The sequence below is a fragment of the Amycolatopsis dendrobii genome (assembly GCF_014145675.1).
GTDB lineage: Bacteria > Actinomycetota > Actinomycetes > Mycobacteriales > Pseudonocardiaceae > Amycolatopsis > Amycolatopsis dendrobii.
The window spans coordinates 112,804-343,489 of sequence record NZ_JACGZW010000001.1 but is presented as its reverse complement, the minus strand read 5'-3'; the positions used below and the strand labels follow the sequence as shown (position 1 = coordinate 343,489).

180 protein-coding genes, 1 tRNA gene and 2 pseudogenes (2 of these 183 running past the window's edge) are annotated in these 230,686 nt (G+C 70.5%); 94 read left to right on the top strand and 89 right to left on the bottom strand.

Annotated features, from left to right (window positions below):
• The 4 genes from H4281_RS01435 to H4281_RS01420 form a co-directional block, all read left to right on the top strand.
• On the top strand, window positions 1–681 hold the 3' portion of the coding sequence (locus H4281_RS01435; protein WP_182889026.1) for a DMT family protein. 210 nt of this gene lie to the left of the window's left edge; 681 of the gene's 891 nt are visible here — the last part of the coding sequence; its start codon lies off the left edge, out of view; it ends in the stop codon at window positions 679–681.
• A gap of 123 nt (window positions 682–804) precedes the next feature.
• On the top strand, window positions 805–2,481 hold the full coding sequence (locus tag H4281_RS01430; RefSeq protein WP_182889025.1) for an ABC transporter ATP-binding protein: 1,677 nt from the start codon (window positions 805–807) through the stop codon (window positions 2,479–2,481).
• Complete coding sequence (locus tag H4281_RS01425; protein WP_182889024.1) at window positions 2,478–2,762, top strand: hypothetical protein; 285 nt, start codon at window positions 2,478–2,480, stop codon at window positions 2,760–2,762. Before H4281_RS01430 ends, H4281_RS01425 begins: the two co-directional genes overlap by 4 nt.
• On the top strand, window positions 2,759–4,522 hold the full coding sequence (locus H4281_RS01420) for an ABC transporter ATP-binding protein (protein WP_182889023.1): 1,764 nt from the start codon (window positions 2,759–2,761) through the stop codon (window positions 4,520–4,522). Before H4281_RS01425 ends, H4281_RS01420 begins: the two co-directional genes overlap by 4 nt.
• Window positions 4,523–4,554: 32 nt before the next feature.
• On the opposite strand, the gene H4281_RS01415 is transcribed toward H4281_RS01420, so the two are convergent.
• Together H4281_RS01415 and H4281_RS01410 are read right to left on the bottom strand one after the other, a co-directional pair.
• Window positions 4,555–4,758 (bottom strand): MbtH family protein, encoded by a 204-nt coding sequence (locus H4281_RS01415; RefSeq protein ID WP_182889022.1) that lies wholly within the window; start codon window positions 4,756–4,758, stop codon window positions 4,555–4,557.
• Between the two features lie 20 nt (window positions 4,759–4,778).
• The gene (locus H4281_RS01410; RefSeq protein ID WP_182889021.1) at window positions 4,779–6,116 is read right to left on the bottom strand and encodes a lysine N(6)-hydroxylase/L-ornithine N(5)-oxygenase family protein; all 1,338 of its coding nucleotides are present in this window, start codon (window positions 6,114–6,116) and stop codon (window positions 4,779–4,781) included.
• A gap of 137 nt (window positions 6,117–6,253) precedes the next feature.
• Between H4281_RS01410 and H4281_RS01405 the strand changes: the two genes are divergently transcribed.
• The gene (locus H4281_RS01405; protein WP_182889020.1) at window positions 6,254–7,201 is read left to right on the top strand and encodes a methionyl-tRNA formyltransferase; all 948 of its coding nucleotides are present in this window, start codon (window positions 6,254–6,256) and stop codon (window positions 7,199–7,201) included.
• Between the two features lie 59 nt (window positions 7,202–7,260).
• Here the strand turns inward: H4281_RS01405 and H4281_RS01400 are convergent, their stop codons facing one another.
• Complete coding sequence (locus H4281_RS01400) at window positions 7,261–8,898, bottom strand: ABC-F family ATP-binding cassette domain-containing protein (protein WP_182889019.1); 1,638 nt, start codon at window positions 8,896–8,898, stop codon at window positions 7,261–7,263.
• 121 nt (window positions 8,899–9,019) lie between these two features.
• On the opposite strand from H4281_RS01400, the gene H4281_RS01395 reads away from it, so the two are divergent.
• From H4281_RS01395 to H4281_RS01385, 3 genes are all read left to right on the top strand, one after another.
• Window positions 9,020–9,910 carry a PaaX family transcriptional regulator gene (locus tag H4281_RS01395; protein WP_182889018.1) on the top strand — a complete coding sequence of 297 codons (891 nt, stop codon included), beginning with the start codon at window positions 9,020–9,022 and terminating at the stop codon, window positions 9,908–9,910.
• Window positions 9,907–10,677 carry an enoyl-CoA hydratase/isomerase family protein gene (locus H4281_RS01390; RefSeq protein WP_182889017.1) on the top strand — a complete coding sequence of 257 codons (771 nt, stop codon included), beginning with the start codon at window positions 9,907–9,909 and terminating at the stop codon, window positions 10,675–10,677. The genes H4281_RS01395 and H4281_RS01390 overlap by 4 nt, the downstream gene beginning before the upstream one ends.
• Window positions 10,678–10,903: 226 nt before the next feature.
• A tRNA-Pro gene (locus tag H4281_RS01385) sits at window positions 10,904–10,977 on the top strand.
• Between the two features lie 468 nt (window positions 10,978–11,445).
• Here H4281_RS01385 and H4281_RS01380 read toward each other — a convergent pair.
• The 3 genes from H4281_RS01380 to H4281_RS01370 all read right to left on the bottom strand — a co-directional run bounded on the left by H4281_RS01380 (window position 11,446) and on the right by H4281_RS01370 (window position 13,088).
• Window positions 11,446–11,973, bottom strand: coding sequence for a hypothetical protein (locus H4281_RS01380; RefSeq protein WP_182889016.1), 528 nt, complete (start codon window positions 11,971–11,973; stop codon window positions 11,446–11,448).
• A 222-nt stretch (window positions 11,974–12,195) separates the two neighbouring features.
• A complete protein-coding gene (locus tag H4281_RS01375; protein WP_182889015.1) occupies window positions 12,196–12,663 on the bottom strand; it encodes a hypothetical protein in 468 nt (155 codons plus the stop codon).
• Window positions 12,664–12,740: 77 nt separating this feature from the next.
• Window positions 12,741–13,088: a hypothetical protein gene (locus H4281_RS01370; protein ID WP_182889014.1), complete on the bottom strand. Its 348-nt coding sequence runs from the start codon at window positions 13,086–13,088 to the stop codon at window positions 12,741–12,743.
• A 237-nt stretch (window positions 13,089–13,325) separates the two neighbouring features.
• On the opposite strand from H4281_RS01370, the gene H4281_RS01365 reads away from it, so the two are divergent.
• Window positions 13,326–13,748, top strand: a complete 423-nt coding sequence (locus tag H4281_RS01365) for a hypothetical protein (protein WP_182889013.1) — start codon at window positions 13,326–13,328, stop codon at window positions 13,746–13,748.
• Window positions 13,749–14,412: 664 nt separating this feature from the next.
• On the opposite strand, the gene H4281_RS01360 is transcribed toward H4281_RS01365, so the two are convergent.
• The 4 genes from H4281_RS01360 to H4281_RS01345 all read right to left on the bottom strand — a co-directional run bounded on the left by H4281_RS01360 (window position 14,413) and on the right by H4281_RS01345 (window position 19,957).
• Complete coding sequence (locus H4281_RS01360; RefSeq protein WP_182889012.1) at window positions 14,413–16,083, bottom strand: DUF6461 domain-containing protein; 1,671 nt, start codon at window positions 16,081–16,083, stop codon at window positions 14,413–14,415.
• Window positions 16,084–16,262: 179 nt separating this feature from the next.
• Complete coding sequence (locus H4281_RS01355; protein WP_182889011.1) at window positions 16,263–16,829, bottom strand: vitamin K epoxide reductase family protein; 567 nt, start codon at window positions 16,827–16,829, stop codon at window positions 16,263–16,265.
• Complete coding sequence (locus H4281_RS01350; RefSeq protein WP_182889010.1) at window positions 16,826–17,572, bottom strand: DsbA family protein; 747 nt, start codon at window positions 17,570–17,572, stop codon at window positions 16,826–16,828. Before H4281_RS01350 ends, H4281_RS01355 begins: the two co-directional genes overlap by 4 nt.
• Before the next feature lie 111 nt (window positions 17,573–17,683).
• A complete protein-coding gene (locus H4281_RS01345; protein WP_182889009.1) occupies window positions 17,684–19,957 on the bottom strand; it encodes a heavy metal translocating P-type ATPase in 2,274 nt (757 codons plus the stop codon).
• Between the two features lie 135 nt (window positions 19,958–20,092).
• On the opposite strand from H4281_RS01345, the gene H4281_RS01340 reads away from it, so the two are divergent.
• Window positions 20,093–21,064: a cytochrome c oxidase assembly protein gene (locus tag H4281_RS01340; RefSeq protein ID WP_182889008.1), complete on the top strand. Its 972-nt coding sequence runs from the start codon at window positions 20,093–20,095 to the stop codon at window positions 21,062–21,064.
• Here the strand turns inward: H4281_RS01340 and H4281_RS01335 are convergent.
• The 13 genes from H4281_RS01335 to H4281_RS01275 all read right to left on the bottom strand — a co-directional run bounded on the left by H4281_RS01335 (window position 21,061) and on the right by H4281_RS01275 (window position 54,781).
• Entirely contained in the window at window positions 21,061–21,441 is a 381-nt protein-coding gene (locus H4281_RS01335) for a cytochrome c oxidase assembly protein (RefSeq protein ID WP_182889007.1), read from the bottom strand. The two genes, H4281_RS01340 and H4281_RS01335, sit on opposite strands and share 4 nt — an antisense overlap.
• Before the next feature lie 123 nt (window positions 21,442–21,564).
• A complete protein-coding gene (locus tag H4281_RS01330) occupies window positions 21,565–22,224 on the bottom strand; it encodes a nitroreductase family protein (protein WP_182889006.1) in 660 nt (219 codons plus the stop codon).
• Between the two features lie 26 nt (window positions 22,225–22,250).
• Entirely contained in the window at window positions 22,251–24,593 is a 2,343-nt protein-coding gene (locus H4281_RS01325; protein ID WP_182889005.1) for a M20/M25/M40 family metallo-hydrolase, read from the bottom strand.
• Entirely contained in the window at window positions 24,590–29,245 is a 4,656-nt protein-coding gene (locus H4281_RS01320; RefSeq protein WP_182889004.1) for a non-ribosomal peptide synthetase, read from the bottom strand. The genes H4281_RS01325 and H4281_RS01320 overlap by 4 nt, the downstream gene beginning before the upstream one ends.
• A complete protein-coding gene (locus H4281_RS01315) occupies window positions 29,238–33,140 on the bottom strand; it encodes a type I polyketide synthase (RefSeq protein WP_246411305.1) in 3,903 nt (1,300 codons plus the stop codon). The genes H4281_RS01320 and H4281_RS01315 overlap by 8 nt, the downstream gene beginning before the upstream one ends.
• Window positions 33,140–36,244: a non-ribosomal peptide synthetase gene (locus H4281_RS01310; RefSeq protein ID WP_182889002.1), complete on the bottom strand. Its 3,105-nt coding sequence runs from the start codon at window positions 36,242–36,244 to the stop codon at window positions 33,140–33,142. Before H4281_RS01310 ends, H4281_RS01315 begins: the two co-directional genes overlap by 1 nt.
• On the bottom strand, window positions 36,241–47,847 hold the full coding sequence (locus H4281_RS01305) for a non-ribosomal peptide synthetase (RefSeq protein ID WP_182889001.1): 11,607 nt from the start codon (window positions 47,845–47,847) through the stop codon (window positions 36,241–36,243). Before H4281_RS01305 ends, H4281_RS01310 begins: the two co-directional genes overlap by 4 nt.
• Before the next feature lie 19 nt (window positions 47,848–47,866).
• The gene (locus tag H4281_RS01300) at window positions 47,867–48,673 is read right to left on the bottom strand and encodes a PhzF family protein (protein WP_182889000.1); all 807 of its coding nucleotides are present in this window, start codon (window positions 48,671–48,673) and stop codon (window positions 47,867–47,869) included.
• Window positions 48,654–49,778, bottom strand: a complete 1,125-nt coding sequence (locus tag H4281_RS01295) for a fatty acid desaturase (RefSeq protein WP_182888999.1) — start codon at window positions 49,776–49,778, stop codon at window positions 48,654–48,656. The genes H4281_RS01300 and H4281_RS01295 overlap by 20 nt, the downstream gene beginning before the upstream one ends.
• Window positions 49,779–49,796: 18 nt before the next feature.
• Window positions 49,797–50,471: an iron-containing redox enzyme family protein gene (locus tag H4281_RS01290; RefSeq protein ID WP_182888998.1), complete on the bottom strand. Its 675-nt coding sequence runs from the start codon at window positions 50,469–50,471 to the stop codon at window positions 49,797–49,799.
• 12 nt (window positions 50,472–50,483) lie between these two features.
• Complete coding sequence (locus H4281_RS01285; protein WP_182888997.1) at window positions 50,484–51,338, bottom strand: aspartyl/asparaginyl beta-hydroxylase domain-containing protein; 855 nt, start codon at window positions 51,336–51,338, stop codon at window positions 50,484–50,486.
• Window positions 51,339–51,351: 13 nt separating this feature from the next.
• Window positions 51,352–52,239, bottom strand: coding sequence for a chlorinating enzyme (locus H4281_RS01280; protein WP_182888996.1), 888 nt, complete (start codon window positions 52,237–52,239; stop codon window positions 51,352–51,354).
• The gene (locus H4281_RS01275; protein ID WP_182889499.1) at window positions 52,226–54,781 is read right to left on the bottom strand and encodes an amino acid adenylation domain-containing protein; all 2,556 of its coding nucleotides are present in this window, start codon (window positions 54,779–54,781) and stop codon (window positions 52,226–52,228) included. Before H4281_RS01275 ends, H4281_RS01280 begins: the two co-directional genes overlap by 14 nt.
• 472 nt (window positions 54,782–55,253) lie before the next feature.
• Here H4281_RS01275 and H4281_RS01270 point away from each other — a divergent pair, with 472 nt between their 5' ends.
• Genes H4281_RS01270 through H4281_RS01215 form a run of 12 tightly spaced genes read left to right on the top strand, consistent with a single transcriptional unit; the run spans window position 55,254 to window position 74,851 of the window.
• The gene (locus H4281_RS01270; RefSeq protein ID WP_182888995.1) at window positions 55,254–58,274 is read left to right on the top strand and encodes a non-ribosomal peptide synthetase; all 3,021 of its coding nucleotides are present in this window, start codon (window positions 55,254–55,256) and stop codon (window positions 58,272–58,274) included.
• Between the two features lie 48 nt (window positions 58,275–58,322).
• Entirely contained in the window at window positions 58,323–59,681 is a 1,359-nt protein-coding gene (locus H4281_RS01265; RefSeq protein WP_182888994.1) for an MFS transporter, read from the top strand.
• Complete coding sequence (locus H4281_RS01260) at window positions 59,678–60,454, top strand: thioesterase II family protein (RefSeq protein WP_182888993.1); 777 nt, start codon at window positions 59,678–59,680, stop codon at window positions 60,452–60,454. Before H4281_RS01265 ends, H4281_RS01260 begins: the two co-directional genes overlap by 4 nt.
• A complete protein-coding gene (locus H4281_RS01255) occupies window positions 60,451–60,654 on the top strand; it encodes an MbtH family protein (protein WP_182888992.1) in 204 nt (67 codons plus the stop codon). Before H4281_RS01260 ends, H4281_RS01255 begins: the two co-directional genes overlap by 4 nt.
• Before the next feature lie 29 nt (window positions 60,655–60,683).
• A complete protein-coding gene (locus H4281_RS01250) occupies window positions 60,684–68,267 on the top strand; it encodes a non-ribosomal peptide synthetase (RefSeq protein WP_182888991.1) in 7,584 nt (2,527 codons plus the stop codon).
• Window positions 68,267–69,622, top strand: coding sequence for a serine hydroxymethyltransferase (glyA, locus tag H4281_RS01245; protein ID WP_182888990.1), 1,356 nt, complete (start codon window positions 68,267–68,269; stop codon window positions 69,620–69,622). The genes H4281_RS01250 and glyA overlap by 1 nt, the downstream gene beginning before the upstream one ends.
• 3 nt (window positions 69,623–69,625) lie before the next feature.
• Window positions 69,626–70,678: a homoserine dehydrogenase gene (locus H4281_RS01240; RefSeq protein WP_182888989.1), complete on the top strand. Its 1,053-nt coding sequence runs from the start codon at window positions 69,626–69,628 to the stop codon at window positions 70,676–70,678.
• The gene (gene gntD, locus H4281_RS01235) at window positions 70,669–71,724 is read left to right on the top strand and encodes a guanitoxin biosynthesis L-enduracididine beta-hydroxylase GntD (RefSeq protein WP_182888988.1); all 1,056 of its coding nucleotides are present in this window, start codon (window positions 70,669–70,671) and stop codon (window positions 71,722–71,724) included. Before H4281_RS01240 ends, gntD begins: the two co-directional genes overlap by 10 nt.
• A 10-nt stretch (window positions 71,725–71,734) precedes the next feature.
• Complete coding sequence (locus tag H4281_RS01230; protein ID WP_182888987.1) at window positions 71,735–72,130, top strand: ACT domain-containing protein; 396 nt, start codon at window positions 71,735–71,737, stop codon at window positions 72,128–72,130.
• Window positions 72,123–72,863, top strand: a complete 741-nt coding sequence (locus tag H4281_RS01225) for a thioesterase II family protein (RefSeq protein WP_182888986.1) — start codon at window positions 72,123–72,125, stop codon at window positions 72,861–72,863. The genes H4281_RS01230 and H4281_RS01225 overlap by 8 nt, the downstream gene beginning before the upstream one ends.
• A 24-nt stretch (window positions 72,864–72,887) precedes the next feature.
• Window positions 72,888–73,598, top strand: coding sequence for a Fe2+-dependent dioxygenase (locus H4281_RS01220; RefSeq protein ID WP_182888985.1), 711 nt, complete (start codon window positions 72,888–72,890; stop codon window positions 73,596–73,598).
• A gap of 26 nt (window positions 73,599–73,624) precedes the next feature.
• Window positions 73,625–74,851 (top strand): cytochrome P450, encoded by a 1,227-nt coding sequence (locus H4281_RS01215; protein ID WP_182888984.1) that lies wholly within the window; start codon window positions 73,625–73,627, stop codon window positions 74,849–74,851.
• Between the two features lie 8 nt (window positions 74,852–74,859).
• Here H4281_RS01215 and H4281_RS01210 read toward each other — a convergent pair whose 3' ends face one another.
• Complete coding sequence (locus H4281_RS01210) at window positions 74,860–75,300, bottom strand: HEAT repeat domain-containing protein (protein WP_182888983.1); 441 nt, start codon at window positions 75,298–75,300, stop codon at window positions 74,860–74,862.
• A gap of 83 nt (window positions 75,301–75,383) precedes the next feature.
• Here H4281_RS01210 and H4281_RS01205 point away from each other — a divergent pair, with 83 nt between their 5' ends.
• Window positions 75,384–76,613, top strand: a complete 1,230-nt coding sequence (locus H4281_RS01205; protein WP_220506574.1) for a cation:proton antiporter domain-containing protein — start codon at window positions 75,384–75,386, stop codon at window positions 76,611–76,613.
• A gap of 829 nt (window positions 76,614–77,442) precedes the next feature.
• Here the strand turns inward: H4281_RS01205 and H4281_RS01200 are convergent.
• From H4281_RS01200 to H4281_RS01190, 3 genes are all read right to left on the bottom strand, one after another.
• Window positions 77,443–78,075, bottom strand: coding sequence for a VanZ family protein (locus H4281_RS01200; RefSeq protein ID WP_182888981.1), 633 nt, complete (start codon window positions 78,073–78,075; stop codon window positions 77,443–77,445).
• 603 nt (window positions 78,076–78,678) lie between these two features.
• Window positions 78,679–78,963, bottom strand: coding sequence for a DUF4235 domain-containing protein (locus H4281_RS01195; protein ID WP_182888980.1), 285 nt, complete (start codon window positions 78,961–78,963; stop codon window positions 78,679–78,681).
• Between the two features lie 572 nt (window positions 78,964–79,535).
• Window positions 79,536–81,683 (bottom strand): HEAT repeat domain-containing protein, encoded by a 2,148-nt coding sequence (locus tag H4281_RS01190; protein ID WP_182888979.1) that lies wholly within the window; start codon window positions 81,681–81,683, stop codon window positions 79,536–79,538.
• A 543-nt stretch (window positions 81,684–82,226) separates the two neighbouring features.
• Here H4281_RS01190 and H4281_RS01185 point away from each other — a divergent pair.
• Complete coding sequence (locus H4281_RS01185) at window positions 82,227–82,730, top strand: acyl-CoA thioesterase (RefSeq protein WP_182888978.1); 504 nt, start codon at window positions 82,227–82,229, stop codon at window positions 82,728–82,730.
• 723 nt (window positions 82,731–83,453) lie between these two features.
• Here H4281_RS01185 and H4281_RS01180 read toward each other — a convergent pair.
• From H4281_RS01180 to H4281_RS01160, 5 genes are all read right to left on the bottom strand, one after another.
• Window positions 83,454–86,309 carry a PQQ-binding-like beta-propeller repeat protein gene (locus H4281_RS01180; protein ID WP_182888977.1) on the bottom strand — a complete coding sequence of 952 codons (2,856 nt, stop codon included), beginning with the start codon at window positions 86,307–86,309 and terminating at the stop codon, window positions 83,454–83,456.
• A complete protein-coding gene (locus tag H4281_RS01175) occupies window positions 86,306–87,115 on the bottom strand; it encodes a serine peptidase (RefSeq protein WP_182888976.1) in 810 nt (269 codons plus the stop codon). Before H4281_RS01175 ends, H4281_RS01180 begins: the two co-directional genes overlap by 4 nt.
• A complete protein-coding gene (locus tag H4281_RS01170; RefSeq protein ID WP_182888975.1) occupies window positions 87,072–89,129 on the bottom strand; it encodes an AAA family ATPase in 2,058 nt (685 codons plus the stop codon). The genes H4281_RS01175 and H4281_RS01170 overlap by 44 nt, the downstream gene beginning before the upstream one ends.
• A 167-nt stretch (window positions 89,130–89,296) precedes the next feature.
• Window positions 89,297–89,551: a hypothetical protein gene (locus tag H4281_RS01165; RefSeq protein WP_182888974.1), complete on the bottom strand. Its 255-nt coding sequence runs from the start codon at window positions 89,549–89,551 to the stop codon at window positions 89,297–89,299.
• 222 nt (window positions 89,552–89,773) lie between these two features.
• Complete coding sequence (locus H4281_RS01160) at window positions 89,774–90,586, bottom strand: helix-turn-helix transcriptional regulator (protein ID WP_182888973.1); 813 nt, start codon at window positions 90,584–90,586, stop codon at window positions 89,774–89,776.
• 100 nt (window positions 90,587–90,686) lie between these two features.
• Here H4281_RS01160 and H4281_RS01155 point away from each other — a divergent pair, with 100 nt between their 5' ends.
• Window positions 90,687–91,562, top strand: coding sequence for an alpha/beta hydrolase (locus H4281_RS01155; protein ID WP_182888972.1), 876 nt, complete (start codon window positions 90,687–90,689; stop codon window positions 91,560–91,562).
• Window positions 91,563–91,617: 55 nt separating this feature from the next.
• Entirely contained in the window at window positions 91,618–91,971 is a 354-nt protein-coding gene (locus H4281_RS01150) for a hypothetical protein (RefSeq protein ID WP_182888971.1), read from the top strand.
• A 166-nt stretch (window positions 91,972–92,137) separates the two neighbouring features.
• Here the strand turns inward: H4281_RS01150 and H4281_RS01145 are convergent, their stop codons facing one another.
• Window positions 92,138–92,461, bottom strand: coding sequence for a hypothetical protein (locus H4281_RS01145; protein ID WP_182888970.1), 324 nt, complete (start codon window positions 92,459–92,461; stop codon window positions 92,138–92,140).
• Window positions 92,462–92,749: 288 nt separating this feature from the next.
• Window positions 92,750–93,481 (bottom strand): SDR family NAD(P)-dependent oxidoreductase, encoded by a 732-nt coding sequence (locus tag H4281_RS01140; RefSeq protein WP_182888969.1) that lies wholly within the window; start codon window positions 93,479–93,481, stop codon window positions 92,750–92,752.
• A gap of 101 nt (window positions 93,482–93,582) precedes the next feature.
• On the opposite strand from H4281_RS01140, the gene H4281_RS01135 reads away from it, so the two are divergent.
• On the top strand, window positions 93,583–94,137 hold the full coding sequence (locus H4281_RS01135) for a TetR/AcrR family transcriptional regulator (protein WP_182888968.1): 555 nt from the start codon (window positions 93,583–93,585) through the stop codon (window positions 94,135–94,137).
• 12 nt (window positions 94,138–94,149) lie between these two features.
• Here the strand turns inward: H4281_RS01135 and H4281_RS01130 are convergent, their stop codons facing one another.
• The 3 genes from H4281_RS01130 to H4281_RS46735 form a co-directional block, all read right to left on the bottom strand.
• Complete coding sequence (locus tag H4281_RS01130; protein WP_182888967.1) at window positions 94,150–95,181, bottom strand: glycosyltransferase; 1,032 nt, start codon at window positions 95,179–95,181, stop codon at window positions 94,150–94,152.
• Between the two features lie 43 nt (window positions 95,182–95,224).
• Window positions 95,225–96,430 (bottom strand): cytochrome P450, encoded by a 1,206-nt coding sequence (locus H4281_RS01125; RefSeq protein WP_182888966.1) that lies wholly within the window; start codon window positions 96,428–96,430, stop codon window positions 95,225–95,227.
• 65 nt (window positions 96,431–96,495) lie between these two features.
• Complete coding sequence (locus H4281_RS46735; protein WP_220506654.1) at window positions 96,496–96,579, bottom strand: cittilin family RiPP precursor; 84 nt, start codon at window positions 96,577–96,579, stop codon at window positions 96,496–96,498.
• A gap of 218 nt (window positions 96,580–96,797) precedes the next feature.
• On the opposite strand from H4281_RS46735, the gene H4281_RS01120 reads away from it, so the two are divergent.
• The gene (locus H4281_RS01120; RefSeq protein WP_182888965.1) at window positions 96,798–97,643 is read left to right on the top strand and encodes a helix-turn-helix domain-containing protein; all 846 of its coding nucleotides are present in this window, start codon (window positions 96,798–96,800) and stop codon (window positions 97,641–97,643) included.
• Between the two features lie 17 nt (window positions 97,644–97,660).
• Here H4281_RS01120 and H4281_RS01115 read toward each other — a convergent pair whose 3' ends face one another.
• Window positions 97,661–99,262 (bottom strand): flavin monoamine oxidase family protein, encoded by a 1,602-nt coding sequence (locus tag H4281_RS01115; protein ID WP_182888964.1) that lies wholly within the window; start codon window positions 99,260–99,262, stop codon window positions 97,661–97,663.
• Between the two features lie 277 nt (window positions 99,263–99,539).
• Between H4281_RS01115 and H4281_RS01110 the strand changes: the two genes are divergently transcribed.
• Genes H4281_RS01110 through H4281_RS01085 form a run of 6 tightly spaced genes read left to right on the top strand, consistent with a single transcriptional unit; the run spans window position 99,540 to window position 107,308 of the window.
• Window positions 99,540–100,850, top strand: a complete 1,311-nt coding sequence (locus tag H4281_RS01110) for a hypothetical protein (protein WP_182888963.1) — start codon at window positions 99,540–99,542, stop codon at window positions 100,848–100,850.
• Window positions 100,847–101,887, top strand: a complete 1,041-nt coding sequence (locus H4281_RS01105) for a hypothetical protein (RefSeq protein WP_182888962.1) — start codon at window positions 100,847–100,849, stop codon at window positions 101,885–101,887. Before H4281_RS01110 ends, H4281_RS01105 begins: the two co-directional genes overlap by 4 nt.
• A 1-nt stretch (window position 101,888) precedes the next feature.
• Complete coding sequence (locus H4281_RS01100; protein WP_182888961.1) at window positions 101,889–104,882, top strand: hypothetical protein; 2,994 nt, start codon at window positions 101,889–101,891, stop codon at window positions 104,880–104,882.
• 54 nt (window positions 104,883–104,936) lie between these two features.
• Window positions 104,937–105,464 carry a hypothetical protein gene (locus H4281_RS01095; protein WP_182888960.1) on the top strand — a complete coding sequence of 176 codons (528 nt, stop codon included), beginning with the start codon at window positions 104,937–104,939 and terminating at the stop codon, window positions 105,462–105,464.
• Window positions 105,465–105,473: 9 nt separating this feature from the next.
• Window positions 105,474–106,286 carry a DUF3592 domain-containing protein gene (locus H4281_RS01090; RefSeq protein ID WP_182888959.1) on the top strand — a complete coding sequence of 271 codons (813 nt, stop codon included), beginning with the start codon at window positions 105,474–105,476 and terminating at the stop codon, window positions 106,284–106,286.
• 23 nt (window positions 106,287–106,309) lie between these two features.
• Window positions 106,310–107,308, top strand: coding sequence for a hypothetical protein (locus tag H4281_RS01085; protein ID WP_182888958.1), 999 nt, complete (start codon window positions 106,310–106,312; stop codon window positions 107,306–107,308).
• Here the strand turns inward: H4281_RS01085 and H4281_RS01080 are convergent, their stop codons facing one another.
• Complete coding sequence (locus H4281_RS01080; protein WP_182888957.1) at window positions 107,309–108,478, bottom strand: PucR family transcriptional regulator; 1,170 nt, start codon at window positions 108,476–108,478, stop codon at window positions 107,309–107,311.
• 80 nt (window positions 108,479–108,558) lie between these two features.
• Between H4281_RS01080 and H4281_RS01075 the strand changes: the two genes are divergently transcribed.
• The 4 genes from H4281_RS01075 to H4281_RS01060 are packed head-to-tail and all read left to right on the top strand — an operon-like array spanning window position 108,559 to window position 114,467.
• Complete coding sequence (locus H4281_RS01075; RefSeq protein ID WP_246411240.1) at window positions 108,559–110,607, top strand: acetate--CoA ligase family protein; 2,049 nt, start codon at window positions 108,559–108,561, stop codon at window positions 110,605–110,607.
• The gene (locus tag H4281_RS01070) at window positions 110,600–111,919 is read left to right on the top strand and encodes an alkyl sulfatase dimerization domain-containing protein (protein WP_182888955.1); all 1,320 of its coding nucleotides are present in this window, start codon (window positions 110,600–110,602) and stop codon (window positions 111,917–111,919) included. The genes H4281_RS01075 and H4281_RS01070 overlap by 8 nt, the downstream gene beginning before the upstream one ends.
• A 44-nt stretch (window positions 111,920–111,963) precedes the next feature.
• Window positions 111,964–113,286 (top strand): MFS transporter, encoded by a 1,323-nt coding sequence (locus tag H4281_RS01065; protein ID WP_182888954.1) that lies wholly within the window; start codon window positions 111,964–111,966, stop codon window positions 113,284–113,286.
• Window positions 113,286–114,467, top strand: coding sequence for an alkyl sulfatase dimerization domain-containing protein (locus H4281_RS01060; protein WP_182888953.1), 1,182 nt, complete (start codon window positions 113,286–113,288; stop codon window positions 114,465–114,467). The genes H4281_RS01065 and H4281_RS01060 overlap by 1 nt, the downstream gene beginning before the upstream one ends.
• 326 nt (window positions 114,468–114,793) lie before the next feature.
• Here the strand turns inward: H4281_RS01060 and H4281_RS01055 are convergent, their stop codons facing one another.
• The 3 genes and pseudogenes from H4281_RS01055 to H4281_RS01045 form a co-directional block, all read right to left on the bottom strand.
• Window positions 114,794–116,002 (bottom strand): cytochrome P450, encoded by a 1,209-nt coding sequence (locus H4281_RS01055; RefSeq protein WP_182888952.1) that lies wholly within the window; start codon window positions 116,000–116,002, stop codon window positions 114,794–114,796.
• Window positions 115,999–121,707 (bottom strand): annotated as a pseudogene (locus tag H4281_RS01050) (SDR family NAD(P)-dependent oxidoreductase); the annotation flags it as partial. The pseudogene H4281_RS01050 and the gene H4281_RS01055, both read right to left, overlap by 4 nt.
• Before the next feature lie 437 nt (window positions 121,708–122,144).
• Window positions 122,145–123,422 (bottom strand): threonine/serine exporter family protein, encoded by a 1,278-nt coding sequence (locus H4281_RS01045; RefSeq protein ID WP_182888950.1) that lies wholly within the window; start codon window positions 123,420–123,422, stop codon window positions 122,145–122,147.
• Window positions 123,423–123,631: 209 nt separating this feature from the next.
• Between H4281_RS01045 and H4281_RS01040 the strand changes: the two genes are divergently transcribed.
• Window positions 123,632–125,743, top strand: coding sequence for a P-loop NTPase family protein (locus H4281_RS01040; RefSeq protein WP_182888949.1), 2,112 nt, complete (start codon window positions 123,632–123,634; stop codon window positions 125,741–125,743).
• 28 nt (window positions 125,744–125,771) lie between these two features.
• Window positions 125,772–127,403, top strand: coding sequence for a type 1 periplasmic-binding domain-containing protein (locus H4281_RS01035; protein WP_182888948.1), 1,632 nt, complete (start codon window positions 125,772–125,774; stop codon window positions 127,401–127,403).
• Window positions 127,404–127,449: 46 nt separating this feature from the next.
• Here the strand turns inward: H4281_RS01035 and H4281_RS01030 are convergent, their stop codons facing one another.
• Window positions 127,450–128,337, bottom strand: a complete 888-nt coding sequence (locus H4281_RS01030) for an oxidoreductase (RefSeq protein ID WP_246411238.1) — start codon at window positions 128,335–128,337, stop codon at window positions 127,450–127,452.
• 263 nt (window positions 128,338–128,600) lie between these two features.
• On the opposite strand from H4281_RS01030, the gene H4281_RS01025 reads away from it, so the two are divergent.
• The 3 genes from H4281_RS01025 (at window position 128,601) to H4281_RS01015 (ending at window position 130,896) form a co-directional block, all read left to right on the top strand.
• Window positions 128,601–129,182 (top strand): TetR/AcrR family transcriptional regulator, encoded by a 582-nt coding sequence (locus H4281_RS01025; protein ID WP_182888947.1) that lies wholly within the window; start codon window positions 128,601–128,603, stop codon window positions 129,180–129,182.
• 83 nt (window positions 129,183–129,265) lie between these two features.
• Entirely contained in the window at window positions 129,266–130,186 is a 921-nt protein-coding gene (locus H4281_RS01020) for an acetoacetate decarboxylase family protein (protein ID WP_182888946.1), read from the top strand.
• On the top strand, window positions 130,183–130,896 hold the full coding sequence (locus H4281_RS01015; protein ID WP_182888945.1) for a type 1 glutamine amidotransferase domain-containing protein: 714 nt from the start codon (window positions 130,183–130,185) through the stop codon (window positions 130,894–130,896). Before H4281_RS01020 ends, H4281_RS01015 begins: the two co-directional genes overlap by 4 nt.
• A gap of 26 nt (window positions 130,897–130,922) precedes the next feature.
• Here the strand turns inward: H4281_RS01015 and H4281_RS01010 are convergent, their stop codons facing one another.
• Genes H4281_RS01010 through cysD form a run of 3 tightly spaced genes read right to left on the bottom strand, consistent with a single transcriptional unit; the run spans window position 130,923 to window position 134,363 of the window.
• A complete protein-coding gene (locus H4281_RS01010) occupies window positions 130,923–131,522 on the bottom strand; it encodes a DUF8817 family protein (RefSeq protein ID WP_182888944.1) in 600 nt (199 codons plus the stop codon).
• 40 nt (window positions 131,523–131,562) lie between these two features.
• Window positions 131,563–133,446 (bottom strand): adenylyl-sulfate kinase, encoded by a 1,884-nt coding sequence (gene cysC, locus H4281_RS01005; protein WP_182888943.1) that lies wholly within the window; start codon window positions 133,444–133,446, stop codon window positions 131,563–131,565.
• Window positions 133,446–134,363 carry a sulfate adenylyltransferase subunit CysD gene (cysD, locus tag H4281_RS01000; protein ID WP_182888942.1) on the bottom strand — a complete coding sequence of 306 codons (918 nt, stop codon included), beginning with the start codon at window positions 134,361–134,363 and terminating at the stop codon, window positions 133,446–133,448. Before cysD ends, cysC begins: the two co-directional genes overlap by 1 nt.
• Window positions 134,364–134,445: 82 nt before the next feature.
• Between cysD and H4281_RS00995 the strand changes: the two genes are divergently transcribed.
• Window positions 134,446–134,919 (top strand): nuclear transport factor 2 family protein, encoded by a 474-nt coding sequence (locus H4281_RS00995; protein WP_182888941.1) that lies wholly within the window; start codon window positions 134,446–134,448, stop codon window positions 134,917–134,919.
• Here H4281_RS00995 and H4281_RS00990 read toward each other — a convergent pair.
• The gene (locus H4281_RS00990; RefSeq protein WP_182888940.1) at window positions 134,907–135,797 is read right to left on the bottom strand and encodes a helix-turn-helix domain-containing protein; all 891 of its coding nucleotides are present in this window, start codon (window positions 135,795–135,797) and stop codon (window positions 134,907–134,909) included. The genes H4281_RS00995 and H4281_RS00990 overlap by 13 nt on opposite strands.
• An 87-nt stretch (window positions 135,798–135,884) precedes the next feature.
• On the opposite strand from H4281_RS00990, the gene H4281_RS00985 reads away from it, so the two are divergent.
• Genes H4281_RS00985 through H4281_RS46090 form a run of 4 tightly spaced genes read left to right on the top strand, consistent with a single transcriptional unit; the run spans window position 135,885 to window position 139,664 of the window.
• A complete protein-coding gene (locus H4281_RS00985) occupies window positions 135,885–137,054 on the top strand; it encodes a DUF1214 domain-containing protein (protein WP_182888939.1) in 1,170 nt (389 codons plus the stop codon).
• A gap of 4 nt (window positions 137,055–137,058) precedes the next feature.
• Complete coding sequence (locus tag H4281_RS00980) at window positions 137,059–137,838, top strand: SDR family oxidoreductase (RefSeq protein WP_182888938.1); 780 nt, start codon at window positions 137,059–137,061, stop codon at window positions 137,836–137,838.
• 10 nt (window positions 137,839–137,848) lie between these two features.
• Window positions 137,849–139,069: a sulfotransferase family protein gene (locus tag H4281_RS00975; protein WP_246411236.1), complete on the top strand. Its 1,221-nt coding sequence runs from the start codon at window positions 137,849–137,851 to the stop codon at window positions 139,067–139,069.
• A 34-nt stretch (window positions 139,070–139,103) separates the two neighbouring features.
• Window positions 139,104–139,664 carry a hypothetical protein gene (locus H4281_RS46090; RefSeq protein ID WP_182888937.1) on the top strand — a complete coding sequence of 187 codons (561 nt, stop codon included), beginning with the start codon at window positions 139,104–139,106 and terminating at the stop codon, window positions 139,662–139,664.
• Window positions 139,665–139,670: 6 nt separating this feature from the next.
• Here the strand turns inward: H4281_RS46090 and H4281_RS00965 are convergent, their stop codons facing one another.
• Together H4281_RS00965 and H4281_RS00960 are read right to left on the bottom strand one after the other, a co-directional pair.
• Entirely contained in the window at window positions 139,671–140,204 is a 534-nt protein-coding gene (locus H4281_RS00965; protein WP_312872030.1) for an AAA family ATPase, read from the bottom strand.
• Window positions 140,205–140,251: 47 nt separating this feature from the next.
• Complete coding sequence (locus H4281_RS00960; protein ID WP_182888936.1) at window positions 140,252–141,043, bottom strand: BPL-N domain-containing protein; 792 nt, start codon at window positions 141,041–141,043, stop codon at window positions 140,252–140,254.
• Window positions 141,044–141,225: 182 nt separating this feature from the next.
• Between H4281_RS00960 and H4281_RS00955 the strand changes: the two genes are divergently transcribed.
• The gene (locus H4281_RS00955; protein WP_182888935.1) at window positions 141,226–141,906 is read left to right on the top strand and encodes an endonuclease V; all 681 of its coding nucleotides are present in this window, start codon (window positions 141,226–141,228) and stop codon (window positions 141,904–141,906) included.
• Window positions 141,907–141,957: 51 nt separating this feature from the next.
• Here H4281_RS00955 and H4281_RS00950 read toward each other — a convergent pair whose 3' ends face one another.
• Entirely contained in the window at window positions 141,958–142,443 is a 486-nt protein-coding gene (locus H4281_RS00950; RefSeq protein WP_182888934.1) for an HAD domain-containing protein, read from the bottom strand.
• A gap of 92 nt (window positions 142,444–142,535) precedes the next feature.
• On the opposite strand from H4281_RS00950, the gene H4281_RS00945 reads away from it, so the two are divergent.
• The gene (locus H4281_RS00945) at window positions 142,536–142,946 is read left to right on the top strand and encodes an NUDIX hydrolase (protein WP_182888933.1); all 411 of its coding nucleotides are present in this window, start codon (window positions 142,536–142,538) and stop codon (window positions 142,944–142,946) included.
• 152 nt (window positions 142,947–143,098) lie between these two features.
• Here the strand turns inward: H4281_RS00945 and H4281_RS00940 are convergent, their stop codons facing one another.
• Genes H4281_RS00940 through H4281_RS00930 form a run of 3 tightly spaced genes read right to left on the bottom strand, consistent with a single transcriptional unit; the run spans window position 143,099 to window position 148,106 of the window.
• Window positions 143,099–144,688: a hydantoinase B/oxoprolinase family protein gene (locus H4281_RS00940; protein WP_182888932.1), complete on the bottom strand. Its 1,590-nt coding sequence runs from the start codon at window positions 144,686–144,688 to the stop codon at window positions 143,099–143,101.
• On the bottom strand, window positions 144,685–146,742 hold the full coding sequence (locus H4281_RS00935) for a hydantoinase/oxoprolinase family protein (RefSeq protein WP_182888931.1): 2,058 nt from the start codon (window positions 146,740–146,742) through the stop codon (window positions 144,685–144,687). Before H4281_RS00935 ends, H4281_RS00940 begins: the two co-directional genes overlap by 4 nt.
• Window positions 146,743–146,768: 26 nt before the next feature.
• The gene (locus tag H4281_RS00930; protein WP_220506572.1) at window positions 146,769–148,106 is read right to left on the bottom strand and encodes an MFS transporter; all 1,338 of its coding nucleotides are present in this window, start codon (window positions 148,104–148,106) and stop codon (window positions 146,769–146,771) included.
• 137 nt (window positions 148,107–148,243) lie between these two features.
• Here H4281_RS00930 and H4281_RS00925 point away from each other — a divergent pair, with 137 nt between their 5' ends.
• The 3 genes from H4281_RS00925 to H4281_RS00915 all read left to right on the top strand — a co-directional run bounded on the left by H4281_RS00925 (window position 148,244) and on the right by H4281_RS00915 (window position 150,197).
• Window positions 148,244–149,269, top strand: a complete 1,026-nt coding sequence (locus tag H4281_RS00925; protein ID WP_182888929.1) for a LacI family DNA-binding transcriptional regulator — start codon at window positions 148,244–148,246, stop codon at window positions 149,267–149,269.
• 105 nt (window positions 149,270–149,374) lie between these two features.
• Window positions 149,375–149,878, top strand: a complete 504-nt coding sequence (locus H4281_RS00920; RefSeq protein WP_182888928.1) for a hypothetical protein — start codon at window positions 149,375–149,377, stop codon at window positions 149,876–149,878.
• Window positions 149,865–150,197: a winged helix-turn-helix domain-containing protein gene (locus H4281_RS00915; protein WP_182888927.1), complete on the top strand. Its 333-nt coding sequence runs from the start codon at window positions 149,865–149,867 to the stop codon at window positions 150,195–150,197. The genes H4281_RS00920 and H4281_RS00915 overlap by 14 nt, the downstream gene beginning before the upstream one ends.
• Before the next feature lie 76 nt (window positions 150,198–150,273).
• Here H4281_RS00915 and H4281_RS00910 read toward each other — a convergent pair whose 3' ends face one another.
• From H4281_RS00910 to H4281_RS00900, 3 genes are read right to left on the bottom strand one after another with little or no spacing between them, the layout of a single operon-like run.
• On the bottom strand, window positions 150,274–150,600 hold the full coding sequence (locus H4281_RS00910) for a putative quinol monooxygenase (protein ID WP_182888926.1): 327 nt from the start codon (window positions 150,598–150,600) through the stop codon (window positions 150,274–150,276).
• Between the two features lie 24 nt (window positions 150,601–150,624).
• The gene (locus H4281_RS00905) at window positions 150,625–151,953 is read right to left on the bottom strand and encodes an FtsX-like permease family protein (protein ID WP_182888925.1); all 1,329 of its coding nucleotides are present in this window, start codon (window positions 151,951–151,953) and stop codon (window positions 150,625–150,627) included.
• Between the two features lie 37 nt (window positions 151,954–151,990).
• Window positions 151,991–152,752 carry an ABC transporter ATP-binding protein gene (locus H4281_RS00900; protein ID WP_182888924.1) on the bottom strand — a complete coding sequence of 254 codons (762 nt, stop codon included), beginning with the start codon at window positions 152,750–152,752 and terminating at the stop codon, window positions 151,991–151,993.
• Between the two features lie 65 nt (window positions 152,753–152,817).
• Between H4281_RS00900 and H4281_RS00895 the strand changes: the two genes are divergently transcribed.
• The 11 genes from H4281_RS00895 (at window position 152,818) to H4281_RS00845 (ending at window position 165,141) form a co-directional block, all read left to right on the top strand.
• Complete coding sequence (locus tag H4281_RS00895) at window positions 152,818–153,369, top strand: TetR/AcrR family transcriptional regulator (protein ID WP_182888923.1); 552 nt, start codon at window positions 152,818–152,820, stop codon at window positions 153,367–153,369.
• Window positions 153,370–153,579: 210 nt separating this feature from the next.
• Window positions 153,580–154,605, top strand: coding sequence for a LacI family DNA-binding transcriptional regulator (locus H4281_RS00890; RefSeq protein WP_182888922.1), 1,026 nt, complete (start codon window positions 153,580–153,582; stop codon window positions 154,603–154,605).
• Complete coding sequence (locus tag H4281_RS00885) at window positions 154,602–155,555, top strand: carbohydrate ABC transporter permease (RefSeq protein WP_116199985.1); 954 nt, start codon at window positions 154,602–154,604, stop codon at window positions 155,553–155,555. The genes H4281_RS00890 and H4281_RS00885 overlap by 4 nt, the downstream gene beginning before the upstream one ends.
• 3 nt (window positions 155,556–155,558) lie before the next feature.
• Window positions 155,559–156,386, top strand: coding sequence for a carbohydrate ABC transporter permease (locus H4281_RS00880; RefSeq protein WP_182888921.1), 828 nt, complete (start codon window positions 155,559–155,561; stop codon window positions 156,384–156,386).
• Window positions 156,387–156,424: 38 nt separating this feature from the next.
• Window positions 156,425–157,708, top strand: coding sequence for an ABC transporter substrate-binding protein (locus tag H4281_RS00875; protein ID WP_182888920.1), 1,284 nt, complete (start codon window positions 156,425–156,427; stop codon window positions 157,706–157,708).
• Window positions 157,709–157,802: 94 nt separating this feature from the next.
• A complete protein-coding gene (locus H4281_RS00870; RefSeq protein WP_182888919.1) occupies window positions 157,803–158,963 on the top strand; it encodes an ADP-ribosylglycohydrolase family protein in 1,161 nt (386 codons plus the stop codon).
• Entirely contained in the window at window positions 158,960–160,279 is a 1,320-nt protein-coding gene (locus H4281_RS00865; protein ID WP_182888918.1) for an ADP-ribosylglycohydrolase family protein, read from the top strand. The genes H4281_RS00870 and H4281_RS00865 overlap by 4 nt, the downstream gene beginning before the upstream one ends.
• Window positions 160,276–161,169 (top strand): ribokinase, encoded by an 894-nt coding sequence (locus H4281_RS00860; protein WP_182888917.1) that lies wholly within the window; start codon window positions 160,276–160,278, stop codon window positions 161,167–161,169. The genes H4281_RS00865 and H4281_RS00860 overlap by 4 nt, the downstream gene beginning before the upstream one ends.
• Window positions 161,166–163,115 carry an SUMF1/EgtB/PvdO family nonheme iron enzyme gene (locus H4281_RS00855; RefSeq protein WP_182888916.1) on the top strand — a complete coding sequence of 650 codons (1,950 nt, stop codon included), beginning with the start codon at window positions 161,166–161,168 and terminating at the stop codon, window positions 163,113–163,115. Before H4281_RS00860 ends, H4281_RS00855 begins: the two co-directional genes overlap by 4 nt.
• The gene (locus H4281_RS00850; RefSeq protein ID WP_182888915.1) at window positions 163,112–164,320 is read left to right on the top strand and encodes a CaiB/BaiF CoA transferase family protein; all 1,209 of its coding nucleotides are present in this window, start codon (window positions 163,112–163,114) and stop codon (window positions 164,318–164,320) included. Before H4281_RS00855 ends, H4281_RS00850 begins: the two co-directional genes overlap by 4 nt.
• Window positions 164,317–165,141, top strand: a complete 825-nt coding sequence (locus H4281_RS00845; RefSeq protein WP_182888914.1) for an HpcH/HpaI aldolase/citrate lyase family protein — start codon at window positions 164,317–164,319, stop codon at window positions 165,139–165,141. Before H4281_RS00850 ends, H4281_RS00845 begins: the two co-directional genes overlap by 4 nt.
• Here H4281_RS00845 and H4281_RS00840 read toward each other — a convergent pair.
• Window positions 165,138–167,087 (bottom strand): MFS transporter, encoded by a 1,950-nt coding sequence (locus tag H4281_RS00840; protein WP_182888913.1) that lies wholly within the window; start codon window positions 167,085–167,087, stop codon window positions 165,138–165,140. The two genes, H4281_RS00845 and H4281_RS00840, sit on opposite strands and share 4 nt — an antisense overlap.
• A 55-nt stretch (window positions 167,088–167,142) precedes the next feature.
• On the opposite strand from H4281_RS00840, the gene H4281_RS00835 reads away from it, so the two are divergent.
• Window positions 167,143–167,652: a MarR family winged helix-turn-helix transcriptional regulator gene (locus H4281_RS00835; protein WP_182888912.1), complete on the top strand. Its 510-nt coding sequence runs from the start codon at window positions 167,143–167,145 to the stop codon at window positions 167,650–167,652.
• A gap of 657 nt (window positions 167,653–168,309) precedes the next feature.
• Here H4281_RS00835 and H4281_RS00830 read toward each other — a convergent pair.
• From H4281_RS00830 to H4281_RS00815, 4 genes are all read right to left on the bottom strand, one after another.
• A complete protein-coding gene (locus H4281_RS00830) occupies window positions 168,310–168,837 on the bottom strand; it encodes a pyridoxamine 5'-phosphate oxidase family protein (RefSeq protein ID WP_182888911.1) in 528 nt (175 codons plus the stop codon).
• A 55-nt stretch (window positions 168,838–168,892) separates the two neighbouring features.
• On the bottom strand, window positions 168,893–169,747 hold the full coding sequence (locus H4281_RS00825; protein WP_182888910.1) for an MBL fold metallo-hydrolase: 855 nt from the start codon (window positions 169,745–169,747) through the stop codon (window positions 168,893–168,895).
• A gap of 28 nt (window positions 169,748–169,775) precedes the next feature.
• The gene (locus H4281_RS00820) at window positions 169,776–170,183 is read right to left on the bottom strand and encodes a RidA family protein (protein ID WP_182888909.1); all 408 of its coding nucleotides are present in this window, start codon (window positions 170,181–170,183) and stop codon (window positions 169,776–169,778) included.
• Between the two features lie 71 nt (window positions 170,184–170,254).
• Entirely contained in the window at window positions 170,255–171,253 is a 999-nt protein-coding gene (locus H4281_RS00815) for a zinc-binding dehydrogenase (RefSeq protein ID WP_312872029.1), read from the bottom strand.
• Window positions 171,254–171,388: 135 nt separating this feature from the next.
• Between H4281_RS00815 and H4281_RS00810 the strand changes: the two genes are divergently transcribed.
• Together H4281_RS00810 and H4281_RS00805 are read left to right on the top strand one after the other, a co-directional pair.
• A complete protein-coding gene (locus tag H4281_RS00810; protein ID WP_182888908.1) occupies window positions 171,389–171,856 on the top strand; it encodes a hypothetical protein in 468 nt (155 codons plus the stop codon).
• Window positions 171,857–171,928: 72 nt separating this feature from the next.
• Window positions 171,929–172,672: a DUF2249 domain-containing protein gene (locus tag H4281_RS00805; protein ID WP_182888907.1), complete on the top strand. Its 744-nt coding sequence runs from the start codon at window positions 171,929–171,931 to the stop codon at window positions 172,670–172,672.
• Between the two features lie 380 nt (window positions 172,673–173,052).
• Here H4281_RS00805 and H4281_RS00800 read toward each other — a convergent pair whose 3' ends face one another.
• From H4281_RS00800 to H4281_RS00785, 4 genes are all read right to left on the bottom strand, one after another.
• Window positions 173,053–173,733, bottom strand: coding sequence for a helix-turn-helix transcriptional regulator (locus tag H4281_RS00800; RefSeq protein WP_182888906.1), 681 nt, complete (start codon window positions 173,731–173,733; stop codon window positions 173,053–173,055).
• Between the two features lie 236 nt (window positions 173,734–173,969).
• The gene (gene fdxA / locus H4281_RS00795) at window positions 173,970–174,326 is read right to left on the bottom strand and encodes a ferredoxin (protein ID WP_182888905.1); all 357 of its coding nucleotides are present in this window, start codon (window positions 174,324–174,326) and stop codon (window positions 173,970–173,972) included.
• 48 nt (window positions 174,327–174,374) lie between these two features.
• Window positions 174,375–175,688: an FAD-binding oxidoreductase gene (locus H4281_RS00790; RefSeq protein WP_182888904.1), complete on the bottom strand. Its 1,314-nt coding sequence runs from the start codon at window positions 175,686–175,688 to the stop codon at window positions 174,375–174,377.
• Window positions 175,689–175,759: 71 nt separating this feature from the next.
• Complete coding sequence (locus H4281_RS00785; RefSeq protein ID WP_220506639.1) at window positions 175,760–176,650, bottom strand: LysR family transcriptional regulator; 891 nt, start codon at window positions 176,648–176,650, stop codon at window positions 175,760–175,762.
• A gap of 92 nt (window positions 176,651–176,742) precedes the next feature.
• Here H4281_RS00785 and H4281_RS00780 point away from each other — a divergent pair, with 92 nt between their 5' ends.
• Window positions 176,743–177,741, top strand: a complete 999-nt coding sequence (locus H4281_RS00780; RefSeq protein WP_182888902.1) for a DMT family transporter — start codon at window positions 176,743–176,745, stop codon at window positions 177,739–177,741.
• Here H4281_RS00780 and H4281_RS00775 read toward each other — a convergent pair.
• Together H4281_RS00775 and H4281_RS00770 are read right to left on the bottom strand one after the other, a co-directional pair.
• Window positions 177,666–178,790, bottom strand: coding sequence for a hypothetical protein (locus tag H4281_RS00775; RefSeq protein WP_182888901.1), 1,125 nt, complete (start codon window positions 178,788–178,790; stop codon window positions 177,666–177,668). The two genes, H4281_RS00780 and H4281_RS00775, sit on opposite strands and share 76 nt — an antisense overlap.
• Window positions 178,781–179,608, bottom strand: a complete 828-nt coding sequence (locus H4281_RS00770) for an alpha/beta fold hydrolase (protein ID WP_182888900.1) — start codon at window positions 179,606–179,608, stop codon at window positions 178,781–178,783. The genes H4281_RS00775 and H4281_RS00770 overlap by 10 nt, the downstream gene beginning before the upstream one ends.
• 96 nt (window positions 179,609–179,704) lie before the next feature.
• On the opposite strand from H4281_RS00770, the gene H4281_RS00765 reads away from it, so the two are divergent.
• From H4281_RS00765 to H4281_RS00750, 4 genes are all read left to right on the top strand, one after another.
• Complete coding sequence (locus H4281_RS00765) at window positions 179,705–180,076, top strand: winged helix-turn-helix transcriptional regulator (protein WP_182888899.1); 372 nt, start codon at window positions 179,705–179,707, stop codon at window positions 180,074–180,076.
• Between the two features lie 63 nt (window positions 180,077–180,139).
• Window positions 180,140–181,348 carry a putative lipid II flippase FtsW gene (gene ftsW, locus H4281_RS00760; RefSeq protein WP_182888898.1) on the top strand — a complete coding sequence of 403 codons (1,209 nt, stop codon included), beginning with the start codon at window positions 180,140–180,142 and terminating at the stop codon, window positions 181,346–181,348.
• Entirely contained in the window at window positions 181,345–181,731 is a 387-nt protein-coding gene (locus H4281_RS00755) for a hypothetical protein (protein WP_182888897.1), read from the top strand. The genes ftsW and H4281_RS00755 overlap by 4 nt, the downstream gene beginning before the upstream one ends.
• Before the next feature lie 128 nt (window positions 181,732–181,859).
• Window positions 181,860–183,050 carry a phosphatase PAP2 family protein gene (locus H4281_RS00750; protein ID WP_182888896.1) on the top strand — a complete coding sequence of 397 codons (1,191 nt, stop codon included), beginning with the start codon at window positions 181,860–181,862 and terminating at the stop codon, window positions 183,048–183,050.
• Here H4281_RS00750 and H4281_RS00745 read toward each other — a convergent pair.
• The 3 genes from H4281_RS00745 to H4281_RS00735 form a co-directional block, all read right to left on the bottom strand.
• The gene (locus tag H4281_RS00745) at window positions 182,962–183,606 is read right to left on the bottom strand and encodes a phosphate signaling complex PhoU family protein (RefSeq protein WP_182888895.1); all 645 of its coding nucleotides are present in this window, start codon (window positions 183,604–183,606) and stop codon (window positions 182,962–182,964) included. The genes H4281_RS00750 and H4281_RS00745 overlap by 89 nt on opposite strands.
• An 11-nt stretch (window positions 183,607–183,617) precedes the next feature.
• Window positions 183,618–183,974 carry a hypothetical protein gene (locus H4281_RS00740; RefSeq protein WP_182888894.1) on the bottom strand — a complete coding sequence of 119 codons (357 nt, stop codon included), beginning with the start codon at window positions 183,972–183,974 and terminating at the stop codon, window positions 183,618–183,620.
• 88 nt (window positions 183,975–184,062) lie between these two features.
• Window positions 184,063–184,806: a dienelactone hydrolase family protein gene (locus tag H4281_RS00735; protein WP_182888893.1), complete on the bottom strand. Its 744-nt coding sequence runs from the start codon at window positions 184,804–184,806 to the stop codon at window positions 184,063–184,065.
• A gap of 201 nt (window positions 184,807–185,007) precedes the next feature.
• Between H4281_RS00735 and H4281_RS00730 the strand changes: the two genes are divergently transcribed.
• On the top strand, window positions 185,008–187,644 hold the full coding sequence (locus H4281_RS00730; RefSeq protein ID WP_182888892.1) for a glycoside hydrolase family 3 protein: 2,637 nt from the start codon (window positions 185,008–185,010) through the stop codon (window positions 187,642–187,644).
• Here the strand turns inward: H4281_RS00730 and H4281_RS00725 are convergent.
• Window positions 187,634–188,317 (bottom strand): FMN-dependent NADH-azoreductase, encoded by a 684-nt coding sequence (locus tag H4281_RS00725; RefSeq protein ID WP_246411230.1) that lies wholly within the window; start codon window positions 188,315–188,317, stop codon window positions 187,634–187,636. The two genes, H4281_RS00730 and H4281_RS00725, sit on opposite strands and share 11 nt — an antisense overlap.
• 72 nt (window positions 188,318–188,389) lie before the next feature.
• Between H4281_RS00725 and H4281_RS00720 the strand changes: the two genes are divergently transcribed.
• Window positions 188,390–189,247, top strand: a complete 858-nt coding sequence (locus H4281_RS00720; RefSeq protein WP_182888891.1) for a sigma-70 family RNA polymerase sigma factor — start codon at window positions 188,390–188,392, stop codon at window positions 189,245–189,247.
• A 13-nt stretch (window positions 189,248–189,260) separates the two neighbouring features.
• On the opposite strand, the gene H4281_RS00715 is transcribed toward H4281_RS00720, so the two are convergent.
• On the bottom strand, window positions 189,261–189,665 hold the full coding sequence (locus tag H4281_RS00715; RefSeq protein WP_182888890.1) for a nuclear transport factor 2 family protein: 405 nt from the start codon (window positions 189,663–189,665) through the stop codon (window positions 189,261–189,263).
• 51 nt (window positions 189,666–189,716) lie between these two features.
• Here H4281_RS00715 and H4281_RS00710 point away from each other — a divergent pair, with 51 nt between their 5' ends.
• Window positions 189,717–190,199 (top strand): MarR family winged helix-turn-helix transcriptional regulator, encoded by a 483-nt coding sequence (locus H4281_RS00710; protein WP_182888889.1) that lies wholly within the window; start codon window positions 189,717–189,719, stop codon window positions 190,197–190,199.
• A gap of 14 nt (window positions 190,200–190,213) precedes the next feature.
• Here the strand turns inward: H4281_RS00710 and H4281_RS00705 are convergent, their stop codons facing one another.
• A complete protein-coding gene (locus H4281_RS00705; protein ID WP_182888888.1) occupies window positions 190,214–191,203 on the bottom strand; it encodes an AraC family transcriptional regulator in 990 nt (329 codons plus the stop codon).
• 124 nt (window positions 191,204–191,327) lie between these two features.
• On the opposite strand from H4281_RS00705, the gene H4281_RS00700 reads away from it, so the two are divergent.
• A complete protein-coding gene (locus H4281_RS00700) occupies window positions 191,328–192,176 on the top strand; it encodes an NmrA family NAD(P)-binding protein (RefSeq protein WP_182888887.1) in 849 nt (282 codons plus the stop codon).
• Between the two features lie 93 nt (window positions 192,177–192,269).
• Here the strand turns inward: H4281_RS00700 and H4281_RS00695 are convergent, their stop codons facing one another.
• Complete coding sequence (locus H4281_RS00695; RefSeq protein WP_182888886.1) at window positions 192,270–192,659, bottom strand: hypothetical protein; 390 nt, start codon at window positions 192,657–192,659, stop codon at window positions 192,270–192,272.
• Between the two features lie 184 nt (window positions 192,660–192,843).
• Between H4281_RS00695 and H4281_RS00690 the strand changes: the two genes are divergently transcribed.
• The gene (locus H4281_RS00690; protein ID WP_182888885.1) at window positions 192,844–194,229 is read left to right on the top strand and encodes a helix-turn-helix domain-containing protein; all 1,386 of its coding nucleotides are present in this window, start codon (window positions 192,844–192,846) and stop codon (window positions 194,227–194,229) included.
• 4 nt (window positions 194,230–194,233) lie between these two features.
• Here H4281_RS00690 and H4281_RS00685 read toward each other — a convergent pair whose 3' ends face one another.
• The 3 genes from H4281_RS00685 to H4281_RS00675 all read right to left on the bottom strand — a co-directional run bounded on the left by H4281_RS00685 (window position 194,234) and on the right by H4281_RS00675 (window position 196,633).
• On the bottom strand, window positions 194,234–195,049 hold the full coding sequence (locus tag H4281_RS00685) for an alpha/beta hydrolase (RefSeq protein WP_182888884.1): 816 nt from the start codon (window positions 195,047–195,049) through the stop codon (window positions 194,234–194,236).
• 400 nt (window positions 195,050–195,449) lie between these two features.
• Window positions 195,450–196,172 carry a DsbA family protein gene (locus H4281_RS00680; RefSeq protein ID WP_182888883.1) on the bottom strand — a complete coding sequence of 241 codons (723 nt, stop codon included), beginning with the start codon at window positions 196,170–196,172 and terminating at the stop codon, window positions 195,450–195,452.
• Between the two features lie 101 nt (window positions 196,173–196,273).
• On the bottom strand, window positions 196,274–196,633 hold the full coding sequence (locus H4281_RS00675; RefSeq protein ID WP_182888882.1) for an ArsR/SmtB family transcription factor: 360 nt from the start codon (window positions 196,631–196,633) through the stop codon (window positions 196,274–196,276).
• Window positions 196,634–196,883: 250 nt separating this feature from the next.
• Here H4281_RS00675 and mgtA point away from each other — a divergent pair, with 250 nt between their 5' ends.
• The 4 genes from mgtA (at window position 196,884) to H4281_RS00655 (ending at window position 203,260) form a co-directional block, all read left to right on the top strand.
• On the top strand, window positions 196,884–199,451 hold the full coding sequence (mgtA, locus tag H4281_RS00670) for a magnesium-translocating P-type ATPase (protein WP_182888881.1): 2,568 nt from the start codon (window positions 196,884–196,886) through the stop codon (window positions 199,449–199,451).
• A gap of 63 nt (window positions 199,452–199,514) precedes the next feature.
• A complete protein-coding gene (locus H4281_RS00665) occupies window positions 199,515–200,234 on the top strand; it encodes an MgtC/SapB family protein (protein ID WP_182888880.1) in 720 nt (239 codons plus the stop codon).
• Between the two features lie 3 nt (window positions 200,235–200,237).
• Window positions 200,238–201,971, top strand: coding sequence for an ABC transporter permease (locus H4281_RS00660; RefSeq protein WP_182888879.1), 1,734 nt, complete (start codon window positions 200,238–200,240; stop codon window positions 201,969–201,971).
• An 11-nt stretch (window positions 201,972–201,982) separates the two neighbouring features.
• A complete protein-coding gene (locus tag H4281_RS00655) occupies window positions 201,983–203,260 on the top strand; it encodes an ABC transporter ATP-binding protein (RefSeq protein ID WP_182888878.1) in 1,278 nt (425 codons plus the stop codon).
• 32 nt (window positions 203,261–203,292) lie between these two features.
• Here the strand turns inward: H4281_RS00655 and H4281_RS00650 are convergent, their stop codons facing one another.
• The 5 genes from H4281_RS00650 to H4281_RS00630 all read right to left on the bottom strand — a co-directional run bounded on the left by H4281_RS00650 (window position 203,293) and on the right by H4281_RS00630 (window position 209,770).
• Window positions 203,293–204,540, bottom strand: coding sequence for an MFS transporter (locus H4281_RS00650; protein ID WP_182888877.1), 1,248 nt, complete (start codon window positions 204,538–204,540; stop codon window positions 203,293–203,295).
• A gap of 44 nt (window positions 204,541–204,584) precedes the next feature.
• A complete protein-coding gene (locus H4281_RS00645; protein ID WP_182888876.1) occupies window positions 204,585–206,045 on the bottom strand; it encodes an aldehyde dehydrogenase family protein in 1,461 nt (486 codons plus the stop codon).
• Window positions 206,042–207,658, bottom strand: a complete 1,617-nt coding sequence (locus H4281_RS00640; protein ID WP_182888875.1) for a thiamine pyrophosphate-dependent enzyme — start codon at window positions 207,656–207,658, stop codon at window positions 206,042–206,044. Before H4281_RS00640 ends, H4281_RS00645 begins: the two co-directional genes overlap by 4 nt.
• A gap of 95 nt (window positions 207,659–207,753) precedes the next feature.
• Window positions 207,754–208,455: an IclR family transcriptional regulator gene (locus H4281_RS00635; RefSeq protein WP_312872028.1), complete on the bottom strand. Its 702-nt coding sequence runs from the start codon at window positions 208,453–208,455 to the stop codon at window positions 207,754–207,756.
• 163 nt (window positions 208,456–208,618) lie between these two features.
• Window positions 208,619–209,770, bottom strand: coding sequence for an MFS transporter (locus H4281_RS00630; RefSeq protein ID WP_182888874.1), 1,152 nt, complete (start codon window positions 209,768–209,770; stop codon window positions 208,619–208,621).
• 92 nt (window positions 209,771–209,862) lie between these two features.
• Here H4281_RS00630 and H4281_RS00625 point away from each other — a divergent pair, with 92 nt between their 5' ends.
• Entirely contained in the window at window positions 209,863–210,204 is a 342-nt protein-coding gene (locus tag H4281_RS00625) for an ArsR/SmtB family transcription factor (RefSeq protein ID WP_182888873.1), read from the top strand.
• Window positions 210,205–210,603: 399 nt separating this feature from the next.
• Here H4281_RS00625 and H4281_RS00620 read toward each other — a convergent pair whose 3' ends face one another.
• Window positions 210,604–213,384, bottom strand: a complete 2,781-nt coding sequence (locus H4281_RS00620) for a glycoside hydrolase family 2 protein (RefSeq protein WP_182888872.1) — start codon at window positions 213,382–213,384, stop codon at window positions 210,604–210,606.
• A gap of 310 nt (window positions 213,385–213,694) precedes the next feature.
• Here H4281_RS00620 and pqqA point away from each other — a divergent pair, with 310 nt between their 5' ends.
• From pqqA to pqqB, 5 genes are all read left to right on the top strand, one after another.
• Window positions 213,695–213,790, top strand: a complete 96-nt coding sequence (gene pqqA, locus H4281_RS00615; protein WP_037358081.1) for a pyrroloquinoline quinone precursor peptide PqqA — start codon at window positions 213,695–213,697, stop codon at window positions 213,788–213,790.
• 81 nt (window positions 213,791–213,871) lie between these two features.
• The gene (gene pqqC / locus H4281_RS00610) at window positions 213,872–214,570 is read left to right on the top strand and encodes a pyrroloquinoline-quinone synthase PqqC (protein WP_182888871.1); all 699 of its coding nucleotides are present in this window, start codon (window positions 213,872–213,874) and stop codon (window positions 214,568–214,570) included.
• 4 nt (window positions 214,571–214,574) lie between these two features.
• Entirely contained in the window at window positions 214,575–214,847 is a 273-nt protein-coding gene (gene pqqD / locus H4281_RS00605) for a pyrroloquinoline quinone biosynthesis peptide chaperone PqqD (RefSeq protein WP_182888870.1), read from the top strand.
• On the top strand, window positions 214,838–215,911 hold the full coding sequence (pqqE, locus tag H4281_RS00600; protein WP_182888869.1) for a pyrroloquinoline quinone biosynthesis protein PqqE: 1,074 nt from the start codon (window positions 214,838–214,840) through the stop codon (window positions 215,909–215,911). The genes pqqD and pqqE overlap by 10 nt, the downstream gene beginning before the upstream one ends.
• Window positions 215,908–216,768: a pyrroloquinoline quinone biosynthesis protein PqqB gene (pqqB, locus tag H4281_RS00595; RefSeq protein ID WP_182888868.1), complete on the top strand. Its 861-nt coding sequence runs from the start codon at window positions 215,908–215,910 to the stop codon at window positions 216,766–216,768. The genes pqqE and pqqB overlap by 4 nt, the downstream gene beginning before the upstream one ends.
• A gap of 387 nt (window positions 216,769–217,155) precedes the next feature.
• Here pqqB and H4281_RS00590 read toward each other — a convergent pair whose 3' ends face one another.
• The gene (locus H4281_RS00590; RefSeq protein WP_182888867.1) at window positions 217,156–217,752 is read right to left on the bottom strand and encodes a DUF6461 domain-containing protein; all 597 of its coding nucleotides are present in this window, start codon (window positions 217,750–217,752) and stop codon (window positions 217,156–217,158) included.
• A gap of 345 nt (window positions 217,753–218,097) precedes the next feature.
• Here H4281_RS00590 and H4281_RS00585 point away from each other — a divergent pair, with 345 nt between their 5' ends.
• A complete protein-coding gene (locus H4281_RS00585; protein WP_182888866.1) occupies window positions 218,098–219,246 on the top strand; it encodes an AI-2E family transporter in 1,149 nt (382 codons plus the stop codon).
• Window positions 219,247–219,253: 7 nt separating this feature from the next.
• Here the strand turns inward: H4281_RS00585 and H4281_RS00580 are convergent, their stop codons facing one another.
• Both H4281_RS00580 and H4281_RS00575 read right to left on the bottom strand, forming a co-directional pair.
• Window positions 219,254–221,791 carry a winged helix-turn-helix domain-containing protein gene (locus H4281_RS00580; protein WP_182888865.1) on the bottom strand — a complete coding sequence of 846 codons (2,538 nt, stop codon included), beginning with the start codon at window positions 221,789–221,791 and terminating at the stop codon, window positions 219,254–219,256.
• A 75-nt stretch (window positions 221,792–221,866) separates the two neighbouring features.
• The gene (locus H4281_RS00575; protein WP_182888864.1) at window positions 221,867–222,328 is read right to left on the bottom strand and encodes a DUF7144 family membrane protein; all 462 of its coding nucleotides are present in this window, start codon (window positions 222,326–222,328) and stop codon (window positions 221,867–221,869) included.
• A 194-nt stretch (window positions 222,329–222,522) separates the two neighbouring features.
• Here H4281_RS00575 and H4281_RS00570 point away from each other — a divergent pair, with 194 nt between their 5' ends.
• Both H4281_RS00570 and H4281_RS00565 read left to right on the top strand, forming a co-directional pair.
• Window positions 222,523–223,029 (top strand): DUF1269 domain-containing protein, encoded by a 507-nt coding sequence (locus tag H4281_RS00570; RefSeq protein ID WP_182888863.1) that lies wholly within the window; start codon window positions 222,523–222,525, stop codon window positions 223,027–223,029.
• Window positions 223,030–223,316: 287 nt separating this feature from the next.
• On the top strand, window positions 223,317–224,663 hold the full coding sequence (locus H4281_RS00565; protein ID WP_182888862.1) for a DUF2252 domain-containing protein: 1,347 nt from the start codon (window positions 223,317–223,319) through the stop codon (window positions 224,661–224,663).
• A gap of 11 nt (window positions 224,664–224,674) precedes the next feature.
• Here H4281_RS00565 and H4281_RS00560 read toward each other — a convergent pair whose 3' ends face one another.
• Both H4281_RS00560 and H4281_RS00555 read right to left on the bottom strand, forming a co-directional pair.
• On the bottom strand, window positions 224,675–224,947 hold the full coding sequence (locus tag H4281_RS00560; RefSeq protein ID WP_182888861.1) for a hypothetical protein: 273 nt from the start codon (window positions 224,945–224,947) through the stop codon (window positions 224,675–224,677).
• On the bottom strand, window positions 224,944–225,264 hold the full coding sequence (locus H4281_RS00555; protein ID WP_246411229.1) for a hypothetical protein: 321 nt from the start codon (window positions 225,262–225,264) through the stop codon (window positions 224,944–224,946). Before H4281_RS00555 ends, H4281_RS00560 begins: the two co-directional genes overlap by 4 nt.
• A gap of 124 nt (window positions 225,265–225,388) precedes the next feature.
• Here H4281_RS00555 and H4281_RS00550 point away from each other — a divergent pair, with 124 nt between their 5' ends.
• From H4281_RS00550 to H4281_RS45360, 3 genes and pseudogenes are all read left to right on the top strand, one after another.
• Window positions 225,389–228,040 carry a winged helix-turn-helix domain-containing protein gene (locus H4281_RS00550; protein ID WP_182888860.1) on the top strand — a complete coding sequence of 884 codons (2,652 nt, stop codon included), beginning with the start codon at window positions 225,389–225,391 and terminating at the stop codon, window positions 228,038–228,040.
• A gap of 106 nt (window positions 228,041–228,146) precedes the next feature.
• Entirely contained in the window at window positions 228,147–228,551 is a 405-nt protein-coding gene (locus tag H4281_RS00545) for an SHOCT domain-containing protein (protein ID WP_182888859.1), read from the top strand.
• A 179-nt stretch (window positions 228,552–228,730) separates the two neighbouring features.
• Window positions 228,731–228,973: pseudogene (locus H4281_RS45360) on the top strand (potassium channel family protein); the annotation flags it as partial.
• An 87-nt stretch (window positions 228,974–229,060) separates the two neighbouring features.
• Here the strand turns inward: H4281_RS45360 and H4281_RS00535 are convergent.
• Window positions 229,061–230,455, bottom strand: a complete 1,395-nt coding sequence (locus H4281_RS00535) for an MFS transporter (RefSeq protein WP_182888858.1) — start codon at window positions 230,453–230,455, stop codon at window positions 229,061–229,063.
• Between the two features lie 138 nt (window positions 230,456–230,593).
• Between H4281_RS00535 and H4281_RS00530 the strand changes: the two genes are divergently transcribed.
• Window positions 230,594–230,686, top strand: partial view of a glycoside hydrolase family 15 protein gene (locus H4281_RS00530; protein ID WP_182888857.1) — the 5' end (the start) only. Its footprint extends 1,722 nt past the window's final position; only the first 93 of its 1,815 coding nucleotides appear in the window; the start codon lies at window positions 230,594–230,596; its stop codon lies off the right edge, out of view.

The following is a 230,686-nucleotide window of genomic DNA, read 5'->3' as shown; positions in this document are numbered from 1 at the left end:
GTCCTGCCGCTGTTTCTCGTGCAGGCCACGCAAGCCGCGAGCCTCGCGGTGACGGCCGTCGCGGTGCGGGTGTTCGGCGTCCGGCTCGGGGCACGGGAATGGACCGCGGTGGGAGTCGTGGTCGCCGGGCTCGCACTGCTCGGTTCGTCCGCGGAAAGCGAGGGTTCCAGCGAAGTCGGCCTCGGTTTCCGCCTGACGCTCGCCGGTGCCGCCGTGGTCCTCGGAATCGCGGGCCTCCTCGTCGGGCGCGCGGGCGACCGGGTCCGCACCGCCGGGCTCGGGCTGGTCGCCGGACTGTGCTTCGGACTGGTCGCCGTGGCGGGCCGGGTGATCCCGAGCCTCGCGCCGCTGGACCTGCTGCGCGACCCCGCGCTGTACGTCGTCGCCGTCGCGGGCGCGCTGGCCATGCTGTTCTTCGCCACCGCACTGCAACGCGGCAGCGTCACCACCGCCACCGCGATGATGGTGCTCGGCGAAACGGTCATGCCGTCGCTGATCGGCGTCCTGCTGCTGGGCGACCGGACCCGGCCCGGGTTCGCTGTCGTCGCCCTGATCGGGTTCGTCCTCGCCGTAGCCGCCGCCCTCGCACTCGCCCGCTTCGGCGAACCCGAACCGGCAGTCGCCGCAGCCGGAGAGCAACCGCCGGAAACAGAACCCGCGGGACGCGACGCCCACCGGTGACTCGTCCCCGCACCTGACTCGTCCCGGCACCGCTCCGACCAAAGGTTAGGCTAGCCTTCTCCAGTGGACGAAAGGGAGGAACCGGCGACCGGACCGGCCTCGTCCGCACGAACGGAGGCGCCGATGACCACCGGCCGGGACGTCCTGCGCGGAGCCATCGCCGGACAACGGAAATCGGTCGTCGCCGCGGCTGTCCTCGCCGCTGGGCACCAAGGCGGCGAGGCGCTCGTCCCGGCAGTGATCGGCGTCGTGCTGGACCGGGCCGTCGCCGACAGCTCAGCACTGACGCTCCTCGGCTGGCTGGCCGTACTGGCGGTCGTCTTCCTCGTGCTCTCCACCAGCTACCGCTTCGGCGCGCGGGCGGCCGAAAGCGCGTCCGAGCGCGCCGCGCACGAGATCCGGCTCGCGGTCAGCCGTCGCGTCCTGCATCCTCGCGGCGGCGCGGAGAACGGTGCGCTCGCCGGGGAACTGGTGAGCGTCGGGACCTCGGACGCCCGCCGGGTCGGGATGATCAACGCGGTGCTTCCGTTCGGCATCGCCGCGCTCGCCGGGCTGGTCGTGAGCGCGGTCGTGCTCCTGCGGATGTCCGTGCCGCTCGGGCTGCTCGTCCTCCTCGGCACCCCGCCGCTGCTGTTCCTCGCCCACCTCATCGGGAAACCGCTGGAGAAGCGCAGCGGACTGGAGCAGGAACGCGCCGCGCACGCCTCCGGCGTCGCAGCTGACCTCGTCAGCGGACTGCGGGTGCTGAAGGGCATCGGCGCGGAACCGGCCGCGACCGCGCGCTATCGACGCACCAGCCGGGATTCCCTGCAAGCGACCGTCCGCGCGGCTCGCGCGCAGGCATGGCACAACGGCGCGCTGCTCGCGCTCACCGGGATCTTCATCGCGATCGTCGCGCTCGTCGGCGGCTCGCTGGCCGCGAACGGCGAGATCTCCGTCGGCAACCTCGTCGCCGCGGTCGGGCTCGCGCAGTTCCTGCAGACGCCGTTCACCATCTTCGCCTGGGTCAACGCACAGTTCGCCCAGGGCCGCGCCTCCGCCGGTCGAGTCGCCGCAGTTCTCAGCGCACCGCCAGCGGTCCCTCACGGCACCGGCGAGCTGCCCTCCCCAGCCGCCGGCAGCGTGGAGCTTTCCGCCGTATCGCACGGAAACCTCCGCGAACTCGACCTCACCGTCCCGCCCGGCGAACTGCTCGGCATCGTCACCACCGACCCCGCCACGGCCACCGATCTCCTCGACTGCCTGGGCCGGTTCGCCGATCCCCGCGCCGGCACCGTCCACGTCGACGCCGTAGATCTGTCCACTGTGGATCCCGACCGGGTCCGCGACGTCGTCCTCGTCGCCGCGCACGACACAGATCTGTTCGAGGGCACAGTCGAAGAAAACGTCCGCGGCGGAATGCCCGCCGTCCCCGACGGCGTGCTCACCGCCTCAGCCGCCGACGAGGTAGCCGCGACGCTCCCGTCCGGCACCGCAACCACCGTCACCGAACGCGGCCGATCACTGTCCGGCGGACAACGACAACGGGTCGCCCTCGCACGCGCCCTCGCCACCGAAGCGCCGGTCCTCGTGCTGCACGACCCGACCACCGCCGTCGACACCGTCACCGAAGCCCGCATCGCCGCCGGAGTCGCGAAACTCCGCCGCGCCCGCACGACGATCGTGATCACCACCAGCCCCGCACTGCTCACCGTGACCGACCGCGTCGTGCTGCTCGAAGACGGCCAGGTCGCCGCCGAAGGCACCCACGCCGAACTCGTCCGCACCGAAGCCACCTACCGCACGGCGGTCCTCTCGTGACCGAACGCCAACTCCCCACTGCCGCCACCGGAGTCACGAAACTCCACCGCAACCACATGACGACCGTGATCACCACCAGCCCCGCACTGCTCACCGTGACCGACCGCGTCGTGCTGCTCGAACACGGCCGAGTCACCGCCGAACTCGCCCGCGCTCAAGGGGCCGGGCTCCCCGTGACCGAACGCGTCGTGCCGATCGAACACGGCCAGGTCGCCGCCGAAGGCACCCACGCCGAACTCGTCCGCACCGAAGCCACCTACCGCACGGCGGTCCTCTCATGACCAACCGCCAGCTCCTCCCCGTCGCCACCGGCCCACGCATCCGGGCCGTCCTGCTCGACCTGCTGCGGAGAGCCAAAGGCCGCGCGATCGGGTCCTTCGCCTTCGTCGTCGGAGCCACCGCGATCGGCCTGCTGACCGCTCCCCTGCTCGGCCGCGTCGTCGACCTCGTCGCCACCCGGCAGCCCGCGTCCGCGCTCGGCTACCCCGTCGCGGGGCTGGTCCTCGTCGCCGCGACGTCCGCGACCGCCACCGCGATCGGCGTCTCGATGCTCGCCCGGCTCGGCGAAACCATGCTCGCCGACCTGCGCGAACGGTTCATCGACCGCGCTCTCGGCCTGCCGCTGGAGCAGGTCGAACAGGCCGGTTCCGGCGACCTGACCGCCCGGGTCACCAACGACGTCTCGGTCGTCGCCGACGCGGTCCGGCAAGCGCTGCCCGCGCTCGCCCGTTCAGTGCTGACGATCGTGCTGACCCTGGTCGCGATGGCGGTCCTCGACTGGCGTTTCCTCGCCGCGGCCCTGCTAGCGGTTCCGATCCAGCTGCACACCGTCCGCTGGTATGTCCGCCGCGCGACCCCGTTGTACGCCGCCCAGCGAGCCGCCGTCGGCGCGCAGCAGCAACAGCTTCTCGACACCATCGGCGGCGCCAAGACCGTCCGCGCGTTCCGTCTCGCGGAGGCACACGTCGACCGGGTCCGCGAACGGTCGAGCGGCGCGGTAGAGCTGGCATTGCGCGGGGTTCGCCTCGCCACCCGCTTCTACGGCCGGCTGAATCTCGCCGAGTTCGTCGGCCTTTCCGCAGTACTGGCGGCCGGTTTCCTCTTGGTAGGCGCGAATCTCGCGACGGTCGGGGTCGCGACGGCGGCCGCCTTGTACTTCCACAGCCTCTTCGGGCCGATCAACACCGCACTCGCGCTGGTCGACGACGCGCAGGCAGCGAGCGCGAGCCTGTCCCGGCTCATCGGCGTCGCGGATCTGCCGTCGCCGGCCGAACCGACCCGCGCGGGCCGTCCGGTCGACGCCTCGGTAAAAGCCGTCGGCCTCGGCCACTCCTATGTGGACGGCCACCCAGTGCTGCGCGACGTAGACCTCGAGGTCGCGCCGGGCGAGCGCGTCGCGCTGGTCGGGGCGAGCGGGGCCGGGAAGACGACGCTGGCCAAGCTGATCGCCGGGATCCACCAGGCCACCAGCGGCACGGTTTCCCTCGGCGGCGTTCCGCTCGACCAGCTCGGCCCGGCCGCCACCCGGCGCGCGGTCGCGTTGATCAGCCAGGAAGTGCACGTCTTCAGCGGACCGCTGGCCGACGACCTCCGCCTCGCCGCTCCCGGGGCCAGCGACGAGGATCTCCGCACCGCGCTGGCCAAAGCCGGTGCGGCCGAGTGGGTCGAGGCATTGCCGGACGGGCTCGCGACGGTCGTCGGCGAAGCCGGGCATCGGCTGACCGTCACGCAGGCTCAGCAACTCGCGCTCGTGCGGTTGGTGCTCGCCGAGCCACCGGTCGCGATCCTCGACGAGGCCACCGCTGAGGCCGGCAGCGCGGGAGCGAAAACTCTGGAAGCCGCCGCGGCCGCGGCGCTCGAAGGCCGCACCGGCCTGATCGTGGCCCACCGGTTGACCCAGGCAGCGGCCTCGGACCGCATTGTCGTGCTGGACGCCGGGGCGGTCGTGGAATCCGGGACGCACGACGAACTGGTCGCTGCCGGCGGCCGGTACGCCACGCTCTGGACCGCTTGGTCCGGCCTGCGCAGCCACCGCCGGTGAGGGGAACCCTGCTTGAGTTCCCCTCCCGGCCTTCAGGAAGTCCGGCGCAGCGAAAGCGGGCGCAGATCGGTCCAGGTCCGCTCGATGTGGTCCAGGCAGGCTTGCCGCGCGTCCGGCCCGAAGGTGGTCCGCCATCCGTCCGGCACGGCCACGAAGTCCGGCCACAGGCTGTGCTGGCCCTCGTCGTTCACGAGGACCCGGTAAACGCCGTCCGGGTTTTCGAACGGATTCGTCATGGCTCAGTCCCTTCCCCGCCTCAGCGGATCCCGCTGACCGCGTACTCGACCGGATCGGATCCGACCGCCCGCCGGTCCACAATGGACTTCAGGATCTCGCCCACCCGCACCGCGGTGTTCGACAGCAGCGACGACGTGATCCCGTGCGTGTGCTCGGTGCCGCCCTGCAGGTAGAGCCCGCCGCGCACGGCCGGACCGGTGGTGATCCGGTAGTCGCGTTCGATCTTCAACCGGCCCTGGCCGTCCCGGCGGCATTCGCCGGCCAGGCCGCCGAGCAGCGGCACCGGGTCGGCGGGGTGGTAGCCGGTCGCGTAGACGACGGCGTCGGCGTCCAGCACCGAACGTTCGCCGGTCGCCAGCGATTCGACCGTCGCGCGCACGTGCGTGCCCTGGTCGGCGACCTCGATCGGCCGCGAAACGTTGAACAGCCGCAACCGTTCCACGCCGAGCACCTTTTCCTGGTAGCGCCGCCGGTACAGCTCGTCGATGAGGTCGAGATCGACCGCGGAATAGTTCGTCGCGCCGTGGTAGCGCATGAGGCGTTCCTTGACCGGTTCGCTTGCCGCGTAGAAGGAATCGACCGCCTCCGGGTCGAAAATCCGGTTGGCGAACGCACTGTCGTCCGCGGGGCTGTAGCCATAGCGCGCGAACACCGCGCACACCTCGGCACGCGGGAATTCGTCGTGCAGCAAAGCGGCGACCTCGGCCGCGCTCTGGCCGGCGCCGATCACCACGAACCGCCGCGCGTCCGTGCCGCGCAACGACTCGACGCGGCGCAGCAGTTCGCTGTTGTGCCAGATCCGCTCTCCGGCGACGACCCCGTCCGGCAGCTTCGCGCGCAATCCCGTGCCCAGCACGAGATTCCGCGCCCGCAGTTCGGTGATTTCGCCGTCCGCCTCGGCGCGCACGTCGAAGAACGCGATCTCGTCGCCGTCGCGGACCGGTTCGACCGAGACGACTTCGCTGCCATAGGACACCAGGTCGTCGACCTTCGCCGCGGCCCATTCGAAGTAGTCGTGGAACTCGACGCGCAGCGGGAACAGGGTCTTGTGGTTGATGAAATCGACCAGCCGCCCCTTCTCGTGCAGATAGTTCAGGAAGGTGTACGCGCTCGCCGGGTTCCGCATCGTCACCAGGTCCTTGAGGAACGACACCTGCATGGTCGCGGTGTCGATCAGCATCCCGCGATGCCAGCCGAAGCGGGGCTGGCGCTCCAGGAAGTGCGCCGTGACCGTCTCCCCCGAGCCCGCGTTGTGCTCGGCGAGGGCGATCGCGAGCGCGAGGTTGGACGGCCCGAACCCGACTCCGACCACGTCGTACACCGGCACCTGGCTGTCCTCGGCCCCTGCTCGTGACATGAAAGTCCCCTAGCGCGGCACTGCCGCATCACCGTTCCCGACTGACCAATGCTCAAGAAACCCTAACCTAACTTAGGTAAGCCTCAACTAGTACTGTCTGGGTGATGTTCGTCCCGACCACGAAAGGTGCACCGCCGATGCGCGTGGCCATGTTCGGCTACCAGACCTGGGGACACCGCACCCTGAAGGCCCTCCTCGACGCAGGCCAGGACGTGCGACTGGTGGTCACCCACCCGCCGAGCGACCACGCCTACGAACGGATCTGGAGCGATTCGGTCGCCGCACTGGCCGGAGAGCACGAAATCCGCACCCTGCTGCGCACCCGCCCGGACGACGCGGAACTGCTCGACGAGCTGAAGGCCGCGGACCTCGACCTGATCGTCGCGAACAACTGGCGCACCTGGCTGCCGCCGGAGATCTTCACCCTGCCGCGCCACGGCACGCTCAACGTGCACGACTCGCTGCTGCCCGCCTACGCCGGCTTCTCCCCCATCATCTGGGCGCTGATCAACGGCGAGCCGGAAGTCGGCGTCACCGCGCACATGATGAACGACGAACTCGACGCGGGCGACATCGTGGCCCAGCGCGCGGTCGCGGTCGGCCCGCGCGACACCGCCACGGATCTGTTCCACCGCACCGTGGATCTCATCGAACCGCTCGTGACCGAAGCACTGGGCCTCATCGAATCCGGCACGGTGGTCCCGATCGCGCAGGACCGGACGAAGGCGAGCTTCTTCCACAAACGCGCCCCGCGCGACAGTCTCATCGACTGGACGTGGTCCGCCGAGGAACTGGACCGCCTGGTGCGCGCCCAATCCGACCCGTACCCCAACGCCTTCGCCTACCACCGCGGCGAGCAGCTGCGCATCGTGCGCGCCTCGGTTTCGGACGGCCGCTACGGCGGAACTCCGGGCCGCATCTTCATCCGCGAAGGCGAGGGCGTGGTGATCGTCGCGGGCCGGGACGCGCGGCGCGGCCAGTCGCCGGGGCTGCGGATCGAACGCGTCCGGACGGCCGACGACCGGGAGCTGTCGGCGGCGGAATACTTCACGACCATGGGCGGGTATCTCACCGACCGTCCCTAGGCAGTTCGTGAGTTCCGGTGCCGGTTCTCTCACCGGCGCCGGAACTCACGAGGCTTTGGTCAACGCTCGGAAACCTTGCCCCCGCCGACTTCCAGCCGGCGCGTCACCGAAACCGCGTCCAGCATCCGGCGGTCGTGCGTCACCAGCAGCAGCGTGCCCGGGTAATTGTCCAATGCGGATTCGAGCTGCTCGATCGCGGGCAGGTCCAGGTGGTTGGTCGGCTCGTCCAGCACCAGCAGGTTGACGCCGCGCGCCTGCAGCAGCGCCAGCGCCGCGCGGGTGCGCTCGCCGGGCGAGAGCGTCGCGGCCGGGCGCAGCACGTGCGCGGCCTTGAGCCCGAATTTCGCCAGCAGGGTACGGACTTCCGCGTCGGCGAGCGACGGGACCTCCTGCGCGAACGCGTCCGCCAGCGGGAGGTCGCCGAGGAACAGCCTGCGGGCCTGGTCGACCTCGCCGACCACCACGCCCGGGCCGAGCGCGGCGTCGCCCTCGTCCAGCGGCAGCCGGCCGAGCAGCGCCGCCAGCAAGGTGGACTTTCCCGCGCCGTTCGCGCCGGTGATGGCGACCTTGTCCGCCCAGTCGATCTGCAGGTCCACCGGTCCGAGCGTGAACTCGCCGCGCCGCACGACCGCGCCCCGCAGCGTCGCGACCACCGCGCCCGCGCGCGGCGCGGCCGCGATCTCCATCCGCAGCTCCCACTCCTTGCGGGGCTCCTCGACGACCTCGAGCCGCTCGATCATCCGGTCCGTCTGGCGCGCCTTCGAGGCCTGTTTCTCGGTGGCCTCGCTGCGGAATTTGCGCCCGGCCTTGTCGTTGTCGGTCGCCTTGCGGCGCGCGTTTTTGACGCCCTTCTCCATCCACGCGCGCTGCATGCCCGCCCGGGCCTCCAGCGCCGCACGGGTATTGGCATATTCCTCGTAGTCCTCGCGCGCGTGCCGCCGCGCGAGCGCCCGTTCCTCCAAATAGGACTCGTACCCGCCGCCGTACGCCTTCACCTGGCGCTGCGCGAGGTCCAGTTCCACCACGCGGTCGACGGTGCGGGCGAGGAACTCGCGGTCGTGGCTCACCAGCACGGTGCCCGCGCGCAGCCCGGCGACGAACCGCTCCAGCCGGGCGAGCCCGTCGAGGTCGAGGTCGTTCGTCGGCTCGTCGAGCAGGAAGACGTCGTAGCGGCTGAGCAGCAGCGACGCCAGCCCGGCGCGCGCGGCCTGCCCGCCCGACAGCGAGACCATCGGCTGATCGAGGTCGACGGCCAGCCCGAGGTCCGCCGCGACCTCGCCGGCCCGGTCGTCCAGGTCGGCGCCGCCGAGCGCGAGCCAGCGGTCCAGCGCGGCGCCGTATGCGTCGTCGGCGCCGTCCGCACCCGCGGCAAGCGCATCCGTCGCCGCGTCGAGTGCGGTTTGCGCGGCCGCGACTCCGGTGCGCCGCGCGAGGAATGCGCGCACCGACTCCCCCTCGCGCCGCTCCGGTTCCTGGGGCAGATGCCCGACAGTGGCGGTCGGCGGGTTCAGCCGGACCTCCCCAGATTCGGGGCGGGCCAGCCCGGCGAGCGTGCGGAGCAGGGTGGACTTCCCGGCGCCGTTGACGCCGACCAGCCCGATCACCTCGCCAGGGGCGACGACGAGATCGAGACCGGAGAAGAGAACGCGGTCACCGTGGCCCGCGGCCAGGTCCTTCGCGACGAGTGTGGCGCTCATATCGGAGCCGAGTTTACGGGGCGCCCTCGCGCCGCGTGCCGCGTGTCGGCTCAGTCACTCCGAGTGGGTACTCTGGGCGGGTTGCCGGGTCCAACAAGAGCAGTGAGGTCGGTGAAAAGCGATGGCGGAACCCGCCCCGGTCCCGTTCGGACGGGGGAAGCAGCGGGCTCCCCGGCCGACCGTCAGCAGACGGCGCGAGGTGAGCCACGCGAGCGCGCGGTCGCTGCTGATGACCGTGCTGGGCGAGTACGTGCTGCCCCGCGACCGTCCGGTGTGGACGTCGATGCTGGTCGAATCCCTCGGCATGCTCGACATCGAGGAGAAGTCCGCGCGGCAGGCGCTCGCCCGGTCCGCGGGCGAGGGCTGGCTGGTGTCGGAGCGCATCGGCCGCCGCGTCCGGTGGTCGCTGACCCCGCCGGGGCGCCGGCTGCTCACCGAAGGCGCCGAACGCATATACGCCTTCGGCCGCGACGCGCGCGCCTGGGAGAACCGCTGGCTGATGCTGATCGTCTCGGTGCCGGAGGCGAAACGCGACCTGCGGCACCGCCTCCGCACGCGGCTCACCTGGGCCGGCTTCGGTTCGCCGGTAGCGGGCGTCTGGGTGAGCCCCGATCCCAGCCGCGAGCCCGAGGCGCAGAAGATCGTCGCCGAACTGGGCCTCGAAGCGCAGGCGATGTCCTTCACCGCGGAGTACGGCGCGATCGGCGACCAGGAAAGCATGGTCGCGCGGTCGTGGGACCTGTCCGAGCTGACCGACCGGTACGAGGACTTCATCGACCGCTTCACCGGCGTCTCGCCGTCCGGCGCGCAAGCGGTGCTGCGCGCGCAGACCGAACTCGTGCACGAGTGGCGGCGTTTCCCGTTCCTCGACCCGCAACTGCCCGCGGAACTGCTGCCCGCGAGCTGGAGCGGAGCCAAGGCAGCCGAACTGTTCCACCGCAAACACGTGGAATGGCGGCCGGCCGCACAGGCGTACTGGGACCAACTCACCGCGAACGAGGACCAAGCATGACAAAACTGGAACGCGACGGCGGGCTCGCCGTGCTCACCATCGACGAGCCGCCGCTCAACCTGTACACGAAGCCGCTCCAGGACGCGCTTCTCGACGCGATCGGCTCACTGGAGGAAACCCCCGCCCGAGCCCTCCTGATCCGCGCCGAAGGCCGCGTCGTGAGCGGCGGTGTCGATGTGGCTCTCTTCGACGCGCAGTCCTCCGCCGAAGAAGCCAAGGTTCTCTTCGACGAGTTGCTGACCGTGCCCGACCGCCTCGCCGCACTGCCGTTCCCGACGGTGTTCGCCGCCCACGGCCTGTGCCTGACGTGGGCTTTCGAGGTAGCGATGGCCTGCGATCTGCTGCTGGCTTCCTCCCGCGCGAAGTTCGGCTTGGTCGAAAAGGTCGTCGGACTGACCCCCACAATGGGCGGCACCCAACGCCTCGCCGCCCGGGCCGGGGTCGCCCGCGCGAAGGAGTTCGTCTTCACCGGCTCTCCCTTTGACGCGGCCACACTGGAGCGGTGGAACGTCGTCAACCGGGTGCTGCCGGACGAGGGTTTCGACGCCGCTGCCCGGGAATTCACCCGCCAGCTCGCCGAGGGACCTACCCAGGCGCATGCCGCTACGAAGCGGATCCTGGAGCACTTCGAACACGGCGGGGTCCCGGAGGCGAACGCGCACGTGACGGCCATCGCGGCAGACCTGTACGACACCGAGGACTTGCGGAGTGCGGTGAAGTCGTTCCTGGCCGAGGGTCCCGGGAAGGCCCGGTTCACCGGCCGCTGACGGGGTTTGCTGTCCAGCCCCGGTCCCTCGCGTGGGACCGGGGCTGTTTTGCATGCGGGCGTCGGTTGATCACGGCGGTGCTGTCCCCGCCGCGGCACTGTTGACCTTGATCTGTTGGTTTGCGCAGGTCAGAAGGTAAAGGAGACCTCGTTGCAGGGGCCGTTTGAGGACCCGCTAGAGTAGTCGCATCGCACTTCACGAGGGGTTCCTCGGGGAGTGAGGAGTCCGGGCTGTGGCGCAGTTTGGTAGCGCACTTGACTGGGGGTCAAGGGGTCGCAGGTTCAAATCCTGTCAGCCCGACCGGACGAGAGAGCGGCTTGACTTGGGTGAAAGCCCAGGTCGGGCGGCTTTTTTGTCTTAAGCATGGACAAGCCTTCAGTCGGATCGTCTAGCACGCTTGGGGACCACATGGGGGCCACGTCCGGACGTGGGATGAGCGGACGCAGGAGGCTCTGTCGGCGGCGGTCATCCAACTGCTTGACCTAGGTGGGATCGACGCCTTCAAGCGCGCAGCTGGTCGCCGAGATCGAGTCGTCCGCCATGGACGCCTGCACCGACCTACACGGCATCGCCGGATTCGACCCGACGCCCTGGTGCGCGAAGGACTCAGGCCGACTGCGACCATGATCGCAACCGTCGAACAGGCCGACGGTCTAATGGCGCGGGACACCCCGGACTGCAGCTCGCCCACCGCTGGCCTGTATCGGTTCACACGAAACTGTTCACGCTCACCGCCACGCGCATGCGACCGCCAGGCGACCCGCCAACCTACAGTGCAGGACAGGCGATTTCTCCACACGGGAATACTGGACGGCTGGAAATTTTTTGCCATGCGCCCTCGGGGGTATTCTCAAGCAACTCAAACAAGCCCACGAACCCGCCTATCGAAACGACGCGTCCACATCCAAGCGAACCCACGGTGTCCGGGTTCGGTCCCTCGACGTTGGAGCACTGGTCCGCGATCGCCACCACGCCGGAGCACTGAGTTCCGGAGAAGGATCCGCCGAGGCATACTTGCCGGCCTTGGATTGCATTCGCGACCCCGCCGACGGGCTCTCCGTGAAGAGTGCCGGAGGTGGTGGACCACACGTCTTTCTGATAGTTTCCGGCGTCAAGCAGTTGCGAGTCGGAACCGCCCTCGGTGAAGGCATTCACGAAGACGGTTCCCATTCCGCCGGTGTAGTACAACTTGTTCGCGTCTACGTCGTAGTAACCCTGCTGCCACGAGTGGTTGAGGCTTTGGCAATGGCCAGCCGACGCCATGGCCTGGGCACCCGTGTCCCAGACGCCGGCCACAGTGCATTCCTCGATGAACTGCTGCCCGCCCGGGTCCACCTCCCGCCAAATCCGGTCGCCTCCGATATAGGGCTCGGAATCCAAAAGCGGCGGCCCGGCCGTTGCCGCGACGGCGGCGCTGTCCCCGGAAACGGTCTTCCCGGGTTTCGGTTTCCCTGCCGCGAGAATCGTCTGCGGCTTGCTCGGAACGCGAGTGAGCTTGATGGCCGAGGAGTCGCGTGCCTACTGGACCAGTTCGACCTTGTCGCCGAATGCTTTAGCCGCAGCGTCCCTGGTCTCGGCCGTGATCTTCGTGACGCCGATCTGGACCTTGTCTGCAGCCGAGTCGATGCCCCATGTTGCAAGGGTGTCGCGGGTGACCGTAGCCCACGGCTCGGCCGAGCGGACAAAGGCCATGACCCGGGCAAGGTCGGACCGGCTGTAGCGCACCGGTTCGATCTTGACCGCGGCAGCAGGCTGCGCAGGCGATGCGGCGTCCTGAAATTTCACGGATCGAACACGGCTGTAGAGCGCGGAGATTTTTGACAACGCCTCACGTGTCACTGTCACGTGAAGAGTGTTGGTGTCGCGCGTGCAGTAAACGCCTGCGTAATCGTCCGGATTGTGGACGATTGAGTCCTGGATCCCTTGGGCAGTATAGGAGACGGTTGCATTATCACTGGCGTTTGCGGTCGAATACGATGCCGTCAACCCGGCGATCGTTAGGACAGCACTGAGGACAGGGATGAATCTTCGCCGTTTCATTATTCCCCTCGTGCAGCAGTTCCCTACTTTTCAGGAGAGCCAGATACGCCGCGTCCGCCGATCGGCGATTCGAGATCAACCATGAACTGTCCGATCAGCGAATGGGCAGCGTGATCCATGGTCGATCCATACAATTTCCCGTAGATGATCACGGATACCGATGCGGCGGTCTCGGCCACGCGGGCGCCGACGACCTTTTCGACTTTCTGTTCTCCCAGGTTCACCAGGAAGACCAGTGTCCGGCCGTCGCTGGAACGTGCTGCCAATCGCCACGTCAGCGGTACGAGGTCCGTAGTTTCCTGAAGGCAATCCAGGCGCGGCGCATCGCGAAGCGCTGCCGCAGGGAGCGAACGAACAGCGCTCGGATCCACAGTCCCCCCCTCGGGCTGTCGACACACGCGACGACTTTGGCCTCCGTTCCTCGAACGCTAACCGAGCACATCAGGGAAAGCATGATCCGTTCGAGTGAAGCCGCTGATGGACAAGATTACTGGGAAGAGCGGCTTTATTTCGCCGCAAGTTCCGGAATCGGTCAAATTCGCCGCTAAGATCTCATGACATCAATACGGGCATACAAGGCAAAAGGGTATTGTGGAATAAGGAGGCTCATGGCCAAGGTGATTGTCGCGTTCCACCGCGACGACACGCAGGTCGGCAAGACCGTCGACGTCGGCGACGCCGAAGCAGCGATCATGGTCAATGAGGGCCGCGCCCGCTACGCGGACCAGCCGGGCGACGAACCGGCCAAGACATCAGTCGCGTCGCGTAAGATCACGGCCAAGACCGCCGACCGGGTGATCGATGCCGAGGCGCTGGTCGTGTCGTGGCTGGCCGGGCGTCTCGGCGGAATCCGCGTGGTGGCCGAGTTGCCCGCGAAGTTCGAGCAGGCGCTCCCGCTCGTGCAGGTGACGTGCCTGCTCAGTCCGAAGACCGGATGGATCACGTGCACCGGTTGCCGCACGGACCAGAGTTTCTCCACCAGCAGGCTGACGGTGGTCTCGATCGCGACCGGGACCGCGCGGCGGCTGTGACGGTGGCTGGTACTCAGCCCGTGCAGAAGCTGCAGCAGCTCTTCCACTCCCTCGGGCGTCTCCGGTATCCGCGCGCGCCGCACTAACGTGCCGCTCGCATCGACCACCGCGACGTCATTGAGATTCTCGGACCCGTCGATGCCAGCCAATAGCGAGTCACGCGTCCCGTGCTCGGAAAGTGTCGACGGGACCAGGCCGCAGTGCCGCGCCGTAACTACACGGTCCCCTGCCGGACAGCGAGAACCGTCCGCCGTCGGCTTGATCAACCGGCTCGCCCGACGCCCTCGGCCGCGCAACACCCTCCTCGGTCCTGAGTAGACTGTCAGAAATCGTTGTACGTACAACGTTTCCAAGTCCCCGATGTGAAGCGCGCGGCGGCGCATCCAACCGCGACAACAACGCTGAACACCCGAAGCGGAACTGCCGCCCGACTGCTCGGTACGCGGTCAGGACGTGGTGCCGGCCCGAGATCGCAGGCTTTCGGCGAAGACGCGTGCTGCCTCCAGATCGGCGGCGTCGAGTCGGCCTTTCCTGATGCCGCCGATCGGCTTGAAGGAAAGGTAGGTGTCCCATGCGCGACACGAGAAGGAATCGACCACCCCGAACCCTTTCCGCTCGAGAAGCCGCGGGCAGACTCGGTGGCGTCGGTGACGGGGTTCGGCGGTTATCCCCGCAGGACGTAGGCCTCGTCGGCCGCGTAGATCGCGGCCAGGTTGTCCGCGGTGATGCCGCGACCGGCGAAGCGGGCGATCACTGTCAGGCCCTTCGCGTTGCGGTGCCGGAAGTCGTCGAAGTCCAGGTCTTCACAGTGCGGCGCGCCGGGGTCATGACCCGGATGGCCCGCGTACGACAACTGTCCGCGCTCGGCCAGGGCGAGTTGGAAGTTGGCGTTGACGTTCCAGTACAGGCTCGCGGCCTTTCCGTTGCGCGACAGCGCGGTCAGTCTGTCACGGTCGGCGCCTTGGAAGCCGTTGTCCTCGACGGCCAGCACCACGTCGTCCACCTCAAGCACGGCCAGCAGCGGCACGTACCCGTGCCCTGGGAGACTGAACCGTTGCCACGCGGGCCGCTCGGCGATCGACGTGATCGACACCGGGGCCGCTGGGTCGCCGCCGAGGGTACTGATCACTTCCTCCGGAGTGAGGCCGCGCACAACGGTGATCGTGGCGGCTTCGCCGAGTGAGCTTTTCTCGATCCAGCGGTGCTCGGCGTCGGGTGCGATCACCAGAGGTGGTTCAGGTTCCCCACGCAGCCGATGACCGAGCCGGTCCGTCTTCTTGTGCACTACCTCGGGTGTGGCCGGCGCCTGCCACATGACCAGATGACAGGAGTCTTCGGCATCGTCGCGGCCGGTCACCTGCACGCGGATCCGGTAGTCGCCCGGCCACGGCGGCGTTTCCCAGCAGCGGCGGCCGTATCCGGATTCGATCCCGGACAAGACGGCACCGCCCTCCGACGCGGTCCAACTGATCTCGACGACCTCGTCCCAGCCGACGAGATCGAGTTCCTCGGGCGGACCGGTCAGCACGTGCATCGATATCGGCACGTGGCCTTCGGCCACGCCCGTCCGGATCACCACTCCGTCTTCCACTGCGGCGACCAGGCCGTTGCCGGAGAAATCGGCATTCGCGGGAACCGAACCTTCGGTGATCCAGAACCGGTGGTCCGTTACCGCCGCCGACGTCGAGGAAGACTGCGGCAGCAGGTATTCAGCGCGCCGCTTCGCCAGCACCGCCGCCGCGTAGCCAAGCGGCTTGGGCACCGTCGGCAACACGATCGCCGTAGCACCCAGCGCCACACCGACGATCGCGGGCGCCTCACCGGCCACAGCAGTGCCCAACGAGCGCAGCACCGCGGTCGACACGATCACGGCCAGAGCGAAATGCGCGGCACCGTGCTGCGCAGCGATCTCCGCTTCATCACCGGTCGCATCCGGCACAGCCGCCTTGTCCCGCAACGCTTCGAACAGCTCTACCACGCGATCAGCCGCGCCGGGGTGCACCTGTTCGACGATGGCCACTGCCTGCTTCGTGGCGCACTGCTCATCGCCCATCCACCCGGTGACGTACCGCGTGACGGTCGATTGAGCCAGTCCGGACACAAGATCGGGCGGGATGTCCACGGCCAACTGATCGACAGTCAGTTCCAGCGCACCCAGCAGCCGTTCAGCAAGAACGTCGCCGATCTCGTCCAGTGCCGCTTGGACCCTCGTGCCGTGCCGCGAATACCCCTTCGGCTCCCACCGGCCAAGGCGACCAGCGGGCTCTTTGGGCACGAGCGCGACAATGTCCGGCAGCGCAGCCGACACGACCGGCTCGAAATTCTCGATCCCCATCGCACTATGATGCCAGCGCGTCGAGCCCCGTTACCTCTTTCGCGGTTGCGGTGCGTGCCCTCCGGCCAGCCGCTGTGGGCAGTCGGCACCGCTGCCTGCGGTTGTCCGTCCGGGTGCGCATGCGGCTGCCAGCACAGCGGATCAAGCGAATGCCGTTGCCATGCCGCATGAACTGTCGGTCAGAGCAGCGTCGACCAGTACGACCAGAACTCGACCAGGATCAGCACCGCGATCACGACGTACCAGAGCGCGAGCACTCCACTGTGGACCCGGCGCAATGCGCTGCCAAGCCGGGTTCCAGTCAGGGTGTGCAGCGTGGTGTACCAGAAGATCGCGATCGTCACGACCCACACGACCATGCAGTACGGGCACAACGCGTGGATGCGGTAGAGGCTCTGCCCGATCAGCCAGTGCACGAAGACAACGCCGAGCAGCGCGCCCGCCTGTATGCCCGTCCACACCCATCGCGGCGGTTCGTAGCCGGTCAGCAACGCGACCCCGAACGTGACCACCACCGGGAACGCGGCGACGCCGAGCAGCGGATTGGGGAACCCGAACACCGCCGCCTGCGCGCTGTCCATCACCGAACCGCACGACAGCACCGGGTTGATTGAACAGCTCGGCACGTAAGACGGGTCGGCCAGCCGGGCGAGCTTCTCCAATGTGAGCGTGATCGAGGCAGCCAGACCCAGCGCACCGCCAGCGAGGTAAAGCCACGCCAGCGCACGCGAGGCGGTGCGGTTCACTGCGCGAGCGCCTTGTCGAGCTGACCGCGCAATTGCTGGGCGACCGCGGCGAAGGTGTTGCCGGAGGGCTCGAGTTTCGTCCCGTTCACGAAAATCGTCGGGGTGCCGGTCACGCCGGCTTTGCCGCCGTCCGCTTTTCCTTGGTCGATGCGTTTCTGCACCTCCGGTGACGCGGCGTCGGCGTGGAACTTGGCCAGGTCGAGGCCCAGTTCCTTGGCGTAGGCGTCGAACCTGGCCTGCGCCCGCGCGGTGTCCTCGCTGACGTTCTTCCCGTCCGCGGCGAGTGCCCAGGTCGGGTAGTCGCCGTAGAGCTTGTCGTACATCTCGCGGTACTTGCCTTGCATCGCCGCGGCCTCGGCAGCTTTGGCCGCGGGCACCGCAAGCGGGTGCATCGGCAACGGGAAGTTCCGGGTGACGAACGTGATTTTCCCGGCGTAGTCGTGTTCGATGCTCTTGGTGACGTTCTGGTAGTACTCCTCGCACACTGGGCACTGGTAGTCGATGAACTCGACGACGGTGACCGCGCCGCCGGACGCGGTCGTCAGAGTGTTGCTGCCGGGCGGATTCAGGATTTCGGCGGCGACCGTGCCCTGAGGGGGAGCCGGGTTGTCCTTGCGATTGAACAGCAGGACCCCGCCGATGACCAGCACCGCTACGACCACGACCGCGATCGTCGTCCAGGCATTGGCCGACAAACCCTTCCGCTTGGTCACCGGATTGCGGTTCGCCTTTTTCGCCGCCATAGCCGCGTCGTCCTCTCCCGGAGCAGGGCACCAGCGGCGTCGATGATGACATCCCGGTTTTCGCTCACCCAGCCGGGTAATGCCCGGGAACCAGCGGGACTTCCTGTCCGACTAATACTGTGCGGAGTGTGCGCTGTGCTCCACAGTGGACACTTCCGCCTGCTCGAATCGGCGCAGGCGCAGGCTGTTGGACACCACGAACAACGACGACAGCGCCATCGCCGCCCCGGCGATCAGCGGGTTGAGCAACCCCGCCGCGGCGAGCGGGAGCGCAGCGACGTTGTAGCCGAACGCCCAGCGCAAATTGCCCCGGATCGTCCGCAGCGTCGCGCGGGCGAGCCGGACCGCCGCCGGGACGACCGAGAGATCCGTGCGCATGAGGATCAGATCGCACGCGCCGACCGCGACGTCCGTTCCCGACACCAGCGCCATTCCGAGATCCGCTCCGGCCAGCGCGGGGCCGTCGTTGATTCCGTCGCCGACCATCGCGACGACGCGGCCTTCCGCGCGCAACCGCGCGATCGCCGAGGCTTTGTCGGCGGGCAGCACTTCCGCGACGACCTCGTCGATTCCGACCTCGGCGGCCACGGCACGCGCGGTGGATTCGTTGTCCCCGGTGAGCATCACCGTGCGCAGGCCGAGCGCACGCAGTTCCGCCACCGCCCCGGCGGCGCTCGGCCGCACGGTGTCGGCGAGCGCGAACACCGCGCACACCCGGCCGTCGATCGCCACCGCTACTGCGGTGTGCCCGTCGGTCTCCCACTGCTGACGGCGGCTGTCCAAACCCGGCGGGACAGTGCCGATCTCAGTACGGACCAGCCGCACGCTGCCTACCAGCACCTCGTGCCGGTCGACCCGGCCGGACACCCCGAGGCCGGACAGCGCACGGAAATCCTCGGCCTCACCCACTGTGCCGAGTTCTTCCCGGGCGAGCTCGACGATCGCCCGGCCAACGCCGTGCTCGCTGGCGTTCTCGACCGCTGCCGCGGCGGCCAGCACCTCCGCGCGGGAGACGCCGTCCGCGGCCTCCAGCGCGGTCACCGACATCGTCCCCGTAGTGAGGGTGCCGGTTTTGTCCAGCACGACCGTGTCGATCGCTTTCGCGGACTCGAGTGCCTGATGTCCCTTGATGAACACCCCCAGCTGCGCGCCGCGGCCCGAGGCGACCAGCAACGCCGTCGGCGTGGCCAGTCCCAGCGCGCACGGGCAGGCGATGATCAGCACGGCCAGCGCGCAGCTCACCGCTTTCTCCAGCGGAGCCCCGCCGAGCAGCCATCCGCCCAACGTCAATGCGGCCAGCGCGAGCACGACCGGCACGAACACCGCCGCGATCCGGTCGGCCAGCCGCTGCACGTCGGCTTTTGCGCTCTGCGCCCGCTCGACCAGCCGCACCAGCTGAGCCAGCTGGGTGTCCGCGCCCACTCGCTCAGTCCGCACGACCAGACGACCGCCCAGCGCGACGGTGCCGCCGACGACAGCGTCCCCGGCGGTGACTTCGACCGGCTGGGACTCCCCCGTCATCGCGCTGGCATCGATCGCGCAGGCACCTGTTTCCACAACGCCGTCGGTGGCCACCGTGTCCCCCGGCCGCACCACGAACCGGTCCCCGACGCGGAGTTCAGCGACCGGAATCCGGCGTTCCGCCCCGTTTTCTTCCAGCGTCACGACATCGCGCGCACCGATCTGCGCCAGCGCCCGCAGCGCGCTGCCCGCGGCGTGTTTCGCGCGCGCCTCGAACATCCGCCCGGCGAGCACGAAAATAGTCACGCCCGCCGCGACGTCGAGGTACATCGAGCCCGCCGGTTGCAGGATCAGCCCCCAGACGCCGTCGGCGTGCGCGTCCGCGCTCTGCCCGAACATCGTGTAGACCGACCAGCCGGAAGCCGCGACCACGCCCAGCGACACCAGGATGTCCATCGATCCCGTGCCGTGCCGCGCGGCCCGCAGTGCCTTCGCGTGGAACGGCCAGGCGCACCAGGTGACGACCGGAACGGTCAGCGCGAGCAGAACCCATTGCCAGCCAGGAAACCGCAGCGACGGCACCAGAGCGAGGGTGACCGAGAGATCCGCGAGCGGGACCCCGGCCAGCAGCGCCACCACCAGCCGCCGCCACAGCGCGCGGACCCGGTCCGGCCCCTCCTCCCGGTCGTCGCGGGCGATTTCCCTTGCCTGGTAGCCCGCGCCTTCGACCTGGGCGATCAGCCGCTGCACCGGGACCGGCGCGGAAAGCGCGACAGTGGCGTGTTCGGTGGCGTAATTCACCGTCGCGGTCACGCCGTCGAGCTTGTTGAGCTTGCGTTCGACCCGGGCCGCGCACGCGGCGCAAGTCATCCCGCCGATCGCGAGTTCCACCGGTTCGGCGGGGGCCGCCAGCACATCGGTCATCTGCGGATCAACTTCTTCTTCCGTGCGTGTGCGGAGAATCCGGGCCGCGCGGGGCAGCGCCGTCGAAGCCAGTATCACCCGGTGCCACAATGAAGTTCCGGCAGCCCCGGCCGACCGGAAGAAAGGCAGGGAAAAGTGCGCTCGCCATTCCTGTGGCACACCCCCTTCACCGCGTGGGAAATGCCGGTCGCCGCTGCCGTCGTGCTCGCGCTGCTCGCGATCGCCTACGCTGCGGGCCTGACGCGGGCCCGAGGCTGGCGAATCCGCGACGCCGCCTCGTTTTACGCCGGTCTGCTCGTCTGCGCGCTCGCCGTCGGCGGCGGGATCGGCGCGTACAGCACCACCCTCTTCACTGTCCACATGGCACAGCACTTGCTGCTGATCATGGTGGTGCCGACGCTGATCCTGCTCGGCCGCCCGCTGGAGCTGCTGCGCAGAACCGGGCCGCGGCGCCTCCGCCGCGCTCTGGGCCGGGCCAACCGGTCGCGTGCCGGGCGCGTCCTCACCCATCCGCTGCTCGGGTTCCTGTACTACGCCGTCGTGGTGGCCGGCACCCACCTGACGCCTTTCCAGCAGAGCGCCGCGACGAATCCGGGCCTGCACGGCGTGGAAATCCTGCTCTACCTCAGCAGCGGCTACCTGTTCCTGCTGCCGATCATCGGCTCCGAACCCGCTGGGCGACGGCTGGCGCCGTTGCTGCGGATGGTGACGCTGCTGGTCGGCATGGTGGTCGACACCGTCGTCGGAGTCACCCTGCTGATGACCGTCCATCCGCCGTTCGCCGCCTACGTCGTCCCGGACCGGGGCTGGGGTCCGGACGCGCTCACCGACCTGCACTGGGGCGGCGCGATGATGTGGGTCGGCGGCGACCTGCTGATGGCCCTGCTCGCCATCGTCGTGATCGCCGCGTGGGTGTCGGGCTCGAACGGCAAGACCGACCTCGGCACCTGGCTGGAATCAGCACGGCGCTCGGCACTGACCGAGCACACCGGCTCGCTCGACGCCACCGTCGATCTCGACGACGACGAAGAAGCACTGCGCGCCTACAACGCCATGCTGACCCGGATGGCGAACACCGAACAGCAGCCGCCGAACCACCCGCGCTAACGCCGGGCAGTCTCCCGGCGCTCTCCCAGGCTGCGCGCGAGCCGGTCATACCCGGCGAAACCCGTTCCCCCGTCACGGTTCCAGCGCACGAGCAACGCCGCCAGCACGACCGCGAGCGCGACCTCGCCGAGCACCAGCGCGATCAGTCCGCCTGCCCGCTGGTCCGCGGCGAGGTCCGGCACCCAGGGCAAGGCCAGCGCCTGGTACATGTTCGCGGACAAGGGCCCGTTGCCCACGACCCGGCCGGTGCTGATCAAAAACGCACCGAACACCACGTCCGCAGGCATCGCGGCCAGCAGCAGCCCGAGCCGGGCGATCCCCGGCAACGCCCGCGGGCCCGGGTCCTCGCCCGCGACCACCCAGAAAGCAGCTGACACTCGCGGTACGAAATCGAGCCGGCCGCACGGCCCGCAACTCACTCCTCTGGTGCCAAGCCCCCGTAAGATTTCGTCTTGTCTCGCAGCAGCCCATCACCTCTGCCGGCCCGGCCATCGACCAGATCAGATGCCAGACATCCTCCGATCACTCCGCGCTTTCGAAGCCGTAGCCGGCGCCGGATCGGGACGCCCTTTCGCCGCGGGTGCCCAGGTTCGGACGACAGCGGAGACATCCGTATCCCGGCGTGGGCCGCGCCGTTCCCGGCTCGTCGGGAGGCTGCCGAGGTAGACGAAGCCGACGATGGTGTCTTTCGGGCCGAGTTGCAGCGCTTCCCTCACTGTAGGGTCAGTGGCCGCGGCACCGGTGGCCCACATCGATCCGTAGCCCATCGACGTGGCTGCCAGGAGCAAGTTCTGGGTCGCCGCGGCAACCGCCGCTTGTTGTTCGTGCAGCGGGATCTTCAGGTCGGTCCGAGGCTGGCAGACGACCACAACGAACGTCGGCGCGCGGCGCAGGCGGGTGCGTTCACGTGCGCAACGTTCCGCATCGACATCGTCGCCGGCGAGCGCGCAGCGTCGAACATAAGCCTGTTCGAGCACTTCGCCGAAGTCGTCGGCATATGCGGGCGGGACCACGACGAAACGCCATGGCTTGCACTTGCCGTGATCGGGTGCGGCGGCCGCCGCACGGAACAGGGACCGCAGTTCGGCACCGGTCGGGCCGGGTTCCGCGAGCCGCGGTGTCGAGCAGCGGGCGTTGATCGCTTCGACCGTGGTCAGCATGGGCGCCTCGTTTCGTGATCGGGCCGTCAATACGTCACGGTGCGGGCCGCGAGGGTCTGGATCGACGGAAAACTGGCACCAGCAACGGTGTCCGGCATCGGCAGATCCATCGCGGCTGACGGCAAGCCCGGCGTCTGCGCAAGAACCCGCAGGCGCACCGGCCGGTTTCCGGCGACCGTCAGGCGGAGGTCCGCCTCGCCGCCCACGAAGGTGGCACCCCAGCCCCACCCATACGAGGCATCGTGGTTTATTCCGCCCCTGACCGGACGTCCCTCGACCTCCGCGCGGACCACCGGCGTCGCGGCCGTATCGACGTACACGGCCAGCGCGGTGGCGTCCGGGCGGGTCGAGTGCAACCGCAGCTGGAGTACCCGGCCCTCGGCGAGCGGCGTGCTGGCGAGCCGGTCTACAGCAGGAGCGGCGACGGAGACGAATGCCGCCTTCCCGGACCGGTAGGCGGGGGCCAGCAGCAACGGGTACCGGTCCGTCCAGCCCCGGCTGTCCTGGCCCACGTAGTGGTCGACGAACGGTTCGGCTGCCGGGTACGGGCTCAGCCAGTTCGCTTGACCGGTGTCGGCGTCCAGACCGTAAATCATCGAGAGTTCCTTGGGGTGCGCCGCGTCTACGGTGTCCCGGGCGAGCCCCGTGCCGGTCAGCGCGAGGCCTGCCAGTACCAGTACGGCAGCCGTCGCGGCAACGGTGCGGCGACGCATCCGAGGTGCCGCGAGCCCGGCAACGACCGCCGCCGCCAGCAGCGCGAGCAGGACCATTGGCGCCGCCACCATGGCGAGCCCCGTGACGGGAAACAGCAGAAGTGCCACGGGGAGCACCAGCACGACGGCGACCGCCGCCGGCAGTGCCCAGAACAGTGCATGCCAACGGGTGTCGGGCGCCAGGACCGCGGCCAGGCTTGCGGCCGCGCCCCCTAGCCCAGGCCACACCAGGAGGTAGCTCGCGCCGGGGATGAGGACCGCCGCGGCGACGCCCGCCACCGCCAGCACCGCAGTCACTGCAAGCGACGTCTCGAGCGGCTCGACGCGGCGGCGCGCCACCAGCCACCACACGACGGCGACCGCCACGGCGATCACTGCCGCGCCGACGTCCGGCAAATCCGCGCGGAACGGATTGCCGGAAAGGAAACCAACGTAGTCAGGACGGACCAGCAGGATCAGTTCCCAAAGAGCGAGTCCCAACCCGCCCGCGACGACGACCGTGGCCGCCAGTCCCCCGCCCCCCGCCAGTACGGCGGACAGCCGCACCGTCCGCCGCCGGCGTCCGAGCGCCAGCGCTGTGACCAGAACCGCCAATGCCAGGATCGCGGCCACGAGATCGACGAACTCGGGGTAGACCACCAGGCGGCCGAAGACCGGGAAGTACGTCGCGGGCCCGTCGTCGACTGTCGCCGACAGGTTCGCCGCCGCGAGGTTCCGGGTGGCGGCGAGGATTGCGTTCCCCAGGTCTTGCAGGCCGCTCGGGTCCGCGTTCGCGATGCTGTCCAAAGCGGTGTCGTAGCGGGCCGAGCCGCCGACGACGGCGAAACCCATACCGGACCGTCCCGCCGCGCGGAACTCGCTGAAGTCCGTGTCGCTGCCCAGAAGTCCGTACACCAATGAGGACAACGAGGCCGCGTCCGCGGTGTCGTCCCGCAGGGCGCTGACCACAGCCGAGTTGCTCGCCGAGCTTTCGAACATCACCGCCGGGCCGGACACGCCGCGCGCTTCGAGGTTGAGCACAACGCTGTGCGCCGGGTCGGGCAGCAGGCCCGCGTCGAGCGCGGCGCGTGAGCCGAGCAGGCCAGCCTCTTCGCCGTCGGTGAACAGCAGCATGACGTCGTTCTCCTGCGGTGGCCCCGCTCGGAGCGCCCGCGCGGTTTCGAGCAGGGTGGCGACGCCGAACCCGTCGTCCGCGGCACCCGGGCCGCCGGGATTGGAGTCGTAGTGGCACACAAGGACGACAGTGCCACCGTGCTGGGCGCCCGGGATGAGTGCGTGCAAATCGGTGACGCGGCCGCAGGTCGCCTCGGCGTCCGGCTGGTCCCGGCACGCCGTCCTGGTGACCGTCTGCGGGTTCAGACCGAGCCCGCGCAGCGCGGCGACCAGGTACTGCCGTGCTTTCTCCAGACGGGCCGACCCGGTCGGCCGCGGCGCGCCGGCCACGGCATCGACGTGCGCCATTGCCCGGCCAGCTGAGAAGGCCGTAGCCGGGGCGTCGGCTGGAGCGGGGTCCGGGCTCTGGCGCGCCGCCACGACCCCGGTGACCGCGGCAAGGACCAGCAGCACGGCCGAGAGCGCTGCCCACGGCGTGCTCCGGCGGCCGGGCGGGTCCGGCTCCGCAGTCAGCGCGGCGGCGAGGCTCGTGTCGGCATTCACAGCAAACTCCCGAGCGGCTGTCGCGGGTCGCGGACCATCAGGTCGATCGCGGCCGCCCAGTCGGCAAGCATCTCGGAGATCGCCGCATGGGCGAACGAGTCGGTGTAGTAATGCATGATCAGCAGCGGGATGCCGGGTGCGACCTCGACCCTCAGCGGGTATTCGAACTGCGCGAGCTGATAGTCCGGCCGGCACAACGGATGGTCGAACGACACCCGGTCGGCCAGCGCGACCAGCGAACCGTCCCACGGATAGTTCTCGTAGACCATGATCGTCTCGAACGGCGCGCCGGCGAACCCGAGCACGCCGCTGATCTCCGCCAGCGGAGTGTGGTCGAGTTCGCGCAGCTCGACCTGTTCCTGCTGCTGGCGGATGAGGAACGGCAGCAGGGGCTCTTCCGGATCGGCCACGGTCCGCACCGGCAGCGCGTTGACGCACAGGCCGACGACCGTGTCGATCTCGTCGAGTTCGGTGGTGCGTCCGGACGACACCACGCCGAGCACGACGTCGCGACGGCCGGTGTAGCGGCACATCAGCAGCGACCACGCCGCCTGCATCACGGTGTTCTGCGTGATCTGGTGCGTACGCGTGAACCGGTCGAGACGCGCGGCGGCATCCGCGTCGAGCGCGATGCTCTGTTTGGCGAACGGTCCGGTCCGGGCAGGGTCGGGGACGCCGCGTGCCGCGACCAACGGCGTCGGCTCGGTGAAACCAGCCAGGTAGCGCGCCCAGGTTTCGCGGGCGCCAGCGGTGTCTTGTGCGCGCACCCAGGAGATGTAGTCGCGGAAAGGCCGGAACGGCGGCAAGGCGGCCCGCTCGCCACGGCGAAGCGCTTCGTAGACGGCGAAGACTTCCTGCTGCACGATCGCCCGCGACCAGCCGTCGAGCACGATGTGGTGGTTCGAGCTGATGTACTTGCAAGCATCGTCGTCTAGCCGCAGCAGAAGCAGCCGCACGAGGGGCGCGCGGGTCAAGTCATACCCGCGGCGGCGGTCGTCGGAGACGATTTCGTCCTGCCGCCGCAACTGCTCTTCGGTCGTCATGCCGCGCAGGTCGTGCCGTTCGACCACGACGCTCGCCGTGCGGTGCACCACCTGGACCGGCTCGTCGAGACCGTCTGCGTGGAAAGTGCTGCGCAGCACGGGATAACGGTCAATCACCGCTTGCCACGCCTGGACAAGCAGTCCGGTGTCAAGTCCGCCAGGGGTGAAGAAATAGTCGGCGTGGATGATGTAGAGCCCTTCCGGCGGCTCGTGCACCGCCTGCTCGTACATCACGCGCTGCATCGGCGGAAGCGGGTACGCGTCCTCGAAATCCTCGTGCTCGGCACGGAGTCTCGCGAGCGTTTCAGCGGGCAGAAGCGCTGCTGCCGCCGCCGGCTGCGGTTCGACGGTCTCCGCGACGGCGGCCAGATCCCGGATCGTCTGGTGCTGGAACAGTTGGCGCGGGGTCAGCCGCAACCCGCGTTTCTTCGCCCGGGCGATGGTCTGGATGGTCTTGATCGAGTCGCCGCCCAACGCGAAAAAGTTGTCGTCGATCCCGATCTGGACGCCGCCGAGCAACTCCTGCCAGATTTCCGCGAGCGTCCGCTCCGCGCCGCTCCGCGGCTCGACCGGCGGCGCGTCCTGGGCCGCGGCGGGGCTCGGCAGGTTCCGCAGGTCCACTTTGCCGTTGGCGGTCAGCGGAAGCCGGTCGAGGACGACGAACGCCGAGGGCACCAGGTAATCCGGCAGTCGCGCCTCCGTCCAGTCCCGCACGTCTGCGAGGTCGAGCGGGCCCCTCGGCAGCAGGTAGCCGACGAGCCGTTTCGTCCCGTTGCCGACGGTCTGCGCGACGACCAGGCAGTCCTTGACCGCGGCGTGCTCCCGCACGACGGCCTCTATCTCTCCGGGTTCGATGCGCCAGCCGCGGATCTTGATCTGGAAGTCGGAGCGGCCGAGAAGTTCGAGGTTGCCGTCCGCGCGGTAGCGGGCCAGATCGCCGGTCCGATAGATCCGGCCGGGTTCCTCCGGCAGCGGGCTTTCGAGGAACTTCTGGGCAGTGAGTTCGGGATTCGCGAGGTACCCGCGGCCGACGCCGACCCCGGCGAGGTAGAGATCGCCGGCGACGCCGACCGGGACGGGTTGGAGACGCGAATCGAGAACGTAGGCGCGCTGATTGGCCATCGGCCTGCCGTACGGGATGGTTTCGTCGTCCGGGCGCAACTCGTGGATAGTCGAGTCCATCGACACCTCGGTGGCACCGCCCATGACGACGACCCGCGCTCCGGGCGCGGCCGCGCGAATCCGCGCTGGGAGCGTGCGCGGGACCCAATCGCCGCCGAGCAGCACCAGCCGGAGATCGGGCAGGGTGGCGCCTTCGGCCTCCAGATACTCGACGAGCATCTCCAGCAGCGCGGGCACGGAATGCCATACCGTCACCCGCTCGGCCCGCATCCGCTCCAGCCAGTCCGCCGGGTCCCGGTCAGCCCCCGGGGCCGGAAAAACAATCCGGGCACCCGCCATGAGCGTGCCGAGGACGTCGTAGGCGGACATGTCGAACGTCAAGGAGGCGAGCGCAAGCACGGCGTCGCCGGCTCCGACGGCGAACCGCGTATTGAAGTCGTGGAAGTTGTTGACACGCCCGCGGTGGTCGACCATCACGCCCTTCGGCGTCCCAGTCGACCCCGAGGTATAGATGACGTATGCGAGATCCCCGGCGGTCACCGCCACATCGGGCTTGGCAGCGGACCGCTGCTCGATCACCGGCCAGTCCTCGTCGATCAACACCGTCGTCAACGTCTCAGGGACGCCACGGCCGGGCAGTCCGGCGCGCGTGAGCAGCACCGGCACTTCCGCTTCGGCGAGCATGTGCTCGGTCCGGGCCGCCGGGCCTGCCGGATCCAGCGGCAGGTAAGGGCTGCCGGACTTCAGGATGCCGAGCAGCGCTACCGCCACGTCCACCGACTTGTCCAGGCGCACGGCGACCGGGACGTCCGGTCGGGCGCCCAACGTGCGCAGGTGGCGGGCGAGCCGGTTCGCCCGCTCGTCCAGTTCGCGATAGGTCAGGGTGCGGGACCCGTCGGCGGCGGCGACAGCGCCGGGGCTCGCCGCGGCGTTCTCCTCGATCAGCTCATGCAGACAGGACTGCTCGGGAAACGGCGCAGCCGTCGCGTTCCAGCTCTCGATGATGGTGCGTCGTTCAGCCTCGGCGAGCAGCGGCAGCCGTCCGATCGGAGTGTCCGGATCGGCGGCTGCCGCGCCCAGCAGCGTTTCCCAGTGCCCGACGAGCCGGTCGATCGTCGCCGGATCGAACAACTCGGTGGAGTATTCGAGCGCCAGGAGGGTCGCGCCGTCTCGATGGCGCACGCTGAACGTGAGGTCGAACTTGGCCGTGCCGTTGTCGATCACCAACGGCGCACCGATGCTCAGTTCCCGTCCTGCCGCCTCGTCCGCGCGGTTCTCGTCGGTGTGGTACACGAACATGACCTGTACCAGCGGAGTGCGGTTCAAGTCGCGCTCAGGCTGAGCGAGCTCGACAACCTTGTCGAACGGCAGATCCTGATTCGCGAGGGCGTCGAAGACGACCTTGTGGTTGCGGCGCAGGGCGTCCCGGAACGTCGGCTCGCCGCTGAGGTCGGCGCGCAGCCCAAGGGTGTTCCCGAGATACCCGACAGTGCCTTCGAGCTCGGTGCGCGAGCGATTCGAGATGGGCGCGCCGACGACCAGGTCGTCCTGCCCGGTGTAGCGATGCAGCAGCGCAGCGATCGCGGTGAAGAACAGCGCGAACGGCGTGGTGCGCTCTTCGGCTGTCAGGGCATGCAGCCGTGCGCTGACCTCAGCGGGCAGCTCGTGCAGCCGCTGCTTGCCGGTGAACAGCGGTTCGGCGGGCCGGGCACGGTCGGCCGGCAGCTGCAGCGGCGGCAGTTCCCCGGCCAGTTGCAGCCGCCAGTACCCGGTCTGGCGTTCGAGAACCTCCCCCTGCAGCTTTTCCCGTTGCCAGAGGGCGAAATCCGCGTACTGCAGGTCGGGTTCGGGCAACGCCCCGACGATTCCGCGGCGCAACGCCTCGTAGGCCGCACCGAGCTCGCGCAGCACGATCTCGATCGACCGCGCGTCGGAGACGATGTGGTGCATCGCGATGCCCAGCACGTGCTCCCGCTCGCCGAGCCGCAGCACGAGGAACCGGACCAGCGGCCCGGCGGCGAGGTCGTAGGGCTGCCGGGAGAACTCGCCCACCGCTTCCTGGACGTCGTCCTCGCGGTGGAGGTCCCGGACGGCCAACGGCACGGCGACGTGCTCGTGGACCACCTGAACCGGTGTCTCGTCGTCGAGTTCGAACGTGGTACGCAGCGCTTCGTGGCGGCGGACCAGGTCGTCGACGGCCTGCTGCAGCACATCGGTGTCGACAGCGCCGCGGACCGGCACGGCGATTGCGACGTTGTAATGCGGCGTGCCCGGGTCAAGCTGGTCGACGAACCAAAGCCGGTGCTGCGCGTACGACAGCGGCGCGCGGGTCACCGGACGCCGCACAATCGGCGGTTCGTCCGGCGCAGTCGCGCGGTGCTCGCGCAACCGTCGCATCAGCAGTTCCTGCTGACGAGGGGAAAGCGCGGCGATCCGCCGGTCGAGCTCGGGGTCGCGGGGCGTTGTCGTCATGTCGGGTTCACCCATCAGCAGCAGGGTCGTCGGAGGACAGTTCGATCTCAGCCAGCAGCGCTTCCAGGCCGGTGTCGTCCGCTTCGGCCGCGAGCCGCACGACGACCTGGGCCATCTCGGCGATCGTCGGCGAGTCGAACAGCCGGGCCAGCGGGAAGTCGACGCCGAACGCGGCACGCAGACGGGCGACGACCTGAGTTCCCATCAGCGAATGGCCGCCCAGGGCGAAGAAGTCGTCGTGCACGCCGAGAGGGGCGATCCCGGTGACCTCCTCCCAGATGCCGACCAGCTCGGCCTCGATGTCGTTGCGAGCGGCCAGGTACGGGGTCGGCAACGACGGGCGGCCGTGCCGCGAGCTGTGCTCTTCCGGGGACCCGGCGGCGTTTTCTCGTTGCCGGCCGCCGGGGCGGGACACGAAGAGCACCCCGTGCTCCGGGACTGCCGCGACCCGCTCCAGGACGTCGCCGACGTCGTCCGGCCCCACGCTGCCGTCCCAGCTCACCACGAGCCAGCGGCCGCCCTCCCGGTTGAGCGCGCGGACGGCGGTCTCGATCGGCGCGGGGATCTCGGGGCCGGAATGCAGTATGCACAACGGATCGCCGCCGCCGAGCGCTTCGGCGAGCGCGTACGGATCGAGCAATCGCGCAGGTAGGATCACGCCGTCGATCGCGCCGTGCCGCGCCCTGACGTCCCGGATGCTCCGCAGCATCGCCGTCTCGGTGCCGGCGTCGAGGATCACCACCTTCGCTCCGCAGCGGTCGGCGAGGTGTTCGCCGAACACTGCGCTGTCGCGGGACAGCACGTACAGCCCGCCGGAACGCAGTGCACTCTCGCCAGGCACGGTGAGGGCGACCGGCTCGACAGAACGAGTCCAGCGATACACGCCGCGGTACGCCACGACCGGGTCGTTGCCGCCGCCGATTTCCCGGACTGCCGCCGCGGGGTCGGCGGGGTCGACATCGACGGTGTGGTCGACGGCTCCGTCGGGGCCGGGCAGCAAGGCCTCGGTGCCGGTGACGTCGTGGACGCGGTCGACGAGCCGCCAGGTCCGGTCGGGCCCGGGCAACCGCAAAGCGTCGTACGCCTGGCCGAGCAAGCCGCCGTCGTCGTGCCAGGCGTGCACAATGTCGGTCGGCGGGACGTCGAGCGACTTCAGCACCTTGACGTAGTCCTCGACGTCGCCACGCGCGAAGTCCACGCCCGCGGTGACCAATTCGACCCGGCCGGGCAGCATACGAGCGACCTCGGTGCCCGCGGCTCCGTCGGCGAGCACGAGGTAGGTCGTGTCTTCGCGAGCCGTCGGCTGCAACGGCGCCCGGCGCCAAAGCGGCGACGCGTAGCGGATCCCCTCTTCGGCGGCCGCTGCACGGCCGGCGCCGAGCCAGTAGGACTGCCGTTCGAACGGGTATGTCGGCAGCTCGGCGTAAGCGCGGGTCTCGTCTGCGGCGATCTCCGCGGCGGAGAGGTCGGCACCGGACTGCCAGAGCTGGCCGACCGCGCCGAGAAACTCGGTCATTTCCGAGCGGGCGCGGCGAGTCGGCAGCAGCGGCCAGCACGGAAACCGGCCGTGTGCCCGGGCGAGCGAAGCGAGCGCACGGCCGGGCCCGACCTCGACGGCGACGGCGTCGGGAGGCAAGGTGTCGAGTGCGTCGGCGAATCGCACGGTTTCGCGGAACTGCCGCACCCAGTACTCGTCGCGGCACACCTCGGCCGCGTCGGCCCAGGTGCCGGTCAACGACGAAACGTAAGGCAGGCGTGGTTCGGCGAAGGGTGTCGAGGCGACCGCGGCCGCGAACTCGCCGAGAACCGGTTCGAGCAGAGCGGAATGCGTCGCGACCGGCACGCGCAGCCGGACCGGGTCCGCACCGCGTTCCTTCGCTTCGAATTCCAGTCGCTCGATCGCGGCCACCGGCCCGGACACCACGGTGGATCCGGCAGTGTTCACCGCAGCGACGTCGAGATCCTCGCGCAGCAGCGGACGAATGTCCTTTTCGGACAACGGCACGCTGAGCATCGCACCGGACGGAATCCGCTCGAGCAGCTCGTACCGCAGCAAGACCAGCCGGAGCGCGTCGGCCGTCGGAAGCACGCCGGCCAGGACCGCGGCAACGTACTCCCCCATGCTGTGGCCGACCATCGCACGCGGCGCCAGCCCCCACGACAGCAGCAACCGGGCAAGTGCGTAGCTCGACGCGAACGTGGCGACCGCCGCGTCCCTCGGCCGGGACGGCCCGGTGAACAGCACGTCCGCCTGCGGCCGGCACTCGTCGATCGCCTCACGGAACACCCCGTACCGGCGATACAGCTCGCTCCCGGCTCCCCTGGGCACTTCCGTCACGCCGGGGAACAGAAAGATCAGGTCCGCAGTGCCCGCCTCGACTCCCGCAGCGGGGTCCCGCAGCAGATCGATTGCTTCCGCCGCGTCCGCGGCGACGGTCGCGAGCCGGTGTGGATGCGGCTGCCGCCCGCGGAGCAGGGTATGCGCGACGTCCGCCAACGCGACGCCGGGACGCGCGGCCAGATGATCGGCGAGTTCGGTGCGCGCCGCGCTCAGCGCGGCGGGCGAGCGGGCCGAGCTGAGCAGCAGCTGGGGCCAGGGCGACGGCTCGGGTTCCGGACGCGGGGGCGCTTCCTCCAGAACCACATGGACATTCGTACCGCCGAGCCCGAACGCGCTGACCCCCGCCCGGCGCGGTCCGTCCGCCTCCCAGGGACGAGCGGCGACGTTGACGAAGAACGGGCTGCCGGCGAAGTCGATGTGCGGATTGGGCTGCTCGAAGTTGAGGCTCGGCGGGAGTTCCCGGTGGCGCAGCGCCATCGCGGTCTTGATCAGCCCGGCCACGCCGGCGGCGGCGTCGAGGTGTCCGATGTTCGTCTTCACCGAGCCGAGCGCACAGAATCCGGTCGCCGTGCTGGTGCGGCGGAACGCGCGGGTGAGCGCGGCGACCTCGATCGGGTCGCCGAGCCGCGTCGCGGTGCCGTGTGCCTCGACGTAGCCGATCGACGCCGCGTCAACCCCGGCCGAGGCGAGGGCTTCGGCGACCGCTTCGGCCTGCAGAGCCACGCTCGGCGCAGTGAACCCGACCTTGGCCGATCCGTCGTTGTTGAGCGCCGAGCCGCGGATCACGGCGTGGATCACATCCCGGTTCTCGAGCGCCTCCTCCAAGCGTTTCAGCACGACGACGCCGACGCCTGAGCCGGGGGCGAGCCCATCGGCGCGAGCGTCGAAGGCCCGGCAGTGCCCGTCCGGCGACGCTACGCCGCCTCGCTGGTAGACGTACCCGCGCCGCTGCGGCGACGAGACGGTGGCACCACCCGCTAGAACGACGTCGCAGTCGTAGGTCAGCAGCATCCGACAACCCAGGTGAACCGCCGCCAGCGAGGACGAACAGCTGGTCTGGACCGTCAGCGCAGGACCTTGCAGGCCGAGCTTGTACGCCACGCGCAGGGCCAGGTAGTCCTTGTCGTTGCTGATGATGACCTGCGGCGCGAGTGCCGGGTCGATCAGCTCGGGATGCGCCAGTACGTTTTGCACCAGGTAGGTGTTCATCCCTGCGCCGCCGAGCACGCCGACGCGCAGCCGCGGATTCGGCACCACGTTGGCCCGCTCCAGCGCGGCGCTCGCGCATTCGAGGAACACGCGCTGCTGCGGGTCGATCAGCTCGGCCTCGCGCGGCGAGTAGCCGAAATAGGCCGCGTCGAAGAGCGAACTGCCGGCGAGTTCGCCACCGGCCGCCACGAAATCCGGATTCGCGAGGGTCTCCTCGTCGAACCCCTCCGCACGCAGTTCGTCTTTGGTGTAGAAGGAGATCGACTCGGTCGAGGTCCGGATGTTGCGCCAGTACTGGTCGACGTCCCCAGCACCGGGGAAGCGCCCGGCCATGCCGGTTATCGCGATGGCGTCCTGCATCACGCGCCGTCCTGTCCGACGCGCCGCTGCCGCATCCTCGCCATCGCCGCCCGCTGTTTCGCGACGCGGTCCTCGGCCGGCGCGGAGTCGTCCTCGCCGGAGGCGGTGAGCTGCTGGGCGGCCGCGGCGACCGTGGGATGCTCCAGCAAGGTCAGCACCGGGACCTCGACGCCGAGCTCTGCCTCCAGCCGCACGGCGACGTCCAGCAGCAGGAACGACGTCCCGCCGGCATCGAAGAAATTGCTCCCGACGTCGACCCAGGGGTCGGCGAGGACTTCCTGCCACACCCGCAGCACGGTCTGCTCGACCTCGGTCCGCGGCGGCAACGGTGCGGACCGCCGGGGACGAAGACTCTCCGCCAGCCTCGGTACGGCCTTGCGGTCCAGCTTGCCGCTCGCGGTCAGAGGCAGTTCGTCCACCGCCGCCAGGACCGCAGGAATCAGGTGCTGCGGCAGGGTTCCGCGCAGGTGTCGCCGGAGCTCGTCGGGATGCGGCGCCCGGCCCTCGGGGACTACGCAGGCGACGAGCTGGGCGAGGTCGTCTCCGTCGCGCCGGACGCCGACAGCGGCGGAACGAACCGCGTGGTGCGTCGCGAGGGCGGCCTCGATCTCGGCGGGCTCGACTCGGAATCCGTTGACCTGTTCCTGATCGTCGATCCGTCCGCAGCAGACCAGGTCGCCGGTCGTGAGCTGGCGGACGATGTCTCCGGTCCGGTAGAGCCGGGTGCCGGGCTCGTCGCCGAACGAGTCGGGCACGAACCGCTCGGCGGTCAGCGCCGGTTCGCCGTGATAGCCGCGGGCCACGCCCGCCCCTCCGACGTACAACTCGCCCGGCACACCCATCGGCACCCGCTGCATCCTCTCGTCGAGGACATAGAGGCGGGTTCCGGCAATGGGCTTGCCGATCGGCACCGACTCGGCGCCGGAAGGGGCCGAGCAGTCGTAGAACGCGCAGCCGACTACGGTTTCGCTGGGACCATACTCGTTGACCAGCAACGGGGCGGGCCGCCACTGAGCGACGACGTCCTCGGACAAGGCCTCGCCGCCGAGGACGACGGCGTCGGCGAGCCGCGAAGCGCGGTCCCCCACCAGACGCGGCAGCAGCCGCAGGTGCGTGGGAGTCAGCTTGAGCAGACCGAGTTCGCCGTCGTCGAGCGCACGAACGATCCCGTCCAGTCCTTCGGCCTCGGTGAACCGGATGCTCCCGCCTCGCAGCAGCGGGGCGAACAGTGTCGTCACCGCCATGTCGTAGACCGGGACGGAATGAGCGAGCGCGGGCCGGTCGCCCGACACCGGATAAGCGTCCGCAGCCCAGGCGAGGTAGTTCGCGAGCCCGCGATGGGTCACGCACACGCCCTTCGGTGCGCCGGTGGACCCCGAGGTGTACACAAGGTAGGCGAGATCGTCCGGGCCAACCCCGGGACCGGAAACCACCGTGCCGAGCTCGGTGTCGACGTCGATGTCGAGCCGCACCACGGGAATCGGGGCCGCGCCAGGGTCGGGAACCAGCGCCTTCTCGGTGAGCAGCACGGCGGGCGCACAGTCGCGCAAAACCTCCGCGATCCGGTCGTAGGGCCACTGCGGGTCGAGGACCACATAGGCGGCGCCGGCCTTCAGCACGCCCAGGAGTCCTTCGAGCACGCCAATGCCGTGCCGGTGCCAGAACGCGCAGACCGCGCCGCGGCCGATCCCCCGGGCACGCAGAGCCGCCGCGATGCGGTCCGACGACCGGCCGAGTTCCGCGTAGGTCAGCGCGCGGTCGCCGTGCACGGCCGCGTTGCGCTCGGGTGTCGCCCGGACCTGTTTCGCGAACATCTCCGGGAACGACTGGCCGGACGCCGCTGCGGCGGCGTTCGCTTCGGCCATGCGTTCGCGCTCGGCCGCAGTCAGCAGCGACAAGCCGGCGAGATCGCGCGACGGCTCGGCGCAGCCATCCGCGAGTACCGCGACCACCTGGTCCAGCAGGACGTCGGCGTCCTCGGGACGCAGGTCCGGACCGTGACGCAGTTCGAGATGCGGCGGTCCGGCGCGGAAGAACCGGAGCGCGACCGGGAACGACGGGCCCAGCACGGTCACCTGGGTGAGGGCGAACCCGCCGGCGGGCGCGGGCGGGTCGATCACGTCGAACCCGAACCCGAGCGCGCCGTTCGCTTCGGGACCGAGCCGATCAAGCCAGCGCTCGTTCTCCGCGGTGGTGTGCTGCGCCTGGGCGAGCACGTCGGAGAATCGGGTCCGCGCCCGCACCGAGAACGTCGAGGGCACGGTGGCCGCGAACGGTCCTACCGCGGTCCGGAGTTCCTCGTCGGCACGCCCGTCGAGCGTTCGCCAGACGGTGAGTTCCGATGTGCCGTTCAGCCGCAGCAGGGCAGTGGCCCACCCCGCGAAAACGACCGTCTCCGGGGTGGTCCGTTCGACGTCAGCGAGGGCTCGGACCGCCTTGTCGAGGTCTGCGTCGAGGGCACGCCGCCGGACTCCCGCCTGTCCGTTCGCGCGCTCCCGCGCCAGCGGCAGACCGGGCGGATTCGCAACCTCGCCGAAAACACGCCGCCAGTACGCGGCGCCGTCGTCCGCAGTCCCGTCGGCATTCTCGTGCTGCCACTCGGAGAACTGCGCGTACTGGACCACTTCGTCGTCGAACGCCTCGCCGTGGAAGGCGCGCCGGAGGTCGGCGACAAGCACGGCCGCGCTGGCGGCGTCCACGGCCAGCGCGGACATCGCGAGCACGAGCAGCCCGGACCCGCCCGTGCCGGTCAGCAGGGTCGCGCCGACGGTCGGTTGACCCGTCTCGCCGTAAGGGTGTTCGAGAACACCCGCTATCAGGTCGTCCACGCTCCCGTCCGGCTCGTCGATCGGGCCGAGCACCTGCCACTGCACGTCCGGCTCGGCAGTGACCGTCTGGATCGGCGCGCCGGTGTCCGGCCGCACCTGAAACCTCGTTCGCAGCACCTCATGCCGTGCCGCCACCGAGTGCACGGCCGCGCGCAGCCGGGCTGGACCGGCGGGCGCGGCGACGGAGATCGTGATGGTCGCCGGGCGCAGGGGTGCGCCGGCGGCCGACCGCAGCAGGCTCTGCTGGCGGTGCGAGAGCCGGTAGCCCGTGGTCATCGCCGCCTCCCGTTGCCGGTGGAGAACGGAGTGGGTTCGCCCAGCGCGACCAGTTGCAGCCGGGTGCCGGTGTAGGGCCGCCGCCCGTGTGCGGTGAGCACGTTGTCGACGAGCATGAGATCCCCCTTCTGCCAGGTGTAAGTCACCTCGAGAGCCCGGTACGCGCCGAGGATCTCGGCCATCACCGAGTCTTCGATCGGACTGCCGTCCCCGTAGAAACAGTGCCGCGGCAGGTCTTCCTCGCGGAACTTCGCCTGCAGCGCCGCACGGGTACGGTCGTCGAGGCACGCGATGTGCCAGTGCTGTGCCTGGGCGAACCACGCCCAGGCACTCGTCTTCGGGTGCCTGATCGCCGCCGGACGGACAGCGCGGGTGCGCAGCCGCCCGTCCGAAGTCCACTCCGCCCGGACGCCCGCGGCTCGGCAGCGGCGCTCGACTTCGGCGCGGTCTCCGGTCCCGTAGACCTGCGCCCAGCCGAGCCCGATGCCGCCCCCGAAAGTGCGCTGATACATGACGTTCTTCTCCGCGAACCGCCGGCGAAGCGCCGGATCGAGCCGCTGGTACACCTCTCGGCTGTCGACGAGAGTCGTCTCCCCGCCGCTCTCGGCTGCCTGCTCGCAGCCGAAGACGATCTTGCCCGGCCACTCCGCGTTGAACGAATTCTCGTTGTGCCACAGCAGTTCCCGGTCGGCGGCATAAGGCACCGGGCGTTGCGCATGCGCGGTGGCGCCGATCCGCATGTGCTCGCCGTTCTCCGCGTACAGCGTGGTGCACAGCGCAGCAGCGACCCGATCGAACGACTCCGGCGCCGAGATCCCCGTGCGAGGGAAAACGATCGCGCCTGCCGCCGCCAATCGGTCGTCGATCTCCGTCCGCACGGACGAGATCCACTCAGCGACGTCACCGGCGGGCGGAGTCAGCACCGCGGGCAGCGGGCCCGCGGCCACCGGCGTCGGGCGGATGCCCTTGAACCGTCCCCGCTTCCGCCGCGGCACGACATCGACCGACTCGTGCACGCGCCGGTCCGGCTCGGCGGCGCAGGCCTCGGCCAGCCGCAGGAATCGATCGCGGAACTCCTCCGGCGCGCCGGCGCCCGCCGCGACGTCGAAGCCGCCGGCAAGGCGTTCCCCGTCGTTCCACAGGAAGAACGTCAGCGGGGCTTTGAGCTGACCGACCGGGACATCGACCTCTTCGACGCGCAGGTCGTCGAACCGGACGGGCGCGGTCTCCTGGTCGTAGACGACGAGGACATCGACCAGCGGGTCGCCCCGGCGCGCCCGGTCCGGGTTGACCGCCGCCACCACGGATTCGAACGGCACGTCCTGGTTCGCGCGGGCGTCCTCGGTCGTCTGCCGCACCCGGTCGATCAGTTCGCGGAAGGTCGGCAGGTCCGCGAGGTCGGTCCGCAGGACGACCCGGTTGACGAACGGGCCGACGACACCGTCGAGTTCGGCGTGCGGCCGGTTGACCATGTCGACGCCGACCGGAAGATCGGTCTGCCCGGTGTGCTGGTGCAGCAGGACGCCGAGAAGGGCCACTGTCGCCGCGAACATCGTGGTGCGCCCGGCCTCGGCGAGCGCGGCCAGCCGCCGTCTGGTCTGCTCCGGCAGTTCGAAGCGGGCTCGAGCCCCTTCGGAACCGTTCCGGAACGGCAGCCGCGGAAGACCGGCGAGCTGATTCCGCCAGTAGTCGAGCTGGCGGTCGTGTTCGGCGCTCTGCTGCCATCTCCGCTGCCAGTCCGCGTAATCCGCGTAACCGGCGGTCAGAGCGGGCAGTGCCGGGGCGATCCGGAGACGGCGAGCGCGGTACAGCACGGCGAGGTCGCGCATCAAGATCGCGCTCGACAGCGCGTCGGTGACGATGTGGTGGACGACGACGGCAAGCACGTGCACGTCGTCGCCATCCGGGATCACGCACGCGCGCCACACCGGTCCGGCGGCGAGGTCGAACGGCTCGCGGATCAGCGCGTCCGGACTCCCGCCCAGCTCCAGCGAAGCCTCCCGGGACTCTGAAATCACGCCGTGGACGTCGGACCCGGCAGCGACGAATCGCGTGCGCAGGATCTCGTGCCGGACAACAAGATCCGTCATCGCCGCGCGCAGCGCGCCGACGTCGAGAACACCGTGCAGCCGCACCACGACGGGGATGTGGTGGTCGGTGCGGGCCGGGTCGATCCGATGCAACAGCCACATCCGCCGCTGGGCCGACGAGAGCGGCACCCGGTCGCGGTGCCGCGAGATCTCGAACGGGACCTGGTCGCCGCGGGACTCCTGCAACCGCGCGGCCAGCAGCGCGGGCGATTGCGACTGGAACAGCATGCTCAGCGGAATGTCCCGGCCCGACGCCGCCCGCAGCCGCGCGATGAGCCGCATGGCCTGCAAGGAATTCCCGCCGAGGTCGAAGAACGACGCGTCAGGATCGACCTCGTGCCCGAACTCGGCGGCGAAATGCGTGCATACCAGGCGTTCCAGAGCTGTCGTCGGCTGCCGGACGACCTCCGGGGCGGGAGGTGGCGGCACCGGCAGTCCCGGCCGGTCGAGCTTGCCGTGCGGCCCGCGCGGCAGCGCGTCCAGTACGACCAATGCCTCGGGATGCATGGCAGCGGGGAGCACATCGGCCGCGTAGGCCCGAAGCTGGGGCAAGGTCAGCGATGTCCCCGGCCGCAAGGACACATAAGCGACCAGGCGTCCGCGTGCCGCGACGGCGATCTCCCGGACCGCGGGGTGGCAGCTGAGCGCCGCCTCGATTTCGGCCGGCTCGACGCGGTGTCCGCGGATCTTGAGCTGGCTGTCCCGGCGGCCGATGTGCTCGAACGTGCCGTCGGACCGCATCCTCGCGAGGTCCCCGGTCCGATAGAGCCGTTCGCCAGGCCCCCCGAACGGGTCCGGCACGAACGCCTCGGCGGTCAGGTCCGGCCGGCCGAGATAACCGCGCGCGAGACCGGCCCCGGCGAGGCACAGCTCGCCCACGACGCCGGCCGCGCAGAGCCGGTGCCGGTCGTCGAGGACGTAACCGCGGACATTGCTGACCGGCCGGCCGATCGGCACCGCGCTGTCCGGGCCGACGTCGTGCACGACCGCGTCGATGCAGGACTCCGCCGGGCCGTAGAGGTTGACCAGTTGTGCGGGCAGGGCGGCGCGGAACCGGCGGGCGACCGCAGCGGGCAACGACTCGCCTCCGCAGAACACTCGCCGCAACGCCGTGCACCCGGCGATGCCCGGCGTGTCGAGCAGCACCTCCAGCAGCGCGGGCACGACCTGCAGCGTCGTGATCCGGTGCTCGCGCAGCAGGTGCACCAGGCGGCCGGGATCGCGTTCGTCGCCGGACCGGGCGAGGACGAGCGTCGCGCCGGCGAGCAGCGGGGCCCAGAACTCCCAGATCGACGCGTCGAAGCCGATCGCCGTCTTCTGCAGCACGCGGTCGCCAGTGCCCAGAGGGTAAGCCTGGTTCATCCAGAGCATGTGGTTGACCAGCGAGGCGTGACGGACGAGGACGCCTTTCGGCCGGCCGGTCGAACCGGACGTGTAGATGACGTACCCGAGATTCTCCGGCGCTGCGCCGGATTCGACCGGGACGCCGGCGGCGTGCAGGTCCGCTTCGAGCCTCGGCAGGTCCCCGGCGAGCCGGTCCGACCCGGCCACGACTGCGACCGCGCCGGAGTCCGAGACAATCGCCCGCAGCCGCTCGATCGGCTGGTCCAGGTCGAGCGGAACGCAGCACCCGCCGGCCTTCAGCGTCCCGAGCAACGCGACGGGCAACGCCGCACACCTATGGAGCGCGATCGCGACCCGTGTGTCCGGACCGACGCCGCACGCACGCAGCCGCGCCGCCAACGCATCGGCACAAGCGTCGAGTTCGGCGTAGGTGAGCACCCGTTCCGCATGCACTGCGACCGCGTCCGGGGTGCGCCGAGCCTGCGCGGCGACCAGCTCGTGCAGGCAGACGGCGGGAATCTGGGTGCGCGGGCCGGAGGCGAGCTCGGTCAATCGCGCCCGCTCGCCGGCATCGAGCAGTTCGACCGCGCGGCCGGGTGCCTCGGCTGCCTTCTCCAGCGCCCGCCGCAGATCCTCGATCAGCCGCGCTATGGTGTTCCGTTCGTACAGATCCGTCCGGTACGTGACGGTACCGGCGAGCTGTTCGTCGAACGTGACGGTCAGGTCGAACATCGACGCGCGGGTGTCGACCGGCCGCGGCGTCACGGTCAACCCCGGCAATTCGATTTCGGGCAGCGGGGCGTTCTGCAGCACGAGCATTATCTGGAACAGCGGGGACCGGTCCAGATCCCGGTGTGGCGCCAGCTCCTCCACCAGCCGTTCGAAGGGCGCGTCTTGGTGCTCGAACGCGGCCAGGGTCGTTTCCCGCACTCTCGCGAGCAGGTCGGCGAAAGACTCGCCCGCGTCGACCCGGCCCCGGAGCACGAGCGTGTTGACGAAGAACCCGACCAGCGACTCCAGCTCCGGGCGGCGGCGTCCCGCGACCGGCGAACCGACGACGATGTCGCGCTGGCCGGTGTGATGCGCGAGCACTAGCTCCAACGCGGCGAGCAGCACCATGTAAAGAGTGGCGCCTTCCTCGCGGCACAAGCGCCCGATCTTCTCCAGCAACGAGGCGGGGAACGCGAACTCGAACTCGGCGCCTGCGCCGGTGGGCACCGCGGGACGCGGACGGTCGGCCGGAAGGGACACGACCGGCAGGTCGGCCAACTGCTCGCGCCAGTACGCGAGCTGCCGGTCGAGGCGTTCGCCCCGCAGCCAGCCGCGTTGCCAGTGCGCATAATCCGCGTACTGCAGCACCGGCTCGTCCAATGTGGAGGGCCGAGCTGCGTGGTGCGCGGCGTACAGCTCGAGAAGCTCGGAAACGAGCACGCCCATCGACCAGCCGTCGACGACGATGTGGTGGATGGTCAACACCAGGAGGTGTTCGACCGGCGAGGATCGCAGAAGGCTGGCGCGCAGCAGCGGGCCGCGACTCAAGTCGAACGGCAGTCGAGCCTGTGCCGACGCCAGTTCGTCCAGCGGTCCCGTCGTGTCCACGACCTCGGCGCGCACCGGTCCCGGCGAATGCACCCGCTGCACCGGGCCGGCGCAGGTGTCCTCGAACGTCGTCCGGAGCGCCTCATGCCGCGCCACGAGATCGGTCAGGGCGTGATCCAGCGCGTCCGTGTCGAGGTTGCCGACCAGGCCGACACCGGCCGCGATGTTGTAGGCGACTCCGCCGACGAGCTGATCGAGCAGCCACAATCGTTCCTGGGCGTAGGACAGCATCGCGCCGTCGTGCTGGGGTGCGCGGTCGAGGGCCGGGAGAGCTGGGTGCGCCCCGCGACCGCTTTCGATGACCTTGGCCAACGCGGCGATCGTGGACGACTCGAAGACCACGCGCAGCGGCAGTTCCACCGCGAAGAGTGTCTGCACGCGCGCCATCAGCCGAGTGGCGAGCAGGGAATGCCCGCCCAGCGCGAAGAAGTCGTCGTGGATGCCGGGGTTTTCAGCGCCGAGCAACTCGGCCCAGACCTGCGCGAGCAGTTCCTCCTCGACGGTCCGCGGTGCGGCGGTGTCGGCCTCGACTGTGGTCATCGGCGGGGCTGGCAGCGCGAATCGGTCGAGTTTTCCGTTGACGTTCAACGGCAGCGCCGCCAGTTCGACGAACGCTGACGGCACGAGAGCAAGCGGCAGGAACCGGGTCAGGTACTCGCGCAGGACCGCCGAGTCGACCGCCTCGCCGGGTGCCGGCACGACGTAGGCGACGAGCCGCGCATCCGGGCCTTCGCCCGCCGCGACAACAGCCACGTCGTCGACCGACCCGTGCTCGGACAGCACGCCCTGGATCTCGCCCGGTTCGACCCGGATGCCGTGGATCTTCACCTGGTGATCGATCCGTCCGGCGTATTCGAGCGACCCGTCCGCACGCCACCGCACCAGGTCGCCGCTGCGGTAGAGGCGGGAACCCGGCGGGCCGAACGGATCCGGGACGAACCGCTCGGCTGTCAGCGCGGGCGCTCCGAGGTAGCCGCGGCCGACCCCGCCGCCGCCCACGTGCAACTCGCCGACGACTCCTTCGCGGACCATCCGCCCGTCCGGCCCGAGCACGACCAGGAACGTCGACCCGAACGCCCCGCCGATCGCCGGCGCGGCCTCGGGGTCGTCGACGACGTCGTAAGTCGCGTAGACGGTGATCTCGGTCGGGCCGTAGAGGTTGAGCAGCCGCTTGCACATCGGCTGCAGCCGCCGGGACAGATCGGCGGTGAGAGCCTCGCCCGCAGTGATGAACGTGACGTCAGGCGCGGGATCGAGCCCGAGGTCCAGAATCGTCCGCCACAGAGACGGCGTGGTCTGCGCTACGGTGCAACGTCCTTCGTTGATCGCCGCCGCGACCGCGCGCTGGTCCCGTGCCTCGTCTTCGCCGAGCAGCACGACAGCGGCGCCCGCGCACAGCGGCGAGAGGACCTCGACCTCGGTCATGTCGAAGTTCGCGTTGGCGCGGGCGAGAACACGGCTGGCGGAGTCGATCCCGAGCAGGCTGATCGCCGAGCCGACGAAGTGCGACTGGTTGCCGACAGTGATCGACACGCCCTTGGGCCGCCCGGTCGAGCCCGAGGTGTAGCGCACATAGGCGAGGTTGTCCGCCGCGGGCCGGATCGCGGGGCGCGCGGCCGATTCGTCGTCGCCGACGTCTTCGACGCACACGAACTCCGGCCCTGGCATGGCGAGCCGGGCGCGGTGTCTCTCCTCGGTCGCCACGACCGGCGCACCGGATCGGGCGATGAGCGCCTGCAGACGTTCAGCCGGGTCAGTCGGATCGACGGGCAAGTAGGCCGCGCCGGCTTTGAGCACCGCGACCAGCGTGACAACCAACTCCGGGGAACGGTCGAGGCAGACCGCGACGATCGCGTCCGGACCGGCCCCGGCGCGGCGCAGCCGGTTCGCCAGGCGGTTGGCCCGAATCTCGATCTCGCCGTAGCTGAACCGCTGGTCGCCGAAGTGCAATGCGGTCGCCTCCGGGGCCCGGTCCGCTTGTGCCTCGATCAACTCGCGGACCGAGGGCGTCCGCTGCGGTTCCGGGTCGCCGTTCCAGTCGGCCAGCAGCCGGTGCCGCTCCTCGCCGGTCGGCTCGCCGAGGACAGCCACCGAGATCCCGGCGTCGGCGACGACCGCGGCGAGGATCTCACCGAGGTGCCGGGTGAACCGCGCGATCGTCGGCTCGGCGAAGAGGTCGGTGCGGTAGGTGACGGTGCCGGTGAGCTCTTCGTCGAACGTGACAGTCAGGTCGAACATCGCCGACCCGGTATCGACCGAGCGCGCGGTCACTTCGACACCGTCCAGGCTCAACGCGGGCAGAGGCGCGTTCTGCAGCACCAGCATCACCTGGAACAGCGGCGTCCGGTCGAGTTCGCGCTGCGGCGCGATTTCCTCGACGAGCCGTTCGAACGGGATGTCCTGATGCTCGTAGGCGGCCAGCGTCGTTTCGCGCACTCCCGCAAGGAGGTCGCGGAACGGGACGTCGAACTGGACCCTCCCGCGCAGCACCAGCGTGTTGACGAAGAACCCGACCAGGCGCTCGAGTTCCGGGCGGCGCCGCCCCGCGATCGGCGACCCGATGGCAATGTCGTGCTGGCCGCTGTCGTGCGCAAGCAGTACCTGGGCGGCCGCTAGCAGCAGCATGAACAATGTCACGCCCTCGCGACGGCAGAGTTCGGCGACCGGTCCGCGGAGTTCGGCCGGCAGCGCGAACTCGAACTCCGCGCCTTCGCCGGCAGGGACGGCGGGCCGAGGGAAATCCGTGGGCAGTGCGAGGACTGGGACGTCCGCGAGTTGCTCGCGCCAATACCCGAGTTGCTGGTCGAGCCGGTCGCCGCGCAGCCAGCCACGCTGCCACACCGCGTAGTCCGCATACTGCAGGTCCGCTTCCGGAAGCGCGGGCGAGCGTCCGTCCCGGCGGCTCGCGTAGAGCTCGGCGAGCTCGCTGACGATCACGCCCATCGACCAGCCGTCGACGACGATGTGGTGGATAGTCAACACCAGCAGATGTTCGGTTTCCGCCGAGCGCAACAGGCAGGCCCGGACGAGCGTGTCCCGTGCCAGGTCGAACGGCTCGCTGGCGTGCCGCGCGGCGAACGCGTCCACGTCCGCCGCGGCCCATCCGGCCGTGTCGACGGTCTTGACCGCGATCCGCGCATCGGGCCGGATCCGCTGGACCGGCTCGCCACCGTCGGCCTCGAACGTCGTGCGCAGCACCTCGTGGCGCAGCATCAGCTGTTCCAGCGCCCACGTCAGGCTTTCCGCGTGGAGTTCCCCGGTCAGGCCGACGGCGATGGCGATGTTGTAGGCCGCGCCACCGAGCAGCTGATCGACGAACCACAGCCGCTCCTGGGCGAAGGACAGCGGCGGCACGTCGTGCTCGGCCGGGACGACGGGCGGTAGCGCCGGGTGCGCGGCCCGGCCCTCGACGATCGCCGCGGCCAGCCGGGCGATCGTGGGCGATTCGAAGACCGCGCGCAGCGGAAGCTCGACAGAGAACAGCTTCTGGACCCTGGCCATCAGCTGCGTGGCGAGCAGCGAATGGCCGCCGAGCGCGAAAAAATCGCTGTGCACGCCGACTGCGGGCAGTTCGAGGAGATCGGCCCAGACCTGGGCCAGCAGGTGCTCCTCCGGGGTCGCCGGTTTGCTGTCGTCGGGCACCGCGGCGGGCGGCTCGGGCAGTGCGAACCGGTCGAGCTTGCCGTTGGCGTTGAGCGGCAGCGCCGCGAGTTCCACGAATGCCGACGGCACGAGCGCGGCCGGGAGGAACCGCGCGGCGTACGTCCGGAGCCCGCGCTCGTCGAACCGGTACCCCGGCGCCGCGACGACGTAGGCGATCAATCGGGTCGACTGACCGCGGCCGGCAGCGACCACGGCGACGCCAGCGACGGATTCCTCGCCCGCCAGCACGGCCTGCACCTCGCCCGGCTCGACCCGGATGCCGTGGATCTTCACCTGGTGATCCGCCCGGCCGATGTACTCGAGCACCCCGGACGGGCGCCATCGCACCAGATCCCCGGTGCGGTAGAGCCGGGCGCCGTGCCCGCTGAACGGGTTCGGCACGAATCGCTCGGCGGTGAGCCCCGGCTCGCCGAGATAGCCGCGCGCGACGCCGCCGCCGTCGACGTACAGTTCGCCCACCACACCCTCGCGGACCAGCCGGCCGTCGCGACCCAGCACGACGACGAATGTCGAGCCGAACACCCCGCCGATCGACGGCAGTCCCTCCGGTTCCGCGGTGATGTCGCCGACGGTCGCCGTGGTGGCCTCTGCCGGGCCGTAGAGGTTGACCAGTCTCGCGGAGCGGGCGCGCAGTTCGGCGGCGAGGCCGGCGGTCAACGCCTCGCCTGCGGTGAGGAAGGCCATCCCGGACGGCGGTGCCATCCCGAGGTCGAGCATGGTGCGCCACAGCGACGGCGTGGTCTGAACCGCGGTGCAGCGCCCGGCGTTGACCGCCGCGACGACCGCTCGCTGGTCCCGGGACTGTTCTTCGTCGAGCAATACCACCGCGCCGCCCGCGACGAGCGGCGCGAGCAGTTCGACCTCGGCCATGTCGAACACGACGGTGGCGCGGCCGAGCATCCGGGTCCCGGCATTGAGACCGAGTGTGCTGACCACCGAGTCCACTACATGCGCCTGATTTCCGACCGTGACCGCGACGCCCTTCGGCTTGCCGGTCGAACCGGACGTGTAGCGGACGTAGGCAAGATTGTCCGCCGTCGCGTTCAGCGGCAGCCGGGTGTCCGGCCCGTCCGCCTCTGCCCCGATCGTCGCGATCCCCATGCCGGGCAAGCGGTCCGGCCGGGCAGTCACCAGAACGGCCGCGCCCGAATGCGCGACCAGCGCGGCCAGGCGTTCGTCGGGATCCGCGGGGTCGAGCGGCAGATGCGCGCCGCCGGCTTTGAGCACTGCGAGCATCGCGATCAGCAAGTCCGGCGAGCGCTCGAGCAGGAGCGCGACGACGGTGTCCGGCACCGCCCCGAGCTCGCGCAGCCGATGGGCGAGCCGGTTCGCGCGCTGGTCGAGCTGCCGGTACGTCCAGGTCTTTTCGCCGAACATGAGCGCGACGGCGTCGGGAGTCCGGTCCGCCTGCTCTTCGATCCGGCTGACGACCGAACGGTCCGGTGCCTCGGCCTTGCCGGTCCCCATGGCGAACAGGCGTTCCCGTTCGGCCGCGCCGGGCTCGGCCAGCCGCGCCAGCGGAACATCCGGATCCGCCGTGATCCGTTCGAGGACCTCGCCGAGCCTTCGGGCCAGGCGTGCGATCGTGGCCGGGGCGAACAGATCCGCGCGGTAGGTCACTGATCCTGCGAGGCGCTCGTCGAGGGTGATGGTGAGGTCGAACATCGACGACCGGGTATCCACCGGCCGAGCCGACACCCGCAGCCCCGGCAGGGAAATCTCCGGCAGCGGCGCGTCGAGGACGAGCATCGCCTGGAACAGCGGCGCGCGGTCGAGGGCGCGGCGCGGCGCGAGTTCCTCGACGAGCCGCTCAAACGGGACGTCCTGGTTCTCGTAAGCCGTGAGCGTCGCCTCGCGCGCGCGCCCGAGGTACTCCCGGAAGGTCTCGGCGGCGCGCAGGCGGCCGCGCAGCACCAGGGTGTTGGAGAAGAACCCGACGACGTTCTCCAGCTCGGGCCGCGGCCGGCCGGCGATCGGAGAGCCGACGGCGATGTCGTCCTGCCCGCTCTCATGCGCCAGCAGCACCTGCGTGGCGGCGAGGATCAGCATGAACAGCGTGACGCCCTCGCGACGGCACAGTTCGGCCGCCGGGGCTCGCAGTGCGGCCGGAAGCGCGAACACGTGCTCCGCGCCCTCACCGGTAGGCACCGCCGGACGCAAGCGGTCGGTCGGCAGGTCCAGTTCGGGCAGTCCGGCGAGTGCCGTCCGCCAGTGCGCGAGCTGGCGCTCCACCCGGTCGCCGGTGAGCCATTCCCGTTGCCAGCAGGCAAAATCGGCGTAGTGCAGCGCGACCTCGGCCAGCGCGGGCGCCCGGCCCGCACGGCGGCTCTCGTACAGCTCCAGCCATTCCGAGACGAGCACGCCCATCGACCAGCCGTCAACGACGATGTGGTGGACGGTCAGGACGAGCCGGTGTCGCGCGGCCGAACGGCACAGCAGACACGCCCGCAGCAGCGGACCGGCGGCGAGGTCGAACGTGCGGCGCGCCTCCGAAACTGTGCGCTCCTCGACCGCGTCGTCCGTCCATTCGCGAGCATCCACTGTGGTCACCGGCGCGCTGCCGCGGTCGTTGATCCGTTGCGTCGGGGCGCCGTCGGCGGAATCGAAGGTGGTGCGGAGGGCCTCATGCCGCCGGACGACCTCGCCGAGCGCCCAGGACAGGCAGTCCCGATCGAGGTCGCCCTCGACGTCGACCGCGACGGCGACGTTGTAAGCGCTGCCCGCGTCGAGATGTTCAGCCAGCCACAGCCGCTCCTGCGCGAACGAGGCGGGCGCGGCGGCACCGGGCGTGCGTCGTGGTATCCCGGCATCGCCCGGTGCGGCGAGCCCCTCGTCCAGCAGGACTCGTTCGAACTCTTCGAGCTGGCCGGCGGTCAGGCCGAACTTTCCGCTCGAGTGACCGGGCATGCGGCCCCCTCTCCCGCGCTCAGCCGAACGCGGCGATCTCGCCGGTTTCCGGCACCGCCACCGGGGACGGGCGCAGGCGCGCCGTCCCGAAAATCTTCACCCGGTCGCCGCCGACCTCGACGTCGAGCCGGCCGCCCCGTTCCGAAAGCTGCAGCCCCGACATCGCGGTCCGGCCGAGCCTGCCCGCCCAGTAGGGCCCGAGCTTGCAATGCGCAGAAACGCACACCTGGTCCTCGTCGACCCCGAGCGACGGGAAGAAAGTCCTGGACACGAAATCCGCCTCAGGGCGATCCGCGGCCGCCGTCACGATGTGACCGCGGAACGGGAAGTCCGCGAGCGCCCGGAACCGGGGCGCGGTCGCGACGACCGCGGCTTCCGAAGCGACTTCGATCAGCAGGTCGTCGCTGGAGGCTGCGCAGGCGACGAAATCGGTCCCGATCGCCCCGCGCAGCCCGTCCGGCGGCGCGCACTGCGCCACGTCCGAACGAGGCATGTCGATCGCGATGCGATCGTCGCGGCGTTCGGTGTACAGCGTGCCGTTCCTGCTGACGAAGGACAGCGTGGAGCGTCCCGTGGTCTCGAACAGGAACCCCGCGCTGGCGATCGTCGCGTGCCCGCACAGGTTGATCTCCTTGTGCGGGGTGAACCAGCGGATCCGGTACTCCCCCGGGCCGGCGGGCGCCAGGAATGCCGTCGTCGGCTCGGCGAGCCGGTGGGCCACTGCCTGCATGCGCTCGGCCCCGGGCAGATCGTCGCCGAGGACGACGGCGGCCGGGTTGCCGAGGAATCGCGCGTCGGCGAAAGTGTCAACGAGCCAGGCTCGCATCGGGCGGCACCTCCTCCAGCCGGGCCAGCACCCGGCCGATGGCCGCGCCCATCCCCCACACCTCGCTGTACGGCGGCCCTTCCGGGCCCTCGTCGATGTCGGTCTGCCGCGCGTACGCCGCCGTGGTCCAGTCCGGCGTGGCCGGATAGCGATGGTGGAAATCGTGATTGGGCAGGTCGCCCACGATCACCGTAAGCCGGCACGGCAGGTGGTAGAACAGCGTTGCCGCCGTCCACCGCACCCACCCCAGCGTCTGCCTTCCGATCGGCGTCCCCTTCGCGGGAACCGGGCTGCCGCAGTAGCGCGCTGCGGTCGCCTCGACTGTGTAGAACTTCCCGGGGTGGTCGGGATTCGGCGGGGTCAGCCAGGCATGCTCGCCCAGTTTGTCGAGCAGGGCGGACAGCTGGGCCAGCAGGATCACTGGGACGACGAACGCCAGCAGCAGCACGAGAACGCCGTGCGGCAGCCAGAACGGCGTCGACAGCCAGAATCCGGCCCACAGCGCGAACCCCGCCCGACGCCAGGTTCCGGTCAGCACATTGCACTTCGCACGGTCGAAGAAACCGAGACAGTAGAATTTCGGCGACAGGAACACCTGCCATGCCCGCCGCCACTGCCGCCGCTTCGGCACTCCAGGCCGGAAGCCGAGGCCCAGCAACACCTGCACCGGCGGATCGTCCAGCGTCGCGAACACCTCGCGACGGTGGTGCGAGTCGAAGTGCTCGTCCTTGAACGCCTGGAAGTTCTGGAACACCGTCAGCACGGTGACCAGCTCGCCGAAGAACCAATCGGTCCGAGCGCTGCCCGAGAACCTCCGATGCAGCGCCTGGTGCGCGATCACCAGCACCATGGTGCGGGCGCCGGACAGGGTCAGGATCCAGCCGCCCAGCAGCGCCAAATACCACAACGGGAACATGGCGGCGACCGCGTAGGCCGACAACGACAGGCCAGCGACGTAGACGATCAGGGTGAGCGCGACATAGGAGGCCCAGCTGTGCCGGATCAGCGGCCGTTGACCGGGCAGCGCCTTCCCGGTCTGCCACGTCCAGAAATGCTGCGTCCACCCGGGGAATCGCAGGTATGTCGCCCGTACGTCGTCCTGCACCGCACCCACCTCCTCCAGTCAGCTCGCCATGCCGGTCTCGGCGACAAGGCGGTCGAAGAACCTCGTCCACAGCCGCCACATCTCGTCGGCGCCGGCCAGCACCTCCGCTTCGACGTCGGGGGCGAACCCGGTCAGCAGCGCGTGTTCGGCCTCCTCGACGTGGTCGGGTTCCTGCTGGACGTGGATCCGCACCCACTCGTTGTCGGCGCCGCCGGTCACCGCGGCGACCGCTTGGCCGATGCTCGAGACCATCAGCAGATCTGTGGTTTCGGTGGCGTAGATGTAGCCCAGCGCCGACTTCCATCCAGCTGAGCCGCGTTCGTACCCTGCGACGAGCTCCGCGGTCTCGGCGAACGGCTCGGTGCCGGTCACGGCCGCGCGGGCGAATCCTGCGCGCTCCATCGAATCGGCGTAGATCACCTCGTGTGCCATCGCTTCCTTGCCCCCGCCCGCCTCCTGGTTGAGGATCAGCGTGATCGCGCTCTTCGAGGCGATGTCGGGCAGGACCGCGACACAGCGGGCCAAGAACGTCGGGAAGTAGTGCAGCGGATGCCACCACTGCCCGAGCAGGACCGCGACCTTGTCCCGGTCCCAGTCCTCGGCCTTGACGTTGCGGAAGAACGGATGGCCGGCGAACTCGGCGTGCGCCGCGCTCTCGGCCAGCTGTTCTGCCAGCGGCATTGTCGTCGTCACGTGAACCACTCCCTACGCGGATCGCTCCAAGGTGAAGTACCGTTGCATTTCGTCGATGCGGGCAGCGACCGCCGGATCGCGGCCGGCCCGTGCGATCTCCCGCATGGTGCGCCAGACGAAGTCGTCCCCGCCGTCCGCGCGGAAGTGCTTCTTGATGACGATGCTGAACACGTCGCGGTAGTTGTCCATCGTGATCAGCGGCGCGAGACCCAGCAGCTCTGCCCGTTCCTCTTCGGACATCGGCGGGCGACGCTCCACGCGGTCCGCCGGAATCCCGCCGTCGACGCGGTACGGCAACTTCACCAGCGGCTCGTCGCTTTCCTGATCGGTGAAGTCGAGCATCAGGTGCACGCGAGGCGTGCTGGACAACGACGCAGCCGAGTGCACCTGCGCGGCGTCGAAGAACCAGACCTCGCCCTCGGCCATCCGGTAGACTTCGTTGCCCGAACTGAAGAAACAGCGGTCGTTGGTGACCAGCGGGATGTGCATCCGGTGCGCGTTGCGCGACTCCCCCGGGATGCTTTCGAGCTCGAGCAGGTCGCGGTGCGGGATGATCACACTGTCGGAGATCACCGCCAGCCGCGCGAAATTCAGCCGGGTGAGGTCGACCAGATCCGCCACCAGGCCCCAGATGTAGGGCAGTTGCTTGCCGTAGTCAGTGAGGTCGGGAGCCTTGGCGTAGTCGTAGTTCGTCACCAGGCCGTCGCCACTGTCCCCGGACGCGGCCCAGAGCACCGCGCTCTTCCACGGGCCGCCGCACAGATAGTCGCTGTAGGCCTCCGAATAGCGGAATCCGGCGCTGGTTTCCAGGTCTTCGGCCAGCCGGGCCCGATCGAGTTCGAGGGAGCCGATGTGTTGCGTGCGCATGATCCGACCGTCCTTACGAGAGGGTGGCGAAGGGTTCCCCCCACGCGTTTTCCGTCGCGATCCGGTTGAGCCCGTACTCGTCCTTGCCCGCGATCTGCACACAGCCGTGGCGCGAGAGGTCGAAGTGGTGCCCGAACTCGTCGAACTCGGTCATGCCGCCGTAGACCCGGACGTGCGTGGGCACCACCCGGATCGCGAACCCCATCCGCTGGCGGTTGCTGATGTTCGGGTTGGACCCGTGGATGCACCTCGCGGTGAAGATGATGAACTGTCCCGGCCGCATCTCGAGGTGCGTGACGTTCTGCTCGTCAGGATTCCAGTTCTGATCGATCTTGATGTCGTTGTAGTCGTATCCGAAGAACGAGGCGTCGGCGCGCGCGTTGTTCCACTTCATCGGTGCGGTTTCGTCATAACGCCACTTTCGGTGGCTGCCGGGCAGGACCTTCATGCAGCCGTTCTCTTTGGCAGCTTCAGTGAAGGCGACCCAGGCGGTCAGCTCCATCGGGTTCTCCGGCGAGTGCTCGGTCGGCTCGAGCATGCCCTTGGCCGTCTCGCCGATCGCGTAGGTCTCGACCTGGTGCCAGCCGGTGCCGGAGTCGCCCGGGTTCTTCGGGAAGAACTCGCTTCGCCAGCACTGAATGTCCGGGCCGATCAGCGCCTGCATCCGGCGCACGATGGCCGGTTCGGTGATGATCTTGCCCAGGCCGCCGATGTCGAGGTGCCGGTCGTAGTTGACCGGGTTGTCGAAGACCTTGCGCGAAGGCCCGGCGGGATTGAGCAACTGCTTGCGCTGCTGCTTCCACCAGGCCGTCATCACCTCGGGTTCCCAGAGCGTGTACGGGCCGATGTACCCCTGCCGGTCGAAGACGTGCTTTTCGGCCTCGAGATCAATGGTGTCCATTCTGCTCACCCGCCCGTTCCAGTGCGCTGTCGATGGCCGCGGCGGTCGCCCCGGCATGCTCTCGTGTGATCCCCCAGTGGTCGCCGGGGACGGTCGTCGCCGTGAACCGGCCCGTGCACAACCGCCGCAGCACGCCGGCGAGCTCGGCCTGCTTGCCATGCGGGGCGTCGGCGGCTTGGAAAAGGTCCAGTGGCCCCGCGTAGGCTGCCGGCCGGTAGTCCATCGCGGCCCGCATGCACGTGTGCGCGATCCCCAGGCTGCGGCGCAGGTGCTCGGCGGGCGCGCCCTCGGGGACCGGCGCACCCATCAGGCTCGTCCACGATCCGTCCCGGCTCAGCGCCGCGAGATCCGCGCCGTCGGCGAGCCGGTCGAGGGCGGCGGCCAGCACGCCGGCGTGCCGGGTTTCGCCGAGCGGAAGCGCGGTCAGCGGGTCGAGGACCGGATTCGCGTCGAGCAGCCCGAGGAACTCGACCTCCTCCCCCGCGGCCGCCAACTGCCGGGCCAATTCGTAGGCGAGCACACCGCCGAACGACCAACCCGCGAGCAGATAGGGCCCGTGCGGCTGAATCGTCCGCAGCTGCGCGAAGTGCACGGCCGCGATGTCCGGCAGCGCGGTCCCCGGCGCGGGCGGCTCGCCGGCCCATCCGACGCCCAGAGCGCGCAACGGCGAGCGCGTCGCCTTGACGAGTTCGCGGTAGCCGACCAATTCGCCGCCGAGGGGATGCAGCAGGTACAGCGCACGGGTCGAGGGCCCGGCCCGCAGCGTCACGATCTGCGAAGCCGGCCGTTCTCCCGGGGCCTGCGGGACGGTCCGCGCCAGCGCGGCGACCAGATCATCGACGGTGCTGTCCTCCAAGAAGAGCGACAGGTCCACCGGGCGGCCGAGCGCCTGCCCCAGTTCGGCGACCACCCACGAGGCGAGCAGCGAGTCACCGCCGACGTCGAAGAAGTCGTCGTCCGGTTCGAAATCGTCGTGGCCGAGCACGCGGGCCCAGATCTCCGCCACCAGATCCGCCGTGACTTCAGTGTCCACGGCGTGTTCGAACGAGGCGGGGAGCTCGACAGCAGCCAAAGCCTTCGCGTCGACCTTGCCGTTGGCTCCGACCGGCAGCGTCGGCAGGACCAGGGTCCGCGCAGGAATCAAGTAGACGGGCAGCCGCTCGTGCAGAAAGCCGACGAGCGCTTGGTGCGCCAGCGGCCCTTCTGCGGTCACGTAGGCGACGAGCGCCGGGACGCCGCGGGCGACCTCGCGCAAGCCGACCGCCGCGCCGGTGATGCGCGGATGACCCAGGATCGCCGCTTCGACTTCGGCCGGCTCGACCCGGAAACCCCGGACCTTCAGCTGTCTGTCCGCGCGGCCGACGAACTCGTACTCCCCGTCGTCTCCGGTCCGGACCAGATCGCCGGTCCGGTACATCCGCGCCCCGGGCTGTCCGAAGGGATCGGGGAGGAACCGAGCGGCGGTCAGCGCCGGGTCGCCCAGGTAACCGCGCGCGAGACCGGCGCCGCTGACGTAGAGTTCGCCGGTTTTCCCGTCCGGGACCGGCTCGAGGCCGGAGTCCAGCACCCGGCAGCCGACGCCGTCCACCGGCCGCCCGATCGAGGGCAGCTGCGGCCAAGCCGCCCGGTCTGCTGGAAGCGTCCCGGCAGTGACCAAATGCGCCTCGGTCGGGCCGTAGTGATTGTCCAGCCGGCATCCGGGCAGCTTGGCGAACAGCTCCGCGATCGCGTCGGTGACAATCAGCCGCTCCCCCGCGGTGACGACGTGTTCGAGCGTCTCGGGGAACTCGCCGGTCGTCTGCGCCACGACAGCCAGCTGCTGCAGGGCGACATACGGCAGGAACAGACGCTGGATGCCGCGCTCCCGCACCACGTCGAGCAGCCGCGCCGGGTTGCGCCGCTGTTCGTCGGTCGGGATGACCAGGGTTCCGCCTGTGGCCAGGGTTGACAGAACTTCCTGGAACGTGACGTCGAAGCCGGTCGCGGTGAACTGAAGGGTGCGGAGCTCCGCAGGACCGCTCGCCACCTGCCAGCGCAGCAGCCTGTTCAGCCCGCGGTGGGTCATCGCGACACCCTTGGGGTGACCCGTCGAACCCGAGGTATGGATGACGTACGCGAGATGGTCGCGTCTCGGCTCCCCCGGCGGAGGAGCAACAGTTCCCTCTTGCGACGCCGAAAGAATCCCGCCGGCGGGGTCGAGGACGGCTGCTCCTCGCGGCAGCCCCGCCGGGATGCCGCCGTCGGTCAGCACGACCGTCGGAGCCAGCGCGGCTAGCAGGCCGGCGGTGCGCCGCCGCGGTGCCGACCCGTCCAGCGGGCAGTACGTTCCGCCCGCAGCCAGAATCGCTGCGACGGCAGCGACCGAGTAGGCCGATCGGGGTAGCATAACCGCAACCATCCGGTCTGGGCCGACACCAAGATCGCGCAGTTTTCCGGCGAGCGACAGCACATTAGCGGACATGTCCGCATAATTGATTTCACTACCGTCGGCATCGATGACCGCAATTCGTCCAGAATGTTCCCGAGCCGCAGAAATGATCATTTCGGACGCGGAGAACCACTCGTCTCCAGCCGTCGTGCGGCCTTCCGCCACTGCTTCGCTCACGGTGCCCACCCGGCATCTTGAAACACGAAACCCCCATGCAAACACGACTTTTTCCCGAATCGGCAGCACCGTTCGACACGAGAGCGCCGACACAGCGGAGACGATCACCGATCAGAAACCCAGCGGGCGAGCGGATCATCAAAATGGTGATCAAAGCTCGCCGGAGCGGCGGCCACCCCCGCCCTGCCCCCTAATATCGCGATACCCCAGCAACGGCGACAATAGGCGATGAACAACCCAGGGACAAGCCTTGACAGCAAAACACATTCCGACGTTTACTTCGATCGGGATTGTCGCATTGCTGGGGGTGCACATGGACGATCTTCGCACTCGTCCCGAGATCGAATCGCCCGGAAGGGCACCGGAAATCCTTGCCCGGCAGGGGGTTCACGCAGCGACGCTGTCCGCGGTGACTCGCCAGCGGTTGCGCGCACTCGCATCGAGCGAGAACGTCGACCTGGCCGCACCGCTGCTGTCGGCACACCTCGCCGCCACCGCCCGGCTCACCGGCGCGCCGGACCCGACCTGCTACCTCCGGCCCGGCCCGGATGGCGGCGTCGCCTCGACGGTCCTGCACGCCAGCGCTCACGACCGGACAACTTTTCGCGAACTGACAAGACACGTCGCGGAACTGATCCAACGCGGGTCCGCGTCCAGTGCAGTCCACTGTGTACACGACGAGAGAGCGGCCGTCGCGTGGTTCGCACTCGGTGCGGCCACAGTGGTTCCCGACCCATCCGCACCTGTTGTGACCTGCACCGAAACCGCCGGGGGGTTCGAGGTGACCACCCGTCCGGCGACTGGTCCGGGACCAAGGCTCGATGCCGCCACTTATGCCCATCTGCTTGACGAGTTCACCGCGGCGCCCGATCGGCCGATCGCGGCGGCGGCTCTGGTACCGAGAGCAGAAGAAAAACGGATCCTCAACGACCTCAACCCTTACGCACGGCCGCGGCACCGGTACCGCACTGTCACCGCGCCGTTCGAGGAGCAGGTCCGCCGGACGCCCGACGCCGTCGCGATCGAAGACGAAGACGGCGTCTCTCTCACCTATGCGGAGCTCAACGCCCGGGCGAACCGGCTGGCCCGGTACCTGCGCCAAGCTGGCGCAGGACCGGCCACCCGCGTCGCGCTCGCTCTCGAACGCGGCATCGAGCAGTTCGTGGCAGTGCACGCGGTCGCCAAATCCGGGGCAACGTACGTGCCGCTCGAGAGCGAACTGCCCGACGACCGGCTCGCGTTCGTCCTCGACGACACCGACCCGCTGCTCGTTTTAGCCGACACCGCGACGAAATCACGACTGCCCGCCAATGGCCCTCGCGTCGTAGACGTCGAGCGGGACGCCTCCGCGTGGTCCGGTCTCCCCGGTTCCGATCTGGTGCCGAGCGGCTCGGAGCGCAGTCTGCTGCACCTGCTCTACACCTCGGGATCGACCGGCCGCCCCAAGGGCGTCGCCTACCCGGTCGACGGCGCGATCGCCAACATCCTCTGGCTGCAGCGGTTCTACCCGTTCGGCCTCGGCGACACCGCGCTTTTCAAGACCTCCTACGGCTTCGACGTCTCCATCTGGGAATTGTTCTGGCCGCTGTACTTCGGGGCCCGCGTGGTTATCTGCCGTCCCGGCGGCCATCGCGACCCGCGCCATCTGGCCGAACTGATGGACCGGCACGGCGTCACGACCGTCTTCCTCATCCCGACGATCATGCACTCGCTGCTGGAGCATCTTTCACCCGTGCGCTGCACGGCCCTTCGCTGGGTGTTCTGCGGTGGCGAACCGGTCACGCCGCGCATCCGCGACGCGTTCCACGAACGGTCTTCCGCGGCCTTGATCAACTGCTATGGGCCCACCGAGGCCGGCTGCGTCACCGACATGGTGCTGCCGCCCGACCCGGGTTCCCCCCGTGTCCCGCTCGGCCGTCCGGCCGAACACTTCCGGCTCTACGTCCTCGACGACGGCCTCCGGGTCCGCCCGGTCGGCATCCCCGGCGAGGCCTATCTGGGCGGCGAAGTCGGTGTCGCGCAAGGCTATTGGCGCCGTCCCGACCAGACGGCAGAACGGTTCCTGCCCGATCCGTACGGTCCGCCGGGTTCGCGCATGTACCGCACCGGCGACCTCTGCCGCTACCGCGACGACGGCGTCCTCGATCATCTAGGCCGGATCGATCGGCAGGTCAAGATCCGCGGGATGCGGATCGAGCCCGCAGAGGTCGAGGCAGTGGTGGCCGAGCATCCGTCGGTGGCCGACTGCGTCGTGCTGGCCGAGGGGGACGGCAATCCGCGCCTGGTCGCGTTCGCCGTTCCCGCACCGGGCTGCCTGCTCGATGCCGAAGACGTGCTCGCCCACGCCGCCACTCTGCTGCCGTCGCACATGCTCCCCGCGAAGATCGTCGAGATCGAGGCAGTCCCGGCGAATGTCAACGGCAAGACCGACCAGCGCGCACTGCTGAACGCGTTGCAAGCGGCCGACGATGACGAACGGGAAACCGTGCCGCCGCGCGACGAGTTCGACGCGCGGCTGATCGACGTCTTCCGTCGCGTGCTCGCCGTCGACCGGATCGGGCTCGCCGACAACTTTGTCGAACTGGGCGGGCATTCGCTGCTCGCCTTCAGCCTCATCGAAATCTGCGACGCCGAACTGGGGGCCGAACCGGATCCCGTCGACCTGCTCACGGCCACTGTCGGCGAACTCGCCGACCGCATGCGAGCCGGGGCAGGCGCCGCGACCGGCCATCTCGTCGAGCTGTACCCGCGGCCGGACAAGCCGGTGATGGTGCTGATCCACGCGGTCAGCGGATCGGCCCTGCCGTTCGTGCCGTTGGCCCGGCACCTGCGCGACGCCTACTCCGTCTACGCCCTCCAAGTCACCGACCGCACGCCCGTTCCGGTGCCTACGGCCATCGGCGAGTTCGCCGAGCGTTACCTCGACCTGGTCGATCCGCTGGCCGAAGGCCGCCCGCTGGTGCTCGCGGGCTGGTCGATGGGCGGCTGCGTCGCCCTCGAAATGGCCCGCCGGCGGCGCGCCCGCGGCGGTGTCCTGCCCGCTCTCCTGCTGCTCGACACCCTGCTTCCGCCGCCCGCGCTCGGCCCGGGCCCCGAACACGACCAGGCGCGCGCGGCCATTCTGGCGATGGACATAGCCGAACTCGAAGGCGGAACCGGGGAAGAACTGCACACGCTGCTGGACCGCAACCGCCTGACTTTCCTCGACTACCGCCCGGATCCCTTCGACGGCCCGGTCACCCTGCTGCATGCCGCCGAGGACTTCCCTGGCGCCGATGCACTGCCCATGTGCTATCACACCGCCGACCGCGGCTGGTGCCATCTCCTCGACCGGCTCGCCGTCTCTGTCATTCCGGGAAATCACTTCACCCTGCTTTCGGAAAGCCACGCAGAAAAACTCGCGGGCATCCTTGTGTCCGCGCTCGACTAGTGCCGGTCGCGCTTGGCCTGCCCCTCGCCGACGGTCGGAGGACCCGCTATGCCCGCACCCGACAAGACCGGGTCTGACCTGCCCGGACAGCAGCGAGGCCTTGCCCGCGCCGCGCCGCCCGGTGCCCGGACGGGCCCGGACGGCCAGGGAGTCCTGGCCGGAATCCGCCGTCACCCGCTCCCGATGCAAATCACCGGACAAGCTGTTTCCGCATTCGGGGACGCGTTCTCGAACGTCGCGATGCCGCTGCTCGTGCTCGCTCTCACCGGCTCGGTCGCGCAGATGGGTGTGGTCGTCGCGGTCTCGTCGGTCGCGCAACTCGCCGGGAGCACGCTGGCCGGACCGGTGGTCGACCGCGTGGACCGGCGGCGCCTGCTGATCGCCTGCGACGTCGGGCAACTCGTGCTGGGCGGGGCGATTCCGGTGGTGTGGTGGCTGATCCCGTCCGAGTCCTGGACCCGATGGGCGATCTGGCTGATCTACCCGATCGTCGCGCTCAGCTCGGCGCTGTCGTCGGTCTACGAGGTCGCGATGCGCGCCGTGCTGCCACAGATCGTGCCGCCAGATCGGCTGGTGAAGGCGAACGCGGCCCTCACCACCTGCATCGAGGTGTCCTACGGCATCGGGCCCGCGATCGCCGGGCTCGCCGTCGCGGCCATCGGCGAGGAGAACTCGATCGGGGTCAACGCGCTGACGTTCGCCGTCGCGGCCGTCGCGTGGTATCTGATCCGTCCCGCCCGTAGCGTCGCGCCCGAGCACGAAGCGTCCGCCAGCGCGCCGCGCCAGCAACTGGCGGGCCTGCGCTTCCTCTGGCAGGACCGGCTGCTCCGAACGCTCACGGTGCTGGAGGTCGGCAACACCGTGCTCGCGGCCGGCGCGCTGACCCTGTTCATCTACTACCTGCGCCACGACCTCGGGCAGGGCAGCGCCGCGGTCGGCCTGATGCTGACACTCGGCAGTGTCGGCGCGGTTCTCGCGGCGGTGTCCGCGTCCCGGCTGGACAAGGGTCTCGGCGTGGGGAGGGCGGTCCTGCTCGGCATCGCTGTCCAGGGCGTCGCGCTGGCGATGGCAGGGTTCGCGCACACGATCGCGGCCGTCGCCGTGCTCGCGGTGGTGTTCGGGTTCGGGCAGATCCTCGCTGGCATCCTGATCATGTCGACGCGCCAGGTGCGGACGCCGCAGCGGCTGATCGGCCGGGCCACCGCGGCAGCGCTCACGGTCGTGCTGGCGACCCGGTTCGGCGGCAGCCTCGCCAGTACCACCGCAGCCGAGCACATGCCGACCACTCTGGTGCTCGCCGCGCTGGGCGGTCTGACACTGCTGATGGCCGTTGCCGGCTGTTTCACCACTGCCGGACGCGGCCGGCCGGCCCCAGCGGCCGGCCCGGGCTCGGGTGCCGCGTCATGAGCCCTGCGACGACCGCGCGCGCGAACCGCTGGCTCTTGCGCACGCCGAGCCCCCGAGCGCGCGCCCGGGTATTCTGCCTGCCCTACCCCGGGTGCGGCGCGAGCATGTACCGGAACTGGCCACGCTATCTCGGCACCACGGAGCTGTGCCCGGTGCAACTGCCCGGGCGGGAGAACCGGCTGCGCGATCCGCTGCCGCCCACGTTCGAAGAACTCGCCGACGAACTCGCCGACGCGCTGGCACCGCTGCTGGACCGCCCGTTCGCCCTCTTCGGGCATTGCGGTTCCGCCGTCGCCGCATTCGTTGCTGCGCAACGACTGCACGGCCGTGGGACCGCGCCGGCACGGCTGTTCGTCTCGGCTCAGCCCGCGCCTGACGACGGTCCGCCGTCGCGGTTCCTCCGGCTGGACGACGAGGCTCTGCGGACCGAACTGGCGACGCTGATCCGGCAACTCGGCGGCGATCCGGCACCCGCGTTCATCGACCTCGGCGTGCGCGTGCTCCGGGCCGACGTCGAGATCCACCGGCGCTACCAGCCACCCGCGCCCGAGCCGCTCGGCGTCGCACTCTCTGTCCTCGCCTGGTCCGAGGACAGAGAAGTCCCCGCCGAGTCCATGCGCGGCTGGGACGCCTACGGCACGGTGCGCCACCACCGGCTCGAAGGCGGGCACTTCAGCTTTCTCAACGCACCGCCCTCGCTGAGGACGGTGCTCGCGACCGATTTCGACCCGGTTCAAGCCGGGCTCGACCGACCGAAAGGACGACGCGCATGAACGACGAGGACGACAACACCACCTACGCGGCTGTGGTCAACCACGAGGAGCAGTACTCGATCTGGCCGGCAGAGCGCGAACTGCCGGCCGGATGGACCTTGACCGGACGCTCCGGCACGAAAGCCGAATGCCTGGCCTACATCAACGAGGTTTGGACCGACATGCGACCGCTGAGCCTCCGCCAGGCGATGGACGCCTGACCGACATTGCGAGGTGGGACATGCCGCCGGTGACCACACTGGTCGATCTGCTCCTAGCCCGGGCAGACCGGGCGCACGGGTACGAGTTCGCCGGTCCGGAGGGCAGCACTCAACTGCCGTTCCGAGTGCTGGCCGACCGGGCCCGCGCGCTCGGCGCCGACCTCGCCGCGCGCGGTCTGGCCGGCGCGCGGGTACTGCTGATGCACCCGCACGGGCCGGAGTTTGTCACGGCGTTCTTCGGATGTCTGTTCGCCGGTGCGCAAGCCGTTCCCGTATTTCCTCCGGATCCGGCCGATCTCGACCGGACGCTGCCGCGGCTGGCCGCCGTCATCGCCAACGCGCGTCCGGCCGCTGCGCTCACCACCACCGCGTTGACGCCGTTGGCGGAGTCGCTCGGCAACCGGCTGCCGCCGCTCGAATGGCTCGCGAGCGACGCAGTCGATCCGGCGCTGGCCGACTCGTGGGCACGTCCTGACGTCCAGCCCGGCGCCACGGCGTTCCTGCAGTACACCTCCGGATCGACCGGCACGCCCAAGGGTGTCGTGCTCAGCCATGAAAACCTGTTGCACAACAGCGGTCTCATCACCGAGATCTTCGGGGAATCCAGCGAAAGCCGCGGCCTGAGCTGGCTCCCGCTGTACCACGACATGGGCCTCATCGGCGGCGTCCTGCAGCCGCTGTTCGCCGACTTCCCGGTGGTGCTCATGTCACCGCTCGACTTCATCGCTCGGCCCCTGTGGTGGCTGCGCGAAATCTCCGACCGCCGGATCACGACCAGCGGCGGCCCGAATTTCGCCTACGACCTGTGCGCCCGCAAGTTCGCCGCGAATGCTGCGGCCGGACTGGACCTGTCGAGCTGGCGGGTCGCCTTCAACGGCGCCGAACCGATCCGTGCGTCCACTATGGACCGGTTCGCTGAGACCTTCGCGCCGTATGGGTTCCGCCGCCGAGCGTTCCTGCCCTGCTACGGTCTTGCCGAGGCGACGCTCATCGTCACCGGCAAGCCCGCTTCCGAGGACGTCCGCGTCCGCGAGGTGAGCGCGTACGGGCTGGCGAACGGGATTGCCACGACCCCGAAGTCCACAGTGGACTCGCTGTCGCTCGTCGGCTGCGGCGTCGTCCCGGCATCGCTCGAAGTGTCAGTCGCGGATCCCGAGTCCGGCGAGCCAGTCGCGGACCGCACGATAGGAGAAATCCGCGTCGCGGGTCCAACGGTCGCCGACGGGTACTGGGACGAGGCCGAGCAGGATCAGCCGACGTTCGCCGCCGATGGCTGGCTGCACACCGGCGATCTCGGCTTTCTCGCCGACGGCGAGCTTTACGTCACCGGCCGAAGCAAGGACCTCATCGTCATCCGCGGACGCAACGTCTACCCGCACGACATCGAGCAGGCCGCGGTCGAGGCGCAGCCCGCGGTGCGTCCGGGGCGAGTCGTCGCGTTCGGGATCGACGACGAGGAATCCGAGCAGGTCGTGGTCGTTGCCGAACTCTCCCGCGCCGCGGAACCGGGCACGGTGGCAGCCGACCTGCGTCGCGCGCTCGGCGGTTCACTGGACCTCCCGATCCGTGAGGTGGTGCTGACGCCGCCGGGAAGCATCCCCAAGACCTCCAGCGGCAAAGTGCGGAGATCCGCGTGCCGCCAGGACTATCTCGACAACCGGCTGCCGCGGCTGGACAGCAGCGCCCCGAGTCCGGCCCCGATTGGCCCGCAGCGGCTCGCCGACCGACAACACGCCGCGATCCTCGATTACCTGCGCGAGAGCGTCGAGCACGCGGTCGGCTCGAGCAGCATCGACACCACCCGTCCGCTGGCGCTGCTCGGCCTCGACTCAGTGGGCTCGGTCGAGTTGCTGCACCGGATCGAGGCGGATCTCGGAATCGAGCTCCCGGTCGCCAGCGCGCTCGCCACCTCCCTGACCGACCTCGCGACGGCCGTCGCCGACCGGCTTGCGGAAACCCCAGCCGCTCCCGTCGCAGCTGCCTCTGCGGCTGACCTGCCTACCGAGCCGCAGCAAGCGATCTGGTTCCTGCAGCAACTCGAGCCAGACAGCCACGTCTACCAGCTTGCCCGCGCCTTCACCGTCGAAGACGGCGAACTGGACGTCGAGGCCCTCGACCGCGCGCTGTGCCTGCTCGTTGCCCGGCACGACGCGCTGCGCACGGCTTTCGGCAACGAAAACGGCCGTCCGCGCTGCGCGGTGATGCCCGCCCCTGCCTCGGTTCTCGAAGTCGAGCACGTCACCGGCGATCTCGACGCGCGACTGGCCGAGTGCGCGCAGCGGCCCTTCGACCTGGAAAGCGGATCGCTCTTCGCCGCGTCTCTGCTCATCCCCGCCGACGGCCGCCCGGTACTCCTGCTCGCCGCGCATCATCTCGCCGTCGACCTGTGGTCGTTGCCGATCCTCGTGCGCGAACTGCAGCAGGCGTATCCGGCACTGGCGGCCGGCACAGACCCGGATCTGCCGGCCAGCCCTTCGTTCACCGCGTATGCGAGCCATCATGCCGGAGTCCTGGCTGCCAAAGGAGCGCAGCTGCGCCGGTACTGGCTGCACCAGCTCAACGGCGACCTGCCCCCGCTGGATCTCCCGGACCTGCGTCGGCGACCGCCAGTCCAGACCAATGCCGGCGCCACGCACCGGCAGACGCTTTCAGCTGATCTCGCCCGCGCCGTCCGCGACCTCGCCACGGCCGAAGGCGCCACGCCGTACCTGGTCGTGCTCTCCGCTCTCCAAACCGTGCTGCACCGCTACACGGGAGTCGACAGCGTGCTAGTCGGCACGCCGGTTGCCGACCGCCGCCGCCCTGCCTTCGCTGCCACCTGCGGGTACCTGCTCAACACTGTGGTCGTACGCGCCGAACTCGGAGACAATCCGACGTTCCGTGCGCTCCTCGGTGCCAACCGCGAGACGGTCGACGCCGCGCTGACGCACCAGGCCTATCCGCTGGCCAGGATCGTCGCCGACCGCGCAGATCGCGTCGACCCGAGCAGGCCCGCACTGTTCCAGGTGATGTTCACCCTCGAACAGGCACCCGGCGACGACGGCCTGGCCGAACTGGCCGTCGACGAACCCGGTGTCTGTCTGGGACTCGGTGCCAGCACGCTCGTCAGCCGCTCACTGCCGCATCCCGGCGCCGCGTTCGACCTGGCGCTCCGCGTCGCCCGGTCCGGCGATGCCTGGGTGGCGTCGTGGGAATACAACACCGACGTCCTCACCTGCGGTCTTGTCGCCCGACTAGCGGATCATCTCGCGACGCTGCTGGCCGATGCCCTGCGCCGGCCCGAGCGGCGAATCGGAGACCTCGCCATGCAGACCGGACCGGAACGCGACGCGGTCCGCCGGTGGAACGCGACCACAACGAGCTTTCCCGCCGACCGCACGATGCCCGAGCTGATCGCGGAGCGCGCCAGGCAATGCCCAGACACCGTGGCGGTCCGCTCCGGAACGACCGCACTGACCTACCGATCGCTGTTCAGCCGCGCCACCGCCGTCGCCGAACACCTGGTCGCGGAAGGCGTCGGCCCCGAGACACCGGTCGGCATCTCGATGCCCCGTTCCGCCGACGCTGTCGCCGCAATCCTCGGAGTGCTGCTGGCTGGCGGCGCTTACGTGTTCACCGACCCGGACGCGCCCCCGGAGCGTGTCGGGCACATCCTGCGCGACGCCCGGGTCGCGACCGTGCTCACCGAAGTGCCCGACGCAGCACCCGTCGGCGCGCCCTTGCCCCGTGCAGTGCCCGACAACCTCGCCTACGTGATGTACACGTCCGGCTCGACCGGACGGCCGAAGGGCATCGGCGTCAGCCATGCCAATCTGGTGGCCTCGACCCATGCGCGGCGGGAGTACTTCCCGGATCGGGTGCGGAGTTTCCTGCTGATCTCGTCGCTGGGATTCGACAGCTCAGTGGCCGGGCTGTTCTGGACGCTCTACGACGGCGGCACGCTCGTGCTGCCCGAGCCGGGGCACGAGCAGGATCCGGAGCATCATCTTGAGCTGCTGCGCGCGCACCGGATCAGCCACTTCGAGAGCGTGCCGTCGCTCTACCGGATGCTGCTGCGTCTGCTTGAGCCTGGAGATCTGCCGGAGTTGCGCTCGGTCGTGGTCGCCGGCGAGGCCTGCCCGCGCGAGGTGCACGAGGCGCATCGCACCGCGCTGCCCGCTACCGCCTTCGTCAACGAATACGGACCGACCGAAGCGACAGTCTGGTGCAGCGCGCACCGCGCAGCGACCGCGACCGACCGCCCGGACGTCCCGATCGGCGTCCCGATCCCGAACGCGACGCTGCATCTGCTCGACCGGCACGGCAACCCTGCCCCGCCGGGCGCGCTCGGTCAGATCCACGTCGGCGGCGCGGGCATCGCTCGAGGCTACGCAGGACAGCCGGGTCTCACCGCCGACAGGTTCCGGCCGGACCCGTTCGCCGAGGCGCCCGGGGCACGGGCGTACCGCACCGGCGACCTCGCCCGGCTGCTGCCGGACCGGACGCTCGAGTTCGCCGGCCGCGCCGACCGCCAGCTGAAGATCCACGGCGTACGCATCGAGATCGCCGAGATCGAGGCCGCGCTGCGCGCCTGCCGCGGCGTCGCCGACGCAGCGATCCGGGAAGTACGCCGCCCGGACGGCGATCCCGCCCTCGTCGCGTATCTGGTGGCCGCAGGCGCACCGCCGTCGGCTCGCGAGCTGCGCGACGAACTGCTGCAGCGGCTCCTCAGCGCGATGATCCCGGCTGCGTTCTGCTGGCTGCCGGAACTTCCGCTGACCGCTCGCGGCAAGCTCGACGCGAGCGCACTGCCGGAAATCGACCTCGACGGGGTTGGCGACGGCGAGTCCGCCGAGCCGACCGGGCAGGTGCTCGCGGGCATGTTCGCCGACCTTCTCGGCGTCGGACACGTCGCGCCGGACGACGATTTCTTCGCCCGGGGCGGGCATTCGTTGCTCGTCATCCAGCTGGTGGCCCGAATCCGCGCGGCGTTCGGTGTCGACGTACCGGTGCGATCGGTGTTCTCTGCCGCCACGGTCCGCGCCCTCGCGAAGGTCGTCGACGACGCACTGGCCGGGGAGCGCGACCTCGTGCCCGCGCCCGTCCCCGTCGCGAGCGACGATCCCGCCCCGCTTTCCTATGCCCAGCAACAACTGTGGTTCCTCGACCGGCTCTGGCCGGGAACTCCGACGTACAACGTTCCCGTCGCCGTGCGGATCAGCGGCAACCTCGACCACGACGCCTTGGACCGCGCGGTCGACGCTGTCGTCCGCCGCCACGCCGCGCTGCGGACCACCTTCGCGACATCCGAAGCCGGCCCGGTCCAGCAGGTCGCCGACACGGCCGCTGTCTCCATCGAGCAGGTCGAGTGCACGCCGGGCACCACAGTCGAAGGACTGGCGAACGAACTCACCGAACGCACGCGATTGCCGTTCGACCTCGCGCGCGGGCCGATGCTGCGGGCCACCCTCTACCGTCTCCGCGAAACGGAGCACGTGCTGTTGCTGGTGATGCACCACATCGTTGTCGACGGATGGTCGCTGGCTGTGCTCACCGACGAGATCGCGGCCGGGTACACGAGCGCGTTGCGCGGTGTGGCCGACCCGGTCGCGGATCCCGTGATCCAGTACCCCGACTTTGCGGTGTGGCAGCGCACGCACCGCACACCCGACCAGCTCGCCGGCTCCCTGGACCACTGGGCAGAGACGCTCGCCGATCCCTCGCCGCGCCGGCTGCCGGCCGACTTCGCGCGGCCCCCGGTGCAGACGTTCGCCGGCGCCAGCGTGCCCTGGCAGCTGCCCGCACCGGCGGTGCGAGGCTTGCGGGAGCTGTGCCGTGCCGCCGATTGCACGCTCTTCATGGTGCTGTTGGCAGCGTTCGGCGTCGTGATCGGGCGGAGCAGCCACGCCGACGACGTCGTGATCGGCAGCCCGACGTCCGGCCGCACCCGCCTGGAGACCGAGGATCTGATCGGGTTCTTCGCCAATACCCTCCCGCTGCGGGTCGACCTCACCGGGGACCCGACGTTCACCGAACTGGCCGCGCGCGTCCGCGGGGTCTGCGTCGACGCATACGCCCATCAGGACGTGCCGTTCGAACTGCTCGTGGAAACGCTGCAGCCGAGCCGGAACCTCGCACGCAACCCACTGTTCCAGGTCAACTTCGCGCTGCAGAACGCACCGCGGTCGCGGCCCCGGCTCGCCGACCTCGACGTCGATCTGGTGGACGTCGAAACAGAGACCGCGATGTTCGAACTCACCGTGTCGCTCTGGGAATCCAGCGACGCGCTCGAAGGCTATTTCGAATACAACCGGGACCTGTTCGCCGCGGACACCATCGTCCGCATCAGCGAGGAATTCGCCGAACTGCTCGCGGCGGTCGCGCGCGAGCCGGACCGTCCGCTGTCCGCCTTCTTCCGGTCTGGTCCGCTGCCCGTTGCCGCGCGGCCGGCGGACGTCCCAGACATCCTCGACGTCCTGGGCGCCGTCCGCGACCATGCACCCACAACCGTCGCGATCGAAGGCCTCGCCTATGGCGAACTCGTCCAGCAGGTCGACCGCCTCGCCGCCGACCTGGCCGAGGCGAGGCCCGGGATGACGGTCGGCCTGCGGGTCACCAGCGCCCGCGACTGGATGGCCGGCCTGCTCGCCGTGCTCGGCACCGGCGCCGCGTGCGTGCCGATGGACCCGGCCCGCCCGGACTGGTGGGACGAGCAGGTGCGCACCGACGCGCGTCTCGCCTTCTTGCTCGACGACAAGGGCGTGCACAGGCTCGATGCCAAACCGTCCGTGCCGGAGGAAACGGCGCTGGTCTGCTACCCCGACGACGCCTCAGCGGGGATCGTGCTCAGCAAGCACACCCTCGCCGCGCGCACGGTCGCGACGGGACCAGCCGACGCCGGACCGGTCGATGCTCCGCTGTGGACTGAACGCGCGGTGCGCGGATGTCTGTCCGCCGTCTTCCGCGGACGGCAAGTGCTCCTCGCCGACCTGTCCCCCGACGTCAGCGATGGCAGTCTCGCACCGCTGTCGTGCGACTGGGATACCGGTCGTCCGTTGCCCGGCGCCCGGCTGGCGATCCTCGACCTGCGTGGCCGCCCGGCACCACCCGGCGTCCCTGGCGAGTTGCTCGTCGCCGGTCCGCTCGTCGCGGACGGCTTTCTGCGCCGCGACGACCTGGCTGATCTCGTCGCCGTGCCGGGAGATCCAGAACCGTGGGCACGGACCGGGATCCTCGCCCGAGCCGATGAGGCGGGCCGGGTGGAGAACCTGGGGCTGATCGAACCGCCGGACGAGGACAACGGGCAGGACGCTCCGTTCGTCGCCCCGCGGACGCCGATCGAACGCGTCGTGGCCAGCGCGTTCGCCGATGTGCTCGACCGGTCGCCGATCGGCGTGCAAGACGACTTCTTCCGGCTCGGCGGGCATTCGCTCGCCGCGACCCAAGTGCTGCTGCGGCTCCAGGCGGTGTTCCGGGTCGAGGTGCCGATCCGCGCGTTTTTCGAAGACCCCACCGTCAACGGGCTCGGCCGCGCCGTCGCCGCGCTCGACCCGCAGCCCGGCCAGTCCGCACGCATCGCCGAGATCTGGGCTCGCATCAAAGACCAGCCGCGCCACGTTCCCTCGGAGGCCTGATGACCAGCAACGTATTCCCCGCCCTCGGGCGCCTGCCCGACCTCGCCAGAGCCGGGATCGACGGACTGCGCACCACCGACCCGGACCTCTACCGCATGCTCGAAGCGGAGTACCGGCGCCAAACCGACACTCTGGTCATGGTCGCCTCGTGCAGCGTGGTCGACCCGTCGGTGCTGGTATGCAGCGCCAGCCCCGCGGTCAACGTAACCGCCGAGGGCTACCCGGGCCGGCGGTTCCACGCCGGCTGCGCGCAGGTGGACGAGATCGAGCAGCTGGCGATCGACCGCGCCTGCGCGCTGTTCGGCGCGCGCTACGCCAACGTCCAGTCGCACTCGGCGTCGGTGGCGAACGAGGCAGTGCTGGCCGCGCTGATGCGGCCCGGAGACCCGCTGCTCGGGATGGAACTGCGGCAGGGCGGTCACCTCACGCACGGCGCGCCGGCGTCGATGTCCGGACAGCTCTACGATGCGCACGGCTACGGACTGGGACCCGACGGCGGCATCGACTACGACCAGGTGCGCTCCATCGCGCATCAAGTGCGTCCCAAGGTGATCGTCTGCGGTGCGACCGCTTACCCCAGAGCAGTGGATTTCCGCCGGTTCCGGGAGATCGCGGACGAGGTCGACGCGATGCTGATCGCCGACATCTCGCACATCGCCGGACTGGTCGCGGCCGGGCGCCACCAGAACCCGATCGACCACGCGCACCTCACGACCACCTGCACCCACAAACAGCTGTTCGGCCCGCGCGGCGCGCTGATCCTCAGCGGCCGCGACTGGGACCGGCCGGTCGGCGGCACCACGCTGGCGGCGCGGATACAGCGCGCGATCTTCCCGTTGTTCCAGGGCGCGCCCGCAGTCAACACCATCGCGGCCAAGGCATGCGCGCTCGGCCGCTGCGCCACTCCGGCGTTCGCCGAACTGGCCGGCCGGATCGCCGACGACGCACGGGCGCTCGCGGACGCCTTCGGCAGGCTCGGCTACACAGTCGTCTCCGGCGGCACGGACAACCACATCGTGCTGCTGGATCTCACACCGCTGGGCATCAGCGGCCTCGTCGCCGAGAAGGCGCTCGAGTCGGCCGGGATCATCGTCAACAAGAATCACATCCCAGCCGATCCGCGCCCGTCTGCGGTCACCAGCGGCCTGCGCATCGGCACGAACACACTCGCCGCGCGAGGCGCGCGCCCGGCCGACATGTCCCGCTGCGCCGGACTGGCCGACCGGGTGCTGCGAGCCGTCCAGCCCGTCGACGACCGCGACCATGTGCTCGACCCGTGCATCCGGGCAGAGGTCAACGCCGAAGTCGTCGAACTGTGCCGCGCCTGGCCCCTGCCCGGATACCCGGCGGGCTGAACGATGGCGACAGAACCGAAAACCTGGCGGCTGGCGCTCGCCGGCGCGGGACACGTCGGCGGCGGCGTACTGGACATCCTCGACGAGCAGGGCGAGGCACTGGCAGCCGAGCACGGCGTGCGGCTGCTCGTGACCGGTGTGGCGGAGTTCGGCGGCGGCGCTGTCGACCCCGCTGGACTCGAACTCGCCGTGCTGCGCACCGCTCTCGCCGAACGTCGGCCGCTCGGCGAACTGCCCCGAGTCGGCGTCTCCGGTCTGACCCCGGTCGAAATGCTCGACCGCGCAGAGGCCGACATCCTGCTCGAAGCGACGCCGGTCGACCTCGTCGACGGCGAACCCGGCCTCTCCGCTGTCCGGCACGCGCTCGGCAGCGGAAAGCACGCCGTCCTCGCCAACAAAGGCCCGGTCGCCCTGGCGTACGAGGAACTCTCCGCGCTCGCCGCCGAATACGGCTCGATGCTTCGATTCAGCGCGACCGTAGCCGGGGCGCTGCCGGTCGTCACGATGGGACAGCGCGATCTCGCCGGATGCCGGATCACCCGGATGGAAGGAGTCCTGAACGGCACCAGTCACAGCATTCTGCGGGCGATGGAACGCGGAATCTCCTTTGCTGACGCCGTCCGCGACGCCCAGCGGCGCGGAATCGCCGAGGCTGATCCGAGCCTTGACGTAGACGGGCACGACGCGGCCTGCAAACTGGCGATCGCGGCGAACGCCGTGCTGCGCATGCCCTGCACGGTCAAGGACGTCGCAATCCGCGGGATCCGCGAACTCACCGCCGACGACGTTCGCGCGCCGCTGGCCGACGGCCGCCGGCTCGTCCTGCTGTGCTTGGCCGAGGCCGACGCGACCGGTTACCGGCTCTCGGTCGAGCCGGCACCCGTGCCGGACGACCACCCGCTCGCGCGGCTGCACCCCGACGAGATGGGGATCGTGTTCCACACCGACCGGAACATGCGGATCTCCGCGGCCAGCCTGGAACCTGGCGCGGAACCGGCATCCGCCGCGATGCTGCGCGACGTCCTCGACATCAGCCGGAGCACATCATGCACTTGACCACAGCGGACACCCTCGCACGGTTCGCGCTGACTCGGCGAGAAGTCGACGAGATCGAGGGACTGCTCTCCCGCTTGATGTCCCGGCACGATCGCGCCGACAACCCGGGATTCCTTGCGGCAGCGGCACTCCACGCACAGGAGCTGCCGCTGCGGCTGCGCAGCACCTTGGGCGCCATGCGCACCCGCGAGACGAACGCCGCATGCGTTGTCAGCGGGCTGCCGGTGAACGACGCCGCGATCGGCCCGACCCCGCGGCATTGGGCCCGCCAGCCCGACCGGGGCTCGACGCTGCGCGAGGAGCTCTGGCTCGTGCTCGTCGCCTCCTTGCTCGGCGAGATCTTCGGCTGGGCCACGCAGCAGAACGGCGCGGTGGTGCACGATATCTCGCCCTCGCCCGGCCACGAACACACACAGCTCGGCAGCGGGAGCAGCGAAACCCTGGCATGGCACACCGAGGAGGCGTTCCATCCGCTCCGGTGCGACTATCTTGCTCTGCTCGGGCTGCGCAATCACGACCTGATCCCCACCACCTTCGCCTCGATCGGCGACGTCACCCTCGATTCGGAAGTACGCGACGTACTGTTCCAGCCCCGTTTCCGCATCCGGCCGGACGACTCGCATCTCGCGGCGGAGGACCGGACCGCGGAGATCCCGCCGGGCCGCGAGGGCACGCTGCTGCTGGCCGCGCGAGACCGCGTCGACCAGATGAACAGCAGCCCGCAGCGGGTCGCTGTGCTCTCGGGCGACCCCGTCGCGCCCTATCTCGCCATCGATCCCTATTACATGGACGTCCCGGGTGACGACCCGCCGGCGCGCGCCGCGCTCGACGCGATCTGCCGGGCGATCGATCGCCGGCTGCGCGAGATCGTGCTGCGGCCCGGCGACATTGTGCTCATCGACAATTTCCGCGCTGTCCATGGCCGGGCGTCCTTCCGCGCTCGCTACGACGGCACCGACCGCTGGTTCAAGCGCGTCAACATCACCCGCGACCTCCGCAAGTCCCGTGCCCACCGCCTCGCCTGCGATTCGCGGGTCGTCTACTAGGAGCAGCCCGATGTCCTCCCGAACGCTCCGGTCCGTCCCCGGCAGATACTCCGTATGCCGGCTGCCGCCCGCCGCACCGATCCCAGGCGACGCGCTCACCCGGTCCGCCGATTTCCTCAGCGTCACGCGCACGAGCGACGAGCTGACGGTCATCTGTGCCGAAGACGTCCAGGTCCCCGGAGCGGTCCGCGACAGCGGATGGCACTGCCTGCGGGTCGCGGGCATGTCGGGACTCGACGAACCAGGCGTGCTCTCGTCAGTCGTCGCGCCGCTGGCGGACGCCGGGCTGAGCGTGTTCGCGGTCGCCACCTACGACACCGACTACCTGCTGGTCACTGAGCTCCAAGCGGCCTCGAAGGCGCTCGCCGCCGCGGGACACCGCGTTGTGGGGCCCGCAGATGACTGACCCCGGCCGCTGGATCATCCGCTGGCCCGCGCCGCTGACGCCGCGGCTTCGGCTGCTGTGCTTCCCGTACGCCGGAGGCGGTGCGTCGGTTTACCGGCCATGGCGGGAGCACCTGCCGCCTGATGTCGAGCTGTGCGCGGTCCAGCTGCCCGGCCGCGAATCCCGGCTCAGCGAACCGCCCTGGTACCAGCTGTCCGCTCTGCTCCCGCAGTTGCACCGCGGCCTCTCCGGACTGCTGGACCTGCCCTACGCGACCTTCGGCCACAGCCTGGGCGCGCTGGTGTCATTCGAGTTCGTCCGGCAGCTGCGGCGCTGCGGGGACCCGCTGCCCCGGCACCTGTTCGCGTCCGGCCGCGGCGCCCCGCAGGTCCCGGTCCGCTCCGAACCCATCCACCGGCTGCCCGACGCGGAGTTCGTCCGGGAGATCGCACGTTTCCGGGCGACCCGGCCCGAGGTCCTCGCCGATCCGGACCTGCTCGAACTCGTACTGCCCGCGCTGCGCGCCGACTTCGCGCTGAGCGAGCGATACCGCTACCGACCCGAACCCCCGCTGCCCTGCCCGATCACCGCGTTCTACGGGATCGGCGACCCGTCCGTGCGGAAGGACGACGTCAGCGCGTGGGGATCCCAGACCAGCGCCGCCTGGCGCGTGCGCGCCATGCCGGGCGATCACTTCTTCCTGCGCCCTGCGCAGCCGCGGCTGCTCGCTGAGATCGGCTCGTCCCTTGCCTGACCCGCCTGCTTCGGAGGAACTCCCATGTGGCCCACCATTCGCGTCATCGACAACTTCCTCGACCCGACTGAGCTCAAAACAGTGACCGGCAAGGTCGGCGCGGCGCGGTTCGTCGACGGGCGGGTGAGCGCCGACGGCGGCAGCGCCGAGGTCAAGAACAACCAGGAAATGGCCTCGGAACAGCAGTACGTCGAGGTCGTCAAGATCGTCGACCGAGCGGTGCGGGCGAACCTGGATCTCAACAACTCCGTGTTCCCGCGGTCGATCACCCGCGCGATCATCAGCCGGTACGAAGACGGCATGGCGTACGGCACGCACATCGACTCGCCGATCATGGGGTTCACGGTGCAGAACGAGGCATACGGTCCGTTCGGCCAGAACTACGTCCGCAGCGACTTCTCCATGACAGTGTTCCTGGCCGAGCCGGATACCTATGACGGAGGCGAACTCTCGTTCGGCAGCCCGTGGGGCACGCACACCTACAAACTGCCCGCCGGGTCAGCAGTCGCCTACCCGACCGGCCTGCCTCACCAGGTCACCCCGGTGACCAGGGGCGTGCGGCTCGCCGCCGTGCTCTGGCTGCAAAGCATGATCCGCGACCACGAGCAGCGTCGGCTCGCCTCGCAGCTGAATCTGCTGGCAACCCGTCTCGAAAGCACCGAAGCCGGCTCCGCCAACGCCCAGCTGGCCCGGGAACTCGCGGCCACCGCCCTCCGGATCAACGCCGACATCTGACCTGCCCGGCAGCTGAAAGGCCCCCGATGAACAGCGGCACTCCCGACGTCCTCGAGGATCTCGCGAGAATCGACCTGACCGACGCCCGGCTCTATTCCGACGACCGGCCGGAGCGCGCGTGGAAGCAGATGCGGGAATTCGGCAGGCCGATCCGGTCCGGCGGTTTCCGCGAGCACTGGGCCGTCACGCGGTACCGGCACATCCAGGAAGTCCAGCGCAACGCGCACCTCTTCTCCTCGCAGAAAGGCATGCACCTGGGCGAGAAACCCACCGACGATAAAGCCGGCGCGGCCGCGGGCGGGTTGTCGCTGCTGGTGACCGACGACCCGGCCCACGCAGAAATGCGGAAGACGATCAACACGTCGTTCACACCGAAATTGCTGCGCAAGCTCACCGACAGCACACTGCAGATAGCGCGGGACCTGGTGTCCGCTGTACTGGACCAGGGCACGTTCGACTTCGTCGAGAAGGTCGCCGCGCCGCTGCCGACGATCGTCACCTGCGAACTGCTCGGCGTGCCCGACGACGACCGCGATCATGTCAAGGAGCTGACGCAGGCGGCCTTCAGCGGGTCCGGTTACACCACCTCCAACGCGCAGATCGCCGCGCACACCAAGCTGTTCGGCTACTGCCACAAACTGCTGGCCGCGAAACGCCGCCGGCCGGGGAACGACGTCGCTACCGTTCTCGCGAACGCGACGATGTACGACCAGCCGATACGGCCCGAGATCGCAGTGATGAACTGCCACGACCTGATCGCGGGCGGCAACGAGACGGCACGGCACACGTCGAGCGCCGGCGCGCTCACCCTCGTCACGGACCCGGGCGAGTGGGCGATGCTGCGCGCCGGGCGCGCCGACCCGGATACCGCGACCGAAGAGATTCTCCGGCTCGGATGCCCGGTCAGCCACGTGATGCGGGTCGCCACCGAGGACGTCGAGATCGGCGGAACCCGCATGCACGCCGGGGAATTCGTCACCCTGTGGCTGAGATCGGCCAACCGCGACCCCGAGGTATTCGATCGTCCGGACACGCTCGACTTCACCCGCAAGCCCAACCGGCACCTGACCTTCGGGCTGGGTTCCCACTACTGCATCGCGGCGTTCCTGGCGCGGCTCGAAGTGGGCTCGATCGTCAAAGCGATGCTCGAACTGGTCGGCACGGCCGAACTGCGCGGCGACCCCGTCCACCTCGAGTCGAACTTCTTCCGCGGGTACCGGTCCCTGCCCATGGCCTTCACGAGCCGCGCGTGACCCGCCGCTCAGGCCCCGGCCTGGGTCAGCAGCACGACCGCGCGGCGGGCCGCCTCTCGCACCCGAAGCACCGAGTCGTCTCGAAGCGCAGCCGCGGCTTCGAGCGCGTCACCCAGCAAATGCCGTGCAATCACCTTCAGCCCCATCTCGCGCACCCGCCACGACTCATCCTCCAGCGCGGCGAGTATCGCGGGCGTAGCGGACTCCTCCCACGCCCACAGCAGGCCGCGCGCGCCCCACACCCGGAACCAGTAGAGGTCGTCGTGCTGGGCGCCGTCGAAGAACTTGTCGGCGCCCGGACCGCCGAGCGCGCGGATCAGCGATTCGTCGACCGGTTCCCCGACAATCAACTTGGCGCATCCGTCCACGACTGCGGGACGCCCGCGACGCGCGCACTCCGCCTCGATGCTCTGCTGCGGGGTCAGCGACCAGACCGAACGACCAGGCACACCTTGATTATGCGGCACCCGGCCGAATCCTGTCGAATCCGCAGCGCGCCGAGCAAAGGGGTCTCCGCGTGAGTGAGCACCAGGTGGCGTTCCTCCTGCTCGACCTCTCGCTCATCATCGCGCTGGCCAGTGCCGCCGGATTCCTCGCACGGAAACTGGGCCAGCCTCCGGTCATCGGCGAAATCATCGCCGGCATCGCCCTCGGCCCGACCCTCTTCGACGGCGCTCTGACCCGCACGCTCTTCCCCGCCGACATCCGGCCCTTCCTCCACACCCCGGCCAACCTCGGCCTCGCCCTGTTCATGTTCCTGGTAGGCACGGGCATCGAGCACATCGGCAGCCGGAGCACCCGCCGGGCCACTGCCGCCGTCGCGATCGGATCGACCGCACTGCCCTTCGGACTCGGCGCCGCGCTCGCCGTCTACCTCGCCGGACACCACCATTCGACCAGCCGTACCGGATTCATCCTGTTCATCGGCGTCACCCTGTCGATCACCGCGTTCCCCGTACTCGCCCGCATCATCGCCGAACGACACCTCACCAACACCGCCGTCGGCGCGATCGCGCTCTCCTCAGCCGCTGCCTGTGATGCCGTCGCCTGGGCCATGCTCGCGTTCGTTCAAGCCCTCTCCACTCACAACTTCGCAGCGCACTGGCAACCCTTGCTCCTGATCCCGTTCATCGCCGTCATGTTCATCGGCGTGCGTCCCCTGCTCACCCGGCTCCTCGCCAGCACCAACCCCGCGGCGGCGACCGTGACCGTCGTCTTCGTCGGCACCCTCGCCACCGCGGCGGCCACCCAACTGATGGGCCTGCACCTCGTGTTCGGCGCGTTCCTCTTCGGCATGATCATGCCCAGAACCCTGACCGGCCGCGCCCGCGAAACGATCACCCGTCCGATCGAGTTCGCCGCACGACAACTGCTTCCGGTCTACTTCGTCATCGCCGGCTTCAACGTCGATCTCTCCCGCCTCGGACTCGCTGGCATCGGCGACTTCTGCATGATCGTCACCCTTGCCGTCCTCGGAAAATGCGCCGGCACCTACGCAGGAGCACGCGCCGGCGGGCTTCCCTCCGAACGAGCAGCCGTCATCGCCAGCCTCATGAACACCCGCGGGCTCACCGAACTCGTCGCACTCGGCATCGGCCTACAGGCCGGTCTGCTCGACCAACAGCTCTACGGCGCAATGGTTCTCATGGCCGTCGCCACCACCGCGATGGCCGGCCCCATGCTCTCCCTCATCGCCTGCCGCGCCCGGCAGAAGGGCCTGGACCCCTATCGCGAAGTCCAACTGGCCCGGACCGGCGACTAGGGTGTCACCTGCAATCAGAATTGAGCACACACGCGCCCGCTGTTAAGCGCACAGCACAATGGTGAAAAAGAAGGAAATCTGCGTCTAAATCGGCGGGCAAGCATCGGTTCACCCCGATGGGCGATGTGAACTTTATCGCTGGACGCGTCACTGTCTCGGCCGAATTCTGCAGGCCAACCGTCGGGACTTGGTACGCGTCGAGCCGATCAATATCGACACACACTGGCAGGATCGGAGTGGCCGCGCACGGAGTCAGCGCAAGTACGCTCCGGCGATGCGCCGGGGTACCCGTGGTCCGCGCGGGAGCCCGCCGTGGTTGTCGAGCGAAAGCAGGGGCGGAGCCGACCGGTCAGTTCCCTCGGACCGCCCGCCGAACCCAGCGTGCCCATTACTGAGCACCGGACTCCCCGCATGGCCCGGTTGGGCGACCGGCATTTCTATCCGGCACCGAGCCAGGACCCTTTGTGCCGGGCACGATGGACGACAGACGCTGATGTCGCCGACCCGGCCGGGCGCGTTTCCACCCTTCCGAAGGTGCCGAACGCGAACTGGGCGCTGCGTTGGCGGGCAGCGTGATTCCGACGCGAGCGCGTGGATCAAGCTGCCGCAGTCGACGCCGACCTTGTTGCAGCCGCCTTGCCGTCCGGGGCAAGGTCGAGCCAGCAACGACACGTCCGGATAGTCCTGGGCGTGGTCGTGTGCTGCTCGTCTCGTACGCGAAGCTGGCCCGCTGAAGTTGCCGCCATTTGGCCGTCCGTCGCAACTTTGCGTGCGGCCGAACGCAAGCGGGCATCGTTCACGGAGGCGCGAACAGGCCGTGCCCACGCTTCTAGAGCAGATCGGGGGCGCGCGATTCCGAGTTTCCCGAGCGAGCCGCAGTGCGAGACTCCGGCGGCCCGGCAGCCGGAGTTCCCGGGCCGGAAGCTACGGCCTCGCGAGGGCGAGGGATCACCGGGGAGAGAGCACGCCAAAGACCGCGAGTCAGACTGGCGCTGGCGGTGGCGCCGATCGTGTTCAACAGTACGTCGTCGGTGGCGCTGACCCGGCCGGCGTCCAACAGGTACTGCACGGCTTCGATCCCGATCGAAACGAGCGCCGCCGCCGCTGCTACCCGTGCGAGCGACTGCAGCCGGGGCACCCGAAACGGGACCAGCGCCGCGAGCGGTGCCAGCAGCACCAGGTTTCCCGCGATCTGCCAACCCGCGTCGTTTCCCAGACCGGCGACGTCCTGGCCCGGAATCAGGTGCAGGGCACTGCCTTCGCCGTCCCCGGCGGGTGCCGTGACCAGGACGACGACCAGCCCGCCGCAGAGCAGGATCGCCGTGTCGATGGCGGCGGTGAACGTCGCGATCGAGAGCGGCAAGCGCCGGCTCCTGCGCACCGCCAGCACAACCCACAGGATCTGCGACACCGGCAACGCAAAAACCGCCACCGGAATGATCCGTTCGACCACCGTGTCCATCCCGCGCCTCTCCCCTGAACACCTTTCGCAAGATCACCTTCGCATCGGTCAGGGAGAGTGTCGTGTCGTCGCGATCACCCGAGTTGGTGGACGGCCGTATCGCCGAATGCTCTGTCTTGCAGTGGGGTTCGACCAGCCGTTCACCCGACGGCCGGGGGATGCAATTACGCCATTCGTGTAGTGCCGGGGACTCGGGGCTGGACACGCTGGCCGCGGTGCGTGCGAGCGGGATGGGCGGCGTAGCGGCAGCCGTTTCTGTCACATTGCTGATTGCGAGCATCGGGGGGATCTGGATTCCGAAAGTCAGCGCTTTTCCTTACGTGACTATCGGACTGGCGGCGACCGGCGTGGCACAAGGGCTCGTCCTGGGCCACTGCGACCGCCTCTGCCCCCTTCGGCCAGGATCCAGAGCGAAAGAGCCTGAAGTATTACCCGACCTGGGTGTGTCGCCTGCCCGGGGGCGCAAACCGTGTCACCTCAGCTGCGACTCAGCAACCGGCCTGGGCGCGCGTCCCGGCCTCTGGTTCTGCCCGGCAACGCCCCACCTGCCGGGGTCCCGTCCGCGCCGAAGGCTGACCGACCCGCTGGATGCCGGTGCCGATCTCAGTCGCTGTCGTGTTTGGCGGTGTCGCCGGGCCACTGACCGGTGAGCTTGTCGTAACCGGTCGCGCCGCCTCGGTCGACAGCTGCCTTCACCAGGCCGAAGATCGCTCCTTGGACGGACGCAGCCAGGAGCACCTCGCCCCATCCCCGGTCTTTCTGGGTCGGGGCGGGCACCTCTTCCCTGCCGGAGATCAGCTTCCACACTCGTTCGAACACCGCGTTCGCGGCCAGACCGCCAAGCACGCCGAACAGCATGCCCAGCGGGCGGTACAGCAGCTTGTTCATCTTCACTTTCCTTCCGGACGACCTTCCACAGCGCACAATCGCGGCGTTCTCGCTCAGCCGGGCCGGTCGATGTCGGCAAGGTTCATGACCGTCTCCTCTCGCTCGATCAAGCACTACCCGCTATCTCGAAGGTGTATGCGCGGCCTCGCTGGCGGTACCTGAGAGCTTTGCCGCCCGGGGGCTGGTCAAGCAGGCCAGAGGCGCGCACGTGCTCGTCTACGACGACCCGCTGCTCGCGCGCGGCGAGGGCAGTACCGCCGGGAGCCGGATCCGCCTTGCCTCCCCCGGCGCTTCACTAGGCCGCGACTATGTTGTCGCGGGCGACGGCGTCGAACGCCGATACCCGGTCGAAGCACGCGGCACGTACCGGGTCGCCGTCCGCAGCCAAAGCCCTGACGGACAGGGGGGCGGCCGGTGCGGGACGGCCCGAAGCACGGCCCGCCCTCGATAGTCGCTTGTGGACAGTCCTGGAGGAGCTGGGCGGGTTTCCGTTCCGGGTCGGCGCACAGCGAAGCCATTTCGGTCTGCGAACGGTGCGAACAATGTCGCGCCGCGTGCGTCGTCCTGTGCCGTCAGGAAGTGTTGGCCAGGATCGTGCGGCAGTCGGCGAGCAGCGATTCGTCGGCGGTGACGAATCCGTTGTAGACATCGAAATACTCGACGACTCCCTGCACAGTGTGCCGGCGAACTGAATCCAGCTCGGCGCGGGCCAGCGATGCGGCCGGACGGGCGGCGGGACCCAGTTCCGCCAGGCTGCGCGCCAAGGCAGGCATCAGCACCCGGTTCGTGCGCCACAACGTGACCAGCACCGCCGCTGCCGCGTCGGCGTCGCCGTCGATGCGCCACAGGGCGGTCGCCAGTTGGTAACGCACCCATCGGTAAGGGTCGGATTCGTCGTCGGCTTGGGCGAGCATCGTCCGCAACCGTGCGCGGTAGGACGTTGCTGCTTGGCCGAGGACGCCGAGGGCTTCCGCGGCGGCCGTGATCGCGTATTCGCCTCCGTCCAGGTGCCGGGCGATCGCGGGGAGCACGACATCGGCGTCGCCGGTGATGCGCCACAGCGCGACCGCCGCGCCGATGGAAGACTCCCGGTCTGGTTCGTCCAGCAGCGAACGGAGTGCCGGAACCGCGGCGGCGGCGCGAGGACCTATCTTGCCCAAAGCCGGCACGGTTTCCCGGATCTTGCCGTCCGAGAGGAGGGCCGCCATCTCCGGCACGGCTTCCGCGGCGGCGGCACCCATCTCCCCCAGCGCGCCTGCCAGTGCCTCGGCTTCCCCTGGGAAGTCCCGGATCCGGCGACGGATCAGCGGGACCAGATCGGCCGCGAGCTCGCCGAAACTGCCGATGGCGCTTCCGATCCCGGTGGGCAGCTGCTCTTGCTCAAGCACCCAGCGCAGGGCCGGCAACGCCCGCACGTCCCGCAATTCCGCCAGCACCGGCAGAATCGGGTTGAGATCGACGGAAACCCGCGCAGGCCCGGAGCCGCGCGGGCGCGAAGTCTTGATGAGCCAACCCGGTTGGCCGGACAGCGGGTTGCTCCGTTCGGCTTCCCGGGGCATCGCGTCGAGGGCCTGGCTCAGCGCGCCCGCCGCGGGAGCGGCCAGGACGCCGAATCCCGCCAACGCGGTCACTGCGTTCCCGGCCAGCAGCGGATGCTCGTCGAGCGCGTTTTCGCCGACCCGTGCGGCCAGCTCGTGGTAGTCGCCGCGCCAGCCGCGGACGAGGTCATTCGCCGCGTTCTGGGCGTCCAGGCGGCATTGCCGCCCAGCCGCCCCCGCCAGGCCGGTCAGCAGCCGGGCCCGGTCGCCGACCTGATCGCCGAAAGCCCAGCTCAGCTCTCGGACCGGCGAGGGTCCGTACGGCTCCAGGTCCTCCGGCAGGCCGCTCCGGTGCAGTGCCTTCCGCTTCCGCAACTCGCCGGCGAGCGTCGGCGGCGCGCCCGGGAGGGTCTCGAACGGGGCCGGCTCCGGCACGGGCTCGGGGGCGGCATGCTGGGCGGTCAGCAATTCCACCGCCAGCGCAAGCCTCTCGGCCGACAGCGTTTCCGTGCCGGAGCGGGCCAGCGCGGCGAGCGCGGCCAGCCGCACCTTCGGGGGCCCGGGCTCGGCCAACGCGGTGCGCACGCCGGAGAGGTCGATCTCCGCCGAGCGCCGGGCGAACGTTCCGATCGTGGCGACCAGAGCAGCCGCGACGGCCGGCACCGCTTCCGCGGCGAGCCGCCGCTGCACCGCCGCCGCGACCTCGGCCACCTCGGACCGGCGGGCGAGCAGTGCGGCGCCAACGGCCTCCCGGACCTCCACGTCGGAATCGGCCAGCAACGGCAGCAGTGCCTCAGCAGCGCCGCCCACTGCCGACGCTGCCTGCCCGTACCGCATGCGGTCGCGATCCGCCGGCGGCGAAGACCGTTCCGCACCGCCGATGCTGGCCAGCAGCCGCAGCACATCAGCGCGCCCGGGGAGACCGGGGCACGCGGCTACGCGCACCAGGAACGGGACGGCCGCGACCGTGCATTCGTAGACATCGCCCTGGTGGTGCACCGCCCCGTACATGCCGTCGAGCGCGACCTCCCGCACGGCCGGGTCGGCAGACACCAGCCCGCGAAGCAGCCCGGGGACGTCCCCCGCCGGTCCGTACGCGTGTTCCATCGCGATCCAGTCGATCTCGTCCAGCCCGGCGAAAACCTCAGCAGGCGCCTCGTTGTCCAGCACGTCGGTGATCATGCCACCGACCCCCGGCAAAACCGGCCGCTCTCGTCCTCGGTCCCCGTCCCGAGACCTGCCCCGAGCCGAAGCCATGCGACCGCCTCGTCCACATTTTCGCTCTGCCGACCGCAGGCGGCGGGATCGCGCTCACCGCGCATGGCGGAACCGGCGAAGGCAGCGGCCTGGTCGTGGACATCACCAACGCGTCACCGGAAAACGCGCAATGCGTTTCACTTTCACGTTTATGCCACCCTTCGCGTGAAGCCGGTGCAATCGCGCGGGGCACTCTTTCGGCCGTGCTAGGATCGATTCAGAGAGAGCATCCATCGAACGTCGAGGTGCCCGATCGACGCATTCACCTGAACCCGAGCGGAAATCGCTGCCCGATCGGGTTGTTTTGGCATGGCGACGGGCGATCCCCGGGCATGCGGGTGCGTCTCACCGGGACGAGCGGAATTCCGCGCACCATTTCCGCGGAGCCCTGAAGTTCCCCCGCTTTTCCGCCGCACTGACGTGCGGCTTTTTCGCGCAGGCCAACCAATGACCGGAAGGAATACCGTGATGAGCACCAGTTCGTCCGCGCCTTGTGCGCGACCGCTGATTCAGCGCACTTTGACCCACCTGGCCCAGCCCGCCGACCTCAACCACCAGGGAGACGTCGCGGGCGCGGTCATTTTCCGGCTGATCGACCACGCGGCCTGGCTCGTGACCCTCGAGTACAGCAACGGCCCGACGGCCACCCGCGCCGTGCAGCGCATGGAGTTCCTGAACCCCGTGCGAGAGGGCGGTTTGCTGCACGCCCGCGCGCAGATCGAGCGGGTCAACAACACCTCGATCGAAGTCCGCACCACGGTGACCGCCACTTACTGGTCGGGCTGGGCCGACGATCCCGAGGACCTCGCGGCGCCGCCGACGCCGGTGGCTTCCGCGGACTTGGTCTTCGTGGCGATCGACGTCACCGGAACGCCGCGGCCGGTGAACCCGGTGCCGGGGACCAGACTGTCGTCCGAGCACCTGCACCTGCAGCAGGAAGCGGCTTCCGGCTATCGCCGCTCCAGCCCGTAAAACGAATGCGGAGTTCTTGATCATTCAACGAGAAGGCGAAAAGCAGAGCAGGAAGAATAACCGCCTGCAGAACTCCCGAGCCGAAGTGTCGCTGAACGCCGTCAGAATTACCTGACCGGCGAGCAGCTTCTCAGCGACCGTTATTGATCGCGGAACAATCTGGCTGGCGGCGCGTCTAGTGCGTGCCGCCAGCCAGCTTCAGGCTGCCTCCGATCGGGTCCGGCGACACCTCTCCGGCAGGCCTCGTCAATGGAACGGGAAGAATCGCTGAACGGAATCCGAAGCGGGAAATGCGCCCGCGAGGGACCGTTTTCGCCGCTCAGCGGCACCCTGCTCGCCAGCCGCGCCGAGTGCGAAGGCGACGACACCCTGGGCGGAAGCGGACCGATTCGCCAAGCCATCGGCAGCGGAGCCGCTCCCCCGCATTCGCCGGTGCGGCCAGGCGGAGCCAGGGGTTTTGCCCGGCTTCTTTAGCCTGCGAGGTCTCCGGGAGGCAGGGCTCGCGGAGACCTCGCAGGCGATGCTGCTGTCGCCAGCGGCGCACCGCCAGCAGGCCGAGCCAGCCCAGCCACCCCGATTCCGCCGGGTCCAGGCTGCCGAACCGGCAGAGCGGGGCCCGGTCGAGGCAAATCGAGGCAAATCGTCTCGGCTTTCCGGCTTCGGACGCGGCGGGTCCGGTCTTGTCATCGTGCCCTTTCCCGCACAGGTGCGAGCTCGGTTTTCTCAGCCGCGGCCTTTCGACCCCTGACCCGGACGAGGACGGATCGCCGCGTGGCCGATCAGTCGCTCGGCCGCGGCGCTGCCCTCCGGCAGCAGGTCGTAATAGCTGACTCGCGGACTGCTTTCTTCGTCCAGCCGGATCCTTTCGACGTACCCCTGCTCGCACAGCTTTCGCAGCGTTCCCCGAAGCGCGTTCGTGCTCGGCGGCTTGCGCAGCCGCCGTCTCAGCTCATGGATGTCCTGAGTGCCGTAACGGGCCAGCGCCACGAGAACAGCCGACTCGGCGACCGACCGCTTCCGCTTTTTTCGGCGCACCGGTTCGGCTTCCGGCTTCCCCGCGCTCTCGTCGTGCAGGCCCGGATCGTCGACCGGAGTGAACAGGCCCAGCTCGCGGCCGAATCCGACGACGAGCGCGTTGTCCGCGGCGGAAGCCGCGAGAACCTCCGCCGGGACGAACAGCACGGCTTCCGCGCCGCCGGTCCGCGCGTCCCAGACACAGGCGCTGTTCTGGCTGCCTGCCGCGATCACCACCGGGCGGCCGGCGGTGGTTCCGAAGAGCAGCCGGGAAGCGACGCCGGCCGACGAGGGAATCGTCAGCACTGCCTCCGCGGCCGCGGCGTCCCACACTTTGATCACGCCGTCCGCCTGCTGCGTCGCCAAGAGCGAGGGACCGGGCGTCGTGGTCATCGCGACGTGCACGAGGTCGGAATCGAGCGGGCCTAAGGCATGCAGCGCCGAGCCTGTGGCCAGGTCGAAGACGACGGCCATCCGGTCGGCGGTGCCGGCCGCGAGCACGGCTCGCCGGCCGATCAGCCCGAACGCGACAGCAGTGACAGCCGGGAGATCCGGCCCGTCGCCGACGGCGTTCGGCAGGACCCGCCCGCTCCGGAGGCTCAGAATCGTGATCCGCCCGTCGTGCAACGCGGCGACCGTCGCGCTCCGCCCGGAGCCGCCGACTTCCAGCGCCGAAGCGGGCATGCGGCGCTTCCACAGCGCTTTGCCGGTGGAGACCAGGCGTGCGGCAACCGTTCCGTCGGAAGTGGCGGTCACCGCGACCGCGCCGTCCCGCGTTCCGCCCAGCCCGACCGCGACCACGGTCCCGGTGCCGACCGTGTAGTGCCCGATCTGCTTGCCGTCCGCGGCCGTGAACAAACGCAGCACCGAGTCGCCGCAAGCGGTGGCGATGACGGTCTGGCCGCCGACACGCCGCACCGCGACCGCGTCGACCCGTTGCGGATGCCTGGCCCCTTCGGCCTGCGTCCGCCAGTGCTCCAGATCCCAGAGGCTCGCCGTGCCGTCCTCGCTCCCGCTCACCGCGATCGGCTCGCCCCAGAGTTCGGTGACCTTGATGTCGGCCACGCCGCCCGTGTGCGCGAAGAACGTCCGCAGCGGCCGGCAGTTCGAGGCGCTCCAGCTCTGCACCGTTTCGTCGGCGGATCCCGACAGGACGACGTGCCCGGCGAGCTCTCCGAGGATCTCGGCTTTTCGCCGCCACCAGTCCGTCTGCGGACGCAGCCGCACCAGGTCCGGTTCGTTCGGCCGCGCCGACCGCGGGGAGCGGTGCGCCCGGACGACATGCCAGGCGACGGCGGTGATCCGCTCCCGGTGCCGGCCGGTCATCCGGCCCAGGAGCTTGCCGTCCGCGAGGTTCCACAGCCGCAGCACCCCGTCCTCGCCGCCGGTGACCGCGACGGTCTCCAGCCCGGTTTCGATCACGCTGAGAACCTCGAGGCAACCCGGGCGTCCGGTCAACGTCGCCGTCAGGGCTCCGTCGGAGAGACGCCACACGTGTCCGGTGCCGTCCTCGTGGGTCGTGACGACGACCGGCTCCTCGCGAACGAACGCGCACTCCGCGGCGGACACCGGACTGGCGGCAGTCCCGAATCCGGCGATCGCCCGCCGGGCGATGAGATCGACGACCACCACGGACCCGGCCGCGGTCACCGCCACTGCCACCGGGGCGTCGTCCGCGCCGCCGGAGATCAGCCGGGTCACCGGCCCGCCGGCTCGCACCGCCTCGAGCGGCGTTCCGCCGACGAGATCCCACAGGCGGACCGCACCGTCCGCGTCGCCGGAAATCGCGAGGTGCTTCTCGTCGACGGCGTCGACCAGCAGGCAGCCGACCGCCGCGGCGCCCGCGTGCCGGTATCGCTTCTTGCCGGTGCGAAGTTCCCAGCAGCACACCGTCCCGCCGGTGTCCGCGGTGATCGCCAGCGGCGAGGACGCCGGGCCGCCCACCGCGACGGAAGTCAGCGGCCTCCGATGGCCCCGAAGACGCCGGTGCAGCACCCCCACGAAAAGGTTCCACACGCACGCGGCCCCGTCGTCGCCCGCGGTGACCGCGATCGGCGTCTCTTCGACGAAGCCCGTGGCGATCGCGCGGATCGGCCCGTCGTGCCCGACGAGCGAGGCTTTCAGCGCGAGGCTGATGTTTCCGGCGGTGGCCCAGCGGCACTGCCAGCCGACCGGCGGCAACAGCGGCGGGTTGTACAGCCGCGAGCCGATCCGGCCGGACCGGTGCCGGATCGCGTCCACGGCCAGGATCTGCCGCCGTTGTTCGGGTTCGGAGTGCAGATGGCGCGCCAGCGAGGACCGGTAGATCGGCATGGTCTCGGTGGGGACCCGTGTCTCCAGGATGGCGCCGAAGGTCTGCACGCTGCCGGGAGCGCCGTGGACCAGATACTCGGCGTCCTGGAGGAGTTCGGCCAATTCTCCCGCTTCGAGCGCGTGCTCGGGTGCGTGGCGCAGCAGATAGGGGGAAGCCAGATCCCATCTTCGCGACCCTCCCTCGGTGATCGAGGCGAGCAGCCGCTCGTAGACCAGCGCGGCGGCCGGCCCGCGCGCTTCGGCTTCGGTCATCCCAGCAGCCTGGCCAGGCGGCGGGACTTCAGGTAGTTGCCCGCCTTGTGGAAGTCCCAGGCATGGATGACGTCGTGGTCGTCGCTGTCGACCCCGGCGAAACAGCGCGAGACCCCGCCGATCGGAACCGCGACGAGATCCCCGGGATCGGCCAGGTTGGCCCACCTGCCGACCCGGTGCGGACGTGTCCCCCGCCCTTCTCGCGGCGCGGGCGTGAGCCGCTCGAAAACAGCCTTCGGGAAGGCCAGCGGCGAGCCGAGGGTGATCCACAACGGCACGCTCGGCCCCGCGCTCTCGTGCAGAATCTCGTAGGTCGCCACCGTTCCCAGGGAATGGGCGAGCACGACCTCGGGCTGATGCCGCTGAAGCGCCGCGCGCAGCCGTTCCTGGACGGCGTCCCTGGCCCCGCCGGGCGAAAGATAAGCGACCGCCTCCTTCGCGAAACGAACCAGCAGCCATTCCACGAACCGCTCGCTGCACGCCCGGCTCGACGCGAGCGTCGAAATCATCGCCCGAAGCCACGCGGTCAACCGGCCCTGCGGCACCCCCGGCAGTTCGAGGGGCTGCCCCTCGAGGAGACACCGCAGGAACTCCTCCTCGACGGCGGTCAGATCGCCGAGGTCGCTGTCGTCTCCCTGGCGGCCGCGCACCCGCAGGAGGTCGGAGTAGTACGCCACGGTGACGTCGTGCCGGCCCCCGGCGGCGGCGAGACCAGCCGTCCAGATCCGGGACAGCGAAGCCGAAGCGCTCTCCGGAGTCTCATCAGGACGGTAGTTCCCGATCCCGTGGACTCCCAGGATCTTCATGTCCGGATTCCTTTCCCCATGGCGTTGCCTTGAGATAGTCGGCCAGCCCCTGGTGGAAGAGCCGGTACAGCACCGATCCGTCCGCTTCGACGCTCGTGCGCAGGTAGAAGCGGCCGGCGGCCAGCAACTCCCGGACGTTGTCCTCGGTGACCGAACGATGGAACGCGGGTGCGATCGCGGCGACCGCCTCGGTCGGAAAGCCCTGCCCCTTCGCCCAGGCGACAGCTGCCAGGGCCGCCCGCAGAGCGTCTTTCTCCGGATGCAGCGAAAGGTCCAGTTCGAGCACGTCGGGCAACGTCCGGGGGGCGCTCGCGCCGAGCACGGCGGCGCTGACGGCGTCTGTCGCCGGCTGGAGCGCCACCAGCGACCGGCTGAATATCCGGGCTACCAGAAAGGGTCCCCACTCGCGACGCCGCCGCGGATCCTCCGCGAGAGTGCGCGCCACGGTGCGGGCCAGGACGGCGCGCACGTGGCGGCGCGCAGGTTCCCGGTAAGCGGTGTGATCGGCCAGGACGCGGAGAAGATGCTGTTCGAGGTCCGCGCGCAATTCCGCTTCCGGCACGTCGTCGAGATCGACCACGGCGCCGGCCGCGCCCGCCTGCTTCAGCAATGGTTCGAAGTCCGGCCTCCGGCGGGTCCCGACCAGCAAGCGGCACGCCGGGGCGCCGTCCGCCCGGACGGCCCGAACCAGCGGAAGCAGGAGTTCCCGGAGGAGGTGCACCGGATCGTCGGCTTCGTCAAGCGCGTCGAACACCAGAGCAGGCACCGTTTCAAGGTCCAGGACAGCGGCGACGAGCGCCCGCGCGGACAGCGCGCCCTCGCCCGGGTCGAGACGCCACTGCGCCGCCAGCGAGACGAGAACGGCGTCGAGATCGCGCCCGCGGGCGTGAATGGCCGCCAACCCGTCGTTCGCGGACGGGGTGCCCTCAGGACACTGCGCGGCGAGGCAAGCCCGGACGTCCGGCACCGCGGCGACGATCTCGGGGTGGCCCGCGCACGCCAGCGCGCCGAGCAAAGCCGATTTGCCCGCCCCCGGCGCACCGGTCACCACCTTCAAGCCGCCGACGGTCACATCGTCCAGCCACGGGGCGAGATCGCCCAGCTGCTGCCGCCTCCCGACGAAGTGGTCGCCGACGCGGTCGATGAAATGGTCCGCACCGAGATCGGCGACGAACGGCCGGACCGGCGGCGTGATCGCCTGCACCCGCGCCCGGCGCTCGTCGGACACCCAGTTCGGGTTGCGGAAGAACGGCAGTTCCGGAGGCGGCTGGGACGGGTCGATCTTCGTGGCGTGGATCCGCTGCGTGCTGCCCGCCGCGGTCAAGCGCTGCTGGATCACGAACACCAGGCGGTCCCAGCGGACGAATTCGATCGACGGGTCGGTGTCGAGGCCGTTCGCCGCGATCTGTTCGAGCACCTCTCCCACGATCTCGCTGAATGTGCCGTCGTAGGCGGGTTCCGCGGGGCTGGTCGCCGCGACCACCCAGGCGTTCAGCTCGTCGTCGGGAACCTGGGCCAGCTGCGCGATCCGGGCCGCGCGGCCGGCCCGGCAGAGATCGACGACGAACAGCATCGGCTCGGCTCGCCGGTGCGCGGTGCGAACCCACTGGACCACGTCGGTCCCGTTGCCCGTCTGCCCGCAGGAGGGCACGAAACACAACTGCTCGCTGTCTTCCGCCGATCGTGACCGCACCGCGTCCGCGAGCGACGTCGCACCGTGCGAAATGACGTGGACGATGCGAAATCCCTTCGTCACCGCGTCGTCCCATTTCTCCAGAACAGTCCGCCGGACGGGGTTCTCGACTATTTCCACGTCGTACGCGAGCTTTCGATAAGCCTGGTGCAGCCGCGGCAGCAATGCGGTGACGAAGGGCAAGTCCTCCCACGCCTGCTGCCCGGGCTCCGGCTCTGCATCCGGCGGGAGCGGCGACGCGAACCGTTGTGCCGCAAGCACCATGACCGCCCCGGCACCCGCCTGTTCGGCAACCGGATGAGTTCGCTCGGCGGCAGGCATGTGCTTCTTTCGGCAGCGGCTTGGTCTCTGCCGAAAGGTCGCGGCAGGACTGCTTGCCGTTACACCGCGTTTCCGGTGGATCCCACCGGCCGTTCACCTGCTCCGCGCGGGCCGGGAGCGCTCGGCTCCCGGCCCGCGCCGTTGTTCGCAGATCGTCAAATACAGCGTCAAATACAAGGATGCGCCTGGATTCCGCCGTCTTCAAGACTCACCGAGTAGCCGCAGCCGCCCGGGCTCGTGGCGGAGAAGCGGTACCGGCGATGCCACGGCGGCGGCGTCAAGGGCTTGTGGAGCAGGATGTACTGGAACGGCTGGACGATGCCCGCGGCGGTCAAAACGTTGTACGCGTTCGAGGGCGTCATCGTGATCGGCAGGTCCACCCCGAGAACACCGACCGGCGGTGCCGCCGGCGAGGTGTGCACCGCCTTGATCTTGCCGTTCAGGCTGGCCTCGACGGCGATGGTCTGGTTTCCCGATTCAGAGCGCGCACCCCCGCAGCCCGGGAATGGCGGAGAAAGCCAGTTCGGGAGAAGACGACAAGTCCTCCTCGTCCAGTGCGCACGCGCCCGGTTCACCCGCTGCGCTGGTTCTTCCGCGAAACGTCCCGCCCCTTCGGCGCAGCCGTGCCGCGGGTCAGGATTCCGTCACCACAGTTGCCGAAGGCGACAGGCGCTCGGCGAACCCGGTTCCGCGGTATAGACCACCAGCAGCTGCTCCGGATGAGTGTCCACGGTGAACTGCTGAACGTCGAGTTCGAGCTTCCCGGCCACCGGATGCCGATAGACCTTCGACAGCGCTCGCGGCCCGCGCACCCGGTGATCCGCCCACCACCGCCGGAAATCCGGGTCCAGCACGCTCAGCTCGCCGACCAGCGCGCTCAACGCCGGATCGTCCGGCGTCCGGCCGGCTTCCATCCGCAGCACCGAAACGCACTCGCGCGCGGCCCGCGGCCAGTCCGCGTACAGCGACCGGAACGATTCGTCCGCAAAGGTCAGCCGGATCAGATTCCTTTCTGCCGCCGGCAATTTCCCGAAATCGGTGAGCAACGCGGCGCTCCCGCGGTTCCAGGCCAGCACGTCCATCCGGCGGTGCAGCACCATCGCCGGAACGTCGCGCATCGTGTCCAGCAACTGCCGCAGCCGGGGCGCGACCTCGGGCCGGACAGCAGGCCGCGGCGAGACCGGCGCGACGTCGGCGACCGTGAAGAGGTACGCGCGTTCGTCCGGCGCCAGTTTTAGGGCATCGGCGAGCGCGTCGAGCACCGACCGGGAAACGCGGTTCGTGCGGCCCTGTTCGAGCCGCACGACGTAGTCGATGCTGAGGTGGGCGAGCTGAGCCAGTTCCTCGCGGCGCAACCCGGGGACGCGCCGCCGCCGTCCGTCGTCCGGGTACCCGGCCTGCCGCGGGTCGAGCGCCGCCCGGCGGGCGCGCAGGAAGTCGCCCAGTTCGCTTGCCATGCCACCAGTGTGCCGGGCGGCCGGACCGCGTGCCTGGTACTGGGCCGCATAGGCAGCACTGTCCCTGGTCGCGGCTCTGGACCGCGCCGAAGCTGGAGGCATGCGAAACGACGTCTCCTTCCCCAGCAACAACCTCCGCATCGCCGCCCACCTCTATCTCCCGGACGCCCCCGGCCCGCGTCCCGCGCTGGTCGTCGGGCACCCGGGCACCGGCGTCAAGGAGCAGACCGCGGGCTCGTACGCCGAGCTGATGGCCGCCCACGGCTACGCCGCCCTCGCCTTCGACGCCGCTTACCAGGGCGAAAGCGAAGGCCTGCCGCGCGGACTCGAAGACCCCGCTCAACGAGTCGAAGACTTCAAAGCCGCCGTCAGCTACCTGACCGGACGCGAGGACATCGACCCCGCCCGGATCGGTTTGCTCGGCATCTGCGCGTCCGGCGGCTACTCGCTGACCGCCGCGTCCACCGACCGCCGAGTGCGCGCCGTCGCCACGGTCAGCGCCGCCGACGTGTCCCGCCAGCTGCGCCTTGGCGCCGACGGAACCCAGGACCCGGCGGTGTTCGACGCGATGCTGACCGCTTCCCGCACCGCTCCCGGCGGCCTGCCGGTCTTCGCGGCGAACGAACTGGAAGCCCGTGCCGCGGGCCAGCACGCCTACGAGGGCTGGGAGTACTACCGCACCCCGCGCGGCGCGCACCCCCGCTCCGCCAAGACGCTGACTTGGAACAGCATCGACCGGCTCGCGTTCTTCGACGCGTTCGCGCCGCTCTCCCTGCTCGGCCCGCGGCCGCTGCTGACGATCGTGGGCGACCGCGCCGAGACCGCGTGGATGAGCATCGAGGCGTTCCAGCGGGCGACCGGCCCGAAGGAGATGTTCCGGGTCCCCGGAGCGTCCCATGTAGACCTTTACGACCGGCCGGCGGCGGTCGGCGCGGCGGCGGAGAAGCTGGCCGAGTTCTTCGGCAAGCACCTGTGAGCGCGCTCCGCGAAACCAGGTGCGCTCCGCCCGCCACCGCTGCCAGACTCCCTCCGTGGACAACGTCGTCGACCTGGACGCAGCCGTGCGGGAGATCGACCGGCGGCGCGGTGTCTGGCAGGGTCTCGGCATCGCCGCGGGCGAGACGACCTGGCGGGATCGGGGCGAGGAATGGCCGCACCCGTTCAAGACCGGCCGCGCGGCGGTCGTCGACGCTGACTCGATCGGCGTCGAGCTCGCCAAAGGCCCGCAGCGGGGAAGCATCGTGCTCTTCACCGGCGGTTGGGCGGACTTCGCCTATGGGGACGGCGACGACCTCCTCGTCCAGGAGGCGCCCGGGTGGGGCGACCCGCTTGACGTCGGGAAGTTCGCCGGCGAGCTCGATCGGCTCACGAAGCTCTTCGCATAGGCGGGACGGCCCGGAGCGCAGCTCGTGCGAGGAGAAGCCGTTTCCCTTGCCAGGCAAGCGAGTCAGCGGCGACCTCCGACCGGGCCGGCGATGTCAGCGGCGCGAGCGGCGAGGCTCAGCCGCCGTCGATGCGCAGCATCCGCCTGAGCCGCCTCGCTTCCGGACGTCAGGCGCAGGCCCTGCGGATGACCTCGTTGATCCGCGCGCCCTCGGCCCTGCTCACCGGGTGTCGCGGAGTGCTGAAACTCTGCACCGCCTCGCCGTCGGGGTCGGGGAGGCGTGCGTTGAGCGCGGTGCACTGCCGGACCACTCGCTGCGGGAAGTACGGCAGTTCCTGCAGAGCCCGCATCCCGTGCCGGACCAGGTCGCTTTGCACCCCGGCCATGCCCAGCGCGGCATGGGCTTTCGCCGCCATGTCGTCCGGGTCGCCGGCCATGCCTCGCATCCAGCTCGGCAGGTATTTCCGGTCCGCTTTGACGGGAGGCGGCATCGGGCCGGACTCCTCCGGTGCGGGCGCGGAGGAGGACGCCGACGGCGGCGGGGCGCCCACCGGGCTGCTGGAGCTCGGCCGCGGTGCGGGTGGCGTCGAACCGCAAGCTGTCAGCACGCACAACCCGATCGCGGCGAGGAAGCGCATTCCGCGCGGTGCACGGCTGTCCTGCGGTGAACTGCGCCGACGGTGTCCTGACACGACATGCTCCGCTCCTGAGTGGACTCGACCGGCAAGGCGGTCATCGGCGCCGACCGTGCCAGGACGCGGCGGGAGCGGTCCCGGGACCTACCAGGCCACCCGGCCCTCGTCGTCGAAGAAGCCGCCTGTTTCGGCGCCCGCCGTTGCCCAGTGCACCGACGCCCGCGCGCCTTCCTCGGTGGTGCGGACACCGTTGAAGTTGTTCAAGTCCGTCGCCACATAGCCGGGAGTCACCGAGTTGATCTTGATGTGCGCGAGCTCCGGATCGTCGAGGAACGCGTTGGCGTACTTGACCGTCAGCATGTTCACCGCGGTCTTGGTCGCGGAGTACGCGAAGGACTCGTGCGACCGCGCGAACATCGAGCCCTTTTCGGTGGTCTTGGCGAACATCGCCGAATCGCTCGCGACGTTCACGATCCGGGCCGAACGCGAACGTCGCAACAGGGGCAGCATCGCGTGGATCACCCGCACGAGCCCGAAAACGTTGGTCTCGAACTCCGGGCGCATGTCGTCGGCCGTGACCTCCACCGCCGGTTTGCGGATGAGCATGCCCGCGTTGTTGACCAGCACGTCGAGCCGTCCGTAGTCCCGCTCTACCAATGCGGCGGCGTCGTTGACTGAAGCGTCGTCGGTGATGTCGATGCGTACTGGCCGCACGGAGAGGCCGTCCTCGGCGAGCTCCTTCGCGGCGCTCGCTCCCCTCTCGGCGTCGCGCGACCCGAGCAGCACGGTCAGGCCGCGTTCGGCCAGCTGGCGGGCGGTGGCGAGGCCGACGCCCTTGTTCGCTCCGGTGACCAGCGCGATGGTTTCCGCGGACATGTTCTCCGCCCTTCCGTGCGCGAAGCACGTACGATGAGAAGTGAAAGTACCCCTACACTTTAACCGTAGGTCTCCTACGGTTGTCAAACGCGGGAGACGGGATGGAACCGGAACTGCCGAGCAGGCGGCCCAAGCGCGCCGACGCGCGGCGCAACTTCGACGCGCTGGTCGCGGCCGCCCGGGAGGCCTTCGAGGAGCAGCGGGCGCAGACCTCGCTGGAGGACGTGGCGCGCCGGGCCGGGGTGAGCATCGCGACGCTCTACCGGAACTTCCCCACCCGCGAGGACCTGGTCGAAGAGGTGAACCGCGAGGCGGTCGAGGCGCTGTGCCGGGCCGCGGGCGACGTCGCAGACCTCGAACCGTGGGACGCGTTCGCGGCGTGGCTCCGGCGTTTCGTCGAGTACATCGGCACGAAGCTGGCCTTCGCCGAATCGCTCAACCGCACCACCGACGGCTTCCAGGCCTGCCGCAGGGCGATGCGCGAGGCAGGCGGTCCGCTGCTGGTGCGCGCGCAGGAGGCGGGGGCCGCACGGCCGGAATCGTCGATCGACGACGTCCTGCGCATGATTTCCGGGATCACGGCGGTCGAATACGTCGACGAGGCCCAGCGGGAGCGGGTATTCGAGTTCGCCCTCGCCGGGCTGCGGGCCGGTTAGGGACCGCGAGTTTCAACCGAGGAGATCGCGGACGACGTCGGCGGGCGAGGGCATCGCGGAGATTTCCGCGCGCAGTCTGCCCGCCGCCGCGGCCGCGCCCGGGGACAGCAACCGGGCGAGGGCTTCGCGCGCCGAGGTACGGGTGACTCGCGAAGGTTCCAGCGCCATGCCCGCCCCGGCGGATTCCACCAACGCGGCGTTGTCCGGCTGGTCGGTCAGGTGTGGCATGACCAGTTGCGGCACACCGGCCGCCAGCGCGCTGAACGTCGTGCCCGACCCGCCGTGGTGTGCCAGCACCCGGCACCGGACGGTGTCCAGCGGAGCCCATTCCAGGGAAAGCGTTCCGGGCACAGCCATGCCGAGGATCACCGTGCGCAGACCGAGGTCTCGTGCCGCGGCCAGCACGGGCGGCACGACCTCGGTGCGGCCCAGCCTGGGCAGGATCGTGCCCAGCGTCAGGCAAAGATCGGCTTCCCGCGGTCCGGCCGCCGGTTCTCCGCGGCAGGGCTGGAAGCGCAGCGGAATCCCCGCGGGCAAGCGGGCGGGGCGCGCCGACGGCGGGCACAGGTCGATCAGCGCGTCCGGTTCGGGCAGCCGGGGACGGACGCCGTGGATTTCGGACAGCGCGGCGAGTTCACGCTCGGCGGCGAGCAGCCGGGCGCGGGGCATGACCAGGCCGAACGAGTGCTCCAGCAGCCTCGCGCCGATCGCTCGCGCGGCCAGCGCGCCGGCGAACTCCGGCGGGGTGCGCACCACGGCGTCCGGCCGCCAGGTCCGGGCGAGCGCGAGCAAGTCGGGCGCGGTGCGTTCGGCCAGCTCGAGCATTCTGGCCCAGCCGGAACGGCCGGGGCCGCCGGGAACGGACAGCAGGCTGACGTCGCCGCCTACCGGGTGCACGGGCAGCCCGCAGGCGCTCGCTTGTGCGGCATACCCGCCGCCGATCGCGACCAGCACGTCGTGCCCGGCGGCGCGGGCCGCGCGAGCGAACGGCACCAGCGGCCGGAAATGGCTGGCAGCGGGGCACGCGGTGACCAAGAGCCGCATCAGGACGCCCTGCCGGACAGCGCGGCGATCGAGCGCGGCCCCGTCACCGGACCGCCACCCGCAGGCGCAAGCCCTCCGGCTGCAACGAGAGGGCGGGACGCGGCCGCACGACAGCGTCGCCTGGCAGAAGGCGGAACCGCGCGCACAGGCACGTCACCGCGGCCACCGCCTCGGCAGTCGCGAGCGCCGCGCCGATGCACGCCCGCGGCCCCAGCCCGAACGGGAAGTAGGCCCCGCGCGGGCGGTCGGCTCCGGTCAGCCACCGCTCCGGCCGGAACTCGTGCGGCTCCGGGTACCAGCGGGGGTCGCGATGGGTCACCCACTGGCTGACCGACACCGTGGTGTCGGCGGGCACGGCGAAGCCGCCCAGCTCCACGTCCCGCAGCGTCTCGCGGCTGGTCAGCCAAGCAGGCGGGTACAACCGCATCGCCTCGCGCACGACAGCATCCGCGAAGGAATCCGCCGCAGCGGCCCGGTCGGCGGCTTCCGGGTGCGCGGCCAGCAGATGCAGGGTCCAGAGGATCGCGTTTTTCGTTGTCTCATAACCGGAAAGCACCAGCGTCGCGAGTTCGTCGCGCATCTCGTCGTCGTCGGCGCCGGCCAACGCGCTCAGCACGGGCGCGTCGCCCCGGCGGGCCTTGGCGACGACCTCGCTGACGTCGCGCAACGCCCGCCGCATTCGCAGTGCACCCGGCGTCGGCACCCAACTGGGCAGGACATAAGGGGAAACCGACAGGTCCATGATTTCGTGCACCAGCCTGCCGACTGCGTCCGCGTCCCGGTCGCTCGCCGCGGCCCCGAACAGCAGGAACGTGATTGATCGCAGCGCCAGCCGAGCCGCTGCCGGAGCCGGGTCGAACTCGGCGCCCTCCGGCCAGGCGATTCGGCGTGCTTCCGCACCGGCTGTCTCGGCGGCGAGAACCACCAGCCCGCGAGCGAACACCGGGCCGAGGCGGGCGCGCTTGCTCCGCCACACCGCGCCGTCGCTGTTCATCGTCGCCCGCGGAAAGCCCTGTTTCCGGGCGCGCCGGCGCGTCCGGGGACTGGACTTGGCGAACTCCCCCGCCCGGTCGACGAGCACGCGTTCGACGTCGTCCGGCGCGGTCAGCAGCACGTTGCGGGAGCCGATCGAGACCACGTCGCCGTGCTCCCTGGAGCAGCGGGCGAGAAAGCCCAGCGGGTCGGCGGTGAAGGCGGCCAGATTCCCGGCGATCCGGTCGCCGGCGGGACCCGGAGGCGGGCCAGGCATGCGGTGTCCTCCTGCCAGGAACCGGGGCCGTCCGCCTGCCGGGCGGGCGGCCCCGGTCTCGTCCGTCAGTAGTAGATGTAGGGAGCCGTGAGCCGGTCCTGGCGGGCAATGCCCATCAAGACCGCCACCGACAGCAGCGCCTTGCGCATCTTCGTTCACCTCCCCCCCTCTGTCCGGACTCCTCGTTCGGAGCACCGAATCCCCCCTCGCAAGCACCGAAACAGCGTCGGCGGATCCAGGATGGAACGGCGCGGCGGCCGCGGTCTTGGACAAATGCACGGTCTTCCGGAGTACGCCGCGATCTCGCTACCGTGAACCCGAGGCCTTGCCGCGCGAGGCAGGGGCGGCGTCAGCCGAGGGGGAAGGCATGGACCGGTGGGCCGGAGGACTGTCCCGGTGCGAGGGAGAGACCGGTCTCGGCCAGAGCCTCGCCTGCCGCCCCGATCCGCGGCTATCGGCTCATGTGCTCGGCTACGCCGGGTCGCATTACTCCGGCGCTCGGACGGTCGTGCGGCGGATCGCGCCCATCGACGGGATCAAGCTGATCATCGACTTCGAGAACCTGGACCGCCGGATGCTCGCGGCGAACGGAGCCGGAGCGCACCGCGAACCCCCGTCCCCGGTCGTCGGCCTGCGCACCGGCCCGCTGGTGTTCGAACAGACCGGAACAGACCACGGCATGGTCGTGGGGCTCACCCCGCTCGGCGCCCACGCCCTGCTCGGCCTTCCGCTCCGGGAACTGCCCGCCTACGCTGGGTTCGCCGAACTGCTCGGCCCTCGGGCAGCGCGTCTCGTCGACGAACTCGCGCACGCCCCGACCTGGTCGGCCCGCTTCGCGCTGCTCGATCGACGGCTGCTCGGCTGGCTCGACCCGGACCGGCGGCTCGCCTCGCCCGTCCAGGCCGCTTGGGACCTGCTCAACGCCACCCACGGGCGACTGACCGTCGCGGGCCTGGCCGACCGTGTCGGATGGAGCCGCTCGCATTTCGAAGCCCGGTTCCGGACGCAGATCGGGATAACGCCCAAGGCGGTCGCGAGAATCGCCCGCTTCCACCACGCCCTGCGGCTGCTGTGCCGGCCCGATCCGCCGCGCGCGGCCGAGATCGCTTCCGTCTGCGGCTACGCCGACCAACCTCACCTCAACCGGGAATTCCGCGCGTTCACGGGATGCTCCCCCACCCGCTTCCTCTCCTTGCCCGATCAGGAGACTTAGTCCGCCCCGCCGGGAGCTCACGGGGACAGGACGCGCTCGTGCAGCTGCCGGACCGCGAGCCGCGCGGACTCGAACGCGCCGGCCTGCCAAGCCGTGAGATGGGTGAGCCAGTCGCCGGCGAAGTACACGCGTCCGGCCGGTTTCCCGAGCAACTGGTAGGCCGGGGTGCCGAGCGGCGGCGTCGCCCACGCGCTTTCGATGTGCGGCATGAGATGCCAGGCGACCGAGAACGCGCTCGCCAGTTCGGTGCGGTGCTTCCCGCCGTGGATCTTGACGCCTTGCTCCACCGCTCGCTGCGCGCGGGCGTCCGGGGCGAGGTCTCCGTATTGGCGGGCGTGGTTGCCGTAGCAGTAGTTCACGAGCAGGCCGCGCGGTCCGTGGAAACCGTGCGACGGGTACCAGATGCGCTCGATGTCCAGGTCGGTGTGGGTGATCCCGCCGTAGATCCGGCAGTCGGTCTCCCACCAGCGGCTGCGGTACTCCAAGCCGATCTTCGCGGCCGTGCCGATCTGCCATTTCCCCAGCGCGGCCTGGATCTCCGGCCCGAGGTTGTGCGGGATCCGGGCCAGCACCCGCGGAGGGAGCGCGGCGACGCAGAAGTCGGCGACGAGGTGGCCTTGGGTGCCGTTCGGCTCGAGGAAGGCGACGCCGACCTTGTCCGCCGTGTTCGTGATCCCGGTGACCGCCGTGCGCAGCCGGAGGCGCCGCGGGCCCAGCGCGCGGGCCAGCGCCAGCGGGATCCGGTCCATGCCGCCGACCGGCTGGAACATCAGCATGGCCTGCTCGTAGGCGAAATCGAAGGAGAGGTAGCGGCCGGCGCCCTCGGCGAAGGTCCGGGCCAGCGAGGGCACCGGGCCCAGCGGCACGCCCGCCTGGTCGCCCGCTCCCGGATCGGTGGAGTAGCCGCGCCGCGAGGTGCCGGCGTAGCGCCAGCCGGACGCCTTGTTCCCGATCGCGCCCCAGTCGCGCAGGAAATCCAGCAGGCGTTCCTTGTCCGTCGCGGTGAGTTCACTGTCCAGCGCTCCGCGATCGGTCGCTTTGGCGAGCAGTTCGCTGACATATCCGTACACGTCGGCCTTCGTGGTCCGGATTCGTTCCGGCTGCCGCATTCCGGCCGCTTCGTTGTAGACGAAAGCGCTCGCGTTGGTATTCGTGAACACCTCGACCGGCACGCCGAGTTCGCGACAGTAATCGAGCGTCACCATCCATTGCGCGATCCGCGCCGGACCGGCGTTCAGATAGATCCCTTCGCTGAACGCCGCGGTTTGCGTATCCCCGCGCAGATCGGTCTGCACGGTACCGCCGCGCGCGGTGAAGTTCCGTCCGCCCGGCCGGTCGGCCGCCTCCAGCACAGTGCAGTCGTATCCCCCTTTCGTCAGTTCGTACGCGGCGGCAAGCCCGGCTATGCCCCCGCCGAGCACCACCACTTTCGCCGCTCCGCGCCCGGTCAGCGCGAAGTCCGAGCGGCGCGGCGGCTCGTAGCGCGGGCTCGCGTGAGCCGTCGGCGCGAGGCCGAGCGCACCCATTGTCGCGAACATCGCACCCGCACCGCCGGCGGTGCCGACCGCCGAAAGAAACCGCCGTCTGCTCACTCCCGGCGGCAGGACAGAACCAGCCATCGGACATCTTCCCCTCTCCCCGGAAACCGCGGCGGAATAAAACTTTCCGCAGCGCGGAAAAAGATCGTTTCGGCGAGCCTACTGCAGATTGCGCGGGCCCCTCAATACAACATTCCGGGCAACCTTATTGAGCCTGCCCGGGTTATGACTTTCCGCTGATTACGAGTTCCGCATCCGCCGCGGCGGAGGGCAACCGATTTCCGTCGGCGCCGGAATATGCCTCTCGCACGCGGGGTCGCGCGACAGGATAAACTGCGGCGAGGAGCGAGGGAGCGTGATGACGGCAGGCCAAGGGCAGTCCCAGTTGCGCTCGGCTGTTCTCGCGCGCGCCTGGCAGCGTATTCCGGACGTCGAGGTGCTTTCGGCGGGCGACGGCGGGCCGCTGACCCGCACGGTCAAGAAGATCATCGATCCGCTCGTGATCCGCACCGCCGCGCGGCCCCGGCTGGGCCGTCCGCTGCTGGATCCGGCGGACGCGGCGGAAGTGACCGCGTTGCTGCTCGCCGACGCGACGCGGTTGCGCGCCGCAGCGGCCTGGTTCGTCCACCTGAAGCGGCAGCGGCGAGCCCTGCGCATCACCGCGGGAAACGTGCAGGACGTGTGCTTTCCCCTCGCCTACGAACTCGCGACCGGCTTCGGCTTGCCGGACGCCTCCGCGCCCGAGCAGGCCGCGACGGCGCTGCGCGAGTGGCACGGCGAGGACGGTGCGGCCGGGGTCGATCAGCTGGGCCGATACCTGGCTGATCCCCAGCGCGCCACTGCCTTGACCGCCGAGTTGCGCAGTCGCTGGGCTGCCGCGCCGAACGCGTCTCCGGCACAGTTCGTCACGCTGCTCGACGCGGTCGCCCACGGCTTCACCGACGAGGCTTGGCAGCAGCTCGCCGACTCCCCCGCCGGGCACGTGTTCGGCCTCGCCTTGCGGCAGCCCGGCGGCACCGCGGCGCTCGCTCGGGCCGTCCGCGAGATTTCCGGCCTGCCCACGCCCGATCTCGGCCTCCAACGCGGCGAACGCACCGCCGTACCCCCGTTGAGCCAGCGCGACGAAGCTGGCAGCGAGCTGCTCGAACGCAGCATCGAACGACGGGTCCGCGCGACTCTGCGCCGCCTCTCGGCGGCCGAGCAAAGCCCCGTATCCGACCTGGTCGACGAGGAACTCCGCCGCGCGGCCGCCGGATTCGGGCTCGAAGTGCCCGTGCTGGCAACGTGTTTCGTGCTCGGCGTCGTCCTCGCGCCCGCGCTTCGGCCGCTCGACGGCCCGGCTCCCGCCGATCTCCCGGACTTCGCCCAGCGGCTCAACGCGCAGGTCGCGCGGGAGGGATACGTCTTGTACGCCCGCCGAGCGCTGGCCGGTTCGACGCCCCTCACCGCGCGGCCGGACGTCGAGATCCTGCGAGAACTGCGCGAATTCGCGAAACGATTCCTCGCCCGGCTGTGGGCGCGGCTGCACGGTTTCGACGCCAGCGGAGAGGTCCCGGACGACTTCCGGGACCTCCTCACCGGGGTCGTCCGATCGACCTCGCTGGACCTGCGGACGAAGGTGCGCCGCGCGCTCGTCGCCAACCTGCCGCGATTGGAGGCCGCCTCGTGACCCATCCGATGCGCACTCCGGTCCTCGCCGCGGACGGCGGCCTCATCCGCTTCGCGCTCGCCGATCTGCTCGGCGCCGCGCTCCCGCCGATGCGGATCGAACTCACTGACGCCGGCGCGGCCGAACCGTGGCTGACCAGGCTCGTCGGCGCCGAAGCCAGTTTGACCGCGCTCCGGGACGGACGTGTCGACGTCCCGGCCCGGCCGGAATTGGCCCGGCTCGCGCTGCTGCTGTGGGCACGCCGCTGGTGGCCCGCCAGCCCAGCGCTCGGGATCCCGTCGCTCGATTCGGCGCTGCTCGACTTCGAAGCGGCCGTCGCGACCGCGGCAGTCGAAGACCTCGCCGAGGGCCTGCTCGACGGGTTCGAGGCGAGCCCGGCGGAACTGTTCGACCAGGCCACCAGCGCGGGTCTGTTCGCTGCCGCGGGGCCGGGGACCGAGGAAGTCCGTCTTCTGTGCGAGCAGCTTTCGGCCTGGTTCGACCGCCAAGACGACCTCGAGCGGTCCGAAGCCGCAGCCGGACTCGCGGCTCGGGTGGGCCCTGGTCAACGTGCGTACGCCTTGGCGGCGGGCGCTGCGCCCGCCGCGTCCGGCGGAGGCGTGCTGGCCGAGGGACGCGCCAGTGTCGACTGGGCGCGGGTGCCGCCCGGCGTTCTGGACGCCGCGGAGGGCACGGTGACCTGGCGGATCGTCGCGACCAGGACCGCCGCGCGGCTTGCGGTCGAAGTCTCGGGCGCGCTCGACGACGCTTCCCTCAGTGCCGTAGCGACCCACGACGGCGAGCCGTTCGCCGAAGTCGCCCTGCACCTGGGCAGCGCGGGATTCGCCGGAACGACCGACCTCGACGAAGCCGGGGCCCGTCTCGCGGCGACGTCCTCCGCCCGGATCGGACTCGTCGTCGGAGCGGTGGGCCCGGACGTCCAAGGCACCGCACCCGAGGACCGCGCCGAGGTGATCTCCCTGGTCCGGGCCCGCGAATCGCTGCCGCCGGAGTCGCGGACGCTGGCGGAACGAGCCGTCGCCGACGAGGAGTTCTGACGTGCTCGCGGGGTTTCCGCCTCCGCTCGCGTCGCCGGACCGGCCGCTTCCCGCGGAGCTGGCCGACGCGGTGTCACACGGCTACAACTGCCGTTGCGTCGCACGGCATTTCGGCCTCGACCCGATGGCTTACCAGGAACTGCCTGCCTGCGCGCTGAGTCAAGCCGAGTACGACGCGCTGCTCACCGAAGCCTTCGCCGTCCAGACCGAAGCCAAGCAGCTCGCCGCGACGCGGGATGTCGCCGGTGCGCAGCAGGCGTACGCGCGGATGCGGCAGCTCGCCCAGCAGCTCGACCGCGTCAGCCTCGAAGTCGCCGCGGTCAGCGATCTGGCCGCCGTCTGCTACTCGGCGGGTGATCTTCGCAACGCGCGCCAGTGCGCGGAAGCCGTCCTCGGCGTTTTCGCGGTCAGCGCCGCCGCTGTCGTCCACTTCGGACAGTACGCCGAGCTGCGGATGATCGAAGGTTCCCGCGAGGTGGCGGAACGCGTGCTCATCTCGCTGTCCACCGAGGAGGGCGACCTTGCCCGGGCACGCCAGTTGCTCGCGGACCAGCGGCGTCGCGCGGCGTTCCGGAAGGCCGCCGAACCCGGCCAGTTCCCGCGCGAACAGCTCGATCCGCACGGCGCCGACGAACTGGAGCTGCGCGTCCTCGAAGTGCGTGTGCAGGTGGCCGCCGGGGATCCGGCCGGTGCGCGGGACGCGATCGACGAGATCCTGACCGGCCTGGAACGCATCTCGGACGTCGACGAGGTCCGCGGCCAAGCGGCGTCGCTGCAAGCGATGGCGCGGGCCGAACGCGCCCGCATCCGCCAGGCAGGCGGCGAGGAAGCGGACGCGACGGCGGATCTTCTGCGGCTCAACGCCCGGCACGAAGGTCCGGCGGCGGCGAAATTCGCCATCGGCCTGGCCGAAACCCGCGCGCTCGACGGGGATCTCCCCGGCGCGATGGCGGAGATCGTCAAAGCCAGAGACGAACTCGCGGCTGCTGGGGTGACCGGCGACGTCGCCGAGGCGAGCTACGCACTGGGCGCCCTCCTCCTGCTCGCGGGCGATGCCGCGCAGGCGCGAGACCAGTTCGAGCACGCGGGAAAGCTCTGGGCCGCGAACGGCGACACCCCGGGCGCGCGTCGGCTCGCATCGGCGTTGGCTCGGTGCGCTGCGGCCGAGGGCGACTGGATCTCCGCGGAAGAGCACGTCGCCCGCCTCCGGGCGGCGGCCCGCGAATCGGGCGAATGGCTGGAGTGCCTGCGAGCCGACTACCTTTCGGCCACGATCGGCTACCACCGCGGCGAAAACCCGCGAGCGGTGCTGGACCTGCTGTTGCCGGTGGCCCTCGCCGCGCAGGAGTACCGGTTCGCGTTCGCGTCGGCCCAGGCGCGCACCGCGTGGGCGAACAGCGTCGCGGGGCCGGCGACGGAACTGCTGATGGTTCTGCTGACCCAGCTCGGCGAAACGCGCCTGACGGCGGAGCTGATCGAGCGCGCGTGCGCGGCCGGGGCGTACCCGGAGGACCGTTCCCTCAACCTGACCGGCGCGCTCCCCGCGCTGGCACCGCCGGTCGACGACCGTCAGCTTCCCTTGGCCGCCTTGGGTTCGGTCACCTCGTCGCTCCCGCTCCGGCTCGCCCCTCCGCCTGGGCTGCGCTGGTCGCCGTCCTCGCCGATGGAGCTCGACGGATGGTCCCGGCTGGCCGCCGAACGCTACGGATGCCGATCAGCACCGGGGACGGTCGAGACCTGGCCGGCCGCCGACGCTGGTCGCGAAACCTTCATCCTGCGCTACGCCGACGCCGGGCACACCTACCTCAGCTGGCGCACCACAAGCGACCTCGACACCGTCCACACGCATCCGATCGACGCCGCTCTCGTCGAGACCGCACGCGGCTTGCTCGCCGAAGCTTCGCCGACACCGCGGGAGGGCGAGCCGGTCGGCGACGCGGTCCGTCGTTCGCTCGACGCTTTCGGCAGTTTCGCCGCGGAGCAACGCCTCGCCCGCGTCCTCGCGCTCAACCTCCTGCCCGCCGACCTCGTCGCGCGACTCCGGCGAGCCACCCGTCCGCTGCTGCGAATCCAGCCGTCCCCGGCGCTCGCCGCGGTCCCGTGGGGCCTGCTCGCCCTTCCCGACCGTCGCCCGGACCACGTGCTCGACGCCGACGAGGTCGACACCTGCTTCGAAAGCGACACCCGGGTCCTCGACCTCGCCGACGTCTCGCTGCTCGCCCCCGCCGGAATCCCGCGCCGCGAACCGGCCCCCGCCGGGCCGCCGGTGTACCTGCTCGACCCGCGGATCCCCGGCCAGAGCGCCTTCGGCGCACTGGGATCGGTGCTCGGCAGGCAAAACGGGGCGTCCCCGTTGATCCGCCACCTCGACGCACAGCTCGCCGCGGGCCCTGTCCGGCCCGCCGCCGCGCGCGGCCTCGACCTGGTCCGCCGCACTGACACCGACCGGCGGCGGCTCGCCGGACTGCTGGCCGAACCGTGTTCGCGGCTGGTGTTCGCGGGACACGTCAGCCGCATCCAGGACGTCCACGGCGCGCAGACCGCACTGCATTTGTCGTGCTCGGCCGACCTGCCGGGCACCGCCGCGCCGATCGGGGCGCACCGGCCGTTCACCGCGGCCGACCTCGCTCTGTCCGAAGTGGACATGCCCGCGCGGGTCGCGCTGATCGGCTGCGCCAGCGCGAGCGACTTCGGCCTGCCGGAACCGTTCGGCGTGCTGCTCGCCGCCGTCGCGTCCGGGGCCGGGCTGGTCGCCGCGACGGTCTGGGCGCTGCCGACGTCGGCCGCGGCCCCCGGCGCGGATCCGATGGCCGAGCTGATCATCGCCGTCGACACCGCGCTCGCCGGAGCCGACCCGGTCGCCGGGTTGTGCGCGTGGCAGCGGACCCGGCTCGCGCGCTGGCGCGAACGTCCCGAACCAGCCCGCTCGCCGGTCTTCTGGGCGGCTCTGACCTGCCTCGATGCCACCGACGACGGCAAAACTTGGGTTCGGTAGCAGCCCGCCCGCCCGAAGCTGTGTCCAGCACACCGGCACAGCGAAAGGCACCCGATGTTCAAGAAGATCCGCGACAAGATCACCGAGGCGACGCAGCAGGGCATGGCCCGCGGCGCGCAGGATTTCCAGCAGCACGCCGAGCAGTTCCGGCAGGCGGCCTCCGCGCAGGGACACGACATCACCCCGCAGCTGCCCACGCCGCACCTGGCCGCGCAGGCTTACCGCAACGTCGCGGCCGACCCCGAGATGGCCGCGTTCCTGGCGCTGCCGATGCCGGAGCAGCTGCGCCAGCAGCAGGAACTGCAGGCCTACGGCACCGAACTGCGCCGGCTGTACGACACCGGCGAGAAGGCCGCCCTGGTGATCCGCGCGCTGGAGCCCACCGGCCGGACGGTCGCCGGGCAGGCCCAGTACACCGCGACCCTCGACGTCACCCGTGCCGACGGCATGATGTACCGGGCGGTCACGCCGCTGATCACGCCGCAGGCGACGATCCAGCAGTACGCGCCCGGCACCCGGCACGAAGCCCGTCTCGACCCCGCCGACCCGGCGAAGGTCGCCGTCTTCGGCCCGATCGCGTAGGCGCCCGCCGTGTTCGGTTCCTTCGCGTTCGGCCTGTCGGACGCCCCTGAACAGACCCGGGCGTCGAACCGGCGGCTGTGGCTTCTCGGGATTCCGGCGACGCTCGCCTGGGCGGTCGCCGGGTGGTCCGGCGCGCTCGGGCTGCTGGACGGCTTCCGGCTGATGTCGCTGAACCGCGTCAGCGCGTGGGGGGCCGACGCGGGAGCGGCGGGTTCGCTCGTGGTGTTCTTCAGCCTGGCTGTCACGGCCGCCGCGTCGCTCGGTTTCGCGATGCTGTGGGGCGGCGGGATGTCGTTGCGCCGCATGGGCATCAGCTTCCGGGCCAGTTCGCTGGCGGCGGCGCTCGGGGTGACGCTGGGCAGCGGCGTGGCGGCGCCGTCGTGGACGCCGCCGGAATCGGTGGGCGAACGGCTGCCGTTCCTCGACGGCAAGGCCGAGCCGTGGTCCGATGTGGACTGGATCGTCTACTACGAGCCGTTTCTGGTTCCCGCGGTGTCCGGGGTCATCGCGCTGGTCCTGATCGTGGTGCTGCTGCGGTCTTTCCTCCGCGCGGCCGAGGCGGACGACCGCGAGCAGGCGCTGCGGCGCTGCGGCCGCCAGGTGACGGGCGTGCTCACCCGCGTGGACTTCACCAACGTCTGGATCATGGGGAATCCGCGGTTCACCGTCCACGTGCGGTTTTCCACCGAGACCGGCGAGCGCGAGGCCGTGACCTCGATGGTCACGTCGCTCTTCCAAGCCCCTTCCGAGGGCACGGCAGTGCGGGTCCGCTACGACCCGCAGGATCCGAAAGCCGTTCTGGTGGAACCGGTTTCCCGCTGACCGCCCGAGAAGGGACTCCTGCCATGGCAGCCATCCGCACCATCGCGGCCGGTTTCCTCACCGGATCGGCGATCGGCGCGACACTGTGCTCGCTCGTCGTCGGGATCGTCCTCGAAAGCGTCCCGTTGTTCGTGACCGGGCTGGGAATTCCGCTCGGCTACGGCATTCTCGTCTGCCTCGGCGGCCTGCCGCGCCGCGCCCGCGAGAAGGCGGTCCCGCCGGCAATGGCGCTCGCGCGGATCGAAAGCCTGCGCGCCGGAGGCACCGAAACGGGCGATCTTCCGCTCAACCTCACCCTCACGGTCGCTCCGGACGGTGCGCCGTCCCATCGCGTGGAGGCGGTCCACACCGTCAACCTGGTGGACCTCCCGAACTTCCGCACCGGCGACGTCCTGGTGGTGAGCTACCGGCCGGCGCGGCCATGGAAGGTCCGGATCGTGTCCAGCCCGCCGCCGGAATGGCAACGGCGGGCGGCGAACGCGGTCATCGAACCCGCGGCCGAGTCCGCTTCGGTCCATCCGCCGCCGGAGGGCTGCGCCGCCGGTGCCTTCACGCTCCTCGGCCTGCTGCTCGGCGCGGGCGCCGTACTCGGGCTTTTCCGGGTCGAACTGTTCGCACCGGAACCCAGCGCCCCGGCGCAGCCGCCCGTGTCGTCCGCCGTGACCACTTCGGGTTCCGCGACAGTCGACGTCGGTCCCGAGCACTCATTGCTGGACGAGGGCGAACTGCGCCGCGCCATTGACGGGCTGGCCCGGAGCACGGACGTCTCGCAGACGCTCACCGCGGTCGTCCAGGAACACCGGCTGTCGGTCGTCTTCGCTCCGTCCGGCGTCCAGGTCCCGCGCTTCGACCTCCGCACCCTGCCCGTCGACGAGATCCCGCGCCTGGTCCGGAAAGCCTTGCAGACCCTCGACGTCGGAACGCCGCGAACCTGGCAGGTCACCGTCGGCCCACTGCCGTCGGCACGCACCGTCCGCGTCACGGTGACCGGCCCCCGCGGCAGCGCTTCCCTCGCCGGTTGATCACCCCGCCAGCCCGAGCGAAGCGCCGAGCAGCAAAAGTCCTTTGGCAGTACGCGGATCCGCGCCGGTCAGGTTGGCGATCCGGGAGAGGCGATTGTCCACTGTGTTCGGATGGACGTGCAGCTTCCGCGCGGTCTCGCGACGGTTGAAGTCGGTCTCGAAGTACGTCCGGAGCGTCGTCGTCAGATCAGGCTCGCCGCTCAGCCGCGCCGCCAGCGCGCGCAGCCGGGGAGTGGCCGCGCTGTCGTGGTTCAGCTGGTATTCGAAGAGGTGGTCGGTGAGCACCGCGACGGTGTCGGGGACCGAATTCAGCCGCAGCAGCCGCTCCGCTTCCGCTACCGCCGCCGGGATTTCCGGCAGCTCGGCCGCGTGGGCGAACCCGCCGGTGATCTCCACGCCCGTCGTCTGGTGCGCCCGCGGCACCGCCAGCCGGGCCTCGGCCAGTGCCGGCTCCGCACCGTCCGAAGCGGACGGAAGCAGCAGCAGACCGCCGTCCGGGTCCAAGGCCGCCAAGACGTCTCCGGACAGTTCGCGCCGCAGGTGCTGCAAGAGCGACCGCGCCTTCCGCTGCCCGGCCAGATGGCGGCCTACCGAGTCGCCGACGGAATCCGCCGGGTCCGCGGCGAACCGCAGCGCCAGCACGCCGTACGCCGGGGCGAGGCGGACGTCGGCCGGCTCCGGGACCGGCTCCCCCGCGGCCAGCCGCCGCACCAACGCCCGCGCGGCCTCGCGTTGTTCGTGGTCCGCGGTCTGGAATTCCTTCTGGTGCGCCTGCACCGCCGCGTTCGTCACCCGGTGCAGGCACCTCAGCAGCACCGCGGCCGTGTCGCTCGGCGGCGACCCGCCGGACAGGTCCTGGACCTCTGCCCACACTTCCTCGGCCGCCAGCAGGTACGCGTGCACGAACTCGCTGACCGGCAGCCCCTCCGCGCCTCGTTCCCGGCCGCGCTGGCGGAACAGCTCCAGCTCGTCCTCGCGCGGTTCGCTCCCCTCCCGCGCCGCACGCGCGAACAGCCGGCCGAACTCGCGGATGGTGTGCGCCATGTGCAGGTGCAGGTGCGCGGGCACCTCGCCGCGGTAATGCGGCGAGGTCGCCACGTAGCGGCGGATCGTCCGTTCGACGGCCTTCGGCAGCCGGTGCTCGAAGCTGCGCCACGACAGCTGTGACATGTCACAGCACGGTAGCCGAAAACCTGGGCAATGTGCGCTACCAGCTGGGCAGGCCAGCGGCGACAGTTGGGGTTGTGTCCATGACCGCGATCACAGGAGGTCCCGCACCGATGCGCTGCGAGCCGCTGTTCCGCCCGAAATCGGTCGCCGTGGTCGGCGTTTCCGCGACCACCGCGCTGTCCTGGGGACGGATCGCGCTGGACCGGCTGCTGCGCGGCGGCTTCGGCGGCCAGGTCTTCGCGGTCTCCCGCGGCCCGCTCGACCTGGCCGGCGTCCGCACGGTCGGGTCGCTCGCCGAGATCGGCTACGGCCCCGACCTCGTCGTCCTCGCGACCCCGGCGGAAACGGTCCCCGCGCTGGTCAGGGAGGCGCGCGAACTCGGTTCCGGAGCGGTCGTCGTCTTCGCGTCGGGCTTCGCCGAGGGCGGCAACACCGCGCTGGAGGACGAACTGCGCGAGGCCGCCGGAGACCTGCCGGTGCTCGGCCCGAACTGCCTGGGCGTGGTGAGCCATCCGGCCGGCGTGCAGCTGTCGACGACCGTTTTCCTCGACCGCGAGCGCGTGCCGCCGGGTCCGATCGCGATCGTCACGCAGAGCGGCGCGATCGGCTTCGTGCTCGCTGACCTGCTCGAACAGGCCGGGATCGGCTACTCCTACTACGCGAGCGTCGGGAACGAAGCCTGCCTGTCCGGCCACGAGATCGGCAGCGACCTGCTCGATCAGCCCGACGTCGAGGTGCTCGTGCTCTACCTCGAAGGCGTGCGCGACGCTGACGGTCTCCGCGCGCTCGGCCGGCAGGCGCGGGCTGCGGGCAAGACCGTGGTCGCGCTCGCGGTGGGCAGCAGTGCCGCCGGCCGGCAGGCCGCGCTGTCGCACACCGCGGCCGTCGCCGGCGATCATTTCCTGCTGGCCTCGCTGTGCCGTCAGGAAGGCATCCGCCTGGTCACCGACGACGATCAACTGGTGGACGCGGTGCTCTGCGCCCGCAAAGGCACGACGCTTCCTCCCGCACCGCGGCTCGCCGTCCTCACGATGTCCGGCGGCGCGGGCGGCATCCTCGCCGACAACTTGACCGCGCTCGGTGTGCGTATTCCGCCGCTGTCCGGCGCGACGCGCGCGAAACTCGCGGAGGCCGGCGGGGTCGAGGCGGCCGACGAGAACCCCGTCGACCTCGGCGGCAACATCGACCGCTGGCTCGACCGGGTCGGCGATCTGCTCGGCGCGCTCGACGAAGACCCGGAACTGGACGGCGTCGTGCTCTATCTGACGTTCGGCGACCGGTTCCGCGAGGCTTACCACCGGCTCGCCGCCGCTGCCGCCGCGACGCGGACGCCGACGTGGTTCATCTGGGCCTGCGCGCCGCCCGGCGAGCTGGCGAACGCCGGTCGCCCGGACACCGTGCTGCCCAGCATCGGTGCTCTCGTGCGACGGCTTCGAGTACTGGTCCCGGACCGGGTCCCCGAGCCCGCGAACCACGCCACGGCGGCTGACCGTCCAGTGCGGACTGAACTGCGGGCCGTTCCGCTGCTGGAAGACGCCGGCATCCCGCACGTGGACACCGTCGCCGGAATCGATCTCGCCGCCGCCGTCGCGCACAACGGCTGGCCAGAGCCGTATGTGGTCAAGGGCGACGCCGCCGACGTGCCGCACCGGGCCCGGGCCGGGCTCGTCCGCGTCGGCGTCACGGCGGCGGAACTGCCCGCGGTGCTGGACACGCTCCAAGCGCGGCTCGACCAGGTCTCCGCCGACCCGGACCGGACCCTCGTCGTGCAACCGCTGCTGCCGCACACCGCCGAACTCGCCCTCGGCGCGACGCGGGATCCGTTGTACGGCACCGCGATCGTCCTCGGCGCGGGCGGCGACCGTGCCGAGGACCCCGCCGCACCCCGCCGCGCGCTGCTGCTCCCGGCGACCCCGGAGCAGCGAGCCGAACTGGCCGCCTGGGCCGGCGACGTCCTCGCCGCTCCAGTCCCCGCCGTCGCCGCCGCGATCGACGGGCTCGTCCGCATCCTCGGCGACCATCCGGAATTCGCCGAAGCCGACCTCAACCCGCTCTGCGTCACCGGCGAGGACCTGGTCGCCGTCGACGCGCTGTTCACCGAAAACGTTCAGGAGGCATCCCGTGACTGACCTGCTCGACTACGCCGACAAGGTCTGGCGAGGCGAGGCCGACACCCGCGTCTACCACACCGGCACGCTGCGCAAGGACGGTCTGCACGAACTGGCCGAGGGCGTCTGGATGTGGCCGGCGTTCGGCAACGTCTTCCTTTTCCCCACCGCCGACGGCCTGTTCTGCTTCGACACCGGCGAACGCCGCACCGCCAAAGACCTTTTCGGCGCGACCCGCGCCCGCACCGACGCTCCGCTGCACACCGCCGTCTACTCGCACGGCCACATCGACCACGTCTTCGGCGTCGGCCCGTTCGATCTCGAAGCCGAGGAGCGCGGCTGGCGTCGCCCGTCCGTGCTGGCGCACGAAAACACGCCGCCGCGCTTCGAACGGTACGAGCGCACCCGCGGCTACAACACGGTGATCAACCAGCGGCAGTTCCAGTCGCCCGGATTCCGCTGGCCCGACCGGTACCGGCACCCCGACGTCACGTATCGCGACACCACGACGCTGCGGATCGGCGACCTCGACGTCCGGCTGAAGCACGCTCGCGGCGAGACGGACGACGCGACGATCGCGTGGCTGCCCGGCCGGAAGATCCTGTGCTGCGGCGACTTCTTCATCTGGTCCTCCCCCAACCCGGGCAACCCGCAGAAGGTCCAGCGGTATGCCGCCGAGTGGGCGCGGGCGCTGCGCTGGATGGCCGGGCTGGGCGCGGAACTGCTGCTGCCCGGGCACGGCGTGCCGATCGCCGGAGCCGACCGGATCCGGACCGCGCTGTCCGACACCGCCGAGTTCCTCGAAACCCTGCACGACCAGACCGTGGACGCGATGAACGCGGGAGCCACGCTCGACGAGGTGGTGCACGGCGTCACCGCGCCCGCCGAACTCCTGGCCAAGCCGTATCTCAAGCCGTCCTACGACGAGCCGGAATTCGTCGTCCGCAACGTCTGGCGGCTCTACGGCGGCTGGTACGACGGCAATCCGGCCAACCTCAAACCCGCGCGCCGCGCCGAACTGTCCCGCGAACTGGCCGACCTGTCCGGCGGCTCCGACCGGCTGGCCGCGCGGGCGCGGGAACTGCTCGCCGCGGGCGAACACCGGCTCGCCGGGCACTTCGCCCAGCTCGCCGCGGACGCGGCCCCGGACGACGAGACCGCGCACACCGCCCGCGCGGAAGTGTTCACCGCACTGGAAAAAGCCGCGACCTCGACGATGGCCAAGGGCGTTTACGCCTGGGCCGCCGCCGAATCCCAAGCCGCGCTCGACGGAACCGACCGCGCCGAGCAGTTGCGCACCCGCACCGCGGGCCGCACCCGCTGGGCCTTCTGACCCGCCACCCCGTCCGACAGCGACGTTGAAATGGGGACCCCACGATGAACGCTCCCGCCCTCCCCGCCGAAACCGCCTCCCCCGGGCGCACCCGCGGCACCAGCGCCCGCGGCTGGGTCGTCACCGGGCTGCTGCTGGTGTTCATGCTGATCAACTTCGCGGACAAGGCCGTGCTCGGCCTCGCCGCGAAACCGCTGATGCACGATCTCGGCCTGTCGCCCGAGGCGTACGGCCTGATCAGCAGCGGGTTCTACTTCCTGTTCAGCATCTCCGCGATCGTGGTCGGCTTCGTGTCGAACCGCGTGCCGGCGAAGTGGATCCTGCTGGTGCTGGGCGTCGTCTGGGCACTGACCCAGGCCCCGATGCTCGGCACCGTCGGGTTCGGCGCGGTGCTGGTCAGCCGGATCGTCCTCGGCGCGGCCGAGGGCCCGGCGAACCCGCTGGCCATGCACGCGGCGTACAAGTGGTTCCCCAACGAGAAACGCGGCCTGCCCAGCGCGTTGCTCAACGCCGGTTCCGGCATCGGCGTGGCGCTGGCGTCGCCGCTGCTGACCGCGCTGATCGTCGGCTACGGCTGGCGCTGGGCGTTCTTCGCGCTGCTCGTCGTCGGCCTGGTGTGGTCGTTGCTGTGGGCGGTCTTCGGACGGGAGGGCAAGGTCGCCGGGACCGCTTCGGTGCACGCGGCCGCGGTCAAGTCCGAGGCGGACGAACCGCGCGTGCCCTACCGGAAGATCCTGCTGAACGGCACCTGGCTCGGCGGGTTCCTGGCCGGATTCGCCGCGTACTGGGCGCTGGCGGTGCTGGTCGCGTGGGTGCCGCATTACCTCGAAACGGCCTTGCACTACAGCACGGTGACCACCGGGACGCTGGTCGCGCTGCCGTGGATCGCGTCGGTCGTGTTCAACCTCGCCCAGGGCGCGCTGAGCGACCGGCTGATGCGCCGCGGCGTGTCGAGCCGGGTGGCCCGCGGCGTGCTCGGCGGGATCGCGGTGCTGATCTCGGGTCTCGCGATGCTGCTGTTCCCGCACACCGGGGGCTGGTTCCAGATCGCGCTGCTGACCGTCGCGTTCAGCCTGGGCGGGGTCGTGTTCGCGCTCGGCGTCACGATGAACGCCGAGATCAGCCCGACCCGGCAGCGCGGGGCGGTGCTGTCGATCACCGTCGGCCTGGTCACCACCGCCGGACTGCTCGCTCCGTACCTGACCGGACGGCTGATCCAAGCCGCATCGTCGCCGTCCAGCGGCTTCACGCTCGCCTTCACCATCAGCGGCCTGCTGTCCATTGCGGGCGGGCTGCTGGCCGTGTTCTTCGTCAACCCCGACCGCACCGCGCGGCGGCTCGGGCTGCGCACCGAGGTGGTCCGCTGATGCCTTTCCAGGACACCGAAAACCCGCTCTACGGCAGCGGACAGATCACCGAGGTCGCACCGGGCGTCCGCTCGATCGGACTGCAGGGCAACAGCCTGGCGGTGGACACCGCGTCAGGGCTCGTCGTGGTCGACACCGGCCCCTCGCCGGACCTCGTCGCGCCGGTGCTGGACCAACTGGGCGAACCGGTGCGGTGGATCGTCTACAGCCACGGGCATCTCGGCTACAACTACGGCGTGCCCGGGTTCTTCGAGCACGCCGCCGCACACGGAGAACGCCGCCCGACCGTCGTGGCGCACGAAAACGTCGTCCGCCGCTACCAGCGGTACCTCGAGACGGCCGGGTTGCAGAACCACATCAACACCCGGCAGTTCCGCCGTCCGATGGCCGACCTGACAGCTCCCCCGCCGATCACCTTCCCCGACCAGACCTACCGGGAAGCGATGACGCTGGCCCCGGACGTCCGGCTCCTCTGGGCGCCCTCCGAAACCGACGACGTGACCGCGGTGTGGCTGCCGTCCCAGCGGGTTCTGTACGGCAGCGCGGCGGTGATCAACGGCATCCCCAACATCGGTACCCCCATGCGCACCATGCGCGACACCGTCCGCTGGGCCGACACCCTGGACCGGCTCGCGGCGCTGAACCCGGCCGTCCTGGTGCCGGAGTTCGGGCCGATGGTGCGCGAGGACCCGGTCCGCCAGCTCACCATGACCGCGGCCGCGCTCCGGTGGCTGCGCGGCGCGGTCGTGGACCAGCTCAACCGGGGGCGGCGAGTGGACGACATCGTGCACGATCTCCGGTACCCGGCCGAGTTGTTCGACGTGCCGTGGATGCGCGAGCACTACGGGCACCGCGAGTACATCGTTCGCGACATCGTCCGCTCGGAAACCGGCTGGTGGGACGGAAATCCGACGAGCCTGCACCCGTCCCGCCCGGACGTCGCGGCCGCTGCCCGGGCGGAGGCGATCACGGACAAGCAGGCAGTGCTCGACCATGCCGAGCGGCTGCGCACGGACGGGCGGGTGCAGGAGGCGTTGCATGTCATCGATTTGCTGGCGCTCGCACCCGGGGACGATCCGCTGGTGAAGCAGGCGCGGACGGTGAAGGAGGAACTGTGCGCGGTGCGGGCGGCGGAGGCCAGCAGTTACGTGTCGCGGAGTTTCTACCGCAGCGGGTGGTGACGCGTGACGCCTGCGCACCATCCGTCTCCCGACCGCTGCGATTAATTCTCTTTGCCGGATAGCTTTGCGGGCATGAGCCGGCTTTCGGGACGCCGCGATCTTGGTGCGCGCACGACAGACCCGGCTGCTGAGCGCCTGCTTTTCCAGCTGGGTTCCGGAGCGAACCGCACTCGCGTGGTTCACGGTGTGGCTCGTGCTCGTCCCCGCGGCTTTGATACTTCTCAGCTGGCTTGCCGGTCCGCGGGTGCCCGGAGCTCTCGCTGCCGCATGATCGGCCGCGTCCGGCGCGAGCGGGTTCGCCGGGAGAGTTCCCGGCGAACCCCCGGTCACCGCGCGGGCAACGCCGTTTTCCAGGCCAGCTCCAGCCGCTCCGGCCCCCGCTGCCGTCGCGCGGTCAGCCACGGCACCTCGGCCGCGAGCTCCAGGTCCGGGAACCGGGCCAGCAGCGTCCCCAGCGCGACCTGCAGTTCCAGCCGCGCCATCTGCGCGCCCAGGCAGTGATGCGGTCCGTGCCCGAAGCCGACGTGGTGGTTGCGCGTCCGCGCCAGGTTCAGCTCCTCCGGGCAGTCGAAGACCGTCGCGTCGCGGTTCGCGCCTTCCAGGTCGGCGAACACCGCCTCGCCCTCGCGGATCAGCTGGCCGCCGATCTCGACGTCCTCGCTGGCGATGTGCGCGAAACCCGCGCTCGCGCCCAGCGGGACGAACCGCAGCAACTCCTCGACCGCCGACGGCAGCAGGCCGGGGTCGGAACGCAGGCGGGCCAGCTGGTCCGGGTTGGCCAGCAGGGTGTAGAGCAAGTTGGAGATGTGGTTCGCGGTCGTCTCGTGGCCGACCGCCAGGATTCCGCCGGACAGGTCGATCAGCTCGCCCTCGGTCAGCCTGCCCTCGTCGTCCCTGGCCCGCACGAGCGCGCCGATCAGGTCGTCGGTGGGGGTTTCCCGGCGTTCGGCGACCAGCCCGGCGATGTAGCCCCACAGTTCGCGCTGCGCGGTCATGATCTCGGCGTGGTCCGAGCCTTCGCCGCTGAGCATCAGCATGGTGTCGGTCCACGTGTGGACCTTGTCGCGGTCCTCCTGCGGGACGCCGAGCAGCTCGCACAGCGCGGTGATCGGCAGCGGGATGGAGAACGACGACACCAGGTCCGCGGGCGGGCCCTGCTCGATCATCCGGTCGATCAGGCCGTCGGCGATCTCCTGGATCCGCGGGCGCAGCGTTTCCACCCGCTTCGGCGTGAACGCGGCCGCGACGAGCCTGCGCAGCCGGGAGTGCATCGGCGGGTCCATGGTGATGATCGAGCTTTCGCTCTCGATCGCCTCGGTCCCGCGCGGCGCGTCCTTGCCGACGGTCAGGCTGCGCATCAGCCTCCGGTCCACCAGCACGGCCCGCACGTCCTCGTACCGCGTCGCCAGCCACGCCTCGCCGCCGAACGGCAGCCGCACCCGGCTCATCCCCTGCTGCTCGCGCATCTCGGCGTACCGCGGGTCGACGGCCAGCGCCGACGGTTCGAACGGGTACGGGCACACTTCACTGGTCACGACGAACTCCCAAGTCCGGCAACGGTTTCCCCGATCGGTTCTGCCACGGATCCCAGCCACGCCCCGACGGCCGAGGCGGTGCTCTCCGCGTCCTCGGCGACGATGCTGAAATGGTTCCCCGGCACGGTTTCCACGCGGTCGGCCCGCGACCACGTCGTCTGCCACGCTGTCCCGGCGACGTCCCCGAAGCTGCGGGCGGAGCGCAGCAGCACAGTCGGGACGGTGGTGTCCGGCGGCCCCGCGCCGGCGAGAAGGCCGAGGTAGCGGCCCATGGCAGTCAGCTGCGCGCGGTCGAACCCGCCATCGTCCTGGCGGGTCAGCACTTCCCCGGCCATCGCGTGGACCGCGTTCTCGGCCGGGCCGCCGATTTCGTACGTGTCCAGCAGGCACAGCCCCTCCGGAGCACGACCGGTCCGCGCGAGTTCCGCTGCCACGGCTTCGGCCAGCAGCCCGCCGGACGAGTACCCGAGCAACGCGAACGGTTCGCCGTCCGCTGCCTCGCGGGCCTGGCCGGCGAGCGCTGCGACGAGCGTGGCCAAGTCGGCCGGAAGCGGCTCGTCCGCGGCGAAACCGGGCAAGGACAGCACCGAGAACCGCCGGTCGCCGCGGAACGGCGCGGCCAGCCGTCCATATTGGACAGCGCCGGTCATCGCGGCCGGTGAAGGCACGCACAGCAGCGCGGGACGCCGCGGTCCGTCGGCCAGCCGTACCGGCCGGGCTCCGGTGGCCGGATGCCGGAAGGACGGACGCAGGTTCGCCGCAGCTCCGAGCAGGGCGACGCCTTCCGGTACCCGGCCCGCCGCCACTGCCTCGGCGAAGAGCCCGGCGACCGGGTCCGCCTGCTTCGGAGCCGGCGTTTCCCCGGCAGTGTCCGAAAAGGACTCGTTCAGGAATCCGGCCAGGTCCGCGACGGTGGGATGGTCGAACACCAACGTCGCGCCGAGCGTCAGGCCGGTCAGCTCGGAGAGCCGGTTGCGCACCTGGACCGCGGTGAGCGAGTCGAACCCGAGGCCGGGCAGCGCGCGGCCGGGCTCGACGGTCTCGCCGTGGCCAAGCACTGCCGCTACCTGTGCGCCGACCAGTTCCGCCAACCGTTCCCGCCGCTCGGCTGGTGGAGTACGGAGTAGCCGAGCGGCGGCGGAACCCGCTGTGCGCCGGGGCGTCCGCACGTGGCCGCGCAGCAGCGACGGGACGTCGTCGCCACGCCACGTGTCGAGCCGCAGCGGAGCCAATACAGGGGCTGGGTCGGCGATGGCGGCGTCGAACAGGGCCAAGCCTGCTTCGGCGGTGAGGCCGCCAGTGCGTTCGTCGGAGTTCCACAGTCCCCAGGCCAGCGACTGTGCGGGCAGCCCAAGGTGGTGGCGATGCCGGGCGAGCGCGTCGAGGAACGCGTTCGCCGCCGCGTAGTTGGCCTGGCCCGGCGCGCCGAGGATCCCGGCGGCGGACGAGAACAGGACGAACTTGTGCACGTCCCCGGCGAGCTCGTGCAGGTGCCACGCGGCGGTGGCCTTGGCCTCGAACGCCGCGTCGACTTGGTCTGAGGTCAGCGACGTGAGCATCCCGTCGGCCAAAACGCCCGCTGCGTGCACGATCGCGGTGACCGGGTGCGCGGTCAGCAGCGCGGCGACGGCGGACCGGTCGGAGAGATCGCACACCGCCACCTCGGCGCGCGCGCCGAGTGCGGCCAGTCCGGCGGTGAGGTCGTCCCCGCCCCGGCCGGTCCGGCTCGCCAGCACCAGCTCCCGTACGCCGTGGTGGCGGACTAAGTGTTCGGCCGCCAATCGGCCGAGTTGCCCGGTCCCGCCGGTGATCAGCACCGGGCCCGGTCCCCATTCCGCGCTGTCGGTGGTTTCGACGGCGACCAGGCGCGGTGCCAGCGTTCGACCGCCGCGAACGACCATGGCCGGCTCGCGCGCGGCAGCGATCAAGTCGTCGGACGGCGGCTCGTCCGTGTCCAGGTGCACGATCCGGCCCGGGTGTTCGGTCTGCGCGGAACGGACCAGACCGGCGACTGCCGCACCGGCCAGGTCGACCGGTTCGCCAGGCAGTCCGGCCGCGTGGCGAGTGACGACCACGATCCGGCGCTCGTCCGCGAGCGCCGCGCGCAGCTCGGAGAGAATCCGGTGAAGTTCACGCTGTGCCGCGGCAGCGTCCGCACCAGGCGAAACGACCAAGGTGCGGGCGTCCTCCGCTCCCCCGTCCGGGAGCACGCACTCAGTCCACTCCGGACGGAGCAACGCCCCCGAACGGGGAGTACGCCGTATGCCGGTGACCGGGCGCAACGCCAGCGCGCCGATCGCGGCCACCGGATTGCCCGAGCAGTCCGCCAACGACAGCGAGACAGTGTTCTCGGCCAGCGGTTTCACCTGCACCCGAAGCTCCGAGCTGCCGGCCGACCACAGATCCGCCTCGGACCACGAGTACGGCAGGAGCGTCTCCGCCCCGGTCGACGGACCGAGACCGATCGCGTGCAGCGCCGCATCCGCGAGCCCGGGATGCAGGCCGAACGCCGCGGCGTCCAGCACCGCGGACTCCGGCAGGGAGACCTCGGCGAACACCTCGTCCCCGCGTCGCCAAGCGGTCTTCAGGCCCTGGAACAACGGCCCGTACTCGACGCCGCGCTCAGCGAGAAGCTCGTACATCCCGTCGAGATCGATCTCCTCGGCCCCGGACGGCGGCCAGGTCAGCACCGGGTCCGGTACTGGGCCAGCCGGGGCCAGCGCACCGTCGGCGTGGCGCACCCAGGGCGCGTCGCCGCTCTGCGCGTGGACGCTCACCGGACGCACCCCGGCTTCGTCAGCGTTACCGACGCGAACCTGAACCCGCACCCCGTCGGCGTCCAGCACCAACGGCGCGTGCACGGTCAGCTCGCGCACCCGGGCGCCACCGGCCTCTTCACCGGCGCGCAGAGCGAGTTCCAGGAACCCGGTGCCGGGGAACACCACCGAGCCGCCGACGACGTGTCCGGCGAGCCACGGCTGCGCGGCAGTCGAAATCCGGCCGTGGAGCAGGAATCCGTCGCCGTCGGCGAGCGGTACCGCGGCGCCGAGCAACGGATGCCCGGCGGCTTCGAGCCCGGTCGCGGACAGGTCTCCCGCTTCGTCCGAAGCCGACAGCCAGTAGCGTTCCCGCTGGAAGGGGTAGGTCGGCAGGTCGATCAGCTCCGCTGCGCGAGGTGCGAACACCGCCGCCCAGTCCAGGGCGACCCCGTCGGCGTGCAATTCCCCGATCGCCTCGGCGATCGCGACGTCCTCGGGCACGTCTCGGCGCAGCGCGGCTACGGCCAGCGGCGCGTCCGGCAGCAGCGCGGTCAACGGCCGATCCGCGCCGAGTTCGAAAAACCGGGTGACGCCTTGGCTCTCCAACGTGCGGATCGCGTCACCGAACCGGACTGTGCGGCGGATGTTGCGCACCCAGTAGTCGGCGTCGAAGGACTCGACCGGCTCGCCGGTCACCGTCGAGACGATCGGCACCGCGGGCTCGGCATAAGCGACGCGCGCCGCGATCGCGCGGAACGGCTCCAGCACCGGGTCCATCAGCCGCGAATGCGAACCGACCGACAGCGCCAGCCGCTTCGTGCGCCGCCCCTCGGCGGAGAACCGGGCGACGACGGCCAGCACCGCCGCTTCCTCCCCGGCGACGACGACCGCGCGCGGCCCGTTGACCACCGCGACGTCGACCTCTTCCCCGGCGAACTCCTCCGGATCCGCCTCGATCGCCGCCATCGCACCGCGCGGCCGAGCCTGCATCAGGGTGGCCCGTGCGACGACCAGCTCCGCCGCGTCCGCGAGGGACAGCACCCCCGCGCAATGCGCGACGGCCAGCTCGCCCCCGGAGTGTCCGCAAAGGACATCCGGCAGCAGCTGCCACGATTCGGCCAGCCGGAACAACGCGACCTCGATCGCGAACAACGCGGCCTGGCTGTACCGGAACTCCTCGAGCGCACCGCCGATCGCCTCCCGCAGCGGACGGTCGAGGTGCCGGTCGAGTTCCGCGCAAGCAGCGGCATACGCGGCCGCGAACACCGGGTGCGCGGCGGCCAGTTCCTCGCCCATGCCCGTCCGCTGCGAACCCCCGCCGGAGAACAGGAACGCCAACGGCCCTTCGCCGCGCGCCATCCGCGCGGGCGGATCGTCCAGCGCGGTCAGCAGCTCGTCCCGGTCGCGCGCGACGACCACCGTGCGATGCTCCAGATGCGTGCGCCCGGTCGCGAGCGTCCGGCCCACATCGGCCAGCCGGAGGCCGGGTTCCGCGCGCAGCCGCTCGGCCAGCCGTTCCGCCTGCGCGCGCAACGCCACCGGATCGTGCCCGCTGAGCACCACCGGCACCGCTGCCCGATCGTCCGCCGCACTTTCCGCGGCAGGCGGGGCTTCCTCCACGACGACGTGCGCGTTCGTCCCGCTCAACCCGAAACTCGAGACCGCACCCCGCCGCGGGCGGGACCCGCGCGGCCACGGCGTCGCCTCGGTCAGCAGCTCGACCTCGCCGGCCGACCACTCGATCCGGCTGCTGGGCGCGTCGACGTGCAAAGTCCTCGGCAGCAGTTCGTGCCGCAACGCGAGCCCCAGCTTCAACAGCCCAGCGACGCCGGACGCGGCCTGCGTGTGCCCGAGGTTGGACTTCAACGACCCGAGCCGCAACGGTTCCCCGTCGCCGCGGTCCGCGCCATAAGTGGCCAGAATCGCTTGCGCCTCAATGGGATCGCCGAGCGGCGTCGCCGTCCCGTGCGCCTCCACGACGTCGACCTGCGCCGCGGACAACCGGGCCGACGCCAATGCCTGCCGGATCACGCGACGCTGCGCCGGACCGTTCGGCGCGGTGATGCCGTTCGACGCCCCGTCGGAGTTGACCGCACTGCCCCGCAGCACCGCCAGGATCGGCCGGCCGGACCGGCGCGCGTCGGAAAGCCGTTGCAGCACCAGCGTTACGCAGCCCTCGGACCACGCCGTTCCGTCGGCGGATTCGGCGAAACTCCGGCACCGCGCGCCGCGGGACAACGTGCCGTCCTTGCTGAACTCGACGAACGTGCGCGGCGTGGACATCACCGTCGCTCCGCCCGCGAGCGCGAGTTCGCACTCCCCCGCGCGCAGCGCCTGTGCTGCCAGATGCACCGTGACCAGCGACGACGAGCACGCGGTGTCCACAGTGATCGCCGGCCCCTGCAATCCGAAGGTGTAGGCCACCCGGCCGGACACCATTCCCGACGCGGCGAAGCTGCCCGGATAATCGTGGTACATCACGCCGGTGAACACGCCGGTCCGGCTGCCGCCCAGCGACCGCGGCGGGATCCCGGCGCGCTCCAGCGATTCCCAGCCGGTTTCCAGCAGGAGGCGGAGCTGCGGGTCCATCAGGAGCGCGTCGCGCGGGCTGATCCCGAACAGCCCGGCGTCGAATTCCCCCGCCCCGGCCAGAAACCCGCCTTCCCGCACGGAAATCGAGCCCGGCCGGACGCCTTCGGGGTCGTAGAGCCGCTCGACGTCCCAGCCGCGGTCTTCCGGGAACCCGCCGATCGCGTCGCCGCCCTCGGCGAGGAGCCGCCACAGCTGCTCCGGCGTCTCGATCCCGCCCGGCAGCCGGCATCCCGCGCCGACGATCGCGACCGGTTCCCCGCCCGCGGCGGCGCCGAGCAGCCGCCGGTTTTCGTCTTTGAGCCGATGATTCTCCTTCAGCGACGTACGCAATGCGGCGACCAGGTTGCGTTCGGACTCGCTCAACGGCCCCCCAGGGCTAGAAGTGCGGCGTGACCCGGCCGACGTTACGCACCGGCAAGATCCCTGCCACCCCCTAATACCGCCGGGGAAGTCCGGTAAGCGGTCGAATGCCGGGGTTGGGGCGGTGCCTTTCCCTGCCGCCGCGAACCGCTCGCGCACCCGGCTGACCAGGGACGGAAGCGCCGTTTCCGCTGCGGTGACGGAAAAGCGGGAGCCCGCGAGCACGGCGAGGCCGGCGTGCCGGGAAGCGGCAGGATAGGTGGCGTCCGGCTGCCAGCCCGCGGAACACCGCGAGCACGGCGCCGCCATCGGCGCTCGACACGAGCGCTTCCGCAGCGGCGGCGCTGAAAACCCGAAACCTGGGTGGCAGAAGAGCGCGGCGAGTTCGTTCCAGAAGTCGCGAGAGACGGCTTCCCGGTCTTCGACCCCGGCTAGCCAAGAGGAGCTCCCGACATCGCAGTATCCGGCCGGCGCAACGCCGCGAGCTGCAACCCGAGCACGACCCCGACTCCGATCGCCGCCGTAGCGAGAATCGCCTCCGCCACCGCGTCCCAGGCGCCGGGAACCCGCGCGAACACCTGCGACAGGCTCAAGTACAGCGCGGGCCCCGGCAACACAGCACCGGTCAAACCGGGGATCGTGACCACGGCGGTCGGTGCCTTCAGCGTCCGCGACACCACCGCGGCCAGCACCCCCAGCACCGTCGTGGCGAGGAAGATCGAGACCGGAGCCGACAGGCTGAGCACCGATCGACCCGTCCAGTTCGCCAGGGACGTCACGATCCCGGCCGCGCAGGCGAGCAGCCACCAGCGCGCGGGCGTGCCCATCAGGATCGCGTTGCCCAGTGCGCCGACCAGGGCCGTCACCGGCACCAGGGCCAGCGGCAGCGCGGCGAGTTGCACCCGGCTGGCCTCGCCGAGGATGTCGAGGCCGTTCGCCACCGACACGACGACCATCACGCCGGTCGCGATCGCGCCGGTGAGCAGCAGGACTGTCACGATCCGGGCGGCCGCCATGAGGTGGAAATCGCCGACCGCGTCCTCGACCAGCGAGACCAGCGACAGAATCGGCAGCAGCAGCACGAGATTCGCCGCCGAAAGGCTCGCCGCCTCGTGCCCGGTGAGCACTCCCAGCGACAGCAACGAGATCGCGACCGCCAGCACGGTGCTCGCCTTCGCCGCGACTTGGAAGAACTCCGCGATGCCGACTGTGCTCAACGCCCAGCCGACGCGGTTGGCGAAAACGAACAACCCGGCGGACACCGCCGCGGCGAGCACGGTCCCGTTCGCCTGGAGGCAAATCATCGCCGCGAGCAGGCATCCGCCGAGCAAACTTACGTACCACGGCCAGGTCGGGCCCGCTTGAGCAAGGATTCCGGCGTCGCGCTCGGCTTCGGCAGGCGAAATCGTACCGGCGGCGGCGCGCACCGCGAGCGCTTCCCAGTCTCCCATCCGGCCGATGTCGCGAGCGTCGTTCGCCTGCACGCTCCCGAACAGCACCAGCGGTTCTCCTGCGCCGCCGCAGTACTGGAGGTGAATTGCCCGCACTCCCACCGAAATCCGCAGATCCGCGACGCCGCCGGCCGACGCCAGCCCGCGGACCGTGCGCACGATGACGGCGGTTTCGATGCCCTGCCGGAACATCTGCATCGCCACGTCGAGAGCGAAGCTCAGCACCCGTTGCGCCCGTTCGCGCTCGTCCACTGCCATGACCGCACTTTAAGCAGCCGCCCCGACAAGAAAGGGCCCGCGAACGCGCGGAATGGGAGCCTTCGCCCGATCGTGGCGCACGCTGACTTTCCCTGAGCGGAACACCCCCGGACAGCCGCTTGCGCGAGCGACCGCGAGGGCCACACTTTTGAGTGAACCGCCGCGATACCTGTGACACGGCCCACATCTGAACCGATACACCTTCTGCCGTGCCTCTGACCGCACCGCGAGCCGAACGGCAGGACCTGGGGGAACCGCACGTGCTGACCGCCGCAGAACTCTTTGTCCGGCAAGCCTTCCGGCGTCCAGCGGAGGGGACGGCCGTGCCGGAGCCGGTCGTCGCGCTGCTCGGGCCGAAGGGCTCGGGCAAGAGCGCCGCGCTGAAAACGATCTCCGCCGCGTGCGGGGGCACGCTCGTCCACGCCCGGCTCGATTTCCAGGACGCCCAGGTCGCCGATCCGATCTCCGCCGTCGCGTACGTGTCCTTCCTGCTGGCGCGGCACTGGGACAACCTGCCGCGCGACCCGGCCTTCCACCGCGTCGGGCTTTCCCTGCTGGCACTGAACGAAACCCTGCCGCAGGACCGGGACGCGGCCCGGGCGCACGTCCTCCAGCTCGTCGGAAGCTACCTGCACCAGGACGACGACCACGCCGTCGCGGACATGGCGGGCGAGGCGGTCAAGTTCGCGCTGTCGCTGTCCGGGATCGGCGCACAGGTGCCGGGACCCGCTGTCCAGCAAGTGCTCAGCAGCGGAATCAGCGCGCTGCTGCGGCTGACGAACCGGCGGCGGCGAAGTGTGCGGCAGGCGCTGAAATGGTTCAGCGGCCTGCTGGAGGGAGCCGGCACGATCGACTCGCTGATCGAGCTGAGCCAGCGCAATTCCGATCCGGTCCCGCACGTGCTGAACGCGTTCCTGACCGATCTGTCGCGCAGCGCCGATCAATGGACGACGCCGGTGCGCCGGTGCGATTGCCTGGCCCCGCACGGACAGGACGTCCCGCACGAGCACGCCTGGGCGCTGCTGATCGACAACGTCGACGCGACCCCCGCCGGCCGCGAATTCCTCTCCGCGTTCGTGCGCGCACGGCAGAATCGGTTGCCCGAGCGCGATCCGCTGCTGATCGTGGCGGCGATGGACCGGTGGTCGTCCGCTTGGGGCCACTGGTGGCGGGAACCGTGGCGGACGAAGGCGGACTGCCCGGGCAAGCGGCCGATCCCCCTGCTGTCCCAGGCGGATTTCAAGCAGTGGACCCACCATCTGGCCGCCACCGCCGACAGGGGCGGCTCGCCGACCCGCGCCTGGTATCCGGTGTGGCTGGACCCGCCCGGCCCCGAAGTGCTGCACAACCTCGCCCCGACCCCGCCGGACGGCTGGGAACCGGCCGTCTTCGACGAGTTCGTCCGGCGGCTCTCCGGCGGCCTGCCCGCGGCCGCGCAGGAGATCGGCCGCCGGGCAGGCGAACCGCCGGTCGACGCCAAACCGCTCGCCCGGTCGCTGCTTTTCCAGCCGCACAACGGAATCACGCTCTGGGAACGCGCGCTGACCTCGTTCTTGCCGCGGCCGTTGCTGGCCGACCCGCTGCCGATCGTCGTCCCGCAGGCGGTCGCGGTCGGGGTGCGGCTCGGCCAGCCGGGGCAGTCGCCCGGGCTGGATCCGGCCGTTTTCCCCGACGCGAACGACATCCTGCGCGCACTGCGGGAGAACCTGTGGGTCAGCACTTTCGCCGCCCGGCCTTCGCGCCTGTGGCCGGTCGCCGCCCCCGAGCGGGAACATCCCGCGGCGCTGCATCCGTGGCTGCTCGCCTGCCTGCTGGCCGGACTGCACGCGCAAAGCGCCGCGGACCGCCATCCCGTCGGCATGACGTGGGCGGAAGTGTTCAGGCGGATGGCGAACACCTGCGCCGAGCCCACCGGCGAAACCGAGGACAAGGCCCGGCGGCTGTACTACGCCCTCGCCTGCGACAACTTCACGCACGTGGTCGACGAATTGGTCACCGAGTTCGCCAAGACCGGGCATCCCCGCTGGGTCCGGCTGGTCGACCAGATCACCCGGGCGCCGTGCCGCCGGCCCGCGGTCGAGCCGACCGACCACAGCGTCGCGGAGCTCGTGCCGGACGGGCAGCCGGGGCGGGAGTCCGCCGAGGCCGCGATCACCAGCATCGTCGCGCGGCTGTGGCTCTACCACGATCCGCACACCGTGCCCAGCCCGGCGCACGACCAGCGGATCTCCAAGAACTTCACGAGGCTGGCCGGCAATTACGCGGCCGGCGACGACACCGACGCGCTGACCGACGCCGCCGCGCAATTCGGCGGCCGGTGAACCCGCCTCTTCTCCCGACAGGAGCGTGATGGACCGCATTCGCAAGCTGCTGCGCTGGTTCACCCACCGATTCCCGCGGCTGGCCAACTGGGTGCTGCGGCGTCCGGTGCTGGCGACCGGCTTCGCCACGCTGACGGTGGTCGTCCTCGTCGCCGCGGCCCTCCTCGTACCCCCGTTGCTCGCCCGGTGCGGGGACGGCATGGCCCCGGACGCGAACGACGCGTGCGTCGGCATCGACCTGGACAGCTCGCAGTTCCGGCAGAACGAACCGGAGCACATGCGGGAGCTGGAAGCGACGGTCCGGGCCAACAACGCTGCGGTCGGCGACAACTACGTGTCCGTGGTGATGTTCCAGGACATGACGCCGAACGAAGGCGTCGACACCCGCCTCTACCCCGATCTGTACCCGGACATCGAGGGCGCGATCGCCGGGGTGTGGCGGGCCAACCACACCGCCGCGTTCCAGGGCAGCGTCCCGAAGGTCAAGCTGTTCCTGGCGAACATGGGCAGCCAGTACGCGAGTTGGTCCGAGGCCGTCGACGAGATCTCCGAGCACGCGGCGGGCAACCACGTGGTCTCGGTTATCGGGCTGGGCCAGAGCATGGACAACACCCGCGCGGCGGCCGCGAAACTGACCGCCCAGGCGCATCTTCCGGTGATCGGCGCGACGGTCACCGGGGACACCATGAACCTCACCCCGGAGGGCAAGCTCAACACCGGTTTCTTCCGCACCTCGCCCACCAACACCCATTCCGTGGCGGCCGCCGCCCGGTACATCGCGGGCATCGAGCCGGACCCGTCGCGGGTCGCGATCGTGCAGGACAACATTCCCGGCGACGACTACACGCAGACCCTCGGCTCGCGGGCGGTGAAGGAAATGCCGGCGGCGCACCGGTTCCCGTTCACCTCGCCGGGCGCGCTGCCGCGCGACGTCTCCCGCACGGACCCGCTGCTCACCCAGTTCGCCTACCTGAACCAGAATCTGTGCTCGGTCGCGCCGACGGTCGTCTACTTCACCGGCCGCGGCACCGACCTCGGGCCGTTCGTGCAATCGTGGACGCAGGGGAACACGCCGTGCGCCAACGGAAAACTGACCGTCGTCACCGGCGACGACGGAGGCTCCGCGATCAACGAGGCCAGCCTCCGCGACGCCGTCCGCGGCGGCCACGTCCGGGTGCTGTTCACCTCGCTGGCCAGCCCCGACGAATGGGGCCCGTGCAACGGCACCGCCGAACAGGCCGCCTACAACACGTTCCAGGCGGTCTTCACCGGCAGACCCGGCGTGTGCAACGGCCAGTCCGTCCGCGCGGACGACGGCGCAGCCTCGCTGACGTTCCCCGTCGCAGACCTGAGCAGCGGCGAAGGCATCCTCGCCCACGACGCCATGATGGTCGCCGTCATGGCCGCCCGCCGGGCCGCGAACGGCAACGCCGACCCGGTGGTCCGCACGCCCCTGTCGCAAATCGGCCTCATCGAGGAGATGCGGTGCCAGAACGCCGTCCAGGGCGCGAGCGGGACCATCCAGTTCAGCCCCGATCAGGCGCAGTACGGCAACCCGGTGGAAAAGCCGTTCCCGATCGTGGAGATCAGGGCCGACGGGTCCACCGCGACAGTCTGGAACAAAGCGGTCACGAGTGCGACGCCGAGGACGTCCTGCTGATGCCCCGGCGGTCGAGCCAGCTGCGGTAGCGACGCAACGCGCGTTGCTACCGCACCGTCTCTTTCGCCAGCGCCAGCTTGGGGTTCGTCCGCAACCGCGGCGAACGGCCCGCGCCCACCCGTCGCAACTGGCGGCGCACCCGCGCCATCCCCGCTGCCGAAGCCAGCGTCTTGTCCTTGATCGCCACCGGCGCGAGCTCCACCGCGGCGTCCTCGCCGCGGAGCCACTTCTTCGGCAGATCGGGATCCATCGCCAGAGCCGTCCCCATTCCGGCCAGCTCGATGCCCCCGGCCAGGACCTGCTCGGCGACCGGCCGCCGGACGATGCCGCCGGTCAGCATCAACGGCAGCGGGCTCGTCCGGGCGAGTTCTTCGGCCAGGGTCAGGAAATACGCCTCTCGTGCCACCGTGCGCTCGTCGGCGGAACGGCCCGACATCGCCGGGCTCTCGTAGCTGCCGCCGGACAGTTCGACCACGTCGACACCGAGCGGAGCCAGCATCTCGATCACCCGGGCGGCGTCCGCGGCGTCGAACCCGCCTCGCTGAAAATCGGCCGAGTTCACCTTCACCGCGACGGTAAACGCCGGCGACACCGCGTCGCGCACGGCTCGCACGATGTCGAGCAGCAGCCGCGCCCGGTTCTCCAGGCTGCCGCCCCACTCGTCGGCCCGCCGGTTGGCCAGCGGCGACAGGAACTGCGACAGCAGATACCCGTGCGCGGCGTGGATCTCGACCCCGTCGAACCCGGCCTCCTCGGCACGACGCGCGGTTTCGGCGAACCGCGCCACCGTCTGTCCGATGTGGTCCGCGGTCATCTCAGCCGGCTGCGCGAGCCGCTTGCTCTGCTTGCCGACGTCGACCTTGATCGCCGACGGACCCCACGCGACCCCGGGCAGGTTCGCCATCACCTGGCGTCCGGGGTGGTTGATCTGCATCCACACCCGCGAGCCGCCGCTCTTGGCCGCGTCCGCCCACGCGCGGAACGGCTCCAGCGGCGGTACAGGCGGCGGATCCGCTCGTCGGGCACCTGCCCGGAGCCGGCCATGTTCTCCTCCATGGCCGCTTTGACGAGCCGGTTGGCGAGCGCGGGCCCATGGGCCGGCGCGAATGGCGTGAACAGCGGCGAGGTCGTCATGATTCCTTCGATCCGTGCGGTATGTTTGCAGCGCTCACATGAGAGTAGGAGGCGATGTAAGCAGTGTCAACTTCCACGAAGGACGGCTACCATCACGGCGACTTGCGGGCAGCCCTGCTGACGACCGCGATGGAGATGCTCGAACAGGGCGAGCAGTTCTCCCTGCGAGCCGTCGCACGGAAAGCGGGCGTCTCCCCGACCGCCCCGTACCGGCACTTCGCCGACCGTGAAGCCCTCGAGTCAGCGCTCGCCGCCCAAGGCCTCCGGGATCTCAACGACGACCTGGTCCAGGGCGACGCGATGCCGGCCACAGTCGCCGAACTGGCCGAACTGGGCGTCGCGTATGTCGACTTCGCGCTCCGCCGCCCGGCACTGTTCCGGCTCATGTTCGGCAATGCCTGCGACGACACGAACGAGGACCGGGTCAGCGCCGCCGCCTCGGTGCACGAGACGCTCGCCCGCGCCGTCGCGAACGTGTTCCCCAAGGCCGACCTGGCCAACATCGCCATCGCGGGCTGGGGACTGGTGCACGGGCTGGCCAGCCTGCACCTCGACGGGAAGCTAGCCAGCGACTCCCCCGACGACGTCGCCAAGCAGGTCCGCGCGTCCTTCGCCGCGGTCTTCGCCGCCCGGCCGGGTGAGTGACGACCCGCGGTGTTGACAGTGCTCACATCGAGGGCCTACCGTGATGTAAGCACTGCACACATACCCTGACGGGAGCGACCGCGATGGCACCGACCGGAACTGTGGACGTCGATCTGGGCGGTCGCCTCGTCACCGTCCCCGAAGGCGGCCTGTACGACCGCTACCGGATGGACACCGACCTGGACGAGATCGCCCGCGACCCGCGCGTCAGCGGCGTCGAGTTCTTCCGCGGCCTGCCCAAGACGAAGGTCGAGTCGCCGATCGGTCCCACACTCACGCCGAACTTCTACTACCGGATGTCCTCGGCCCGCCTTACGATGCTCGCCCGGTCCCGCGCGATCCGCGCCCGGCTGCCGCGGGAGCTGGCGCCGCTGGAGGTCGCGCCCGGCCTCGGCCTGGTGTCGGTGATGTTCTTCCGCTACGACGTGTGCGACATCGACTTCTACACCGAGGCCGCCGTCGGCATCGCGGTCCAGCCCGCGCGGCACGGGAAGCTCGGGTTCGTGGACCTGCTCGCCGCGCTCAAGAACGACCACCTCGACACCTACGTCCTCTCGCTGCCGGTCAACACGGACATCGCCCAGGTCCGCGGCCACGACGGCTACGGTTTCCCCAAGTGGGTCACCGAACTCGACGTCGAAATCGACGCGCGCCGCACCACCGCCCGGGTCGCCAACGACTCCGGCGAACTCGACCTGGCGCTGTCCGCAGCCACCCCCGCCCAGACGAGGTACCCGAGCGGCGAACGTGTTTCGACCCTCACCTCCTACACCACCATCGACGGCGCCTGGCACTCGACGCTCAGCCAGACCAACGCGCTGTCGGGCGGAAGCGCGTCCTTCCCGCGCACCGTCGATCTGCGGCTCGGGCGCGGTCGGATGAGCGACGACCTGCGCTCGCTCAAGCCGACCCGCCCGGTCCGCTTCGACGTGCTCGCCGAAGGCCAGCTCGCCCTGCACCTGCCGGTCCCGTACTCGGTTCCCCCGCAAGGAGTTTCGCGATGACCAAGGTTCTGCAGGTGCTCTCCGCCGCCCGGGTCTGGACGCTGAAAGACGGCGCAGAGCACCCGACCGGATTCTGGGCCGAGGAATTCGTCGTCCCCTACACGCTGTTCACCGACGCGGGCTGGGACGTCACTGTCGCCACCCCCGGCGGCAAGCGGCCCGTGGTCGACCAGCTCAGTCTCGGCGTGAAAGGCGGAGTTCTCCCGCACACCGCCAAGAAACTCAAAGCCGGACTCGAGCGCCTGGCCCCCGTGCTGGCCGAGCCCGCCGATCTGTCCGAAGCCGACCCGGACGACTTCGACGTCGTCTTCTACTCCGGCGGCCACGGCCCGATGGAAGACCTCGCCGTCGACCCGGTTTCCGGCGCGCTGCTGACCACGCGGCTGGCCTCGGCCCGGCCGCTCGCCCTGCTGTGCCACGCCCCGGCCGCCGCCCTGGCGGCGAAGAACCCGGACGGCAGCTGGCCCTTCGCCGGCTACCGGATGACCGGGCTTTCCAACGTCGAGGAACGGTTCAACCCGTTCGCGTGGAAAGCCAAGTGGCTGCTCGAAGACCGGCTCAAAGAGGCGGGCGCGGACTACACTTCCGGCCTGCCGCTGAAATCCCACGTGATCGTCGACCGCAGTCTTTACACCGGACAGAACCCCGGCTCCTCGGCCGCACTCGCCCGCCGGATCATCGACGACGTCTCCGCCGCCCGGCGCTGCTGACGCCGGGCGGCGGTCGCTCCGGACGCCTACGAGCCCGAGGCGGCCCCTTCAGCGCCCACGACCCGTTCGATCAGTTCGTCGCGAAACTCCCGCGCCGCCTGGAACTCCGGTTCGTCGCCGGTCGCCCTCTTCAGCGCGCCCTCCAGGACCTTCAGCGCTTGGCGTTCGTCGCCGTGCGAATCCGCTTGCCTCGCAGCGTTTTCCATCGCTTTCGCGAGCTTCGTCCGCGCCTCGGGCTCCTTCGCGGCCTGGTTGATCCGGATCCAGTTGCCACCCGGATCGACGACGGTGAACCCGGTATAGCGGTCGTTGCGCAGCCGCGGCCGGGTCATCCGCGGGATGCCGGAGACGAGCAGCTTGCCGTGCACGGACCGCATCCCCGCCGCGAAGGCCTCGAACAGTTCGCTGGTGTCCTCCACGATGACCAGGCAGGTGCTGTACGACTGCTTCGGGTCGTAACCGTCCATGCCGAAGAAGTGCAGATTGAGGTCTTCCCGCCGCACCGCGACGTGCGAGTACGGCCGTGCCTGCCGGGAGGTGATCTCGAAGCCGAGCATCTCGTAGAACGGCGCGATCTCGTCGATGGAGGGACAGGGCAGGAGCGGAATGGTCAATTCGTTCGCCATCTCCTGAACGTAAGCCCGGATCCGCCGAAACGACACGGAGCTATTTGCTCGTGCGAACAGGAGCGCCGACAGTCGGCCGCACCAGGTCCGGGCGTTGCTCCAGGGCGGCGAGAACCAGCGCGGCCATCGCGGCCGGGTCGCCGTTTTCCGGGCGCAGCACCAGGTCCGGGGCCGCGGGCCGTTCGTACGGCGCGTCCACTCCGGTGAATCCGGTGATCTCGCCCGAACGCGCCTTGGCGTACATGCCCTTCGGATCCCGGTCCTCGCACACTTCGAGCGGGGTGTCGACGAAGACCTCCAAAAACTCCAGCCCCGCGGTTTCGTGCACGGTCCGCGCGAGTTCGCGATCAGCCTGGTACGGGCTGATCAACGACACCACCGCCACGACCCCGGCGTCGGCGAACAGCTTCGCGACCTCCGCGACGCGGCGGATGTTCTCGGCCCGCTGCGCCGGGGCGAACCCGAGGTCGCCGTTGAGCCCGTGCCGGAGGTTGTCGCCGTCGAGCAGGTACGCGGGGCGGCCCGAGGCGACCAGCCTGCGCTCCAGTTCCGCGGCCACGCTCGACTTGCCCGAGGCGGACAGCCCGGTGAGCCAGACCGTCCGGCCGCGGGTCGCGCGTTCGTCCCGCGACACCGCCGCCGGATGCCAGACCACGTTCGGCGCGGTCGTGCCCGGGCCGGTGATCACGCCCGCGCCGACGGTGTCGCCGGAGTGTTCGTCGACCAGGAGGAACCCGCCGGTCGGCCGGTTGCGGGCGTAGGGGTCGAACAGCAGCGGCTGCCGCGTCCGCAGCCGGATCCGGCCGATTTCGTTGAGCGACAACGACTCCGCTGCTTCGTCGCGGTGCAGCGTGGTGACGTCCAGCCGGTAGTCGAGCGAGGCGACCTCGGCCTTGGTCTCGCGCGTGGTGTGCCGGACGAGGTAATTCGCGCCCGGAGCGAGCGAGGACTGTTCGGAGAACCAGCACACCATGGCGTCGACGTCCTGGCCCACGTGCGGCCGGTTGCCCGGACGGCAGATCAGATCGCCGCGGCTGAGGTCCAGTTCGTCGGCGAGTTCGATGGTGACCGCCAGCGAAGCGAACGCCTCGGCCACCGCGGTCCCGCCGGGTCCCCAGATCGCGCGTACGGTCGTGGTGAACCCGGACGGCAGCACGGTCACCTCGTCGCCGGGCTTGAAGACGCCGCCGGCCACGGTACCGGCATAGCCGCGGAAATCCCGGCTGTGCTCGCGAATCACGTACTGCACCGGAAAACGCGCGTCGACCAGGTTCCGGTCGGACGCGACGTGCACCTGTTCCAGGTGGTGCAACAGCGAAGTGCCTTCGTACCACGGCATGCTCGCACCCCGGTGCACCACGTTGTCGCCGTGCAACGCGGACATCGGGACGAAGGTCAGGTCCGGGGTCTGCAATTTCATCGCGAACCCGCGGAAGTCCTCGCGGATTTCCTCGAACCGCTCCTGCGACCAGCCGACGAGGTCCATTTTGTTCACGCACACCACCAGGTGGCGGATGCCCAGCAGACTGGCGAGAAACGCGTGCCGGCGCGACTGCTCGAGCACGCCCTTGCGCGCGTCGACCAGGATCAGCGCGACGTCCGAAGTGGACGCTCCAGTGACCATGTTCCGGGTGTACTGCACGTGTCCCGGCGTGTCGGCGATGATGAACTTCCGTTTGGGCGTGGCGAAATACCGGTGCGCGACGTCGATCGTGATGCCCTGTTCGCGTTCCGCTCGCAGGCCGTCGGTGAGCAGCGCGAGGTCCGGATACGCGTCGCCGCGGTCCCGGCTCGTGCGCTCGACCGCTTCGAGCTGGTCGGTGAACACCGTCTTCGAATCGAACAGCAACCGGCCGATCAGGGTCGATTTGCCGTCGTCCACACTGCCCGCGGTGGCGAGCCGTACCGTCGTGACCCGGCTCATCAGAAGTACCCTTCCTTCTTGCGGTCTTCCATCCCGGCCTCGGAAATCCGGTCGTCGGCCCGGGTCGCGCCGCGTTCGGTCACTCGCGTCGCGGCGACCTCGGCCACCACTTCCGCGGGCGAGGAAGCGGTCGACTCGACGCAGCCGGTGCAGGTCGCGTCGCCGATCGTGCGGAAGCGAACCGTTGCCGGACAAGGAACTTCACCCTCGGCCACGGCGAGGAACCGGGTGTCGGCGAGCAGCATCCCGTCGCGTTGGACCACCGCCCGGCGGTGCGCGTAATACAGCGACGGCAGGGCAACGTCCTCCGCTTCGACGTACTGCCAGATGTCCAGCTCGGTCCAGTTCGAGAGCGGGAACACGCGGATGTGCTCGCCCTTCCGATGCCTGCCGTTGTACAGATTCCACAGTTCCGGGCGCTGCCGCCGGGGATCCCATTGCCCGAACTCGTCGCGGAAGCTGAACACGCGTTCCTTGGCCCGGGCTTTCTCCTCGTCCCGCCGGGCACCGCCGAACACCGCGTCGAAGCCGTTCTCGCGGATGCCGCGCAGCAAAGTCGCCGTCTGGAGCCGGTTCCGGCCTGCCTTGGGATCCTCGACGCTGCGGCCCGCGTCGATGTCGTCCTGGACGCGCGCGACCAGCAGCCGCAATCCGCAGCGCTCGACGGTTTCGTCCCGGAACCGGATCACCTCGTCGAAATTGTGCCCGGTGTCGACATGCATGACCGGGAAGGGCAGCGGCGCGGGCCAGAACGCTTTCGCCGCGACGTGCAGCATCACCATCGAGTCTTTGCCGCCGGAGAACAGCAGCACCGGCCGTTCGAAGGTCGCCGCGACCTCGCGGAAGACGTGCACGGCTTCGGCTTCGAGCGCACCGAGGTGGCTCAGCTCGTAGGCCGGGGGTGCCTGGGTCGCCATCGGATCCGCCCTTCCGAGGTTCGAGGACAGAAAAGTAGAACAGGTTCTTGCGCTCGGTCAAGCAGCGGAGGACGCTGAGCGCATGGACCTGGCCGCGCTCGAAGAAATCCGCCGCGTGAAATTCCGCTACCTCCGGTGCCTCGATTTGAAGCGCTGGGACGAGATGGCGGAGACGCTCACCGCCGACGCCCGCGTGCACTACGGCACGCCCTCCTACGGCGAACCGCTGAACTTCGACGACCGCGACGCGCTCATGGAGTTCCTGCGCACCACCGTCGGCCCGGGCATCACGACGATGCACTTCGCCGGCCACCCGGAAATCGAGATCGACGGGGACACCGCGACCGGCCGGTGGATGTTCCAGGACAAGGTGATCGTCGCCGAGCACCGGGTGGTGATCGAAGGAGCCGCGTACTACGAGGACACCTACCGGCGCGAGGACGGCGCCTGGCGGATCAGCAGCACGGGGTACGAGCGGCTGTACGAAACGCTGGTCTCGATGAAGGACCAGCCGGGGTGGAAACTGACGGCGAACATGTGGGGTCAGCCAGCCTGACCGGGCCGGACCCCGCCCGCCTCCGCCGTCACCGCATCCGCGACCGCGGCCAGCGCCGCGCCGCGGCGGGCGATTTCCGCCCCCGTGATCGGCTCCCCGACCGACAACGTCAGCACCAGTTCCTGCCGCCCCGACGCGTCGAAAGTCGGGGCGGCGAGCAGGCTCACCGCGTGTTTCTTCCGCGGTTCCAGGTCCGCGCCGAGGTACACCCGCTCCCCCAGGCTCGACACCAGCTCGCCGACCAGCCCGCGCACTTCGGGCGGCAGGTCTCCCGCCGCCACGCCCGCCATCAGCGTGTAGAGCCTGCGGCCCGCTGACGTGAGGCTTTCCACCAGGTAGCCGTGTTCCCGGCACTCCGCGACCACGCGGCGCAGGTACGCCTCGTCCAGCCGGACCGGCACCGCGGGCGGCGTCGCGAGCCAGGCGTCGAAGGCGGAATCGGCGTCCCACAGCACGTACATCAGCCCGACCGGCGGCGCGAACGGATAGGTCTCGCCGAGCCGCACCTTGCCCGGTCCGGCGCTCTGCAGCATCAGGATGCGCCCGTCGACCACTGCCGACGCGGTGCACGTCGCCTGGTACCGGGCACTGAGTTCTTCGAGATGGGTCCGGGCGATTTCGCTCGCGCCGAAACCCTCCGCGGCCGCGCGTCCGGCCGCGATCATCGCCGGTCCCAGGCGATACGTCGTGGTCCTCGGGTCGCGGACCACATAGCCGCCCGCGGTCAGCTCGGTCAGGATGCCGAGGCAGGTCGGCTTGCTCAGGTCCAGTTCGCGAGCCAGCGCGGACAGTCCGAAGCGCTGGCCCGGCCGGGCCGCGAAATAGTCCAGCAGCCGCACGACCCGCTGCGTCGGCGGCGAGCGCCGGGTAACCGCCATTGACCCATCCTTAGAACGCGTTCTAGTCTCAACGGACTGTGAACGTACCACCCTGGTACAGATCTGGACCACTGTGAGGAGTCTCCGGTGCTGACCGAACCGCTCGCCGGCGCGATCGCCGAAGCCGAAAAGATCATCGCCGAGGCGCCGCACGTCCGGACCGAACAGGACCTGGTCGAGGGCTACGACTACCTCGCGGGCAGCATCCGGGCGTCGGTCCAGACGGCGTGGGCCTACGACCGGGACTTCCCGTACTTCACCCTCTCCACCGGCCCGTACACGAAAATGGGCCTGGACAACCCGGACACCCTGTACTTCAACGCGAACATCCGCGAGGACCGCGAGTACGTCGTCACCGGCACCCGCGGCACCACCGCCGACCTGAGCTTCCAGATCCTCAACGGGGACTACACACCGGTCGAGGTGCCCGACAGCATGACCGCGTTCGACGACCGCGACATCCCGATCGCCGAAGACGGTTCTTTCGAGATCCGCTTCGGCCCGGCGAAACCCGATCCCGAACCCGGCTATTTCGCGCTCGGCCCGGGTTCCTCGATGCTCGTCGTCCGGGAGGTCTACAGCGACTGGGCGACCGAACGCCGCGGCACGATCCAGCTCCGCTGCGCCGGCACCGCCGGCCAGGCGCCGCCCGCGCTCACGCGCACCGCGATGGAGAAACGGTACGGAGTCACCGGCAAGATCCTGCTCAGCCGGATCCGGACGTTCCTCGCCTTCCCGAAGTGGTTCTACCTGAACCTGCCGGTGAACACGATGACCGAACCGCGCAGCACGCCCGGCGGCCTGCCCACCCAGTACTCCTCGGCAGGGCACTACGAACTCGCCGACGACGAGGTCATGATCGTCACCGTGCCCCGTTCGGACGCGCCGTACCAGGGAATTCAGCTCGGCAGCACCTGGTACGTCTCGCTGGACTACCTGAACCACCAGACCAGCCTCACCGCCGACCAGGCCCGGGTCGACCCGGACGGCAAGATGCGGTTCGTGATCAGCGAACGCGACCCCGGCGTCGCGAACTGGCTCGAACGCACCGGCCACGACCGCGGTTACGTCCAGATCCGCTGGCAGCGGCTTTCCCGGGAACTGACCGAAAAGGACGGCCCGGAGGTCGAGGTCGTGAAGTTCGGCGAACTCGCCGACCGGCTGCCCTATCACCGGCAGGCCCGCGTGACGCCGGAGGAATGGGCACAGCGGATCGCCGCGCGACAGGCCGCCGTGGCGGCCAGGATGCTGGGCTGACCTCATGGATCTCCTCACCGGCAAAGTCGTTCTCGTGTCCGGGATCGGCCCGGGGCTGGGCCGTTCCGTCGCCCTGCGCTCCGCCGCGGCCGGGGCCGACGTCGTCCTCGCGGCCCGCACCGAATCCCGGCTCGCCGAGGTCGCCGCCGAAGTGGCAGCACTCGGCCGCCGCGCCGTCCCGGTGCCGACCGACATCACCGACGACGCCTCGGCGACCAAGCTCGTCGAGACCGCGCTGAGCGAGTTCGGGCGGCTGGACACCTTGGTCAACAACGCTTTCGCGATCCCGCCGATCACCGACCTCGCCGAGGTCGACCTCGACGCGGTGCGCGCCGGATTCGAAACCAACGTGCTCGCCGCGCTCCGGCTGACCCGCCTCTGCACCTCCGCACTCGCTGACAGCGCCGGTTCGGTCGTGATGATCAATTCGGCCGTGCTGCGGCATTCCCGGCGCACGTTCGGCGCTTACAAAATGGCGAAGGCGAGTTTGCTCGCGCTCGCGCAAAGCCTCGCCTCGGAACTCGGCCCGCGAGGGATCCGGGTCAATTCCGTCGCCCCGGGCTACATCTGGGCGGACTCGCTCAAGTGGTATTTCGCTTACCTGGCCAAAGAACGCGGCATACCGGCGGAGCAGGTGTACGCGGAGACGGCGGAGACGATCGACCTGCGCCGCCTCCCGGAACCGGACGAGATCGCCGACACCGTCGTGTTCCTCGCGTCCGCGCTCGCCCGCTGCGTCACCGGGCAATGCCTCGACGTCAACGCCGGCGAATACCACCACTGAGGGGAAAAGCATGCGTCCAGGACGAGCCAGCGTCGGCACGGTCGAAGACCTCCACGCGTCCGCCACGAAACTCACCGGCCTCGACGATTTCGGCGGCGACGAATACCTCGAAGGTCTCCGGGTGCTGCTCGATTCCTATGCCGGCGAAGCCGATTTGACCCCGTACGGCAACAAAGTCCACCGCGCTTTCCTGCGCGGCGCGCTGGTCGCGCGGCTGCTGAGCGAGGCTTCGTGGAAGCAGAATCCGCAGTATGCCGACGTGCCCGTCGAGCGGCCCATCTTCGTCACCGGCCTGCCGCGCACCGGGACCACGGCGCTGCACCGGCTGCTGACCGAAGACCCGGCACACCAGGGTCTCGAGGTGTGGCTGACCGAAATGCCGCAGCCCCGCCCGCCGCGCGAAACGTGGCCGGAAAATCCGGTGTTCCAGGCGATCCAGGCCGGATACGAGCAGCACCACGTCGACCATCCGGAGTTCATGGGCCTGCACCACATGTCGGCCGACCAAGTCGAGGAATGCTGGCAGCTGCTGCGGCAGTCGCTGAAATCCGTCTCGTACGAATGCCTCGCGCACGTGCCCGGCTACTCGCGCTGGCTCGACGGCCAGGACTGGACCGACGCCTACCGCAGGCACCGGCGCAACCTGCAGCTCATCGGCCTGCCCGACGCCGGCCGCCGCTGGGTGCTCAAGAACCCGAGCCACCTGTTCGCCCTCGACGCGCTGCTGGAGGTCTACCCGGACGCGCTGGTCGTGCAGACTCACCGCGCGCCCAGCACCATCATCGCGTCGGTGTGCAGCCTGACCGAACAGGCTTCTGAAGGCTGGTCGGACACCTTCCGCGGCGAGGTCGTCGGACGCAGCCAGCTCGACCTGTGGGCTCGCGGCGCGGAACGGTTCGCCGCCGCCCGCGGACGGCACAACCCGGCGCAGTTCTGCGACGTCCGGTACGAGGACTTCATCGCCGACCCGATCGGCACCGTCGAGGGCGTCTACCAGCACTTCGGCCTGGATCTCGCACCGCGGGCGCGCGAGGCGATGACCACGCTGCACGAGCGGAGCCGCACCGGCGACGCGAAACCGAGGCACCGCTACGACCTCGCCGACTTCGGCCTGACCGCCGGGGAGGTCGACGAGCGGTTCGCCGGAAACTCTGCCGCGCCCCGAAGTCGAAGCCGTTTCGAGACCGGGATCTTCGGCGAACCGGCCACGCCGGACGGGGCCGCCCCCTAGGATCTGCCCGACGTTCCTCGAGCGGAGAGCAGGCATGACGACCTTCACCAACACGATCCTTCAGATCCTCCCGCAGGCGTTGCTGCTGATCGTGGGGCTGTTCGGCCTGATCCTCTCGATCAACCGGCGCTCGCGCGGCGGCTCCGGGCTGATGGTGGCCGCCTTCGCGGTCATGCTCGTCACCACGGCGCTGGACATCGCCTGGCGGATCATGCTGGCGAACGTCGCGTCCTGGATGGCGTCGGACCACCTGAGCACCTCCGAGATGACGACGATCTTCACGATCGTGGGCCTCACGCTCAGCGTTCTCGAAGTGCTGTCGTGGCTGCTGGTCGTGCTCGCGGTCGCGAAGGGCGGCCGCGCACCGCAGCCCGGTTTCGCTCCGGGCGGATACCCGATGAGCGGGCAGCCCGGGTACCCGCAGGCCGGCTACGGCCAGGCCGGGTATCCGCAGCCGGGCTATCCCGTTCAGCCGCAGCCAGGGCAGCCGCAGCCTGGCTATCCGCAGGCGGATCCCAGCCAGCAGTCCGGTTACTCCCAGCCGCTGCCGCCGCAGCCCAACCCGGGCGAAGGACCGCAGCAGCCGCCGAACTAAAGCCGGTCAGACCGCCGCTTCGGCTTCGGCGCGGGCAAGGATCCGGTCGACGGTTTCCTCGGCAGTCAGCTCCGAAGTGTCCAGCCACAGCCCGATGTGCGGGGTCTGCTCGCGGAGGTACGCGTCCAGTCCCGCGATCCCGGTGTCGCCCGGCTGGTACGCGACCTTCCCCCGCGCCGCCTCGCGCTGCGCCACCACCTTCGCGCTCGGCGCGAGAACCACGACGTAACACGGTCGCGTGCGCAGCGCGCCGACCATCTCCGCCAGGTGCTCGCCGAGCACGATGTCTTGCAGCACCACGGCGAATCCGGCGTCGGCGTACCCGTCCGCGACCTGCGCCGCGAGCGCGTGCCGGAGCCGAAGCTGGCGGACGGCCTCGGCGGGCGGGTCGGCCGGGCCCATCTCGACCCGGCCGTTGACCACCATCCGCCGGAACGCGTCACCGCGCACGTGCACCGATTCCGGCAGCCGTTCGGCGAGCGCCTGCGCCACCGTCGACTTGCCCGCCGCTTGGACACCGGTCACCAGGAAAATCGGCACACCGCGAACCCTGCCTTCTTCGGCGCGGGCCTGCCAGCGGTTTTCCGCTACCGCGAGACGGTCGCCCGAATCAGGTCGTACGCCAGGTCCATCCGGACGCCGTCGGGATTGGTGAGCCCCTTCTCGTCGTACCAGGACGCGTCGGCCTCCGGATGCGGCCCGCTGACCCCCACCCGCCCCTTGCCGTACGGCGCGACGACCACCGCGGCCGCCCCGTTGGGGTAGGTCGCCAGCACCGCCGCGTCGGCTCCCTCGTTCAGCCGGAACGTGGGCCCGTCCTGGAAATACATGTGCCGCTGCTGCCCGCGCCAGCTGACCTCGATGACGGTGTCGCGCTCGTCCGGAACCGTCGATCCCGGAGAACCCGCGTACCCGTGCGTGTCGCCCGGCAGCAGCCCGAAGCCAGGATCGCGGCCCGCGAGATACCCGCCGAAGCACAGCCCGAGATAGCTGCCGCCGCCGCGAACCCAGTCGCGCACGACGTCGGCGGACCCGGCCAAGTCCTGCCAAGTCCGGTCGAGATCCTGCCCGCCGCCCGGCTGAACGTACAGCTGCGCCTCCGCCAGCACCGCCGCCGTGAGCGGCTTCCCGGTGCCCGGCCCCACATACTCGACCCGGAAATGCTGCGGTGCCTGACGCAACAGATCGGCGACGGCGGGCCCGCATTCAGCACATCCCTGCGGCCCGTTGTAAACCAGCGCGAGCGGTGCCGCCGCACTGTGCACCGGAGGCTTCGCCTCAGCTTCCGGCTGACCGCACCCCGCGGCCAGCAATGCCGCGGCCGAGAGAAACCCGCTCAGCACCCGTCGCCGCCGCAGAACCGAAGGCCGACCCGACATTGGTCTCTCTCCTCTGATCACCGTACCCGTTACCTTAACGTAACCGTTAGCTTTTGGGCCTGATAGGGTCGGCGCTGACCTTTCACCCGTATCGTGCCGCAGTCTCCGCCCCGTTTTCCGGCCGCAGCCGGGATTCACCCCGTCCGCCGACCACTCGGGCATCGCCCCGCAAGGAACCCCTCATGCCCGCCTGGCCCGCCACCGAGGCCGACGCCCTCGCCGAACAAGACCGCCTGCGCACCCTGGTCGACCCGACCGGCCCCGCCCTCTCCGACGGTGCCTTCGTCGCCGGAGTCGACGTCGCCTACGACGATGAACGGAACGTGGTCGTCGCGGCCGCCGTGCTAGTCGACTTCGCCACCCGCGAGACCGTCGAAGAAACCACCGCGGCCGGACCGGTCAGCTTCCCGTACGTACCGGGTTTGCTCGCCTTCCGCGAACTCCCGCCGGTCCTCGACGCCCTCGGCGCGCTCCGCCACCGCCCGGACCTGATCCTCTGCGACGGCTACGGCTTAGCCCACCCGCGCCGCCTCGGTTTGGCCAGTCACCTCGGAGTCCTGACCGGCCTGCCGACCGCCGGGGTCGCCAAAACGCCGTTCACGTTCTCTTACGACCAACCGGGTCCTGCGCGCGGCGATTGGTCGCCGCTGCTGGATGGCGCGGAGGTCGTGGGCCGTGCCGTGCGTACCCAGGCAGGGGTCAAACCGGTCTTCGTCTCGGTGGGCCATCGGATCGGCTTGGCTGAAGCGTGCGACGCGACGTTGGCGTTGGCTGCGCGTTACCGCTTGCCGGAGACGACCCGCCGGGCGGATTCCCTGTGCCGACGGGCGCTGGCAGATGTTCTTCATCGCGAAGCTCGATGAACAGTCCCGAACGACTCGCGTTTATCGCCGAGCAGGTCCGGGCCTTCCGCTTCAGAATTCCTTCAGCCAGCGGCCGATAGCCGCGAAATCCTCCTCCGCGAGACCGCGACCCGGCTCGACGCGGTGCAGCAGCGCACGGCCGGGATGCCGAGCGAGCACCCACTCCCGGTCGCCGTCGGTGATCTCGTCGTCCACCCAGACGAACGGACGCCCGTCCGCCCAGTCGACCAAGGTCCGCGTCTTCCAGTGCATGCCGAACCACTGATCTTCGCGTTCCTCCGCCAGCGTCGGTTCCGGCCAGCGCACGACCGGCAACGGCGGCAGACCGAGCCGCCACACGATCTCGGCATTGGCCTCGTCTTCCCATGTCGTCGCCCACACCAGCTCGGCAGGCACCGAGGTCAGCCAAGTCCCCAAGCGGGAATCGAGCCGCTCCAGCGGATCCGCCTCACGCGCTTCGCAGCCAGGTCTGAAGGGAAGCAGCGTTCCGTCCACGTCAAGGAAGAGCACTGCGCAGCGGCAGAGGGAAGATTCCATCGCAGTGCCAGCTTATCCAGTTGATCCGTCATCAACGCCGCGGCTACGTTCACCGGCGAAAGAGGCGAAAGATCCGACTCGGAAGGATGCCGGTGACCGTCATCGACAAGATCGCCTGGATCCGGTTCGACGCGGGCCGGATCCTCAGCACCCGCTCCCGGGGCAAGGACGTCTACTACCTCCCCGGCGGCAAACGCGAACCCGGCGAGACCGATCTTCAGACCCTCGCCCGCGAAATCGACGAGGAACTCGCCGTCGCCATCACACCCGACAGCGCGCAGCACTTCGGCACCTTCCAAGGGCAAGCGCACGGCCACGCAGCAGGCACCACCGTCCAGATGACCTGCTACACCGCCGATTACCGCGGCACCTTGACCCCCCGCAGCGAGATCGAGGAAATCGTCTGGCTGACCTACGCCGACCGGAGCCGGGTGTCCCCGGTCGACCAGATCATCTTCGACCATCTGCGCGAGACCGGCCTGCTAGCCGACGCTCCGCATTAGACATTCAGCGCGGCCTCGGCCTCAGGCAAGAAGTCGAGGCCGCGCTGACGCTCGCGGACGGGGTTGGCTCTCCAGGTTCTGCTCGGCAGGCACGCGCCGGAATCAGCGACGGCGAGTTGCGCAGGCAGACCATGCGCCTCTGGAACTGATAATTACGCGCCAGCGCCTTCCGGCGTCCCGTAACCTCCTCCCCCGCCGGACTCGCACCGCAGCACGTCCCCGCGACGCACGCGGAGGCTGTTCACCTTCAGCATCTCCCGCGCATCGGCCGTACCGGGGTTGAGCACCACGCGCGGCGGAGCGCCCGACGAGCCGCCGAACAGGCCCCACGCGGGCGTCACCGAGCGTTCCCACCACAGCGACAGATCCTGGTCGGCCTCCATCACGTACTCCCGGATCACCCCGTCGCCCCCGCGCCAGCGGCCCGCGCCGCCCGAACCGGTGCGGATGCGGTATTCGTTCACCCGCACCGGATACAGCGTTTCGACCACCTCGACCGGCAGGTCGCGCAGCGAGCCGTTGACGTTGTTGATCAGCGCCGTCTCCCCGTCGCCGCCTTCCCAGGCGCCCCAGCCGCCGACGGTCGCCTCCAGCGTCACGAACGGTTCCCCTGTCCGCGGGTGGTCGCCGGCGAACTGCACGATCATCGAGTCGCCGTAACTGGCCGCGGCGACGCGGTCCGGCATCGCGGGCGCGAGCGCGGCCACCACGAGATCGATGAGCATGCCGAGGCTCGAGTAGTAGTACTGGCACGCCGCGGGCTCCCGAGCGCCGAGCATCGAACCGTCGCGGACCTGCACGTCCAGCGGCGCGAACGAACCGCCGTTGAGGCTGACCTGCGGCGAGATCAGCAGTTTGTACCCGACCCGCGCGGCCGAAATCGCCTGGGAGCGGCCGCAGTTGACCGGTCCGGTGGCCTGGTCGGCGCAGTCGGTGAGGTCGATCGTCATCGATTCGCCTTCGACGACGACCCGCACGCGCACCTTCAGCGGCGTGTCCGGGTCGATCGCGTCGTTGTCCAGGTAGCCGGTCGCCTCGTATTCGCCGTCCGGGATCGCCGCGATCCGTTCGCGTTCCAGCCGTTCGGTCTGGGCGAAGATCTGCTCGCGCGCGGCGTCGACGGTTTCCGCGCCGTAGCGGGCGAACAGTTCGCCCAGCCTCCGCACGCCCATCCGGGCACAAGCGATCTGCGCACGCATGTCGCCGAGCGTCACGTACGGGAACCGCACATTCGTTTCGATCAGCCGGAGGATGTCAGCGCATTCGACGCCGCCGGCGACGATCCGCGTCGGGCCCATCCGGAGGCCCTCTTGGTAGATGTTCGTGGAATCCATTGAACCGCCGGGGTCCTTCGAACCCATGTCGATCCAGTGCGCGCGCGAAGCCGCGAAGCCGACCAGTTCCTCGCCGACGAAAATCGGCGCGTACACGGTGCAGTCGTTGAGGTGCGTGCCGCCGATGTAGGAGTCGTTGAGGACCCACACGTCGCCGGGCTGCCAGACGTCCGCGCCGAACAGGTCCTCGGTGTGGCTGGTGCAGATCTCCAGGTTTCCCAGGAAGATCGGCAGGCCCGAGGACTGGCCGAGGACGCGGTGATCGCGGTCCAGCAGCGCGACGGCGCAGTCTTTGCCCTCGTAGATCGTCGGCGTGTAGGACGACCGGATCAGGGTCATGTTCATGTCCTCGGCCGCCTGGATCAGCGCCGAGCGGATGATTTCGGTGGTGACGGGGCTGATGCTCACGCGTGTTCCTCCTGCAAGTGGCCGGCGGCCGCGAGGGTGAGGACCAGGAAGCCGTGGTCGTCGACGGCGAGTCCGGCGTCCGGCGGGACGACCGTGGTGGCGGTTTCCTCGTGCACGATCGCGGGTCCGGACAACCGGCTCCCGGGGGCGAGCGACGAGCGCGCCACGATCGTGGTGGGCACGGGCTGTCCGGCGAAGACGACGTCGCGGACCACCGGATCCGGCCGTTCGGCGTTCGCTTCGGCGGCCGCCGCGGAACGGTCGACGACGCCGTGTCCGGTGGTGCGGAGCGCGACGAACTGCACGGGCGCGCCGGGGGTGGCGTGGCCGTAGCGCTGGTGGTGGATCTCGGCGAACCGCGCCTCGACCGCGGGCAGGAAGCCGGGGCTGTCGACCGGGTCGTCGTCCAGGATCGGCACGGTCAGCGTGTAGTCCTGGCTTTCGTACCGCATGTCGACGCCGTGCGTCACCGACCGGCGGTCCTCGGCGATTCCCTGTTCCTGCAACGCTTCCAGTGCCTGATCGCGCAGCGAGTCGAGCGCCGTGCGCAGGGCGCGGGTGTCGAGTTCGGCTCCGTTGGCGAAGAACTGCATGGCGAAGTCCCGCCGGACGTCCGCCTCCAGCATGCCCCACGCGGAGAACGCTCCCGGGAACCGCGGCACGATCACCTCGGTGATGCCGATTTCCTGCGCGATGAACGCCGCGTGCATCGGTCCCGCTCCGCCGAACGCGAGCAGGGCGAACTGGCCCGGTTCGCGGCCGTGCTCGACGGTCAGGGTCCGGATCGCCTGTGCCATCTTGGCGTTGCCGACGTCGCAGATCCCGGACGCCAGCTCGACCGGGTCCATCCTGAGCTGCTGGGCCAGCGTCGAGACGGCTGTCTGCGCGGCATCGAGGTCGAGCGGCATGCCGCCGCCGGCGAACGACTCGGGGTCGACCCGGCCGAGCACGCAGTTCGCGTCGGTGACCGTCGCCTGCGTGCCGCCCCGGCCGTAGCACGCCGGACCGGGCACCGCGCCCGCCGACTCGGGCCCGACCCGCAGCGCGTCGCCCTCGGCGTAGGCGAGCGAACCGCCGCCCGCGCCGACGGTGTGCAGGTTGACCAGCGGCATCAGCAGCGGGAAACCCTCCGCCTCGCCGTCCGGCGAAACGTCGGCGGCGTAGTCCATCACCAGGGAGACGTCGAACGACGTCCCGCCCATGTCGACGCAGATCAGATCCGGACGCCCGAGCAGCTTCGCCGCCGCGACGCCGCCCATCGTGCCGCCGACCGGACCCGACAGCAGCGTCTGCAGGGGATGCCGCCGCGCGAACCCGGCGTTGACCAGACCGCCGGAGGACTGCATGACGTGCACCGGAACATGCAGGCCCTTCTCGGTGAACCGCGCTTCGATGCGGTCGAGATAACGGTGCACCGACGGGCCGGTGTAGGCCTCCAGCACGGCTGTCGACGTCCGCTCGTACTCCCGCCATTCCGGCGCGACCTCGTGGGAGAGCACGACCAGCGCGTCATCGCCTAGCTCGTCGCGCAGGATCTCTCCCGCGCGGCGTTCGTGCGCGGAATCCAAGTAGGAGAAAAGGAAACACACCGCGACGGCTTCGAAACCCTCTTCGCGCACGCGTTTCGCGACCAGCCGCACGGCGTCCTCGTCGAGCGGTTCGAGCTCCGCGCCGGTCGCGTCGAGCCGTCCGGCGACCTCCGCGACCGCTTCCGGGCCGACGAGCGGCGCGGGCTTGCGGTAATGCAGATCGAACAGCCGGTTCCGGTTGCCGCGCGCGATCCGGTAAACGTCGCCGATTCCCTTCGTGGTCAGGATCAGCACGTTCGCGCCGCGCCGTTCGAGCAGCGCGTTGAGGCCTTGCGTGGTGCCGTGCACGAAGAACTCGATCTCCGCGAACGGCAGGTCGAATCCTTCCAGCGCACCGAAAACGCCGCGCGCGAGGTCGTCGGGGGTGGTGAGCACCTTGCCCGCGCGCAGCCGCTGCGTCGCGCCGTCGTGGACGACCACGTCGGTGAAGGTGCCGCCGATGTCCATGGCGACCCGGTAGGTCATGGGAACTCCTTGTCGGATAAGGGAAATCAGGTGAGCGCGCGGCCCTCGGTCTCGGGCAGCGGAAGAACGGCGAGCAGGGCGACGACCAGGAAGGCCACGATCGACGCGACGGTCAGCGACGACGCGACGCCGTGGTCCATCATCGCGCCGATGACCGGCACCGAAACGGTGTTCGCCAGCAGGATCGCCGAGGTGGACCAGGAATAGCCGACGCCGCGCAGCCCGGTCGGCAGGACCTCGGCCGACCAGGTGTTCCAGATGCCCCAGGCGCCGAGCGAGAAGAACGCGAGGATCAGGTTGCCCGCGTACAACTGCGTCGAACCGGTCGCGAGGCCGAACAGCACGCCGCCGATCGCCGAGGCCAGCGCGAACAGCAGGAAGATCCGCTTGCGCCCGTGGCGGCGGGTCAGCCACGCGGCAAGCAGATAGCCGGGCACGGACACGACCTGCGTGACCGCGACGAACCACAGCGCACCGGACACGCTCAGCCCGCGGTTCTGCAACAGGACGGGCAGCCACGTCTGCAAACCCCAGTAACCCCAGCTGAAAGTGAACGACGTCAGCAGCATCGGCAGGAACCGCCGCCGCACCGGCGAACGGAACAGGTTGCGCACCGCGCCCGCCTTGCGGTCCGCGTCCTCGACGGAAAACGTGGTGTCGGCGGGAATTTCGGCACCGAGGCCGCGCAGTACGGCCGCAGCCTCCGCGTGGCGGCCGCGCCTCGCGAGCCAGTACGGCGATTCGGGCACCCAGCGCAGCACGGCGAACGCCCACAGCCCGGCCAGCGCGGCGACCACGGCGACCGCCCGCCAGCTGATCGTGCCGAGCGACTGGCTCACGCCGATGCACAGCAGTGTGCCGACGGGAAACCCGATGCTGAGCGCGACCGCGCCTTGGCCGCGGCGAGCGGTCGGCAGAAGTTCGAGGAAATACGGGAACGTGACCGCGTAAACCCCGCCGAACGCGACGCCGGACAGGAACCGCAGCACGACGAACGGCCAGAACGCCGGCGAAAGCCCCGCGGCCAGCGCGAGCACCGCGTAGATCAGCAGGCTCGCGACCGTCACGCGGCGGCGGCCGAGCCGGTCGATCAGCCCGCCCCACAGCAGCGCGCCGGGCACCATGCCGAACGCGACCGCGGACAAGGCCCAGCCCAGTTTCGTGTTGTCCACGCCGAATTCGCCCGCGATCCCGTTCGAGACGTAGACGAGCCCGACCTGTTCCCATGCCTCGACGACGAACGCGAAGAACAGCACGGATCCGGCGAGCCAATGCCGTCGGGTCAGCCCCATCCCGGTGCAGACGTCGCCGACGGTCGGCGCGGCGGCGGCGGTGGGCGGGGCGGGCTCGTGCGGGGCGGCCATGGCGCCTCCTATCATCATCAAAACGTTTTGATGAGCTTTCGCGGCATCAAACCCGCGCGCCGGTGCGGTGTCAAGACCTTCCGCGGCGTCCGGTGGGCGATACTGGGCCGTCCGGAGGAGCGCGAAGGGGGACGACGGTGGACGCGGAGGGCGGCAAACGGCCGGTGACGATCCGGGAGGTCGCCGAGCGCGCCGGGGTTTCGATCAGCACGGTTTCGCACGCGCTTTCCGGGCGCAGGCCCATTTCGGCGGCGACCAAGGCGCGGGTGCGCGAAGCCGCGGCGGAGCTGGGCTACGACCCGAACCCGAACGCGCGCTCGCTGCGCACCGGCCGGTCCGGGCTGGTCGGGCTCATCCTGCGGCCGCGCTACGCGGTAGCCGGCACGCCCGACCGCGCCGAGACGTTCAACCGGCTCGTCGGGTCGATCGCGACCGAGATGCTGCGGCACAAGACCGGCCTGATCCACGTGCCCGACCTGCACGACCCGGCGGTGGCGAGCGTGCCGATGGACGGCTGCATCGTGGCCCACCCCTACGGCGGCGACACCGCGCTGGCCGAACTGCTCGGCCGCGGCCTGCCGGTGGTGACCGTCGAGGAGGACCCGGAACAGCCGGACCTGCCGTGGGCCGTGCGGCTGGACTACCCGCCGGTGGTCGAAGCGCTGCTGGACCACCTCTACGAGCAGGGCGCGCGCGACGTGCTGCTGCTGTCCGGCACCGAGGACAACGCGTGGAACCGGCGGCCGCGCGAAACCTATCTCGCGTGGTGCAAGCGGCGCACGCTCCCGCCGCGGACCGCCTTGCTCAGCGAGGGCTTGACCCCGGGCGACGTGCCCGAACTGGTGCAGCCGCTGCTGTCCGGGCCGGATCGGCCGGACGCGATCGTGGTCGCCACCAGCGATTTCGCCCCGCTCATCGCCGACGCCGCCGCGGCACAGGGCCTGCGCGTCCCGGACGATCTGCTGCTCGCGGCACTGACCGACAGCGAGCACGCCCGCACGAGCACCCCGCCGATCACCGCGATGGACCTGACCCACGAAGCGCTGGCCGAACGCGCGGTGGACCTGATGCTGGCACGGCTGTCCGGCGCCGAGACCCCTGACGGACCAGCGTTTCTGACTCCGGAACTGCGATTGCGGGAGTCGACTCGGCGCGGAGGATGACTCCGGCGCAGCGCTGCTCCCCGTCAAGCCAGTACTTGCCCAAGAGGAAAGTGTCGAGGTACTTTCTCTTCAGGCAAGTACTCTCAGGCAGACAAGGAGGCGACCGTGGCTGAGCATCCCTCCCCGGAAGAGGCGGCGCGAGCGTTGCGAGATGTCGACCGCCGCAGGGATCAGGCGCTGGGCGAACTGCACGGCGCGAAGTGGGTGGACGTCGCCTTCGCGCTCGTCGTCTTCCTGTATCTGGCTTCGGCGGACTTCCTGCCCAGCGCCGCCGAGTGGAAAGGCCTGGTGCTGGCTGTTCTCGTCGTGGGCTACGTGCTGATGCTGCGCAGCCGTCGAGGTGCGGCGTTGCTGGGTCACCGCGTGCGGGCGGACAAGTCCGCGATCCGGCCGAGGTTCGCCTTCGGCGTCGCGCTCTTCTTCGTGGCGGCGTGCGTGGCGGCCGCGGTCGCGCTGGCGCTGACGCATGTACGGATCCCTTACGGGAACACGATTCTGGGCGCGGTGCTGGCGATCGTGCTGATCGCGTTCGGGCAGCACCTGCGGCGAGGCCTCGCGGCGCTGATCCGGCGCAGCCGTTCAGAAGGCGCACCGCATGGCCATGCCTGATCTGGATCCGCTCCTGCTGGACCCCACCCGGCTGTCCATCGTGGCACTGCTGTCCGGGACCGAGTGGGCCGAGTTCAGCTGGGTCCGAGATTCGGCCGGGCTGTCGGATTCCGCGCTGTCCAAGCAGATCACGAACCTGGCCAGCGCAGGCTACGTCGAAGTCAAGAAGGGGTATGTGGGCAAACGGCCGCGAACTTGGCTCAACCTCAGCGGTTCCGGGCACCAGGCGCTGCGCGCCCACGTCGCGGCTTTGAATCAGATCGTCGAACAGTCGCAGCGGGCGGAACGCACGCGGCACGCGGAGGAACCCGGCGAGTGACCGCCTTCCTGCTGTGTCCGCTGCGGAGGAAATGCCGGCCGCGGGGACCTTTTCGGTCGCCGCGGCCGGCCGTCCGCTACTCCACCGGCGTGACCTCGGCCATTTCCGACCAGGCCGCTCCGTCGAGGTTCTGGTAGTTGATCTGCGGTTTGGCCGCGACGACGGTCGACATGAACGGGAAGAAGTCCTGCGCGTGCCGGGTGGCGACGTGCGCGTCCCCGGCGGCGCTGTCGGCGAAGACCTCGACGAGGACGAACTCGTTCTCGTCTCCGCCGTTCTGGTAGTAGTCGAACGAGACGTTGCCCGGTTCGCTCCGCACGTTCGCGGTGTAGCGCTCGATGCCTTCCAGCCATTCGGCTCGCTTCTCGGGGCGGATCTGTGCTTTGAGGACGATCAAGATCATGCACCGAGTATCGCAAGCGACCGGCTACCCGGCGACCGCCGCGGCGCGAATCACCCGCGCCCCCGCCACAGCCGTCACCAGCAGCACCACCCCTCCCCCGAAAACCGCGCTCGCCGCGAACGGCCAGACGCTGAACGCCACCGCCGGGCCGCCCGTTTTGACGATCGAGAACGGCAGCACGCACAGCACCGAACCCACGACCGCGACGACAATCGCCAGCAGGGCCGCGGCGGAGGTTTCGCGCAGGAGCATGCCGCGGACCTGCCGGACGGTCGAGCCGATCAGCGACAGCGTCGCGAACTCCGTCCGCCGGTCGCTGATCGCGGCCACCAGGTTGTTGGTCAGCGCGATCGCCATGAAGAGCGAGATCAGGACCACCACCAGGTAGTTGATCGACGCCAGCACCTCAGCGGTGCTGCCCGGGACGCTGTGCTGGTTTTCGATGCCCTGCATGGCAAGCGTGCCCGCGGAGACGCCGACCAGCAGGGTCAGGAAAGTGACGATCGGACGGGCGCGTTCCGGAGCGGCGCGCAGGTTCACGCCCGCCAGATGCGCTTCGGCGTTCTTCGCGCCGTGCGAAAGCCGCCCGACGATCCGGGTGGCCGCGGTGATCAGTTCCGGAGCCAGAATCGCGAACCCGATCGAGCACAGCACCACGGCGGGACCGGTCAAGCCGGTGGTCGCGATGGTGTCGGCAGGCAGAGCGAGCACCGCGCTCGCCGACCCGAAACCCGCTGCCAGCACCACGATCGCGGCAATCCGGCGCGGCCGGGCCGACCTGGCCCGGCGCGGAGCGGACGACGCTTCTTCCACCGGACTCCGCCGAGCCGGACCGCGGCTGCCGATCCACGCCGCGAGCACTCCGGCCAGCAGCACCACCGCGACACCGGTCAGCGGCAGCCCGATGCCGGGTGCGTACGACGTACTCGGCGACGTGAGGCCAGTGGACCGCACGCCAGTCAGGAGCAGGAGTCCGAGCAAATAGCCGAGTCCCAGGCCGGGCAGTGCGGCCGCGACGGTGATCGCGAGGGTTTCCGTCGAAACGAGCGCGCGGATTTGCCGTGGCGCCGCACCGATCAGCCGCAATCCGGCGATCTCGCCCGACCGCGCGGCTAGCGTGACGCCGATCGTCGACACCATCGCGAACACGACGATCGCCACCACCCAGCCGCCCAGGATGAGCGGGAACTGGGTGAGGAATCCCCGGTCTGCCGGGGCGGTGCTGCCGGAAAGGCCGGTGCCGAGCAGCGCGGTCATCGCGACCACCAGGGCCATTCCGACGAGCGCGACCAAACCGGTGGCCACAGCGGCGGCGCGATGGTGGCCGAAGAGCCGTAACGCCAGTCTCAGCATGTCAATCCCCCTTCGCTCTTGCTTTTCTCGCGCCGGATCACCGAGCACCGACGGCATTCGCCGCCCGCTCGGCAGACTCGACCAGCACAGCCATCCGGTTCGCCACCGCCGCGGCGGCCGGGCTGGCCAGCTGATCGACCACCAAGCCGTCGGCCAGGAACAGGACCGCGTCGGCATAGGACGCGGCCACCGGGTCGTGGGTCACCATCACGATCGTCTGGCCCCGGTCCGCCAGGTGCCGCAGCAGGCCCAGCACTTCCCGCGCGCTGCGGATGTCCAGCGCGCCGGTCGGTTCGTCGGCGAACACCACCTCCGGATCCGTCACCAGCGCCCGGGCCACGGCAACCCGCTGCTGCTGGCCGCCGGAAAGCTGCCCCGGCCGGTGTCCCCCGCGCTGCGCGAGGCCCACCTGCGCCAGCAACGCGGCAGTGCGCTGCGAGTCCGGGCCGCGACCGTCCAACCGCAACGGCAGTTCGATGTTCTCCTCCGCGGTCAGCGCGGGCAGCAGGTTGAACTGCTGGAACACGAAACCGATCCGCTGGCGGCGCAGTTCGGCCAGCCGTGGTTCATCCAAAGCGGACAGATCGGTGCCGTCCAGTTCGACAGTCCCCTCGGTCGGGGTGCGCAGGCCGGCCGCGCAGTGCAGCAACGTGGTTTTCCCCGAGCCCGAGGGGCCCATGATCGCGGCGAAAGCACCGCGCGGGACGTCCAGATCCACGCCCCGCAGTGCGTCGACCGGACCGCCTTCGCCGTCGAAGCGGCAGCGCAGCCGCCGGATGCGGATCGCGGGTGCGGTCATGTCGAGTCCTCCCAGAGTCCTGAACGATCGTTTAAAACGAACGTTTACATGATACGTTAGCACGCGTGGGACACCGCGAGAACCTGATCACCGCCGCCCGGGAATGCCTCCTCAACGCCGGTTACGCGCGCACGACGGTGCGCGACCTCGTCGCCGCCTCCGGGGCGAACCAGGCGTCGATCAACTACCACTTCGGTTCGAAGGAACAGTTGCTCACGCAGGCGTTGTTCGACCTCAACAGGGAGTGGGGCGAGATGTTGTTCGCCGTTCTCGCCGACCCGGCCGACGAGAAAGCCGGACCGGAGCGGCGCTGGGCGCGGATCATCGAGTCCGTCCAAAAGCACCGCGAGCTGTGGTTCGTGAACTTCGAGAGCGTCAGCTACCTGCAGCACGATGAGACGATCCGGAAGATCAACGCGGAAGGACAGCGGCAGGCGCGCGTCGCGCTCGCGAAAGCCTTCGGCGACATGGATCCGGACGCCGGCCCGGAGGACGTCCACGCGATCGGCGCGCATTACTACTCGCTGCTCGTCGGAACCGCGCTGCAGTGGCTGACCGATCCGGACAACGCTCCCTCGGCGGCCGACGTCGTCCGCGCCGACTGGCGAACCCGCTGAACCCGCGCTGATTCAGCACTGAACCAGCGCACGTCACGCTGACATCACGGATCCCCCGCCCCCGCGACGGCTCCGTTGACACGTCCGCCATCCGGGTGACATGATTCGACCACCGCTTGGAAACGTTTCCAGACCGTCCAGAACGTAGTTTGGAAACGTTTCCAACCACGGTTTCCGCACCGTTGTCGCTGTGTCCGACTGGGAGGGACGATGACGTCAACCCGAGCCACGCTGATCCAGGTGGCCGAGCGCGCCGGCGTGTCGCTGGCTTCGACCTCGCGCGCGCTGCACGGGACCGGCGCGAGCAAGGCGATGGTCGAGCGCGTGCGGGCCGCCGCGGCGGAACTCGGGTACAGCGCGGACGCGATCGGGCGGTCGTTGCGGCTGAAGAAGACGTCGCAGATCGCGTTCGCGGTGGCGGACATCGGCAACCCGGTTTACGTCGAGATCATGCGCGGCATCCACGAAGTCCTCGCGCCGCACGGGTATCGGGTCGTGGTGATGTCCACCGGGGACACCGCGGCGTCGACCGCCGAACTCATGCACAGCCTGCACGGCGGGTTCGTCGACGGGATGATCGTGATCCCGCTGCGCACCGACGACGAGCTGATCGAGCAGATCGGCCGGGCCCCGGTGCCGGTCGTGGTGATCGGCCGGGCGATGAGCGACCGCGGGATCAGTTCGGTCTCCACCGATTCCGCGGCGGGGATCGGCTCGGCGGTGCAGCACGTGGTTTCCCTGGGCCGCCGCCGGATCGGCTTCCTCAACGGGCCGCTCGACACCACGCCGGGCTCCTCGCGCCAGCGCGGGTTCGACGAAGCGGTGTCGGCAAAGGACTTCGCCGCCGAGACCGACGTCGAGGTCGCCGCCGATTTCACCGTCGCGGCCGGGATCGAAGCGGCCCGGAAGCTGCTCGACCGTCCGCGACGGCCGGACGCGATCGTGGCGGCGAACGACCTGCTCGCCATCGGGGCCATCCGCGCCGCCCGCGAACGGGGGCTCAGCGTCCCGCGCGACGTAGCCGTCACCGGGATGGACGACACCGAACTCGGCCAGGTTTTCCTGCCCCGGCTGACCAGCGTGTCCCTCGGCTCGGCCGAGCGCGGGCGCGCCGCCGCCCGGCTCATGCTCGGGCTCGCCGACGACGCGGAGGCTCCGGCGCGGCAGATCTCGGTCGGGACCGAGCTGTTCGTCCGGGAATCCACTCTGGACCAGAACGCGGAGGACGCGGAATGACCACCGCGACGCAGCCGAGGCGAGCGGCCCCCGCTCCCCCGCCGCGCCCGAAGAAGACCACCCAGGCCCGCACGCGCCGGCGCGAGGCGATCGCGCTGGTCATGCCGTCCCTGATCCCGATCCTGGTGCTTTCGGTGGCACCGCTGGTGATCGGCATCGTGCTGGCCTTCACCGACACCCGGCTGGTGCGGCATCCGGACTTCGGCTTCGCCGGGATCGACAACTTCGTGCGCCTCGGCGGCAACTCGCTGTTCTGGGACTCGCTCCGGATCGGTCTCATTTGGACAGTCGGCGTGACGGTCCTGCAACTGGCCGCCGCGATGGGTCTCGCGCTGCTGCTGAACTCCGGGCTCAAACTCCAGGGCCTCACCCGGGTGCTCGCGCTCATTCCGTGGGCGATGCCGCCGGTGGTCGTCGCGATCATGTGGCAGATGATCTACTCGGCCAACGGCGGTCCGCTCAATGCGTTCCTCGGCAGCATCGGCTTGCCGGACGGAATCAACTGGCTCGGCGATTTCAACACCGCCTTGCCCGCGGTGATCGTGGTCGGCGTGTGGGTCGGCATGCCGCAGACCACCGTGACGCTTCTGGCCGGCCTGCAACAGATCCCCGCCGAACTGCACGAGGCGGCGGCGGTGGACGGAGCCGGAGCGTGGCGCCGGTTCACCGCGGTGACCTGGCCCAGCATGCGCCCGATCGTCAGCTCCATCACCTCGCTGAACTTCATCTGGAACTTCAATTCCTTCTCGCTCGTCTACGTGCTCACCGCGGGCGGCCCGGGCGGCAAAACGATGGTCCCGGTGCTGTTCGTCTACCTCGAAGCGTTCAAGAACCGCGAAATCGGCTACGCCGCCGCGATGGGGCTGGTCCTCGTCGTCGTGGTCGTCGCGCTGCTCGCGATCTACCTGCGGTCGCAGTTCCGCGGCGACCGCCCGGAAAGGGGGCGGTGATCCATGCGCTGGTCCGTGCGCCCCGCGCAGTACCTGGCTCTCGTGCTGTACCTGCTGTTCCTCGGCTTCCCGCTGCTGTGGCTGATTTCCGCGTCGGTGAAGTCGTCGGCGGAGCTGAACTCGCTGTCGGTCAACCTCATCCCGAGCGAATGGCATTGGGACAACTACGGTGAAGCGCTTTCCCGCCAGGGTCTGCTGCATTCGGCGCTCAACAGCCTGCTGGTCGCGCTTGCCAGCACCGTGCTCGCGATCCTGATCTCGGTGCCCGCGGCCTACGTGCTGGCCCGGCTCAAGGGAAAGCTGCGCGTCGCGGGCGTCACCTGGATCCTCGTCAGCCAGGTGTTCCCGGTGGTGCTGGTGATCCTGCCGCTGTTCCTCGTGCTGCGGACGCTCGGCCTCGCCGACAGCCTGGTCGGGCTGACGCTCGTGCACACCACCTACATCCTTCCGTTCGCGCTGTGGATGCTGCAGGGCTACGTCGCGGCGATCCCGGCGGAGCTGGAGGAGGCCGGGGCGATGGACGGCGCGAACCGGTTCACCGTGCTGCGCACCATCGTGTTCCCGCTGCTGGCCCCCGGCGTGGTCGCGACGGCGATGTTCAGCTTCGTGTCGTCGTGGAACGAGTTCTTCTTCGCGCTGGTGCTGCTGCAGTCGCCGGAGAACTACACGCTGCCGATCACGCTCACCATGTTCATCGGCGGCGAGGGCAAGGTCGCCCTCGGACCGCTGGCCGCGGGCGCTGTGCTCGCGGCGATCCCGAGCATCGCCTTCTTCAGCCTCCTGCGGAAGAAACTCACCGGCGGCCTCATGGCCGGGGCGGTGAAGGGATGAGCCCCACCCCATCGGAAACACCTTCGAAAGGTCGGTCGATGAAGACACGACGCGCGGCAGTCGCCGCCAGCCTCGCCCTCACCAGCCTGCTCGCCGCCGCGTGCGGCGGCGGCGCGGACAGCGGCAGCGGGGACGGCGGTCCGGTCACCCTCACGTTCCAGTCGCTGTCGGACCAGCCCGCCGCGATCGCCGCCACGAACAAGATCGTCGGGGCGTGGAACCAGGCGCATCCGGACACGCAGGTGAAGGTCGTCCAGGCGGGCTGGGACAGCGCCTACGACAAGCTGATCACCCAGTTCAACGCGGGCACCGCACCGGACATCGTGCACTACGAGGCCGCCGGGATCGGGCCGTTCGCGACCGACGGCTACCTCGCCGACCTCTCCCCCTACCTGTCCGAGCAGAAGCGCGCGGACATCCCGAAGGGCGTGCTCGACTCGGTGACGGTCGACAGCAAGGTCGTCGCGTACCCGACCGAACTGCAGTCCTATGTGGTCTTCGCGAACAAGAAGCTGCTGGAGCAGTCCGGCGCGCAGATCCCCGCCGGCGAGACGATGACCTGGGATCAGCTGCGCCAGATGGCCAAGACGGCCACGAAGGACGGCAAGTACGGCCTCGGCTGGGGCCTGTCGAGCCCGACCGCGACGTTCGTGGCGATGGCCCCGGCGTTCGGCGGCAAGTACTTCGAGGGCACCGGAGACAACGCGCAGATCACCGTCGGCCAGGGCGAAATGGCGCTGCCGCAACTGGTGCACGACATGAACGCGACCGACCACTCGATCCTGCCGGTGACGCTGACCCAGTCCGGCGGCAAGGCGCTGGCCCCGTTCTACGCGGGCCAGGTCGCGATGACCGTGCAGGGTTCGTACCAGGCGGCGAACATCGAGAAGGACGCGCCGAAGGACCTCGATTGGATCGCGCTGCCGCCGATCGCGGGCCCGGCCGGACCGGCGCAGGCGGCGAACCCGCAGACGCTGTCGGTCAACAAGGACTCGAAGCACGTCGAGCAGGCCGCGAAGTTCCTGGACTTCTTCACCAGCACCGAGAACCTCGCCGCGCTCAACGAGGCCGACACGCTGATCCCGGCGAGCAACTCCGCCCGCGAGGCGCTGGACAAGAAGCTCGGCGCGAAGAAGGGCTGGAGCACGATCCTGGCCTCGGGCAAGTACCTGACCTCGGCGCCGTATCTGTTCGCCGGCAAGTACGCGCAGTGGAAGGACACCGTCGCGACGCCCGCCTACCAGCGCTTCCTGGCGAACCAGATCGACGCGAACACGCTGGCGCAGCAGCTGAAGGACGGCTGGAAGAGCGTCGGCAAGTGACCGCCGCGCCGGGACCGGGGCAGATGTCCGGTCCCGGCGCGCACGACAGGCGCGGGCGGACTGCCCGCGCCGGGGAACGAAGGGACGCAAGCCGGTGACCTGGCTGGAGGACCGCGCGGTGGCAGTGATCACCGGCGCGGCAGTGGGGGACGCGCTCGGCGGCGCGACCGAAGGGTGGACGCCCGGGCAGATCGAGGAGCGCCACGGCGGCCGGGTGACCGGGATCGTTCCGCCGTGGTACCCGAACTGGCGGGACGCGCGCCCGATCGCGCCGTACCACAAGGGCGACGGGCACATCACCGACGACACGTTGATGACCCGCGCGATCGTGGAGGTGTACGCGAAACGCCGCGCGCACCTCGACGCGTACTCGATGGCCGAGGACCTGGTGCCGCTGATGATCGGCGAACCGCGCTGGGTGCCGGAGCTGGAGTCGACGGCGCTGCTGCTGCAGCGGGTGTTCCTCGCCGAGAAGTGGATCGTCGCGAAGCTGCACTACGGGCACGCGGATCCGCGGGAGGCGGGCGTCGGCAACATCGTGAATTGCGGTGCGGCGATGTACATCGCGCCAGTCGGCGTCGTGAACCCTGGCGATCCGCAGGCCGCGTATGCCGAGGCGATCGATCTGACCGCGCCGCACCAGTCGAGTTACGGCCGGGAGGCTGCCGGGGTGCTGGCCGCGATGGTCGCCGCTTCGGTCGCGCCGGGTGCCTCGATCGGCGACGTCGTGCAGGCTGCGCTCTCGGTGTCCCACGACGGGACTCTGGCGGCGATGCAGGCTGTTGTCGATGCCTTCCGGGGATGGGACGCCACGCCGGAGACCGACGACGAGGAGCGTGCGCTCGCGCGGAAGATCCGCGAGACGGTCGCGCCGTTCGATTCGGTCGGGCCGGAGTACCGGCAGATGTCGATGGACGCGCGGCGGCCGTCGCGGACCAAGGCGATCGAGGAATTGCCTGCCGCGCTGGGATTTGTGCTGGGCCATCAGGGCGACTACCGCGGCGCGGTGCTGGCCTCGGTGAACTACGGCAGGGACGCCGATTCGATCGCGTCGATGGCGGGTGCGCTCTGCGCCGGTCTCGGCGGGGCGGCGGCGGTGCCGGACGAGTGGATCGATCCGATCGGCGAAGCCAGCAAGATGGATCTGCGCGAGACCGGGCGGCTGCTCGCTTCGGCGGCGACGGACATCGTCAAAGCCGACCGGGCGCGGGCTCAGGCACGGCTCGCCGCCCTCGACGCGCTGGACGCGGCATGAGGCTGACCTGGGCACAGCCGGAAGACCTGCTCGCGCACGAGTTCGTCCAGTCCGCTGTGGAGGGCAAGGACGTGACCTCGGTGCGGGAGCGCTGGGTCGCCGCCGGCGGCGACCCGGTGCCCGCCGTGAGCGGGGCAGGACCGCGGCCGGCGCCCCCAGCGTTGCGGGCGCTGGCCCGGACGCTGCTGGACGAACTGGCCGCGCTCCCCTGCCCGGCCGCGCCGCACGAACCGGACGGCTGGGACGAGATCGCCGCGCTGCTCCCGGCCGCGCCGGTCCTCCCCTCGTCCGCGGCTGATCGCACGCTCGGCGCGTGGACCGGCCGGGCGGCGGGATGTCTGCTGGGGAAGCCGGTCGAGAAGATCCCGCGCGAGGGCATCGAAGAGATCTTGCGCGCGACCGGACGCTGGCCGCTGGACCGGTGGTTCACCGCCGCCGGGCTGCCGGACGACGTCGCCGCGCGATGGCCGTGGAACCGGCGGTCGGCGCCGACTTCCTTGGAGGAGAACATCTCCGGGATGCCGGAGGACGACGACCTCAACTACCCGATCCTCGCGCTCACGCTGCTGGAACGGCACGGCCGCGAGTTCACCACCGATGACGTCGCGCAGCTTTGGCTGGAACAACTGCCCGCCGGACGGGTGTTCACCGCCGAGCGCGCCGCGTACCGGAACTTGCTGGACGCGCGCCCGGCGCCGGAGACGGCGACGCACCTCAACCCGTTCCGCGAGTGGATCGGGGCCTTGATCCGGACCGACGTCTTCGGCTGGGTCTCCCCCGGCGACGTCCGCGGCGCAGCGCGGCTCGCGTGGGTGGACGCGCGGCTCAGCCATACCCGGAACGGGATTTACGGCGCGATGTGGGCGGCTGCGCTGGCGTCGGCGGCGATGGTCTGCGATTCCGTCCACAGTGTCCTCGATGCGGCGGAAACCGTTGTGCCGCCGGAGAGTCGGCTGGCCGCGGCGGTGCGGTTCGGGCGGGAAGCTGCTGCCTACGACGACGGGCTGGACCGGATCCACGCCGAGTACGGCGACCTGCATTGGGTGCACGTGCTCAACAATGCGGCGGTGATCGCGTACGCGCTGACTCGCGGCGATGGGGACTTTGGGCAGAGCATCTCGCTCGCCGTCACGGCTGGGTGGGACACGGACTCTGCGGCTGCGACAGCCGGCGGTGTCGTCGGTGCGCTGGTAGGCCTCGACGGGATCGGCGAGCAGTGGACGAAGCCGCTCGACAACCGGATCGCGACGTCGTTGCCCGGCGGGGAGCAGCGGATCACCGACCTCGCCGCGCGGACGGCCGGGATGGCGCGATGACCGGCCGAGTTGTCGTCGTCGGGTCGGCGAACGTCGATCTGGTGGTCGACGTTCCGCGGCGGCCGCACGGGGGCGAGACCGTTCTCGGCGGCGATCTGCGGCGCAGTCCCGGCGGCAAGGGAGCCAACCAGGCTGTCGCCGCGGCGCTCGCGGGTGGCGCGGCGACGACGTTCCTCGGCGCGTTCGGTTCCGACGACGGTGCGGACTTTCTGTTGTCGTCGTTGACGGAGGCCGGGGTTCGGACGGATCTGGTGTCGCGAGTGGACAGTGCGACCGGGACCGCGTTCATCATGGTGTCGCCGGACGGCGAGAACTCGATTGTGGTCGCGCCCGGGGCCAACTCGCGGCTCTCGCTGGCCGGGGAGCAGCTGGAGCGGATCGCCGCTGCGGACGTCGTGCTCGCGCAGCTGGAAATTCCGCTCGAGGCCGTGACCGCCGCGGCCGCGGCCCGGCGCCCGGGTGCCCGGATGGTGCTCAACGCCGCGCCGTCCCGGCCGCTGCCGCAGCTTGATCTGGACGTGCTGATCGTCAACGAGCACGAGGCGGCCGACCTGGCGGGCAGGTCCGCTGCGCCCGAGGAATTGGCTCGGCTTCTGCAACGGCGCGCACCCGCGGTGGTAGTCACGCTCGGGGCGGCCGGTTGTGTCGTCGCTGAACAGGAAATCGTGCACCTGCCTGGGTTCGAAGTGTCCCCAGTGGACACCACCGGCGCCGGGGACACGTTCTGCGGCGTGCTCGCGGCGGCGCTCGCCGAGGGCCGTCCGCTTCGCGAAGCCGCCGAACGCGCTGGGGCCGCCGCCGCGCTCGCGGTCACCCGGCCCGGCGCGCAGTCCGCCGTGCCGACCGTCGCAGAGGTCGCCGAGTTCGCTGCCGGAGGAAACACCCGATGACGTACGTGTTCGACCCGCTCGTCCCGCGCCCGATCGACCAGCCGACCGAGGTCCCGCTCGGCGCGCCTCTCTCCCCCGAGCAGCTCGCGGCGCTGGACGAAGCCAAGATCTTCGTCGGCCCGGCGGATCCCGCCGACCGTCCGGAATGGCGGGCGCGGCTGCGGCAATGGCGTGCCGACGCGCACGAGCAGCACAGCTACCACGGTCGCGCCTACGACCGGCCGGAAGCCGCGTGGGCCGCCGGATGCCACACGGTCGCGCAGGTATGGCTGTGGGACGAGCTGCTGTATTCGTTCGAGGAGCGCCGGTTCACGCCCGAGCGGTTCCTCGCCGACGCGCACCAGCGGTTCGGCGGCCTCGACGCGGTCGTGCTGTGGCACGCGTACCCGGTGATCGGCCTCGACGACCGCAACCAGTGGGATTTCTACCGCGACGTGCCCGGTCTCCGCGAGCTGGTCGAGACGTTCCATTCGGCGGGCGTGCGGGTGTTCGTGGACTACAACCCGTGGGACGTCGGCACCCGGCGAGGCGACGACGACGCTGCGGAACTGTCCGCGGTACTGGCGGATTTCGGTGCGGACGGCGTCTTCCTGGACACGTTGAAGAAGGCCGATCCGGCGTTGGTCGAGCAGCTCGAACGCGCGCGTCCCGGCGTCGTGCTGGAGGGCGAATCGAAGCTGCCGGTCGAGCGGATCGAGGACCATTCGGCGTCGTGGGCGCAGTTCTTCGCCGATTCGCCGGTGCCGGGCGTGCTGCGCTCGCACTGGTACGAGCGGCGGCACATGCAGCACCACGTGCGCCGGTGGCACCGCGACCACACCGAGGAACTGCAGTCGGCGTGGCTGAACGGCGTCGGCGTGATGGTGTGGGAAGTCGTGTTCGGCGTGTGGGTCGGCTGGTCGCAGCGGGACGCGGCGACGATGCGGCGGATGGTGTCTGTGCAGCGTGCGGCCGGTGAGCTGCTGCGCGAGGGCGAGTGGACGCCGTTGGCTCCGCTGACGCCGGAAGCCGAAGCGGCCGGGGTTTACGCGTCGCGCTGGGAACTCGGTGACTGGACACTGTGGACGGTAGTGAACCGGGGCGACTCGGACTATCTCGGGCCGGTTGTGGACGGCCTGGTGCTCGATCTGTTCGCCGACGGGCGCGTGCCCGCGCGCGGGATTTCGGCGTTGCTGCGGGTCGCCGAGGGTGCGGCGGAGCCGCCGTGGCTGTCGCAGGTGGCGACTCTGCCGCATGATCCCGACGCTCGGTTCCCGCATCGGCTCGCGACGCGGGTCGTTCACAAGCCGACGAACGGTATGCCCGAGGACGACGCGGTCGTGGTTCCTGCCGGGCCCTATGTGCTGACGGTCCGGTACCGCGGGCGCGAAACCGGGATGTACCAGGGCGCGCCGTATGTGGACGAGTGGAAGCCGCTGCCGCCTCGGCTGCACGACGCGCGGACGCTGCAACGCGACGGTTCGCTGGCGTCGCCGGTCGCGGTGGGCGCTGCCGAGGTGACAAACGGGCAGTTCGCGGAATTCCTTGCTGCCACGGGGTATCAGCCGGCCGAGCCGCACCGGTTCCTCGCGCATTGGGTCGACGGCCGGCCCGCTGCCGAGGACGAGCCGGTGACCTTTGTGGACCTCGACGACGCGCGTGCGTACTGCGCGTGGCGCGGCGGCCGGTTGCCGACCGAGGACGAATGGCAGCTCGCCGGGGAGACCGGCGGTCTGCGGCGCGGCACGCCCGCGGTGTGGAACTGGACCGAAAGCGAACACTCCGACGGGAGGACCCGGTTCGTGATGCTCAAGGGCGGCAGCGATTACCGCGCCGAGGGTTCCGAGTGGTACGTCGAGGGCGGCCGGCACGCGCCGGATTACAGCGTGAAGCTGCTGCTGCCCGGGTTGGGGCTGGCGCGCGGGGCGACCGTCGGATTCCGCTGCGCGTGGGACGTGACGCGATGACAGTGTCGAGGGAAGCTTCCGCGGGCGCGCTGGCCGGGCTGCGGGTCGTGGACGCGTCGACGTTGTTCGCCGGGCCGATGGCCGCGATGCACCTCGGCGACATGGGCGCCGAGGTGATCAAGGTCGAGCATCCGTCGCGACCGGACCCGTCGCGCACGCACGGGGTGGCCAAGGGCGACGTCAACCTGTGGTGGAAGACGTTGGGGCGCAACAAGCGCACCGTCACGGCGAACCTGGGCAGCGACGGCGGGCGCGAGGTGTTCCTGGCGCTCGCCGCAACCGCGGACGTGGTGATCGAGAACTTCCGGCCGGGCACGCTCGAACGCTGGGGACTCGGCTACGAGGAACTGTCGGCACGGAACCCGGGGCTGGTGCTCGCGCGGGTAACCGGATTCGGCCAGTTCGGGCCCTACTCCCCTCGGCCGGGTTTCGGCACGCTCGCCGAGGCGATGAGCGGATTCGCCGCGGCCACCGGGGAACCGGACGGGCCGCCGACGCTGCCGCCGTTCGGGCTCGCCGACGGGGTCGCGTCGCTGGCCACCGCGTACGCGATCATGGTCGCGCTCGCCGGGCGCACCGCCGGCGGCCGCGGCCAGGTCGTGGACGTCGCGATCATCGAGCCGATTCTCGCCATGCTCGGACCGCAGATCACGCGGTGGGACCAGCTCGGCACGGTCCAGCCGCGCACCGGCAACCGCTCCACCAACAACGCGCCGCGCAACACCTACCGCACGAGCGACGGGCAGTGGGTGGCGGTGTCGACGTCGGCCCAGTCGATCGCGGAACGCGTGGTGCGGCTGGTCGGACGGCCGGAACTCGCGGACGAGCCGTGGTTCGCGACGAGCGCGGACCGGGCCGCGCACGCGGACGAACTCGACGAGGCCGTCGGCGGCTGGATCGCTCGGCACACGCGCGACGAGGTCGTAGCCGCCTTCGAGGAAGCGCAGGCGGCGGTCGCGCCGATTTACGACGCGGCCGACATCGTCGCGGATCCGCAGTTCCGCGCGCTGGGCACGATCCACGAGATCGAGGACCCGGAGCTGGGCGCGACGTTGATGCAAGGGCCGCTGTTCCGGTTGTCGGACAACGACGGCGTCATCGGCTTCACCGGACGCCCGCACGGCGCCGACACCGACGAGGTGCTCGGTTCGCTGGGCTTCGCCGCGGCGCGGATCGCTGAGCTGCGGGCGGAGGGAGCGGTATGACGCCCGCGTTGACCCTGCTCTACGTCCCCGCCGACCGGCCCGACCGCGTCGCCAAAGCCCTCGCGTCGGATGCCGACGTCGTGCTGGTCGACCTCGAAGACGCCGTCGCGCCCGCGCACAAGGACGCCGCGCGAGACAACGCGGTCCGGTTGCTGGCCGACGTCCCCGCGTCGCGGCCGGTGCAGGTGCGGATCAACCACCCGGACACGCCGTGGCACGCGGCGGACGTGGCCGCGGTCGCCGCGCTGCCGGCGTGGGTGGGCGCGCGGTTGCCGAAGGTCGAGAGTTCGCTCGACGTCCGGTCGCATGCCGATGCCTTGCCGGGACGGGAATTGCACCCGCTGATCGAGTCGGCGCTCGGGGTGGAGCGGGCGCTGGAGATCGCGCTCGCTTCCCCGCGGACGGCGTCGCTCGGGCTGGGCGAGGCAGATCTGCGGTCCGACCTGCGACTCGCCGACGAAGCCGGACTCACCTGGGCGCGCAGCCGGATCGTGAACGCCGCCCGCGCCGCGCGGCTGCCCCCGCCGGCGATGTCGGTGTACGCGAACGTCCGCGACCTCGACGGACTGGCGGAAAGCTGCCGGGCCGGACGTGCGCTCGGCTTCCGCGGCCGGACCGCGATCCACCCGCTGCAACTGCCGACGATCCGCGCGGCGTTCCTGCCGACGGCGGAGGAGGTCGCGCGGGCGCGCGAGGTGCTGTCCCGAATGGACGGTGCCACCCAGGCTGGGGTGGGTGCGATCGCGCTCGCCGACGGGACGTTCCTGGACGTCGCGATGCGGGACCAGGCCTTGGCGGTGCTCGCGCTCGTCTCCGACTAGGCCTGGTCCGCGGAAACCAAGCGCAGCAACGGGTCGAAGCGGGCCGGGCCCTCGGTCGTCAGCTGCACGGGTTCCGCGACCGGCTGATATCCGGTCACGACGACGGTGTACTCGCCGGGGAACAGGTCCTCGACGGTGTAGTGGCCCGCCTCGTCCGTGACCGTCACTCGCTGGACCTGGCCTTTCGCGTCCAGCACCGCGACCTGGGCGCCCGGGAACGGACCCCGGACCGCGTGCACGGTGCCGCTCAGCCGCACCGAGCGGGCCAGCTCGATGTTCTCGCGCACCGGCTCGGCGCCCACCTGCACATGGCGGGCCACCGGCTCACGGCCGCCTGCCTGGACCAGCAGCAGATACGTGCCCGCCGGGGCGTCCAAGGCGAAGGTGTTGTCCGCGCCGGTGGTCGCGCGACGCACTTCGTGGGTTTCCAAGGACGTCAACGAGACTGACGCGGTTTCCGCGGGCGCGAGGCCGCTTACCGCACCGGAAACCGCCGCAGCTGGCGCGCTTCGCGTGGTGCCGCGGCGTTTGCGCGTCCGGGACAGCAGCACGTCGACGACACCGAACAGCAACGCGAGCACGACCAGCGCGGTCGAGCCGATCAGCCCGAGCGCGGTCGCCGAGTGGTAATCCCCGTGCGAACGCCCGAGTTCGCCGAAGAACAGCGACCCGCCGAGCGCGGTGCCGACCGCGGAACCGATCCGCTGACCGGTCTGCAGCACGCCGGCCGCCGTGCCGCCCTCCGCGGGCGGGACTTCTTCCAGAGCGAGCGTCGAGTTCGGCGAAATCACCAGCCCGCTGCCGAACCCGCCGACGAACAACGGCCCGGCCAGCACGAACGCGGTGTTCGCGCCGGAGTAGTCGCGGACGAGCCACGCGGTCGCGGCGAGCCCGATCGCGACGAGCAGCGTCCCGAGCACGACCATCGGCCTGCCGAACCGGTGCACGAGCCGCCCGCCGATGGTCGGCGAGATCGCCGAGCCGATCGCGAACGCGAGCATCGCCGCGCCGGCCTGCAATGCCGTGTAGCCGAGGCCCTGCTGGAAGAAGAGCGTGAGGACCAGGAAAATCCCGGTGAACCCGGCGAAGTAGACCATGCCGAGCGCGGAGCCCATCGAGTAGCTGCGCACGGTCAGCAGCTTCAGGTTCACCAGCGGCTGCTTGCCGCGGTTGCCGAGCCAGCGCTCCCACAGCACGAACAGCACGAGCAACCCGGCCGCGACGCCCATCAGCCACCAGCGCGGTGCCGTCGCCTGTTCCTCTTCCTCGATCAACGGCAGCATCACCAGCACGACCGCCACGCCGAGCAGCACGCTGCCGACCAGGTCCGGCGTCCGCTTCCGGCCGCTGCGCGCGTCCTTGGGCAGCAGGCGCAGCCCGAACAGGATCGCGAGAATCCCGATCGGCAGGTTGACGTAGAACACCCAGCGCCACCCCTGGTCGACGCCGATGCCCTGGATCAGCAACCCGCCGAGCACCGGCCCGATCGCGGTGGACAGCCCGACCGTCGCCCCGAACGCGCCGAACGCCTTGCCCCGTTCGCGCCCGGAGAACAGCTGCTGCATCAGCCCGATGATCTGCGGGTTCAGCAACCCGCCCGCGACGCCCTGGCCCAGCCGCGCGACGACGAGCCACGTCGCGTTCGGCGCCGCCCCGCACAGCACACTGGTCGCCACGAACAACGCCAGCCCGAGCAGGAACATCCGGCGCCGCCCGTAGTCGTCGCCGAGCCGCCCCGACGGCACCAGCGCGAGCCCGAACGTGAGCGCGTAGCCGGAGACGACCCACGAAACGTCCGCGGGCGTCGCGCCGATCCCGTGCTCCATCGAGGGCAGCGCGACGTTGACGATGCTGACGTCGAGCAGCGTCATGAACCCCGCGATGAGGCACACCCACAAGGCGCGCCAGCGCTGCGGATCGGGCTCGGATGAAGGCGAAGCGTGCACGGACCGTCCTGATTCGAGACCGGTAAGATAATTACTGGTGTTAGAATACTCGCCCATGCCAGCGGAGCGGGACCACGTCGACGGAGTCATGGCGCAGATCACCGGCGTGCGCGCGGAAGACCGGGTCAGCAAGGCGCTGAGCTTCCGTCTGCTGCGCGCCGCCCGGCTGCTGGAAACGGAACTGCGCCGCGAATTCGACGCCTTCGGGGTCGGCCTGTGGGAAGTGGAGCTGCTCGGCGCCCTCAAACGAGCCGGTCCCCCGTACCGCCTTTCGGCCGGGCAGCTGCTGGACAGCATGCGCCTGACGTCCGGCGGGGTCACCAAACGCGTCGCCGGACTCGAACGCAAGGGCTGGGTCCGCCGCGACATCGCTCCCGACGACCGGCGGCAGATCCTGGTCAGCCTCACCGACGAAGGGCTGGCACGGGCGCAGGAGGTGTTCGGGATGAAGACCCAGACCGAGGCGCGGCTGCTGGGTGTTTTGTCGCACGCGGAACAGGACCGGATGAATGCCGACCTGCGGGAACTGCTGCTGGACTGGGAAGGGCCGGACGGGCGGGCTTGACCGGCTCCGGCGCCGCCTGGCTGCCCCGGCCTCGCCGATCAGGCACCGGGAGGCCGGGGCGTCCTCGCCACGGCGCACCTCGCCGCCCGGCAGGCTCCCCGCCCGCGGGAGCAGCCATTCCCCCACAGCACACCTCCTCGCCCGGCAGTCCTCCCCTCCGCAACAGCAGCCATTCCGCCACAGCACGCCTCAGCGTCCTGCGGATGCACCAAACGCAGCGGCAGCCGACTCCGCACCGCAGACTTCGGCGGCCGGCAGGCTCCTCGCTCACGGCTGCCAGCCGCTATGGCCAACCTCGCCGGTGCTCCGTGTGAAGCTCCTGCCCACACCAGGGTCAAAGCCGACATGAGCTGCCTCAGCGTGGCGGCGCGCACCCACCAGGCTCCGCACACGGCACCAGCCGACGCCGCCGCGCGCAACCTCGCCGCCCGCCAGTCGTCCCGCGCGCGGCAACGCCCAGCCCCACGACGGCCCGGTGTCCGCCAAACCCCCGCACGCGGCAACGCCCAGCCCCACGACGGCTCGGCGTCCGCCAAACCCCCGCACGCGGCAACACCCAGCCCCCACGACGGCCCGTCCCGCGGCGAACCGCAGCGGCGCTCGCGAACTCGAGACAGCAAGCTCCGCCACGGCCCGGAGCGAAACCGGGCCACGCGCTCAAGCCCCGGCGAACTCCCAGGCAGTCGCTCCATGCGGTTCCGCCGAAGCGACACCCACCGCGCGTCGCAGGGTGAGCCGGTAGAGGTGCCACGGCGGCGGCCCCGCGCTCGGCGCGCTGAACGGTGCCGTCAGCGCGTCGCCGGACGCCGTCGCTGGCCAGCCGCCGGAGCGGTAGACCTCGGCCAGGCGCGCCACGGTGTCCGGGTCCGTGACTCGATGGGCATCGCCCTCGAGAACCAGGTCGAGGCCGCGCAGGCGTACCGAAATGCTGCACGCCGGGTTCGCCGCGAGGTTCCGCGAACGGCGGGTGCCCGGGCCGCCGACGAAATACAGGGCGTCGTCCACCCAGACCGCGCCTACGCCCGCCGAGTGGGGACGGCCGTCTGGACGGACGGTCGCGACGAAGAACGTCAGGTCGGCGGTCGGGGTGTCAGCGGCTAGAACATCGCGGGCACGGCTCCAGGGCAGCGGGGCGTTCCCGTAGCGGTCGAGGTTCCGGGTCAAGGTCGGTTCGTAGTCAGTCATGCCCATGCGTCGAACGGGGCGGCCTCGAATCGACACGGCCCCGCGAGCAGAGGGGTCAGGCACCTCCGGACGAGCCGGGGCGGTAGCGGAAACCGTCGCCGTCTCGCTCGATTCGTCCGGCCCCGAAGTGTGCGGGCAGGAGCAGGGCGTCTCGTTCGACGGCCAGTTCGCACAGGGTCCGCCGGGACTCCGCGGCGGCGGCGGGGTCGGAGTCGCCGCCTTGGGCCAGTGTCAGGTCCGCGAACTGGAACGGGTGGTGCAGCACATCTCCGCTCGCCAAGGCGTGCTGACCGCCGCCGCTGAGCTCGGCGATCAGGTGGGCGGCGGTGTGGCCGGGCAGGGCGCGCAGAGTGATGCCGTCGGTCACCTCGTACGGGAGGTCGATCAGTTCGGCCAAGCCTGCCTCGACGACCGGAAGGACGCTGTCTTCGAACGTCCTCGCCAGGTCGGCCGCTGCCCCGCCGTCGGGTGCTGCGGCGTGCACCTCTTGCAGCCAGCCGTATTCCTCGGCCGGGATCAGGTAGCGGGCACGCGGGAAGGTGGGGTCCCACGAACCGTCGACCAGCTGGGTGAAGCCGCCGCAGTGGTCTGGGTGGAGGTGGGTCGCCACGACGACGTCGACGTCCTCCGGCATGACGCCCACCGCGGCCAAGCGATCCAGATACGGCGTGTCGAACTGGTGGTGTGCCAGCAGGACCGGGCGTTCCTTCGCGTTGCCGTTCCCGGCGTCGAGAAGCACGGTCTGGTCCGGAGTGCGCACCAGGTACGTGGTGATCGACAGGTCGAGGTCGCCGCGGTGCTCCCCCAGCTGTTCGGGCGTGACGCCGGGGAACAACTCGGCGGCGGCGAAGGGCCAGTGGTCCAGTTCGGTCACCGGGTCGATCCGCAGCGACCCGAGCGTGATGGTCATCGGGCGTCCTGTCGTTCGGGGGACCGGATCATCGGGGCACCGCGGCCATCGCCTCGATTTCCACGGCCAGCTCCGGTTTCGCCAGCGCGGACACCACGATCAGCGACTGCGTCGGCCAGTCGCTCCCCGGGAACCACCGGCTGAACACGTCGCCGGTCGCGGCGCGGAAACCGGGCAGATGCCCGGTGCCGGCGACCATGCTGAACACCTTCACCAGGTGTTCCGGCCCGGCGCCTGCCGCGGCGAGCACGCGTTCGATGTTCGCCAGTGCCTCGCGCGTCTGTGCTTCCGCGTCCGGCCCGGCGAGTGTGCCGTCCGGTCGCGCGCCGATCTGCCCGGCCACCACGACCAGTTCGTGATCGGCGGGAATCTGCGCGAGGTGGCTGTAGCGGCCGACCGGGGCCGCGACAGTCTCGGGATTCCAGCGCTTGCTCATCAGGTGTTCCCCTCCCTGGGTTCGTGTCCACAGTTCACCACGAAGCACCGACAAAAAATCGACGGCCGCGCTCAGGCGATCGCGACCACCAGCTTGCCGAACTGGTCCCCCGACGCCAGTTCGGCCAGCGCGCGCGGGCCGTCGGCCAGGTCGTAGACGTGGTGCACCACCGGCCGCACCCGGTGTTCCGCCACCAGCGCGACCATCTGCGAGAACTCCCGCGCGCTGCCCATCGACGTCCCCAGCAGGCTGATCTGCCGGAAGAAAAGATCGCGCAGCGACAGCTCGACGTCCGGACCGGTGGTCGCGCCGAGCGTCACCATCCGGCCGCCGGAGCGGAGCACGGAGAGGCACGCGTCGAAGGTCGCCGAGCCGATGCTGTCCACGACCAAGTCCACCGGTTCGCCGAGTTCGGCCGCCCAGTCTCCGCTGCTGCCGATCGTGCGGTCGGCACCCAGTTCCGTTGCCCTGGCGAGCTTTTCGGGGCTGCGCGAGGTGACGCTCACCGTCGCGCCCGCGGCTTTCGCCATCGCGAGGGCGAACGTCGCGACTCCGCTGCCGATACCCGGCAGCAGCACGTGTTCCCCGGCGGCGAGGCCGCCGCGGGTGAACAGCGCCCGGTACGCGGTGAGCGCGGCCAACGGGAGGGCGGCAGCTTCAGTCCAGCTCAGGTGCGCGGGTTTCGGCACGACGTTGCCCGCCGGGACGACGACGTACTCGGCCAGCGTGCCGTTCGCCGGCACTCCGAGAATCGCGGGAACCTCCGGCACCGCGTCCGGCTCGGCCCAGTCGAGGGACGGGTTGACGACGACCTCGGCCCCGACCTCGACGGTCGTTTCCGCGCCGGCCGCGGCGACCACTCCGGCACCGTCCGAGCCCAGCACGGTCCAGGGGTCAGCCGGACCGCGACTGTCCACGACGAACAGGTCCCGGTGGTTCAGCCCGGCCGCCTTCAGCCGGACCAGTACTTCGCCCGGACCCGGTCGCGGCGCCGGAACCTCCGCGACCCGCACTCCGCCGGCTCCCGCCGCGCCTTCGTGCACCACTGCCCGCATCGCTTTTGTTGTCACGTCCGCGAACCTAACAGCCGGGCCCGCCCCCGGCCGAGCTGGCGCGAATCCCGTCACAGCAGGGAATTTTCCGCTCCGGACGCCGGTACGCCGACCAGTCCGAGCTGATCTTTTTCACTAGACTAATTTGGATATATGACTCCTCGCACCGCCGCCGCGGCCCCGTTCGCCGTGCTCGGCCTCGGGTGCGCAATCGCCGGCGGCCTGGCGTCCGCGGTCATCGCCCCGCATCCGACCCCGCACGGCGCTTGGGCGGTCGCGTACCTGGTCCTGGTCGGCGGGATCGCCCAGCTCGGCCTCGGGATCGGGCAGGCCTTGCTCGCCCCGGAACCGCCGGCCAGCCGGCTCGTCTTCGCCCAGATCGCGGCTTGGAATCTCGGAAATGCCGCCGTACTGGGCGGAACGCTCTCCGACACGACTCCCCTGGCGGACATCGGCGGCGCGCTTCTGGCAGTCGGCCTGGCACGGCTGGTTCTCGGCGTGCGCGGCGATTCGCCGGACGGTCGCAGGCGGTGGGTGCGGCACGGTTTCCAGGCACTCGTCGTGCTGCTGCTCGTCAGCATCCCGGCCGGGCTCGTCCTCGCGAGGATCGGGCCGGCCTGAGTCCCACGTCACGCCGGCGATCCCGCGATTTTGCACTATTATCCTCGTAAATACTCTTTCCGGGAGGTTCCCGTGACCGGCTCGTCCGAGGTGTGCATCAGCGGCACCAGCACCGACCCCGTGTTCCGCGCCGGCGAAGCCCTCCGCGCCGAATCCGGCCGGGTGCTGGCCGAATACCGGGAAAAAGCCGCCATGGTCACAGAACTCCAGCTCGACGGCAGCGCCCGAGAGGAGGCCAACGCCCGGCTGATCGAGTTCGCGTCGGGCCGGCTGACCGAGTACCTGTCCGCCGCCGACCGCGTCCTCAACGCGACCGCCGCCGGCGCCCCCGCGACGCGCCTGCTGGTCCGCGCCTTGCGGCGGATCCAGGGCTCCGTGCTCCGCACCGTCGAAGAGCTGCGGGAATCCGGCACCTCGGCCCGGATCAGCCATGCCGCGCAGGCATTGGACGCGCTCCTCGGCGCTTACCTGGACGCCGAGACCAGCGTCCTGCTGCCCGCGCTGGCCGACCTCCCCGGCGCCGACGTCCCCGTACTGGCCAACGATCTCCGCACGCTCCTCGACGGCGGCGAACTGGACCGAGCGGAAGTCCTCGACGTCCGCGAAATCCCGCACGGCACCCGGCATCCGCGCATCTTCGGCCGCTACGCGCGGCTCGCGCCCGGGGAGTCGTTCGTGCTCGTCAACAACCACGATCCGAAGCCGCTGCGCCGCGAGTTCACCGCCGCCCACGGCGAGGATTTCACGTGGGAGTACGCGGAATCCGGGCCGGAGAAGTGGCGGGTCCGGATCGGCCGCGCCGCGGTCCCGGCCTGACCCCGATACCCGCGCCGACTCCCCTTCGGCGCGCCTCCCCGCGGCGGCCGGTCTCCCCCCGCCCCGGCCGCCGCGGACCGGCTTGCTCGCGTCCCTGGGAAGGCTCGTCGGACCGCTGGCCTTCGCGGGCAAAATTCCTTCGGCCGTCGTGAATCTGCGTCGCCGCGCTCGTCCGCCTGCTGCGAACCGGCTTGCGGTGCATGAGAAACGCTCGTCCGGCCACGGCGCTTCGCGGACGGAACTTCTTTGCCGCCGCGAATCCGCGCTCCCGGACTCACGCGGGCAGCCGACCGAACCGGCAAGCGGCGAGCGCACGACAGCCAGCGCGGGAAACCGCCGTTCTGGCAGGCCGAGAGACATCCCAGTCGGACCGGCGACCGTCAGCGGCGGCGTTTGCCAGTCGGCCTCAAGTGCGCCAGGCACAACGAAGGCTCGACAAACGGCTCCAACCGCTCGGCGGTCAACGGTGCGCGCACCTCGTCCAGCACCCCGCGCATCAGCCCAAGATGCAGGCCGCACACCACGTCCCGGCGTTCCTCCGCGATCTCGCGGAACGGGCAGTGCCGCAACCGGATCACGTCGCCGCCCGGCTCCGGGGCGAAACCGGCGCCGCTCAGCACAGTGGACAGTCGCCGGATCCCCTCGGCTTCGTCGACCAGCCGGGTCGGCGGCGGGCGGTCGGCCAGGTACCGGCCCCACGCTTCACCGGCGGATTCCGCGGCTTTGCCCGGGTCGGCCACGTTCTCCGCGATCAAGCCGGTCAGCATTTCCGCGAGCAGCCGGTAGCTGCGCCGTCCCTCGGCCGCTTCCTCGGCGATCGCGACGTAGACCGTCCGCGGACGACCGGGGCGGGTGCGGTCTTCCGCGCGGCGTTCGGCGAGGCCGGATCCGACGAGGCCGTCCAGGTGGAACCGCGCGGTGTTGGCGTGCAAGCCCACCTGCTCGGCGACGTCCTGCACCGCGACCGGGCTGCCCGCCGACCGCAGCGCGGCCAGCACCCGGGCGCGGCTTTCGCCCAGCGCGCGGGAGGCGGGCGGATCGGTCAGCGTCTGCTCGCTCATGGGGACCAGTTTAACCGAGCCGACTAGGACAAACTACTGCTGCGTGGGCAAGTCCGGCCTCGGCTGCCCGCGGCCGGCGGCGGGTCCGCGCCGAGATCGCCAAGTTTCGCGGCACCGCCAGGACCGCCGAGGGCTCATCGCGGCGAACTGCTGCCGCGCGGCCGCCTCCGGCAGCGGCAGCCCCACGATCACCGGGCTTCACCACCGGGGCCGGCCAAGGGCGCGTCGCGGCGAAACTATTGCCGCGAGGGAATCTCCGGCCGCGGCAGCCCCGAGACCAGCGGCGTATCCACCCCAAGGTCACCCAGCTTCACCGCACCGCCAGGAGAGTCCAGGGGTGCATCCCGCCCGGGGAGGGTTTCGCTGAAGAACCGGGCGTTGTCCTCGGCATAGATCCGCCAGCGGTCCGGGAGGTCGTCCTCGTAATAGATCGCTTCGACCGGGCACACCGGTTCGCAGGCACCGCAGTCGACGCACTCGTCCGGATGGATGTAGAGCGAGCGTTCGCCGACGTAGATGCAGTCCACCGGGCATTCGTCCACGCACGCCCGGTCCATCACGTCCACGCACGGCTCCGCGATCACATACGCCACGGCCCGCCTCCTTCCGCCGCCTTTTCACCAATCTACTCGGTAAAAAGGTCAGCCCAGCGGGATGGCGCGGAAAACTCCGTCCGGGTCGTAGCGGTGTTTGATGTCGCGCAGCCGGCCCGAGTTGGGGCCGAAGACGTTCGCCGAAGGGACGTCCGGTCCCAGCAGGTTCGCGTACGCGGTGGGCGACGCATGGGGAGCCAGCGCCGCCGAGGCGGCATCCGCCCAGGCTCGGTCGTCGTTGCCCTCGCCCAAGCCGAGGATCTCGACCATCAGGTGGTCCTCCCGCAGCGGAAACGCCGTCTCCGCCACCGGAACCCGCGAGGCCAAGCCGTGGAAGTGGTGGATCGACAGGCCGGAGAGCGGCGAGGTCCGGGCTGCCGCGGCCGAAGCCAGCACCGGCACGGCCTCCGGTGTGAACGACCGAAGCGACCTGGTACGGATGGTGACCGAGCGGCCGTCGGGGAACATCGCGTCCCGGCGGGCGATCTCTGCCGCATAGGAGGAGACCGTTTCGATTTGTGAAGCGAGCGGCGGTCCGAGGCGGGCGAGGAAGCCGTCGGGATCGGCGGGGCCGCACCAGGTTGGCCAGACCAGCACGCACAGCGAGCCGTCGGCGCCGGCGAGGATGCCGCTCTGCACGGTGAGTTCGTCTGGCGCATCAGCCTGTATTTCGGCCACCGCGGCGAAAACCCGCGCGGAATCCGACGCCGGGTACCAGACTGGGCCGGTCGTGATCTGCGGTGTCTCGTGCAGGCGCACGCCGAGCGCGGTCACCACGCCGAAATTTCCGCCGCCGCCCCGCAGGGCCCACCACAGGTCCGGCAGGCGCGAAGCGTTGGCGAGCACGACCTCACCGTCCGCGAGGACGATCTCGGCGCCCAGCAGATTGTCCGCGGCCAGCCCGTATTTGCCCAGGAAGGGACCGTATCCGCCGCCGAGCGCGAGGCCGGCGAATCCGACCGTGCCGATCGTGCCGACGGCGGCGGTGAGGCCGTGCGCCTCCGCGCCCGCAAGCACATCGTTGGCCCTGGCCCCGCCGCCGATCACCGCGGCGCGTCGCCCGGCATCGACGGCGACGCGGTTCATCGGACGCAGATCGAGCGTGATCCCGCCGTCGGCAAGAGCGCGTCCGGCCCAGTCATGGCCGCCGCTCCGCACGGACAGCGGCAAGCCCAGCTCGCGCGCGGCACGCACCGAGGCCTGGACGTCCGCCGTGCTCCGGCATTCCACCACCACCGCCGGACGCGCGGCGACGGCGGCGTTCCAGACCGCCGCCGTCGATTCGTACTGAGGGCCGGACGTGTGCACCTGCTCGGCAGGCAGTCGAGCCCGCAAGGCACGGGCGGCATCCTCGGAATTCATGGGCGGCTCCCCTGCTCGTCGATTCCGACTCTAGGGCCGAACCGGCCGGAAAAGGCAGCCCCGCAACAAGATTAGTGATTCACATAAGCCGCCGACGCCTCGCCGAGCGCTTCGAGCGCCGCCCGGACCCCGCCGTGCGTCTCCTCGCCGGAGCGGCAGGCGGCGATGATCGTGCGGTTGAGGACCGGCCGCGTCGCGAGCATCCGGACGCCGTCCGGCACCGGGCCGCGGGCGAGCCGCGGGACGAGCGCGGCGCCGACGTTGCCCGCGACGAGCGCCAGCTGCGTCACGTAACTCCCGATGGTGCAACTGATCCGCGGTTCCAGCTCCTGCGAACGGAGCACGTGCACGAGCCATTCATAGCAGCCGGAACGCCCGGTCCAGCTGATCCACGACACGTCGTCCACCTCGGAGAGGTCGACCGTGCGGCGGTGCGCGAGCCGGTGCCCGGCGGGCAGCGCGAGATCGGCGACGTCGGAGAACAGCGTGACCTGCGTGATTCCCGCAGGCACCACCGTCGGCCGGTCCGCCCAGCTTTCGAACACCGCTACGTCGAGGTCCCCGGCGAGCACCTTCGGCAGGGTCTGTTCGGCTTCGCCCTCGCCCAGCGTCACGTTCAGCCGCGGGTGCTGTTCGGTGAGCACGGCGAGCGCGGGCGGCAGCAGGGCGTGCACGCACGTCGCGATCGACCCGATCCGCAACGGCCCGAAGACATCCTCGCGCAGCCGCTCGAGATCGGTGCGCGCTTCGGCCAGCTGAGCCAGCACGCGTTCGGCGTGCCCGACCAGAACCTGCCCGGCGCGCGTGAGCCGCACGGTCCGGCCGCGCGGCTCCAAAAGCGCGAGCCCCGCTTCCCGTTCCAGTTTCGCCAGCTGCTGCGACACCCCGGACGGCGTGACGTGCAGCGCGGCCGCCGCGCGGGCGACCGAGCCGTGCTGCGCGACCGCGTGCAGGGCGCGCATCCGATCCACACTGAACACGGTAGTAATGCTACCGGATTTTCCGCAGGAACATTCACTTGTCCTTGATAGTTAGCGCCCCCACCATAGAAGGCATGACCACCGAATCCGCCCCGTTGCCCGCCGCGGGCCCGATCGCCGCGCTCACCGGCCGCGCCGACCCGCGGCTGCTCGCCGCGGCGGGCTGCCTCTGCATCGCGCTGACCTCGGTGCTCATCAAGGTTTCCGGGGCCAGCGGGGCGACCAGCGCGTTCTGGCGCTGCGCCCTCGCGCTGCCGCTGCTCGCGATCCTGGCGTTCAGCGAGGCGCGGCGGACCCGCGTGCGCGCGAAGATCCTGCTGCCGCTGCTGGCCGGGCTCGGCCTCGGGCTCGACTTCGTCCTGTGGGGCGAGGCGATCCCGCGCGTCGGCGCGGGCGTCGCGACCATGCTGCTTTCGGTGCAGGTGGTGATCGTGCCGCTGCTGGCGTTCGTCTTCCTCAAGGAGCGGCCGGACCCGCGGTTCACGTTCGTCGCGCCGACGCTGATCGGCGGGATCGTGCTCGCCGGCGGCGTGTTCGGTTCGTCGATGACCGGCTCGAACCCGGTGCTGGGCATGGTTTTCGCGCTCGCCGCGGGAGCGGGCTACTCGGGGTACCTGCTGTTGCTCCGGCTCAGCAGCACCCCCGCGACGCAGGTCCGCTCGCTGTCGCTGGCCACCGTGTCGGCAGGCTTCGTCTCGGTCGTGCTCGGACTGCCGTTCGGCCGCCTCGACCTGACGCCCAGCCTGCCTTCGCTCGGCTGGTTCGCCGCGCTGGCCCTCGTCGGCCAGGTCGTCGGCTGGCTGCTGATCGCCGGGGCGCTGCCGCGGCTGGCGGCCTCGACCGGCGCGACGATGATGCTGCTGCAGCCGGTCGGCGCGGTCGCGTTCGGCTTCCTGCTGCTGAGCGAACGGCCGGGCGCGCTGCAGCTCGCCGGCTGCGTGATCGTGCTCGGCGCGGTGTGCTTCGCCGGCCGCGGCGCGGGGAAGAAGCCCGCGGTTCAGCCGTCGGCCAAGCTCAGCCCGGCCGAGTCGAGCAGGCCGCGCGCCATGTCCCTGAACTCGTCGCGGCGGTGATCGACCAGGCCGTCCCCGCCGAGCAGGTCCGCGGCCAGCTCGTCGACCGGCCAGCAGACCAGCTTGCCGTGCCGTCCGAGGAGGAGTCCGACCTCGCGGATCCGGTACAGGTCGGCGACGTCGAGCCAGGCGTACAGCAGGATCTGCCACAGCCAGCGTCCGGCCCGGTCCGGATCACCGACGGTCAGCACGGTCTTCACGTCCAGCAGGGTGCCGTCGGCGATCCCCGCTTCGGGGTCGAGCTTCCCGAGCAGGAGATCGCCGTCCGCCCAGCCGGGCACGATGGTCGGCCCGGCGATCCCGAGCGGACAGCCCTCCGGCGGAGCGCCGCCGAGCCGCCGCAGTTCCCACAGCGCACCGTTGTCGTGCAAGCGTTTCGCGAGCTCTGCCAGTTCGGCGACCTGTGCGCCGGAGGGCAGCGCGCGCAGGTCCGCGATCGTGCCGCCGCCGTCGACGACCCGGGCCAGCCGGGGGTCGATGCGGCCGGAGCGGTAGATGTCCTCGCACGCCGACAGCACCCAGTTCGTCCGGGCCAGTCCGGCCTCCGCGCCCGGTCCGCCGAGCGCGCCGGGCGGGGCGTGCTGCGCCTGGTAGCGGCGAGCGCGTCCCAGCAGTTCGCCCCACAGCTCCTCCGCGCCCGGGAGCGCCCCGCCGTCCGGCAGCCCGTCGCCGAGGTCGAGCCAGGTCGCCGCGGCCGGACGGATGCCGAGCGCCCGCGCCCGGTATTCCGGCGGAAGCTCGTCGTGCGTCGGGTACTCGGCGGCTTGCGCGTGCGCCCAAGGGCCGCTGCCCCACTGCGCCCGGACCATGCCGAGCAGCGCGTAGTACGGCGGCGCGGGCTGCACGAGGTCCGCGATCCGCTGGCCGAACGCACCGCCGATCTCGGCCCAGTGCTCCCGGGGCGGACGCGCGAGCGCCGGACGGATCGGGCGCACGCCGTTCGCCGCCTCCTCGACCCGGCGCGCGGCCGCGGTCGTGCCGGTGAAGACGCGGGCGCACCAGCGCGCGAGTTTCCCGCGCGGGTCGGCCAGCTCGGACGTCAACGACACCCGGCCAGTATCTCCCGGGACAGGAACGGCAGCAGCAGATCGAGGAACTCGCGCGGACGGTCCAGCGGGACCAGGTGCCCGCAATCCGGCAGCACGTGGCCGGCGAGGTCGTCGGCGATCGGGCGGAGCTGCTGCTCCAGCGCGCCGCCGACGGGGTTCGCGCCGATCGTCATCGTCGGCACGGTCAGCCGCTTCTCCGCCGCCGCGGTCAGCTGCCGGGCGCTTTCCGGCATCGCCCGGTAGTACTCGAAGGCGCAGCGGAGCGCATCGGTGCCGGTGTACGCCTCGGCGAAGGCCGCTTCGATTTCCGCCGGCACGCCGCGACCGAGCGTGCCCTGGTCGAGGAACCAGCGAACGTACTCCGCCTCGTGTCCGTCAAGGACGGTCTCGGCCAGCCCCGGCACGGCGTGGAAGCCGAACCACCACGGCGGGCCGGCCGGGAATCCCCAGGGCAGCGACTCCATCAGCACCAGGCGACGGACTCGCTCCGGCTGCCGCAGCGCCAGCAGCAACGCGCTCGACACCGCCAGGTCGATCGCCACTGCCTCGGCGTCCGCCTCCCCCAGCGCATCAAGCAGGCCCGCGATGTCGGCAGCGATCGTCCCGGCGTCGAAGCCGCGGTCCGGACGGCTGCTCGCGCCCAGGCCGCGGAGGTCCGGCGCGATCACCCGGTACCGCTCGGCGAGGGCCGGGACGAGCTTGTTCCACAGCTGCCAGGTGTGCGGAAATCCGTGCAGCAGCACCAGCGCCGGACCGCTCCCGGCGACGGCGACGTTCAGCCGCACCCCGTTCGCTTCGACCTGCCGCACCGCGCTCATCGGACCTCCTGTGGTTACCATTGGTTACCAGCACACGGTAGGTAACTACAGAAGCGCCGCCAAGACGGCACTTTCCCGACAGGTGGTGAGCCCGAGGTGACCCCCTCCGCCCGCGGCGATCTGTTCGATCCGGCCTGCCCGACGCGGCGGCTGCTCGACCGGATCGGAACGAAGTGGACGTCGATGACAGTCAAGATCCTCGCCGAGGCCGCGCCGGACGAGGTGCGCTTCGCCAATCTTCGCCGCCGCATCCCCGGGGTGTCGCAGAAAATGCTCTCGGTGACGCTGCAAAGCCTCGTCCGGGACGGCCTCGTCACACGGCGGGTCGAGGACACAGTGCCGCCCCGGGTGCATTACCGGCTCACCGCACTGGGCACGTCGCTGGAATCCGCACTCGCGGTATTGCGCACGTGGGCGGAAGAGCACATGGCCGAGGTCGACGAGGCCAATCAAAAATCGGAGCGGTAATTTTCCGCACACAGGCGAGTCGGTCAGCCACCGCGAAGCGAAAACAGCACACACTCTTCCCCCGTGGAGTCGCCAACCGAACGGGACAGCAAACCCGCACGGCACGCAATCGGGCAGTTCTTCGCGCATCCGCTCGCGTCGTTCCGGATCATCGTCGCGATTTGGGCGCTGCTGACGCTGCTCGGCGCGGTGATGGCGCTGTCGTCCTCGGCCGCCGCGGCCAACCCGGCCGTCGGAACCGGGGTGTACCAAGCCTTTTTCCGGCATCTGATGTTCGTCGCACTCGGCGCGGTCGCCTTCGTGCTCGGCCTGCGCATCCCGTTTTCCCGGCTGCGCAAGGCCGCTACCCCGGCGCTCGCCGCCGCCGTCGTGCTGCTGCTGCTGGTGCTGACTCCGCTGGGTTCCGACCACGGCGGCGCGCAACGCTGGCTCTCCGCCGGGCCGATCACCTTGCAGCCAGTGGAAATCGCGAAGGTCGCGCTGGTGTTCTGGGGCGCGCATCTGCTCGTGTCGAAACAGAAGGTGCTGCACCATTGGCGGCATCTGCTGGTGCCGCTGATCCCGGTGACGCTCGGGTTGTGCGCGCTGCTGCTGGCCCAGCCGAATCTCAGCGGAACGGTCACGCTCGCGCTGATCGCCTTGGGCTTGCTGTGGTTCGCCGACGCGCCGAAGCGGTTGTTCGCCGCCATTCTCGCCGGCGGGGTCGCCGGAATCGTCGTACTCGCCCTTTTCGCCAGTTATCGGCTCGCGCGCATCCTTTCTTTTCTTTCGCCGAATCCCGACGCGAGCGGCAGCGGCTACCAGGCACAGCAGGCGCAATACGCGCTCGCCGACGGCGGCTGGTTCGGGGTCGGGCTCGGCCGAGGCGCGGCGAAGTGGAGCTATCTGCCGGACGTCCAGAACGACTTCGTGTTCGCGCTCGTCGGCGAGGAACTCGGGTTCGCCGGCTGCCTGCTGGTGCTGGGCCTGTTCGGCTGCCTCGCGGTGGTCGGCCTGCGCACCGCGGCGCGAGTCGCCGATCCGTGGGTGCGGCTCGTCGCCGGGACGACCACCCTGCTGCTGGTGGCGCAGGCGCTGATCAACATCGGCTACGTCGCGGGCGCCCTGCCGGTGACCGGCGTGACGCTGCCGCTGGTGTCCGCGGGCGGGACGTCGCTCGTGGTCACCATGCTCCAGTTCGGCATCCTCGCCCAGGCCGCGCGGGAGGAACCGGCCGCCCGGAGGTTCCTCGCCGGGCCGCGGAAGAAAGGCTCCGGTACAGTCCCAGCGTGATCAAGAAGGCACTCTCCGCTACCTGCGCCGCCGTAGCGCTCGCCGGACTGGCCGCGTGCTCCAACCCGACCGGCAAGTCGTGGGCGATCACGTACGAGGTCACCTCCGACCAGCAGACCACGGCCACCGGCGTCACCTACGGCGAGTCCGGCAACCGCTACGAGGACAAGGTCGCGCCGCACCAGCTCACCGGTCCGCTCGGGCTGCCGTGGAAACAGGACGTCGTGGTCAGCGCCGGACAGGAGGCCTCGGTCACCGCGACACCGTCGACCGCCGCGACGCTGCGCTGCCGGATCCTGCTGGACAAGACGAAGGAACTCGCCAAGGCGAGCGCTCCGGGTCCCGGCAAGCCGGTGACCTGCAAGCGCACCACCGACTCCTGACCCGTCCCGGAGAGTCCCCGCGGACTCACGGGGCGTCGCGGACTCCCCTCCGCCGCTCGGTACGCTCGTGACCTTCGGGTGAACGCGAGATGGCCGCCAGGCGAACCGGCGGACCGGAGAGGGGTTGTATGGCGACCACGGCCGGAGCTTCCAGCAGCGAGACGTACGACGCGATCACCCATTTCGGCCTGGCGATGCCGGGCTGGGTGCAGTCTCTCGTGCTGGCGTACACGCATTACGGCCTGGTCCTCGTGGCCCCGTTCTTCGCCTGGCTCTGGTGGCGGGCGCGCGGAACCGGCTCGCCCGAACGGATGGCCGCGGCGCTGCTGGTCCCGGCGGCCACGGTGGTCGCCTATGTGCTCAGCGAGATCATCAAAGCCTTCGTGCACGAGCAGCGGCCCTGCCGGGGGCTCCCGCCGGAGGCGATCGTCGGAGTCTGCCCGCCGCCGGGCGACTGGTCGTTCCCGAGCAACCACTCCACCATCGCGGCCGCGGTCGCGCTCGGCGGGGCCTTCGCCTGGCGCAAGGGCGCGCCGTGGCTCGCGGCCTTCGCGGCGACGATGGGTTTCTCGCGAGTGTTCGTGGGGGCGCACTATCCGCACGACGTGCTGATCGGGCTCGCGCTCGGGGCCGGGATGGCGTTGCTGTTGCAGCGGTACGCGCTGGGCCCGGCTGCCGGGCTCGTGCGGCGGTTCTCGGAGAAGGTGCCGTTCGGGTTGCTGGGTGTCGCGCCGGCCGGTGCGGAGCCTGCGACTGTGCTCTCTCCGGCTGAGGAAAAGCCGCGGCGACCCCGCGGCGGCCGTCCCGACGACGCGCCGGTCCTCCCTGAGGACGCCGGTGCTCTGCCACAGCGAGGGCCGGTCCGTCCGGCCGGTTCAGCGCCTCGGGACGCCGGCGGTCGCCCGGTCCGTCCGCGGAATCCGCAGCCGGAAGGCCGTGTCGCAGCGGGCCCGCCGCCGCGGAGGCAGAATTCGCAGCCGATCCGCACCGCCGAACCGCGACCCCGTCCGGCGCGTCCGCGGCAGAATTCGCAGCCGATGCGCACCGCGGAACCCCAGGCCCGTCCCGCCGACGCACCGCCGCAGAATCCGGGCCGTCCGCCCGCGCAGCCGCCTGCCCGTCCGGTGCGGCAGCAACCGCCGCGTCCGGCCGGTCCGCCGCAAGGCCGCGCCGCGGGTTCGCCGCCGCCGCGTCCGTCGAACCAGGCGCAGGCCGGTCCGCCGCCGGAGGTCAGCCCGGGAGATCGCCCGTCGCGGCGAACTCCAGGCGCTTCGCGACCGACACCGCCTGGTCGGCGAAACGCTCGTAGAAACGCGTGAGCAGGCTCAGCGCGACCGCGATCCGCTGGTCCTGCGTCCAGTCCGGAGCGGTGACCGTCGCCATCACGCGGGCGTGCAGTTCGTCCACGCGCTCGTCGGCGCGGCTCAGTTCGGCGTAGCCGCCGCGGGCCTCGCCGTGCACCAGGTCGGCGAGCCGCTCGGCCATCGCCGAGGTGACCTCGCCGAGTTCGGCGAACACCGCCTCCAGGTCGGCGGGAACGGTCGGCTCCGGGTGGCCGCGACGCGCGGTCCCCGCGATGTGCGCGGCGAGGTCGCCCATCCGCTCGAGCTTCTCCGCGCAGTACACCGCGGCCAGCACGGCACGCAGGTCGCCGGCCACCGGGGCTTGCAGGGCGAGCAGCGAATACGCCTCGTCCTCGCAGGAGGCGCGCTGGTCGTCGAGGTCGGCGTCGCCGCTGAGCACCTGCTCGGCCAGCGGCAGGTCCATGGTCAGCAGCGCCCGGGTGGCCCGGCGCATCGCCTCGGCCGCCGCCTCGGCCATCGCCGCCAGACGCCCGTCGAGCTGTTTCAGGTCGTCCTGGAAGCCTTCGCGCATGTCGAGCGACTTTACCGGCGGCCGGCGAACAGGCCCGCGTCGGCCAGCGGCCAGGCCTCCTCAGGCTCGGCAAGCTCGTAGCTGTGACTGCCCTCGTGCCCGCCGGGCACCCGGCAGAACACGCCCTCGTCGGACTCCGCGCCGCACAGCGCGCGGGTCTCCAGCACGCGGCGGCCGGGCCACCAGCGCAGCCACATCAGCGGTTCTTCGCCGCGTCCGCCGACGGGGGTCGCGTGCTCGTGGCCGTGCCCGGCCTCCAGTTCGCAGAACAGCTCGGGCTCCGTCCCGCGGACCGCGACGCTCCGCAGGACCGAGCGCTCGCGCCCGGTCAGCTCCACCGGTTCGCGGCACAGCGCACCTTCGGCCATGCGGCCAGCGTAAACGGCCGCCGCCGATTCCGCGCGCAGGGCCCGGCCGCGAGCGCGTCCCGCGTGCCGGACCCTGATCCTCCGCAGGTCAGCGCACCCGCTCCAGGAGCGCGAACAGGTTCTCCCAGTGCCGTTTCTCGCCGTCGGCGTGGTACGCGGCCGTGTCCGACATCGTGAAGCCGTGCGACGCGCCCTCGTAGACCTCCGACCGGTAAGTCACGCCGGCCTCGTCGAGGGCGTGCTCCAGCGTCTTGATCTGCTCGGCGGTGGCCGACGGGTCCTGGTCGGCGTGCCCGAAGTACACCTCGCCGCTGATCGAGCCGACCCGCAGGTGCGGGCTGTCCGGCTGGTCGGTGGCGAGACGGCCGCCGTGGAACGACGCGATCGCCTTGACCCGGTCCGGGAACGCTTCGATCACCCGCAGCGCGTTCGTGCCGCCCATGCAGTAGCCGGTGATCACGACCGGGCCCTCGGCGACGCCGTCCTGCGCGGCGAACCAGTCGAGGTACTTCTCCGCGTCGCGGGTGATCGCCTCGGTGTCCAGCGCCTCGATCAGCGGCATCAGCTTGCCGAAGACCTCGCCGCGGCGCTCCGGGTCTTCCAGCGCGGCGAAGTCCACCAGCGGCGTCCGGCCGCCGCGGTAGAGCAGGTTCGGCGCCAGCACGGCGTAGCCCGCCTCGGCGATGCGGTCGGCCATCTCCTCGATCCGCGGCCGCAGCCCGAACGCGTCCGGGAAGAGCAGCACCCCGGGATGCGGCCCGCCGTCCGGCACGGCCAGGTACGCGTCCGCGGTCCCGTCGGCAGCCGGAACGTCTGGCTTTTCCTTGCGCATCCGCTTTGTCCTCCCTTGAAATCGGTGCCTTCGCGATCAATCTATCCCCGTCCGGCGAAAGGCCGCCGCGCCCCGCGAATGTCCCGTTTCCTGTCCGGTGAATGGACTGAACCACTGCGGTCGGCGGATTGACGGAGTCCGGTTTGCCCGGTCAGGATCACCGGGCCCGCTCCGGGCCGCCCTCCGCAGAACGGACTGTCGATGGCCAGACCTCCACGTTCCCCGCGCGCCCGGAACCGGGTCGCGCTCGCCGCGCTCGTGCTCCTCGGCGGGCTCGTTCCCGCCCAAGCCGCCCAGGCCGCTCCCCCGCGCCAGCCGGACATCGGCCCGCCCGCACTGGACCGGAACGGCTGCGCGCGCATCGAAAAATCGCTGCCCCGGCTGCAAGACTGGCCGAAGGTGCGCAGCGCGATGCCGCAGAACCCGGCCGACGAACGGCGGATCAAACAGATCGTCTCCGGCATGTCGCTGGAGGAAAAGGTCGGGCAGATGACCCAGCCCGAGATCGCCGCGATCACGCCGGCCGAGGTGACCCAGTACTCGATCGGGTCGGTGCTCAACGGCGGCGGCTCGTGGCCGGGCGGGAACAAGCACGCCAGCCGGCAGGACTGGCTCGAGCTCGCGGATTCCTATTGGGACGCGGCGAAGGCCACGAGGGCAAAGATTCCGGTAATTTGGGGCATAGATGCCGTGCACGGAAACAACAATGTGTACGGCTCCACTGTTTTCCCGCAGAACATCGCGCTCGGCGCGGCGCACGACCCGTGCCTGGTGCGCGACGTCGAGAACTCCACCGCGCGGCAGATCCGGGCGACCGGCCAGGACTGGGCGTTCGCGCCGACCCTCGCCGTCGTCCAGGACGACCGCTGGGGCCGCACCTACGAAGGCTTCTCCGAAGACCCGCGCATCACCCGCGCCTACGGCTACGAGGCCATGAACGGCCTGCAGGCCGGGGCGCGGCTGCGGATCGGGCCGAACGGCGTGATCGGCACCGCCAAGCACTTCATCGGCGACGGCGGCACCACTAACGGCCAGGACCAAGGGGTCAACGCGTCTTCCGAAGCGGACCTGATCAACCTGCACGGCCAGGGCTACTACGGCGCGCTCGCCGCGGGCGCGCAGACGGTCATGGCGTCGTTCAACAGCTGGACCAACCCCGACCTCGGCATCAACGAGGGCAAGATCCACGGCAGCGACAAGGTCCTCAACCAGATCCTCAAGGGCAAGATGGGCTTCGACGGCCTCGTCGTGTCGGACTGGAACGGCATCGGCCAGGTGACCGGCTGCACCAACTCCAGCTGCCCGCGCGCGATCAACGCGGGCATCGACGTCGTGATGGTCCCGAACGACTGGAAAGCCTTCATCGCCAACACGGTCGCGCAGGTGCGCGGCGGTGAGATCCCGATGTCGCGCATCGACGACGCGGTCACCCGGATCCTTCGAGTCAAAATGCGCGCCCGGCTTTTCGAGGAGCGCAAGCCTTCGCAGCGTTGGTACGCAGGTTCGCCGGACGCGTTGACGGACAAGGCGCTCGCTCGCGAAGCGGTGCGCAAATCGCAGACGCTGCTGAAGAACAACGGCAACGTGCTTCCCTTGGCGCGCAACGCCAAGGTGCTCGTGGTCGGCAAGAGCGCGGACAGCATCCAGAACCAGACCGGCGGCTGGACGCTGACCTGGCAGGGCACCGGGAACACCAACGCGGACTTCCCTGGCGCGACCTCGATCCTCGCCGGGCTCAAGGAGGATCTCGCCAACGTCACCTTCGATCCCGCTGGCACCGTTGATCCGAAGGGTTACGACGCCGTCATCGCGGTTGTCGGCGAGACGCCGTACGCGGAAGGCGTCGGCGATCTGCAACGGAAGAGCCTCGAAGCGGCGAAGCTGTATCCGGAAGACCTTGCGCTGCTGGACAAAGTCAGCGGCAAGGGCACTCCGGTGGTGACTGTGTACGTCAGCGGCCGCCCGCTGTACGTCAACAAGGAACTCAACCGTTCCGACGCGTTCGTCGCCGCTTGGCTGCCCGGCACCGAAGGCGGCGGGGTCGCGGACATGCTGGTGCGCGGGAAGGACCGCGGCGGGTACAGCGGCAAGCTGTCCTATTCGTGGCCGAAGAGCGCCTGCCAGACGCCGCTCAACCCGTGGAGTCCCGGCTACGACCCGCTGTTCGCGCTCGGCTACGGCCTCACCTCGCACCAGCGGACCACGGTCGGCAAGCTCGACGAGACCGAAGGGCCGGCCCGCTGCGGATCGCACGACGGCGGCGGCACCGCGACCGAGGACCTGCCGATCTACGACCGCACGGATGTCGCGCCGTACAAGAGTTTCATCGGTTCGGCGTCGAACTGGGGCGGCACTGAAATCGGTCCGGACGGCACTGCTTCGCATCCGGAGATCACCGTGGTGCCGGCCGACGTCGACGTCCAGGGCGACGGCCTGAAGGCGACGTGGACCGGCACCGGAGCGGCACAGCTGTATTCGCAGCATCCCGGCGGCACTGACGACCTGCGCGGATATCCCAACGCCGACGGCGCGCTCGAGTTCGACGTGATCGTGCATTCGCCGCCGGTGAACCGGACGGTCGTGAGCCTGCACTGCGTCTACCCGTGCTCGTCGGAGGTCAACGCGACGAAACTGTTCGGCGATCTGCCCGCCGGGCAGAAGTCGACCGTGAAGATCCCGTTGTCCTGCTTCGCGAGCGGGCTGGACTTCGAAAGCATCGACACGCCGTTCCTCGTCTACACCGACGGCCCGTTCTCCGCGTCGTTCGCGAACGTGCGGTGGTCGCCCGGCGGGGCGAAGGATCCGGACGCGCGGAAGTGCTCCGACCTCACCGGATAGCCCGCGCCAGCTCGACGACCCGGGACCTGGCCGCCTCGCGCGACGCGGCGGCCAGGTCCTCGAGTCCGTCCAGCGCCGGGACGTCGCCGACCCGGGTGAACTCCTGGGAGACGAACGTCAGCCGCTCGACGCCTTTGTCGCCGAGGCAGGCACGCAGATACGACTCCTGGAACTCGAACGCCTCGCGCGGCGTGCCCGGGCCGTATCCGCCGCCGCGGGCGTTGACGATCACAAAGTCCTTGTCCGCCAGCAGTTTCCGGCCGGTCTCCGGGTCGGCGAACACGCCGGGGAAGCTGATCCGGTCGATCCACGCCTTGAGCGTCGCGGGCACGCCGAAGTTGTACATCGGCACCCCGAGCAGCACAGCACGTGCTTCGCGGACTTCGTTCACCAGCGGCAGTGTCAGGTCCCATTCGCGCTGTTCCTCGTCGTCGGCGATCAGCGCCGCGATGTCTTCCAGCGACAGCGCTCCCTTGCGTTCCACCCGGCGGCCGAGCCGCGCGTACGCCTCGCGCAGCGGCGGCACCGGTTCGGCGGACACGTCGCGGTGCCGCACGGTTCCGCCGCCTCTCCGCCACTCGTCGGCGAACAACGCGCCCAGCCGCCTGCTCACCGACGCCTCGCGGTCGGCGCTCGAATCGACGTGCAGCAAGGGCGCTAGCATGACGGTCATCCGGTTCCTCTCCTCGTTCTTGGTCCTCGGGCCGGCACTCCCATGACGGATCGAGACGGGAAAAGGTGACCGATGGACGACGCACTGGCGCGGCGCTTCGAGGACGAGCGCCCGCGGCTGCACGCGCTGGCCTATCGCATGCTGGGTTCCGCGGCCGAGGCCGAGGACGTCGTGCAGGAGTCGTGGCTGCGGCTGAATCGCACGTCCGGCGTCGGCAACCTCGGCGGCTGGCTCACGACCGCGGTCTCCCGGCTATGCCTGGACGCGCTGCGCGCCCGCCGCGAAACGCCGGTCTCTTCCGTGCCTGATGCCGCCGGCGGCACTGTTCCCGAGGACGAGATCGTGCTGGCCGGCGAGGTCGGCCGCGCGCTTTTGGTGGTCCTGGACCGGCTGGCCCCGCCCGAACGGGTGGCGTTCGTGCTGCACGATCTGTTCGCGGTGCCGTTCGACGCGGTCGGCCCGATCCTCGACCGGACACCCGCGACCGCGAAGAAACTCGCCAGCCGCGCGCGGTCGCGAGTACGCGGGGAACCGGCCGTTCCGGCCGCGGAACTGGCTGAGCACCGGGAAGTAGTGACGGCGTTCTTGTCGGCGGCCCGGGGCGGGGACATGGCGACGCTGCTGACCGTGCTGGCGCCGGATGTCGTCCGGCACACCGATCCGGCGATGCTGCCGCCGGGGGCTGCCGCGGTGTTGCGCGGGGCGGACGAGGTCGCGCGGGGAACGAAGCTGTTCGCGGCGAATGCGCGGCTGGCCGAACTCGCGCTGATCGACGGGGATGTCGGGCTGGTGCTCGCTCCGGCCGGACGGTTGGCGGGGGTGCTCAGGATCGAGGTTCGCGGGGGGCTGCTCCAGGCTTACGAAGTGGTGGTGAGCGCCGAGCGGCTGGCGGGGACGGAGATCGCGACGCTTTCCCGCGGTGCCGTATAGATCGTTATACACCTTAAAGGTCGAATGGTTCGTAGCAGTCGAAGGTCTCGATCGAGGTGATCGCGCCGCCGGCGGTCTCGACGAATTGGGCGATGTGCGCGACGAGCTCGTCGCCGCGACGGAAAGGGCCGGCGTCACGCGCGATCACCCCGCTCCAGGTGAGACGAAGGATCGCGGTGTCCCCCGCCGCCACGGCCGAGCGCACCTCGTACCGCTGACTGGACATCAACCCCGCACCGGCCTCCGACGCCGCGAGCATCTGATCCAGGTTCGCGCGGGCGCCCTCGGGTTTGAGCCGATTCGGATGCTCGACGGTCGACGCCGTCGGAGCGAAGTGCTCCCGGAGATCCTCGCCGCACTGCCCGGCTTCAAGCGCCCGCAGCAGGGATGTCGCGAGGGCAACCGGATCGTCGGCCATAAGAACAACTATATTTGTACAACCTTGGTTGTCAATTGCATGGTGGGCACCGTGACCCGACTGGACCTGGCCGAAATCGACCTCGCCACCCTCGCCTGGCTGGCGGGCAGTTCCGCGAACCGGGCGCTCCTGGCCGAGTTGCACGAGACGGGCCACCCCGGCGTGCGCAACTCCCACGGATACGTCGTCCAGCACCTCGTCGACCGCGCGCCCGCAGTCTCCGAACTCGCCGGCCTTCTCGGCGTCACCCAGCAGGCGGCCTCGAAGCACCTCCTCGAACTGGAGCGGCTCGGCTACGTCGAGAGAGTGCCGGATCCCGCCGACAGCCGAGTGCGACGTGCCCAGCTCACCGACCGCGGTCGGCAGCTCATCGACGACAGCCGCCGGATCCGGAAGCGACTGGACGAGCGCCTGGCCAGATCGGCGGGCAAGGACGCGGCCGAAGCGGCCCGGCTAGCCCTGGCTCGCCTGCTCGACGCGACCGGCGGAACCGCGGACGTGATCGCGCGTCGTGCCGCTCTGCCAAGCGAATAGGCAGACGGCGCGAGTCATCGCCGCGCGCTCGCGGCGCCCTCCTCGCGATGGTGCATCGCGCGATAACGACCGGGAGCGTGCCCGACGACCCGTTTGAAAGCACGGGCGAACGCGAATTCCGAGTCGTAGCCCACCTTCCGGGCGATCTGCCGCAGCGGGGCCCGGCCCTCGCGCAGCAGGCGGGCGGCCACGGTCATCCGCCAGATGCCGAGGTACTCCATCGGGGTGTGCCCGGTCGTCGACGCGAACCGGCGGCTGAACCGGGCGCGCGGGACGCCGACGGCGTGCGCGAGCGCCTCCACGGTCCAGGGTTTGCCGGGGTCGTCGTGCAAGAGCGCGAGCGCGGGGCCCACCGCGGGGTCGTGGAGCGCGCGGGCCCACCCGACCAGCTGGTCCGGCTGGCCGAGGAACCAGGACCGCAGGGTGTAGGTGAACAGCAGGTCGAGCAGAGAGGCCACCACCGCGGGCGTCCCGCGGCCGGCCTGGTCGACCTCGGTGGTGAGCAAGTGGACGGCGGAGGCGAGGCAGGCACCGCGCATCTGGCCCGCCGTGACGTGCACGACGTCGGGCAAGGAGGCGATGAACGGGTGCTGCGGCGCCGGTTCGAGCAGGTACGCGCCGCAGACCAGGACGGTCTCGGGACCGTCGCCCTCGATGACGAGGTCGGTGGCCGACAGCTCCTCCAGGTCGGCGCCGAACCGTTCTCGCACGGTGCGAGCCGGCCGGCCGGGAGCGTCGGCGGCGACGTGCCCGGCGCCGGACGGCAGCAACGCGACATCCCCTGGGGCGAGACGCAGCGCCTGGCCGCCGTCGGGGACGAGCACGCAGGAACCGGCGATCACGACGTAGATCGTGGCGATCGAGCGCGATTCGAACGCGAGACCCCAGGGAGCCCGCAACAGCGCCCTGCCGTAGACGACGCCGCCGCGCCGGAGGGCGGCGACGATGTCGCCCACGACGTCGGCCACATGGTCGCGCTCGCGGCCGACCGCTTTCACCGTCATACCCGATTCGCTCCGGCCCCGTGCCGATCGGACATGAATCTGTCGAGAGCTGTCATGGCGCGCGTCGATGACCCGTTCATACGGTGAGGTGGTTGCCGATTCGACTTTACCTTGCGAGGAACGCGTGCCTACCACAGTTCTTGTCCTCGGCGCGACGGGCCGCACCGGACGCCGGGTGGTGTCGTTGCTGGCCGAGCAGGGGCACACGGTCCGGGCGGCGAGCCAGCTCCCGGGGAGGCCGGAGGGCGCGGTGACGCCGGTCCGCTTCGACTGGGGCGACCCGGCGACCTACCCGCCCGCGCTGGACGGCGTGGACGCGATCTACCAGTGGCTCCCGATCAGCCCCGACCCCGCGGCAGAGGTCGCGGCGCTGCTGGACGAGGCCAAGGCCGCCGGGGTCCGCCGGGTGGTCCACCTGTCCACCACGACCGCGCGGCTGGCCCGCGAGGACTTCCCGGCGCACGGGGCCGAGCGATTCCTCGAAACCGGGCCGGTGCCCGCGACCATCCTGCGCCCCAACGTCTTCGCCGAGAACTTCTCCGAGCACCCCGCGATCCTGCACGGCATCCGCACCGGCGTCGTCGCGGTTCCGGCGGGCGACGGCCGGGTGGCGCCGATCTCCGTCGAGGACATCGCCGCCGCGGCGGCGGCCGCACTGACCCAGGACGGACATCAGCACAAGACCTACTCCCTGACCGGACCCGATTCACTGTCCTTTTCGGACATGACCGCGATCGTGGGCGACGCCGCGGGAAAACCCGTGCGGTACCGGGCGATGGACCCGGCCGAGTTCCGCGAAGCCCTGCTCGGCGGAGGGACCCCCGGTCATGTCGCCGACTTCTACGCCGCCATGTACGAAGGCATCCGCAACGACTGGGCCGCCGACGTGACCGACGACGTCCGGCGGATCACCGGCCGTCCGCCGGTCTCCTTCGCCGACTACGCCCGCGCCGCGGCGGCCCGGTGGCGCTGAACGGATAAAGGCCTGCCCCAGCCGGGGGGAGGTGGCGTGCCGCGCCAGGCTGGGGCAGGCATAACGGTGCGGTGAGCGATGGGCGGGACGCTCCTAACCGCACCGAGCCTTATCGGGGGTCATCTCTTTTCGCGGGTTCTCGTCCTCCGGCAGTTCCGGGAAGACGTCGGTGTCCTCGACTTTCGGGATGACAGCGGTGTCCTCGGTGTCCTCGGTGTCCTCGTCGGCCCGTTCGGCGGCGGCCTCCTCCGCCGTCCGCCGGAATTCGGCCAGCCGGGCTTGTTCGATTTCGGCCTGGACCTCGTAGTCCAGCCGGGCCTGGAGGTCGCGGACGGTCAGCTTTCCGCGCGGGGGCGGGATCGGCCGGCGTGCGTGCCAGAGCCACATCGAGAGCAGTACCAGCAGCAAGAGCACACAACACACGACGACCACGGCCGGATGGCCGGTGCGGGTCGCCTCGCCGAGCGTCGCTGCTGCCTTCATGCGATCCACCTCTCGGCCTCGGAAGTGTGTTCGCGGTGCCTCCCCACCATGGGGCCGGCCAGTGGCCTGGACCAGCCAGCAAACCGGGCGAAAAGCGGGCGGCAACCGAGCGAATCGTCTTGCCTCGCGCACGGTGACCTGCGGTAACCTAGCGACCCCGCGTTGTTGCGAAGGGGTGTCGCCCATGGGCGAACGGCGAGAAGGACTTGTCCGGGCACGCAAAGCGGCGAACCTGACGCAAGAAAAGCTCGCCGCGCTGCTCCCCGCCGACGAAAAAAGCATCCGCGCCTGGGAATCCGGCCGCTCCGAGCCGCGTCCGCACCGGCGCGACCGGCTCGCCCGGCTGCTGCGCATCAGCCCCGCCCGGCTGGAGGAACTGCTCCGGGAAGGCACCTCCGCGGACCTCCGCAGGCCGCCCGGAGCGCCGAGCGTCCTGCTGCCCGTCGTCGTGGACGGGCGGCCGGTCGCGCTGCCGCTCGACCGGGCGACCGTCGCGGCCAGCGTCCTCGCCCGGCTCCTGCCTGCTCTCGGCGACGCGGCCCAGCCAGCGGTTCCGACCACAGAATGGGACGCCATGAGCCCGCTCAGTCGCCGCTCACTGCTCAAAAACGGCCTGCCCGTCGCGGCTTTGCCCGCATTGGGAATCGGCAGCGCGGAGCACGTCGCGCGAGCACTGGAGAATCCCCGGCGGTACATGGACAAAACCGTCACGCACTATCTCCGGCGGCAGCTCGACCAGTACAAATACGAGGACGGCGAACGCGGTCCGGCCAAAACGCTTCCGATGACGCTCGGCGTCCTGGACATCATAGACCGCATCGCCCGCGACGCGGCTCCCGGCGACCAGCGGGACCTTCTGCACATCGGTTCGGAGGGCGCGGAGTTCGCCGGATGGCTTTACCGCGACCGCAGGCAGCGGGAAGACTCGCTGTACTGGCACGACCGCGCGATGGAATGGGCGCAGGCGGCGGGCGACAGCACGATGCAGGGCTACATTCTGCTCAAAAAAGCCCAGGTCGCCTACGACGAACGCGATCCGCGGCGGATGCTCATCCTCACCCGGGCGGTGCGCAACGGCCCCTGGTCGCTCCCCCGGCGGCTCCAGGCCGAGGCCGCCCAGCAGGAAGCCCGCGCGGAGGCGATGCTCGGCGCGTCGGCCGATCAGGTCAACCGCAAACTCGATGTCGCCTGGAAACTGCTGGACGACGCCGGACCGGTCGAATCGCCGCTGGGCGCGCACTTCAACGCGACTCTCCTGAATATGCAGACCGCCATCTGCTACACCGAAGCGGGCGAACCGCGCCGGTCGGTCGAACTGTACGAGAAAACGTTGAAGGAAACCCAATTCTCCCGGCGCGATTACGGCTTCTTCTTGTCCCTTATGGCGAATTCGCTGGCCCTCTCCGGCGAACCGGATCAAGCAGCCAAAACCGGCCTCGTCTCCGCCCGTCGAGCGACGGAAACGAACTCCCGCCGCACCAAAGAAGAACTCCGCCGGGTCGTCGGAGTGCTCAAGCCGTGGCACAACCGCCCGGACGTCCGGGAATTGCGCGAGGCGTTGAACAGCTGACCCGTTATCGCAGCCATTCCCGGACTTCGCCGATCACCTGCTGTTGCCAAGCTCGCGTCCGCGGATCGGCGTACTCGGGATCGTCGTGGACCGCGAAGCCGTGCTGTGCGCCGTCGAGCTGAAGCAGCCGGTGTTCGCAGACGAGGTCCCGGTCAGCCGCCTGCGACGACTCGACCGGGACGAACGTGTCCGCGCTCCCGTGCACGACAAGCGTCGGCGCGGCGATGTGCGGCAGGTTTTCGCGGGCCTCGAACCAGAACGCCTCGTTGAGCAGCGCCCGGCCGAGCCGGAAACCGGGCCCGTGTCCGAGATAGCCCTGCTGCTTGAGGTCGGCGGCGCCCTCGGCGTCGAGGTATCCCTCCGGCGACCACTCGGGCTTCTCGTCGATGAACCGCCCGCGGTAGTCGATGAGCGGGTTGAAGAGGATCAGACGCTCGACGTCGTCCGGTCGCTTGGCCGCGTAGTACGCCGCGACGCCGCCGGAGAAACTTGCCGCCGCGAGCGAGGTGCGCACACCCGGGACGGCGCCGGACAGATGCTCGATGCTGGCTCGGATCACGTTGAGCAGCGCAGAAAGCGTCAGATCCTCTTGACGGCCTTCGCTCTCGCCGTGCCCGGGGAGGTCGATTCTCAGCGAGGCGATGCCAGCCTCGGCCAGACCCGCGGCGAGGCGGGTGAAGAAGCCGCCTTCCTCGCGGGTGACGCTCGCCCCCTGCACGAGCAGCACCGCCCGGCGAGCTCTGCCGTCCGGCTCGGTGAGGGTGCTGGCCAGATCGAGGCCGTCCGGTGTGCGAACTGTCCGATAGCTGTCGCGCGACATGGACACTCCCGGAGTTGTCGTCAACTCCCAGTGTGTCAGGTTCGCGCGTTCGGGGGATGAAATTCTCCGACGGTGTAACGAAGTCGACAGTCTCCGCAACCGGATGCGACGACCATCTGACCGGGACAGCCACCATGGGGTCCGACTCTCAACGCCAGGGACTTGAGCTGCGTCGCCCCGCTGACTGCGGCAAAGGACGCCAACCTGGCCGAACCGCCCGATCAATGCTCACCGGGCTGGGTCTGCGACGCACCCAATGCGGCATTGGGGTCTTCGCAGGAGCGTGCTGCGCGGCGGGTTCCCTCTCGCGATGCTCGGCGGGGGTGCGGAGCACCGGGCCCATGACCCGCGCCAGGCGGGGCGAAAGGGTCGCGCAGCCTGGCCGGTGCCGCGAAGCCGCCTACTTCTTCAGCCTCCGGCTCCCGCCATGCCAATCCTGTTCCCGCCCAGTCTCCCCCGCCCCGACCCCGAACGAAGGCAGCTGCGGCATCTCCCGAAGACTCCGCTTCAGCTCGGCGAACCCCGGGAACGCCGCCAACCCCACCACGTGGTCCCACAGCTCCACCGCCTCCTCGTCAGAAGGCAACCGGCTGATCACCGGCCCGAAGAACGCGACCCCCTCCGGCGGCCGGAAGTGCAGGATCGGGGTCCCGACGTCCTTTCCGGTCAGCGAAAGCGCTTCATCCGTCTCCCGCTGGATCTCCGCGTCCCACTGCGCGTCGTCGGCCGCATCCGCGAGGTCCGCCGGAAGGCCAGCACGCGAAAGAGCCGCTGCAGCAGCTGAGCGAGTGCCGTGCGCAGCCCGCGCCGAAGCTGTGTCCTCGACCAGACCGCTCTCGAAGTTCTGCTCCCCCAGCGCCTCGTACAGCGGACCGACCGCCTCGCGACCGCGCTCCGAGCGCACCGCGGCCGCCACCCGCAGAAGCCGGAGTCCGGCAGTGTGCGAAGCGTCGTACTCCGGCGGGAAGTGCGTCGAGTAGTCCAGATGCGCGTTCAGCAGCCGCAGCGAGATGAACCGCCAGTCCACGTCGTACGAGCGCTGCCGGGCGACCTGGCGGACCCACTTGCTGGTCATCCACGCGAACGGGCACACCGGATCGAAGTAGAAGTTCAGCTCGGCCATGGCCGCCAGCCTACGTTCCGCACCCCTTCGCCGCGCGCGCCAAGACTGGCTCGTGAGTGTTGGCGCCGGTTCTCACCGGCACAGCCACTCACGAGGACGACTCAAGCACCCCTGCTGCGCCGCCCGGCCTCGCCGGACAGTTCCTGGTGATGCTGCACCGCCAGCTGCACGATGTGCCGCACGTGCGGATCGTCGAGCACATACACCTGCCGCTTGCCCTCGCGGCGGGCGCGCACCAGCCCGGCGAGTTTGAGTTTGCCCAGGTGGTGGCTGGCGGTCGGCACGGTCTGACCGGTCTCCTCGGCGAGCGTGCCGACGTCGCGCTCCCCGTGCGACAGCAGCCAGAGCAGATGCAGCCGCACGGTCGCGGACAGCAGGCCGAACGTCGCGGCCGCGTCCTGCAGCAAGTCAGCGGGAAGCGGTTCCAGCGGGGTCTGGGATGGGGTGGACACGACGGACATCCTCTCGGGTGGGCCTCCAGGGTGACCTAGCCCCCATCAGTTGCACAAGTGTTTGACTGTTTCCGTGATCTGCGCTCTACTGGTCCCCGGCCGGCGGGCGACGCCGGCCGATGAGTCTTGCGGAGGAGGTGAGCCGGGTGACCGGCGAAGGAAGTAGTCGGCACGACCGTGCGGGAACCCCGGCAGCCAGCTAGGTCCGGGCAAACCCCGCGCGGTCCGCTGCCGCCCAGCAGACCTCGAGGGGACGACCATGACCCGCTTTCCCGCCCTGCGCGCCCACGGCGACGCGCCGGTGCTCACTCTTTTCCGGAATCTCGACAGCTCGCCCAAAGGCCTCACCGAGAACGAGGCGGCCGAACGCTCGCGCCGCTTCGGCGAGAACCGCATCGACGGCACGGACCGTGCGCCTGTCCGGGTCTGGGCTGCCGCGCGGAGCCCGTTCGTCGCGTTGCTGACCGCGCTCGGCGTGGTCTTCGCCGGCGTCGGCGACATTCGCGGCGCGGTGACCGTCGGCGTGATGGTCGTGCTCAGCATCGGCCTCCGCTTCTGGCAGCAATCCCGGTCCGAGCGCGCGATCAGCGCGGTCCGCGACCAGATCACCACCACTGTCACCGTGCGGCGGCGCGCGGCGGCGGAGTTTCCCGGCAGCGAGCGTGAGGTGCCCGCGGAGGACCTCGTGCCCGGCGACGTCGTGCTGCTCGGGCCCGGCGACGTGATCCCCGCTGACGTGCGCATTGTCGCGGCCAGGGACTTCGTGGTCGACCAGTCCGCGTTGTCCGGCGAGGCATTGCCGGTCGCGAAGCGCGCGCCCCAGCCCGGCAGGCACGAGGAGCACGAACTCGTCGAGACGCCTGCCCTCGGGTTCGCGGGCACGTCGGTGGTCGGCGGAACAGCTACCGCGGTGGTAGCCGCGACCGGCAGCGAGACCTATTTCGGCGCGCTGGCCGAGCAATCCGCCGAGCCGCGCGCGGAATCCAGCTTCGACGCCGGGGTGCGCCGCGTCGGCTGGACGCTCGTGCGCTTCATGCTCGTGATGGTGCCGATCGTGCTCGTCGTCAACGGCACGGTCACCGGAGACTGGGCGCAGGCGGGGATGTTCGCGGTGGCCGTCGCGGTCGGCCTCACGCCGGAGATGCTGCCGGTCATCGTCACCACGAACCTCGCCCGGGGCGCTGCCGCGCTGTCCCGGCGGCAGGTGATTGTCAAGCGGCTCAACGCCATTCAGGACCTCGCCGCGATGGACGTGCTGTGCGTCGACAAGACCGGCACGCTCACCGAGGACCGGATCGCCTACGCGCACAGCGTCGACTACTCGGGCAGCCCGGACGGCGAAGCGGCCGAGTACGCGGGCCTCGCCGTGCGATTCCAGACCGACCGGCACGACCGGCTGGACGAGGCGATCGAGACCCTTTTCGACAACGAAGACGACCTGGTCGCCGACGCACTGTTCACCGGCGTCGCCGAGATCGGGTTCGACCACGCGCGCCGCCGGACCAGCGTCGTGGTCCGGCGCGGCGCTGAGCACCTGCTGATCAGCAAGGGCGACCCGGACGAGATCCTGCCGCGCTGCAGCCACGCGCGCCGCGACGGCGTCGTCACGGAATTCGACGACGCGGCCCGGATCGGCGCGGAAGAACTGGTGCGCGCATACGCCGAACACGGCATGCGGGTGCTCGCGGTAGCCGCCCGGGAAGTCGAAGCCCGGCTCGGCGGATTCGACGAAACTGACGAGAACGAGATGATCCTCGTCGGTTTCGCGGGGTTCGTCGACCCGGTCCGCGACGGCGTCGTCAATGCGGTGAAAACCCTTGGCGAACAAGGCGTCGCGCTGAAAGTGCTGACCGGCGACAACCGGCACGTGGCCGCGCGCGTCGCGGATTCGGCGGGTATCCCGGTCGGCGAAGTCGTGCTCGGCCGCCAGGTCGAAGCGGCGGACGACACTGAATTGCGCGAGATGGTCGAGGACACCACCGTTTTCGCGAAGCTCACGCCAGAGCACAAGGCCCGCGTGGTCACCGCGTTGCGCGAGAACGGCCGTGCGGTCGGCTTCGTCGGCGACGGCGTCAACGACGTCACCGCACTGCGCACCGCCGACGTCGGGATCGCTCCGGACACCGCCACCGACGCGGCGAAAGACGCGGCGGACCTGGTGCTGCTGGAACGCGACCTCGGCGTGCTCGCCCGCGGCGTGGCCGAAGGACGGCGGACGCTCGGCAACACGCTGAAGTACGTCAACATCACCGCCGCGTCGAACTTCGGCAACGTGCTGTCGGTGCTCGCGGCCAGCGCGTTCCTCCCGTTCCTGCCCATCCTGCCGATCCAGCTCGTGGTGTCGAACCTGCTCTACGACCTGGCCCAGCTCGCGCTGGCGTGGGACCGGGTGGACGACGACTACCTCAGCAAGCCGCGCCGCTGGGACGCGCGCGGGCTGACCGGTTTCATGCTCGTGTTCGGCCCGTTGTCGTCGCTGTTCGACCTCGCCACGTTCGCCGTGCTGTGGCACGTCTTCGGTGCCGGAGCGGACCCGTTGCTGTTCCAGACCGGCTGGTTCGTCGAGGGTTTGCTCTCCCAGTTGCTGGTGGTGCTGGTCCTGCGCGGACGCGGCACTCCCCTGCGCGCCAGCCGCCCGGTCGTGCTGGCCACGGCAGCCGCCGCGCTCGCCGGTCTGCTGGTGCCGCTGTCGCCGCTCGCCGGACCGTTGCGGATGCAGGCGCTGCCCGCCAGCTACCTGCTGTGGCTGGTGCTCGTGCTGGCCGGGTACGCGCTCGCGGCCCAAGCAGCGAAACGCGGCTGCGCACGCCAACGTACGTGGTGGTAACCGGCCTTTTCCAGCTTTTCCCGAATATTTCCGAACTTTTCGCACCAACCAGTGGGAGCGCAGATGACGACTGCGGAGATGTTGCTGCGCCTTGGCGCCGGAGTGGGCCTCGGCACGGTGATCGGATTTGAACGCCAATACCGCGCCCGGATGGCAGGCCTGCGCACGAACGCGCTGGTCGCGGCCGGGTCGACGCTGTTCGTGCTGCTGTCCGCGCACGGTTTCAGCGGAGCGAGCGCCGACCCCACCCGGGTCGCCGCGCAAATTGTTTCCGGAATCGGTTTTCTCGGCGCGGGCGTGATTCTGCGCGAGGGCCTGACCGTGCGCGGGCTCAACACGGCGGCGACGCTGTGGTGTTCCGCCGCGGTCGGCGCGCTCGCCGGAGCCGGGCTGTACACCGCCGCGGGCGCGGGCACCGCCGTGGTGATGGCGGTGAACATCGCGCTGCGCCCGCTCGGCCGGGTGGTCGACCGGCGTCCGGCGACCGGCCGCGAAACCCCGACGTCGTACACCTTCCTGGCGGTGACCAAGGACGATTCCGAAGCGCACGTGCGCGCGTTGCTCGTGCAGGCGCTGGCGCGCACCGATTTCGCGCTGCAATCGGTCACCAGCACCAATACCGACACCGACGGGCAGGTGCAGGTGCGCGCCGAACTGTCCGCCGACCAGCGTGACGACAAGCAGATGGAGTCGGCAGTCAGCCGGCTGTCCATGGAGCCGTCGGTGACCAGCGTGCGCTGGCAGGCCGAGCTCACCTACTCCGAAGAGGACAGCGAGAACTAGACCATGCTGCGCACCTTTCCCACCCGCGGCGCACTCGTCCGGCCGCGCCGCACGATCGCCGATGTGGCGGTGTTCCTCGGCGCCGCCGCGGCGTTGTGGCTGATCGTGCGGCTCGCGCACGGTGCCGCCACAGCGTGGACTCCGGCGACCGCACCGTCCACAGTGTCCACTGACCCGGCCGAACTCCCTTACTACGCCGGACGTTCGCTGCTGCGGATGTTCGTCGCACTCGTGTTGTCGGTCGGCTTCACCTTCGTCTACGCGACCGCGGCGGCCCGTCTGCGGCGCACCGAAAAGATCCTGCTGCCCGCGCTCGACATCCTCCAGTCGGTGCCGGTGCTCGGGTTCCTGTCGGTGACGATCACCGGGTTCGTCGCGCTGTTCCCGGGCTCGCAGCTGGGCCTGGAATGCGCGTCGATCTTCGCGATCTTCACCTCGCAGGCGTGGAACATGACGTTCGCGTTCCACCACTCGCTGGTGTCGCAACCGCGCGACCTCGACGAGGCGTCGCGACTGCTGAGGTTGTCGCGCTGGCAGCGATTCTGGCGCGTCGACGTGCCGAGCGGCATGATCCCGCTGGTCTGGAACGGCATGATGAGCTTCGGCGGCGGCTGGTTCTTCCTCACCGCCTCCGAAGCGCTCAGCGTCAACAACCAGAAGTTCGCGCTGCCCGGCATCGGCGCGTACGTCGCGACAGCTTCCGAAGAGGGCGATCTCGGCAAGGTGCTGCTGGCCGTCGGCGTGATGGTGGTCCTGGTCGTCGGAGTGAACGTGCTGTTCTGGCGTCCGCTCACGGCGTGGTCGGAGCGATTCCGCATCGAAAACTCCGAAGCCGCCGAAGCACCCCGCAGCCTGGTGCTCGACCTGCTGCGCCGCTCGCGGATCCCGACGCTGCTCGGCCGGGTGCTCGGCAAACTGGTGTTCCCGCTCGACCGGGCGCTGGCGGTCTTCGGGCTCGCGGAGTACCCGCTGCGGTTCTCCCCCGCCCGTCGGCGCGCCGCGGACATCGTCTTCAGCGTCGCGGTGTCCGGGCTGATCCTCTACGGCACGGCGCGGATGGTGCTGTTCATCGGCGAGACCACCGGATACGGCGAGGTCGGCCGCGTGCTGCTGCTCGGCCTGGTCACGTTCGCGCGCGTGGTGACGCTGGTGGTCGTCGGCACCCTCGTGTGGGTGCCGATCGGGGTGTGGATCGGGATGAACCCGCGAGTGTCGCGGCTCGCGCAGCCGGTGGTGCAGGTGCTCGCGTCGTTCCCGGCGAACTTCCTGTTCCCGCTGATCACCGCCGTGCTCGTGGCGACCGGGATTTCCCTGGACTGGGGCGGCATCCTGCTGATGAGCCTCGGCGCGCAGTGGTACATCCTGTTCAACGTCATCGCGGGAGCCTCGGCCATCCCGCACGATCTGCGCGAGGCGTCGGCGAACCTGCGGCTGCCGCGCGCGCTGTGGTGGTGCCGGCTCGTGCTGCCCGCGATTTTCCCGAGCTACGTCACCGGCGGGATCACCGCGGCGGGCGGCGCGTGGAACGCCTCCATCGTCGCGGAAATCGTGTCCTACAACGGCGTCACGCTCACCGCGACCGGGCTCGGCGCGTACATCGCGGACGCGACCGGCTCCGGCGATTCCGGGCGGATCCTGCTCGGAGTCGCGGTGATGAGCCTGTACGTCGTCGGCCTCAACCGGCTCTTCTGGCGGCGGTTGTACCGCCTCGCCGAGCGTCGGTTCTCCTTGTCCTGAAAGGCACCCTCATGTCCGAAGTCCTCGTGTCCGTCGAGCACGTCAGCAAAAGCTTCCCGGGTTCGGCGGGCGACGAACTGCGCGTCCTCGACGACATCACCCTCGACCTGCGCGCCGGCGAGATCGTCGCGCTGCTCGGCCGGTCCGGCAGCGGGAAATCGACGCTGCTGCGCACGATCGCCGGGCTGATCGGCCCGAGCGGCGGCACCGTGCGCTACCGCGGCGACGAACTCGACGGGGCCAATCCCGGCACCGCGATGGTGTTCCAGACCTTCGCGCTGATGCCGTGGCTGACCGTGCAGGACAACGTCGAACTCGGGCTCGCCGCCCGCGGGATCCCGCCGAGAACCCGTCGGGACCGCGCGTTGCAGGCAATCGACCTGATCGGGCTCGACGGTTTCGAATCCGCTTATCCCAAGGAGCTTTCCGGCGGGATGCGGCAGCGCGTCGGCTTCGCCCGCGCGCTCGTGCTCGAACCGGACGTCCTGCTGATGGACGAACCGTTCTCCGCGCTCGACGTGCTGACCGCGGAAAACCTCCGCACCGAGCTGATGAGCCTGTGGCAGCGCGACGATTTCCCGACGAAAGCCGTCTGCATCGTCACGCACAACATCGAGGAGGCAGTGCTGCTCGCGGACCGGGTGCTGGTCCTCGGGGCCAACCCCGGGAACCTGCGTGCGGAAGTGGAAATCGACCTCGCCCGGCCGCGCGACCGCAAATCCCCCGCTTTCGCCGCACTGGTCGAGCGTCTCTACGACCTGTTGACCGGACGCGATCCGGCGGCCGTCGAACCCGCGCAGGCGACGCCGACCGCACGGCCGCTGCCGCCCGCGTCGGTCGGCGGGCTCGCCGGGCTCGTCGAGTTGGTGCACGCCCGCGGCGGCCACGCCGACCTGCCGGATCTCGCCGCCGAACTGAGCTTCGAGGTCGACGACCTGCTGCCGCTCGTCGACGCCGCCGCCCTGCTCGACCTTCTCTTCGTGGCTGGCGGAGACCTGCACCTGACGCCGGCCGGCACCGCCTTCACCACCGCGGACATCCAGACCAGCAAGAAGATCTTCGCCGGTCAGGTCCGCGACCGGGCGCCGCTGGTGCGCACGATCGTCAACGCGCTCACCGCCAGCTCGGACGGCACGCTGCGCGCGGAGTTCTTCCTCGACCTGCTTCGCCGCGGCTTCTCCGCCGCCGACGCCCGCCAGCAACTCGACACGGCGATCGACTGGGGCCGATACGCCGAACTCTTCGACTACGACACCGACAGCGACCGCCTCACCGTCACCTCGTCGTGAGCGGCTATCACGGTTAGAACCGCGATCAGCACTCACGAGGTCTCCACGCGCGGCGCCGGGCGGTCCGCCGGAGCGTCCGGAGCCGGATCGCGGTTCACCACCGCGATCGCGAGCGCCCCGATCACCGCCACCACCGCGAACAGGTAGAAGCCCCACGGATACGCCAGCCCCGCCGACAGCAGCAGCCCGGTCACCAGCGGCCCGGACATCGCGCCGAACCGGCCGATCCCGCTCGCCGCGCCGAGCCCGGTTCCGCGCGCTTCGGCGGGGTACACGCGGGCGATGTACACGTAGACCAGCACCTGCGAGCTGAAGGTGAAGATCCCCGCCAGCAGCACGCCGGCGTACACGCTCGCCCCGGGCAGCTTGATGCTCAGCAGCGCCAGGAACACCGCCGCCGCGGCGAACCACAGGATGGTCGAACGGCGGTAGCCGATCTTGTCCGCCACCCGGCCGCCGACCAGCAGGCCGATCACCGCGCCGACGTTCAGCACCAGCAGCAGCGCCAGGGCCGCGCCGAGTTCGTAGCCCGCCGCGCGCATGATCTGCGGCAGCCAGGTGTTCAGGCCGTACACCAGCAGCAGCCCCATGAACGACGTCACCCAGAACGCGATCGTCGCGCGGCCGTAGCCGTGCCGGAACAGGACGCCCAGCGGATTGCGGTTCCGCCGGGCCTCCTTCGCCTGTTCGAGCGCCTTCGACTCGGGCAGGAACTTCATCATCATCGGCACCAGGATCAGCGCGGGAGCGGCCCCGATGACGAACATCCACTGCCAGCCGAACCGTTGCAGCACCAGGATTCCCAGCAGTGCGGTGAGCACCGCGCCGACGTGGTAGCCGGTCATCAGCACGGTGGTCGCGCTGCCGCCGCGGCCGATCCGCGCGTACTCGGTGATCAGCGCCAGCGCCGTCGGCAGCACGCCGCCGAGCCCGAGCCCGGCCAGGAACCGCAGCACGCCGAACAGCCACGGCCCGTTCGCGAACGCGCAGAGCAGCGTGCAGACCGAGAAGCTGATCACGGTCAGCAGCATCATCCCGCGGCGGCCGAACAGGTCGCTGAGCGGGCCGATCGCGAACGCGCCGACCGCCACCCCGAGCAGCCCGATCGCGGAGATCAGCGACGCCGTGTTGGGGTCGAGCCCCCACGCTTTGTCCTTGAGCAGCGCGGGCAGCACGACGCCCAGCACCACCAGGTCGAACCCTTCGAGCGCCACCGCCGTCCAGCACAGCGGGGCCACCCAGCGGGCGTGGCGCGCCCGGGGATCAGTCGAGACCGTCATGTCATCACCTGCGTCGTCGGAGGGGACCTGGCCGAATACTGCGGTTAGAACGGGTACTGCGGAAGGTCGCCGCGCACGGTGACCCACTGGGTTTCGGTGAACGCCTCCAGGTTGGCCTGCGCGCCGCCGTGCCGGGAGCCGGTCCCCGAATCCCCCACCCCGCCGAACGGGGCGAGGGCTTCGTCGTTGACCGTCTGGTCGTTGACGTGCACCAGACCGGACGGGATCCGCTCGGCGAGCGCCAACCCCCGCGCGGCGTCCCGGGTCAGGATGCCCAGCGACAGCCCGTATTCGGTACCGCCGGCCAGGCGCACTGCTTCGTCCACTGTGGAGAACGGCACGACCGGCGCGACCGGGCCGAACACCTCCTGGGCGTAGGCGGGCGCGGCGAGCGGGACGTCGGTGAGGACAGTCGGTCGGTAGAAGAGGTCCTCGTACGTGCCGCCGGCGGCGACCTTCGCGCCGGCCTTCGCGCTGCCAGTGACCACCGAGTGCACGCGGTCGCGCTGTCCCGCGTCGATCAGCGGGCCGAGGGCGACGTCGCCGGCGGCCGGGTCGCCGACGGTCAGCTTGGCCGCGTGCTCGGCCAGCGCGGCCGCGTAGTCGTCGGCGATTTCCGCCGCGACCAGGTGCCGTCCGGTCGCCATGCAGATCTGCCCGGAATGGTTGAACGAACCGAACGCGCCGACCGACGCGGCCTGCTCGACGTCCGCGTCCGCGAGCACGACCAGCGCCGAGTTGCCGCCGAGTTCGAGGTGCACGCGCTTGAGCCGTTCCCCCGCCGCCGCGGCGATCTTGCGGCCCGCGTTCGTCGAACCGGTGAACGCGATCACGCGCACCAGCGGGTCCTCGACCAGCGCCGCACCGACCTCCGCGCCGCCGGGCAGGAGGTGGAACAGACCTTCGGGAAGACCGGCTTCCTCGAAGATCCGGGCCAGCACGACGCCGCCGCACACCGCCGTGCGCGGGTCGGGCTTCGCGAGAACAGCGTTGCCGAGCGCCAAGGCGGGTGCGATCGCGCGGATGGAGAGGATCACCGGCGCGTTGAACGGCGAGATCACGCCGACCACTCCGGCCGGGACCCGGCGCGCCATCGACAGCCGGGGCTGGCTGGAACGCAACAGTTCCCCGTACGGATGCGCGGCCAGCGCGGCGGCTTCGTGGCATTCCTCGGCCGCGACCGCACGGGTCTGGAACTGCGCGAACCCCCGCGTGGCACCGGATTCCCGGATGAGCCATTCCTCGATCTCGTCGCCGTGGTCTTCGAAAAGCCGCGCTGCGCGACGCAGCACCCGCGCCCGCTGGTCATACGGCTGAGCGGCCCACTCCCGCTGTGCTTCCTTCGCGGTGGCCGCGGCTTTCGCGACATCCTCCGGAGCCGCCGCGCCGACCCGGGCGAGCGTATTGCCGGTCGCTGGCTCGACCGCGTCGTACTCTCCGCCCGCGCCGGGGATCCAGCCGCCGGAGAAAATCCGGCCCTGCCAGCCGGTTCCGAGCAACGTCATGCCGTCACCGCCACTTCGAGCACCAGCGGCTCCGTGCGCGCGGCCAACGTCGGCAGCACCTCGTTCAACACCGACTCCAGTTCTTCGTAGGTTTGCGCGCGCCGCGCCGGGCAGCCGAGCGATTTCGCGAGCCCGCTCACGCTGACCTCGTCGAATCCAGGCCACGGCGCTTTCCCGCCCCCAGCCGTGCGTTCGCCGTGCCGCACGGCGAGTTTGTCCATGATCGCGTAGCCGCCGTTGGACAGCACGATCACGAGGACGCCGACTCCGTAATGCGCGGCGCTCCACAGCGACTGGATCGAGTACAGCGACGAGCCGTCCCCGATCACCGCCACCACCGGCCGCTTCAGTCCGCCCATCCGCAGTCCGACCGCCGCCGGAATGCCGAAGCCCAGCCCGCCCATGGCCGCGCTGAGGAACCCGAGCGGCTCGCGTGCCGGGACATACGCGTGCAGCAGCGGACGGCTCGACGGGGATTCCTCGACCAGCACCGTGTCCTTGGGCAACCGGCGCGCGAGCAGACCGAACACGTGGTCCGGCCCCAGCGGCGCGCCCGGCTCCGGGGCCCCGGGCAACTCGACCGTCCGGCCGATCTTCTCCGTGCCCGCTTCCCGCGCCGGAATCAGCTCCGCCAACGGACCGCACACCGCCGACGGCCGCGCCAGCACGGCGAGGTCGACCGGGCTGCGGTGCGCCTCGTTCGGATCGTCGGTGACCACCGCGATGCGGGTGTCCGGCTCGGTCAGCTGCCCCGGTTCCCGCGGGTACTGGCGGAAAACCGGCGCGCCGACCGAGAGCACCGCGTCGTGCCCGGACAACGCTTTCCGCAGTCCTTCCCGGCCCGGCGGCAGATGCCCGGCGAACTGCGGGTGATCCTGCGGGAATCCGGCGCGCGCCCCGAACGCTTCCTGCCACACCGGGCAGGAGAGCCTCTCCGCCAGCGCGGTCAGCCCGCGCCACGATTCGGCGTCGTCGGCCCCGGCGCCCGCGACGAGCACCGGATTGCTTGCGGTACCGAGGAATTCCGCCAGTTCGGCCAGCACCGCGGGCTCGGCGGCGTTCGCGCGGACCAGCTTGGCCGGGGCGGGCAGCGGCTCGTCCGCGCCCGCTGGTTCGGACCAGTCGTCCATCGGCACGATCACCAGCGCCGGTCCGCGGTGCTCGCGCGCCTCGTGCCAGGCGCGGGCGAGCGCACCCGGAACGTCCTGCGGGCGCGGCGGTTCCGCGATCCACACCGGCGTCGGCCGGGCGAGGTCGTCGAGCCGGTGGCCGGTCAGGAACGGCTCGAGCGCGAGGTGGCGGCGGTCCTGCTGCCCGACGAGCACGACCAGCGGCGCGCGGTTGACCCGGGCGGTCGCCAGGGCGCCGACCGCGTTCCCGAGCCCCGCGGTGGTGTGCAGGATCGCGACCGCGGGCCGGTCGTTCGCGAGCGCCCAGCCGGTCGCCATGCCGACCACCGAACCCTCGTGCAGCGCCAGCACGAACTCGAGGTCGTCGGGCAGGTCGGTGAGCAGCGCGATCTCGGTCGACCCGGGGTTGGCGAACAGCGTCGTGGCGCCGAACCGGCGCAGCACGTCGAACGCGGCGTCGCGAACGGTCGGGGCAGGGCTCACGGACTTCTCCTCGGCAGTGCGGCAGCGGGCGGTCCGGAGTCTCCCGGCTCGCCTCCGGGCCGCCCAGCCCCTCTTCCACTCAGCGGAAAAGTTCCTCAGCCTTGCAATGCCCGCGTGACCCCCAGCGCGGCCATCCGGACCACCGGCACCAGCGGCGACAGATTCGGCGTGCAACTGGGCACCACCACGGAAATCGCCGCCACGACCTGATCGCCCGGCCCGCGCACCGGAGCCGCGACCGACGACGCGCCCTCGGTCATCTCGTTGCGGGAGATGCAGAACCCTTGCAGCCGGATCTCCGCCAGCACCTGCCGCAGCCGCGCCGGGTCGGTGATCGTCCCGCTGGCCCGCCGCTCGAGCCCGCCGTTGAGAATGCTTTCGAGGCAGTCCGGCGGCGCGTGCGCGAGCAGCACCTTGCCCGGCCCCGCCGCGTGCAGCGGAAGCCGCAGCCCGACCCGCGAGGTCACCACGACATCCGGATGCGCCTCGAGCTTTTCCAGATACAGCGCGCGGTCCCCGTCCAGCACGACCAGGTGGACGACCTCGTGCGTCACCTGCAGCAGATCCTGCAGAAACGGCAGCGCGACGTCCCGCAGCTCGCGCCCGCCCGGTGCCTGCGCCCCGAGCTGCCACAGCCGGAGCCCGATCCGGTACCGGCCTCGGCCGGTGCGCTCGAGCGCTCCCCAGCCGGTCAATTCGGCGAGCAGCCGGTGCACTGTGGCAGGCGCGAGCCCGGTCGCCCGGGTGATCTCGCCGTGAGTCTGCTCGGGTCGGCCGGACAGGAAGGAATCCAGCACCGCGAACGCGCGGCTCAGGACCGTGCGCCCGGGTTCGGCGGCGTTGCCGGCGATCGCGTGCCTCCGGGGCTGCGGTGGAACGGGACGGGGACTGGCCGCCCATCATCCGCCAGTCCCGCGGACACGGCAACCCGCCTTCCCCCCGACCGTCCACACTGGACGCTCACCGCACCGCGCCCGCCGGCCTCGCCGCCCGCCGCTCCGGCGCGGTGCCCAGCGCGACCGCCAGCACCACCGCCGCCAGGACCGCCGCCGCGGGCCCCAGCCACCCCGCTCCGCCGTTCGCCAGCACCACGCCGCCGATCCCCGCCCCGATCGCGGTCCCGACGTAATTCATCGACCCGTTGAGGCTCAGCGCGACCGCCGCGACGTCCCCGCCCGCCGCGAACACCCGGTTCTGCTGCGGGATGAACAGCATCGACCCCAGCACCCCCAGCACGAACAACACCACGAGCGTCGGCCCGAACCACCGCTGAACGACCGGCAACGAGCCCGCGGCCACCGCCACGACCCCCAGCCCCGCCACGATCACCCGCAACGACGCGACCCGCTCCGCGACCCACCCGACGAGCCGGTTGCCGAGGAAGAACCCCGCCCCGTTGACCAGCAACGCCACCAGAATCGCGTCCGCACTGCCCGGCGCGCTCACCCCCACCACCGCGGACGCGTACGCCATCAGCAAGAACGACGGCGCCAACACCAGCGCGCTGACCGCGAGCAACATGACGATCCGCGGATTGACCAGCACCGCCAGCCGTTCGCGCATCGTCGTCGCGGGCAACGTCATCGACGGAACGAACACCCCGGCCAGCACCGCCGCGACCGCCGCCAGCACCACAATCGTCCACAACGTGCCGCGCCACCCCCAGACCTGCCCGATCAGCAGACCGAACGGCACCCCGAGCACCGCGGCGAGACTCGACCCCGCCCCGATCACCGCGAACGCCCGCGCCCTCCGCTCCGGCGCGGCAAGCACTCCGGCGACCGCGAAAGCATTGGCCTGAAACGCAGCCGCCCCCAGCGCCGCGACCACCCGCCCCGCCACCACGACGCCGAAGGAGGCCCCCGCCGCCTGCAACACCATGCCGACGAGAAACGCCCCCATCCCTGCACCGATCACGACCCGGCGGTCCACCCGCCCCGCGAGCGTCGCGATCACCGGCGACCCCACCGCATACGCGACCGCGAAGACCGTCGTGAGCTGCCCCGCCGCCGCGACGCTCACCGACAGATCCCGCGAGATGTCCGAAAGCAGCCCAGGAAGCACGAACCCGTCCACCCCGAGCACGAACGTGCCCACGGCCAGGATCACCATGCGCACACCGTTCGATGATTGTCGAATCGTCACATCGATGGAGCCTAAACTATGATTCGACGACGGTCAAAGCATTGATTGGAGCCCCGCCAGTGCCGCGCACGCTGCCCGAGCCGTCCGTCGAATCGTTCGACCTGACGGTGATCCTCAGCGCCCTAGCCGATCCAGGCAGGCGGACGCTGCTGAAGACGATGTACCAAGCCGGGGATCCGATCGACTGCGCGGCACTGGTGGAGAAAGCGGACCTGGGCCTCAGCAACCCGACGATCTCGCACCACTACCGGGTCCTCCGGGAGGCCGGCCTGACCCGCACCGTCGCCGAAGGCCGCCACCGGATCGTCCATGTGCGGCGCGACGAGGTGGAGGCGCGGTTCCCTGGACTGCTGGAGGCAATCCTCACCGCTCCCGAACGCACGCCTCCCCCGCACGGCTGACGCGCCGCTCCCCGGTCTGTCCACATCGGACGCTGGTGCCGCCGCCCGCGAGGGGCCCCCTTCACGACCAGCACCCCACTACGCGATGCGCTCATGCGGCGTTCGGCGCATCCCACGCACCCAATGCGGCACTGGGTGCATGCGACGCACCCAATGCGGCGTTCGGTGCATGCGACGCACCCAATGCCACATTGGGGCGCTAGCGCCGCCCCGCGAACCGCAGCCGATGCACCCGGCATTCGAGGCACCCAACCGCACCGATGCACCCACCCATGGAGGCACCCCGCACCGCCCCCAACCCCGATCCGAAGCCGCCCTGCGGTTCAGCACAATAAACCTTCGGGGGTGGGGGCCACCGCCCCAGCGCAATGTCGCCCGCCAGGGCGACGAGCCGACCCCTCACCGCCCAAACTCAGGCACCGCAGGACTCACGTCCAACGCGTCCCGATTGAACGTCACCGCCACCCCGCGCCCCCGCAACCGAGACGCCCGCTCGTCGATCTTCCACCCGTCGACCCGAACCCCGACCCGGGGATGCCGCCGAACCTGATCGCTGTCCAACCGAGCCCGGACACTCACCGATTCCCCGCCGACCACATTCACATAATTATCACTAAACGTAGCGGGAAGAACCCTTTCCCCGGTGCGAACGTCATAAACCTGCAAATGCAGCATCAACGCCACAGACTCACCGATATTCCGCACATCGACCACAACCTCACCCCCATCCGGCCCCCGGGAAACCCCGGCGATCACCGAAACCGCGGCCGCGGGCATCTCGTCCAGGCCGGCGAACCCGGCCTCCCGCCCAGGACTCTCCACCCACGAGAAACTCCGAACAACCTCCAGCCCCCGAAGATCCCGCAACACCAGCCGGACAAAAGCAACTTCGGCAGGCGCCCTTTTCAACGCCGAAGCAACGCTCCCCACCACACCGCGATCAGCTGGGCCAACCCCGCCCACCGGAAACGAGGCACGACCGAATTCCGCCCCGTCCAGCCCGTAGAGCGAGACGTCGACCCTCCCCCGAACCGCCTCCCGCGAATGGTTCGCCACCACCACATCGAAAGTCCGCGCATCCAGCACCACATTCACCCGCCGGCAAGCATGCTGAACCGCGTAGAACGCCGAATGCGCCTCCAAATCGTGGCTGTACATCTGCCAAACGAAACTAGGCTGCGCAGGATTGGTCATCCACATAATGACCCCAGTTCGCGGATAAGGCCCAGCACTCCGCATATGCGCCACTGGCGCCTCGTAAATCGCCCTGATGCACTCGTAATTCATCAACTGCGACTTGCGCGCGAAATCCGCGAGGTTCCGCACCTCCCCGTACCGCTCGGCAGTCAGCCGGAGGTACCCGGCCCCGCCCCCGTTCCCTCCGTTGCCGTTGACATCCCGATCAGCCCAGAAGTCGTCCGGATGCTCCCACGAAGCCTCCGGCAGCATCTTCCGCATGAACTCCAGCGTCGGAATCGAATAAGACCCGACCTCGTTGTGAAACGGCGGCCACTGGGTACCGTCGTTCAACGAGAAGTGCTGGGCAGGCGGCACCCAGTGATACGGCCCGCCGGACCGGTACCCGTCAACCGGATTCTTCCCGGTGTCCCCGGCAGAACTGGTCAGCACCACCCGCTGCGGGTCCAGTTCGGCGACCAGCGCGTCCAGGCCGTCGATCAACGGCTGCGGAGGCGGCCCCTCGTTCCCGCCGCACCACAGCAGGATCGAGGGGTGGTTGCGGAACCGCACGATGCAATCGCGGATGTTCGCGAGGTCCCGGGCGACGTTCTCCGCGGGCGGCCCTTCGGTCGAGCAGAAGAAGTCCTGCCAGACCAGGATGCCGTACTCGTCGCAGGCGGCGAAGAAGTCCTCGGTACTGCTCTGCCCGTTCCAATTCCGGATCACATTGAGATTGGCGTCCCGGTGCAATCGAACCTGCGCACGCACCCTGTCCCGGGGAATCCGCTTCAGCGCCTCGTCCAGCCCCCAGTTCCCGCCCATCACCAGAATCGGCTGATTGTTGACCGTAATAGCCAGACACTGGCTCACCGTCCCGGAGGGCGACCGCATCGGCGTCGTGTACTCGATCCGCCGGATCCCGAAGTCCACGGTCCGTTCGTCGTGCACCTGGCCGCCGGACTCGACCCCGACCGCCAACCGGTACCGATAAGGTTCCCCGTACCCATTGGGCCACCACAACTTCGGCCGATCCACCCGCAGACAGGCGATCTCCTTCGACGTCAGCACCACCGACGACGCCCCGGCCGGAACACTGACCGTCCGCCGGAACCCCTGCCCGTCGAGGGACCCCGTCACCACCACGGACTCCCCGGCAGCGCTGTCCAACGCAAGCGAGACCGCGACCTCCGCCGTCCGCAAATCCTGCGACAGCGTCGAGGCGACCTGCACGTCAGCCACCCGGACCGGCCCGGTGGTACGCCACGTGACCGGCTGCCAGATCCCCAGATCCCGGTCCGGAATGGTAGGCAGCCAGTCCCACCCAGCGGTGCAGAAGAACGTCGGCCCGTTCTTCAGCGTGATCCCGGTCGGGCCGCCATTGCGCCCGCCTCGCGTCACCCCGCTGGCGTAACTCGGCAACGCGGGCGGATCGGCGTAGTCGAGCTTCCCGACCAGCACCGCCAGCCAGGCGACGCCGTCCGCCTCGGCCACGATGTCGGTGACCTCGAAGACCTCGCGCTTGAACGCGCCTTCGACCGTCCCGACCCTGGTCCCGTTGAGCCAGACGGTCCCGAGGTAGTTGATTCCGGCGAACTGCAGCCAGAACCGCTGGCCTGGAACCAGCCGCGGCACCCGGAACGCGACCCGGTACCAGTAGCCGGTGTCCTTGAGGCTGTCCGGAACGGTGTCCGTCACGATGCGGCCGTACAACGGATCGGGATACTCGCCGTTGGCGATCATGCTCGTCAGCGGAGTTCCCGGAACCACGGCGGGCTTCAGCCCCGCGACGTTCTGCGCACTGGCCAGCACGCTCCCGTCCGCAGCCGTGCCGTCGGCCGCGACAAAGGTCCAGCCGCTGCCGATCTCGCCGCCGCCGACCTGAGGCGGACGTGCGTCCGGAGCCGCCTCGGCGGTGCCGGACACCCCGAACGCGCCGAGCACACCACCGCCCGCGACAGCAATCCCGCCGGACAGAAACCGCCTGCGATTCACCTGGGTCACGTCGCTCCCATAGCCTCTGACATCGTTGTCAACCGCACTCGAACCCTATTATTCGGCCGCCCGCCGTCCCGATGTCAAGCGGCGTCAGGAGGTTTCCGCGCCCCCGCACGGTTTCTGTCGGGCGGACAACCGGCAGCGGCGCCCCTGCGTGACCGTCCGCTGCGCCATAGGAAGGAACCTTTATAAAGTCGGCGGGAAATCGCCCCGCACCCCTGGCGACCGGCCGCCTTGCGCTTTTAGGGTGACGGCGTTCGGGGCGGGGACGACTGCCCCGCTCACCGGTGCACCACCGAAGGAAAGCGAGTTTCCCATGCCCGAGCCCGTCGAGATGTGGACCGCGCCCGACTTCGTCGAGTACGAAACGCCGATGGAGGTCACCGCCTACGCGGCCCGCCGGGAGGAATGACCCGCCGGACGGGGCCGGTCCGCCGCGGTCCCGTCCGTTCCGGAAAACCTTACCGCTGAGCGAAAATCCCGGAGGACGCGAATGTCCACTGTGCACCCGATGAGTCCGGCGGAGTTCACCGGAGCGCTGCGCGGCCTCCAGCACCGGTACTGGGGCAGCCATCCGTTCCACCAGCGCATGCACGCCGGCGAACTGACCGCGCAGGAATTGCGGCTCTGGGCCGCGAACCGCTGGTACTACCAATGCGTGCTGCCGCGGAAAGACGCGGCCATCATCAGCAATTGCCCGATCCCGGAAATCCGCCGGATCTGGCTCGACCGCATCGTCTACCACGACGGCGCCGTGGAGGGCGAAGGCGGAGCCGAACGCTGGCTGCGGCTGTGCGCCGCCGTTGGTCTGGACCGCGCCGAAGTCCTCGACGAGCGGCACGTCGCTCCGGGCGTCCGGTTCGCCGTCGACGCCTACGTCGCCTTCGCGCGTACCAAGCCCTGGGTGGAAGCCGTCGCCTCCGGCCTGACCGAGATGTTCGCCGGGCACCTGATGCAGCAGCGCGTGGCCGACGTCCTGGCGAACTATTCGTGGATTTCCCGTGCCGACCTGGCGTACTTCACCAACCGGATCGACAAGGTCTCCGGAGAGGGCAAGGACACTTTGGACATCGTCGTGCAGCACTGCGTCACCCGCGAACAGCAGGAGAAGGCAGTGTCCGCGCTGTCGTTCAAGTGCGATGTCCTGTGGTCGATGCTCGACGCCATCGAACGCGCCGCCGCCAAGGAGTGAGCCGATGGACACCATCACCGCCGCGTCGGTGCCGAAACTGCGCGTCGGCGTGCGCCTGACGTTCGATCGCGTGCGCGGGGCGCACGTGCTGTTGTTCCCGGAAGGCGTGCTGGTGCCGAACTCGACAGCCACCGCGGTCCTGGAACTCTGCGACGGCACCGCCCCGGTTTCCGGCATCGTCACCGCATTGAGCAGCCGGTACCAAGGCGTCCAAGAAAGCGACGTCCTGGCCGTGCTGGCCCGGTTCGGACAACGGCGGGTGATCGAATGGACGTAGCCGCGCCGCTCGGATTGCTCGCCGAACTGACCCACCGCTGTCCCCTGCACTGCCCGTACTGCTCGAATCCCGTGGAACTCGTGGCCCGATCCGCGGAAATGTCCACCGCTGAATGGACCGGCGCGCTGTCCCAAGCCCGGGAACTGGGCGTGCTCCAGGTCCACCTCTCCGGTGGAGAACCATTGGCCCGCCCGGATCTTCCGCACCTGGTCACGCACGCGAGCGACCTCGGCTGCTACGTCAACCTCGTCACCTCCGGCCTGGGACTGACCGAGCCCCGGCTGACCGATCTCGTCGAACGGGGTCTCGCGCACGTCCAGCTCTCCGCCCAAGCCGCCACCCCAGAGCGGGCGAACCTGCTCGCCGGAGCGAAAGCCTTCGACCGAAAACTGGCCGCCGCCGAGCTGGTGAAAGCCTCCGGCCTGCCGCTGACCGTCAACGTGGTGCTGCACCGGCACAACCACGACCAGCTGGCCGAAATCATCTCGCTCGCCGAGTCGATGGGCGCGGACCGGCTCGAACTGGCCAACACCCAGTACTACGGCTGGGCCCTGCGCAACCGCGACGCACTGATGCCCACCCGCGCGCAGCTCGCCGCCGCGGAACCCATAGTCCGCGCAGCCGTCGAACGCCTCCGCGGCACGATGGAGATCATCTACGTCATCGCCGACTACTACGAGCCGTTCCCCAAACCGTGCATGCACGGCTGGGGCGCGCGGCAACTCACCATCGCGCCCGACGGCACCGTCCTGCCCTGCCCCGCCGCCAGCGCGATCACCACGCTCAAGCTCGACAACGTCCGTGACACCGCCTTGGCCGACATCTGGTACCGCTCGGAGTCCTTCAACGCCTACCGCGGCGAAGACTGGATGCGCGACCCGTGCCGCACCTGCGACCGGCGTACCGCGGACTTCGGCGGCTGCCGCTGCCAGGCGTTCCAGCTCACCGGCGACGCGGCGAACGCCGACCCCGTGTGCTCCCGCTCGCCACACCGCGGCACAGTCGACCTCGTCCTCGCCGCACCGTCCGCTTCGGACCTGGTTATGCGTGGCCCGGCCCGATGAAGGTCATCCTCCTGGGCACCGCAGCAGGCGGCGGATTTCCCCAGTGGAATTGCGCCTGCTCGCAATGCACTTCGGACTCTCCGCCACGTACGCAGGACAGCGTCGCCTTCAGCGCGGACGGCCGCACCTGGCATCTCCTCAATGCCTCGCCCGACATCCGCGCGCAAATCCTGGCGACCCCAGCACTGCGTGCCGGACCAGGCCCGCGCGAAACGCCGCTGCGCACAGTCCTGCTCACCGACGCCGAACTAGACCACGCCCTCGGTCTGCTCATGCTCCGCGAGGCGACGGCCCTGACCGTCCACGCCCCCGCCGCCGCCCTGCACGCGCTGACCGACCGCTTCCCGGCCCGCTCCATCGTCGGCGAGTACCACGACTGGACCTGGCGCCCCGCCACCGAGACCACCCTCGACGGCCTGCACATCACCTCCTTTCCCGTCAGCGACAAACAGCCGAAGTACGCCCGCGCCTCCACCCAGCCCGGCCCGTGGGTCGTCGCGTACCGCATCCACGACCCGGCAACCGGCGGCACGCTCGTCTACGCGCCCTGCCTGCGCACCTGGCCATCCGGCTTCGACGGTTTCACCGACGGCGCAGACCTCGTCCTCCTGGACGGCACCTTCTACAGCGCCACCGAATTCACGACGGCCACCGAGAGCGCCAACCCGGCCGCCCAGCAGGCGATGGGCCACGTGCCGATCACCACGACGCTCACCACCCGCCCAGGCACCGCCCGCTGGGCTTACACGCATCTGAACAACACGAACCCGGTCGTGGACCCGGCCAGTCCGGAACACGCCGCGGTGCTGCGTGCCGGAGCGGAACTGCCGCCGGACGGAACCGAGTTCACGCTCTGACCGAGGCACTCAAGCACGCGCGCTGGATCAGTGGTCGCGGCAAGAACCGCTATGTGTCAAAAGCTTCGCCTCCGGCAACTCTGGGGAGGTGAAGAGCCATCACGTCCGTCCCGACGGCTGGAGCGTTTTCCAGCTGCCCAGGACGTTTGCACCGCCCGACTCCGCGCAGCCGCTGCCGTCCCGGCCGCCGTTCCGCGACTGACCTCGGCGAGCACGGCCAAGCCGCCTCCGGCCTGTCCTGGCGCACCGCACGGCACAGCCGTACCCGGCCCGGAGAACCGGGACTTCCCATCGGCCGCCTCCCGCCACCACACCGCCTCCTTACCGCCACCGACAGCACTGCCTTCGACAACCTTCCCTCCCGGCGCCCGCCGGAACTCCGCGCCGCTAAGTCCGGATATCCCCCACCAGCAACGTCCGCTCCAGGAACTCCGGCGTGAACACCACTCCGGTCATCCCGGCCGCCACTGCGAACGCCGCCGCGATCGGATGCGACGGTCGTTCCTCCTGCCCCGGATCCAACCCGGACTCGCGCATCAACGGCGTCAACCGATCCGGCTCGCTCCCGTACCGGCGGCTCGGCATCCGCGGGGCGAAGCCCGTCATCACTGTGCCGTCCACCGCGTGGACGAAATGCGCTTCGGCGAAGTCGTGCCGGTTGACCGCCACGACTTCGCTTTCCTTCGACAGTCCGGCAATGACTTCCGGCAGGTTCCCGCGCCACCCGAACGGCTCGATCGCCACGCTCCACTCCCCGCACGAGACCACGCCGACATGGCCGCCGCCGTTTCCGCCTTGGGTTTGCCCGACGTACTCCGCTACCCGGCTGTTCAGCTCCGCGAACGCCAGCTGTTCGCCAGCGTCCGCACCGAAGCGCCGCAAGACCTCGGGCGGGTCGAGCCTGCGCACGAACGAAACGCAGAAGATGTCCTGCAGCGGGCCGTTGTTCTCCAGCCAGGCAAGGTGGTTCAGGGTATTCGTCATCGTGTCCTCCTCAGTCGGTCCAGGCCATGGTGGCAGGCGCCACCGACAAAAAATCGCCGAGCATCCGGCAACCCCGCCCCCTTCGGGTGAAGACCGGCCTCGCGTTCGCCGCCACTATCGGATTCCGCCGCCTGCCTCCGGAGGATTCGCATGGTGCGAGCGCAGTTCACCGACTTCCCGGCCCGCCGGTTCCGCAAGCACCGGCACGCCCATCGCCTGGCACGCCGCACCTTCCGGCACTTCGCCGACCGGCGAGGCGAGGGCGGGCGACCGCCTTTCGCCCAACGCGCGAATCACCGGGAAAGCCGCACCTCCCGAGACTCCGCCGATCAACGGAGCGAAGGTGTGCGACCACCGTCCGCCCAACACGCGGACCACCTGGCCGCCCGCACTTTCCGAGACATCGCCGATCGGCAAACCGAGGGCGCACAACCGCCACCGGCCCAGCCCGAGTGCGAAGCGAACGGCGGCTCGCTCCCCCGCGCTCTCGTCGTCCTGCTCGGGGCCGCCGCCGCGACGGTCGTGCTCGCCGGGGTGCAAGCCATCGCCTGGTTCGCGGCACCGGTGTTTCTCGCCCTGGTCGTCGTGATCACCCTCGACCCAGTGCGAACCTGGTTACGCGACAAAGGATTCCCCCGCTGGCTGACGGTCACCGTGCTCGCCATCGCCGTCTACGCCGTCCTCCTGGTCTTCTTCCTCGTCGTCGTGGTTTCCGTCGCGCAGTTGTCCGCGCTGGTGCCGCGCTACGCCGGACGGTTCGACGACTTGCTGCGCAACGGGCTGGCCACGCTCGGCATCGGCGAAGCACAGGTCCGCGGCATACTGTCCTCTGTCGACGCCGGAAAACTCGTCCGGCTGACCGGTTCGCTGCTCGCGAGCGCGGGCAAGCTGGTCACGAACCTCGCGTTCCTGTTCGGGCTCTTGCTGTTCCTGAGCGCAGAGACAGCCTGGGCGGGGCAACGGCTCAGCGTGATCGCACGCGACCGGCCGTGGATTTCCGCGGCGTTGCGCCAGTTCGCCACGGACACGCGGCGATACCTGTTGGTGACGACGGTGTTCGGCGGAATAGTAGCGGCGCTCGACACCGCCGCGCTGGCGCTGCTCGGCGTTCCGGGGGCGTTGCTGTGGGGGCTGCTTTCCTTCGTCACCAACTACATTCCCAACGTCGGCTTCGTGATCGGAGTGGCCCCGCCCGCGGTGATCGCACTGCTCGACCACGGCTGGCGCGGCTTCCTCGTGGTGCTCCTGATCTACCTCGTGCTCAACTTCGCGGTGCAATCCCTGATCCAGCCGCGGTTCGTGGCCGGTTCGGTCGGGCTGTCCACTGTGGTCACCGTGCTGGCGCTGGTGTTCTGGACCTGGCTGCTCGGCCCGCTCGGGGCGGTGCTCGCGGTGCCGGCGACGCTGCTGGCCAAGACCCTGCTGGTGGACGTCGACCCGCGGGCCCGGTGGGCGGACGCGCTGCTGTCGGCCCCGCGCCGCGACGAGCGCTGACCGGGCATCAGGTGAGGCCGTGCTGCCGGGCGACGACGACGGCGGAGCGCCGGTTGTTCACGCCCAGCTTGCCGTAGATGGCCCGCACGTGGGTTTTCACCGTGTTGACCGAGACGGTGAGATCGGAGGCGATCTCGTCCAGCGAACGTTGCGAAGGCAGGCGCTGCAGCACCACCTGCTCGCGGTCGGTGAGGTCGCTGGGCGGGGCGTGCGGGACGAGCCTGCCGCGGACCGTCTGCGCGAAGCGGTCGAGCGAGCCGAACCCGCCGGAGTGGCCGATCAGCAGGTCCCGGACCGGCGGTTCGGCGAGCGCGAACGGCCGCACCAGCCCGTTGGGCCGGGCGAGCGCGAGGGCCTGGTCGAGGGCTTGCAGGGCTTTGGTCCGCCGGTGCGAACGCAGGCCGAGCGCGGTTTCGGCCAGGCAGCGGTCAACGGGAGTGGCCGGCAGCACGGCTGCCGCCGACGCGGATTCCCGCAGGAGGGCTTCAGCCGCGGCGGTTTCGCCGGCGGAGAGGTGCGCGCGGATCCGTAGGAGAGCGAGCTCACCGCTGCCAGGAAGCTGCTCTTGAGTCCAGGCGAGGACTTCCGTCGCGTGCAGCGCCTCCCCCAACGCCAGGGCTGCGTGTTGTTCGGCGACCGCGCACACTCCGGCTACTTCGCGGGGCAGTTCCAAAGCGGCGAGCTGGCGGCGTGCCGCGCGCATGAGTCGGGCGCCCGCCGTCCGGTCGCCGTCGTCGAAGCGCGCCATTCCCTCGAAGAACTCGCGCAACGGCACGAGCAGCGGTGCCGAACCGCGAACCTCCGCCGCGGTCGCCTGGGTCAGTTCCCGTGCCGCGGCAGCCGGTTCAGCGCGCATCAGGTCGTCGTAGGCGAGCAGCAGACGAGACTCGGCGACCCCCGGCGTTCGCTGCCAATCGTGCCGGCGCGCTACCGCGAGGGCTCCGGTGCACGCCCGGCGCATTGCCGGATGCTTGCCGCCGACGGCGCTGGCGACCGCCATTGCCAGTCTGCTGTGCAGTACGAGGTGATCCAGCCGCTCGCCTCTGGCCAGGCGCAGCGCTTCCTGCGCCTGCGTCCTCGCCTGCCGGCGCGCGCCGCGGTACAGCGAACGCCAGGCGCGATCGAGATGGGCCCAGGCGTCGAACTCCGGATGGCGTGCTGCCGATGGTCCGGCCGGGCGGTTTCCCCGCACGGCGGCCAGGTGCCGGACAGCGAGCGGCCACCAATCGCCCGCACCCTCGCCGCACAGATCAGTCTCCGCTTCGGCGAGCCGTCCGCCTTGGATGTTCTCGAGCGCGGACGCCAACCGCAGCGACGGGTTCGCGGCGACTGTCGCACCGCCGAGGCAGTCCAGTGCGGCGCGTACCGGTTGCCCGTCGCCGGCCAGCACCTGGCGCACGGCTCGGTCCCGGGCCAGTGCCAGGAGGTATTCCCGGTCTTGTGCCGCGACCGCGTGCCGGAGCGCCGCGCCGAACCGGCCTTCGCCGGCATGCCACCGCGCGGCGATCCCGTGCAGCCGCGGCACCCGCCGCGGGTCTCGCCGCGCGAGTTCGGCACGCAGGAAACTCCGCAGGAGCGGGAAGAACCGGTAGGTGTCGGCCGGGGTGCGCGTGACCAGTCCCCACGCCCGCTCCAGTTCGTCCAGTCGCGCGCCAGCGTCCCGGAGGCCGGACAACCGGACCGCGAGGGTCGCCGCGACCGCGTCGCAGATGCTGAGGCACAACAACAAATCGGTGGTGGCGGCGGGCAGCTGCGCGAGCACTTCGTCGGCGAAGAACCTCGCCACCGGTCGGTCGTCGCCGGTGACGGAGTCGACGGCGGAGTCTTCCGCGTCGCGCACCGAAACCGCTGTCCAGCCTAGTGCCGCGGCCCATCCAGCGGTGCGTTCGGTGAGCTCCCGGACGCGCTCCTCGTCCACCGAGGCACCGGCGGCTCGCAGCAGGCTCGCCGTTTCCGCGGCGGTGAAGCGGAGTTCGGCGGCGTCTACCCGGGACAGCACGTCTTCGAACTGCAGGCGGACCAGCCGGAGCGGAGGCTCGACCCGGGTCGCCAGCACCAGCCGCAGTCCGGGCGGCAGGTGGCGGGACAAGGCAGCGAGCGCCTCCAGCGGTTCGGGGGCGCGGATTTCCTGCACGTCGTCCAGGATCAGCCGAACCGGGCCGGTCCGGCCGGCCAGCGCGTCGTCGAGATCGGCCAGGAACGCCCGCCGCCGTCCGGGCGGCGGCGGGCGCAACCGGTGCAGCGCACCGCCTTCCGCTGCCCCGCGCCGCAAGGCCCCGAGAATCGCCTCCCACAACCGGGTTTCGTCGTTGTCGTCCTCGTCGAGAGACACCCAGGCGACCGTGCGGCCGACCCCGGCCCAGGCGGCCAGCGCAGTGGTCTTGCCCGCCCCGGCCGGGGCCCGGACCACGGTGACCGGGCGCACGGCGGCTCGGCGAAACAGCACGTCCAGCCGGGAACGCGGGACGAAGATCCCCGGCAGCCGCGGCACCGCGACCTTCGCGCCGGGGACCGGCCGGGACCGGGTCGTCGTTCGATCGGGCACGTCAAACCTCTCGGCTGTCGGGAGATTTCGCCCCCGGCTCCGGGCGGAGGCCACGACTGTACTGAGCGCCGCCAGTCACCAGATTTCGGCGGCGGCCTCGTCCCCGTGCACGATGACGGCCCAGATCACCAGGACGTCCAAGGCGATCACGATCGCGCCCCAGAACGGGTACGCGGACAGGAACGCCAGCTGCGCCAGTGCGTTGAACCCGGCGAGCGCGACGGTGCAGACCCGGGCCCACTGCGCGCCGGCGAACAGCGCGATCCCGGTCAGCACGGCGAGGACGCCGACGATCAGGTGCAGCCAGCCCCAGCCGGTCAGGGAGAAGACGAGCAGGCCGGACGGGCCGACGACGTAGTAGTGCCGGTCGACCAGCGCGACCAGGCCCTCCACCGCGGTGAACAGTCCGGCCAGGACGGTGATCGCGCCGGCGAACCAGATCCAGCCGGTCCGGCGCGTCCTGGCGACGGCCCGCTCCGGCGGGAGCGGCGGCCGGGTCCCGGCGTTTCCGGCCGGGGAGTGCATGCGTTCGGTCATGGTCTCTTCCTCGTTCGTCGACGGGCTGCGGACCCGGGCGATCATGGTCGGCCGCCGCGGCGGCGGGCCTCGCCCGACTCAGGTGAGATCAGGGGCCGCGGCGGCGCCAGGCTTTCACCCGGCGCGGGCGAGGACGCGCGCCGCGGCACGGGAAACAGTGCGGCGGACCGCTGATCCCGGAACGAGGAGAAGTCATGGCCACGTTGACCGTGTGGAGGTTCCCGACCGTCGACGGCGCGGAAAACGCACTGGATCTGCTCCAGCGGCTGCAGAAGCAGCAGCTGATCTCGATCGCCGACGCGGCGCGCGTGAGCTGGCCCGAGGGCCGGAAGAAGCCGAAGACCAAGGAACTCGGCTCGCTGACCGGAGCGGGTGCGCTCGGCGGGACGTTCTGGGGCCTGTTGTTCGGCCTGATCTTCCTCGTCCCGCTGCTGGGCGCGGCCGTCGGCGCGGCGATCGGCGCGCTGACCGGTTCGCTGCGCCGCGTCGGGATCGACGAGGAGTTCATCGACACCGTGCGGACGCAGGTCACCCCCGGCACGTCCGCGCTGTTCGTCCTGTCGGACAACGCCGTGCTGGACCGGGTCGCCGAGCCGTTCAGGGAAACCGGGGCCTCGTTGCTGACGACCAATCTGTCCGGCGAGGAGGAAGCCCGGCTGCGCGCCGCGTTCGGCGAAGCTCCGGAGCACGAACAGCTCTAGTCCGCAGCTGGACGGGCTCTCGCCGGACGATCCGGCGAGGGCCCGTTCGCGTGCCGGTCGTCGTCCGTTCAGTCCAGTCCGGGCGAATGCCGTTGCGGCGCAAGCGAGACCGCGGCGACGCCCCCGAACGCCGCCGCGGCGCCCCGCGCGAGGCCCGGCTGGCACCGCGACCTCCGCGACCCATCCTGCGGAACCGGCCGCGTTCGGTCGTCACCCGCCTCGGATGAGCTCGCTTCACCTCCGGCGGGCGACGCCGCCGCCCGCTGCCCCGGCCGACGATCCGTCCCATGCCCTTCACCGACAAGGACACCAGCGCACGGATCGCCCGCGCCCGTGCCGCACGCATCGCCGTGCCAGCCGTCTGCCACGCGGAATTCCCGAGCGCCCTCCAGCGTGCCGACCCCCTGTCCCTGCTGGCGCAGCAGGATTCCGGCCGGGTCCCGCAGCTGCTGCCGCTGCGCTACACCCGGCTGGCCGCCTCCCCGCTCTCTTACTTCCACGGCACCGCGCTCTCCGCCGCGGCGGACCTCGCTGCCACTCCCCGGACCGGATTCGCGGTCCAGGCCTGCGGAGACGCCCAGCTGGCGAACTTCGGCCTGTTCGCCGCTCAGGGCCGCAAGCTGGTGTTCGACTTCGCCGATTTCGACGAGACCCTGCGCGCACCCTGGGAATGGGACGTCAAACGACTGGCCGCGAGCTTCGAGGTCACCGCCCGGGAGATCGGGCATCCGGCCGGGCAGCGCAGGCGCACGGTGCTGGCCGCGGTCGAGTCGTACCGGCTGGCGATGCACGAGTTCGCGCGCCGCACCCCGCTCGAGATTTTCTTCGCCCCGCCGGATCCGCGGACGCTGCGCACAGTCGCGGCCCACCGGCTCGGCCCCGCGCGGCGCCGCGCCTCCTTCCGGCACACCGAAATCCGCGACGGGCGCCTGAAGCTGGCCGCTCGCGCACCGTGGGCGGTCGCGGCCGGGCGGCTCGGCGGGGACGGCGATCCGGCGACGCTCGCCGACCGCCTCTGCACCGTCCTCCGGCCTTACCGGCGCACGCTCGGCGCCGCGCGACGGGCCATGCTGGACCGCTACCGGCTCGCCGATGCGGCGCGCGCCGCGCCGGGGCCGACCAGCTCGGGCGCCCGATGCTGGGTCGCCCTGCTCGTCCGGACGGACACCGGCGACCCGCTTCTCCTTCAGCTGAAGGAAGCCCGGCCGTCGGTGCTGCAGGAGTACACCGGGACCTCCGCGCTCGACAGTCCCGGAAGGCGGGTGGTCGCCGGGCAACGGCTGATCCAGGCCGCGGGCGACGTCTTCCTCGGCTGGGCCCGCTCCCCCGGATTCGACGGCCCGGCCCGCGACTTCCACGTCCGCGGGCTGCGCGACGACCGGGGTTCCGGCGACGTCGCGGCGATGACCCCCGACGTCCTGCGGGCCAACGCCCGGCTGTGCGGATGGACGGTGGCCAAGGCGCACGCGCGCACCGGCGACGCCCTCGCCATCGCCGCGTACCTCGGTTCCGGGCCGGGTTTCGCCGAAGCCGTCCGGGAATTCGCGACGGCGTGCGCGGACCAGAACGAACGCGACCACGCCGCGCTGCGGCGGGCGATCCGGGCCGGCCGCGTCGCGGCGGCCGGGTCGTGACGGACCGGGCTTCACGCGGGCGCGCGGTGCTCCGTCCGGGGGAGTTCGCGGACCCGGTGGACGGATTCGACGTGCATCCCGAGCGATTCGAGCCTCCGCAGGATTCGCGGAAGATCGCCGGGACCGGCCACCGCGGCGAACACAATCGTTTCCGGCGGAACGGGGACCGCGAACACCTCGGGGAAATCGGCGGCGCTTTCGACCGCCGGTCCGGGAATGGCGCCGACGCCGCGGAAAACGTAATTCGCGCGGGTGCCGGGAGCCGGGGCGGCGGGCGCGCTCATCGGCGGCCCCCGTCCCGTCCGGCCGTGAACCACGCGAAGCAGGCCACCGCGAGGTCGAGAACCACCACGAACGCCGACCAGCCGTGCGGCGGCAGGAACACCAGCCGCGCTACCAGGTCCGCGGCGGCGCGGACTCCTGCCCGGACCCGGGCCGGCGAGACCAGCCCGGCGAGCACCACGGTCAGCCCGAGCACCGCCGTCCCGGCGCTGACCGAGCCCGTCCGGGCCAGGTCGGCCGCCACGACCTCGCCCGGGCCGAGCCAGAACAACTGCGTGCAGGCGAATCGCTTCCGCCCCTCCGAGGAATTCCCGCGCATTTTCACTCGCCCCACGATTCTGCCGCCGGGCGCCGTTTTCCTCGCCCGCAGCGGATGAGCCGCGCGCATTGCCTGGCAAGATCCGCCGGAATCGCCCGGAACCCCCTGAGAAGGAGAATCGCGCATGCGCCGACCCCGCGCCGTGTCGCCCCGAAGACAAGTGCCGAGGACGAAAGTCGCCGTTCCGGGACCGCCCGCGGACCTCGTTTCCCGGCCGCGGCTGCTCGCCGTCCTCGACCGCGTGCACGAAGCCGGCCTCGTGTTCGTCGGGGCTCCCGCCGGTTTCGGCAAGACCGTGCTGCTCGCCGAATGGGCGCGCCGCCGGGGCCGCGGCGCGGTCGCCTGGCTGGCCGCCGACGCCGACGACAACGACGACCGGCTCTTCTGGTCCGCGGTCCTCGAAGCGCTCGCCCGCAGCGGCCGGTTCGCGGACGGCGATCCGTTGCGGTTCCTGGCGGTGCCCGAGTCGCCGAGCACCGATCTCGCGTTCCTGGCCGAACTCGCCGACGTGCTCGACACCTTGCCGGAACCCCTCGTGCTCGTGCTCGACAGCGCGCACGAGATCACCTCGCCCGAACCGTGGCGCGGGCTGCGGACGCTGGTGCGCCACCAGCCCGCGGGACTGTGCCTCGCGGTTTCGAGCAGACGGGAGCCGCCGTTGCCGCTGGGCCGGGCCCGGCTCGCGGACCGGCTCGTCGAAATCGGAGCCGAACAGCTGCGGTTCACCGCGGGGGAAGCGGAGGCGTTGTTCGGCGCCGCCGACCCGGCGATTCCGCGGGACCAGGTCGCGCCGCTGGTCGACCGGACCGGCGGCTGGCCCGCTGGGCTGCGTCTCGCCGCGGCGTCCGCTGCCCGGCACGGCAGCCTGTGGGACTTCGACACCGGACGCGACGGTGCCGCGCTCGCTTACCTCACCGACGAAGTCCTCGCCCCGCTCGCGCCGGAACAGCGGGAGCTGCTGCGGACGATCAGCGTCTGCGACGACGTCCCGGCCGGGCTCGCGCCGGTGCTTTGCGGACGGGCCGACACGGAAGCGATGCTTCACGAACTGAGCGGGCCCTCCGTTCGAGCGGTCGACTCCGACGGCAGCCCACCGCACCACCGCGTCACGCCCCTGCTTCGCACGTACCTGCGGGCGGAACTGCATCGGCGGGCGCCGGACCGGGCGCGGACGCTGCACGCGACGGCCGCGCGCTGGTTCGCCGGGCACGACCGGCCCGCGCCCGCCCTGCTGCACAGCGTCTGCGCGGGCAATCCCAGCCGGGTCGGCGAACTGCTGCGCGCGCACGCCGTTCCGCTGTTCCTCGCCGGTGAGCACCAGATCCTGCGCCTGGCCCTCGCCGAGGTCGAGGACCGGCGGGTCGCGGCCGACCCGCTGATGGCGTTGGTCTCGGCTGCGCTGAGTCTCGAGGCCGCCGAGACCTCCGCGGCCGGTCTCCGACTTGCCTGGGCGGACGCCGTGTGGCCGGACCGGCCGTCCGCGGAACTGTTCGTGCTGCGGCAGCTGGCCCGGTCCCGGCTCGCCCAGCTCGACCGCACCCCGGCGCAAGCCCGGCGCGCGGCGGGACAGATCGACGAGGGACTCGGCACCGGACTCGACGAGCTCGCGGCCGCGCACCGGGCCAGTGCCCTGGCCGATCGCGAGGAAGCCCGGCAAACCCTGGAACGCATCCTCGCGGCCGCGGAAGAACACGAACAGACAGTCACCGTCGCCTATTGCCTGGCCGCGCTCGCCGAGATCGCCTGCCACGACGGCGATTACCCGGAGATGGCGCAGTTCGCCCGCCGAGCCGGGAATGTGCAGCCGCCCCAGGATTCCCCGCGGTCGTTCCAGCGCGCGCAAGCAGCGGCTCTGCTGGCCTACGGGGCGTTGGTGCGGGGCGAGCCCGAGGACTGTGTCCGGCACGCGAAGCGGGTCGCGCAGTGGCTGGGCGACGCACCCGCGCGGGCGGCCCGCACGCTGCGGCTGTTCGCGGAAACCCTGCGCGGCGCGGCCGAATTCGAGCTCGGCGGCTGGCACTCCGGGCTGCGGCGGATGCGCCGGGCCCGCCGCCGGCTCGGGACCAGCCGGTCCTGCCCGGCTCACCACGCGGTCCTGTGCGCCGTGCTGGAGCACCGGGCGGCCCTGCGGCTGGGCGCGGCCGGCCAGGCCAAGGAAGCCGTCCGGTGGGCCGCGCCCGCCCTCGCCGGTTCGGGCGAGGAACTGCTCGTGCGCGCCCGGACCCAGCTGCGGCTCGGCCGCCGCCACGCGGCCAGTTCCGTGCTGCGGGCGCTGGCGGAAGACGAAGCCCCGATGACGCTCCCGTGGGCCGCGATCGAGGCGACGCTGACCAGGGTGCAGGCGGCGCTGGCCGCCGAGGCGCCGGAACGAGCGGCCCGGCTGCTCGACGACGCCCTGCGCGCGGCCGGACCCGCCGGGGTCCGGTTCCCCTTCGTCTTCGCCCCGCCCGACCTCGTCCGGTTCCTGACCAGCAGGCTCGGCGCGCTCGGCACCGGCGAACGGTTCGCCGGGGAAATCCTCGCGGTGCGGCGGCGGCTGCGCACCCCGCCGATGCCGGAGCCGCTGACCGAACGCGAACGCGGCGTCCTGCGCCTGCTGCCGACCCAGCGTTCGATCGACGAGATCGCCGAAGACCTCACCGTCTCCCCCAACACCGTCAAGACCCACGTCCGCGGGATCTACGCGAAGCTCGCCGTCCGCAGCAGACGCGAGGCGGTCGCGGTCGCGCGGGAACGCGGGCTGCTCGACGCGGAGGTCCCCGGCTTCGCCGGATAGCGCCCGCCCCACCCGCGGCGGGCGAGGCGGGCGCGCGCGGGATCCGGTCGGGTGGGCCGGAATGGGCCGGCGCCCGTCCGGCCCCGATCCCGGCGAGGAGAAGGTCATGACCCTGGCGAGCGCGGAGTACCCGTTCTTGAACGTGATGGCGACGATGCTGGTGTTCTTTTGCTGGGTCGCGTGGTTCGGCCTGCTGTTCGCAGCCATCGGCGACCTGTACCGCCGTTCCGACGCCTCCGGCTGGGCCAAGGCGGGCTGGACCGTGCTGATGCTCGTGCTGCCGGTCCTCGGCGTCCTGCTCTACCTGGGCATCGAGGGCCGGCGCATGCGCGACCGGCGGCGCGTCCGGGAAGCCGCCGTCGAACGGCGCTTCGCCGACTACGTGCGTTCAGTGTCCACTTCGGACACCACGAGCGCCGCGCAGATCGCGGAAGCCCGGCGGCTGCTGGACGACGGCGTCATCAACGACGCGGAGTACCAGACCCTGATGCGGAAGGCGCTCGCGCCGTGACCGCGTCGCCGCGGTGGCGGTTCTTCCGGCTCGCGGTGCTCCGGCCCCTGCTCACGGTCACCGCGCTGGTCTGCCTCTACTATCTGCTCCCGGCCGGCCGGCCGCTGCGGCCCTGGACCCTGGCCGTCCTGGTCGCCGGACTCGCCCTCGTGGTGCTGCTGGTCGTCGGCGAGGTCCGGATGATCCTGCGCTCGCCGTTCCCGGCCGGGCAGGGCGTCCAGGCGCTGGCGCTCGTCGTCCCGTTGTTCCTGCTGCTGTTCGCCGACGGCTACTACGTGCTCGGCCACGACCGTCCCGGTTCCTTCAGCGCGGACCTGACCCGCACCGACGCGCTGTACTTCGCGGTCACGGTGTTCAGTTCGGTCGGGTTCGGCGACATCGCCCCGGTTTCCGCCACGGCCCGGGTGCTGGTGACCCTCCAGATGGTCGCCGACCTGGTGGTGCTCGGCGTGGTGCTGCGGGTGATCGTGGCCGCGGTGCGCCGCCGCCGTCCGTCCACAAGCGACAGTTCACTCCGGGAGCAGCAGCGCGGCGACGAGACCGGCCACCGCCGCGACGCACAACGTCGCGAGGGCGAGCGCGAACGAGCGGTCTCCGAGGTGCGGAGTCCCGGCGAGGACGGACCCGGCCAGCGCGGTCCCCACCGACGAGCCGAGGTTGGACACACTGCGCGACACCCCCGAAATGTCGCCCTGAGCCGCGTCCGGGAAGCGGGATTGCACCAGGTTCGCCGAAGCCGTCAGCATGATCCCGACACCCGCGCCGAGGAAGAACAGCCCGGGCACGGAGCTCGCCACTCCCGAATCGGCGCGCACCAGCACAAGCACGAGGAGCAGTCCCGCGACGGCGAGGACGAAGCCGACGCGGATCAGCCAACGCTGCGAATGCCTGCGCGCCATCCGGCCGGCGGCAGCCGAAGCGGCGAGGATGCCGACCGTCGCGGGCGTCAGCATCAGCCCGGTTTCGATCGCGTCGCAACCGCGGACCTCCTGCAGAAAGACTGCCACCACGAAGAAAGCGCCCTGGAGCACGAGCCACTGCACGTGCTGGGTCGCCAAGCCGAGTCCGGTGACCCGGTCGCGGAACAGCCCTGACGGCACCAGCGGCTCCCGGGCCGCTCGTTCGCGCGCACGAAGGTGCGCGACGAACACGGCCAGCAACGCGCCGCCGATCCCGGCGAACAGCCATACCGGCGAGATGCTTCCCGCCGGGAGCAGCACGATCCCGGCGACGGCGAAGTCCGCGCGGGAAACGAACCAGCCGTATTCGCCGGACTGCAGGACACCGAAAACGAGGAAGAACAAGCCAGCCGCGGAAAGCAGCGCGCCGCCGACGTCGAATCGCTTCTCGCGGGGCGGCGCCGGCGGTTCGGCGAGGCGCAGGGCCAGCAGGACGATCAGGCCGACCAGCAGCACCTGCACCAGAAACGACGCGCGCCAGCCGAGCCACGTCGTCACCAGGCCGCCGAGGAGCGGACCCGCCGCCGCGCCGAGCGCTCCCGCGCCGCTGACCACGCCCAGCGCCCGCGCGCGGGCCGCCAGATCCGGGCTGGTCACGGTGACCAGGATGTAGATCGGCGGGATCATCAGCGCCGAACCGATCCCTTCGAGCAGCGAGTAGCCGAGGATCAGCAACCCGGGTCCGGGCGCGAGCGAAGCCAGCAGCGCACCCGCGCCGTAGACGGCCAGCCCGGCGAGGAAACACCGCTTGCGGCCCAGCAGATCGCTCAGCTTGCTCCCCGGCACCATCAGCGACGCCATGGTCAGCGTGAACACCGTGATCGCCGCCTGCACGCCGAGCACGGTGGTGCCGAGATCCGCGGCGACCGCGCTGACCGCGACAGTCATGGTGGTCGCCGCGTAACTCGCGACGAACTGAGCGAGAGCCAACGGCAGCACGATCATCGGCGGGCCTTCCTGCTCGGGTTCCGCACACGGTGGCCGGGCCCGGGCCGGGCCACCTCACCCCGCGCGGATGAGGCGGCGCCGGCCCGCCGCGGCGACGGTGCGGAGGAGCGAATCCGTTGCCCCGAGGGAGGAATCATGACCGAGACCGCCATCGCCGAGCACGCGCTGATCGGAGACCTGCAGACCGCCGCGCTGGTGACGACCGACGGGTCGATCGACTGGTTCTGC

Coding starts and splice junctions, on each gene's coding strand:
- mgtA (WP_182888881.1), top strand. CDS start 196,884: ATGACCCGCTTTCCCGCCCTGCGCGCCCACGGCGACGCGCCGGTGCTC.
- H4281_RS01085 (WP_182888958.1), top strand. CDS start 106,310: ATGGCAGCCATCCGCACCATCGCGGCCGGTTTCCTCACCGGATCGGCG.
- H4281_RS01430 (WP_182889025.1), top strand. CDS start 805: ATGACCACCGGCCGGGACGTCCTGCGCGGAGCCATCGCCGGACAACGG.
- H4281_RS01300 (WP_182889000.1), bottom strand. CDS start 48,673: ATGCGAGCCTGGCTCGTTGACACTTTCGCCGACGCGCGATTCCTCGGC.
- H4281_RS01225 (WP_182888986.1), top strand. CDS start 72,123: ATGACTGACCCCGGCCGCTGGATCATCCGCTGGCCCGCGCCGCTGACG.
- H4281_RS01255 (WP_182888992.1), top strand. CDS start 60,451: ATGAACGACGAGGACGACAACACCACCTACGCGGCTGTGGTCAACCAC.
- H4281_RS01345 (WP_182889009.1), bottom strand. CDS start 19,957: ATGACCGATGTGCTGGCGGCCCCCGCCGAACCGGTGGAACTCGCGATC.
- H4281_RS00850 (WP_182888915.1), top strand. CDS start 163,112: ATGACAGTGTCGAGGGAAGCTTCCGCGGGCGCGCTGGCCGGGCTGCGG.
- H4281_RS00880 (WP_182888921.1), top strand. CDS start 155,559: ATGCGCTGGTCCGTGCGCCCCGCGCAGTACCTGGCTCTCGTGCTGTAC.
- pqqA (WP_037358081.1), top strand. CDS start 213,695: ATGCCCGAGCCCGTCGAGATGTGGACCGCGCCCGACTTCGTCGAGTAC.
- H4281_RS01240 (WP_182888989.1), top strand. CDS start 69,626: ATGGCGACAGAACCGAAAACCTGGCGGCTGGCGCTCGCCGGCGCGGGA.
- H4281_RS01030 (WP_246411238.1), bottom strand. CDS start 128,337: ATGCAGATCAACCACCCCGGACGCCAGGTGATGGCGAACCTGCCCGGG.
- H4281_RS01170 (WP_182888975.1), bottom strand. CDS start 89,129: ATGCCTGCCGCCGAGCGAACTCATCCGGTTGCCGAACAGGCGGGTGCC.
- H4281_RS00560 (WP_182888861.1), bottom strand. CDS start 224,947: ATGAGCGCGCCCGCCGCCCCGGCTCCCGGCACCCGCGCGAATTACGTT.
- H4281_RS00545 (WP_182888859.1), top strand. CDS start 228,147: ATGACCCTGGCGAGCGCGGAGTACCCGTTCTTGAACGTGATGGCGACG.
- H4281_RS01330 (WP_182889006.1), bottom strand. CDS start 22,224: ATGCTGACCACGGTCGAAGCGATCAACGCCCGCTGCTCGACACCGCGG.
- H4281_RS00905 (WP_182888925.1), bottom strand. CDS start 151,953: ATGCTGAGACTGGCGTTACGGCTCTTCGGCCACCATCGCGCCGCCGCT.
- H4281_RS01010 (WP_182888944.1), bottom strand. CDS start 131,522: ATGGCGAACGAATTGACCATTCCGCTCCTGCCCTGTCCCTCCATCGAC.
- H4281_RS01420 (WP_182889023.1), top strand. CDS start 2,759: ATGACCAACCGCCAGCTCCTCCCCGTCGCCACCGGCCCACGCATCCGG.
- H4281_RS00825 (WP_182888910.1), bottom strand. CDS start 169,747: ATGACCATCACGCTCGGGTCGCTGCGGATCGACCCGGTGACCGAACTG.
- H4281_RS01320 (WP_182889004.1), bottom strand. CDS start 29,245: ATGGGTGAACCCGACATGACGACAACGCCCCGCGACCCCGAGCTCGAC.
- H4281_RS00900 (WP_182888924.1), bottom strand. CDS start 152,752: ATGACCGCACCCGCGATCCGCATCCGGCGGCTGCGCTGCCGCTTCGAC.
- H4281_RS01075 (WP_246411240.1), top strand. CDS start 108,559: ATGACCGCGATCACAGGAGGTCCCGCACCGATGCGCTGCGAGCCGCTG.
- H4281_RS01120 (WP_182888965.1), top strand. CDS start 96,798: ATGGACCGGTGGGCCGGAGGACTGTCCCGGTGCGAGGGAGAGACCGGT.
- H4281_RS01285 (WP_182888997.1), bottom strand. CDS start 51,338: ATGCGCACGCAACACATCGGCTCCCTCGAACTCGATCGGGCCCGGCTG.
- H4281_RS01260 (WP_182888993.1), top strand. CDS start 59,678: ATGAGCCCTGCGACGACCGCGCGCGCGAACCGCTGGCTCTTGCGCACG.
- H4281_RS00995 (WP_182888941.1), top strand. CDS start 134,446: ATGGACCTGGCCGCGCTCGAAGAAATCCGCCGCGTGAAATTCCGCTAC.
- cysC (WP_182888943.1), bottom strand. CDS start 133,446: ATGAGCCGGGTCACGACGGTACGGCTCGCCACCGCGGGCAGTGTGGAC.
- H4281_RS00935 (WP_182888931.1), bottom strand. CDS start 146,742: ATGACCTACCGGGTCGCCATGGACATCGGCGGCACCTTCACCGACGTG.
- H4281_RS00910 (WP_182888926.1), bottom strand. CDS start 150,600: ATGATCTTGATCGTCCTCAAAGCACAGATCCGCCCCGAGAAGCGAGCC.
- H4281_RS00665 (WP_182888880.1), top strand. CDS start 199,515: ATGACGACTGCGGAGATGTTGCTGCGCCTTGGCGCCGGAGTGGGCCTC.
- H4281_RS01265 (WP_182888994.1), top strand. CDS start 58,323: ATGCCCGCACCCGACAAGACCGGGTCTGACCTGCCCGGACAGCAGCGA.
- H4281_RS00865 (WP_182888918.1), top strand. CDS start 158,960: ATGAGGCTGACCTGGGCACAGCCGGAAGACCTGCTCGCGCACGAGTTC.
- H4281_RS01215 (WP_182888984.1), top strand. CDS start 73,625: ATGAACAGCGGCACTCCCGACGTCCTCGAGGATCTCGCGAGAATCGAC.
- H4281_RS00890 (WP_182888922.1), top strand. CDS start 153,580: ATGACGTCAACCCGAGCCACGCTGATCCAGGTGGCCGAGCGCGCCGGC.
- H4281_RS00855 (WP_182888916.1), top strand. CDS start 161,166: ATGACGTACGTGTTCGACCCGCTCGTCCCGCGCCCGATCGACCAGCCG.
- H4281_RS00745 (WP_182888895.1), bottom strand. CDS start 183,606: ATGCGCGAAGGCTTCCAGGACGACCTGAAACAGCTCGACGGGCGTCTG.
- H4281_RS01155 (WP_182888972.1), top strand. CDS start 90,687: ATGCGAAACGACGTCTCCTTCCCCAGCAACAACCTCCGCATCGCCGCC.
- H4281_RS00685 (WP_182888884.1), bottom strand. CDS start 195,049: ATGTCGCGCGACAGCTATCGGACAGTTCGCACACCGGACGGCCTCGAT.
- H4281_RS01350 (WP_182889010.1), bottom strand. CDS start 17,572: ATGGCGGCGAAAAAGGCGAACCGCAATCCGGTGACCAAGCGGAAGGGT.
- H4281_RS00535 (WP_182888858.1), bottom strand. CDS start 230,455: ATGATCGTGCTGCCGTTGGCTCTCGCTCAGTTCGTCGCGAGTTACGCG.
- H4281_RS01015 (WP_182888945.1), top strand. CDS start 130,183: ATGACCAAGGTTCTGCAGGTGCTCTCCGCCGCCCGGGTCTGGACGCTG.
- H4281_RS00705 (WP_182888888.1), bottom strand. CDS start 191,203: ATGACGGTGAAAGCGGTCGGCCGCGAGCGCGACCATGTGGCCGACGTC.
- H4281_RS00730 (WP_182888892.1), top strand. CDS start 185,008: ATGGCCAGACCTCCACGTTCCCCGCGCGCCCGGAACCGGGTCGCGCTC.
- H4281_RS00750 (WP_182888896.1), top strand. CDS start 181,860: ATGGCGACCACGGCCGGAGCTTCCAGCAGCGAGACGTACGACGCGATC.
- H4281_RS00780 (WP_182888902.1), top strand. CDS start 176,743: ATGACCACCGAATCCGCCCCGTTGCCCGCCGCGGGCCCGATCGCCGCG.
- H4281_RS00955 (WP_182888935.1), top strand. CDS start 141,226: ATGCCCGCCTGGCCCGCCACCGAGGCCGACGCCCTCGCCGAACAAGAC.
- H4281_RS01310 (WP_182889002.1), bottom strand. CDS start 36,244: ATGACCACGGGCTACCGGCTCTCGCACCGCCAGCAGAGCCTGCTGCGG.
- H4281_RS00645 (WP_182888876.1), bottom strand. CDS start 206,045: ATGACGTTGCTCGGAACCGGCTGGCAGGGCCGGATTTTCTCCGGCGGC.
- glyA (WP_182888990.1), top strand. CDS start 68,267: ATGACCAGCAACGTATTCCCCGCCCTCGGGCGCCTGCCCGACCTCGCC.
- H4281_RS01190 (WP_182888979.1), bottom strand. CDS start 81,683: ATGATCACCGACGTGCTGGACAACGAGGCGCCTGCTGAGGTTTTCGCC.
- H4281_RS01400 (WP_182889019.1), bottom strand. CDS start 8,898: ATGAGCGCCACACTCGTCGCGAAGGACCTGGCCGCGGGCCACGGTGAC.
- H4281_RS01160 (WP_182888973.1), bottom strand. CDS start 90,586: ATGGCAAGCGAACTGGGCGACTTCCTGCGCGCCCGCCGGGCGGCGCTC.
- H4281_RS00690 (WP_182888885.1), top strand. CDS start 192,844: ATGGGCGAACGGCGAGAAGGACTTGTCCGGGCACGCAAAGCGGCGAAC.
- H4281_RS00845 (WP_182888914.1), top strand. CDS start 164,317: ATGACGCCCGCGTTGACCCTGCTCTACGTCCCCGCCGACCGGCCCGAC.
- H4281_RS00785 (WP_220506639.1), bottom strand. CDS start 176,650: ATGCGCGCCCTGCACGCGGTCGCGCAGCACGGCTCGGTCGCCCGCGCG.
- H4281_RS00885 (WP_116199985.1), top strand. CDS start 154,602: ATGACCACCGCGACGCAGCCGAGGCGAGCGGCCCCCGCTCCCCCGCCG.
- H4281_RS01115 (WP_182888964.1), bottom strand. CDS start 99,262: ATGGCTGGTTCTGTCCTGCCGCCGGGAGTGAGCAGACGGCGGTTTCTT.
- H4281_RS00740 (WP_182888894.1), bottom strand. CDS start 183,974: ATGGCCGAAGGTGCGCTGTGCCGCGAACCGGTGGAGCTGACCGGGCGC.
- H4281_RS00960 (WP_182888936.1), bottom strand. CDS start 141,043: ATGTCGGGTCGGCCTTCGGTTCTGCGGCGGCGACGGGTGCTGAGCGGG.
- H4281_RS00695 (WP_182888886.1), bottom strand. CDS start 192,659: ATGAAGGCAGCAGCGACGCTCGGCGAGGCGACCCGCACCGGCCATCCG.
- H4281_RS01275 (WP_182889499.1), bottom strand. CDS start 54,781: ATGATCATTTCTGCGGCTCGGGAACATTCTGGACGAATTGCGGTCATC.
- H4281_RS46090 (WP_182888937.1), top strand. CDS start 139,104: ATGACGACCTTCACCAACACGATCCTTCAGATCCTCCCGCAGGCGTTG.
- H4281_RS00630 (WP_182888874.1), bottom strand. CDS start 209,770: ATGGTGATCCTGGCCGTGGGCACGTTCGTGCTCGGGGTGGACGGGTTC.
- H4281_RS01130 (WP_182888967.1), bottom strand. CDS start 95,181: ATGCGGCTCTTGGTCACCGCGTGCCCCGCTGCCAGCCATTTCCGGCCG.
- H4281_RS00860 (WP_182888917.1), top strand. CDS start 160,276: ATGACCGGCCGAGTTGTCGTCGTCGGGTCGGCGAACGTCGATCTGGTG.
- H4281_RS00715 (WP_182888890.1), bottom strand. CDS start 189,665: ATGGCCGACGATCCGGTTGCCCTCGCGACATCCCTGCTGCGGGCGCTT.
- H4281_RS01390 (WP_182889017.1), top strand. CDS start 9,907: ATGACAAAACTGGAACGCGACGGCGGGCTCGCCGTGCTCACCATCGAC.
- H4281_RS00875 (WP_182888920.1), top strand. CDS start 156,425: ATGAAGACACGACGCGCGGCAGTCGCCGCCAGCCTCGCCCTCACCAGC.
- H4281_RS00660 (WP_182888879.1), top strand. CDS start 200,238: ATGCTGCGCACCTTTCCCACCCGCGGCGCACTCGTCCGGCCGCGCCGC.
- cysD (WP_182888942.1), bottom strand. CDS start 134,363: ATGGCGACCCAGGCACCCCCGGCCTACGAGCTGAGCCACCTCGGTGCG.
- H4281_RS01230 (WP_182888987.1), top strand. CDS start 71,735: ATGTCCTCCCGAACGCTCCGGTCCGTCCCCGGCAGATACTCCGTATGC.
- H4281_RS01060 (WP_182888953.1), top strand. CDS start 113,286: ATGCCTTTCCAGGACACCGAAAACCCGCTCTACGGCAGCGGACAGATC.
- H4281_RS00725 (WP_246411230.1), bottom strand. CDS start 188,317: ATGACCGTCATGCTAGCGCCCTTGCTGCACGTCGATTCGAGCGCCGAC.
- H4281_RS00975 (WP_246411236.1), top strand. CDS start 137,849: ATGCGTCCAGGACGAGCCAGCGTCGGCACGGTCGAAGACCTCCACGCG.
- H4281_RS01360 (WP_182889012.1), bottom strand. CDS start 16,083: ATGGGGATCGAGAATTTCGAGCCGGTCGTGTCGGCTGCGCTGCCGGAC.
- H4281_RS00575 (WP_182888864.1), bottom strand. CDS start 222,328: ATGACCGAACGCATGCACTCCCCGGCCGGAAACGCCGGGACCCGGCCG.
- H4281_RS00790 (WP_182888904.1), bottom strand. CDS start 175,688: ATGAATTCCGAGGATGCCGCCCGTGCCTTGCGGGCTCGACTGCCTGCC.
- H4281_RS01200 (WP_182888981.1), bottom strand. CDS start 78,075: ATGGACACGGTGGTCGAACGGATCATTCCGGTGGCGGTTTTTGCGTTG.
- pqqE (WP_182888869.1), top strand. CDS start 214,838: ATGGACGTAGCCGCGCCGCTCGGATTGCTCGCCGAACTGACCCACCGC.
- H4281_RS00675 (WP_182888882.1), bottom strand. CDS start 196,633: ATGTCCGTCGTGTCCACCCCATCCCAGACCCCGCTGGAACCGCTTCCC.
- H4281_RS00820 (WP_182888909.1), bottom strand. CDS start 170,183: ATGAGCAAGCGCTGGAATCCCGAGACTGTCGCGGCCCCGGTCGGCCGC.
- H4281_RS01175 (WP_182888976.1), bottom strand. CDS start 87,115: ATGAAGATCCTGGGAGTCCACGGGATCGGGAACTACCGTCCTGATGAG.
- H4281_RS01220 (WP_182888985.1), top strand. CDS start 72,888: ATGTGGCCCACCATTCGCGTCATCGACAACTTCCTCGACCCGACTGAG.
- H4281_RS00810 (WP_182888908.1), top strand. CDS start 171,389: ATGACTCCTCGCACCGCCGCCGCGGCCCCGTTCGCCGTGCTCGGCCTC.
- H4281_RS00555 (WP_246411229.1), bottom strand. CDS start 225,264: ATGCGCGGGAATTCCTCGGAGGGGCGGAAGCGATTCGCCTGCACGCAG.
- H4281_RS00655 (WP_182888878.1), top strand. CDS start 201,983: ATGTCCGAAGTCCTCGTGTCCGTCGAGCACGTCAGCAAAAGCTTCCCG.
- H4281_RS00990 (WP_182888940.1), bottom strand. CDS start 135,797: ATGGCGGTTACCCGGCGCTCGCCGCCGACGCAGCGGGTCGTGCGGCTG.
- H4281_RS01045 (WP_182888950.1), bottom strand. CDS start 123,422: ATGGCAGTGGACGAGCGCGAACGGGCGCAACGGGTGCTGAGCTTCGCT.
- H4281_RS01035 (WP_182888948.1), top strand. CDS start 125,772: ATGGACCGCATTCGCAAGCTGCTGCGCTGGTTCACCCACCGATTCCCG.
- H4281_RS46735 (WP_220506654.1), bottom strand. CDS start 96,579: ATGCGCAAGGCGCTGCTGTCGGTGGCGGTCTTGATGGGCATTGCCCGC.
- H4281_RS01065 (WP_182888954.1), top strand. CDS start 111,964: ATGAACGCTCCCGCCCTCCCCGCCGAAACCGCCTCCCCCGGGCGCACC.
- H4281_RS01305 (WP_182889001.1), bottom strand. CDS start 47,847: ATGCCCGGTCACTCGAGCGGAAAGTTCGGCCTGACCGCCGGCCAGCTC.
- H4281_RS01140 (WP_182888969.1), bottom strand. CDS start 93,481: ATGTCCGCGGAAACCATCGCGCTGGTCACCGGAGCGAACAAGGGCGTC.
- H4281_RS01080 (WP_182888957.1), bottom strand. CDS start 108,478: ATGTCACAGCTGTCGTGGCGCAGCTTCGAGCACCGGCTGCCGAAGGCC.
- H4281_RS01405 (WP_182889020.1), top strand. CDS start 6,254: ATGCGCGTGGCCATGTTCGGCTACCAGACCTGGGGACACCGCACCCTG.
- H4281_RS01280 (WP_182888996.1), bottom strand. CDS start 52,239: ATGGACACCATTGATCTCGAGGCCGAAAAGCACGTCTTCGACCGGCAG.
- H4281_RS01365 (WP_182889013.1), top strand. CDS start 13,326: ATGGCCAAGGTGATTGTCGCGTTCCACCGCGACGACACGCAGGTCGGC.
- H4281_RS00930 (WP_220506572.1), bottom strand. CDS start 148,106: ATGGCCGCCCCGCACGAGCCCGCCCCGCCCACCGCCGCCGCCGCGCCG.
- pqqB (WP_182888868.1), top strand. CDS start 215,908: ATGAAGGTCATCCTCCTGGGCACCGCAGCAGGCGGCGGATTTCCCCAG.
- H4281_RS01195 (WP_182888980.1), bottom strand. CDS start 78,963: ATGAACAAGCTGCTGTACCGCCCGCTGGGCATGCTGTTCGGCGTGCTT.
- H4281_RS01020 (WP_182888946.1), top strand. CDS start 129,266: ATGGCACCGACCGGAACTGTGGACGTCGATCTGGGCGGTCGCCTCGTC.
- H4281_RS01185 (WP_182888978.1), top strand. CDS start 82,227: ATGAGCACCAGTTCGTCCGCGCCTTGTGCGCGACCGCTGATTCAGCGC.
- H4281_RS01145 (WP_182888970.1), bottom strand. CDS start 92,461: ATGCCGCCTCCCGTCAAAGCGGACCGGAAATACCTGCCGAGCTGGATG.
- H4281_RS01110 (WP_182888963.1), top strand. CDS start 99,540: ATGACGGCAGGCCAAGGGCAGTCCCAGTTGCGCTCGGCTGTTCTCGCG.
- pqqC (WP_182888871.1), top strand. CDS start 213,872: ATGTCCACTGTGCACCCGATGAGTCCGGCGGAGTTCACCGGAGCGCTG.
- H4281_RS00915 (WP_182888927.1), top strand. CDS start 149,865: ATGGCCATGCCTGATCTGGATCCGCTCCTGCTGGACCCCACCCGGCTG.
- H4281_RS01315 (WP_246411305.1), bottom strand. CDS start 33,140: ATGCAGGACGCCATCGCGATAACCGGCATGGCCGGGCGCTTCCCCGGT.
- H4281_RS01125 (WP_182888966.1), bottom strand. CDS start 96,430: ATGCCTGGCCCGCCTCCGGGTCCCGCCGGCGACCGGATCGCCGGGAAT.
- gntD (WP_182888988.1), top strand. CDS start 70,669: ATGCACTTGACCACAGCGGACACCCTCGCACGGTTCGCGCTGACTCGG.
- H4281_RS01415 (WP_182889022.1), bottom strand. CDS start 4,758: ATGACGAATCCGTTCGAAAACCCGGACGGCGTTTACCGGGTCCTCGTG.
- H4281_RS00650 (WP_182888877.1), bottom strand. CDS start 204,540: ATGACGGTCTCGACTGATCCCCGGGCGCGCCACGCCCGCTGGGTGGCC.
- H4281_RS00720 (WP_182888891.1), top strand. CDS start 188,390: ATGGACGACGCACTGGCGCGGCGCTTCGAGGACGAGCGCCCGCGGCTG.
- H4281_RS01095 (WP_182888960.1), top strand. CDS start 104,937: ATGTTCAAGAAGATCCGCGACAAGATCACCGAGGCGACGCAGCAGGGC.
- H4281_RS00565 (WP_182888862.1), top strand. CDS start 223,317: ATGCCCTTCACCGACAAGGACACCAGCGCACGGATCGCCCGCGCCCGT.
- H4281_RS00590 (WP_182888867.1), bottom strand. CDS start 217,752: ATGACGAATACCCTGAACCACCTTGCCTGGCTGGAGAACAACGGCCCG.
- H4281_RS01180 (WP_182888977.1), bottom strand. CDS start 86,309: ATGACCGAAGCCGAAGCGCGCGGGCCGGCCGCCGCGCTGGTCTACGAG.
- H4281_RS00770 (WP_182888900.1), bottom strand. CDS start 179,608: ATGAGCGCGGTGCGGCAGGTCGAAGCGAACGGGGTGCGGCTGAACGTC.
- H4281_RS00800 (WP_182888906.1), bottom strand. CDS start 173,733: ATGAGCGAGCAGACGCTGACCGATCCGCCCGCCTCCCGCGCGCTGGGC.
- H4281_RS00735 (WP_182888893.1), bottom strand. CDS start 184,806: ATGCGCAAGGAAAAGCCAGACGTTCCGGCTGCCGACGGGACCGCGGAC.
- H4281_RS00680 (WP_182888883.1), bottom strand. CDS start 196,172: ATGGCCGAGCTGAACTTCTACTTCGATCCGGTGTGCCCGTTCGCGTGG.
- H4281_RS00950 (WP_182888934.1), bottom strand. CDS start 142,443: ATGGAATCTTCCCTCTGCCGCTGCGCAGTGCTCTTCCTTGACGTGGAC.
- H4281_RS01135 (WP_182888968.1), top strand. CDS start 93,583: ATGGAACCGGAACTGCCGAGCAGGCGGCCCAAGCGCGCCGACGCGCGG.
- H4281_RS00570 (WP_182888863.1), top strand. CDS start 222,523: ATGGCCACGTTGACCGTGTGGAGGTTCCCGACCGTCGACGGCGCGGAA.
- H4281_RS00830 (WP_182888911.1), bottom strand. CDS start 168,837: ATGACTGACTACGAACCGACCTTGACCCGGAACCTCGACCGCTACGGG.
- pqqD (WP_182888870.1), top strand. CDS start 214,575: ATGGACACCATCACCGCCGCGTCGGTGCCGAAACTGCGCGTCGGCGTG.
- H4281_RS00550 (WP_182888860.1), top strand. CDS start 225,389: ATGCGCCGACCCCGCGCCGTGTCGCCCCGAAGACAAGTGCCGAGGACG.
- H4281_RS01395 (WP_182889018.1), top strand. CDS start 9,020: ATGGCGGAACCCGCCCCGGTCCCGTTCGGACGGGGGAAGCAGCGGGCT.
- H4281_RS01410 (WP_182889021.1), bottom strand. CDS start 6,116: ATGTCACGAGCAGGGGCCGAGGACAGCCAGGTGCCGGTGTACGACGTG.
- H4281_RS00980 (WP_182888938.1), top strand. CDS start 137,059: ATGGATCTCCTCACCGGCAAAGTCGTTCTCGTGTCCGGGATCGGCCCG.
- H4281_RS00835 (WP_182888912.1), top strand. CDS start 167,143: ATGCCAGCGGAGCGGGACCACGTCGACGGAGTCATGGCGCAGATCACC.